At 58.4% G+C, this 164,582-nt stretch carries 165 protein-coding genes, 1 other RNA gene and 1 riboswitch; of the genes, 99 read left to right on the top strand and 67 right to left on the bottom strand.

What is annotated here, in order from left to right; genetic code table 11:
* Nucleotides 1–277 (bottom strand): hypothetical protein (locus ACR0DL_RS18875; RefSeq protein ID WP_480690749.1); only part of this gene is annotated, 277 nt, incomplete at its 3' end.
* Nucleotides 278–628: 351 nt separating this feature from the next.
* Between ACR0DL_RS18875 and ACR0DL_RS18870 the strand changes: the two genes are divergently transcribed.
* On the top strand, nt 629–973 hold the full coding sequence (locus ACR0DL_RS18870; protein ID WP_170414020.1) for a hypothetical protein: 345 nt from the start codon (nt 629–631) through the stop codon (nt 971–973).
* On the opposite strand, the gene ACR0DL_RS18865 is transcribed toward ACR0DL_RS18870, so the two are convergent.
* Entirely contained in the window at nt 970–2,028 is a 1,059-nt protein-coding gene (locus tag ACR0DL_RS18865) for a transporter substrate-binding domain-containing protein (protein ID WP_480690747.1), read from the bottom strand. The genes ACR0DL_RS18870 and ACR0DL_RS18865 overlap by 4 nt on opposite strands.
* A 209-nt stretch (nt 2,029–2,237) precedes the next feature.
* On the opposite strand from ACR0DL_RS18865, the gene dapE reads away from it, so the two are divergent.
* From dapE to rnr, 3 genes are read left to right on the top strand one after another with little or no spacing between them, the layout of a single operon-like run.
* Nucleotides 2,238–3,377 (top strand): succinyl-diaminopimelate desuccinylase, encoded by a 1,140-nt coding sequence (dapE, locus tag ACR0DL_RS18860; protein WP_480690745.1) that lies wholly within the window; start codon nt 2,238–2,240, stop codon nt 3,375–3,377.
* Nucleotides 3,378–3,380: 3 nt separating this feature from the next.
* Nucleotides 3,381–3,956: a TIGR04282 family arsenosugar biosynthesis glycosyltransferase gene (locus tag ACR0DL_RS18855; RefSeq protein WP_480690743.1), complete on the top strand. Its 576-nt coding sequence runs from the start codon at nt 3,381–3,383 to the stop codon at nt 3,954–3,956.
* Between the two features lie 47 nt (nt 3,957–4,003).
* Nucleotides 4,004–6,262, top strand: a complete 2,259-nt coding sequence (gene rnr, locus ACR0DL_RS18850; protein WP_480690741.1) for a ribonuclease R — start codon at nt 4,004–4,006, stop codon at nt 6,260–6,262.
* Here the strand turns inward: rnr and ACR0DL_RS18845 are convergent.
* On the bottom strand, nt 6,253–6,639 hold the full coding sequence (locus tag ACR0DL_RS18845) for a DUF1801 domain-containing protein (protein ID WP_480690739.1): 387 nt from the start codon (nt 6,637–6,639) through the stop codon (nt 6,253–6,255). The genes rnr and ACR0DL_RS18845 overlap by 10 nt on opposite strands.
* 111 nt (nt 6,640–6,750) lie before the next feature.
* Between ACR0DL_RS18845 and ACR0DL_RS18840 the strand changes: the two genes are divergently transcribed.
* Complete coding sequence (locus ACR0DL_RS18840) at nt 6,751–8,049, top strand: lytic murein transglycosylase (RefSeq protein ID WP_480690737.1); 1,299 nt, start codon at nt 6,751–6,753, stop codon at nt 8,047–8,049.
* Nucleotides 8,050–8,627: 578 nt separating this feature from the next.
* The gene (locus tag ACR0DL_RS18835; protein ID WP_170553219.1) at nt 8,628–8,891 is read left to right on the top strand and encodes a hypothetical protein; all 264 of its coding nucleotides are present in this window, start codon (nt 8,628–8,630) and stop codon (nt 8,889–8,891) included.
* 109 nt (nt 8,892–9,000) lie between these two features.
* Here the strand turns inward: ACR0DL_RS18835 and ACR0DL_RS18830 are convergent, their stop codons facing one another.
* Entirely contained in the window at nt 9,001–10,398 is a 1,398-nt protein-coding gene (locus ACR0DL_RS18830; protein WP_480690735.1) for an aspartate aminotransferase family protein, read from the bottom strand.
* Nucleotides 10,399–10,473: 75 nt separating this feature from the next.
* Entirely contained in the window at nt 10,474–11,157 is a 684-nt protein-coding gene (locus ACR0DL_RS18825; protein ID WP_170506753.1) for a GntR family transcriptional regulator, read from the bottom strand.
* A 140-nt stretch (nt 11,158–11,297) separates the two neighbouring features.
* Between ACR0DL_RS18825 and ACR0DL_RS18820 the strand changes: the two genes are divergently transcribed.
* The 5 genes from ACR0DL_RS18820 (at nt 11,298) to ACR0DL_RS18800 (ending at nt 16,582) form a co-directional block, all read left to right on the top strand.
* A complete protein-coding gene (locus tag ACR0DL_RS18820; RefSeq protein WP_480690733.1) occupies nt 11,298–12,383 on the top strand; it encodes a polyamine ABC transporter substrate-binding protein in 1,086 nt (361 codons plus the stop codon).
* A gap of 68 nt (nt 12,384–12,451) precedes the next feature.
* A complete protein-coding gene (locus ACR0DL_RS18815) occupies nt 12,452–13,579 on the top strand; it encodes an ABC transporter ATP-binding protein (RefSeq protein ID WP_170362383.1) in 1,128 nt (375 codons plus the stop codon).
* Complete coding sequence (locus ACR0DL_RS18810; RefSeq protein WP_170362382.1) at nt 13,579–14,469, top strand: ABC transporter permease subunit; 891 nt, start codon at nt 13,579–13,581, stop codon at nt 14,467–14,469. The genes ACR0DL_RS18815 and ACR0DL_RS18810 overlap by 1 nt, the downstream gene beginning before the upstream one ends.
* On the top strand, nt 14,466–15,284 hold the full coding sequence (locus ACR0DL_RS18805) for an ABC transporter permease (protein ID WP_170351089.1): 819 nt from the start codon (nt 14,466–14,468) through the stop codon (nt 15,282–15,284). The genes ACR0DL_RS18810 and ACR0DL_RS18805 overlap by 4 nt, the downstream gene beginning before the upstream one ends.
* Nucleotides 15,281–16,582, top strand: a complete 1,302-nt coding sequence (locus ACR0DL_RS18800) for an NAD(P)/FAD-dependent oxidoreductase (protein WP_480690731.1) — start codon at nt 15,281–15,283, stop codon at nt 16,580–16,582. Before ACR0DL_RS18805 ends, ACR0DL_RS18800 begins: the two co-directional genes overlap by 4 nt.
* Here ACR0DL_RS18800 and ACR0DL_RS18795 read toward each other — a convergent pair.
* From ACR0DL_RS18795 to ACR0DL_RS18785, 3 genes are all read right to left on the bottom strand, one after another.
* Complete coding sequence (locus ACR0DL_RS18795) at nt 16,577–17,419, bottom strand: phosphotransferase family protein (protein ID WP_480690729.1); 843 nt, start codon at nt 17,417–17,419, stop codon at nt 16,577–16,579. The genes ACR0DL_RS18800 and ACR0DL_RS18795 overlap by 6 nt on opposite strands.
* A gap of 84 nt (nt 17,420–17,503) precedes the next feature.
* Complete coding sequence (locus tag ACR0DL_RS18790) at nt 17,504–18,169, bottom strand: flagellar hook capping FlgD N-terminal domain-containing protein (protein ID WP_480690727.1); 666 nt, start codon at nt 18,167–18,169, stop codon at nt 17,504–17,506.
* 2 nt (nt 18,170–18,171) lie between these two features.
* Nucleotides 18,172–19,398 carry a flagellar hook-length control protein FliK gene (locus ACR0DL_RS18785; protein WP_480690725.1) on the bottom strand — a complete coding sequence of 409 codons (1,227 nt, stop codon included), beginning with the start codon at nt 19,396–19,398 and terminating at the stop codon, nt 18,172–18,174.
* Nucleotides 19,399–19,509: 111 nt separating this feature from the next.
* Here ACR0DL_RS18785 and ACR0DL_RS18780 point away from each other — a divergent pair, with 111 nt between their 5' ends.
* From ACR0DL_RS18780 to ACR0DL_RS18755, 6 genes are all read left to right on the top strand, one after another.
* Nucleotides 19,510–19,791 (top strand): rod-binding protein, encoded by a 282-nt coding sequence (locus ACR0DL_RS18780; RefSeq protein ID WP_480690723.1) that lies wholly within the window; start codon nt 19,510–19,512, stop codon nt 19,789–19,791.
* A complete protein-coding gene (locus tag ACR0DL_RS18775; protein WP_170362376.1) occupies nt 19,775–20,134 on the top strand; it encodes a flagellar biosynthesis protein FlgN in 360 nt (119 codons plus the stop codon). The genes ACR0DL_RS18780 and ACR0DL_RS18775 overlap by 17 nt, the downstream gene beginning before the upstream one ends.
* A 209-nt stretch (nt 20,135–20,343) precedes the next feature.
* Nucleotides 20,344–21,591 (top strand): flagellin, encoded by a 1,248-nt coding sequence (locus ACR0DL_RS18770; RefSeq protein ID WP_170351083.1) that lies wholly within the window; start codon nt 20,344–20,346, stop codon nt 21,589–21,591.
* 77 nt (nt 21,592–21,668) lie between these two features.
* Nucleotides 21,669–22,040 (top strand): flagellar biosynthesis regulator FlaF, encoded by a 372-nt coding sequence (gene flaF / locus ACR0DL_RS18765; RefSeq protein ID WP_170398159.1) that lies wholly within the window; start codon nt 21,669–21,671, stop codon nt 22,038–22,040.
* Nucleotides 22,040–22,441: a flagellar biosynthesis repressor FlbT gene (gene flbT / locus ACR0DL_RS18760; protein WP_170362374.1), complete on the top strand. Its 402-nt coding sequence runs from the start codon at nt 22,040–22,042 to the stop codon at nt 22,439–22,441. Before flaF ends, flbT begins: the two co-directional genes overlap by 1 nt.
* The gene (locus ACR0DL_RS18755) at nt 22,438–23,229 is read left to right on the top strand and encodes a DUF1217 domain-containing protein (protein WP_480690721.1); all 792 of its coding nucleotides are present in this window, start codon (nt 22,438–22,440) and stop codon (nt 23,227–23,229) included. The genes flbT and ACR0DL_RS18755 overlap by 4 nt, the downstream gene beginning before the upstream one ends.
* Before the next feature lie 32 nt (nt 23,230–23,261).
* Here the strand turns inward: ACR0DL_RS18755 and ACR0DL_RS18750 are convergent, their stop codons facing one another.
* From ACR0DL_RS18750 to ACR0DL_RS18740, 3 genes are all read right to left on the bottom strand, one after another.
* Nucleotides 23,262–24,833 (bottom strand): DUF427 domain-containing protein, encoded by a 1,572-nt coding sequence (locus ACR0DL_RS18750; protein WP_480690753.1) that lies wholly within the window; start codon nt 24,831–24,833, stop codon nt 23,262–23,264.
* Between the two features lie 106 nt (nt 24,834–24,939).
* The gene (locus tag ACR0DL_RS18745) at nt 24,940–25,641 is read right to left on the bottom strand and encodes a winged helix-turn-helix domain-containing protein (RefSeq protein ID WP_480690719.1); all 702 of its coding nucleotides are present in this window, start codon (nt 25,639–25,641) and stop codon (nt 24,940–24,942) included.
* Nucleotides 25,613–25,900 carry a hypothetical protein gene (locus ACR0DL_RS18740; RefSeq protein WP_170362372.1) on the bottom strand — a complete coding sequence of 96 codons (288 nt, stop codon included), beginning with the start codon at nt 25,898–25,900 and terminating at the stop codon, nt 25,613–25,615. Before ACR0DL_RS18740 ends, ACR0DL_RS18745 begins: the two co-directional genes overlap by 29 nt.
* 176 nt (nt 25,901–26,076) lie before the next feature.
* Here ACR0DL_RS18740 and ACR0DL_RS18735 point away from each other — a divergent pair, with 176 nt between their 5' ends.
* The 4 genes from ACR0DL_RS18735 to ACR0DL_RS18720 all read left to right on the top strand — a co-directional run bounded on the left by ACR0DL_RS18735 (nt 26,077) and on the right by ACR0DL_RS18720 (nt 30,034).
* The gene (locus ACR0DL_RS18735; RefSeq protein WP_170362371.1) at nt 26,077–26,565 is read left to right on the top strand and encodes a hypothetical protein; all 489 of its coding nucleotides are present in this window, start codon (nt 26,077–26,079) and stop codon (nt 26,563–26,565) included.
* A gap of 110 nt (nt 26,566–26,675) precedes the next feature.
* Entirely contained in the window at nt 26,676–27,293 is a 618-nt protein-coding gene (locus ACR0DL_RS18730) for a ribonuclease HII (RefSeq protein WP_425081788.1), read from the top strand.
* Between the two features lie 108 nt (nt 27,294–27,401).
* Nucleotides 27,402–28,502 carry a site-specific DNA-methyltransferase gene (locus ACR0DL_RS18725; RefSeq protein WP_170362369.1) on the top strand — a complete coding sequence of 367 codons (1,101 nt, stop codon included), beginning with the start codon at nt 27,402–27,404 and terminating at the stop codon, nt 28,500–28,502.
* A 143-nt stretch (nt 28,503–28,645) separates the two neighbouring features.
* Nucleotides 28,646–30,034: an adenylate/guanylate cyclase domain-containing protein gene (locus tag ACR0DL_RS18720; protein ID WP_480638141.1), complete on the top strand. Its 1,389-nt coding sequence runs from the start codon at nt 28,646–28,648 to the stop codon at nt 30,032–30,034.
* A gap of 78 nt (nt 30,035–30,112) precedes the next feature.
* On the opposite strand, the gene ACR0DL_RS18715 is transcribed toward ACR0DL_RS18720, so the two are convergent.
* Both ACR0DL_RS18715 and mutY read right to left on the bottom strand, forming a co-directional pair.
* A complete protein-coding gene (locus tag ACR0DL_RS18715; RefSeq protein ID WP_480690716.1) occupies nt 30,113–31,249 on the bottom strand; it encodes an alkane 1-monooxygenase in 1,137 nt (378 codons plus the stop codon).
* Between the two features lie 59 nt (nt 31,250–31,308).
* On the bottom strand, nt 31,309–32,364 hold the full coding sequence (mutY, locus tag ACR0DL_RS18710) for an A/G-specific adenine glycosylase (RefSeq protein WP_480690714.1): 1,056 nt from the start codon (nt 32,362–32,364) through the stop codon (nt 31,309–31,311).
* Nucleotides 32,365–32,445: 81 nt separating this feature from the next.
* Here mutY and ACR0DL_RS18705 point away from each other — a divergent pair, with 81 nt between their 5' ends.
* The gene (locus ACR0DL_RS18705; RefSeq protein WP_480690712.1) at nt 32,446–32,952 is read left to right on the top strand and encodes a DUF721 domain-containing protein; all 507 of its coding nucleotides are present in this window, start codon (nt 32,446–32,448) and stop codon (nt 32,950–32,952) included.
* Between the two features lie 14 nt (nt 32,953–32,966).
* On the top strand, nt 32,967–33,623 hold the full coding sequence (locus tag ACR0DL_RS18700) for a DsbA family protein (protein ID WP_170378256.1): 657 nt from the start codon (nt 32,967–32,969) through the stop codon (nt 33,621–33,623).
* 39 nt (nt 33,624–33,662) lie between these two features.
* Here ACR0DL_RS18700 and lpxK read toward each other — a convergent pair whose 3' ends face one another.
* Genes lpxK through ACR0DL_RS18680 form a run of 4 tightly spaced genes read right to left on the bottom strand, consistent with a single transcriptional unit; the run spans nt 33,663 to nt 38,014 of the window.
* A complete protein-coding gene (gene lpxK / locus ACR0DL_RS18695) occupies nt 33,663–34,661 on the bottom strand; it encodes a tetraacyldisaccharide 4'-kinase (RefSeq protein ID WP_480690710.1) in 999 nt (332 codons plus the stop codon).
* Nucleotides 34,661–35,884 (bottom strand): 3-deoxy-D-manno-octulosonic acid transferase, encoded by a 1,224-nt coding sequence (locus ACR0DL_RS18690; protein ID WP_480690708.1) that lies wholly within the window; start codon nt 35,882–35,884, stop codon nt 34,661–34,663. The genes lpxK and ACR0DL_RS18690 overlap by 1 nt, the downstream gene beginning before the upstream one ends.
* Nucleotides 35,881–36,681 (bottom strand): inositol monophosphatase family protein, encoded by an 801-nt coding sequence (locus tag ACR0DL_RS18685; protein ID WP_480690706.1) that lies wholly within the window; start codon nt 36,679–36,681, stop codon nt 35,881–35,883. The genes ACR0DL_RS18690 and ACR0DL_RS18685 overlap by 4 nt, the downstream gene beginning before the upstream one ends.
* Nucleotides 36,668–38,014 carry a TldD/PmbA family protein gene (locus tag ACR0DL_RS18680; RefSeq protein ID WP_480690704.1) on the bottom strand — a complete coding sequence of 449 codons (1,347 nt, stop codon included), beginning with the start codon at nt 38,012–38,014 and terminating at the stop codon, nt 36,668–36,670. Before ACR0DL_RS18680 ends, ACR0DL_RS18685 begins: the two co-directional genes overlap by 14 nt.
* A 239-nt stretch (nt 38,015–38,253) precedes the next feature.
* Here ACR0DL_RS18680 and ACR0DL_RS18675 point away from each other — a divergent pair, with 239 nt between their 5' ends.
* Nucleotides 38,254–39,180, top strand: coding sequence for a hypothetical protein (locus tag ACR0DL_RS18675; protein ID WP_480690702.1), 927 nt, complete (start codon nt 38,254–38,256; stop codon nt 39,178–39,180).
* 50 nt (nt 39,181–39,230) lie between these two features.
* Here ACR0DL_RS18675 and ACR0DL_RS18670 read toward each other — a convergent pair whose 3' ends face one another.
* Entirely contained in the window at nt 39,231–40,754 is a 1,524-nt protein-coding gene (locus ACR0DL_RS18670; protein ID WP_480690700.1) for a DUF2125 domain-containing protein, read from the bottom strand.
* 139 nt (nt 40,755–40,893) lie between these two features.
* On the opposite strand from ACR0DL_RS18670, the gene ACR0DL_RS18665 reads away from it, so the two are divergent.
* Genes ACR0DL_RS18665 through ACR0DL_RS18655 form a run of 3 tightly spaced genes read left to right on the top strand, consistent with a single transcriptional unit; the run spans nt 40,894 to nt 42,976 of the window.
* Entirely contained in the window at nt 40,894–41,637 is a 744-nt protein-coding gene (locus tag ACR0DL_RS18665) for an SDR family oxidoreductase (protein ID WP_170351063.1), read from the top strand.
* Complete coding sequence (locus tag ACR0DL_RS18660) at nt 41,634–42,242, top strand: enoyl-CoA hydratase/isomerase family protein (protein ID WP_480690698.1); 609 nt, start codon at nt 41,634–41,636, stop codon at nt 42,240–42,242. The genes ACR0DL_RS18665 and ACR0DL_RS18660 overlap by 4 nt, the downstream gene beginning before the upstream one ends.
* Entirely contained in the window at nt 42,239–42,976 is a 738-nt protein-coding gene (locus ACR0DL_RS18655) for a VOC family protein (protein WP_170553159.1), read from the top strand. Before ACR0DL_RS18660 ends, ACR0DL_RS18655 begins: the two co-directional genes overlap by 4 nt.
* Here the strand turns inward: ACR0DL_RS18655 and ACR0DL_RS18650 are convergent, their stop codons facing one another.
* Nucleotides 42,977–43,273: an HNH endonuclease gene (locus ACR0DL_RS18650; RefSeq protein WP_170553156.1), complete on the bottom strand. Its 297-nt coding sequence runs from the start codon at nt 43,271–43,273 to the stop codon at nt 42,977–42,979.
* Between the two features lie 48 nt (nt 43,274–43,321).
* Here ACR0DL_RS18650 and ACR0DL_RS18645 point away from each other — a divergent pair, with 48 nt between their 5' ends.
* Nucleotides 43,322–44,503, top strand: coding sequence for a TIGR03862 family flavoprotein (locus tag ACR0DL_RS18645; RefSeq protein ID WP_480690696.1), 1,182 nt, complete (start codon nt 43,322–43,324; stop codon nt 44,501–44,503).
* On the opposite strand, the gene holA is transcribed toward ACR0DL_RS18645, so the two are convergent.
* The 4 genes from holA to ACR0DL_RS18625 all read right to left on the bottom strand — a co-directional run bounded on the left by holA (nt 44,500) and on the right by ACR0DL_RS18625 (nt 49,098).
* Nucleotides 44,500–45,528, bottom strand: coding sequence for a DNA polymerase III subunit delta (gene holA, locus ACR0DL_RS18640; protein ID WP_480663884.1), 1,029 nt, complete (start codon nt 45,526–45,528; stop codon nt 44,500–44,502). The two genes, ACR0DL_RS18645 and holA, sit on opposite strands and share 4 nt — an antisense overlap.
* Nucleotides 45,525–46,016 (bottom strand): LPS assembly lipoprotein LptE, encoded by a 492-nt coding sequence (gene lptE / locus ACR0DL_RS18635; RefSeq protein ID WP_170351057.1) that lies wholly within the window; start codon nt 46,014–46,016, stop codon nt 45,525–45,527. Before lptE ends, holA begins: the two co-directional genes overlap by 4 nt.
* Nucleotides 46,003–48,540 carry a leucine--tRNA ligase gene (gene leuS, locus ACR0DL_RS18630; RefSeq protein ID WP_425081803.1) on the bottom strand — a complete coding sequence of 846 codons (2,538 nt, stop codon included), beginning with the start codon at nt 48,538–48,540 and terminating at the stop codon, nt 46,003–46,005. Before leuS ends, lptE begins: the two co-directional genes overlap by 14 nt.
* Before the next feature lie 72 nt (nt 48,541–48,612).
* Nucleotides 48,613–49,098, bottom strand: a complete 486-nt coding sequence (locus tag ACR0DL_RS18625) for a DUF3576 domain-containing protein (RefSeq protein ID WP_480690693.1) — start codon at nt 49,096–49,098, stop codon at nt 48,613–48,615.
* Between the two features lie 283 nt (nt 49,099–49,381).
* Here ACR0DL_RS18625 and ACR0DL_RS18620 point away from each other — a divergent pair, with 283 nt between their 5' ends.
* A complete protein-coding gene (locus ACR0DL_RS18620) occupies nt 49,382–50,455 on the top strand; it encodes a porin (protein ID WP_480690691.1) in 1,074 nt (357 codons plus the stop codon).
* A gap of 102 nt (nt 50,456–50,557) precedes the next feature.
* The gene (locus ACR0DL_RS18615) at nt 50,558–51,217 is read left to right on the top strand and encodes a YggS family pyridoxal phosphate-dependent enzyme (protein ID WP_480690689.1); all 660 of its coding nucleotides are present in this window, start codon (nt 50,558–50,560) and stop codon (nt 51,215–51,217) included.
* Here the strand turns inward: ACR0DL_RS18615 and ACR0DL_RS18610 are convergent.
* Both ACR0DL_RS18610 and ribA read right to left on the bottom strand, forming a co-directional pair.
* On the bottom strand, nt 51,201–51,701 hold the full coding sequence (locus ACR0DL_RS18610; protein WP_170378286.1) for a L,D-transpeptidase family protein: 501 nt from the start codon (nt 51,699–51,701) through the stop codon (nt 51,201–51,203). The two genes, ACR0DL_RS18615 and ACR0DL_RS18610, sit on opposite strands and share 17 nt — an antisense overlap.
* Complete coding sequence (gene ribA / locus ACR0DL_RS18605) at nt 51,698–52,792, bottom strand: GTP cyclohydrolase II (protein ID WP_170351052.1); 1,095 nt, start codon at nt 52,790–52,792, stop codon at nt 51,698–51,700. Before ribA ends, ACR0DL_RS18610 begins: the two co-directional genes overlap by 4 nt.
* A 161-nt stretch (nt 52,793–52,953) precedes the next feature.
* Between ribA and ACR0DL_RS18600 the strand changes: the two genes are divergently transcribed.
* A complete protein-coding gene (locus tag ACR0DL_RS18600; protein ID WP_058283107.1) occupies nt 52,954–53,640 on the top strand; it encodes a response regulator transcription factor in 687 nt (228 codons plus the stop codon).
* Between the two features lie 191 nt (nt 53,641–53,831).
* Here ACR0DL_RS18600 and ACR0DL_RS18595 read toward each other — a convergent pair whose 3' ends face one another.
* Nucleotides 53,832–54,287 carry a hypothetical protein gene (locus tag ACR0DL_RS18595; RefSeq protein ID WP_170362350.1) on the bottom strand — a complete coding sequence of 152 codons (456 nt, stop codon included), beginning with the start codon at nt 54,285–54,287 and terminating at the stop codon, nt 53,832–53,834.
* A gap of 224 nt (nt 54,288–54,511) precedes the next feature.
* Between ACR0DL_RS18595 and ACR0DL_RS18590 the strand changes: the two genes are divergently transcribed.
* The 4 genes from ACR0DL_RS18590 to ACR0DL_RS18575 all read left to right on the top strand — a co-directional run bounded on the left by ACR0DL_RS18590 (nt 54,512) and on the right by ACR0DL_RS18575 (nt 57,145).
* Nucleotides 54,512–55,300 (top strand): exodeoxyribonuclease III, encoded by a 789-nt coding sequence (locus ACR0DL_RS18590; RefSeq protein WP_480690687.1) that lies wholly within the window; start codon nt 54,512–54,514, stop codon nt 55,298–55,300.
* A 76-nt stretch (nt 55,301–55,376) separates the two neighbouring features.
* The gene (gene trxA / locus ACR0DL_RS18585; protein WP_170378292.1) at nt 55,377–56,294 is read left to right on the top strand and encodes a thioredoxin; all 918 of its coding nucleotides are present in this window, start codon (nt 55,377–55,379) and stop codon (nt 56,292–56,294) included.
* Nucleotides 56,295–56,321: 27 nt separating this feature from the next.
* Nucleotides 56,322–56,963 (top strand): LON peptidase substrate-binding domain-containing protein, encoded by a 642-nt coding sequence (locus ACR0DL_RS18580; RefSeq protein ID WP_170362347.1) that lies wholly within the window; start codon nt 56,322–56,324, stop codon nt 56,961–56,963.
* The gene (locus tag ACR0DL_RS18575) at nt 56,960–57,145 is read left to right on the top strand and encodes a Trm112 family protein (RefSeq protein WP_170351047.1); all 186 of its coding nucleotides are present in this window, start codon (nt 56,960–56,962) and stop codon (nt 57,143–57,145) included. The genes ACR0DL_RS18580 and ACR0DL_RS18575 overlap by 4 nt, the downstream gene beginning before the upstream one ends.
* Here ACR0DL_RS18575 and ACR0DL_RS18570 read toward each other — a convergent pair.
* Nucleotides 57,142–58,404 carry an FAD-dependent monooxygenase gene (locus tag ACR0DL_RS18570; protein WP_480690685.1) on the bottom strand — a complete coding sequence of 421 codons (1,263 nt, stop codon included), beginning with the start codon at nt 58,402–58,404 and terminating at the stop codon, nt 57,142–57,144. The genes ACR0DL_RS18575 and ACR0DL_RS18570 overlap by 4 nt on opposite strands.
* A 54-nt stretch (nt 58,405–58,458) precedes the next feature.
* Between ACR0DL_RS18570 and ACR0DL_RS18565 the strand changes: the two genes are divergently transcribed.
* The 4 genes from ACR0DL_RS18565 to ACR0DL_RS18550 all read left to right on the top strand — a co-directional run bounded on the left by ACR0DL_RS18565 (nt 58,459) and on the right by ACR0DL_RS18550 (nt 64,626).
* Nucleotides 58,459–59,787, top strand: a complete 1,329-nt coding sequence (locus ACR0DL_RS18565) for an amidase (protein ID WP_480690683.1) — start codon at nt 58,459–58,461, stop codon at nt 59,785–59,787.
* A gap of 109 nt (nt 59,788–59,896) precedes the next feature.
* The gene (locus ACR0DL_RS18560) at nt 59,897–61,078 is read left to right on the top strand and encodes an aminotransferase class I/II-fold pyridoxal phosphate-dependent enzyme (protein WP_480690681.1); all 1,182 of its coding nucleotides are present in this window, start codon (nt 59,897–59,899) and stop codon (nt 61,076–61,078) included.
* 14 nt (nt 61,079–61,092) lie between these two features.
* Complete coding sequence (locus ACR0DL_RS18555) at nt 61,093–63,990, top strand: DNA translocase FtsK (RefSeq protein ID WP_480690679.1); 2,898 nt, start codon at nt 61,093–61,095, stop codon at nt 63,988–63,990.
* A gap of 39 nt (nt 63,991–64,029) precedes the next feature.
* Nucleotides 64,030–64,626 carry a LolA family protein gene (locus ACR0DL_RS18550; protein ID WP_170362343.1) on the top strand — a complete coding sequence of 199 codons (597 nt, stop codon included), beginning with the start codon at nt 64,030–64,032 and terminating at the stop codon, nt 64,624–64,626.
* A gap of 12 nt (nt 64,627–64,638) precedes the next feature.
* On the opposite strand, the gene ACR0DL_RS18545 is transcribed toward ACR0DL_RS18550, so the two are convergent.
* Entirely contained in the window at nt 64,639–65,220 is a 582-nt protein-coding gene (locus tag ACR0DL_RS18545; RefSeq protein ID WP_170351042.1) for a transglycosylase SLT domain-containing protein, read from the bottom strand.
* A gap of 60 nt (nt 65,221–65,280) precedes the next feature.
* Nucleotides 65,281–66,162 carry an AEC family transporter gene (locus ACR0DL_RS18540; RefSeq protein WP_480690677.1) on the bottom strand — a complete coding sequence of 294 codons (882 nt, stop codon included), beginning with the start codon at nt 66,160–66,162 and terminating at the stop codon, nt 65,281–65,283.
* Nucleotides 66,163–66,242: 80 nt separating this feature from the next.
* On the opposite strand from ACR0DL_RS18540, the gene hspQ reads away from it, so the two are divergent.
* On the top strand, nt 66,243–66,569 hold the full coding sequence (hspQ, locus tag ACR0DL_RS18535; RefSeq protein ID WP_170398253.1) for a heat shock protein HspQ: 327 nt from the start codon (nt 66,243–66,245) through the stop codon (nt 66,567–66,569).
* Between the two features lie 25 nt (nt 66,570–66,594).
* Here hspQ and ACR0DL_RS18530 read toward each other — a convergent pair whose 3' ends face one another.
* The 3 genes from ACR0DL_RS18530 to ACR0DL_RS18520 all read right to left on the bottom strand — a co-directional run bounded on the left by ACR0DL_RS18530 (nt 66,595) and on the right by ACR0DL_RS18520 (nt 69,195).
* The gene (locus ACR0DL_RS18530) at nt 66,595–68,172 is read right to left on the bottom strand and encodes a gamma-glutamyltransferase family protein (protein WP_480690675.1); all 1,578 of its coding nucleotides are present in this window, start codon (nt 68,170–68,172) and stop codon (nt 66,595–66,597) included.
* Nucleotides 68,173–68,383: 211 nt separating this feature from the next.
* Nucleotides 68,384–68,824 carry an ATP-binding protein gene (locus tag ACR0DL_RS18525; RefSeq protein WP_480690673.1) on the bottom strand — a complete coding sequence of 147 codons (441 nt, stop codon included), beginning with the start codon at nt 68,822–68,824 and terminating at the stop codon, nt 68,384–68,386.
* 32 nt (nt 68,825–68,856) lie between these two features.
* Nucleotides 68,857–69,195, bottom strand: coding sequence for an STAS domain-containing protein (locus ACR0DL_RS18520; protein ID WP_170362337.1), 339 nt, complete (start codon nt 69,193–69,195; stop codon nt 68,857–68,859).
* 101 nt (nt 69,196–69,296) lie between these two features.
* On the opposite strand from ACR0DL_RS18520, the gene ACR0DL_RS18515 reads away from it, so the two are divergent.
* A complete protein-coding gene (locus tag ACR0DL_RS18515; RefSeq protein WP_170398261.1) occupies nt 69,297–70,469 on the top strand; it encodes an acetyl-CoA C-acyltransferase in 1,173 nt (390 codons plus the stop codon).
* A gap of 54 nt (nt 70,470–70,523) precedes the next feature.
* Nucleotides 70,524–70,976, top strand: coding sequence for a GAF domain-containing protein (locus ACR0DL_RS18510; protein ID WP_170351035.1), 453 nt, complete (start codon nt 70,524–70,526; stop codon nt 70,974–70,976).
* Between the two features lie 53 nt (nt 70,977–71,029).
* Here ACR0DL_RS18510 and ACR0DL_RS18505 read toward each other — a convergent pair whose 3' ends face one another.
* Nucleotides 71,030–71,425 (bottom strand): SHOCT domain-containing protein, encoded by a 396-nt coding sequence (locus tag ACR0DL_RS18505; protein ID WP_170378302.1) that lies wholly within the window; start codon nt 71,423–71,425, stop codon nt 71,030–71,032.
* A 105-nt stretch (nt 71,426–71,530) separates the two neighbouring features.
* The gene (locus ACR0DL_RS18500; protein ID WP_480690671.1) at nt 71,531–71,800 is read right to left on the bottom strand and encodes a DUF1294 domain-containing protein; all 270 of its coding nucleotides are present in this window, start codon (nt 71,798–71,800) and stop codon (nt 71,531–71,533) included.
* 129 nt (nt 71,801–71,929) lie between these two features.
* Between ACR0DL_RS18500 and ACR0DL_RS18495 the strand changes: the two genes are divergently transcribed.
* From ACR0DL_RS18495 to rarD, 10 genes are all read left to right on the top strand, one after another.
* Entirely contained in the window at nt 71,930–72,499 is a 570-nt protein-coding gene (locus ACR0DL_RS18495) for a helix-turn-helix domain-containing protein (RefSeq protein WP_170398267.1), read from the top strand.
* Nucleotides 72,499–73,122 (top strand): LysE family translocator, encoded by a 624-nt coding sequence (locus ACR0DL_RS18490; RefSeq protein WP_170351032.1) that lies wholly within the window; start codon nt 72,499–72,501, stop codon nt 73,120–73,122. The genes ACR0DL_RS18495 and ACR0DL_RS18490 overlap by 1 nt, the downstream gene beginning before the upstream one ends.
* Nucleotides 73,123–73,126: 4 nt before the next feature.
* The gene (locus tag ACR0DL_RS18485) at nt 73,127–73,507 is read left to right on the top strand and encodes a GFA family protein (protein WP_480638086.1); all 381 of its coding nucleotides are present in this window, start codon (nt 73,127–73,129) and stop codon (nt 73,505–73,507) included.
* Between the two features lie 15 nt (nt 73,508–73,522).
* The gene (locus tag ACR0DL_RS18480; RefSeq protein WP_480690669.1) at nt 73,523–75,973 is read left to right on the top strand and encodes a GcvT family protein; all 2,451 of its coding nucleotides are present in this window, start codon (nt 73,523–73,525) and stop codon (nt 75,971–75,973) included.
* A 17-nt stretch (nt 75,974–75,990) separates the two neighbouring features.
* On the top strand, nt 75,991–76,467 hold the full coding sequence (locus ACR0DL_RS18475; protein ID WP_170398275.1) for a cupin domain-containing protein: 477 nt from the start codon (nt 75,991–75,993) through the stop codon (nt 76,465–76,467).
* 12 nt (nt 76,468–76,479) lie between these two features.
* Nucleotides 76,480–77,532, top strand: a complete 1,053-nt coding sequence (locus ACR0DL_RS18470; protein WP_480690667.1) for an alcohol dehydrogenase catalytic domain-containing protein — start codon at nt 76,480–76,482, stop codon at nt 77,530–77,532.
* A 12-nt stretch (nt 77,533–77,544) separates the two neighbouring features.
* A complete protein-coding gene (locus ACR0DL_RS18465) occupies nt 77,545–78,438 on the top strand; it encodes a homocysteine S-methyltransferase family protein (RefSeq protein WP_480690665.1) in 894 nt (297 codons plus the stop codon).
* Nucleotides 78,439–78,448: 10 nt separating this feature from the next.
* Entirely contained in the window at nt 78,449–79,420 is a 972-nt protein-coding gene (locus ACR0DL_RS18460; RefSeq protein WP_170378315.1) for a GlxA family transcriptional regulator, read from the top strand.
* A gap of 90 nt (nt 79,421–79,510) precedes the next feature.
* Nucleotides 79,511–81,964 carry a GcvT family protein gene (locus ACR0DL_RS18455; protein WP_480690663.1) on the top strand — a complete coding sequence of 818 codons (2,454 nt, stop codon included), beginning with the start codon at nt 79,511–79,513 and terminating at the stop codon, nt 81,962–81,964.
* Between the two features lie 158 nt (nt 81,965–82,122).
* A complete protein-coding gene (gene rarD, locus ACR0DL_RS18450; protein WP_170398288.1) occupies nt 82,123–83,028 on the top strand; it encodes an EamA family transporter RarD in 906 nt (301 codons plus the stop codon).
* Here rarD and ACR0DL_RS18445 read toward each other — a convergent pair.
* Together ACR0DL_RS18445 and ACR0DL_RS18440 are read right to left on the bottom strand one after the other, a co-directional pair.
* Nucleotides 83,019–83,693 (bottom strand): SGNH/GDSL hydrolase family protein, encoded by a 675-nt coding sequence (locus tag ACR0DL_RS18445; RefSeq protein ID WP_480690751.1) that lies wholly within the window; start codon nt 83,691–83,693, stop codon nt 83,019–83,021. The genes rarD and ACR0DL_RS18445 overlap by 10 nt on opposite strands.
* 32 nt (nt 83,694–83,725) lie before the next feature.
* Nucleotides 83,726–84,136, bottom strand: coding sequence for a nuclear transport factor 2 family protein (locus ACR0DL_RS18440; protein ID WP_170398292.1), 411 nt, complete (start codon nt 84,134–84,136; stop codon nt 83,726–83,728).
* A 97-nt stretch (nt 84,137–84,233) separates the two neighbouring features.
* Here ACR0DL_RS18440 and ACR0DL_RS18435 point away from each other — a divergent pair, with 97 nt between their 5' ends.
* Nucleotides 84,234–84,881, top strand: a complete 648-nt coding sequence (locus ACR0DL_RS18435) for an RluA family pseudouridine synthase (protein WP_170362323.1) — start codon at nt 84,234–84,236, stop codon at nt 84,879–84,881.
* 2 nt (nt 84,882–84,883) lie between these two features.
* Here the strand turns inward: ACR0DL_RS18435 and ACR0DL_RS18430 are convergent, their stop codons facing one another.
* Nucleotides 84,884–85,069: a hypothetical protein gene (locus ACR0DL_RS18430; protein WP_170351020.1), complete on the bottom strand. Its 186-nt coding sequence runs from the start codon at nt 85,067–85,069 to the stop codon at nt 84,884–84,886.
* A 102-nt stretch (nt 85,070–85,171) separates the two neighbouring features.
* Between ACR0DL_RS18430 and ACR0DL_RS18425 the strand changes: the two genes are divergently transcribed.
* The 4 genes from ACR0DL_RS18425 (at nt 85,172) to ACR0DL_RS18410 (ending at nt 88,147) form a co-directional block, all read left to right on the top strand.
* The gene (locus tag ACR0DL_RS18425) at nt 85,172–85,864 is read left to right on the top strand and encodes a helix-turn-helix transcriptional regulator (RefSeq protein ID WP_480690661.1); all 693 of its coding nucleotides are present in this window, start codon (nt 85,172–85,174) and stop codon (nt 85,862–85,864) included.
* A gap of 118 nt (nt 85,865–85,982) precedes the next feature.
* Nucleotides 85,983–86,654, top strand: coding sequence for a YiaD family glycine zipper/OmpA-like lipoprotein (locus tag ACR0DL_RS18420; RefSeq protein ID WP_170351018.1), 672 nt, complete (start codon nt 85,983–85,985; stop codon nt 86,652–86,654).
* 114 nt (nt 86,655–86,768) lie between these two features.
* Nucleotides 86,769–87,311: an NADPH-dependent FMN reductase gene (locus ACR0DL_RS18415; RefSeq protein WP_170506695.1), complete on the top strand. Its 543-nt coding sequence runs from the start codon at nt 86,769–86,771 to the stop codon at nt 87,309–87,311.
* 38 nt (nt 87,312–87,349) lie between these two features.
* Complete coding sequence (locus tag ACR0DL_RS18410) at nt 87,350–88,147, top strand: HTD2 family dehydratase (RefSeq protein WP_480690659.1); 798 nt, start codon at nt 87,350–87,352, stop codon at nt 88,145–88,147.
* Here ACR0DL_RS18410 and ACR0DL_RS18405 read toward each other — a convergent pair.
* Nucleotides 88,139–89,179: an NAD(P)/FAD-dependent oxidoreductase gene (locus ACR0DL_RS18405; RefSeq protein ID WP_480690657.1), complete on the bottom strand. Its 1,041-nt coding sequence runs from the start codon at nt 89,177–89,179 to the stop codon at nt 88,139–88,141. The two genes, ACR0DL_RS18410 and ACR0DL_RS18405, sit on opposite strands and share 9 nt — an antisense overlap.
* 49 nt (nt 89,180–89,228) lie before the next feature.
* Between ACR0DL_RS18405 and mnmC2 the strand changes: the two genes are divergently transcribed.
* Both mnmC2 and ACR0DL_RS18395 read left to right on the top strand, forming a co-directional pair.
* Nucleotides 89,229–89,894 carry a tRNA (5-methylaminomethyl-2-thiouridine)(34)-methyltransferase MnmC2 gene (gene mnmC2 / locus ACR0DL_RS18400; RefSeq protein ID WP_170351014.1) on the top strand — a complete coding sequence of 222 codons (666 nt, stop codon included), beginning with the start codon at nt 89,229–89,231 and terminating at the stop codon, nt 89,892–89,894.
* Nucleotides 89,891–90,760, top strand: a complete 870-nt coding sequence (locus tag ACR0DL_RS18395; RefSeq protein ID WP_170362317.1) for a DMT family transporter — start codon at nt 89,891–89,893, stop codon at nt 90,758–90,760. The genes mnmC2 and ACR0DL_RS18395 overlap by 4 nt, the downstream gene beginning before the upstream one ends.
* On the opposite strand, the gene ACR0DL_RS18390 is transcribed toward ACR0DL_RS18395, so the two are convergent.
* Nucleotides 90,734–92,698 (bottom strand): lytic transglycosylase domain-containing protein, encoded by a 1,965-nt coding sequence (locus tag ACR0DL_RS18390; RefSeq protein WP_480690655.1) that lies wholly within the window; start codon nt 92,696–92,698, stop codon nt 90,734–90,736. The two genes, ACR0DL_RS18395 and ACR0DL_RS18390, sit on opposite strands and share 27 nt — an antisense overlap.
* A 134-nt stretch (nt 92,699–92,832) precedes the next feature.
* On the opposite strand from ACR0DL_RS18390, the gene dapA reads away from it, so the two are divergent.
* Complete coding sequence (dapA, locus tag ACR0DL_RS18385; protein ID WP_170351012.1) at nt 92,833–93,705, top strand: 4-hydroxy-tetrahydrodipicolinate synthase; 873 nt, start codon at nt 92,833–92,835, stop codon at nt 93,703–93,705.
* A gap of 100 nt (nt 93,706–93,805) precedes the next feature.
* Here the strand turns inward: dapA and ACR0DL_RS18380 are convergent, their stop codons facing one another.
* The 7 genes from ACR0DL_RS18380 to pdxR form a co-directional block, all read right to left on the bottom strand.
* Nucleotides 93,806–94,678 (bottom strand): dimethyl sulfoxide reductase anchor subunit family protein, encoded by an 873-nt coding sequence (locus ACR0DL_RS18380; protein ID WP_170351011.1) that lies wholly within the window; start codon nt 94,676–94,678, stop codon nt 93,806–93,808.
* Complete coding sequence (locus tag ACR0DL_RS18375; protein WP_170362313.1) at nt 94,678–95,427, bottom strand: 4Fe-4S dicluster domain-containing protein; 750 nt, start codon at nt 95,425–95,427, stop codon at nt 94,678–94,680. The genes ACR0DL_RS18380 and ACR0DL_RS18375 overlap by 1 nt, the downstream gene beginning before the upstream one ends.
* Nucleotides 95,424–98,243 carry a molybdopterin oxidoreductase family protein gene (locus ACR0DL_RS18370; RefSeq protein WP_480690653.1) on the bottom strand — a complete coding sequence of 940 codons (2,820 nt, stop codon included), beginning with the start codon at nt 98,241–98,243 and terminating at the stop codon, nt 95,424–95,426. The genes ACR0DL_RS18375 and ACR0DL_RS18370 overlap by 4 nt, the downstream gene beginning before the upstream one ends.
* 24 nt (nt 98,244–98,267) lie before the next feature.
* Nucleotides 98,268–99,290: a YeiH family protein gene (locus ACR0DL_RS18365; protein WP_480690651.1), complete on the bottom strand. Its 1,023-nt coding sequence runs from the start codon at nt 99,288–99,290 to the stop codon at nt 98,268–98,270.
* 80 nt (nt 99,291–99,370) lie between these two features.
* A complete protein-coding gene (pta, locus tag ACR0DL_RS18360; RefSeq protein WP_170378346.1) occupies nt 99,371–100,393 on the bottom strand; it encodes a phosphate acetyltransferase in 1,023 nt (340 codons plus the stop codon).
* A gap of 5 nt (nt 100,394–100,398) precedes the next feature.
* Nucleotides 100,399–102,177 carry a sulfoacetaldehyde acetyltransferase gene (gene xsc, locus ACR0DL_RS18355; RefSeq protein WP_170378348.1) on the bottom strand — a complete coding sequence of 593 codons (1,779 nt, stop codon included), beginning with the start codon at nt 102,175–102,177 and terminating at the stop codon, nt 100,399–100,401.
* A gap of 125 nt (nt 102,178–102,302) precedes the next feature.
* The gene (gene pdxR, locus ACR0DL_RS18350; RefSeq protein ID WP_170398329.1) at nt 102,303–103,763 is read right to left on the bottom strand and encodes a MocR-like pyridoxine biosynthesis transcription factor PdxR; all 1,461 of its coding nucleotides are present in this window, start codon (nt 103,761–103,763) and stop codon (nt 102,303–102,305) included.
* A gap of 136 nt (nt 103,764–103,899) precedes the next feature.
* Between pdxR and ACR0DL_RS18345 the strand changes: the two genes are divergently transcribed.
* Nucleotides 103,900–104,208 (top strand): ArsR/SmtB family transcription factor, encoded by a 309-nt coding sequence (locus ACR0DL_RS18345; RefSeq protein ID WP_170328866.1) that lies wholly within the window; start codon nt 103,900–103,902, stop codon nt 104,206–104,208.
* Nucleotides 104,201–105,232 carry a permease gene (locus tag ACR0DL_RS18340; protein WP_480690648.1) on the top strand — a complete coding sequence of 344 codons (1,032 nt, stop codon included), beginning with the start codon at nt 104,201–104,203 and terminating at the stop codon, nt 105,230–105,232. Before ACR0DL_RS18345 ends, ACR0DL_RS18340 begins: the two co-directional genes overlap by 8 nt.
* A 38-nt stretch (nt 105,233–105,270) precedes the next feature.
* On the opposite strand, the gene ACR0DL_RS18335 is transcribed toward ACR0DL_RS18340, so the two are convergent.
* Entirely contained in the window at nt 105,271–105,663 is a 393-nt protein-coding gene (locus tag ACR0DL_RS18335) for a hypothetical protein (RefSeq protein WP_170362307.1), read from the bottom strand.
* Nucleotides 105,664–105,717: 54 nt separating this feature from the next.
* Entirely contained in the window at nt 105,718–106,479 is a 762-nt protein-coding gene (locus tag ACR0DL_RS18330; RefSeq protein ID WP_170351002.1) for a DUF1013 domain-containing protein, read from the bottom strand.
* A gap of 130 nt (nt 106,480–106,609) precedes the next feature.
* Between ACR0DL_RS18330 and ACR0DL_RS18325 the strand changes: the two genes are divergently transcribed.
* Nucleotides 106,610–107,239, top strand: a complete 630-nt coding sequence (locus ACR0DL_RS18325; RefSeq protein WP_480690646.1) for a ribonuclease T2 family protein — start codon at nt 106,610–106,612, stop codon at nt 107,237–107,239.
* Here the strand turns inward: ACR0DL_RS18325 and ACR0DL_RS18320 are convergent.
* The gene (locus tag ACR0DL_RS18320) at nt 107,236–107,724 is read right to left on the bottom strand and encodes a hypothetical protein (RefSeq protein WP_480690644.1); all 489 of its coding nucleotides are present in this window, start codon (nt 107,722–107,724) and stop codon (nt 107,236–107,238) included. The two genes, ACR0DL_RS18325 and ACR0DL_RS18320, sit on opposite strands and share 4 nt — an antisense overlap.
* A 214-nt stretch (nt 107,725–107,938) precedes the next feature.
* Here ACR0DL_RS18320 and ACR0DL_RS18315 point away from each other — a divergent pair, with 214 nt between their 5' ends.
* The gene (locus ACR0DL_RS18315) at nt 107,939–108,376 is read left to right on the top strand and encodes a hypothetical protein (protein ID WP_170517032.1); all 438 of its coding nucleotides are present in this window, start codon (nt 107,939–107,941) and stop codon (nt 108,374–108,376) included.
* Nucleotides 108,377–108,451: 75 nt separating this feature from the next.
* Here the strand turns inward: ACR0DL_RS18315 and recR are convergent, their stop codons facing one another.
* The 3 genes from recR to ACR0DL_RS18300 all read right to left on the bottom strand — a co-directional run bounded on the left by recR (nt 108,452) and on the right by ACR0DL_RS18300 (nt 111,380).
* The gene (gene recR, locus ACR0DL_RS18310) at nt 108,452–109,045 is read right to left on the bottom strand and encodes a recombination mediator RecR (RefSeq protein ID WP_170350998.1); all 594 of its coding nucleotides are present in this window, start codon (nt 109,043–109,045) and stop codon (nt 108,452–108,454) included.
* Nucleotides 109,046–109,109: 64 nt separating this feature from the next.
* Nucleotides 109,110–109,454: a YbaB/EbfC family nucleoid-associated protein gene (locus ACR0DL_RS18305; RefSeq protein ID WP_170350997.1), complete on the bottom strand. Its 345-nt coding sequence runs from the start codon at nt 109,452–109,454 to the stop codon at nt 109,110–109,112.
* 165 nt (nt 109,455–109,619) lie between these two features.
* Nucleotides 109,620–111,380: a DNA polymerase III subunit gamma/tau gene (locus ACR0DL_RS18300; protein WP_480690642.1), complete on the bottom strand. Its 1,761-nt coding sequence runs from the start codon at nt 111,378–111,380 to the stop codon at nt 109,620–109,622.
* Nucleotides 111,381–111,513: 133 nt separating this feature from the next.
* On the opposite strand from ACR0DL_RS18300, the gene ACR0DL_RS18295 reads away from it, so the two are divergent.
* Nucleotides 111,514–112,008, top strand: a complete 495-nt coding sequence (locus tag ACR0DL_RS18295) for a protein-tyrosine phosphatase family protein (RefSeq protein WP_170553050.1) — start codon at nt 111,514–111,516, stop codon at nt 112,006–112,008.
* A gap of 1 nt (nt 112,009) precedes the next feature.
* On the opposite strand, the gene ACR0DL_RS18290 is transcribed toward ACR0DL_RS18295, so the two are convergent.
* On the bottom strand, nt 112,010–112,417 hold the full coding sequence (locus ACR0DL_RS18290; RefSeq protein ID WP_170553047.1) for a hypothetical protein: 408 nt from the start codon (nt 112,415–112,417) through the stop codon (nt 112,010–112,012).
* An 83-nt stretch (nt 112,418–112,500) separates the two neighbouring features.
* Nucleotides 112,501–112,721, bottom strand: a riboswitch (cobalamin riboswitch).
* 135 nt (nt 112,722–112,856) lie between these two features.
* Here ACR0DL_RS18290 and ACR0DL_RS18285 point away from each other — a divergent pair.
* On the top strand, nt 112,857–113,714 hold the full coding sequence (locus ACR0DL_RS18285) for an alpha/beta hydrolase family protein (RefSeq protein ID WP_425081839.1): 858 nt from the start codon (nt 112,857–112,859) through the stop codon (nt 113,712–113,714).
* 32 nt (nt 113,715–113,746) lie between these two features.
* On the opposite strand, the gene ffs is transcribed toward ACR0DL_RS18285, so the two are convergent.
* Nucleotides 113,747–113,845: signal recognition particle sRNA small type (gene ffs / locus ACR0DL_RS18280), an RNA gene on the bottom strand.
* Nucleotides 113,846–113,884: 39 nt separating this feature from the next.
* Complete coding sequence (locus ACR0DL_RS18275) at nt 113,885–115,765, bottom strand: bifunctional 2',3'-cyclic-nucleotide 2'-phosphodiesterase/3'-nucleotidase (RefSeq protein ID WP_480690639.1); 1,881 nt, start codon at nt 115,763–115,765, stop codon at nt 113,885–113,887.
* 189 nt (nt 115,766–115,954) lie between these two features.
* Here ACR0DL_RS18275 and nudC point away from each other — a divergent pair, with 189 nt between their 5' ends.
* Genes nudC through ACR0DL_RS18260 form a run of 3 tightly spaced genes read left to right on the top strand, consistent with a single transcriptional unit; the run spans nt 115,955 to nt 117,921 of the window.
* Nucleotides 115,955–116,935, top strand: coding sequence for an NAD(+) diphosphatase (gene nudC / locus ACR0DL_RS18270; protein ID WP_170413785.1), 981 nt, complete (start codon nt 115,955–115,957; stop codon nt 116,933–116,935).
* A 40-nt stretch (nt 116,936–116,975) separates the two neighbouring features.
* Nucleotides 116,976–117,443 (top strand): SRPBCC family protein, encoded by a 468-nt coding sequence (locus ACR0DL_RS18265; protein ID WP_170350991.1) that lies wholly within the window; start codon nt 116,976–116,978, stop codon nt 117,441–117,443.
* 10 nt (nt 117,444–117,453) lie between these two features.
* Nucleotides 117,454–117,921 carry an N-acetyltransferase family protein gene (locus tag ACR0DL_RS18260; RefSeq protein ID WP_480690637.1) on the top strand — a complete coding sequence of 156 codons (468 nt, stop codon included), beginning with the start codon at nt 117,454–117,456 and terminating at the stop codon, nt 117,919–117,921.
* 10 nt (nt 117,922–117,931) lie between these two features.
* Here the strand turns inward: ACR0DL_RS18260 and ACR0DL_RS18255 are convergent, their stop codons facing one another.
* A complete protein-coding gene (locus ACR0DL_RS18255) occupies nt 117,932–118,765 on the bottom strand; it encodes a prephenate dehydratase (protein WP_170350990.1) in 834 nt (277 codons plus the stop codon).
* Nucleotides 118,766–118,884: 119 nt separating this feature from the next.
* On the opposite strand from ACR0DL_RS18255, the gene ACR0DL_RS18250 reads away from it, so the two are divergent.
* The 5 genes from ACR0DL_RS18250 (at nt 118,885) to ACR0DL_RS18230 (ending at nt 125,245) form a co-directional block, all read left to right on the top strand.
* Nucleotides 118,885–119,394, top strand: a complete 510-nt coding sequence (locus ACR0DL_RS18250; protein ID WP_170351131.1) for a c-type cytochrome — start codon at nt 118,885–118,887, stop codon at nt 119,392–119,394.
* A gap of 236 nt (nt 119,395–119,630) precedes the next feature.
* A complete protein-coding gene (locus tag ACR0DL_RS18245; RefSeq protein WP_480648774.1) occupies nt 119,631–121,469 on the top strand; it encodes an extracellular solute-binding protein in 1,839 nt (612 codons plus the stop codon).
* A 9-nt stretch (nt 121,470–121,478) separates the two neighbouring features.
* Nucleotides 121,479–122,564 (top strand): microcin C ABC transporter permease YejB, encoded by a 1,086-nt coding sequence (locus tag ACR0DL_RS18240; protein WP_170350988.1) that lies wholly within the window; start codon nt 121,479–121,481, stop codon nt 122,562–122,564.
* Nucleotides 122,565–123,671: an ABC transporter permease gene (locus ACR0DL_RS18235; RefSeq protein ID WP_480690635.1), complete on the top strand. Its 1,107-nt coding sequence runs from the start codon at nt 122,565–122,567 to the stop codon at nt 123,669–123,671. It abuts the gene before it with no gap.
* Nucleotides 123,668–125,245 carry an ABC transporter ATP-binding protein gene (locus tag ACR0DL_RS18230; protein ID WP_170378372.1) on the top strand — a complete coding sequence of 526 codons (1,578 nt, stop codon included), beginning with the start codon at nt 123,668–123,670 and terminating at the stop codon, nt 125,243–125,245. The genes ACR0DL_RS18235 and ACR0DL_RS18230 overlap by 4 nt, the downstream gene beginning before the upstream one ends.
* A gap of 28 nt (nt 125,246–125,273) precedes the next feature.
* Here the strand turns inward: ACR0DL_RS18230 and ACR0DL_RS18225 are convergent, their stop codons facing one another.
* The 3 genes from ACR0DL_RS18225 to hemN all read right to left on the bottom strand — a co-directional run bounded on the left by ACR0DL_RS18225 (nt 125,274) and on the right by hemN (nt 129,312).
* On the bottom strand, nt 125,274–125,753 hold the full coding sequence (locus tag ACR0DL_RS18225) for a DUF995 domain-containing protein (RefSeq protein WP_480690633.1): 480 nt from the start codon (nt 125,751–125,753) through the stop codon (nt 125,274–125,276).
* A gap of 96 nt (nt 125,754–125,849) precedes the next feature.
* Nucleotides 125,850–127,781, bottom strand: a complete 1,932-nt coding sequence (locus ACR0DL_RS18220; RefSeq protein WP_170378373.1) for an elongation factor G — start codon at nt 127,779–127,781, stop codon at nt 125,850–125,852.
* Nucleotides 127,782–127,956: 175 nt separating this feature from the next.
* A complete protein-coding gene (gene hemN, locus ACR0DL_RS18215; RefSeq protein WP_480690631.1) occupies nt 127,957–129,312 on the bottom strand; it encodes an oxygen-independent coproporphyrinogen III oxidase in 1,356 nt (451 codons plus the stop codon).
* 61 nt (nt 129,313–129,373) lie between these two features.
* Between hemN and fnrL the strand changes: the two genes are divergently transcribed.
* Nucleotides 129,374–130,117: a transcriptional regulator FnrL gene (fnrL, locus tag ACR0DL_RS18210; protein WP_170350982.1), complete on the top strand. Its 744-nt coding sequence runs from the start codon at nt 129,374–129,376 to the stop codon at nt 130,115–130,117.
* Nucleotides 130,118–130,191: 74 nt separating this feature from the next.
* Nucleotides 130,192–130,443: a GlsB/YeaQ/YmgE family stress response membrane protein gene (locus ACR0DL_RS18205; RefSeq protein ID WP_170350981.1), complete on the top strand. Its 252-nt coding sequence runs from the start codon at nt 130,192–130,194 to the stop codon at nt 130,441–130,443.
* Nucleotides 130,444–130,481: 38 nt separating this feature from the next.
* Here ACR0DL_RS18205 and ACR0DL_RS18200 read toward each other — a convergent pair whose 3' ends face one another.
* Entirely contained in the window at nt 130,482–131,321 is an 840-nt protein-coding gene (locus ACR0DL_RS18200) for a universal stress protein (protein WP_170350980.1), read from the bottom strand.
* Between the two features lie 195 nt (nt 131,322–131,516).
* Between ACR0DL_RS18200 and ccoN the strand changes: the two genes are divergently transcribed.
* From ccoN to ccoP, 4 genes are read left to right on the top strand one after another with little or no spacing between them, the layout of a single operon-like run.
* Nucleotides 131,517–133,124, top strand: a complete 1,608-nt coding sequence (ccoN, locus tag ACR0DL_RS18195) for a cytochrome-c oxidase, cbb3-type subunit I (RefSeq protein ID WP_170350979.1) — start codon at nt 131,517–131,519, stop codon at nt 133,122–133,124.
* A 14-nt stretch (nt 133,125–133,138) separates the two neighbouring features.
* The gene (ccoO, locus tag ACR0DL_RS18190; protein ID WP_170350978.1) at nt 133,139–133,867 is read left to right on the top strand and encodes a cytochrome-c oxidase, cbb3-type subunit II; all 729 of its coding nucleotides are present in this window, start codon (nt 133,139–133,141) and stop codon (nt 133,865–133,867) included.
* Nucleotides 133,868–133,879: 12 nt separating this feature from the next.
* Nucleotides 133,880–134,065 (top strand): cbb3-type cytochrome c oxidase subunit 3, encoded by a 186-nt coding sequence (locus ACR0DL_RS18185; protein WP_170350977.1) that lies wholly within the window; start codon nt 133,880–133,882, stop codon nt 134,063–134,065.
* Nucleotides 134,062–134,925, top strand: coding sequence for a cytochrome-c oxidase, cbb3-type subunit III (gene ccoP, locus ACR0DL_RS18180; RefSeq protein WP_170350976.1), 864 nt, complete (start codon nt 134,062–134,064; stop codon nt 134,923–134,925). Before ACR0DL_RS18185 ends, ccoP begins: the two co-directional genes overlap by 4 nt.
* Nucleotides 134,926–135,061: 136 nt before the next feature.
* On the opposite strand, the gene ACR0DL_RS18175 is transcribed toward ccoP, so the two are convergent.
* Complete coding sequence (locus ACR0DL_RS18175; RefSeq protein WP_480690629.1) at nt 135,062–135,199, bottom strand: hypothetical protein; 138 nt, start codon at nt 135,197–135,199, stop codon at nt 135,062–135,064.
* Nucleotides 135,200–135,299: 100 nt separating this feature from the next.
* Between ACR0DL_RS18175 and ACR0DL_RS18170 the strand changes: the two genes are divergently transcribed.
* From ACR0DL_RS18170 to nusG, 7 genes are all read left to right on the top strand, one after another.
* Nucleotides 135,300–136,175 carry a LysR family transcriptional regulator gene (locus ACR0DL_RS18170; protein WP_170350974.1) on the top strand — a complete coding sequence of 292 codons (876 nt, stop codon included), beginning with the start codon at nt 135,300–135,302 and terminating at the stop codon, nt 136,173–136,175.
* 101 nt (nt 136,176–136,276) lie between these two features.
* Nucleotides 136,277–137,704, top strand: a complete 1,428-nt coding sequence (gene ccoG, locus ACR0DL_RS18165; protein ID WP_170350973.1) for a cytochrome c oxidase accessory protein CcoG — start codon at nt 136,277–136,279, stop codon at nt 137,702–137,704.
* Between the two features lies 1 nt (nt 137,705).
* On the top strand, nt 137,706–138,164 hold the full coding sequence (locus tag ACR0DL_RS18160) for a FixH family protein (protein ID WP_170350972.1): 459 nt from the start codon (nt 137,706–137,708) through the stop codon (nt 138,162–138,164).
* A gap of 4 nt (nt 138,165–138,168) precedes the next feature.
* On the top strand, nt 138,169–140,346 hold the full coding sequence (locus ACR0DL_RS18155) for a cation-translocating P-type ATPase (RefSeq protein WP_480690627.1): 2,178 nt from the start codon (nt 138,169–138,171) through the stop codon (nt 140,344–140,346).
* Between the two features lie 5 nt (nt 140,347–140,351).
* Nucleotides 140,352–140,510 carry a cbb3-type cytochrome oxidase assembly protein CcoS gene (gene ccoS, locus ACR0DL_RS18150; protein ID WP_170350970.1) on the top strand — a complete coding sequence of 53 codons (159 nt, stop codon included), beginning with the start codon at nt 140,352–140,354 and terminating at the stop codon, nt 140,508–140,510.
* 82 nt (nt 140,511–140,592) lie between these two features.
* The gene (gene secE / locus ACR0DL_RS18145; RefSeq protein ID WP_170350969.1) at nt 140,593–140,790 is read left to right on the top strand and encodes a preprotein translocase subunit SecE; all 198 of its coding nucleotides are present in this window, start codon (nt 140,593–140,595) and stop codon (nt 140,788–140,790) included.
* 199 nt (nt 140,791–140,989) lie between these two features.
* Nucleotides 140,990–141,523 (top strand): transcription termination/antitermination protein NusG, encoded by a 534-nt coding sequence (gene nusG, locus ACR0DL_RS18140; RefSeq protein ID WP_010440977.1) that lies wholly within the window; start codon nt 140,990–140,992, stop codon nt 141,521–141,523.
* A 123-nt stretch (nt 141,524–141,646) separates the two neighbouring features.
* Here the strand turns inward: nusG and ACR0DL_RS18135 are convergent, their stop codons facing one another.
* The 3 genes from ACR0DL_RS18135 to ACR0DL_RS18125 all read right to left on the bottom strand — a co-directional run bounded on the left by ACR0DL_RS18135 (nt 141,647) and on the right by ACR0DL_RS18125 (nt 144,386).
* Nucleotides 141,647–142,411 (bottom strand): hypothetical protein, encoded by a 765-nt coding sequence (locus ACR0DL_RS18135; RefSeq protein WP_480690625.1) that lies wholly within the window; start codon nt 142,409–142,411, stop codon nt 141,647–141,649.
* Nucleotides 142,408–143,259, bottom strand: a complete 852-nt coding sequence (locus ACR0DL_RS18130; RefSeq protein WP_480690623.1) for a hypothetical protein — start codon at nt 143,257–143,259, stop codon at nt 142,408–142,410. Before ACR0DL_RS18130 ends, ACR0DL_RS18135 begins: the two co-directional genes overlap by 4 nt.
* Nucleotides 143,260–143,489: 230 nt before the next feature.
* Complete coding sequence (locus tag ACR0DL_RS18125; RefSeq protein WP_480690621.1) at nt 143,490–144,386, bottom strand: sulfotransferase domain-containing protein; 897 nt, start codon at nt 144,384–144,386, stop codon at nt 143,490–143,492.
* A 313-nt stretch (nt 144,387–144,699) separates the two neighbouring features.
* On the opposite strand from ACR0DL_RS18125, the gene rplK reads away from it, so the two are divergent.
* Nucleotides 144,700–145,149 (top strand): 50S ribosomal protein L11, encoded by a 450-nt coding sequence (gene rplK / locus ACR0DL_RS18120; RefSeq protein ID WP_037314971.1) that lies wholly within the window; start codon nt 144,700–144,702, stop codon nt 145,147–145,149.
* Between the two features lies 1 nt (nt 145,150).
* On the top strand, nt 145,151–145,849 hold the full coding sequence (gene rplA, locus ACR0DL_RS18115; RefSeq protein ID WP_170350965.1) for a 50S ribosomal protein L1: 699 nt from the start codon (nt 145,151–145,153) through the stop codon (nt 145,847–145,849).
* Nucleotides 145,850–145,926: 77 nt separating this feature from the next.
* Here rplA and ACR0DL_RS18110 read toward each other — a convergent pair whose 3' ends face one another.
* A complete protein-coding gene (locus ACR0DL_RS18110; RefSeq protein ID WP_425081854.1) occupies nt 145,927–146,967 on the bottom strand; it encodes a Hint domain-containing protein in 1,041 nt (346 codons plus the stop codon).
* Nucleotides 146,968–147,134: 167 nt separating this feature from the next.
* The gene (locus ACR0DL_RS18105) at nt 147,135–148,097 is read right to left on the bottom strand and encodes a phosphotransferase (RefSeq protein ID WP_480690618.1); all 963 of its coding nucleotides are present in this window, start codon (nt 148,095–148,097) and stop codon (nt 147,135–147,137) included.
* Nucleotides 148,098–148,514: 417 nt separating this feature from the next.
* Between ACR0DL_RS18105 and rplJ the strand changes: the two genes are divergently transcribed.
* The 6 genes from rplJ (at nt 148,515) to ACR0DL_RS18075 (ending at nt 160,172) form a co-directional block, all read left to right on the top strand.
* Complete coding sequence (gene rplJ, locus ACR0DL_RS18100) at nt 148,515–149,033, top strand: 50S ribosomal protein L10 (RefSeq protein WP_058283024.1); 519 nt, start codon at nt 148,515–148,517, stop codon at nt 149,031–149,033.
* 79 nt (nt 149,034–149,112) lie between these two features.
* Nucleotides 149,113–149,487: a 50S ribosomal protein L7/L12 gene (gene rplL / locus ACR0DL_RS18095; protein WP_170350962.1), complete on the top strand. Its 375-nt coding sequence runs from the start codon at nt 149,113–149,115 to the stop codon at nt 149,485–149,487.
* Between the two features lie 250 nt (nt 149,488–149,737).
* The gene (gene rpoB, locus ACR0DL_RS18090; protein WP_170350961.1) at nt 149,738–153,874 is read left to right on the top strand and encodes a DNA-directed RNA polymerase subunit beta; all 4,137 of its coding nucleotides are present in this window, start codon (nt 149,738–149,740) and stop codon (nt 153,872–153,874) included.
* A 52-nt stretch (nt 153,875–153,926) separates the two neighbouring features.
* Nucleotides 153,927–158,168 carry a DNA-directed RNA polymerase subunit beta' gene (gene rpoC / locus ACR0DL_RS18085; RefSeq protein WP_170350960.1) on the top strand — a complete coding sequence of 1,414 codons (4,242 nt, stop codon included), beginning with the start codon at nt 153,927–153,929 and terminating at the stop codon, nt 158,166–158,168.
* Nucleotides 158,169–158,398: 230 nt separating this feature from the next.
* Nucleotides 158,399–159,178: a hypothetical protein gene (locus ACR0DL_RS18080; protein ID WP_170350959.1), complete on the top strand. Its 780-nt coding sequence runs from the start codon at nt 158,399–158,401 to the stop codon at nt 159,176–159,178.
* A 124-nt stretch (nt 159,179–159,302) separates the two neighbouring features.
* The gene (locus tag ACR0DL_RS18075; RefSeq protein WP_480690616.1) at nt 159,303–160,172 is read left to right on the top strand and encodes a DMT family transporter; all 870 of its coding nucleotides are present in this window, start codon (nt 159,303–159,305) and stop codon (nt 160,170–160,172) included.
* Here the strand turns inward: ACR0DL_RS18075 and ACR0DL_RS18070 are convergent.
* A complete protein-coding gene (locus ACR0DL_RS18070; protein WP_480690614.1) occupies nt 160,151–160,963 on the bottom strand; it encodes a putative rhamnosyl transferase in 813 nt (270 codons plus the stop codon). The two genes, ACR0DL_RS18075 and ACR0DL_RS18070, sit on opposite strands and share 22 nt — an antisense overlap.
* A gap of 396 nt (nt 160,964–161,359) precedes the next feature.
* Between ACR0DL_RS18070 and rpsL the strand changes: the two genes are divergently transcribed.
* From rpsL to ACR0DL_RS18050, 4 genes are all read left to right on the top strand, one after another.
* Nucleotides 161,360–161,731 (top strand): 30S ribosomal protein S12, encoded by a 372-nt coding sequence (gene rpsL / locus ACR0DL_RS18065; protein ID WP_005621086.1) that lies wholly within the window; start codon nt 161,360–161,362, stop codon nt 161,729–161,731.
* 15 nt (nt 161,732–161,746) lie between these two features.
* A complete protein-coding gene (gene rpsG / locus ACR0DL_RS18060; protein ID WP_058283017.1) occupies nt 161,747–162,217 on the top strand; it encodes a 30S ribosomal protein S7 in 471 nt (156 codons plus the stop codon).
* Nucleotides 162,218–162,235: 18 nt separating this feature from the next.
* Nucleotides 162,236–164,353, top strand: a complete 2,118-nt coding sequence (gene fusA / locus ACR0DL_RS18055; RefSeq protein WP_170350956.1) for an elongation factor G — start codon at nt 162,236–162,238, stop codon at nt 164,351–164,353.
* A 60-nt stretch (nt 164,354–164,413) separates the two neighbouring features.
* A partial coding sequence (locus tag ACR0DL_RS18050; RefSeq protein ID WP_480559235.1) for a GTP-binding protein occupies nt 164,414–164,582 on the top strand: 169 nt, incomplete at its 3' end.

Genomic DNA, 164,582 nt, shown 5'->3' with positions numbered 1-164,582 from the left:
AGCTGTCGCCTTCTTCGCCGCCACCGGAGCTGTCGCCTTCTTCGCCGCCACCGGAGCTGTCGCCTTCTTCGCCGCCACCGGAGCTGTCGCCTTCTTCGCCGCCACCGGAGCTGTCGCCTTCTTCGCCGCCGCCGGAACCGCCACCTTCTTCGCCTCCGCCGCTGGCTTCAGCTTGCACAGAGTTGGTGGATGCGATTGTCACAACAAAAGCTGCGGGAGCCAGAGCTAGAACGGAGACGCTTGCCACGGTAGTTAGGAGTTTAGACAAAGTACTCATTGAACTTTCCTTTGTTAAAAAATTGCGACCAATAGTGTTGGGTATTCTAAATTTCGCATGCCATACCTCGTATCGACCCAAAGATGTGGCGCTGCCGTAAGCTAATTTCCGCGCAAATAAACTCAGATTGTCGGCGAAATTGTACCGATTTCAACCATGCGGATTCTCAATAATTTTCCTGTCAATCCAGCGGAGAAATTTTTGCAGTTCCTGTGTGTCAATTTTGCATGAAGGTGGATGCCTGTTGGCTTTGATGCAACGTATTTCGATTGCCCACAAACCGAATCAGGTCTTGCTGCCGGATCGTTCTATCAGTTGACCATGCCTTGTTGCGCCCGTAATGCAGGCGCCATGGAAAAGCAAAAGAAACCCTCGCGTCAGCAAGTCTATACCTTGCTTGTACAAATCGGCCGCAAGGATGGCGATGGCTTGCCTGACGGCGCGACCGGCGCGGCGCTGATGTGTTTCGCCAGCGGCGTGGATGAGGCCGAAGCCGTGCGCGAGACCGTGGCGATCCTGAAACAGGCAGACACCGCGCCGCTGGACGTCACCGGCTATGGCACATTGGCCGAGCGAGAAGCACAGGGCCATGACATTGACGCCGACGAGCGCGCGCTGATGCAGCGGGCATTGGATGAAAACGCGGTCATAGTCGCGCAGATGACGCCGTTTTTCGGCGATGGGGAGCAGGGTTAGTTCCGAACCCCGAACCACTTGCGGTATACCTCGTCATAGGTGCCGTCTTCACGCAGCGACAGCAGCGCCTGATTGACGTCCTCGACCAAGGGTGATCCCGTCGGGAAGGCGATCCCGTAATTCTCTCGCAAGAACACGCCGCCGGTCACCGATGCGATCCGTCGTCCTTCGTGCGAGGCATAGTAAGACAGGATCGGCGCGTCAAAAACAACCGCGTCCAGCTCTTTGTCCTTGAAGGCGGTCAGCATCTCATCCAGACCGGAATATCCGGTAAACTCGATCTCGCGCCGGTTCAGGAAATTGGCGGCGGTCGAGTTCGAAATCGTGCCCACCTGTTTGCCATACAGATCGTTGACCGAATTCACGTTGCCGCTGATCGCATCCACCGTCATGACCGAGGTGATGCGCGCGGTAAAAACCGACACGATGAACAGGGATGACACCACGAGAACGACGCCCAGCACACGGCCAAACGGGGTGCGCGGCATGCGTTCTTCGAAACCGCCATTGACCACCAGGTTCAGTGCCCACCAGAAGGATGGGAACCATGCCTCATTCAATTTGCGGTCGAAATAGGGCTGCGAGCGGCGCTCGAACCCCCACATCAGCATGCCGCCGCCCAACAGGATGGCAAAGGCCAGGCCAATGGCGATGAACAATTCGGTCGACAGCAACGCATGCAGCAGCGAGGGCCGGCGCGCGGCCTCGGACGGGACCATGATCTGCAAACCGGCCTCAAAGATCGGCTGGCTGAAATCCATCTGCGTTTCGCGCGCCGCGGTGATAGAGATGTTGGCGATGGCCAGATCGGCGGTGCCGTCCTGCACCGCACCCAGCATGTCGCTGAACGCCTCGACCCGGTTGACCGAATAGTCCCAATCCAGCGACTGGGCCAGCGCCGCCAGCAGATCCATGGAAAAACCGGTCTGTGCCCCGTCTTCGACATAGGAAAACGGAGGGCGGGTCACGGTGGTGACGTCCAGTGTCTGCGCCTTGGCTTGTTGTGCAAGCGTGGCGAAGGTAAGGCAGATCAGTGCGAATAGGGCGCGTATCATCGTCAGTTTACCTGTTTGGCGCGGCTCTAACGCAATTTTGACGGGTGCGGCAAGGTGGTCGCGGGGTCAAGGTCCGTGTTTTATTGGGGTATCGGCGCGATACAAACAGAAAAAAGCCCGTGGAATCGGGCGTGCGGGGGTTGGCAATCGGCCCAATTCGTTGAATCTGTGCGCGAACCAGCGCCCGAATGAAGCAAAGAGGTCTCACCATGACAGATCCGGTAGAATTGACAGCGGACCTAATCCGTTGCCCATCGGTCACACCCGAGGAAGGCGGCGCGCTGGTGTTGTTGGAAAAGTTATTGTCGGATGCGGAGTTCGATTGCACGCGGGTCGATCGCGGGGGTGTCGCCAACCTGTTCGCGCGCTGGGGCAAAAAGGGCCATGCGCGTAGCTTTGGGTTCAATGGCCATACCGATGTTGTTCCGGTCGGGGATGAAGCCGCCTGGACCATGCTGCCCTTTGGGGCGGAAATCCGCGACGGCGTGATGTATGGGCGGGGGACGACTGACATGAAATCCGGCGTGGCGGCCTTTGCGGCAGCGGCGGTGGATTTCGTGCAAGACACGCCACCAGACGGTGCAGTCATTCTTGCCATCACCGGGGATGAAGAGGGTGATGCCGTGGACGGCACGACCGCGTTGCTGGATTACATGGAGCGCGCCGATGAACGGATGTCGGTCTGTCTGGTCGGCGAACCGACCTGCCCGAACACGATGGGTGAGATGATGAAGATCGGGCGTCGTGGCTCGATGACGGCGTGGTTCACGGTGACCGGCGTGCAGGGACATTCCGCCTATCCGCATCGCGCCAAAAACCCGCTGCCCGCCATGGCGCGGCTGATGCACGACCTGGCCAGTCATGAGTTGGATCAGGGCACGGATCATTTCGATGCCTCGACGCTGGCCGTTGTGAATATCGATACCGGAAATACAGCAACCAATGTGATCCCGGCGCAATGTCGTGGGGCAGTGAATATACGGTTCAACGATTTGCACTCGGGTGCAAGCCTAAGCGACTGGTTGCGGGCCGAAGCGCAGCGTGTGGCTAAGGCATATGACGTCGAGGTCGATATCAAGATCAAAATCTCGGGTGAAAGCTTTCTGACCCCGCCCGGCCCGCTCTCGGATCTGGTGGCGCAAGCGGTCGAGGCGGAAACGGGCCTGCGACCCGAGATGTCCACGACCGGCGGTACTTCGGACGCGCGGTTTGTGAAAAACCACTGCCCGGTGGTCGAATTCGGCCTGGTTGGCCGCACGATGCATCAGGTGGATGAATGCGTCGAGGTGGCGCAGATCGACCAGCTCAAGGCGATCTACACGCGCATCCTGCGGGATTATTTCGCCTGATCCATGCAGCGGACTCTGGTCATCATGGTCAAGGAACCACGCCCGGGCCGGGTAAAGACTCGTCTGGGTCGCGATATCAGCATGGTCGGCGCAGCCTGGTGGTTTCGGCATCAGACCCAGTCGTTGATCCGGCGGTTACGCGACCCGCGCTGGCAGATTGTCCTGGCGGTCTCCCCGGACCGCGAGGGGCTGAACAGCCGTATCTGGCCGGTGGATCTGCTGCGAGTGCCACAGGGGAACGGTGATCTGGGTGATCGCATGGGCCGGATGTTGCGGGACATGCCAAAAGGTCCGATCTGTTTAATTGGTGCGGATATTCCCGGCATCACGCGGGGGCATATTGCGCGGGCGTTCAAGGCGCTGGGCTCGACGCAAATGGTGTTCGGGCCTGCGCCGGACGGGGGCTACTGGCTGGTTGGCGCGCAACGCTATGGGGCTTTGCCCACGAACCTGTTCCGCGATGTCCGCTGGTCCACGGAACACGCACTGGCCGATACTCTGGTCTCAATCCCCGGAACGCGGGTGGCTTTTCTGGATCATCTGCGTGACGTGGACACGGTTGCCGATCTGAAACCCTGATCTTTTTTAGTCATGACGCCGTCGCATCCCCGTGATACGCCGGACTTATGACTCGCATCCCTACCAAGCAAGAGGTCCTCGATTGGATCTCGGCGAACCCCACCCTGACCTCGAAACGCGATATCGCCAAAGCCTTTGGCATCAAGGGTGCAGATCGAATTGATCTGAAGCGCATCCTCAAAGAACTTGAGGCCGAAGGGCATCTGGAAAAGCGCAAGCGCAGCTATCGTGACCCGGACCGGTTGCCGCCGGTCAGCGTGTTGCAAGTAAAGGCTCCGAATGCCGATGGTGACCTGTTCGCGCGCCCGCTGGAATGGCATGGTGAAGGCGTTGAACCCATCGTTCTGATCGTTGCGCGCGCCAGCGATCCGGCGCTGGGCGAGGGCGACCGCATTCTGGCTCGCCTGACGGTGGTACATGAAGAAGACCACAACTACGAAGCGCGCTTGATCCGACGTATCGGAACCAATCCGCGCAGGATCGTCGGTATCTTCCGCAAAAGCGCCGAAGGTGGACGGATCGTCCCCATCGACAAGACCGGCTCGACCGAATGGCTGGTGCATGACGGTGCGGTACTGGGCGCCAAGGATGGCGAACTGGTCGAGGCCGAACAGGCAGGCCCCAAGAACCGCATGGGTCTGCCGCGCGCCCGTATCGTCGAGCGGCTGGGTGACCCATCGGCACCCAAGGCGGTGTCGCTGATCGCGATCCACCAGCACGGTATCCCCGACGATTTCCCTGATAAGGTGATTGCCGAGGCCGATAAGGCCAAACCCGTCGGCCTGAAAGGGCGCGAAGACCTGCGGGACATGCCGCTGCTGACCATCGACCCCTCGGACGCGCGCGACCATGACGACGCCTGTTATGCGCACGCGGATGAGGACCCGAAAAACCCCGGCGGTCATGTGATCTGGGTCGCCATCGCGGATGTTGCTGCTTATGTGCAGCCGGGAACCGCACTGGATCGCGAGGCGCGAAAGCGTGGTAATTCCAGCTATTTCCCGGATCGTGTGGTGCCGATGTTGCCGGATCGCCTGTCCGGCGATCTGTGTTCGCTGCACGAAGGCGTTCCGCGCGCCTGTATCGCCGTACGGATGCAGATCGACGCAGACGGCAACAAGATCGAACACCGGTTTGTGCGGGGCCTTATGCGTTCGGCCGCTTCGCTGCACTATGCCGAGGTGCAGGACGCCATTGACGGTAACCCGAATGACCGCACCGGACCTTTGTTGGAAACTGTTCTGAAACCGCTCTACGCCGCTTATGCGGCCCTGAAGAAGGCGCGCGCCGAACGGCAGCCGCTGGAGTTGGACTTGCCGGAACGCAAGATCGTTCTCAGCGATGCGGGCGAAGTGACCAGCGTAGCGTTCCGCGACCGGTTGGACGCCCATAAGCTGATCGAGGAGTTCATGATCCTCGCCAATGTCGCCGCCGCCGAGACCCTGATTGCCAAGCGCCGCCCGCTGCTGTTCCGCGTGCATGAAGAGCCCGCGCCTGAGAAACTGGAAAGTCTGCGGGAAACGGCGCAGGCCGCCGGTCTTAATTTGGCCAAGGGCCAGGTTCTGCAAACCCGGCATCTGAATGCGCTTTTGAACGCCGCCGCCGGGACCGAGGATGCCGAGTTGATCAACCTCAGCACATTGCGGTCGATGGCGCAGGCGTATTACAACCCGGAAAACTTCGGTCATTTTGGCCTGGCACTGCGGAACTATGCGCATTTCACCTCGCCCATTCGACGCTATGCCGACCTGATCGTGCATCGGGCGCTGATCACGGCCCACGGCTGGGGTGACGACGGGCTGACCGAGGACGAAATCGCCCGGCTGGAAGAAACCGCCACCCATATTTCGGACACCGAGCGGCGTTCGATGATGGCCGAACGGGATACGACAGATCGCTACCTGGCTGCCTATCTCAGCGAGCGCGTAGGCAATGAGTTCAGTGGCCGTATCAGTGGTATCGCCCGGTTCGGGGCCTTTGTGAAAATGGACGAAACCGGTGCGGATGGTCTGGTGCCCGTCCGATCACTCGGGCGCGAATTCTTCCATTTCGATCGTGAGGCAGGGACGCTGATGGGATCGGACACCGGGCTGATCATCGCCATCGGACAGCGTGTCACCGTGCGTCTTACCGCGGCGACGCCTGTGACCGGCGGTTTGGAACTGGAATTGTTGTCCATTGACGATCAGGCCCTGCCACGGGGACGCGGTGCGAAAGGGCGGCCAACCCGACGCAAAGCGGTTAGCAACAAGCGCAAGAAAGACAAGATCAAACGCAAGGTCGAACGCAAACGCCGTCAGAGGTGATAGGTCAGCGCCCGCGCAATCAGCCAGCCATGGCGCGTCGGGTCGATCTGCGCGGGGTCGTCAAACAACACGGCCCTGTTGCCATCCAGCCGATCCTCGCTGGGAAAGGCCGAGGTGAAATCACCCATCAACCGGCTTTGGCAATGCACATACAGTGCAAATCGCGCGGACTTATGCGTGCCGATCCGGATTGTTGAACCCTTTGGGGCCAGATAGGCGGGCTGACCCCAGCGCAGCGATTCCTGCAAAGGCTGCGTGTCGGGCAAGGACGCGGCGGTGTCAAAGATCAGGTCACGCAGGGCAAGCGCCCCGACACGAGCATCAATTGGCAGCGCGTCAAATGCGGTGGCAACTTTTGGATCGTCAAAGGGTGTCATCCCAGCAGCTTATTCGGTTTGGCCGGGCGCGTCAGGTATTTTGGTCTGAGTGCTTTGTGAATCTCACACTTTGCGCTATCCTGAGGTTGAGCAGTAATCAGGAATTTCGGAATGCGTAAATGCGTAAGTGGCATCATAGCCGCTGCATTATGGGCATCCATTGTGCAGGCGGAATCCCACAATTCAGCGGATAGGTCACAGACCTTTCAGCTGGCCTCGGCTGATATGACCGTGTCCCTCCGACCGATCGTGCGGCCTTCAGCTAAGGAGTATCGGGTGTCGACCGAAGGAAACGCGCGGTTTCAGGCGTGGCTGGGGGCGTTCCGCGAACGGGCAGAACAACAGGGCATTTCAGCCGCGACGCTGGATCGGGCGCTGGCGGGCCTGACCTATGACAAGAAAATCATCGAACGGGATCGCAATCAGGCCGAGTTTTCAAAACCGATCTGGGAGTATCTGGATGCCGCTGTGTCGGACACGCGGATCCGCAACGGTCGCGCCGGGCTGGAACGCCATCACGCAACCCTGACCCGGATCGAGGCGCAATATGGCGTCGAGAAAGAGGTTGTGACGGCGATCTGGGGGCTCGAGACCTCGTTCGGGACGTTTAGGGGCAGTGATCAGACCATCCGCTCGCTGGCGACACTGGCCTTTGACGCGCGGCGGGCGCAGTTCTTTGAAACTCAATTGATCGCGGCTTTGCGGATCGTTCAGGCCGGGGATGTCAGTGCCGGGAATATGGTCGGCAGCTGGGCGGGCGCGATGGGTCATACACAGTTCATGCCGACCTCATACCTGGATCACGCGGTGGATTTCGATGGCGACGGGCGGCGCGATATCTGGTCCGAGGACCCGACCGACGCGTTGGCCTCTGCCGCCGCCTACCTAGCGCGGCACGGCTGGATCAAGGGTCAGCCTTGGGGTGTCGAAGTACGTTTGCCGCAAGGGTTCGACTATGCCGTGGCCAAGCGGGATTATACATTGATGCCCTCTGACTGGGCCGCGCGCGGCGTGTTGGGTCCCAATGGTACGCCGGTGCCGGATTACGGACAGGCGGCCATTCTATTGCCCGCCGGAGGGCAGGGCGTGGCGCTGATGATCTTCGACAATTTCGGCGTGATCGAGAAATATAACGGTGCCGACGCCTATGTGATCGGTATCGGCCATCTGTCCGACCGTCTGGCCGGCCAAGCGCCGTTTCAAGCCAACTGGCCGCGCGGTGACCGGGTGCTGAGTTTCACCGAGAAAAAGGAACTGCAATCCCGCCTGACCGAGGCTGGCTTTGATACGCAGGGCATCGACGGGCGCACCGGACCAAACACGACCGACGCCGTCCGCGCGTATCAGTTGGCGCAGGGGCTGCTCCCGGATGGATATGCCAGTTTGAAGCTATTAGAGCGGTTGCGGTGATAATGAACAGGTCCTGTATAGTGTTTAGGTGCGAGGTGCGGACATTTTCTCTTAGTTTTTGGCTTTATGGGATGAGTAACCTCCCGACTACCGGCACTCACTACGATAGACGGGAGGTGGACCCAGCAGTTTAGCGGGTCGCGACGCCAGTAGAGGTAATAAAAAACCGGATCGCATTCACATATTTGAATCTAAGTTGCATCAAATCAAGTTTTTTATCGCGCGACAATTTTTATATTCCCGCGCGATGGGGTTGTAATGCTCGTGTGCTGAGCTTTGCTTAGCGCTGAAAACTGCTAGCACGCCTGACAGAGGCTGGAACTGATACACAGGTTATAGACACAGCCGAACCGAGCCAAACACGACCGGCGTCGTACGAACGTACTAACTGTGCCGAATTTACTGCCGGATGATTTCGGCAGCTTGAATATGCAAGGGCGGCTTCAAACACTAACGTCACTGAGGTGTCTTAGTCTGAATCTTATGGTCTCGGCCGCCATTTTGTTGTGACTACCCGCCACGTATATTGCCGGTAGCTTCATCAATCCCAAGTGTGCCTCAAATGATGAGGCCGCACTATGACCGAAGACACACCACAACCAGCGCAGTACTATGACAAACACGACATCTGGACGTTGGATCCAACGTCCACGGACAAAGAGGTCTATGATGTCTTTGCTACAGAAGTCGCCAAACTTGTTCAGTTGCTGGATGAAAACGAGCCACTCATGTCGCGGGATTTTTACGCACGACTTTTTGTGTCACTATTGGGGTTGTCCCGAGTTTTGGGAGAGTACGATGATAGCTGGAGCCGGTGTGACTTTTCTCCGGACGAAATTTAGCTCTGTCACATATAACCTAATGAGGCAGAGCAAGACTCGGATCTTCAAAACTAAGGGCGGTTGCTAATCCAACCGCCCCTTGCGTTTCGTAGATACTCTGAACGCCGACCTATGCCGCCACCTTCATCAATCCTTGCGCGATGATTTCGGCATGTGCCTCATCCAGCGACTTGTAAATCCGCACGAACATCTCGTCGATATCCGCAGGGGTCAGGATCAGCGGGGGTGAGATGATCATCCGGTCACCCACATGGCGCATGATCAGGTTGTTGGCAAAGCAGCGGTCGCGGCAGATATAGCCGACCGTGCCGGGGTCCGAGGCAAACTTGGCGCGGCTGGCCTTGTCCGGCGTCAGCGCGATCGAGGCCATCATGCCGACGATTTTGGCCTCACCGACCAGCGGGTGATCGGCCAGCGCCTCCCATTTCTCTTTCAAATAGGGCGCGGCCACGTCGCGGACGTGTTCGACGATCTTCTCCTCTTCGAGGATGCGCAGATTTTCCAGCGCAACGGCCGCCGCGACCGGGTGGCCGGAATAGGTATAGCCATGGTTGAACTCGGTGCCGCCGATGACCTTGGCGATCTCATCACTGACGATGGACCCCCCGATGGGCGCATAGCCCGAGCTGAGCCCCTTGGCGATGGTCATGATATCCGGTCGGATACCTACGGTTTCTGAGCCGAACCAGTTGCCCGTGCGGCCAAATCCGCAAATCACCTCATCCGCGATCAGTAGGATATCGTATTTATCGCAGATCCGCTGAACCTCGGGCCAGTAACTGTCGGGTGCCACGATCACGCCGCCCGCACCTTGCACGGGTTCGGCGATAAAGGCGGCGACGCGGTCCTCGCCCAGCTCCAGAATTGCGTCTTCCAACTCGCGCGCGCGGGCAAGGCCGAATTCCTCGGGGGTCATGGTGCCGCCTTCGACCCACCAGTTCGGTTGGTTAATGTGGTGGATGTTGGGGATCGGAATGCCGCCCTGCGCGTGCATCCCTGCCATACCCCCGAGAGACGCGGACCCCACGGACGAGCCGTGATAGGCGTTGTGGCGGCTAATGATGATGTTTTTATCGGGCTGGCCTTTTTCGGCCCAATAGGTGCGCACCAGACGGATGTTGGTGTCATTTGCCTCGGATCCGCCACCGGCGAAGAAGACGTGGTTCAGATCGCCCGGCGCCAGTTCTGCCAGCTTCGCGGCGAGCGCGATGACAGGCACATGGGTCGTTTTGAAGAAGGTGTTGTAATACGGCAGCTCGCGCATCTGGCGGGCGGCGACCTCGGCCAGTTCATCGCGACCATAGCCGATATTGACGCACCACAGACCGGCCATGGCGTCCAGAATCTCTTCGCCCTCGCTGTCGGTCAGATAGACGCCATTGGCACGGGTGATGACGCGGGCGCCTTCCTGGCCAAGCGAACCATTGGCCGAGAACGGGTGCATGTGATGGGCAGCATCCAGCGCCTGCAATTCAGCGGTGGGCATGTGATTGGTGATGGTGGACATCCGGACGTCTCCTGCAAAAGCGGTTGGCATTTACAATATGATCAAATTTTTTCCTGTCAATCGAATCGCCAATTTCTAGCCGTCGGTCAGGGCGTCGGCCATCAGTTCCATCCCCTGTTCGATATCCTGAGCCGTAGCTTTTGCTGCCATTTTCGCATCTTTTGCGCGCAGCGCGGTGATAATGTCCTTATGCCGGTCCGGCAGACTTTGCGTGCCGAAACGGCCACAGACCACACGCAGAGACGGCCCGAATCTCAGCCAGAGCCGCTCGGTCAGATCAAGCAGAATTGGGGCGTCAGCAAAGGAATAGAGGGTTTCGTGAAACGTGTGGTTCAGATGCAGATAACCGCTGACGTCGCCGTCCGCGATTGTGCGGTCAAGCCGCTGATCGATCCGTTCAAGGTTATCGATATCCGCACTGTTCATATTCGCAACTGCGCGGCTTGAAAGCTCTGATTCTATTGAAATTCTGGCAAATATCATCTGTTCGACATCTCCCGCCGACAACAGCGGTACGCTGACCCTGCGGTTGCCCTGAAACATCAATGCGCCATCCGAGATCAAGCGGCGAATCGCCTCACGCACGGGGGTCATTCCCACCCCCAGCGAATCAGTCAGTCCCTGTATCGTGACGGGCTGTCCCGGCACCAAGTCACCGAACATGATCTGCGCTTTGAGGGTTTGATAGACCTGTTCGTGCGCGGGTCGTTTTTCGGTCTCTACCTTCGCGCTGGATGCCTTATTTTTGATCAAATCCAATTGGTTTGCCCCGTTTCCAGTGATGATGTCTTGCCAGGTTTCAGGCCTCGTGAAACCATACGCGGGATCGAGGGAAAACGCAAAACTTGATCAAATCCAAAAAAACGGGATTATACCCGTACACTTGCAGGGAGAAGAAAATGACAATCAAAACGCTGACCATGACAGCGGTCATCGCGCTGGGGACTTCTGCGGCCTTTGCCGAAGAAGTGCGTGTTTACAACTGGTCCGACTATATCGATGAGGACCTGCTTGCGAAGTTCGAAGAAGAAACCGGCCTGACGCTGATCTACGACGTGTTCGACAGTAACGAGGTTCTTGAAACCAAGATGTTGGCCGGTGGTTCGGGGTATGACGTTGTGGTGCCGTCCGGAACATTCCTTCAGCGCCAGATACAGGCTGGTGCATTTCAGGAGTTGGATTCGTCCAAACTGTCCAACGCGGGCAACCTGTGGGACGTAATCCAGGAACGCACCGCGGGTTATGATCCCAGCAACGCGTATTCGATAAACTACATGTGGGGCACCACTGGACTCGGCGTGAACGTCGACAAAGTCAAAGAAGCGCTGGGTGATGACGTCGCCCTCAATAGCATGGATCTGGTGCTGAAGCCTGAGAACATGGAAAAGCTGGCCTCATGTGGGGTTCACTTCCTGGACGCGCCAGCCGAGATGATACCAATGACTTTGCAGTACATAGGCGAAGATCCTGATAGCCACGATCCTGACGTCATCAAGAAAGTCGAAGAGGTTCTGACTAGCGTCCGCCCTCACATCCAAAAGTTCCATAGTTCGGAATATATCAACGCATTGGCCAATGGAGATATATGCGTAGCCGTCGGCTGGTCGGGCGATATTCTTCAGGCACGCGATCGCGCAGCAGAGGCTGACAACGGTGTCAACATTGAATACCACCCATTTGCCGAAGGCTCGTTGATGTGGTTCGACCAGATGGCAATTCCGGCGGATGCTCCGAACCCAGAAGGTGCACACAAGTTCCTGGATTTTATTCTGGATGCCAATAACATGGCCGCTGCATCGAACTACGTTTACTATGCTAATGGCAACAAGGCGTCACAGGAGTTTCTTGTAGAAGACGTGATCGGTGATCCGGCGATCTATCCTGATGATGCTACTATGCAGAATCTCTACATCACGACGCCATACCCGTCGAAAACACAACGGGTGGTGACCCGTCTGTGGACCAAGATCAAATCGGGCACCTGACCGGTTATCTGCACAGGGCGGATTGGCCCGCCCTGTGCCATTTCCCAGATTGATGCACGGGGGCCGTTTTGAACTCTGACGTCTTTGAGCCGTGGAATGATCCACAGGCGAAACCTTTGATCCAGTTCCGGAATGTCACCAAACGGTTTGGTGAATTCACGGCCATCGACAACCTGTCTCTGGATATCTTCGAAAAAGAATTCTTTGCTTTGCTGGGGCCTTCGGGCTGCGGCAAGACCACCATGATGCGGATGTTGGCAGGGTTCGAAACGCCGACCGAAGGGCACATCATGTTGGGCGGTCAGGACATCGACCCGATCCCGCCGAACAAGCGGGCGGTAAACATGATGTTCCAGTCCTACGCACTGTTCCCGCACCTCAGTATCTGGGACAATATTGCCTTCGGCCTGCGCCGGGACAACATGCCCAAGCATGACTTGGAAGAGCGTGTCGAAGAGATGCTGCGCCTGACCCGGCTGGAACAATTTGCCCGCCGCAAGCCGCATCAGATCTCGGGTGGGCAACGTCAGCGGGTGGCGCTGGCGCGGTCACTGGCCAAGGCACCAAAGCTGCTGTTGCTAGATGAACCGCTTGGCGCGCTGGACAAGAAACTGCGGCAGGACACGCAGTTTGAACTGATGGATATTCAGGAAAAGACCGGCACCACCTTTGTGATCGTGACCCACGATCAGGAAGAGGCGATGACCGTCGCCAGCCGCGTCGCGGTGATGGACCAGGGCAGGTTGATGCAGGTGGAAACGCCGGATCGCATCTATGAAAACCCGAACTCGGTCTATGTTGCGGATTTCATCGGGGATGTGAACATCATCGAGGGCCGGGCGTCCGCCAACGGCGAAGACTCCTATCAGATCGACTGGGCCGAGGGGCAGGCACCGCTGACGGCAACCTCAGCAAATGGGTTTTCTAGCGGTCAGACCTGCCATCTGGCGATCCGGCCCGAAAAAGTGACGATCTCGGCGGATCGCCCGGCAGATGCGATCAACGCAGTGCAGGGCAAGGTTCATGACATCGCCTATCTGGGCAACCTGTCTACCTATCATGTCGAGCTTGCAAACGGCACGATCATCAAGGCGCAGACGGCCAATACCCGTCGAATCTCGCGCCGTTCGTTCACCTGGGAAGACCCGGTCTGGCTGTCTTGGACAGCGACGGCCGCGGTTCTGCTGGCCAGCTGATGCGCCGCGCATTTCTGATTGCCGTTCCCTATGTCTGGCTGTTGGCGCTGTTTCTGGTGCCGTTCTTCATCGTTCTGAAGATCTCGTTGTCGGATACCGAACTGGCCATTCCGCCCTACACGCCAACGCTGGACCTGTCGCAGGGCTGGGCCGGGATCAAAGAGTTCTTCAGCCAGTTGGATTTCGAAAACTTCGTCTGGCTGACCGAGGATGACCTGTATTGGAAAGCCTACCTGTCCAGCGTCAAGATCGCGGTGATCTCGACTTTTCTGACGCTGTTGGTGGGCTATCCGATTGCCTACGGCATGGCCCGCGCGCCGGTCGAGTGGCGGCCCACGCTGATGATGCTGGTGATCTTGCCGTTCTGGACCTCGTTCCTGATCCGCGTTTACGCGTGGATGGGGATTTTGTCGAACGAAGGCTATCTGAACCAGTTTCTGCTGTGGCTGGGCATCATCTCGACCCCGCTGACCATTCTGAACACGCAATGGGCGGTCTATATCGGCATCGTCTACACGTATCTGCCGTTCATGATCCTGCCGGTTTATTCGTCACTGGAGCGTATGGACGGGTCCCTGATCGAAGCGGCTGAGGATCTGGGCTGCTCACGTCTGCAGGCCTTTTGGCTGGTGACTGTTCCGCTGTCGCGCCCTGGCATCATCGCGGGATGTTTTCTGGTGATGATCCCGGTGATTGGTGAGTTCGTGATTCCATCATTGTTGGGCGGCTCGGGCACATTGATGATCGGCAAGGTGCTGTGGGAAGAGTTCTTCTCGAACCGCGACTGGCCGGTGGCCAGCGCCGTGGCGGTGGTACTGCTTCTGATCCTTGTCGTCCCGATTGTGCTGTTCCAGCGCAACCAGCAAAAGCAGACGGAGGCCGAGCAATGAACAGGCTAAGCTGGTTCAACGCGGTGTCCCTGACGCTGGGATTTGCGTTCCTCTATATCCCGATGATCATCCTGATCATCTTCAGCTTCAATGAGAGCAAGCTGGTGACAGTCTGGGCCGGTTTCTCGACCAAATGGTATGGCGAAGTGATCCAGAACGAGGCCTTTCTGGATGCAGCCTGGGTGACCGTGCGCGTCGCGGTATTCTCATCCACATTGGCGACAATCTTGGGTACCGCCGCGGCCTATGTGTTGGTGCGCGGTGGGCGGTTCTTTGGTCGCACGCTGTTTTCCGGCATGATCTACGCGCCGCTGGTGATGCCCGAGGTTATCACCGGGCTTTCGCTGCTGTTGCTGTTCATCGGCATCGGGTTGGATCGGGGTATCCTGACCATCGTTCTGGCGCATACGACCTTTTCGATGTGTTTCGTCTCGGTCGTCGTGTCTTCACGCCTAGTGACCTTCGATAAATCTCTGGAAGAGGCTGCGCTGGATTTGGGCTGTTCACCCGCTCAGGCGTTCCGGCTGGTGACTTTGCCGATCATCGCGCCTGCGGTGATCTCGGGTTGGTTGCTGGCCTTCACTCTGTCGCTGGATGATCTGGTGATTGCGTCGTTCACCTCTGGGCCGTCGGCGACAACCCTGCCGATCAAGATCTTTTCGGCCGTGCGCCTGGGTGTCAGCCCCGAGATCAACGCATTGTCCACGATCATGATCGCGATTGTGACGGTGGGCGTTATCACCGCATCATTGGTCACAAAACGCGCGATGGTGCGGCAAAAGCAGGATGAAATGGCTGCTGCGCGTACCGAATGAAGCGGCTGTTCCCGGATTACACCTATGGGCCCGGCCCCCGGACCAACTGCTGGTGGGACGAAACGATTGCCAGCCCCGACTGGCCGGTTCTCAACGGTGAACAAAAGGTAGACGTCGCCATTGTTGGTGGCGGTTTCACCGGGCTGTCAGCGGCGCTGCATCTGGCAAACGCGTGTGTTTCGGTTGCGGTGCTTGAGGCCCGGACACCTGGTTGGGGCGCCTCGGGGCGCAATGGTGGCTTTTGCTGTCTGGGCGGATCAAAACTGAGCTACAGCGCAACGGTCCGCCAATTCGGTGAGGCGGCCGCACACAGTTATGATCAAGCTGAAATGGACGCGGTTCACCTTGTCGCTGATCTGCTGAAAACCAATGCCATAGATGCGGATGTGCATTCACAGGGTGAAACCCAACTGGCTCACACCCCCCGTGCGATGGAAAGGCTGCGCAAACGGGCCGAGGCCACGGGCACTTTGCACGCCCCAGATGATCTTCCCGGACTTGGGTTTGGTGGTCGGTTTTATGGCGGGTACACCAACCCGGTCGGGTTTGCACTGAACCCCAGAAAATACCTGTTCGGTTTGGCGCAAATGGCGCAGACACTTGGGGCCAAGCTGTTTCAGAACAGTGCGGTGCAGACAATTCGGAAGACGCAATCTGGCTTTGACTTGGAGGCAGCCTCGGGTCGGATCAGCGCCGCAAACGTTCTCATCTGCACCAATGGTTACTCCAGCGAGGACGTGCCGCCCTGGCTGGCTGGCCGGTATATGCCTGTCCAATCCACGGTTCTGGTGACGCGCCCCTTGTCCGACGCTGACTTGCAAGCTCAGGGTTGGACATCTGACCAGATGTCTTACGATACCCGCCATTTGCTGCATTATTTCCGCCTGATGCCCGACCGACGGTTTCTGTTCGGAATGCGCGGCGGGTTGCGCGCGTCTCCGCAGGCTGAGGCGGCCATTCGCCGGAAGGCTCTGAACGATTTCAGGCAGATGTTCCCGGAATGGGCGTCGGTCGATGTCACCCATATGTGGTCCGGTATGGTCTGCCTGTCGCGAGGGTTAATGCCGTTTGTGGGTCCCGTGACGGATCAACCGGGGATGTTCGCCGGGTTTGCCTATCACGGTAACGGGGTGGCGATGGGGACCTATTGCGGACGGGCGCTGGCCCGGATGGTTTTGCAGCAAGAGACCGGGCTACCTGAACCCATAACACGTGTCCCAGCGCGGTTTCCGCTGGGACGCTGGCGGCGCGCATTGATGCCGCCGGCCTATGCCATGATGGGGCTATTGGACTTATGACCGCTCTAGCACCGCGCGTTCTAGTTCCAACCCCGTGGCATAATCCGGTGACCCGTTTTCGATCCGCCACAAACAATAGGCCGCCATCCGCCAGGCATACCAACGACGCAGCGATTTGAACCGGGTCACGATGTCTGCGCGTCTGTACGAGGACAGAAACTGATCTTCTTCCTCAGGTGTCAAAGCTGACCCCCGGTACAGGTGCTGCATGGCGGGCGACACAAACAGTGCAATGTCTTCGCACGGATCGCCCTGCGCCGGACATTGCCAGTCGATCAGGGTCAGCCCGGATGGCGCAACCAGAATGTTCCCCGCAACCGGGTCGCCGTGTATCAGGCAAGTCTGTTGGGTCGGTTGTACCTGTTCGTCAGGTTTTAGCTGTTCCAATTGGTGCCGCATGGCCGAGGTGCATCCGTCAAGGATGCTCTGGCCGTGCCGGGCCAGATCCGCACCGCCATTGCATCCGCGCGGCGCCGGAACCGACACATCCAGTCCATGTAGTTTGCCGAGCAATTGGGCAACGTCGGTTGTGTCCTTACGCCAGGGCGTACCCGGCGCGTGATCGTAAAACACCCATCGACCGTTTTGATGTTGACCCGCCGCGCGTAGACGCGGGGCAAATCCGGTCGGCTCCAACGCGGTTAGGCACTGCGCTTCCAACTCGGCATCGTTGCGAAACAACGGATTGCGCAACCCTGTTCGGTACAGTTTCAAAACCTTGCCGCCGTTCTCTTCCAGCACTTTCCAGACCTGATTTGTCCGTCCGCCATACAGGGTCTGAAACTGTGCATCCACTGCGATCAGCCCCCGGTGACGCAGGTCATCAACAAGATCCAAAGGGGGGGGTGTCGGGGCAGGCAGTGGGTTCACCAAAAAAACGAGTCGCAGTTTGCACTGGTTTGGCCTGTCCCGCCCCGCAGATCAAGTTCCGGTTCGGACCCCGGTCACCATCCCTGCCGGAACCACCTGCCCGCCTTCCAACGTCAGCACGACAGCATCCTCGCCAACCTGTGCCTCGACCACCTGACTGTAGGTTGAGACAGGCCGGACTGAAAGCAACTCTGCCCCGTCATAACTTTCCAGCGTGGCTGAATAGCTGCCGGTCGGCAAAGGGCTTCCATCGCTTGTTGTACCGGCCCAGTCAAATTCGGTCTGGGTCACCGGTACGGAAATTCTTTCGATCTCGGTGCCGTCACTGTCCCGGATCACCATCACCGCACTGTCTGCCGCCGGTTCAGCTTGCGCGGACAGAGTCACAGGTTCGCTATCAAAGTGGAACGCCGCGGTGGTCTGGACGTCCATGCCGACCCAATTGGCAAGATCCTCCAACTTTATACCGCCCAGAGACAGTGCCAGTTCGGACAACAGCTCGTTGCTCTGAACCTGTTGTTCGACCATCGAAAATTGCGCCAATTGCGAGGCGTACTCGGTCGAATCCATCGGCTCAAGCGGGTCCTGATTTTGCGCCTGGGTCGTCATCAGCAACAGGAAAGTGTCGAAATCCGACGCGATCGAGGTTGCCTGTGACTGGGATGCTGATTGGGCCTGGGTATTGGCTTGTGTCGTCGATTGGGTTGGGGTGATCATGTTCAAAGCCTCATGTCGATCCGGCCGTCGGGGCCTAGTTTCGGAATGGCGGAGCCCGCCTCGGTGACAGGCTCGTCCTGCGTTTCCGCAAACCGGGTGCCGTCGCCCGAGTCAGACCTATCCTGCTGTGCGTCTGCAGAGGTGCCCAGATCAAAGGACAGGTCGCCCAGCCCAAAGTTCTGGAATTCGGCCTCCAGCACCGAGATGTGACGGCGCATCATATCCAGTGTTTCCGGCCGTTCCGCCGAGATTGTTATGTGCAGGCCATCATCGCGACCATTCAAGACTATCGAAACGCGTCCCAGTTCTTCGGGATTTAACGCGACCTCGATTGTGCCTTGCTGTCCACGGGTCGAAACAACGGTTGCCATTTGATTGGCAACTGCGCGTGCCGTTTCAGAGCGCGCCGTCGATGTCATGGTCTGTGTTAATGGTGCCGAATCTCGGGCAGAGGACAATGTCGGGGTCTCTCTGGTGGTCGATATCTCTTCGATTTCGGGAAAGGTTTGAAGCTCGGTCTGCGTGTTGGTTTGATCCGTGGCCAAAAGCTGCATTTGTACAAGTGTTGGCGCGCGATCAGGCACCACCGCTTGCGATTGCGCCACCTGTGGCGTCGCGGGGACACTTGGTCCGCCCAGGTCGGGTCGGATGATGGGCGAATGATCCAACATCTCTTTCGGGAGCATGTTCGGTGTTACAAGCCCGGCGGCAAAGCTTGGCGGATTGGTGGCCGCCTGGGGCGTTCTTCTTGGCGAAACTGTACCGAAAAGCATGGCTTGAACGGCTGGAGATACCGCACGCCGAGCAGAGCCCGCCGCGGGTTCCAACCTGTCTTTTTGAGGGGGCGGGTGCGTCTCGTCTACCGTTGCAGCCTCCGCCTCAACAGTCGATGACATCATGGTTGGTTTTTCGGCCAAGGTCATGGCAACCGGAGCCGGAACAACTTCCGGCACAGCCGCGCGGAGTTCGGCAGGCGGCTGATCCTCGGGGGTATCGGAAACATCCGGAATTTCAACGTTTGCAGCGATGTCGTCCACCTCTGACACCGTGTCTGGGTCCTGAACCAAAAGGTCGGTGAGATCGGGCTCGGCTGACTGCGGATCGGCCTCTTGATCCATGACCATTTGAAAGGACGCGGCCCCTTTGGACGCACGAGGTTCTTGCGGTGTTGCATCGGGTTTCGCGGCGTTACCGGACGAAGACAACAGTGCTGAAAGTGGGTTGGGCATTTTGCTCCGACTCCGTTTGTGTGAACGGAAATCTGCCCGCAGGAGGTTACGTTTATTTTAACCGCTTTCGCCTTTGATCGAGAAAGTTCGATGCAAATTTCGGAGAAAGTGATGAAGATTTCCACAACCCTTCCTACCGCGCAGCCCCCCACCACGGCCGTGAAATTGCAGGCTGCGGCGGTCGAGTTGGAGGCCGCGTTTCTGGCGGAAATGCTCAAATCTTCTGGGTTGGGCAAGGCCAGCGAATCTTTTGGCGGCGGTGCCGGCGAAGATCAGTTTTCGTCCTTCCTCGTGCAGCATCAGGCGCGCGCGTTGGCCGCATCCGGCGGCATTGGCCTGTCCGAAATTTTGTTCCAGTCCATGATGGAGAAAACCGATGCCGACCAATTCTGAAACCGACCTGATCCGATCCCTTGAGGAAGTGCTGGATCTTGAGCGATCCGCGCTTGTCGACGGGGATCTGGACCGGCTGAGCCATATGGCGCCGGAAAAGGAAAAGCTGATCGGTGCGATCAATGAATTGCAGGTTTTGGACAGCGCCGAATTGATTCGCCTGCAGCAGAAAGTCGAACGGAACCAGGCGCTGTTGAACAGTGCCGCCGAAGGGATTCGGGCCGTTGCCAGCCGTATGGCCGAATTGCGGCGCGTTCGGCAGGAGTTCAGCACCTACGGAGCGGACGGGCAGCGCAACGGATACGCCGTGCGTCGCAATGCGAAACTGGAAAAACGGGCATAGGAGCGGGTTTGATTCAAATCCGAATTTTCTGAGTGAGGGGCTTTAGCATTCCATTAGGGGATCAGGGGCAAAGGTGGCCGGGCATCTGAAACAACAGGTGGCGCGAACAGCCCGACGGCGGATCGCATTGATCAGAAAGACGTCAAAGCCCGCATGTGGTGCGGGGTAAGCATGGGCGCAAAGGGCCCGAACGGAAAAGGAAGAAAGCTATGTCCAGCATTCTGACAAACAATGGCGCAATGGTGGCGCTGCAAACCCTGAAATCGGTCAACAAGAATCTGGAGATGACCCAGAACGCGATCTCGACCGGTAAGGACGTCGCAACTGCGAAGGACAACTCGGCCGTCTGGGCAATCTCCAAAGTCATGGAGTCGGACGTCAAGGGCTTCAACGCGATCAAAGACAGCCTGGCGCTGGGAGAATCGACCGTTGCAGTGGCGCGGAACGCGTCGGAAACCGTGACCGATCTGTTGACGCAGATGAAAGAGAAAATCGTCGCCGCGCAGGAGGACAACGTTGACCGCGGCAAGATCAACGATGATGTGACCGCTCTGCGGGATCAGATTGCGTCGGTTGTTGGTGCGGCACAGTTCAACGGGCTTAACCTTGTGGACGGCTCGGCCGGTACTGCTTCTATCTTGTCCTCACTTGATCGGGATAGCACTGGTGCAGTGAATTCGTCGTCGATTTCGGTCGCAAGTCAGGACCTGTCCATTGGCGGTTATACTGCCAAAGGCGTACTTGCAGGTTCGGGAGGCGCGACCACCGACAATGATGTTGCAGGCTTTACCATGGATAAAGCCGGCGGGTCAGGTGACATTGTGATCGACAGCTCGACTGACAACTTTGAAGTCGGTGATAGTGTCTCGATCCGAGTCGGTGATCAGGATGTGTCGTACACCATTCAAGCCAGCGATCTGGATCCCTCTGGAACCTATGACGATGCCTATACAGATGCTCTTGTTGCTGTTGGCCTCAAGAACCAGGTTGATGCGCTGGGCATCACAGGTGTTGCAGTCGACTATGACTCGGGATCGCCGAACACCCTGTCCTTTACTACAGGTACGGCAACGGCTGGTGCGGATGCGGATCAGGACATTACCGTGTCGGCTCAATTCACTAATGCTGGTTCCGGTGGGCTTGGCGCACTCAGCTCGATTGACGTTTCGACAGATGCAGGCGCGGCAGCCGCGCTGGGCACCATCGAAACACTGATCGACACGTCGATTGATGCAGCGGCAGCCTTTGGTTCGGCGCAAGGCCGTATCGAAACACAGCAGGATTTCGTTTCCAAACTGACCGACTCGTTCAAGTCCGGCATCGGTTCGATGGTTGACGCCGATATGGAAGAGACCTCGGCTCGTCTGCAAGCTCTTCAGGTTCAGCAGCAGCTGGCCACTCAATCGCTGTCGATTGCCAATCAGGCGCCGCAGTCGATCCTGTCGCTGTTCCGTTAATTTTCGGAACCTGGTCGGGGCGCCCAGACGCGCCCCGACTCTGACCGCCAAAAGACGGCCTATTGGAAGGATTTCAAGTGACACCGCAAACTCTTGCACAACGTGCCTACGCGCAGACCGCCCCGACCCGCACCCCGCGCGATACCGAGTACGAGGCGATTTCGAAGATCACGCATCGGCTCAAGGTTGCGGCGGCCCGACGCAAAACCGATTTCGGAGGGTTCGTTCACGCGCTACACGAAAATCGTCGCTTGTGGACCGTTCTGGCAACTGGCGTGTCCGACTCGGACAACGCGCTGCCCAATGAATTGCGCGCGCGAATCTTCTATCTGGCAGAATTCACCGAGCAACACAGCAGTCAGGTTCTGGGCAATAAGGCGACCGTTGAGCCGCTGCTTGAGATCAATATGGCCGTCCTGCGCGGCCTGCGTCAGATGGGTGCTACCTGATGGGGGGGCTGGTTCTGAAACTGGCACCGAAAGAGAGGGTGCTGATAAACGGCGTGGTTGTCGAAAACGGAGATCGCCGCAGCCGCTTTTCAATCATGACGCCGGACGCAAATGTCCTGCGCCTGCGCGATGCCATTCATCCGGATGAGGTGACTACCCCGGTGCGGCGGGTGTGTTATGCCGCCCAGCTTGTCTTGTCCGGCGATATGGAGCCTGAGCGGGCGCGGCAACAGCTTTTGCGGCGGGTTGAAGAGTTGAGCCAGGTCTTCACCGATGCCGACAGTCGTCGTGTTCTGTCCGAAGCTACTGAGGCTTTACTGGCCGAACAGTATTACAAATGCCTGAAATCCCTGCGGGCGCTGTTGCCGCGTGAAGAACGGTTGATGGCGTATCAGCAATGACATTCCGGCCTGTCATCCCCTCTGATGGTATTGTCGGCTGGCGTTTTTTGCAGCGTACCTATGATACGCAGTTCGAAAGCTTTTCGGCCTCGCCAGTCAATGAACGAGAGACAAAGTACTTTCTGAGCAATATCGGCAAGGTACAGACGGCTGAGGAATTGGTTTCGGATAGGCGGTTGCTGCAAGTGGCGCTGGGCGCCTTCGGGTTAGAGGATGACATCAACAATCGCTATTTCGTCCAGAAAATTCTGTCCGATGGGACAAGCGCCGAGGATGCATTGTCCAACCGTCTGGCCGATAAGCGGTATCGGGAGTTTTCCGAAGCCTTCGGCCTGGGTCCGGGCGAGGTGCGCAGAACGGGTTTGACCACCTTTATGGAAGCAATTGCGCAGGACAATGTCGTGTCTCGGTTCGAAATCGCTGTGGGTGAGAGCGATGAGACGATGCGCATATCGCTTTATACGCAACATACCTTGGCGGATCTGGCCGCGCAGGACAGCAGTTCGGACACTAAGTGGTTCGATCTGATGGGGCAACCGCCGCTGAGAAGCATGATGGAGACGGCGCTGGGGCTGCCATCAAGTTTCGCGCAGTTGGACATCGACAGGCAGCTTGAGGTTTTCAAGGATAGATTGTCGGGCCTGACTGGATCAGACGATCTGGCCCAATTTACCGACGAGGCGTCGGTGGCCCGGCTGACAGACCAATATCTTGCACGCAGCCAGATTGCACAGCTGCAAAACACGATTTCCCCTGCTCAAACGGCGCTGATTTTGCTGGGGGCGTAACCTAGGCGCGACACAGATAACTATTCGAAAACTCAGGCGTTCAACACGGCATCCGCCGAAGTTCTGAGTGCAAATGCGGTCACTGGCTGGGACACATTGTGCAGCTTGACCTCGCCCAATGACAAAGCATCCGCGCATGCAGGCTGAATATCGGCCGAGACGACAATGCGCTGACCGATCGTTTTGCTGTATTCCCCCAACCGGGCCGCGACATTTGCGGCCTGTCCGATGACTGTGAAATCCAGCCGTTCGCGCGATCCGACATTGCCATATGTGACCCGACCATAGGCAACCCCGATCGAGCAATCACAATGAACGTCTGAGCCAGATTGGCGCAACTCACCAAGTTTTTCGACAATTTCAACGGCTGAGCGTTGCGCGTTTCGGCGCGCGACCATGGAATCTTCACCCTCGGGAAAGACTGCCAGAACAGCGTCACCGATGAACTTCAATACTTCGCCGCCATTGTTATGCACGATATCGGACACGGTTTCGAAAAAGTCGTTCAGCACGTTGATATAGGCGGTACGACCAAGCTGCTCTTCCAGGCTGGTCGAATTGCGCAGGTCGCAGAACATAATGGCCGCATCAATCTCATCCCCGTCGCCGCGCCGGATTTCACCGCCCAGCACCCGCGCGCCCGAGCGTTTGCCGACATAAGTCTCAAGCAACACCTGTGCGTTCTCGCGCTGCATGAAAACTTCGTAAAAGCGGGCAATGACAGATGAGCACTCGAACACCAACCCGAGGTTTTCTGTTGTAAACCCGTCAGGATGATCGCAGGTCAGGGTCAGGACATTTGTCCGCCCGTCCGAGAACGGCAATGGCATGGCGACGTAATCGGTGGCACCCTTGGCCCGCAGGTCCTCCATAATCGGGAAGCTGTTGTGGGGGTTATCGTCGTTCAACCGCTGGCGCACACCGCCCAGCCCGTTCGAGACGTGACGCAGGGGGCTGTTGATATAGGCCGGGTGATCGTGGATTTCATACGTGGGCACGTTGGTCGAAATCTCGGCCTCACCTTTTTCCCAGATATAATGCTTGCCCGCGATCAGCGGATGCAGAGACCAGGCCAGAATGCTGAGCCGTTGAATGGCGATGCCGTGTTCCAACATCTTTTCGGCCAATGCCTTGGTGAAGGCTTCCGGCGTGCTGAGGTTGGATGCACCACGCATCAGCCAATCAATCAGAGGGCCGCTGATATTGCCATCCTCGGTATCTCGCAGTTGGTTTTCGCCCAAGTCGACCCGTGTATAGGCCGAGGGCATAAACCCGACATAGCCCTGAATGGCGGCGCTTTCAGGCAGTGCTTCTTCATAGGCCCAGACTGAGTTGGTCAGCCGTTGCCCATCCAGAATGACATCGTGATAGGTCGCCGTTCCCTTGAATGGGCAAAACGTCTGCAACTCGGTTTCTGCACCAAGATCGACACAGACATCTGCGCGCGGGACGTAAATTGTGGCCGGCAGCCGCGTTTCATACATGACTTTCGCGTCGGTGCTTTCGGCCAACAGGGTGTCATCCCGATAGATCGCGATCCGACCTTTCAGCGATTCGACCGATATCCCATAGCCTGTAGTCGGCGGTGTGGTATGGACGTTCATCATCAGTTTCCCTGACCCGCTTGGTAATAGGATGGGCCTTTGGGGCAAGCATTCCAAGGGGGATAACTGGCATTTTATCACACATACCTTGTGCGATGCGGCAAAGTCAGACCATCTGAATCACATCTTTTTCGATCGACAGCATATAGCCTTTTTTGGCGATATTCTTGACCAGCAACTCACTGACCATCTGATTGCCCAAGGCATCGCGCAGCCGTTTGATCCGTGTGGCACCTGCAGCCTCGTCACAATCGGCGGTGTTTTTGCCCGAGATCATCGACTCGATTTGAACGCCGGACAGGACCTCGTCGTCCAGCCGGGATTCGGCCAGCACCGACAAGGTCTCCATTGCCGCGGGTGTCAGTTTGAAATCCATGTTGTTCAGATAGACGGTATTTTCCTCGCGGCTGATCAGTAGCGAGGTGACCTGAATGCCGGTGCGTTCGATTTGTGCCATTCGCCGGTTCAACAACACCAGCATCACCAGAAACACCAGCGCCGTTACCAACATAGCAGTGGCAAAAACCAGCAACACGAAAATCACCATTCGGTAGCTGGACAGTGTATCGGCAAAAGCGGTGCCCGATTGCGCCAATATCTCAAGCAGGCGAATCTCGGTTTGCGAGGTCAGATCGCTTTCGATGAACAATCGTTCGACCCGGGCATTAAAGGCATTAGCATCGGGCAGGGTCCAGAATAAAAAGATGGCCGCTGTTACCAGAATCACCACGATCGCCGCGATGCCCGCGCCGACCAGTCTGACACCGGATCGGCGGGCCTCAGTAACGGAGATAGAATTTTCCGGCATTGGCCTTCCTTTTATCCAACCCTTCCGGCCCGAACACGGACATGACGTTCAGCAGGGTCCAGCCCGACCCCTTGAGGCGTTGGGCGACTTCTTTTTTAGCCTGCCCTTTGCCGCAAGCCGATACCTGCATGACGCCGTAGTGCAGGCGCAGTGGATTGTCCTGCTTGGCCTTGTAGTCGGCATAGCAATCGGCCGCCGAAGCGGTGGTGCCAAGCGATATCAGGGCCAACAGGGCCAGAGAAGAGAGGATCTGTTTCATAGGCCGCATCCTGCGCATGTGTTGGCACGATATTCAATAACCCAAGGGGTTTCGCGGGCCTGATATCGGATAACACCGGCCCGTTATTGCCTGTCTGAACGAGGCGCGGCCAGTGTCGGGTCATCAGCACACGGCCCGCCACCGGGTCACCTCAAGACTACTGAAGGACAAGCACCATGCATAAGAAATTCATTGCCCTGATCGTGGCCTCGGCAGTTGCCATCACCGGTATTTCCGCGTCTCAGGCGCGGGCCGCGGATGTCGAGGATATTCTTGGCGGGCTTGCAGCCATTGCGCTGATTGGCGCCGCTGTGAAGCATTTCGACGACAAGAGCAAAAAGAACAACGTGACGCACAACTACAATCACATATATAAGGCGCCCCAGAAACACGTACACACCCGGCCAAAGCACCGGCCACATCATGTACGCCCGCTGCCTCCGCGTGTTGCGCGTTACAGCCTGCCGCAACGATGCTTGCGCACGTTCAAAGGGTATTCGCCCAATCAACGACTGTTGGGGCAGACCTGTCTGGGCAAGCATTACAAATACAGCAATAGCCTGCCTAACCAGTGCAAGGTCAGGTTCTGGAATGGCAAAAAGGTCAAGCGGGCATACCACCCCGGTTGTCTGCGCCAGAAAGGATACCGCGTTAGTTACAAGTAACGGTTTTCGAGCAGGAGCGGCGCCACAGAAGCGCTGTGCGGGAGAGGGCGGCGCAAGCTGCTCTCTCCTTTTTTCTTGCGGTGGGTGGCAAAACGCGGTTTTCCGGGGGTATGACGACTCCGGATTATGAAATTGAGAAGGCCGCAGCGGCGCAAGGATATCTGCGGATCGCTGGCGTAGACGAGGTTGGGCGCGGACCGCTGGCCGGACCGGTGGTTGCCGCAGCCGTGATTCTGAACCCCAGTGATATTCCCGACGGGCTGAACGATTCCAAAAAGCTGACGGCGAAACGGCGCGCCGCGTTAGAGGCAGCCCTGCGTGAGAAGGCCGAGATCGCAATTGCCGAAGCGTCAGTGGCCGAGATTGACGAACACAATATCTTGCGGGCCTCACATCTGGCGATGGAGCGCGCGGTGGCAGCGCTGGACCCGCCGCCTGATTACCTGCTGATCGATGGGAACATGATTCCACGAGGCCTGACGATCCCCGCGAGGGCGGTGGTCAAAGGCGATGCGCATTCTGTGTCGATTGCGGCGGCTTCGATCGTCGCCAAAAACTGGCGTGATCAACTGATGGTGGATTTGGCGCAACAGCATCCGGGCTACGGATGGGAGACAAACGCCGGTTATCCGTCGAAACAACACAAGGACGCGCTGCAAAATCTTGGTGTGACCCCACACCATAGACGTTCCTTCAAGCCGGTACACAATATCTTGTATCAAGAGTAAATCGTAAGTCGCTGATTCAAAAAAGAAATTGACGGCGAATCGACTTTGACTCATCCTTGTCTCAACCAAATGAGCGCAAAAGCGCCGTGGATACTTGAGGCAGTACAAATGACAACAACCACTAAAAAGGGCGCAAAAGCGCTCCCTTTAAACACGATTCTATCCGGGGACTGCATCGATGTGATGAACAGTCTGCCCGAGGCATCGGTGGACCTGATTTTCGCGGATCCGCCCTATAATCTGCAGTTGAAGGGTCAATTGCACCGCCCCGATAACAGCCAGGTAGATGCGGTTGACGATCATTGGGATCAATTCTCCAGCTTTGCCGTTTATGACCAATTCACCCGCGAATGGCTGAAGGCAGCGCGTCGTCTGCTTAAGCCAAATGGCGCGATCTGGGTGATTGGATCTTACCACAATATCTTCCGTGTGGGTTCGGCCCTGCAGGACGCGGGCTATTGGATTTTAAACGACGTCGTGTGGCGCAAATCCAATCCGATGCCGAACTTCCGCGGCAAACGCTTTACCAACGCGCATGAGACGATGATCTGGGCGTCGAAACGCGAAGGGGCGAAATACACGTTCAACTATGAAGCCCTAAAGGCGCTGAACGAGGGCGTTCAGATGCGCAGTGACTGGGTACTGCCGATCTGCACCGGGCACGAGCGCCTGAAGGATGAAAACGGCGACAAGGCGCATCCGACGCAGAAACCTGAATCGCTGTTGCACCGTGTGCTGATCGGCTCGACCAATCCGGGCGACGTGATCCTTGATCCGTTCTTCGGTACCGGAACCACAGGTGCAGTTGCCAAGATGCTGGGACGCGAATTCATCGGCATCGAGCGCGAGGAAAGCTATCGCAAGGTCGCTGAAAAGCGCATCTCGAAGGTCCGTAAGTTCGACCGTGAGGCGCTGGAGGTCAGCGCCAGCAAACGTGCCGAGCCGCGCGTGCCCTTCGGCCAACTGGTCGAACGTGGGATGCTGCGCCCGGGTGAAGAACTGTATTCCATGAACCAGCGCCACAAGGCCAAGGTCCGTGCCGACGGCACGCTGGTGGGCAACAACGTCAAGGGCTCGATCCACCAAGTGGGGGCGCAGCTGGAAAACGCGCCGTCCTGTAACGGCTGGACCTACTGGTGCTTCAAACGCGACGGCAAAACGGTGCCGATTGACGTGTTGCGTCAGCAGATCCGGGCCGAGATGAACTGATTTTACCAACACCGCCGGTGCCTGTGGCCTGACACAAGGCACTAAGCCTTGCCCCGCCGATCTCGGCGGGGTCTTTTGTTTTTCAACATCTGGTTTCGAAACGGGCCTTCTGTATCCTGCGGTGCAGTGAAGGAGCTTGTGCAATGTCGGATACCACAGCCAGCGAGTCCCGCTTTGACCGGTTCTTTGTGACCCGCCCGGACAATTTCGATCTAGAAAACAAATATACCGAAGCCGCGATGGAACGACACAAGCGCGAGGGGCTTGAACTTGCGGTCCGCGCTCGCTGGATCGCGATGGCGCTGACTGGTGTGCTGCTGATCTACCTGAATCCGCAATGGGAAGTGCTGTGGTATCACTTCATCTTGCTGCTGATCTGCGCCAACGGCTGGTTTATCCGGCGGGCGGGCCGTGTGGGGCAATCGCGGACCGAGCTGCTTTTGATCTTTGTGGACCTGCTGATCATGACACTGGGGATGATTGTGCCCAACCCGTTCAGCGACGATGTCCGACCGTTGGCGATGCAGTACCGGTTCGACAATTTCCAGTATTTCTTCATCATTCTGGCGGCCGGTACGTTGGCCTATTCCTGGCGTACGGTGATTGCGATCGGGTCATGGACAGCAGGGGTCTGGACGGCTGGATGGATCATCGCCTGGTGGGTCGCAACCCCGATGCCCGGTCTCAGCGAGCGTGTGGCTGAGGCATTGGCTGGCTATCCCGATGTGGCAGAATTGCTGGACCCCAACAGCTTTATGCCAGCGCAGCGTATTCAACAGGTGATCGTGTTCATGATGGTGGCGGTGACATTGGGCGTGTCGATGCGGCGGCTCAATCGGTTGCTGATGTCAAATGCGGGGTTGGAGCGCGAAAGGGCAAACCTGTCGCGGTATTTCTCACCGAACGTGGTGGATGAGCTGAGCCAGAATGATGAGCCGCTGAAGCAGGTGCGCAAAGAGCAAATTGCCGTCCTGTTCATCGATATCGTGGGGTTCACCAGATATGCCGCCGGGCGCGACCCTTACGAAGTGATCGAGGTTCTGCGCGGCTTTCACGCACGGATGGAGGCCGAAGTGTTCCGCCATCACGGAACGCTGGACAAATACCTGGGTGACGGGTTGATGGCCACGTTTGGGACGCCGGTGCCGACACCGCAGGATGCGAGTAATGCAGTGGCCTGCGCGCGCGGGATGATCGATGTGATTGACCGTTGGAACGTGGAACGCCGCCGTACGGGCGAGCCTGAGATACGTGTGGGGATCGGGGTCCATTTCGGCGCGGTCGTTCTGGGGGATATCGGCGCCAACCGTTTGGAATTTGCGGTGATAGGGGATGCGGTGAATGTGGCCGCGAAGCTTGAGGCGCAGACCCGCGAATTTCAGGCAAAAGTCATCATGAGCGACGCAGTTCGGAGCCGTTTGGAGGAAGAAGGCCGCAACGTATCCGAGCTGATGGCGGGGTTTGCGAAACACGAAAATCGTGCGGTCCGGGGGGTGGAGGCCCCGATGGATGTATGGGTGATGACCGGGTGAGGGCTCCCGCCGATCAACCATGCATCGAAGATGCAAGGCGGATCGTTGGGCCGGGCAGCCCGCTGACGCGTGCTGCGGTCAGGCACGTGGCAGCGGGTTTTGCAATTTGTTATAGGACGTCCAGTCCGTAACTTCGGGATAGTATTGGCGCCGCCAAGCGCGGACGCGTGGGTTCATGATGCGACGCCACAGCGGTGGGATCATCGCGGCGACCGTCATCACCGGATAGCCGTAGGGCAATTGCGGGGCCGCGTCCTCGGGGTGGTGTTGCAACAGTGGAAAGCGGCGGTTGGGTTTATAGTGGTGGTCCGAGTGGCGCTGCAAATTGATAAGCAGCCAGTTCGACGCTTTCTGTGACGCATTCCATGAGTGGCGTGGTTGGACATGCTCATACTTGCCTGCGCCCAGATGTTTGCGCGTCAGGCCATAATGTTCGACGTAATTAACCAATTCTAGCTGCCAGATGGCGACGCCCGCTTGGATCAGGAACAGTGCGAGCCCCGAGAGACCTCCGATCACGAAGGCCAATACCAGCATTGCACCTTGTAATGCCCAGTAGCGCCAGAACGGGTTGGAGAGGTCACTCCACGGGCGGTCTTTACGGGCCAGTTTTTCGCGTTCAGCCCGCAAGGCCGAGAACAGGCATTGTTTCAGCACCCGCGGATAAAACCGATGAAACCCCTCGTTATAGCGGGCCGTCACCGGGTCGCGGGGCGTACCGACATAGCGGTGATGCACCAGCAAATGTTCAGAGCGGAAATGTGAATACAGCACCATCGCCAGAAGGATATCGCCCAACCAGCGTTCGACTCGGCCTTTTTGGTGCATCAACTCGTGGCTGTAGTTGATGCCGATCGTGCCCGAGATTACTCCCATTCCGAAGAACAGCCCAACCTTAGCCAAGGTTGACAGGTGGTCGGTATGCGTGGCGTACCAGATCAGCCCATAAAGGGTCAGGAATTGCACCGGAACCCAGGCTTTTGTCAGCAGGATGTACCAGTGCAACACCGAGTCGGGGGTATCGGGGCTGGCATTGGTCAGATCCAGCCCGGTGAGCCGGTCGAGCAACGCAAAGGCCCACCATGTGGAAAGTGGCACCAGCAAGACCAACCAACCGCCGGCCATTGCGGTGAACCAGATCAGCGGGATCAGCAGGAATGAGATCCAGAACGGCAGGGCCGATTGCCAATGGGGTAAGGTATCTGTTGCGGTCATTGGGTGGCTCCGGATGACTGCGCGCACATTAGCCACAGTCCGGCGGGACAGACAATGGGTTACCGGTTGCGCCAGAGGTCATATGCTTTGCGCATCACGGTCGGCAGGTCGCTGGGGCGGAAAGTGTGTTTTTCCAAAACGATCAGATCATCAAGGGTCGTTTCCGTCGGCAACGTAGCTGTCCAGACACACAGGATCAGGTGAAAATGGGTGAAGGTGTGGCGCACCTCACCTGCTAAAGCTTGCCAGTCAGCGGAAAAGGGAGGGGAGTCTGCTGGCGCATCTGACCAAACTGACCCCGGCCAGCCCAGCATGCCGCCCAGCAACCCTTTGTCGGGGCGCCGCTCCAGCAGCAGGGCTCCATCCGTACGCTGAGCGATATAGACATGGCCATACCGCGTGGGTTTCGGCTTTTTCGGTGTCTTGCGCGGCAGGTCGGGCTGGGTTCCGGCCGCACGGGCTTGACAAGGGTCGCGCAGGGGGCAGATGCCACAGGCCGGAGATTTCGGGGTACAGATCGTGGCCCCCAGATCCATCACGGCCTGTGCATAATCTCCGGGTCGCAGGTCGGGCGTTAGCGCAGCGGCTTTTTCTTTCAACAGGGGTTTCGAGCCTGGCAGAGGGTCGTGAATGTCATACAGACGCGCCATGACCCGTTCGACATTGCCATCCAGAACCGTCTCGGGCCGGTCAAAAGCGATGGCCGAGATGGCGGCGGCCGTATAGGGGCCGATGCCGGGCAGTTTCAGCAGGGCGTCATAGGTATCGGGAAAAACGCCGCCATGTTCATTGGCCACCGCGCGCGCGCATTTCAGCAGGTTGCGGGCACGGGCGTAATAGCCCAGCCCGGCCCATTCGCCCATGACTTGATCATCCGGTGCGGCCGCCAGTGTCTGAACCGTAGGCCAGCGCGCGGTGAATCGCGTAAAATAATCTCGGACAGCGGCCACGGTGGTCTGTTGCAACATCACTTCGGACAACCAGACCCGGTAGGGGTCGGGTATCATGCCCGCCGCCCGGTCGGCTGGACTAACACGCCACGGCATCGTGCGAGCGTGGCGGTCGTACCAGGCCAGTAACGCACCGCTCAGGTCATATTGAATGGTGTCACGCAAGTTTTATCTATCTCTCTGTCGGGTTTCGCTGGCGTCCGATATCATGCCCTTTACAATAGCGGCGCAGGAGTTGGAAACCAGATGCAGCGCAGACGTTCTTCGACCCGCGGGTTCAAACGCACCGCGACATTGCTGAACGGCCAGATCAGACGCGCCGGGGAAAGCCGGGGCTTTGCCGTTTCGCGTCTGCTGACCCATTGGGCCGAGATCGTTGGCCAGGATATGGCCGCCATCGCGCGACCGGTGAATGTGGGCTATGGCAAGGGCGGGATCGGCGCGACGCTGACGGTGCTGACTACTGGCCCGCAGGCTCCGATGCTTGAAATGCAAAAGGAACAGCTGCGCGGCAAGGTGAATGCTGTTTATGGCTATAACGCCATCAGCCGGGTGCGTATCACCCAGACCGCGCCGATAGGATTTGCCGAGGGGCAGGCTAGCTTCGATCACAAACCGAAAGCGGCGAAACCCAAAATCGATCCCGAAATCGTGGCTGAGGCGGACCGGACCGCGCGCGACGTCAATGACGGTGATCTGCGCGCGGCCCTTGAACGTCTGGGCCGCAACGTATTATCCAAGCAAAAACGCTGAGAAAGGGCTGAGAAATGAGCCGTATTGCAACCGGAATCTGCGCGGCCGTAGCTATCGCCGCTGGCGGCTATTGGCTGTCGAATTCCTCTACTTCGTATCCGATGATTGGCAGTGCCGAGGCGCAAGAGGCCGATATTGACACCTCGACCATCGTTGAGATGGTGCAGGGGGCAGAAGATGCGCCGGTCGAGATCATCGAATATGCATCCTATACCTGCCCGCATTGCGCCAACTTCCATACGGGGGCGTATAAGCAGCTGAAGAAGGATTTCATCGACACCGGTAAGGTCAAGTTCATCTACCGCGAGGTGTATTTCGACAAATATGGCCTGTGGGCTTCGATGGTCGCGCGTTGCGACGGCCCCGATAAGTTCTTTGGCATTTCCGACCTGATCTATGAAGGTCAGTCCGAATGGACCCGCGCAGGTGGTCCAGCTGAAATCGTGGACGAGTTGCGCAAGATCGGGCGTCTGGCTGGTATTGACAATGACCAGCTTGAAGCCTGCCTGCAGGACGGCACCCGCGCGCAGACACTGGTGGCCTGGTATCAGGAAAACGCCGAACGTGACGGTGTTCAATCCACGCCTTCGTTCGTTGTGAATGGCAAGAAGGTCGACAACCAATCTTATGCCGATTTCAAGAAGCTGATCGAAGAAGAACTGGGCAGCTGATTGCCTGTTGCGACCGGTTCTGCACGGACCGGTCGCACTTTACGGCGACGGGGCGATTTGCAGCAGCATCTGCCGCACCTTGTCGGCCTCATTCACATTCAAACGCACGGGCAGGGTGATGACCTTGCTGCGAAACACCGGTGGCAGGCGCACGGCGTCTTTTTCTGTTGTCACCATTTGCGCGCCCAGCAGGCGGGCCTCGTTCTCTAACCGGGTCATAAGGGCAGGGGTCAGCGGTTGGTGATCGTCCAGTGCCTCGGCCCGCAAGAGTGTCGCGCCCTGTTGGCGCAAGGTGGCAAAGAACTTTTCAGGATGGCCGATCCCTGCAAAGGCCAGAACCGGCGTATCTGCCCAATCCATACCGGTTTGCAGGGGCTCAACCGCGCCGGTGGCGTGGGGAGCGGTCAATTTCGCCCCCCAGCGATCGGTAAATTGCGACTGCGCGTCGGTATCACCCAGCGACAGTACCAGATCGGCGCGTTGCAATCCGGTTTCAACAGGTTCACGTAAAGGCCCGGCAGGCAGACACAGTCCATTGCCGAATCCGCGCGCCGCATCGACCACGATGACCGAGAAGTCCTTGGCGACCGAGGGGTTCTGAAACCCGTCGTCCAGCAGGATCACACTGGCCCCGGCTTCGGCCGCCGCGCGCGCGCCAGCGGCGCGGTCCTTGGCCACCCAGACCTCGGCAAAGGCGGCCAGCAACAGGGGTTCATCCCCGACTTGCGCGGCGGTGTGTTTGGATGGGTCAACCTGCACGGGCCCTTCTAACGAACCTCCATGGCCACGCGTCACCACATGCGTTTCGTGCCAGGCGTCGCGCAATTGCTCGATCATCCAGATTACGGTTGGGGTTTTGCCGGTGCCGCCTGCGTTCAGGTTGCCGATGCAGATGACAGGAATGCCGGGTTTCATCCCGGACTCGGACGCCACCCGCCGGGCGGTTGCGGCGGCATAAATGCGTCCCAGCGGCGCCAGCAATTTTGCGCGCATATCCAGCCGGTCGGGGGCGGTATTCCAGAAATCAGGTGCTCGCATCAACCCGCACTCCGCTGATCCAGGCAATCCTGCACCATATCGATCAGGTGATCCGCTTGTGGTGCGCCTTCGGATACGATCTGCCATCCGGCCAGCGCCATATCTGCAGCTCGGTCAGGCGATAGCAGCTCGACCACGGCGTCGCCCAGTTCGGTTGCGGATCTGACCATGCGGGCAGCCCCGGCCCGATCCAGTTGATCGTACATCTGCTGATGACGATGCACAAACGGGCCGTGGATGACGGACGACCCAAGGGCAACGGCAACAAGTGGATCGCGCCCACCCGCGTCGCGCTCTAGCGAACTGCCCATGAATGTGACTGGCGAGATCCGGTGCCACAGGCCCAGATCTTCGGAGTGGGCGGACAGGATAACCTGCGTGTTGTCTTCGATCTGACCGCTGGTGTCCCAATTGGTACAACGCAGATCCATAGTCTCAAGGCGGTTTTGCAGTGGTTCTGCCTCGGCGGTGTCTGCCACATGCAGCACCAGTGTCAGCCGGGGCAACATCCGCAATGCCTGGCGATGGGCACTAAGGATCGAGATGAACTCTTTGTCCCGCACACATGCTGCCAACCAGACCGGACGCCCCGCCAGTGCGTGATTGGTTTCGATCAGTTCATCCTCGGGCCAGGGCTGCGGGTTCGGGCTGACATACAATGGTGGAGAATCGGTGACTTTGCCCGACGTTATGCCAAGACGACGGATTGTCCGGGTGGTTTCCGAATTCGTGGTCAGGATGGTTTTGAAACAGTCTAAAGTAAAACGGGTGATGTCCGGCAGCCACCGGGCGCCGCGCGCGATCTTTATATCGACCCGTGCTTCGATCAGGATCAGGGGAATACCGCGCTCTTCGGCGCGCGTGATAATATTGGGCATCAGCCCGCCCCCGACCCACAGGCCGATTTCGGGGTGCCAATGGTCCAGAAACGCGCGTGCTGCCCCCGCTTGTTCCGAGGGCAGGTTCACCAGCGGGTAGTCTCCTTGCTCCCAAAGGCTCAGGTCGGCTTCGGCGGGCACTGTCAGCAGCACATGCAAAGTGGGTCGAACCTGCTGCAGCCTATGGCAGAAATCTACGACCGCGCGCTGGCGATCCTGCGCGTTGATATGGACCCATAGCAACTCGCCCTCAGGGCGCTGGATCTCGGGTTGGCTGCTCGGGTTGGACACGCCCCAGGACAGAACCCGATAGGCTGCCAGGCTGAGGGATCGCGGTCGGCTCATAGGCGGATTCCGGTGCTGCCTGGGTCAAGCTGTGCGTGCAGGGTGTCATGAATGGGCGTGCCGGCCGCGATCACGCCGTTCAGGCGCGGATGGGCGTTGTTGAACCGCAAGGGTTGCGCCAACCGGTCGGAACAGCGGCCGCCAGCCTCGCGGATAAGCAGGTCGCCCGCGGCGATATCCCATTCCCAACTGGGCCGCAGCGTCAGCATCCCGTCGAAACGCCCTTGTCCGACCAGCGCCATTCGATAGGCCAGTGACGGGCGATAGACCCGTTCAAAGTCAGGCACCTGACCCTGCCGCCAATGGTGTGGCTTCATATTGGGTTTGGCCGCCAATATTTGCGCCGTGTCCAGCGTCGTGACGCCCGAGACGCGGATCGCCGCCCCATTCAGAAACGCGCCTTGTCCTTTGGCCGCAGTATACAGCAGATCGCGCAGGGGCAGGTAAATTACAGCCGCAATCACTTCGCCCTGTTCTGCAATGGCCAGTGAGTGTGCCCAGGTGCGCGATCCTTCGGCAAAGCTGCGAGTGCCGTCGATCGGATCGATGATGAACACCCGGTCCTTCGTCAGCCGGTCAGTGGAATCCTCGGTTTCTTCGCTCAGCCAGCCATAGCATGGCCGGGCGGCGGGCAGGCGCTGTTCCAGCATGGCGTTGACGGCCAGATCGGCCTCGGTCACCGGTCCGGCGCCGTCGGGTTTATCCCAGCGCTGCGCCGTTGTGCCCGAGTATCGGGTGGCGATCTTTCCGGCCTCTAATGCGGCGTCGATCAAAAGTTGCAGGTCAGCTGCCGGCAAGTGTCATTCCTTCGATCAGCACCGACGGAACCACCCGCGACAGATACGGGCGCGCGTCGTTTGCCGGGATGATCCGTTTCAACATATCGCGCAGGTTGCCCGCGATGGTACATTCGTTGACCGGATGCGTGATCTCTCCGTTCTCGACCCAGAACCCTGATGCACCGCGTGAATAGTCACCCGTGTTTGGGTTGATGGTCGAGCCGATCATAGATGTCACCAGCAGCCCGGTGCCCATGTCACGCAGCAGGTCCTGGCGGCTGTGTGTGCCTTGGGTCAGGCTCAGGTTCCAGTTGCTGGGCGAAGGTGGCCCCGACACGCCGCGCGTGGCGTTACCGGTAGAGGTCATGTCCAGCTTGCGCGCGCTGGACAGATCAAGCGTCCAGCCGGTCAGCACGCCGTTTTCGACAATGGCGCGCCGCTGCGTTGGCAGTCCTTCGGCGTCGAAGGGGCGCGAGCCCGCGATGCGTGGGCGGTGCGGGTCTTCGATCAGCGACAGGTGGTCAGGTAACACCTGTTCGCCCAGACAGTCCTTAAGCCAAGACGCGCCCCGCGCGATAGCCGCACCATTGCTGGCCCCCAGCAGGTGACCGATCAGCGAGGATGAGATGCGTTCGTCAAACAGCACCGGAAATGTGCCGGTGGCGGGTTTCTGAGCCCCGACCAGCGCCACAGCACGTTCACCTGCGGTGCGGCCAATTTCCTCGGGGCTGCGCAGGTCGCTTTGAAAGGTGCGGCTGTCGCCGTCATAGTCGCGCTCCATCCCGGTACCTTCGCCCGAGATCGCCACGCATGAGGTCGAGCGGCTGCTGCGGGCATAGCCACCGGAAAAACCGTTGGTTGCTGCCAGATGTACACGGTGCGTGCCATAAGCCGCCGCTGCATCGGATACTTGCGATACGCCGTGAACCGCCAGTGCCGTAGCTTCGGCTGCCAGCGCGTCATGCAGCAGGTCTTCGGCCGCTGGTTCCGGGGTGGGGTCGAACAATTCCAATGCGGGTAGATCCCAATCCGTGGCCAACTGCGCCGCATCGGCCAGCCCGGTGAACGGATCTTCGGGGGCTTCGCGGGCCATGGCCACAGCGCGCTCGGCCATCGCGGTCAAGGTTTCCGGGCGGCTGTCAGAGCTGGACACGATCGCCTGCCGCTGCCCCAGGAACACCCGCAGACCAAGGTCAGTACCCTCGGACCTTTCGGCATGTTCCAGCGCCCCGCTCCGCACTTCGACTGAAATCGAAGAGCCATCGATCACAATAGCATCCGCCGCGTCGGCCCCGGCATTGCGGGCCGCGTCAATCAAGGATTGGCTGATGTCTTCTGGTGTAAGGGTCATGCGGCCTCCGGTTGTATTGTATTGGACCTAGCCTTGGACCGCCCGTCCCGCAAGACCTCTGGGCAGATAGATCACAGGTCAGACCGCTTAGTTTGGCCCAAATTCAGATGGGGCAGCCGAAGGGTTTACATTTCCCTATAAACTTTCATTAGTTGGGACGCATTACAGATTTCCGGGTGACGATCACAACAGATTGAAACTTTCACCCGGGCAAGCGAAGGCAAATAGGAGAGCTTGGTTTGGCTCAGTTTTTTGTTGTCGATTTTGATGAACCTCATGTCGTCGCAGCGGGCAAAGGTTCAAGCAATGTTATCAGTCATTTCACAAGGGTTCTGTCTAAGCTGCAAGTCCCTGCCGAAATATTGCCTTTCAAGGAACTGATTGAACGTGGGCCGACAACCGATCCTAAAAGCTATGTCTTATTGCATTACAACGAGCTTTTCGTCGTTAAGCACCAAAAGGTAGACTGGCTGCGCGCGCGTGAGGCAGAGCTTGTGGCGCTGGGTCATAAAATCCTGCATTCCGTTGAGCATGGACGTGTCATTGGCCACAAAATCCGCCAGAATAAAGTTCTGACAGCCGCAGGCGTTCCTATGCCCAGATTGATTGAGGCAGGCGATAGTTTCGACACCGCTTTTTCTAACGAAGTGTCAAACGCGCATGTTCCTATTCAACTCGTCCGTGACAACAAGGATCTGGATTCCACACGGTACAATACCGACTATGTCAATTGCCGCCATGAATACAAAGATAAGCCCTGGCACATATCCATTCGTGCTATGGCAGTAGGTGAGCAGGTTCTATTTTCGTGGGTAAGGGCCGGAGAAGGTCTTAATGTTCGAACCCGGGGTACGCCGGTCGACGCTGAAATGCTGACGTATTTTCACAAGGTGCTGATCAAACCCAATATTGACCAAATTCGCAAAATTGCAAAAGGCGTCAAGGACGCTGTGGGGGTCGGGCTTTATGCGCATGACATACTTCCATGTGCGGAAACCGGAAACTTTTTCCTATGCGAAACAAACTTCAAGTTCCATGAAGGAATGTACCGGTTTCGTATGCAGAGCATTGCAAAGGAATTGCCCACACCTGCGTATTTTGAAGGTCGAAAGGTCGGGCGGCGTATCGCCCGCGCCTTGGTTCATGAGCTGGACTTAAAGGCTTAAAGCGGGCGGCGGGCAAAGCTCTGGCTATACCAAACCTTGCCCGACCAACATCACTTGATGCGCTGACCGTTAGCCAGTATCTGGCCATCTTCCGTGAACTCGATTTTCGAGTTCAGCGTATCCGGTTCGTCGCCGGGTACGGCCATCAGGCCCATCATCATCCGCGCACCCATCGCGTCGCTTTCGCCGATCACGCCCATGGTGATCAGCGTGTCGATCAATGCGTTGGCGCCCGCCAGCTGAAGGTTCGCCACGCCGGCCGGGGTCGGCAGCCCGTCGAACTCCTCGGTGCTGGAATTGTCGAAAGTAAAGTCCGCGTCACCCGTCAATTTAGCTCCGACCATTGAGACCAGCAATTCGTTGATCTTCAGCGAGTTCAGCTCACCCGGTGCTTCGCCAGATGTTTCCAGAGCCTCGATGGCGGCCGGATCGAAGAAGTTCGTCAGGATTTTTGCGGTTCCGGTGGCGTCCAGCGCGATCGTTGCCGGGTCGCGCGGCAGGGCTCCTGCCGGGTCGAAGATGCTCCACAACACGTCCGACATGGTGAAATCGGTTACGTTGACCGACAGTCCAAAGGGCTGCTCTTCTTCGGATTGCTGCACCGGGAATTCGAACCCAAACCCTGTCTCGGCCATTGCCATCTCGATTGGGAACGGCAGCTCGGCCGTAGTCACGGCGAGGTTTGTGCTGTTTTGTTCGACATCATAAGCCAGACGCTGATCATCCAAGCTGGCGCCGAACCGGCCACCTTCGGATTGGGTGGCCATCGAAAAAGCCTGACCTTCGCTCGTCCCTTCAATCGCGGTCTGACCCGAAGCGTAAGTGAATAGACCCGAGAATGAGACCCCGCCGTTGAAGAAGGATTGCGGATCAGTGCCGTCGAAATCTTCGGGGATCACGCTGGTGCCTTCGAAGGTCAAATGGTTCATCGACCCGTTGATCTTGCCATCATCTGACCCTTCGGGATCGGTGAATCCCAGATCATAGGTCAGCCCGGCTGCGGTCATTTTCTGGTCCACTGTGCGGGTTTCGCCGATCTTCATCCGCGAATCTCCTGACAAGTCGGTCAGTTTGAAATCCATGGCCAGCATGTCGTTGGGCAGGGTCTCATCCTCGACCTGTACGCCACCCAGTTTCAGACCAAGTGTGGGCGCGGAATAGTCATAAGTCATATCGTCCGGTTGGCCCGAAACGACCATCTCAAGCCCGGTATGGTAGTACTCGATATCAACGGAAAACGCCTCGCCCTCTTCCTCACCGGACAGGGTCATGGGAAAGCTTTCGGGGAAACCGATGCTGACTGTGCCGTCACCATTTTCAGTCAGGGTCATCTGCGGGACGGTCATTTTGAACGATCCGTCCGTGTCCGGCGAAGACAAGGCAACATTCATATCGGTGATCGTGGTCACCCCGCCCGAGATGGATTGTTCCGCCGAAACCGTATAGCCCATCTGGGACAGGTAGGCCTGCCAATCATCCCAAACCTGCTGGGCGGTGACATCGGCGAACGCGCCCTGAGTGACAACGGCATAGGCCAGAACTGCGCCGCTGCTGCGGCGGAGGAAAGCGGACATTTGAGAACCCTTCTTGATCAAATTTGCCGGCATCGTCGTGCCTGAGACCGCAGGCGTCAAGGGGCAAGGGCTGGACCCTTTCCCCGTTGGCACGGTAAAGATTCACACAATCTAAAAACAACGGAGGTACAGGGTCCATATGCAGGGTAAAACCGTACTGATAACAGGGGCCAGTCGTGGCATCGGGGCCGAGGCGGGGCGCGTATTTGCCGCAGCGGGGGCAAATGTCGCGCTAGTGGCCCGTAACCTCGACCAGATTGATGCGCTGGCTGCTGCATTGGGTGACAATGCTATCGCGCTGCAATGCGATGTCAGCGATTTTGCGCAGGTCGAACAGGCCGTTGCGGATTGTATCGACCGTTTTGGCGGGCTGGACGTTTTGATCGGCAACGCGGGTGTCATTGATCCGATCTTTCACTTGTCCAATGCCGATGTCGCCGCGTGGAGCCAGGCAATCGACATCAACCTCAAAGGTGTCTTCTACGGAATGCGCGCCGCGTTACCGGTTATGCGCGCGGCGGGCGGGGGCACGGTGATCACGGTTTCTTCGGGCGCGGCGACAAACCCGATCGAGGCGTGGAGCCACTACTGCGCCTCGAAAGCCGGGGCTAAAATGCTGACCGAATGCCTGCATCTTGAAAATTCAATGCACGGCATTCGTGCTATGGGCCTGTCGCCGGGCACCGTGGCCACGGATATGCAGCGGGTGATCAAGGCGAGCGGCATCAATGCCGTTAGCCAGCTGGATTGGGATGATCACATTCCCGCCGATTGGCCTGCACGGGCATTGCTGTGGATGTGTTCGACGGATGCAGATGAGTTTCTGGGCTCAGAAATCTCGCTGCGACGCGAAGATATCCGGCAAAGGGTAGGGCTGACGTGATCAAACTAACCAAGAAGGACGGGTTGTGGACGGTCACACTCAACAACCCGCAAAAGGCCAATGCACTGACCGAGGCGATGCTGAGTGAACTGGTTGAGATCGCCGAAGCTGCTAATGAGGCGCGGGCCCTGATCCTGACAGGTGAGGGTAAGGTGTTCAGCGCCGGGGCCGATCTGGATGAGGTCCGTGCGGGACTGGCGACCTCGGATCTGTGGGAGAGGTTGTCTCGCGCCATCGCGGCCTTGCCGTGTCTGACGGTGGCTGCTTTGAACGGGACGCTGGCGGGCGGTGCCAACGGGATGGTGCTGGCCTGTGACCTCCGAATCGCAGTGCCGCAGGCCAAGTTCTTTTATCCGGTGATGAAGCTGGGGTTTCTGCCGCAACCCTCGGACCCCGTGCGTATGGCTGCCCTGATCGGGCCATCACGCACCAAGATGATTCTGATGGCCGGTCAAAAGATCACGGCAGAGGAAGCGTACGGTTTCGGTCTGGTCGACCGGGTTGTCGACCCTGATCAACTGATGCCAACGGTGCATGACCTGGTGGCAGACAGCCTGGCCGCAGATCCCCGAATTGCCGCTGGAATTGCAAGGATGTGCCAATGAAACTGTCCGCCGTGCTGCTGCGTGTTGCCGACCCCAAGCAACTGACTGATTTTTATACGGATGTTCTGGGTATGACGGCGCGTGCGCAGGGGGCGAATTATCGCATTGGCTATGGTGGGCAGGACGCGGACCTGCTGCTGATGCCGGGTGGGGGCGGATATGCCCACGATGGTGGACAGCGGTATTGGAAGATCGGTATTACCGTGCCCGATGTTGACCTGGCCGTTTCTCATCTGCGTGAAAAAGGCGTCGAGGTCTCGGAGCCGAAACAGTTCCGCGACATCGGCTATATGTGCCACCTGAAAGACCCCGAAGGGTTTGTGATCGAGCTGCTGCAACACGACTTTCAGGGCAACCGTTCTGACAACGCAGCCGACCCTGCCGCACCATTCGCCAAAGCCTGCATCGGCCAGATCACCTTGCGGACAGGGGACATAGCCGCCGAGGATGCGTTCTGCCGGGCGCAAGGCATGCGACTGCTTTCAGTGCAGGATGTGGCCCAATACGGGTTCGACCTGCATTTCTATGCCTTCACCGATGATGTGCCGCCTAATCCGGACCTTTGGTCCGTTGAGAACCGCGAATGGCTTTGGAAACGTCCCTATACCACGCTGGAATTCCAGCACATCGCCGGGGCGCAGTTTGCGCCGGCACCGGACTATCGAGGGTTAGAGGTTCAGGGGCTGTCGACGTCCCTGAGGGATGCTTTTGGTGATCCGGTGCGGCCTGGCTGATCAGCGCCCACGTCGCTTGCCTGGAACTTTCGACCGAAATCCGGGTGGTCGTTTGCGCACCCAGATCAGGAATTTCTCCAGACGCGGGTGGGTGCGCAGAGCCTCGACCGTATTGAACGCGCGGGCCAATTCACCCTCGGTCAGGGTGGCGTGGATCTCTTTGTGGCAAATCACATGCAGCAAAACCGTGGGTCCGCCCTTGCCCCCTTTGAGTTTTGGGATCAGATGGTGCAGGCTGCCGCCCCCATCCGGGATGGGGCGGTCACAGAGCGGGCAGATCGGATCGCTGTCTGACATGGCAGGTACAGATTTGCGCTGGATAGCGTGAAAGGCAAGGGGACGGACATGGCGCAGGCAGTGGTGATCGGGGCCGGACCCGCAGGCCTGATGGCGGCAGGGGAACTGGCCGCTGCTGGCCATGATGTGATGGTGGCCGAGGCCAAGCCCTCGGTCGCGCGTAAATTACTGATGGCGGGCAAGTCGGGTCTGAACCTGACCAAGGACGAACCGTTCGAAACTTTGCTGCAATCCTACGGAGAGGCGGCGGAGTGGCTGCGTCCGATGATTGCTGAGTTCGACGCCGCCGAGGTGCAGGACTGGGCGCGGGGTTTGGGGCAGAAGCTGTTTACCGGCTCGACAGGGCGGGTTTTCCCGACAGTGATGAAAGCCTCGCCGCTGTTGCGCGCATGGCTGAGGCGGCTTGAGGGCGCGGGCGTTCGGATACAAACCCGCTGGCGTTGGTTGGGATGGGACGGCGATGCGCTGATTTTCGATACGTCTGAGGGTACACAGAGCCTGAAGCCGGATGTGACCATTCTGGCGCTGGGCGGGGCCAGCTGGGCGCGGTTGGGGTCAGACGGTCAATGGGCGGATATCTTGCAACAGAAAGGCGTCGCGCTGACACCCTTCGCCCCGGCGAATTCCGCCTTGTCCGTTGACTGGAGCCCCCACATGACCCCGCATTTCGGCGCGGCGCTGAAATCGGTGCGTTGGATGGCCGGAGAGCTGGACAGCCGCGGAGAAGCCACGATATCGGCAACGGGGCTTGAGGGCGGCGGGTTGTATTCTTTGACCCCGGCTTTGCGCGCCGGTGCGGATCTGGTAGTCGATCTTGTGCCCGATCTGGACCCAGTGGCGCTACAGTCGCGGTTGGATGCAAAGAAATCCAATACCACACTGTCACAATGGCTGAAGAAGTCATTGAAGCTGCCGCGGCAAAAGATTGCGTTGTTCCATGAGATGTCGAAACGTTGTGGATTGCCGCAATCCTCTGAGGCCACTGCACTCAAACAACTTCCTGTTTCCGGGGCTGCCCTGCGCCCGATGGATGAAGCCATTTCAACGTCGGGTGGGGTCAGATGTACAGCGCTGGACGAGGGGCTAATGCTGACCGCAATGCCCGGCGTGTTCTGTGCCGGAGAGATGCTGGATTGGGAAGCTCCGACCGGGGGCTATCTGCTGACCGCTTGCATGGCGACTGGGCGATGGGCCGGGCGTTCGGCTGTGGATTGGTTGCGCACCGGTTAGCGGGATCGGGCCAGCATAGCCAGACGGATCATTGCCCGTTCCACCAGCGCCATGGCAGGCGCAGTCTGCCCAGCTGAGCGCAGTGACAGGTCAGTATCAGTCAGAACTGTCAGAGCCGTTTGCAACTTCGGTGCTCCCCAGCCCTGGGCCTGGCGTAAAATCCGGTCACGGCGTTTGCCATAGACCGGTGGCCGCAGCTTGCCGATGCCCTGTGCCGCCCCGCCGGGGTCCGAGGCACAGGCATACAATGTGCGAAAGTGCCGGGTTGCGCCGATACACAGGCTGACCGCATTGGTGCCCTGTGATTGCAGCCGTCGGATCAGCGGACCGATCTCTCCGGCGCGGCCTTCAGCCACCACGTTCAAAACATCATCCAACGCGGCCTCGGTCGAGCGGGGCGCGCAAGCTTCGATATCCTCGATGGCCAGTTCGGAACTGTCTCCACGTTTATAGAGCGACAGTTTTTCAATGGTTTGCGTGAAGTCTCCGGGGCTGATCCCAGTGGCCAGCTCAGCAAGGGCTGACATCGAATCGCGAGGGATGTTCTGCAACCCGGCCTGTGTCAGAATCCGTTCGATCTCGGCCCGTGAGGGCGGATCGTCATAAATGCCGACAGCATAGGCAGCGGGATGCGCCTCGAACGCTTTGCGGATTTTCGAGCTGGGTTTCAACTGCCCGGCGGTGACGATGATCTGGGCATCACCAGGGGCCCAGTCTTCGAACGCGGCGATGATTGCGGGGGCGGCGGTGTCGGTGGTGTCTTCGACGAATACGGCGCGGGGGCCTGGGAAAAACCCCACGGCCTTGACCGCATCCAACAATAGTGCGGGATCGCCGCGCAAATCCGTGCCCGGAATGCGGGTCAGGCGCATTTCCTCTTCGGCATTGGCGCCCAGAAGTGCCGACAGAACCTGCTGGCGTTTCAGTGCCACGCGCATCGTATCCGCACCATAAATCAAGAGCCCGGCCTTGTCGGCGTCGGGTCGGGCGAAATACCCTTCAGCCTCGCGCGGGCTGAGCTTCATGAACCAAGGCCTGGCGCAGCATAGAGTTCGTTTACGATCTGATCCGATAGGATCGCCATCAGCCGTTTGCGGGCGTCGCGTTCGTCCGCCAGCGTGGACACTGTTGATCCGGCGGCAGAATAGCTGACGAAATTCTCGACCGTGCCCGAGGCAATGACCTGACCGGTCTCGTTTGATTTGAGCGTGTAGCTCGACCTGCCTTCGATGGTATAGCGGTTTGTTTCGTTCGTCGAAGTGATCGCTGACCGCTGGAAAGCAATCGAGACGTTTACATTCAGATTGTATTCGCTGCCCGAGGTCGCGCTGCGCCCCAGCCGCTGTTCCAGATTTTGGACCAGCAAATAGGTGTCGACCGAGTTTGGCGCTGAAACGGCGACCTTGCCGTTCAGGGCCGCACCCGAACCACCGGGCGCGTAGACCGGTTCAAAGCCGCAGGCAGCCAACACCAGCGGTATCATCAACAGGATTCTGCGGTTAAACAACGACATTTACGATCCGGCCCGGGACAACAATAACCTTCTTAGGCGCATTGCCATCCAGCGCCTTTTGCACAGCTTCGGTGCTGAGCGCGATTTTTTCAACCTCGTCCTTCGCCATATCTTTGGCCACGCTGATTTCCGCGCGGCGCTTGCCGTTGATCTGAATCGGCAGGGTCACCGTGTCGTCGACCAGCATCGCCTGATCCGCAACGGGCCATGGGGCTACCGCCACCAAGCCTTCGCCGCCTTGATGTGCCCAGATGTCTTCTGCAAGGTGCGGCGTCATCGGCGACATCAGCTGCGCCAGCGTTTTTATTGCCTGCTTTTGCGCCGCAGCGCCAGCTTTGGATTTTGCCAGCGTATTGGTGAAGGCGTAGAGTTTCGCGATCGCTGCGTTGAAGCCAAAGCTCTCAACGCCGAGGGTTACGTCGTGGATGGTCTTGTGCATCTCGCGCAAGAGCTCTTGATCGCCTTCCCCTTCGGCTGCTGGGTTCATGGCCCCGATCTTGTCGCAGAGGTTCCATACCCGGTTGAGGTGCTTATAGGCGGCCTCGGCCCCGGACGCGGTCCATTCCACATCGCGCTCGGGCGGCGAATCGGACAGCACGAACCAGCGCGCGGTGTCGGCACCGAACGCCGAGATAATGCTGACAGGGTCGACCACGTTCTTCTTGGATTTCGACATCTTGGCCGAAGGGATGATCTCGACCTCGGTGCCGTCTGCCAGTTTGCCGTCGGTCACATCCTCGGGCAGGTGATAGACCGGGCGGCCGTTTTCGTCGCGGGTCTGGTAAATCTCGTGGGTCACCATGCCTTGGGTGAACAGCGCATCGAAGGGTTCGATGGCCTTTTTGGGCAGATGGCCCGTGATGTTCATCGCCCGCGCGAAGAAGCGGGAATAGAGCAGGTGGAGAATCGCGTGCTCGATGCCGCCGATATACTGGTCCACATTCATCCAGTATTCGGCCTCAGCCAAATCAGTGGGCGTTTCGGCGCGCGGGGCGGTGAAGCGGGCGAAATACCACGACGAATCGACAAACGTATCCATCGTGTCGGTTTCTCGCTTGGCCGGGGCGCCGCAGTTCGGGCACGAACAGTCGCGCCAGGTCGGATGACGGTCCAGCGGGTTGCCTGGTTTGTCAAAGGTGACATCATCGGGCAGGCGGACCGGCAGGTTCTCTTTCTTCTCGGGCACCACACCGCAGCTGTCGCAATGGACAACGGGAATCGGGCAACCCCAATAGCGCTGGCGGGAAAGGCCCCAGTCTCGCAGGCGGTATTTGGTGACGCCTTCGCCCCAGCCTGCCTTTTCGGCAAAATCCACGGTGGCGTTGATAGCCTCGTCGCCTGTCGCCTCGGTCAGGCCCGCGAAATGGTTCACCCAACGGACTTTCTCGGTTTTCGGCGGGACAAAGGCGATCTTGTCGACCGGAGTGGCGTCATCCAGCGCAAAGAACGTATCGACCACGGGCAGGCCGTATTTGCGGCAGAAATCCAAGTCGCGCTGGTCATGCGCGGGGCAGGCAAAGATCGCGCCCGTGCCATAGTCCATCAGGATGAAGTTGGCGATCCAAACTGGCAGTTCCCAGCTTGGGTCCAGCGGGTGCTTGACGCGGATCCCGGTATCGTAACCCAGCTTTTCAGCCGTTTCGATGGCTTCTTCGGTGGTGCCACCTTTGCGACATTCAGCCACGAATTCAGCAACTTCGGGGTTCTCGGCTTCCAATTGCTTAGCAATCGGGTGATCCGGCGAGATGCCCACAAACGACGCGCCCAGCAGCGTGTCGGGGCGCGTCGTATAGACGGTGATCGGTTCGCCTCCGTCCGTGCGCTCGAACCCGAATTGCAGGCCGCGTGACTTGCCGATCCAGTTTTCCTGCATCAAGCGGACCTTTGCGGGCCAGTTTTCCAACGTGTCCAGTGCGTCGAGCAGTTCCTCTGAATAGTCCGAGATCTTGAAGAACCATTGGGTCAACTCGCGGCGTTCAACCAACGCGCCCGAGCGCCAGCCGCGCCCTTGTTCCACCTGCTCGTTGGCCAGAACGGTCATGTCGACCGGGTCCCAATTCACAACGGCGTTCTTGCGGTAAACAAGCCCAGCATCGAGCATATCCAGAAACAACGCCTGTTGCTGGCCGTAATATTCTGGGTCACAGGTTGCAAACTCACGCGACCAATCGATCGACAGGCCCAATGGCTTCATTTGCCCCCGCATGTCGGCGATGTTCCCGTAGGTCCAGTCTTTGGGGTGGCCACCGATGGCCATAGCGGCATTTTCCGCAGGCATTCCGAAGGCGTCCCAACCCATCGGGTGCAATACGTTGTGGCCGGTCGCCAGTTTGTGTCGCGCGATCACGTCGCCCATCGTATAGTTGCGCACATGTCCCATATGGATTCGGCCCGACGGGTAAGGGAACATCTCAAGCACATAGTATTTCGGCTTGTCCGCCTTGTGGTTGGCGGTGAAGATTCCGGCCTTGTCCCAGGCCTCTTGCCATTTTGCTTCGATTTCGTTGGCCGAGTAGCGAGACATCGTACGGTCCTTCGTGAATGAAAACGCCGGGTAGGAACCCGGCGTGGTATTAGTGTGATTTTCGACGAGTTGCTAGAACTTGTTGTCCGCAATGCGCAACTGACGGGCGCGGGACAGGATTGCATCTTCGACTGCGCGGGTCGTGGCCGCACTGACCGGGGCGCCACCGCTGGTCTGCAGCGAGACCGACAGAGACCGCGCCGCCAGGGCCGGGTCACTGATGTGAACTGTCGCGCGATACTGCCGCCCTCCACCCGGAGGTGTGCCGTACCCGGTCACGATTACCCCGGTAAAGGGATCAACTTCCTGAACCGGCAGGAAATTCAATACATCCAGCGACGCCGTCCAAAGATAGCGATTCACATTTGTGATCTGTTCAGCATTGGCCGTGTTGAACACATCCCAGATGGTCTCGCGATTCGGATCGTTGAGCTGGCGCTCATCGGTTTTACCCGCATCGAGATTCGTAGTGTACTCGGTTGGTGCGGCCCGATTCTGTCCGCAGGCGGACACGGCAGCAGTCATTATGATCAAACCGAAAATCGTCTGCAGGTGCATTATCGACTGGTCCTGTTCACTTTGGTCAACGTTGTCAATTGTTACTCCTAGACAAGGACCCGTTCAGCAACAACCCTATTATTGTCACATATCAGTGGTCGTAGGGCTTACCGATGCCCAAAAACAGACTGTGGCATCCTTGCACCAATTTTCCCTCAATGCAGCCGAGTCATTTATGCCAAGCTTGCGTGTTGGGGGCAAAAAGAGCGAAACGGTTCCCGTGCTGAGACATGTGCTGAGGCATGTGTCGAGTAGAAAAACTTTTGAAACCGAGGGAAACAAGATGAAAAAAGTTCTCTTCGCATCGACAGCTCTGATTGCAACCGCAGGTGTTGCAGCGGCTGATTCCGGTGTAAACTTGAGCGGTTATGGCCGTTTCGGTATTGGCTACGTTGAAGATCGCGCCAATGCGACCGGCGTAACTGCTGCCACTCTGACCACCGTGAACGGCGGAACTACAGCAGGTGTCATCCCGACCTTTGCTGATTCCGACGACGCGATCCTGGTATCGCGCTTCCGTCTGAACATCGACGGTTTCACTGAAACCGACGGTGGCGTTCGCTTTGAAGGCCGTGTTCGTCTGCAAGCCGACGAAAACTCGTCGACCGGCGAAGCCAACTCCGCTGGCCTGAACGGCGCGCGCTTCTCGGTTATCTACGGTGGTCTGCGTGTTGACGCCGGCAACGTTGCCGGTTCGTTCGACAACCTGGCAAACTACTACGGTAACGAAGTTGGTCTGGAACTGTTCGCAGGTCAGTATTCGGGTGTTGACTACAGCTTCCTGTCGTACACCTCGACCGGTTCGGGCGCGAACGCAGTGTTCTTCCAGTACGCAGTTGGCGACTTCGCTTTCGGCGCATCGTATGACCAGCGCACCATCTTCCTGAACGACGGCCTGGGCGGCACCATCGACGCCGACCGTTGGGACGTGAGCGCGACCTACACCTTCAACAACATCACCGCAGCTATTGCTTATGGTCAAACTGACGCTGGTGTTTCGGGTGTTTCGGATCCAGAACTGCTGGTTTTCACCCTGGGTGCTGAATTCGGCGACTTCTCGGGTACCCTGTTCGTGGCTGACGAAGACAATACCGCTCCTGCTCTGATCGGTACTCGCTTCTATGAAACCGACGGCACCGCTTGGGGTGTGTCGGGTGCCTACAACCTGGGCGCAGCAACCACCCTGCTGTTCACCTACGGTGACGGTAGCGCGGACGCTGACCTTCAGCAGATTGCTATCGGCGCAAGCTATGACCTGGGCGGCGGCGCGTCGCTGGTCGGTGGTATCGGCCGCAACGATTGTTCGGTTTGCGAAGACGCCATCCAGGCTGACTTTGGTGCAATCTTCAACTTCTAAGTTGGGTTGAACCGCAAAGTTTAAGGGCAGGTCTTCGGACCTGCCCTTTTCTTTTTTGCCGACATGGTGTTTTCCTGCGCTGAAAGCAGATTGAGGAAGCTTATGTCGCTGCAAGATATCACTGCCCGTATTTCCAAAGCCGAAACTGCCGCCGGGCGGCCTGCCGGTTCTGTCAAACTGATCGCCGTATCAAAAGTGCAGCCGAACGAACGTGTGCAGGCTGTTCTGGAGCAGGGCCATCGGTGTTTTGGTGAAAATCGGGTTCAAGAGGCCGTAGGTAAATGGCCGGGTTTCATGGAGCAGTTCGCCGACATTGATCTGCATCTGATTGGCCCGCTTCAAACCAACAAGGCCCGTCAAGCGATTGAGCTGGTCAACTCTATCCACTCGGTCGACCGGCCCAAGCTGGCCAAAACGCTGGCGCGGCTGGCACAAGAGGTCGGCACCTGCCCGGATCTGTTCATTCAGGTCAATACCGGGGAAGAGGATCAAAAGGCCGGTATCCTGCCTGCCAAGGCGGATGCGTTCATTGCAGAATGCCGTGGGCTGGACCTGCCGATCCAGGGATTGATGTGTATCCCACCTGTCGATGAGGAACCTTCACTGCATTTCGCACTGCTGGCGAAAATAGCCGAGCACAACGGCCTGACTGGTCTATCGATGGGTATGAGCGGTGATTTCGAACAAGCCATCGCATTGGGGGCGACCCATGTGCGCGTTGGCTCGGCCATTTTTGGCGAACGGGTCAGGCCGCAGGAATGATCAAACTCGTGCCCGGCGAGACGCGGCGCGCGATCCAATGCAGGTGATCACGGCGAAAGGCAACGCAGCCCTCGGTCGGGTATCCGGGGCGCCGCCATTGATGAATAAAGATCGCTGATCCGTGACCCGGTATGGCATTGGGCCAGTTCCAATCGGTGATCAACACCAGATCATACAGCGGATCAGCGCGGCGCAGCTTTTCATGGCTAAAGTCATAGGGCGCGCTGACCAGATTATTGTACTGGTCGTCCCGCCCGTCATCCGACCAAAGATCGCGCGGACCGATGGGAATCGCCCAAGGGGCCGGTTTGGCCATGCGATCTGGCCGGTACAGCATCCCCACGATGTGATGTACGCCCGTGGGCGTGGCGCCATCCCCTTCGCGTTTTGCGTGGCTCAACCCACCTTTGCCGATTGTGCAGGGGAAGACACGCCCGGCAAATCGTACTCCGCGCGGTGTCAGGACCAGATCATTCGGCGTCACAGCAGATGCCCGGACTTGGCCGCCTTGGTCGCAAGATATCCGCGGTTATGGGCGGTTTCGCCAACCTTCAGCGGCACGCGCTCGGTCACGGCGATACCGGTCTTCTCCATCATCGCGATTTTTGCCGGGTTGTTGGTCAGCAACCGGACCGAGTTGAACCCCAGAGATTTGAGAATGTCCGAACCCAGCCTGAAATCCCGCTCATCATCCTCGAAACCCAAACGATGATTAGCTTCGACCGTGTCGAACCCCTGATCCTGCAGGAAATAGGCGCGCATCTTGTTGGCAAGGCCAATCCCGCGCCCTTCCTGGTTCAGATACAGCAGCACCCCGGCCCCTTCCGAACCCATCTGAGCCAGCGCACCACGCAATTGCGGACCGCAGTCGCATTTCAGACTGCCCATAAGGTCTCCGGTAAAACAGGCCGAATGCAAACGGGCCAAAACCGGTTTATCCCGATCAGGGCGGCCGATCTCGACTGCGTAATGTTCCTCGCCACCGTCTTCGGGGCGAAAAACGTGCAATCGACCGGCCTCGGATACTTCCATCGGCAGGCGGGCGGCAACCACAGCATGAAGCTCACTGCGATCGGCCAGATGTGGCGCAGCGCGGGTGTGGTCAATGCATGTCAGGCCATGTGCCGCAGCAAAGCCGCGCCCATCCTCAATGGGCATCACAACGGCTGCGGGTAGCAATCGCGCCGACTTGGTGAGGGCGATTGCGATGCGGTGCAGGTTGGCGTTGCCCTGACGTTCGGTCATCAGGGGGCCCTTCATCGGAGCGTTCAGGTCGTCTGACGGATCGGCCACCGCCTGCACCCAGGTCATATCGGCATCGGCAGGGATAATCACACGCGCCAGATCGCCATCATAAGACCGGGCCTTCAGCGTCTCCGCCCGCCGCACAGTGACAGCAACCACCGGGTCGCCACCAAGCCCGCGCAGATCCGCGAGCCGTTGCGCGCTCAGGGTCTCAGCCGCGATGGCCAGCACGCTGAACCCGCTGTCGTCGGTCAATGCGACGGGAACCCCCATGCGCAGATCGGCGCGGGCCCGCGCCAGCAATTCTGAAATATCCGGGATCAGACTCATTTATGTTACCCTGTAACGTTCAAGCCTTCCTGTAGCCTGATACGGCAGAAATGTGAAACATTTCCTCTACCTTGGACACGAGGGCGTGAGACAATTGCAGCAAACCTTGTTGATTGCATCTTCCGCGCGCAAGTGGTGGAAAAGGCTTAGGAGGACCGCACATGGCTCAGCTCAAGAAAATTCTGCTGGTGGATGATGACGAAGACCTGCGCGAGGCGCTTAGCGAGCAACTTGTGATGACCGAGGATTTCGACGTGTTCGAAGCCCATGACGGTCAGTCCGCGATGGAACGGGCGCGTGAAGCGATTTACGATCTGGTCATTCTGGACGTTGGTCTGCCGGATACCGATGGGCGCGAGCTGTGCCGCCTGATGCGCAAGCAAGGTGTAAAAAGCCCGATTCTGATGCTGACCGGCCATGACAGCGACGCAGATACCATCCTGGGCCTGGATGCAGGTGCCAACGACTATGTCTCGAAACCGTTCAAGTTTCCCGTGCTGCTGGCCCGTATCCGTGCCCAGCTGCGCCAGCATGAGCAATCCGAGGATGCGGTGTTTGTTCTGGGGCCGTACACGTTCAAGCCTGCGATGAAGATGCTGATCACAGAAGAAGATCGAAAAATCCGGCTGACCGAAAAAGAAACCAATATTCTCAAGTTCCTGTACCGTTCGACCGATGGCGTGGTTGCCCGCGACGTTCTGCTGCATGAGGTCTGGGGTTATAACGCCGGTGTCACCACCCACACGTTAGAGACGCATATCTATCGTCTGCGCCAGAAAATCGAGCCCGATCCGTCAAATGCGCGCCTTTTGGTCACAGAATCGGGTGGATATCGCTTGGTCTCATAACTCGTTGTGGATTGACGTGGATCAAAGTGATACTCTGGATACGAAATTAGATTACTCCCAACCCGCGCATGTCCGGGTAATGACATGCACCTCCCTGTTGGACTGCCGGGCCTGATGGCCCGGCCTTTTTTTGAAACAAGCTGGGTCGAAGATACAAATCCGATGGCCAGATTTGCTCACTCAAACGCAGTTTAGCTGGTGCCGTCGTTTTCCAGAACGGTACCGTAGGTTATGCCGCTGCGCAGGCTGCGAAAATCAGCATAAATCTTGCCATCTTCAAATGTGGCATCGATCAACCCGTTGACCTGGCGGTCTTCTCCGACCCGGGTTTCAACCATGGCGATTGAACCAGTGCCATCTCGGCTGATTGTCCCGGTAACCTGACCTTCGTTCCACCGGTCCGAGCCAATCCGGCTCCATTTGCTGGTTCCCCAGAACGCGTTGTCCTGCTGTTGTTTGATCTCAAGAACCCACTCAGATTGATTAAAACGCGGGGCTCCGTCGCTGTGTTCGTTGGGCAGGGCCGCAACGGTGTGGGTGCCGCTCCAGACGCCGCGCAGATCAGGTGTGTTTTCCGCAACTGCATGGGTTGCAAAGGCAAGGGTGCTGGCCAGCGCGGCGGCGCCAAGTGTCTTGAATCTGGTCATGGTTTCCTCCGTTTTCTAGTCACAAATGTTGGGAACCGCTGATCTGATTTCCATGCTGGCGACGAAACATAAACAGGATTTAACCTGCGCTTTATGTTGCGAACGGTGTGGTGGATTGAGCCCGTTTGCCCTCAAAACCAAAAACTGGCTCAGGACAATTTTTTCTCGTGGCACCGGCGGAAACGCCACGCTAACCTGCGCCAATTGCGACAGAGGAATCCCCCATGCCCTTCACCCTTGCCACCTGGAACATCAACTCGGTCCGCCTGCGCGAGCCTATCGTGCTGAAATTGCTGCAGGAGGAAGCGCCGGATGTTCTGTGTCTGCAGGAGTGCAAGTCGCCGGTCGAAAAGATCCCGACCGAAGGGTTTGCGGAACTGGGCTATACCCACATGGTTGCACGTGGACAAAAGGGCTATAACGGCGTTGCCATCCTGTCTCGGATGCCGATTGAAGAAGTAGGTGATAAGGATTTCGCGGGTCTCGGTCACGCGCGACACATTGCCGGACGGTTGGAAAACGGGGTTACCATCCACAATTTCTATGTCCCCGCAGGTGGCGACGTGCCGGACCGCGAAAAGAATGAGAAGTTCGGGCAAAAGCTCGACTACCTCAGCGACATGCGCGATTGGTTCCATGCGGAAAAGCCAGAAAAATCCATTCTGGTGGGGGATCTGAACATCGCCCCGCGCGAGGATGACGTCTGGTCGCACAAACAATTGCTCAAGGTTGTTTCGCACACACCGATCGAGGTCGAAGCGCTGGCTGAAACCCAGGATGCGGGCGGTTGGGTTGATATCACCCGCCAGGATATTCCCGAGGGGCAATTGTACAGTTGGTGGTCCTATCGCGCGCGCGATTGGGACGCCGCTGACAAGGGGCGGCGGCTGGATCACGTCTGGGCCACGCCCGATATCTCGAACGCGGGCCACTCCAGCCGCGTCCTGCGCGACGCGCGCGGATGGGAAAAACCAAGCGACCACGCACCCGTTTTTGCCAGTTTTGACCTGTAATTACGCAACTCTGCCCTTGGTTTCCGCTGCCAGCGGTTGCATATAGGGCGCAAGTTCGAACCGGAGAGTGAAAACCATGGATCTTCTGAACGCCGCAGCCAGCCCCGAGGCCACCGATCTGATCAAGGATGGGTCCGAGGCGACCTTTATGGTCGACGTGGTCGAGGCCTCTCAGGAAACGCCTGTCATCGTTGATTTCTGGGCGCCGTGGTGCGGGCCATGCAAGACGCTGGGGCCCGCTTTGGAAGAAGCTGTAACCGCTGCCAAGGGTGCGGTGAAGATGGTCAAGATCAACGTGGATGAGGCGCAGATGATCGCGTCGCAAATGCGCATTCAGTCGATCCCGACCGTTTATGCCTTTTTCAAAGGTCAGCCCATCGACGGGTTTCAGGGCGCTCAGCCGGGTTCAGAAATCAAGGCTTTTGTTGATCGTGTGATCGAAGCCGCGGGCGGCGAAAGCCCCGGTGGGCAGCTGGATGACGCGGTCGAAGCCGCCGAAGATATGCTGGCCGATGGCGCCGCTGTTGATGCGGCCCAAACCTTTGCTGCGATTTTGGGCGAAGATCCGAACCATGCCGGGGCTTACGGCGGGCTGGTTCGCGCACACATCGCGTCAGGCGATTTGGAACAGGCCGAAGCCATTCTGAACGGCGCACCTGCCGAGATTTCTACCTCGGCCGAGGTGGAGGCGGCGCATGCGCAGCTGGAACTGGCCAAGCAGGCCGCTGATGCCGGTCCGGTGGCCGAACTGACCGCTGCGGTCGAGGCTGATCCCGACAACCTTCAGGCCCGGTTCGATCTGGCGCAGGCACTGCACGCCAATGGCAATGTGGAGGAGGCCGTGGCGCAGTTGCTGGACCTGTTCCGCCGTGATCGCGAATGGAATGACGGTGCCGCCAAGGCGCAGCTGTTCACCATCTTCGACGCGCTAAAACCCAATGATCCGATCGTTCTGAACGGGCGGCGCAAGCTCAGCTCGATGATATTTGCCTAATTCGGGATCAGAGCTACACTCGGATACATGATGCATCCCGCTGATCTGCCGGAAACGGTATCCGTTTTTCCATTGCCGGGGGCGCTGTTGTTGCCCCGCTCGCGCCTGCCGCTGCATATTTTCGAGCCGCGCTATCTGCAGATGCTGGACGACGCACTGAAAACGCAGGAGCGGCTGATCGGCATGGTGCAGCCGAACCCATGTCACAGCAACGAAGATAAGCTGCACCAGATCGGCTGTGCTGGGCGTGTGACGCAATTTTCGGAAACCGAAGATGGCCGTTACCTGATTACCCTGACCGGGATTTCACGGTTCCGCGTCCAATCCGAGTTGGACGCCTTTACGCCTTACCGGCGCTGTGCCGTGTCGTGGGGTGGGTTTGATCGGGATTTGGGCCGGGCCGAGATGGACGATAGTTTCGACCGCAGCGCATTTTTGGGCTTGTTGGAACGGTTTTTCGCCTCGCGCCAGCTTTCGACCGATTGGGATACGTTGAAAGACGCAGATGATGAGTTGCTGGTGAATTCACTGTCGATGCTGCTGGATTTCGATCCCGAGGAAAAACAAGCGCTGCTTGAGGCCCCCTGTCTGCGCACCCGGCGCGAGACACTAACGACACTGATAGAATTCGCCATGCGCGGCGGCACGAATGAGGAAAAACTGCAATGACCGAACCCCAACACCCTTTCGACCGGCATATGCTTGAGGCTCTGATTTGTCCGCAGACACACACGACTTTGCACTACGATGCCGACAAGCAGGAACTGGTGTCCAAGGCGGCCAATCTGGCCTTTCCGATCCGAAATGGGATTCCGGTGATGTTGGTCGATGAGGCGCGAGAACTAGACTAAATCGCGCGACCCTGCAGCAGTTTTGGCAGGTCTCCGGTCAGCCCGGCGGCCTCACGCACGAAGCCACGGCGCAGGCCGGGCAGCGATCCCACAATTCCCATTCCAATGTCGCGTCCGATCCGCAGCAGTGGGTTGTCGTTGGAAAACAGCTTGTTGAACACGTCTGTCGCCATAGCCAGCGCCGCCGTGTCGAACCGCCGCCATTCCTGATAGCGTTCCAGCACCAGGACAGATCCGATATCCTCGCCGCGCCGTCCGGCCAGTGTTAGCACCTCGGCCAGAGCCCCGACATCGCGCAGACCCGCGTTCAGGCCTTGCCCCGCGATGGGGTGCATGCCGTGGGCGGCGTCTCCGACCAGGGCCATTCGGTCGCCAATGAAGGAATTGGCGATGGTCAGGTTCAGCGGATAGGTGAACCGGTCGCCCTGCAGGCGGATATCGCCCAGAAAATCTCCGAACCGGGGGCGCAGGACCTGCAGGTACTCGTCTTCGGGCAGGGTGTTGATGTGCTGGGCCGTCTCGGTCCGTTCGCTCCAGACGATCGAACTGCGATTGCCGGTCAGGGGCAGAATGGCTAGCGGGCCGGGTGGCATGAAGAACTGGTGGGCAACGCCGTGGTGGGGCAGGTCATGTTCGATGGCGCAGACCAGTGCGGTCTGGCCGTAATCCCAGCCAGTACGCTTGATGCCCGCCCGCGTGGCGGTCCCGCTGCGGCGACCGTCGCAACCGACCAGCATTGAACCGGTCAGTGTGGTGCCATCGTCCAAGGTCAGCGTCACGCCGGTCGCATCGCAATCCTGCGCGACAACGGTTCTGCCGCTGACTTCTGCGATGCCTTTTTCCTCGGCCATGGCGTTCATAAAGGCGCGGCGCAGGTGACGGTCTTCGACCATGTAGCCCATCGGACCTTCTTCGATCTCGGCATGGTCGAAATGCATGAAGAACGGGGATGGCCCAACGCCTGCATGCCCATCGGTGACCTTGATTTCCAACATCGGCTGGGCGTGTTCGGCCACGCGATCCCAGACCCCGATCGCATCCAACAACCTTTGCGAGGCCAGCGCCAGCGCATAGGCACGCCCATCAAAGGCTGCGTTCTTGCGCACTTTTTCCGCCAGCGCGTCAATCACGGTGACCGAATGGCCGGTCTGCGCCAGTGCCAAAGCCAATGCCGGGCCGTTCAGGCCGCCGCCGACGATCAGGATATCCGAGGTTTGTTCCATGCCCCGCAATATGCGCGCCCATTCGGGATTGTCCATGTGCGGTCCTGTCGCTACCGTCCGTCAAAGCGCAATTTTTTCAAGGGGGCGGTGATGCAGGATTGGCTGACCATGACGGCGTGTGATCTGGGTCGGGGCATCGGTATGGGGCGGATTGACCCGGTGGAATTAACCGAAACATACCTGTCGGCCATCGACGAACATCCCCACAGCGACCGAATCTATGCCCGTGTCACCCATGATCGCGCCAGGTCTGAGGCGGCAGCGGCGCAAGCTCGCGCCAAGCAGGGGCAGCGCCTGTCGCTTTTGGATGGGGTGCCGATCAGTTGGAAAGACCTGTTCGACACTGCCGGTATCGGAACCGAGTCCGGGTCGGCCCTGCTGAAAGGTCGGGTGCCGGAAGCTGACGCGGTCGTGGTGCGCAACGCCACCGCGTTGGGGGCGGTCTGTCTGGGCAAAACCCATATGAGCGAACTGGCTTTTTCCGGCCTTGGTCTGAACCCAATTACTGGCACGCCGCCCTGCGTCGATGATGTGGACGCGGTGCCGGGTGGATCCTCGTCTGGTGCCGGGGCATCGGTGGCCTGGGGATTGGCGGCTGGCGGGATCGGCTCGGACACCGGCGGATCGGTCCGCATCCCCGCGGCCTGGAACAACTTGGTGGGGCTGAAATCCACCGCCGGACGGATCAGCCTGGAAGGTGTAGTGCCTTTGTGCCTGCGATTCGACACCGCCGGTCCGCTGACCCGGTCGGTTGAGGATGCCGCGCATATGCTGGCGCTGTTGGAAGGAGGTACACCGGCGGACCTGCGGGGGGCCAGCCTGAAAGGTCGGCGCTTTGCTGATCTGCAGAACGTCGCCAAGGACGACCTGCGCGATGCGCCCCGCAAAGCTTTTGACGACGCTGTTGACCGGTTGCGCGATGCTGGCGCGGAAATCGTGCCATTGGAAGTGCCCGAACTGGATGAGGCGATGGGGCTTTCGGGCATTCTCTACACCACCGAAGCCTATGGCTTGTGGCGCGACGTGATCGAGGCGAACCCTGACGCCATGTATCCCGAAATTCTGGCTCGGTTCCGTGCAGGCAAGGATACCTCTGGCCCCGATTACGTCGCCGCATGGTCCAAACTGAAAGCCTGCCGGGCCGCTTGGGATGCGGCAACCTCTGGCTTTGACGCCGTTCTGGCCCCGACAGCCCCCATTCTGCCACCGAATCTGGAGCGGTTGATGACGGATCACGACTATTACGTCACCGAAAACCTGCTGGCGCTGCGCAATACGCGGATTGGCAACCTGATGGGGCTTGCAGCCCTGACCCTGCCCACCGGCACCCCCGGTTGTGGGCTGATGATGTTAGGTTATCCGGGCTCGGAAGAAGTGCTTTTGCGACTTGGATCAGCAGCCGAAGCAGCATTGGCCTGAATGCCACAATCCCCTGATTCGGCACCTCTTTGTCTGGACGAAGCGGGGTGCGGCCTGTAATCTGCTAAAAAAACGGGGCGAAAACGATCCCGATATTGAGGCAGCAGTTATGAATTTCCCCGAGCGGTTTTCGAACCTACCGGAATACGCATTTCCGCGTCTGCGCACCCTGCTGGACCACCACCAGCCGGGCGGAGATGTGATTCACATGACCATCGGCGCCCCGATGCATGACTTCCCGGCCTGGGTGACGGATGTGATCATGGAAAACGCTGCTGGGTTTCAGGGCTATCCGCCAAACGAAGGCTCGCCCGAGCTGCGCGGCGCGATCACCGACTGGATCAAGCGCCGCTATGGCGTGGCGATGGACCCCGAAACCAACGTGATGGCGCTGAACGGCACGCGTGAAGGGTTGTATAACGCCGCCATGGCGCTGTGCCCGGAACAGAAGAACGGCCAAAAACCGGTCGTCCTGTGCCCGAACCCGTTTTATCAGGTTTATATGGTCGCCTCGATCTCGGTTGCGGCCGAGCCGGTCTTTGTACCCGCAACCGCCGCAACGGGTCATCTGCCCGATTACGCTGGATTGCCCGAGGACGTGCTGAACCGCACCGCTGTGGCCTATATCTGCTCACCCGCCAACCCGCAGGGGGCCGTTGCCTCGCGCGATTATTGGGCCGAGCTGATCCAATTGGCCGAGAAATACGATTTCCGCATTTTCGCGGATGAGTGTTATTCCGAGATTTATCGCAGTGATGCCCCCGCCGGAGCTCTGACCATAGCGCAGGAACTGGGGGCCGATCCCGAACGGGTCACCCTGTTCAACTCGCTGTCAAAGCGGTCCAATCTGGCAGGGCTGCGGTCCGGCCTGATTGCGGGCGGGCCTGAGACGATCAAACGGGTCAAGCAGTTGCGCAGTTACGCGGGCGCGCCCTTACCAGCCCCCTTGCAGGCCGCAGCGGCACGAGTTTGGGCGGATGAGGCGCATGTGGCCGAGAACCGCGCGCTGTATCAGGAAAAATACGCGATTGCCGATGAGGTATTTGCCAATGTTCAGGGTTATATGCCGCCAGAGGCGGGGTTTTTCCTGTGGCTACCGGTCGAAAACGGTGAAGAAACCGCATTGAAGCTTTGGCAGCAGACCGGGGTACGGGTGCTGCCGGGCGCATATCTTTCTCAAGGCGATCCGGGGCAAAACCCGGGCGAACAATTTATCCGGGTCGCCATGGTGGCCCCAAAAACAGAGATGAAGCGCGGACTGATCATGCTCCGCGACTGCATCTATTCGTGAGGTACGAGGGCAAAATGGCATCTTATAACGCGCGCAACCGCGATCCATTGCTGGACAGCACGACTCAGGCCGCGATTGAGCGGCGCAGCAAAGAGCTGATCGGGATCGCCCTGATCCTGCTGGGGCTGGCCGCCGCCGCGATGATCTGGTCCTACACGCCGGATGATCCGAATTGGATGGTTTCAACGGACGCGCCGGTGCAAAACTGGATGGGGCGGATTGGTGCCTCAATCGCCGCACCGTTGTTCATGATCGTAGGTTGGGGCAGCTGGAGTATCGCGCTGGTGCTGATCGGCTGGGGCGTGCGCTTTGCTGGGCATTTCGGCGAGGAGCGCGCGGTTGGCCGCCTGATCTTTGCGCCGATCTGGATTGCCATAGTCTCGGTCTATGCCGCGACGCTGGTGCCGGGTGAGGCGTGGCGTGCGACCCACAGCTTTGGTCTGGGTGGTCTGTTCGGCGATACTGTAATGGGCGCGCTTCTGACGCTGCTGCCGATTTCCTCGCATTTCATGGTCAAGCTGATGTCACTGGCCATGGCTGCCGGGATGTTGGCGTTGGGTGTTTTTGTGCTGGGTTTCACCAAAGCGGATGTGCGCAAAGGCTTCCGCGCCTTCTTGCTGGGCTTGGTCATGTCCTATGACATGCTGATGAACCTGCTGGGCCGTGGAGCCACTGCCACCGCGCAGGCCGCCCGCGACCGTCGCACGCAGTGGGAGGAACGCAAGGCCGCCCGCACGGAAGCGGCGGAAGCTGTGTTTGAAGATAATCTGGCCTATGCCGATCCCGTGTTCGAAGAGCCGGACTATGACGAACCCGAGCCCGCAAAGCCGGGCTTGTTAGCGCGGATGCCCAGCCTGATCCGCCGTCCCGAGCCGATGATCGAGCCCGAGCTGGTCGATCCTGAACCCGTTGCTGGGTTTGACGAAATGCCGGGTGAGGATCGTATCCGATCCAAGATCTCTGCCGCTGTGCGCAACCGCAAGGTCGCGATCGGCGAAATGACCCCCGAGCCTGATCCGAACCTGCCGCTGACCAAGGGGCGGGGCCGGGGGCCCGATCCGCTGATCCTGAACCCCAGAGGTGGCGACGAGCTACCGCCCGAACCGCCGATGACCTCGGCTGGACTGCCGCCGGAACCGATGCTGACAGCAGAATCCGCGCCAGAGTGGCAGCAAGAACCGCTGCATCAGGACTTTGCGCCCGAGCCGGATTTCGAAGACGAAGCCGTGTTCGAGGACGCGTCCGAACCCGCGCCACAGCAGCGCCCCGCGATGAAAATCCCGGTGGCCGAGCCGCGCAAACCGGTGGTGGCGCAGCCTGTGCGCCGGACCCCGCCGCCCTCGCGACGCGCGCAGGCCGAGGCGCAGCCGACCCTGTCATTCGAGGAGCGGCATTCCGATTTCGAATTGCCGCCGCTGAGCCTGTTGTCCAACCCCGCCAGCATTCAGCGCCATCACCTTAGCGACGAGGCGTTGGAAGAAAACGCGCGGATGCTTGAAAACGTGCTGGATGACTATGGCGTCAAGGGTGAGATCACCAGCGTTCGCCCAGGCCCGGTTGTCACCATGTACGAACTGGAACCGGCGCCGGGCCTGAAAGCCAGCCGTGTGATCGGTCTGGCCGACGACATCGCACGTTCGATGTCGGCGTTGTCGGCACGGGTTTCGACTCTGCCGGGCCGCTCGGTGATCGGGATCGAACTGCCGAATGAAAACCGTGAGATGGTGGTTCTGCGCGAAATTCTGGCCAGCCGAGATTTTGGTGACGGTAACCATGCGCTGCCTCTGGCGTTGGGCAAGGATATCGGTGGCGAGTCCGTTGTGGCGAACCTGGCCAAGATGCCTCACTTGCTGATCGCGGGGACCACCGGGTCCGGTAAGTCGGTAGCGATCAACACCATGATCCTGTCGCTGTTGTACAAGTTGTCACCGGACGAATGCCGCCTGATCATGATCGATCCGAAGATGTTGGAACTGTCAGTTTATGACGGCATCCCGCATCTGCTGTCGCCCGTTGTAACCGACCCGAAAAAGGCGGTTGTGGCCCTGAAATGGGTCGTGGGCGAGATGGAGGACCGCTATCGCAAGATGTCCAAGATGGGCGTGCGTAATATCGCGGGCTACAACGGCCGTGTGAAGGACGCGTTGGCCAAGGGCGAGTTGTTCAGCCGCACGGTCCAGACCGGGTTCGATGACGAAACCGGCGAACCGATGTTCGAGACCGAAGAATTCGCCCCCGAGTCGATGCCCTATATCGTTGTCATCGTCGACGAGATGGCCGACCTGATGATGGTCGCGGGCAAAGAGATCGAAGCTTGCATTCAGCGTCTGGCGCAAATGGCGCGGGCCTCGGGCATTCACTTGATCATGGCTACGCAGCGTCCCTCGGTCGATGTGATCACCGGTACGATCAAGGCGAACTTCCCGACCCGGATTTCGTTCCAGGTAACCTCGAAAGTCGACAGCCGCACCATTCTGGGCGAAATGGGTGCTGAACAACTGCTGGGGCAGGGCGATATGCTGTATATGGCCGGTGGGGCCAAGATCACCCGCTGCCACGGGCCATTTGTCTCGGACGAAGAGGTCGAAGAAATCGTCAACCACCTGAAACAGTTCGGCCCGCCGGATTACATGAGCGGCGTTGTCGATGGACCGGCAGATGAGAAGGCTGACAATATCGATGCCGTTCTGGGTCTGAACACGGGCGGCAATACGAACGGCGAAGATGCCCTCTATGATCAGGCCGTGGCGATTGTGATCAAGGATCGCAAATGTTCGACCTCATACATCCAGCGGAAACTTGCCATTGGCTACAACAAGGCCGCGCGGTTGGTTGAGCAGATGGAGGACGAAGGCGTTGTTTCTTCTGCAAATCACGTCGGAAAGCGGGAAATCCTCGTCCCCGAGCAGTAGGATATTTAATAACAAGGGCAAAGCGCTTATCTGGGTTTTATGAAACAGATTGCTTTTGCCCTTGCTCTGACCCTGGCCGCACCTGCCGCCTGGGCGGCCGACAAACTGCCATTGTCGCAGATATCCAATTATCTGAACGGTCTGAATACCGTTGAGACGACATTCACTCAGGTCAATGATGACGGCTCGTTGAGTACCGGCAAGCTGTGGATGCAGCGGCCGGGCAAGATGCGGTTCGAATATGATCCGCCCAACAGTGCCGTTGTTCTGGCCAATACGGGCACGGTGCAAATTTTTGACCCCAAGTCGAACCAGCCGCCCGAGCAATACCCGCTGAATCGGACACCGCTGTCACTGGTGCTGGCGCGTAACGTGAACTTGGGGCAGGCAAATATGGTTGTGGCTCATGACTTCGACGGCACCGCCACAGTTGTCACCGCCCAAGACCCGAAAAACCCCGATAGCGGACGGATCGAACTGATGTTCACCGACAACCCGGTTGAGCTGCGCAAATGGGTGATCCATGACAATGCGGGCACGAAAACAACTGTGCTGTTGGGTCAACTGGATACAGACAGCAACCTAAGCCGAGATCTGTTTACCAAAGCGAAAAGAAGCGGGTCAGGCAATCGCTGACCCGCGTTCTGGTCAATAGCGGCAACCGGACAGTTGCGCTTGGTAAAGTTTGGCGCGCGCATCCACATCATTGGCGACATTCAGCAACCAGGTCTTGCTATAGTGGCTGCCCCGGGCATAACCGGTGTGGCCTTCGTGATAGGCTAGATACTGGTTGCGGGTGTCGCTGGGGTGAATGCCGTTCCGCTGATAACTTTTGTTCATATACCAGCCGATAAAGTCAGACGCATCGCGGATACGGTCGCGCTTGGCCCGGCGCTTGCCGGTCTCGCGCTGGTATTCATCCCAGGTGCCATCCAACGCTTGGCTGAAGCCATATGCGCTGCTCTGCCGGCCCATCGGAATCACACCCAGAACGTAATTATGCGGCGTGCGTGCGTCATGCTTATAGCGGCTTTCCTGATAGATCGTCGCCATTTGTACATGAACCGGGACGCCCCATTTGCGCTCGGTGCTCTTAAAGGCCTTCATATAATCGGGCCGTTCGCGCGCAATGCTGCACGCGTCATTCAATTTGCTGGGTGGTTGCTTGGACCCACCACCACAGGATGCCAAAAGCAGCACCCCGAAGAGTACGATAAGAATTCTGCTCATGTGCCTCGTGCCTTTTTTCTTTATTCTAGCGCAGATTGAGCGTTTAGGGAATCACAATCGCTACAGAATAATCGCGAGAATTATAGGTAATGCGCCCACGGACAACGCTGTTGAGACCATGACCATCCCGGCAACCGCGTCGGAATCGGCATCGAACCGCTCGGCCAGCAAGTAAGAGGTTACTGCCACCGGAGTACACATCTGCAGCACCAGAACGCCAAAGGCCACGGCTTCGAGTTTGAAGATCAGCGCAACAGACCAGCCCAGGGCGAAACAGACAGCCAGTTTAAGAAACGACAGCCAGACCGCCTGACTCAGCCGGTGCGTTGTCAGCCGCGCAACAGCCACGCCCAGCGTTATCAGCATCAGGGGCACTGCCATCTGGCCCAACAATTCCAATGTGTTAGTCAGAAACAGGGGCGTCTGCCATCCGCGCCACAAAAACAGCGCCCCCAATAGGGTGGCCCAGACCATCGGTTCGCGCACGACTTTGCCGAACGCGCCTTTTCCGGCCACAAGGTAGATGCCGTAAGTAAACGAAAACAACGCTGTTACTGACAGGAAAATGACCGCATAGCCCAACCCGGCCTGGCCAAAGGCGAAAATGCACAAAGGAAGACCCAAATTTCCGGTATTTCCGAATATCAGCGGCGAAAGATAGGTGCGCTGTTCAAGTTTCAGCCCCCGGACGATCAGCCAGAAGACCGCTGCCATCACCAGATTAGCAACGATTGTCGCAACGGTAAAACGGGAAAGATCGCCGCCCGGAATGTCGGTTTGCATCAGCGCCACAAAGATCAGGCTGGGCACAGCAAGGGTCATGGCAAAGCGGGTGACGAATTGCAGGCGATACTCAAATCCCAGCTTGACCCATGCAAAGCCGATGCCCGCCAGAATAAAGACCGGGGCCACGATTTCGAATACTGTCAGCAAGAGGTTCACAGACTGTTTCCCTTATTTACGGATCAATGATTGGCATTTCGGCCCGGAAAGAGGTAGTAAGTTCAATGGGGGCATAAACTATGCTGAAGACACACGCCAAGTACGGTCTGGGACAGGTCGTCCGTCATAAAAAACATCCCTTCCGAGGGGTGATTTTTGACGTGGACCCCGAGTTTGCGAACACGGAAGAATGGTATCAGGCCATCCCCGAAGACAGCCGCCCGATCAAGGACCAACCTTTTTACCACTTGTTGGCGGAAAACGATCAATCCTTCTATGTGGCTTATGTTTCTGAACAAAATCTGGTCGCCGACCAATCGGGTGAGCCGGTTGAACACCCCGATATTCCCGATATGTTCGGTCCGTTCGAAAACGGCGCCTATCCGCTCCACTTCCATCTGAACTAAGGGTGCTTGGCCGGGTGTCGGCCCGTCAGTACCCAAGGGCGCACCCGTCTTTTCGCGGGTCGCTTGCGCCTTGAAGAACGCCATCCTCACAGATTCGAATGGCTTGTGCGCCGCCCAACGGCGTTTCTGGAATCTCTACAGTGTGCCCTAAATCACGTAATTGTTGGACGGTGCTGGGCGAAATTCCGCGTTCCAGCTTTAATACGCCATTGTCGGCAAAGGCGCGCGGTGCCTCAATGCTGTCCTGAAGGCCCAACCCGTGGTCCGTCAAATTTGACACAAACCGGGCGTGGCCGGTGGGTTGATAGGCGCCACCCATCACGCCGAACGGCATCAGCACACGACCTTTTTGCGTCAACAGTCCCGGAATGATTGTGTGCATGGGGCGTTTGCCGCCGCCCAGTTCATTCGGATGACCCGATTGCAGGGTAAAGCCTGCGCCTCGGTTTTGTAGCAGAATGCCGTATTTTTCGGATGCGATCCCCGAACCGAAGCTGTGAAAGATGGAATAGATCAGCGAAACCGCCATTCTGTCCCGATCCACAACGGTGATATAGACGGTGTCCTTGTGAATAGCCTCGGTCAGCGGGGCGGTGGCGGGCATGGCGCGTTTCGGGTCGATTAGCGCGGCCAGCCTGTCGGCCACATCCTGATCCGTGAACCGATCCGCATGTGTTGTATGATCGGGATCGGCGATAAAGCGGTTGCGCGCGTCATAGGCGAGTTTCGAGGCTTCTGCCTCGATATGCAGACGCTGCGCCCCGAACGGGTCCATGCTGGCAAGGTCGAAGTTCTTGAGGATATTCAGCAAAAGAATGGCCGTGGCGCCCTGGCCATTTGGAGGATGTTCAACCAAACCCAACCCATTGTAGTCACCACTGACAGGCTGTGTTTCAGTGCATGCGGTGGCCAGAAAATCCTCAATCGTGTGAACGCCGCCCAGTTGGGTGAGTGCAGCGACCATGTCCTCGGCAATGTCACCAGAGTAAAACGCATCCCGCCCGGTACGAGCAATCTGGCGCAAGACTTCGGCTTGCCCTCGAGAGCGAAACACCTGCCCAGTCTTAGGAGCACTGTCATTGATCAGGTATTGCGTCCGCGCGGCCCCCTGTAGAATGGCTGCCCCCGTTTCCCAATCAAACGCCACCCTTGGGGCAACCGGCACCCCAGCTTCGGCATAGTGAATGGCGGGTTGCAAAATGGCCTCAAGCCCCAGTTTGCCTTCGGTTTGCGCCAGATGACAGAACGCATCGACGGCGCCGGGAACGGTTACAGCGTCTGCTGTGTTCAAAGGCACTTTTGTCAGCCCCTGCGACCGCAGTTTTTCTGCGTTAGCTGCTGCAGGCGCGCGGCCCGAACCATTCAGGGCGCGTATCTGATCCTCACCCGCCCGGTTGTACAGCACGAAACAATCGCCGCCCAGCCCGGTCATCTGAGGTTCACAAATACCCAACAACACCGCCCCGGCGATGGCGGCATCCATTGCGTTGCCACCCTGGGTAAGAATGTCCACAGCGACCTTTGCGGCCAAGGGATGCGACGTGGCGCACATCCCTTCGGTCGCCAGAACTTCGGATCGACCCGGTGAGTGAAAATCCCGCATGACATTATTCCCCGATTGAACGCGCCGAAGGTATCGCGCAGTCCGGGGTTGTCCAGTCAAATGAAAGGGAAGTTCCTCGGCGCCGTTCACTGGGTGGGGGCTGTGACACGTGGCGCCGAGGGAAGCTATCTGAGCTACAGGTACTGTTTTGCCCTTTGTTTGGGGCGTTACAATGGTTCGATCTGGGCCTTATTGTGACGTTTTCTTGCCGTCAGACAGGTTCTGGAAAGTCAAAGCGCAACGACAGCCGGTTGCAGCCATTGCTTCGTTCATAGCGGATATCGCTGGTCAGTTCATGGATTAGAAACCAACCGAACCCACCTTCGGGCAGGTCTTCGACCGTCGATCCCAGTGATGCCGGGATGCCGTCAGGTACCCGAAATCCGGGTAACGGGTTGCCGGTGTCCGAGATCAGAATCTCAAGCCAGTTCTGCTGCAGGCGGCACCGAACCTTCACCTTGGCCGGAGTTATGTCGGCATAGGCGTGTTCGACCACATTATTGATTGCTTCGGCCAGCGCGATTTTTACATCACCCGCCTTGTGCGCCGGAAGCCCATGCGTCGCCAACCCCCGGCTGAGTTGCGCGATCCCGTCACTGGCCTCAGTCTCAGTTGCTGCGAAGCTCAGATCTAAACACTTGCCGTTGTACATGGGCATCGCGCCTATTCAGATAGTCAATTAGGTCAATCCGCGGAGGTCGACAGGGCATCATCCAGGGTTGGATACAGTTTGAACACCGTGTCCATACGGGTCAGGCGGAAAACCTTTTCAACAAAAGGGTGCAGCCCTGCAAGGTCCAGCCTGCGCTCATTTCCAAGCTGTTTCATCGAGGCGACGATGGCACCCAAGCCACTTGAATCTATGAACTCGACACTGGTCAGGTCCAGCACTACGCGCGTGGCCCCGCCTTCGGCCTGATTGCGCATATCTTCCTTGAACTGGATGGCCATGGCCGCATCAATCCGGTCGGAATGCACTTTGATAATTTGGGTTGCGTCGGTCGTTGTGCTGGTCAAGGCCATGCGCGACGGTCCTCTAATATGAAACTCGCTAGTAGAAATACGCTAGACGACAATTCTTACCATTCGGTATCCATCAAAGCTGAAAGAGGAGGATCATCGCGATGAAACAGGTTGTTATCGCGGGGGCGGCGCGGACGCCCATGGGCGGGTTTCAGGGTATGTTCGACGGTATCGCCGCTGCTGAATTGGGCGGGAGCGCCATTCGTGCTGCGCTGCACGGCGCGGGCGCTGATACGGTCGACGAAGTGCTGATGGGCTGTGTTCTGCCCGCCGGCCAGGGCCAGGCCCCGGCACGACAGGCCGGATTTGCGGCGGGATTGGGTGAAGAGGTGCCCGCAACAACCCTGAACAAGATGTGCGGGTCGGGAATGAAGGCTGCCATGATTGCCTTTGACCAGATTGCTCTGGGTCACGCTGATACGATGATCGCAGGTGGCATGGAGAGTATGACCAACGCCCCTTACCTGTTGCCGAAAATGCGCGGCGGTGCGCGCATCGGGCATGGTCAGGTGGTTGACCATATGTTTCTGGACGGCCTCGAGGACGCCTATGACAAAGGCCGCCTGATGGGTACCTTCGCCGAGGATTGCGCCGAAGCCTATCAATTCACGCGAGAATCGCAGGACGAATACGCGCTGCAGTCGCTTTCCAATGCCCTGTCTGCACAGGAAAGTGGTGCCTTCGAGGGTGAGATCACACCTGTTACCTCCAAGACCCGCAAGGGCGAGGTCACTTTTGCCCAAGATGAACAGCCGCAATCCGCCCGGCCAGATAAAATCCCGACGCTGAAACCTGCCTTTCGTAAGGATGGGACGGTCACGGCAGCCAATTCGTCATCGATTTCTGACGGGGCAGCCGCGTTGCTACTGGCTTCGGCTGAGGCGGCCGAAGCGCAGGGCCTGACTGTGCGTGCCCGGATCATTGGTCATGCCAGCCACGCGCAGGCCCCGGGTTTGTTCACGACCGCGCCGGTTCCGGCCGCACAGAAACTACTGTCGAATATCGGCTGGTCCAAAGATGACGTCGACCTGTGGGAGGTGAACGAGGCCTTTGCCGTTGTACCCATGGCCTTTATGCACGAAATGGGCCTGTCGCGCGACAAGGTGAACGTAAATGGCGGGGCCTGCGCTTTGGGGCATCCAATCGGCGCCTCGGGCGCTCGGATCATGGTCACTCTGCTCAACGCGCTGGAAAAGCGGAACCTCAAACGCGGCGTGGCTGCCATCTGCATCGGTGGCGGCGAAGGCACGGCCATCGCCATCGAACGCGTTTGACGCTTGGGTTTATTCCACATACTGCGGGATGAACCTTTTCCAAAGAGCTCAATCATGACCGCCGATTACGACACGCTTGCTAAAACCATCGCCGCCTTGACCGAAGGTGAAACGGATCAGGTTGCCCTAATGGCGACAATTACCTGCGAGGTGCATCACGCCGATGACCGGTTCGACTGGACTGGCTTTTACCGCGTGACCCAGCCCGGTTTGTTAAAGATCGGTCCCTATCAGGGTGGGCATGGCTGTTTGGTCATCCCGTTCGACCGGGGCGTCTGTGGTGCTGCCGCGCGGACTGGCGAAGTGCAGCTTGTGCCGGATGTCGAAGCCTTTCCGGGTCACATCGCCTGTGCGACGTCCACCCGGTCAGAATTGGTGCTGCCAGTGCGGGACGCATCGGGAAAGGTGGTAGCGGTGTTCGACATCGACAGCAATCAGCCGGACGCATTTACCGATCAGGACGCCACAGCGCTTGGCGCCATTCTGACCGACGTCTTTGCAAGATGAATTCAGCCGGGACATGTCCCGGCTGATTAATGTTCAAAAAGGGTCGCGATTTATCAGCTTGCCAGGATCTTGGCCTTTTGCGCGGCGAATTCCTCTTCCGTCAGATGGCCGCTCTCCTTGAGCTTGGCTAGCCGTTCCAATTCATCCGCGGCGGATACGCTCGCGACCGAGCGGATGTAATCCTTCTGCGCCTCTTCTATCTGATTCATGGTCTCGACATTGTGCTGGTGCATCTTATCCCCGCGCACGATGAGATAGCACAGCACGCCCAACCAGGGGATCAGGATCACAAAGGCGATCCACAACGCTTTGCCTCCGCCGCTCAGGTCCTTTGAGCGGAAGACATCGGCAACGACCGAAATCATCACCCAGAACCAGGCAACCATCAGGAACAACCAGAAGATTGACCAGACTATATCGAAGAAACCGATCCCATTTTCCATATTCATCCAACCCTTTGCATAAAAAATAGAAATCTCTGCGCACAGAGACACCTATTTGTAACAGACAGTTGGCGATATGGTTAGATATTGTTTTAGGTGAATATAATATTTTTACAGTAGTTTTTCCGAGGCTTCGGTCATCACCAAGAATATTAGAGTCATTTGAACGCCAGTTATCGCGAACAGCCAGACTGAGAACCCGCGTTTGCGGGTTTTGTGCCTGAAAATCCATCGCCCGACCACTGCGCCGGGGCTGCCACCAAGCGCGGCCAGCCATAATAGGCGGCGTTCCGGCACCCGGTTTTTGCGCCGTCGCGCGCGGGCCTTGTCCCAGCCAAAGGCCAATAGTGTCAGGGTGTTGATCCCCCATAAATAGATCACTGCAATCCACATGCGAAAGGCATACCAAGCAAACTGATCAAGTGAAATGAAAAAACTCTTGGAAATTTCATGATTCTCAGCCATCGTGAAAAAGGAGAGGAAATTTTCACAAGAATCGGAGCGGCCCTGGTGAATACCCAAGCCCCCCACAGCGCGACACTTGGTGCGGATATCCGCGCCCTGCGCAAGGCGCGAGGGTTGACCTTGACCGAGATTGCAGCGCGGCTGAACCGGTCGGTCGGATGGCTCAGCCAGGTTGAGCGCGACATGTCCGATCCCTCGATCTCGGACCTGCGCCAGATTGCTGAGTGTCTGGGTGTGCCGATGTCGATGCTGTTTGCGCATTCCTCGGTGCCGGTGGCCGAACAGGGTTATGTGGTGCGCGCCGGATCGCGCCGTCCGATGGGTTCGGGTGAGGAAGGGTTGATCGAAGAATTGCTTTCGCCCGATCTGACTGATGATTTCGAGATGGTACATTCCACATTCGAGCCCCGCTCCAGCATGCAGAAACCGGCCAATCGGCCGACGCAAGAGGTTGGTTACATGATCTCTGGCCGATTGGATCTGACCATAGGCTCCAACCAGTTCACGGTGGGGCCGGGTGACAGTTTCCGCATCCGGCATGAACCCTATCAATGGGCCAACCCCTATGATGAGCCCGCCGTGGCCATCTGGGTCATCGCCCCGCCGGTGTACTGATGAGTTTCGAGGCCTGGACCATATTCGCGCTGTTTTGGGTAGTGTTCGTAACGACGCCGGGGCCGAATGCGGTCAATTGTATTTCGAATGGGATGAGCCTGCCGTTTCCAAAGGCGATGCTTAGCGTTCTGGCAATCCTGACGCAGGCCAGCGCGTTTCTGATTCTGTCGGCGCTGGGTGTGACCGCGCTGATCGCGGCCTCTCCAACCGGGTTCTTCATCGCAAAGCTGGTGGGCGCGGGTTTCCTGATCTGGGTGGGTATTCGCGGCTGGATGAATGCTACGAAACCAGCGCCAGCTTCGGAACGGCCTGCACGTCATGTCTATCTGCACGCGCTGGCCGTGGCGACGATCAACCCCAAAAGCGTGGCGGGATATCTGGCGGCCTTTTCGCAATTCGTGCAGCCCGAGGTGCCGATCTGGCAGCAGATGGGGGTTATCATGCCCACCGCGCTGGTCATCACCACGCTCAGCTATACCGGGTTCACCTTGCTAGGTGCGCTTATGGGCAAGGCGGCACTGGGGGCGGTGTTCAACATCTGGGTGCGCCGGGTCATGGCGACCTGTTTCATCATCTATGGCGTGTTGCTGGGGGCCAGCTCCACGCCCGCAACAAGGGGGTAATGACATGCAAGCCGGTTCCTGCCTGTGCGGCGCGGTCGCGTTCACGATTGACGGAGAGTTGTCGCCGCCCTCGGCCTGCCATTGCGGTCAGTGCCGCAAGCAATCAGGGCATTATTGGTCTTCGACCTCGACCCATCAGGACAACCTCAGCTTTGCTGCCAGCGATACGCTGAACTGGTTCCGTGCCTCGGACATTGCTCGGCGTGGCTTTTGCAACGCCTGCGGTTCGTTCCTGTTTTGGCAGCACAATGACGAAGACACGATTTCGATTTCCATGGGCGCACTGGATGAGCCCACAGGACTGCACCTCGCCCGGCATATCTTTGTCGCTGATAAGGGCGATTACTACAACATCACAGACGATCTGCCCCAACGGGCACAGTAACAAGGATCAAGACCAATGAGCGATTTTCCGACAAAAGCCCGCGTGGTTGTTATCGGTGGCGGTGTGGTGGGAGCCTCCTCGCTGTACCATCTGGCCAAGAAAGGCTGGACCGACTGCGTTCTGCTGGAAAAGAACGAGCTGACCGCAGGCTCGACCTGGCACGCGGCGGGTAACGTGCCGACGTTTTCGACCTCGTGGGCGATCATGAACATGCAGCGGTACTCGACCGAGCTGTATGCGCGGCTGGGTGAAGAAGTCGACTATCCGATGAACTATCATCAGTCCGGCTCGATCCGTTTGGCGCACAGCAAAGAGCGGATGCAGGAGTTTGAGCGTGCCATGTCGATGGGCCTGTACCAAGGCATCCCGATGGAGATGTGGACCCCAGAAGAGGCCAAGGAACGCTATCCCTTCCTTGAAACGCATGATCTTGAGGGCGTGCTGTATGATCCGACCGATGGTGACATTGACCCGGCGCAGTTGACACAGGCGTTGGCCAAGGGTGCCCGCGACATGGGACAAAAGATCATCCGGTTCTGCCCGGCAACCGGCGTGACCCAGCACGACGATGGAACCTGGACCGTACACACTGACAAGGGCGATATCGCCTGTGATTATGTGGTCAACGCTGCTGGATATTACGCGCAGCGCGTGGGTGAGTGGTTCAAGCCTTACGGTGGCCGCACTGTGCCCGCGATGGTCATGAGTCACCAGTACCTGCTGACCGACGAAATCCCCGAGGTTGAAGAATGGTCCAAGGAAAACGGCGGCAAGAAGCTGCCGCTGCTGCGCGACGTGGATATCTCGTACTACCTGCGGCAAGAGAAGCACGGCTTCAACCTTGGCCCGTATGAGCCCAACTGCAAGGGCCACTGGATGAGCGAAGACGACCCGATGCCCGAGGATTTCTCGTTCCAGCTTTGGAATGACGATCTGGATCGGATTGAGGACATCGTCACCGACGCGATGGAGCGGGTGCCGCTGATGGCAACCTCGGGCGTTGGTCGCGTGATCAACGGCCCGATTCCTTACGCGCCGGACGGTCTGCCACTGATTGGCCCAATGCCGGGCGTCAAAAACGCGTTCGAGGCGCACACCTTTACCTTCGGCATCGCGCAAGGCGGTGGTGCAGGCAAAGTGCTGGCCGAATGGATTGTCGATGGTCACACCGAATGGGATATGTGGGCCGTCGATCCGCGCCGCTATACCGATTACACCGATCAGGATTACTGCAACCAGAAAGGGCTTGAGGTCTATGGCAACGAATACGCCATGCACTATCCCCAACACGAATGGCCGGCCGCACGCGACAAGAAACTGTCGCCGGTCCACGCCAAGGTGAAGGAACTGGGCGGCGTCATGGGAGTATATAACGGTTGGGAACGGGCCAATTGGTTCGCACAACCCGGCGATGACACCTCGCTTGAAGCCACCCATACCTGGGGCCGCTCGGGCCCGTGGGAGCAGCGCGTCAAAGAAGAATGCGAGGCTGTACGCGACCATTGCGGTGTGTTGGATCTGCCGGGCTTTTCGCGCTTTATAGTCAAAGGCGAGGGCGCGGCCGAGGCGTTGCGCCGGTTGGTCGCGGGTGGTCTGCCCAAGGTCGGCCGCATCAATCTGGTTTATATCTCGGACGATCGGGGCCGGATCCTGACTGAGATGTCCTGCCTGCGATTGGGCGAGGATGAGTTCGTCATGATAACGGCCGCAACGGCGCAATGGCATGACCGCGATATTCTGGTGAATGCGATGCCTGCTGGTGTTTCGGTCGAGGATGTCACCACCACACGCGATACACTGATCGTCACCGGCCCGAAATCGCGGGATATCCTGTCGGGTTTGACGGATGCCGATCTGACCACAGGTTGGCTGACCCACCAAGCGGCCACCGTCGCCGGGCAACCCGCCTATTTGATCCGCGTGTCCTTTGCCGGCGAGCTGGGCTGGGAAGTGCATGCCCTGAACGAGCATATGCCTGCGATCTATGACGCGATCATTGATGCCGGGGCCAAGCCGTTTGGTATGTATGCCCTGAACTCGCTGCGTATCGAAAAGGGATATCGCGCCTGGAAAGGCGACCTGTCGACCGACTATTCGCTGCTGGAAGGTGGACTGGGGCGGTTCGTCAAGCTGGACAAACCGCAGGACTTCCCCGGCAAGGCCGCGATCCAGAACGAAAAACAGCAGGGCGTGAAGAAATCCTTTGTCACCCTGACTGTGGACGCAGGCGATTGCGACGCACCCTACATGTCTTGCATTTGGCAGAATGGTGAGATCGTTGGCGAAACCACCTCGGGCGCATGGGGCTACCGTGTTGGCAAATCCATTGCGCTGGGTATGATCAAGGCCGAGCTTGCCAACCCCGGCACCGAACTTGAGGTCGAAATTTACGGCCGGAAATGCCGCGCCGTGGTAGAAGAGGATCAACCGCTGTGGGATCCTCAGAACGAGCGGCTGCGCGCCTAACCCCTGTCGGAGGAGCCATGAGCAAGCGATATTCCAAATTGGGGCCCGGTGAGGGTCCCAACTATGACTGGGAAAACGACCATACGTTCGTAAAGGTTTCGGCCCGGGATACGAATGGCGCCTATACGCTCATGGAAGACAATCTGAAGGCCAGCTTCGCGCTTGGCCTTCATCGCCACGATACCCATGCCGAGACCTTCTATTTCTTGGAAGGTGCAGTGGATTTCTATGTCGACGGTGACTGGCATCGATGCGGTCCGGGTACCACGATGCATGTCCCGCCAGGGGTTCCGCATGCTTGTCGCGTGGCCGATGGGGCACCGGCGCGGATGCTGATGATTTTTCAGCCTTCGGGGTTTGACGGTTTCCTTGCAGAACTTTCGACTATGACCAACGCCGATTTCGCTGATGAGGCTAAGATGGCAGCACTAAACGCCCGCTATGACATAATCCCGATGGGTCCCGTTCCGTCGCATCCAGACGATCAGGCATAAAGGCAGTATCTGATGACGACACCCACAGTCATGTCTGGCGTTTATCTGACCCAACACGGCGGACCCGAGGCGTTGGAATGGCGCGACGACCTTCCGGTACCGCAACCGGGTCCGGGGCAGGCGCTGGTTCGGGTGTTGGCCGCCGGGGTGAACAACACGGATATCAATACGCGGGTCGGCTGGTATTCCTCGGATGTGACAGGCGCGACGGATTCTGTTGATCAGGACGTCGATGCCGGAGGTTGGGGCGGTGCGCTGCAGTTTCCACGCATTCAGGGTGGTGATCTGTGTGGTGTCGTTGAACAAGTGGGTTCAGGGGTGGCGTTCCAACCGGGCCAACGCGTGACCTGCCCGATCAACCTGCCCCGCCCCAGACCCGGTCACCCGACCGGTTTCGTTGCGCTGGGCTCGGAGTTGGACGGCGCATTTGCGCAATACTGTCTGGTTGAGGCGGATGATCTGTATGACGTCAGCGCCTCGCCCCTGTCTGACGTGGAAATCGCCGCCATCCCCTGCGCCTTTGGCACGGCCGAGAACCTGCTGGCCCGCGCAGGTGTGACCTCGGGGCAAAAGGTGCTGATCACCGGCGCGTCAGGTGGCGTCGGTCTGGCGGCCGTACAGTTGGCGGTGTTGCGGGGGGCAACCGTCTGGGGCGTGACCAGCCTGTCCAAGGCCGAAGTGGTCAAATTGCAGGGCGCCGCGGATACGTTCGACCGTGATGCGGCACTGCCAGCCGATATGTTCGACGTGGTGATCGACGTTGTGGGCGGCCCGGCATGGCCCGGCCTGATCCTGGCGTTGAAACCGGGTGGCCACTACGCGGTTTCAGGTGCCATCGCCGGCCCGATCGTAAAGGCCGACCTGCGAGATATCTATTTGCGCGACATCACCATTCACGGCTGTACGCATCAGGCGTTCGAGGTGTTCGGACGGCTGGTTGAGATGATCAATGGCGGACGCATCATGCCCTTGATCGCAAAGACTTATCCGCTAAAGGACATCGCAACCGCGCAGGCTGATTTTCAATCCAAGGCGTTTGCGGGCAAACTTGTGCTGATTCCCTGAATAGGATGAGATATGGCGGATATCACTCTTCTGGATGGCTCAATCGGACAGGAACTGGTCAAGCGCAGCGGGGACCGGGCCACGCCACTGTGGTCGACGCGGGTGATGATCGACTATCCCGAACTGGTGGGTGACATACATGACGACTACTTTCGTCGTGGTGCGACTGTCGCCACCACAAACACCTATGCCGTCCACCGCTCGCGTCTGGTGCGCGTGGGGATGGAGGATCAGGTCGCAAACCTGATCGACACTGCCCTGACCCAGGCCGAGCGGGCCCGTGAAGGAACCAGAGGGCGGATTGCCGGATCGCTAGGGCCGCTATTGGCTTCGTACCGACCCGACCTGAACCCTGACCCGACAGATGCGGCGAATAAGTTTCGGGAGCTAGTGTCGCTGATGGCCACGCGCGTTGATCTTTTCCTGATTGAAACGGTGTGTTCGGTGCGGGAAGCCCAAGGCGCTTTGCGCGGGACAGAGGGCTGCGGCAAACCTGTCTGGTTGGGGCTGTCGGTGATGGATGAGGACGGAACCCGCCTACGCTCGGGCGAGCCGTTGAGGGATATCGAACCGGTTGTGGCACGCTTTGCGCCCGACGCCATCTTGATCAACTGTTCGCGTCCCGAGGCGATTCCCGCGGCGCTGCCGATCATTGCGCAGATGGGCCGCCCGTTCGGGGCCTATGCCAACGGGTTCACCGGAATATCAGAAGGATTTCTGAAAGACGCACCCACAGTCGATGCATTGGAACAACGTCAGGATCTTGGACCTGATGCCTATGCCGATCACGCCATGGCCTGGGTGGCGCAGGGGGCGACGATTGTGGGTGGCTGTTGCGAAGTTGGCCCGGATCACATCGAAACGCTGGCCGGCCGGCTGCGCGCAGCCGGCCACCGGATTGTCTGAGGAAAAGGCGATGCGGACACGTTTGGACAATTTACCGCAGACACAGCAGCACTTCGATATCCTTGTGGCACCCGGCTATGTGTTGTTGGAACTGGCCTCGCTGGTTGAAGTTCTGCGACTGGCCAACCGCGTCTGTCCGACCCCTCCGTTCACCTATGCCTATCGGTCACTGAAAGGCGGCCCGATTTCCAGCAGCAGCGAGGCGATGGTTCAAACTGATCCTGTCCCGGCGCAGCCCAAGGCGGATTACCTGTTCGTGATCGGCAATTCTGACCCGGATCACCCCGACCTTTCGCTGGGGCGTGTCGTGTCGAGCTATACGTTCCGCGGGGCCAAGGTGTTCCTTCTGGCCGAGGCCGCCAGCCGCTATATCAACGAACACGGCACGGGCGACATGGCGACCCATTGGGAGAACGCCTCGTTCCTGCGTGAGCGCGGCGCCCGGTTCGAGGCCAAGCTGTCCATTGCCACCGAACAGGGCGCGGTGGTGACCTGTGCCGGGATGGAGGCGACAACAGATGTGGCGCTGGCGGTGATCGGTCGCCATATCTCGGGACCTGCCAAGATGACGGTGGCCGATATCATGCTGCATGAAAACATCCGCGATTTTTCATCAATGCAGCCGTTTTCCGGGGCGAAACTGACCGCGACGGGCGACGCCAGACTGGATCAGTGCATCAAGCTGATGCAGGCCAACATTGAAGACCCGATGCCAATCCATCAGATCGTCGAGTCGCTGCACCTGTCGAACCGGTCGCTAGAGCGGAAGTTCAAAACCTTTTTCGGTACCACGCCCAATGGATTCTATCGTGAAATGCGACTGGCCAAGGCAAATAACCTGCTGCTGAACACCACAATGAGCGTTCGTGAAATCGGGCTTGCCTGCGGCTTTCCCAACGGTTTTTCCTCGGTCTACAAAAGCTTCTTCGGGGTTACGCCCTTTGTTGTGCGGCGGGAAAAACGGGCCGCGATACAACGGTGAAAATCGCCAATACAGTGACGGTTTTGGCGCATTTATTGTCGATCTTCCGTGGCATTTTGGCGCAAACCTGACACATCGGAGATTCTCAGGATGGTTGATCTTCCCAGCAAGGCCAAAGTGGTCATCATCGGCGGCGGCGTCATCGGATGCTCGGTCGCTTATCATTTGACCAAGAAGGGCTGGAATGACGTTGTGCTGCTGGAGCGCAAGCAACTGACCAGCGGCACCACATGGCATGCCGCCGGTCTGATCGCGCAGCTGCGCGCCACGGCGAACATGACCAAGTTGGCGAAATACAGTCAGGAGCTTTACGGCTCGCTTGAGGAAGAGACCGGTGTGGCCACCGGTTTCAAACGCTGCGGGTCGATCACCGTGGCGTTGACCGAAGAGCGCAAGGAAGAAATCTATCGCCAGGCCGCCATGGCTCGCGCTTTTGGGGTGGAAGTCGAAGAGATTTCCAACGAACGCGTTCAGGAACTGTATCCGCATATCAACCTCGAAGGTGTGACGGGCGCGGTTTACCTGCCGCTGGACGGGCAGGGCGATCCGGCGAACATTGCGCTGGCTTTGGCCAAGGGCGCACGCCAACGCGGTGCGGTTGTCAAAGAGCGGGTGAAGGTTGCCGATATCGTCAAGCAGGGCCGCAAGGTGACCGGTGTCGATTGGGTTGCGGATGACGGCAGTGCCTCGGGTCATATCGAATGTGACATGGTGGTGAACTGTGCGGGAATGTGGGGGCATGAGGTCGGTCGCATGGCGGGCGTCAATGTTCCGCTGCACGCGTGCGAACACTTCTATATCGTCACCGAGAGTATTGACGGGTTGACCCAGTTGCCGGTGCTGCGGGTGCCGGATGAATGCGCCTATTACAAGGAAGATGCAGGAAAAATCCTGCTAGGGGCCTTTGAGCCCAACGCCAAGCCTTGGGCGATGAACGGCATCCCTGACACGTTCGAGTTTGACCAGCTGCCTGAAGATTTTGATCACTTCGAACCGATCCTCGAAGCTGCCTGTGAACGGATGCCGATGTTGGCCGAGGCCGGTATCCATACCTTCTTTAACGGACCGGAGTCTTTCACACCCGATGATGCATACCATCTGGGCCTCGCGCCCGAGATGGACAATGTCTGGGTTGCCGCGGGGTTCAACTCGATCGGTATCCAGTCCGCCGGTGGCGCGGGTATGGCGCTGGCTGAATGGATGGATACGGGCGAGAAGCCGTTTGATCTGGGCGATGTGGACATCAGCCGGATGCAACCTTTCCAGGGCAATAAGCAGTATCTGTTTGAACGCTCTAAGGAAACGCTGGGCCTGCTTTATGCCGACCACTATCCCTATCGCCAGAAGGCCTCCGCGCGGGGTGTGCGGCGGACCCCGTTCCACCATCATCTGCTGGAACAGGGCGCCGTGATGGGCGAATTGGCTGGTTGGGAGCGCGCCAACTGGTTTGCCAATGAAGGGCAAGAGCGAGAATACCATTACAGCTGGAAGCGCCAGAACTGGTTCGAGAACTCGGCCACCGAACACCACGCCGTGCGTGAGAATGTGGGCATGTACGATATGTCCTCGTTCGGTAAAATCCGCGTCGAAGGACCGGATGCTGAGAAGTTCATGAACTATGTCGGCGGCGGCGACTATTCGGTGCCGAATGGCAAGATCGTCTATACTCAGTTTTTGAACCGTACCGGCGGGATTGAGGCGGACGTGACCGTCACCCGCCTGACGGAAACTTCCTATCTGGTGGTCACTCCGGCGGCGACCCGTCTGGCGGACCAGACCTGGATGATGCGTCACGCAGGTAACTTCAACGTGGTCATCACCGATGTCACCGCGGGCGAGGGCGTTCTGGCCGTTATGGGCCCGAATGCGCGCGCGCTGCTTGAAAAGGTCTCGCCAAGCGACTTCTCGAACGCAATCAACCCGTTTGGCACCGCGCAAGAGATTGAGATCGGGATGGGTCTGGCCCGCGCGCATCGCGTGACCTATGTGGGTGAGCTTGGTTGGGAAATCTATGTTTCATCCGACATGGCAGGGCACGTGTTTGAAACCATGCATGAGGCCGGGCAGGACATGGGTCTGAAACTGTGTGGCATGCATATGATGGACAGCTGCCGGATCGAGAAGGGCTTCCGCCATTTCGGCCATGACATCACCTGTGAGGATCACGTGGTCGATGCGGGCCTGGGCTTTGCCGTGAAGGTCGACAAGGGCAGCGACTTTATCGGCCGCGAGGCGGTGATTGCGCGCAAGGAAAACGGGCCCAAAAATCGCCTGGTCCAGTTCAAACTGACCGACGCCGAACCTCTGCTGTTCCACAACGAACCGATCATCCGGGATGGCGAATATGTGGGTTATCTGAGTTCGGGCAACTATGGCCACACGCTGGGCGGTGCAATTGGTCTGGGCTATGTCCCGTGTGAGGGTGAGAAGGCAGCAGATGTGCTGGCCTCGACTTATGAGATCGACGTGTGCGGCGTGAAGGTCAAGGCAGAGGCATCGCTAAAGCCGATGTACGACCCGAAATCCGAACGCGTTAAAGTGTAGTCAAAAAGTCGGGGCGCTGTGGCGCCCCGCTCAATTTTGGTGCCTGCCTGTATTGGCACGACGTATCAGATTTCCTGATGACCCTCTTCACAGTTTTCGCGGTTTCCAAGCTAGTCTGATTTGCCGTAGAGAAATACGGTATCAGTCGGAGACCCGCCGTGGCAGACGCCCCCTTACCATCGAACAATGCAGACACGCCCAAAGGGCTTGCGCTGGCTGTGACGGCCTATGTCCTGTGGGGATTTTTGCCCCTGTATATGAAGGCACTGTCGCACGTTGGCCCGGTTGAGATTGTTGCGCATCGCGTCATCTGGTCGGTGCCTGTGGCCGGGTTGTTGCTTGTGGCGCTGGGGCGTACGCGGGATCTGAAGGCGGCGCTGGTAAACCCAAAGATGTTAGGGATGGCTTGCCTGACGGCAGCGCTGATCTCGGTGAATTGGGCAATCTATGTCTGGTCGATTGCCAATGACCGGGCTTTGGATGCTGCGCTGGGATATTACATCAATCCGTTGTTCAGCATTGCGCTGGGCGCGGTTCTGCTGCGCGAGCCGTTGACGAAAACGCAGCTGATGGCAGTGGCGATTGCGGCCCTTGGAGTGCTGGCTTTGATCATCGAAGCGGGTAGCCTGCCGTGGCCAGCACTGGGGTTGATGGTAACGTGGGGATTTTATGCCTTTTTCAAGCGATCACTGCCCATTGGCCCCAACCAAGGCTTTTTGCTTGAGGTCCTGATCCTGCTGATCCCGGCGTTGATGTACGTCACGTGGTTGGGTGTGAAAGGTGCTGGCAATTTTGGGGTGGGTGCATCGGACACCTTGCTGCTGGCTGCGGCCGGGGTGGTGACGGCGGTGCCCCTGCTGGTTTATGCCAATGGGGCCAAGCTGGTACGGTTGTCGACCATGGGTATTCTGCAATATATCGCTCCGACCATGATTTTTATCACCGCCATTACCGTGTTTGGTGAACAGATTGACCGAGGACGCATGATTGCATTTCCTCTGATCTGGACGGCTCTGGTGGTGTATTCGATTCCGATGATCCGGCAGATGCGGGCTCAGGCTTGACGTAGCAGACGGGCCGCCTCTTCGGCCCAGATCGCATAGGTTTTTGGACTTGGGTGATATCCGTCCGGCGCGACCAGTGCCGGATCGTCGGCCAGATCCATCGCCAGATACCGCGCCTGCGCGAAGCTGGCCGTAACATGCCGTAGGCCCTGATCCAACCGTCTTGCCTGACGGCCTAAGACCCAGGCCAGCGGCTGCGGCAGGGCAGGGAACCGGTTCATCTGCGGTACCGCTGTGACGGCCAATCGTTTTACGCCCAGAGGGCCGGTCAAAAGCTTCAACAATTGGGTCTGGCGGTCCACGAAGCGCTTGTACGTCACGCCGCGCGTCACGTCATTTACACCGAGCGCTGTCACTGCCATGTCGAACTGGCCGCTCACGCCGCGCAATCGGTCAATCGTATCCTGAGTTGTGTGTCCAGTGGTGGCCTCAAGCCGCCATTCGACCGTGTAGTGACTGGCCAGTCGGGACACAAGATGCCCGGACAGCGCTTGCGCCTGCGTCCCCGCACCGACCCCGGCGGCCGAGCTGTCGCCCGTGATCAGCAACCGCAACCGGGGCCCACGCCCTTCGCGCCCTTCGCGCGGGCCAATTGGTTCCGGCAGCAATTGGGCGTTGCGGCGCACCGACAGGCCCTGCATCGCCAGAACCGGCAGTAAAGGCACGCGCAACAGCTGATCCGGGGCAAAAGGCATGGTCAGTTGAGCGCGTTCTTGAATTCTAGGAACCGCGCATCGGTCATGATCCGCGCCATCATCGCCTCGCGCAGGGCACCGATGGTTTTGTGGGGGCGCATGACGACCTCGAATTCCTGGATCAGCCCATCATCGTTCAGGGTGATCAGATCGACACCCACCGCATCCAGGTCACCGACCTTGCACTGAAACTCCAACGCCCAATCCTTGCCCGCACCCATCACACGGCGATAGCGGAAGTCCGAGAACACTTGCCCCACGTGCCCCAGTACCGCCGCCACCGGTGCGCGCCCTGTCCAGGTGCTGTAATAGGTGGGCGGTGAAAACCGCACATCCTCGGCCAGCAACTCGTGGATCAGGCTTTCATCGCCCTTGGCCACCACTTCTTGCATGTGTTTGATCGTGGGGTGCATGGTCTCTCCTTCCGTATTGGAGCGAGAGTTGCTGAACCGTTCCGTTCAGGCAAGCGCGACGTTGCGGGAGGTCGCGCGCTGCGATAGGCAGACGCGCATGAGCGAGACCTATGATCCCCCGATGACCCCCTTGGACGTGTTGCACGAGGATGCGCAGCTAATTGTGGTGAACAAGCCCTCGGGCTTATTGTCCGTGCCGGGGCGGGGCGAGCATCTGGCCGATTGCTTGCTGACGCGGGTTCAGGCGACGTTTCCGCAAGCGCTGTTGGTGCATCGGCTGGATCGGGACACTTCCGGCGTCATGGTCTTTGCTCAGACACCCCACGCTCAGCGGCATCTGAGCATGCAGTTCGAAAATCGTCAGACCCGCAAGACCTATGTGGCGCGCGTCTGGGGGCGGGTCGAGGACAAGACCGGAACCGTCGATCTGCCGCTGATCGTGGACTGGCCCAACCGCCCGCTTCAGATGGTGTGTCATGAGACCGGCAAAGCGGCCGTCACCGACTGGCGCGTGGTCAAGCATGAAGGCGAAACAACCCGCATGCGGTTGTTTCCAAAGACCGGTCGGTCGCACCAACTTCGGGTACATATGCAGGCGCTGGGTCACCCGATCCTGGGTGACCCGTTCTATGCCGAAGGTGCGGCGCGGCAATTCCCGCGCCTGATGCTGCATTCCGAAGAGCTACGCCTGAAAAGCCCCGAAGGCGGGGTTGCAATGAAGTTTCGCGCCAAGGCGGATTTCTGATCCTAAGCCGTGCTGGTCCAAAACAGTTTCAGATTGCCCAGTGAAAACCGCTTCGCTCGTTTCTTAGGGACGCAAGGTCGGCGAGCGGCCATGATTTCGCGTTCGATCTCAAAGGCACGCAGGGTGTGATCCTGTGCCCAGCGGTCCAATTTCAGGGTCATCATCACGTGATTGTCGCGGCTTGGCATGGGAATTCTCCTTTCAACTGATCCCAAGTCTGGCCCATCACTCCTGACACCACCCTGTCAGGGGGGTGTGCTAGTGTGTCAGCAGATCAATCGGAGACCCCCATGCGCCGTTCGACACGCCTGTTTGAAATCATCCAGATTTTGCGTTCAGCCGAAACGCCGGTGACGGCCGAGATGTTGGCAGAAAAGTTGGAGGTGTCCGCGCGCACCGTCTATCGTGACATTGCGGCCCTTCAGGCGCAACGTACCCCGATCGAGGGAGAGGCTGGTGTCGGCTATCTGATGCGGCGCGGCTATGACCTGCCACCGCTGAATTTCGATGCCGAAGAGGTCGAGGCCTTGTGGGTCGGCCTGTCGATGCTGGCACGGACCGGGGATAGCACGCTGCAGCAGGCCGCCGACCGGGTGTGTCGCAAGATCGAGGCTTTGCGCGTGCCGACAGACTGGTTGCAGGTTGCCCCATGGGGCGCGCCGATGGATGATCCTGAAAAGGGTTGCGTACCGGTTGTGAACTATCGCGAGGCCATACGGAACGAGCGCAAAATCCGCATCACCTATGTCAACGCCAACGAAGATCGGACCGAACGGATCGTCCGGCCCGTTGCGCTGATCTATCATATCGAATGCACCATGCTGGCCGCGTGGTGCGAGTTGCGGAACGGGTTCCGCCACTTCCGTACCGACCGTATCTGGGCCTGCGAGTTGATTGACGATCACTTTTGCGGGCAGGGTGAGCCGTTGCGCGCGATCTGGCAGGAACAGAGTCACTGGGATGTCCCCACAGGTACGTCGTAATTGGCAGGTATTTGCCGATTTCACTTGATTGTTGCTTGAGCCCACCTGCGGGCAACGCGATATACTGCTTCAAACAATACGCGCCCGAAGAACGGGCGCCGGAGCAGAAGGTGATATCATGACGATTTCCAAATTTGTTTTGTCCGCCGGGCTATCCTCGGCTCTGGTCTTGGCGGCCTGTACGGACCCTGGCACGCTGAACCTGCCATCCGACCCCAATCAGAACACCAGACAAGGTGCGATTCTGGGCGGTCTGGTCGGGGCCGGAGTTGGCGCCATTGCAAACGACTCGGATCCGCTGTTGGGCGCGCTGGCAGGTGGTGCCATCGGTGCTGCAGGTGGTGGTCTGGTCGGCAACCAACTGGACAAGCAGGCGGCGGAACTGCGTCAGCAGCTGGCCAATCAGGGCATCACCGTCACCAATGCCGGAGATCGCCTGATCGTCACCGTGCCGAATGATATCAGCTTTGACACTGACAGCGCGACCGTGCGCCCGGCGCTGCGCGCCGATCTGGTGCGGGTAGGGCAGAACCTGACGCGGTATCCGAACTCGAACATTCAGGTCATCGGCCATACCGACAGCGATGGCGAGGCGTCCTATAATCAGGCCCTGTCCGAACGCCGTGCACGGTCCGTAGCAGATATTCTGCAGGCCAATGGGGTGAGCAGCGCCCGTCTCACGACTATCGGGCTGGGGGAAAACCGCCCCGCTGCGTCGAACCTGACGCCCGAAGGCAAGGCCCGCAACCGCCGGGTTGATATCGAGATTGTCCCCAGCGGCCAAACCTGATGAAAAGGGGCACCTGCGGGTGCCCCTTTTTCGCACATTGACTGCGCGTCACATGGGCTTTGGTGCGCGCGTGCTTTGGGCTAGCTATTGGGAAACCCAAACCGGAGTTCCCCAATGTCCGCACCAATCCTTCTGAGCCTGTCCGGTTCGCTGCGTCAAAGCGCCACCAACCGCAAACTTCTGCGCGAGGCGGCGCGGCTGTTCGACCCCGGCACCCATATCGAAGCCGACCTGAACCTGCCGCTCTATGATGGTGATCTGGAGGATGGTGAAGGCATTCCCGCGCCTGTTCAAACTCTGGCCGATCAGATCGCGCAGGCGCATGCGGTGATCATTTCCACACCCGAATACAACAAAGGCCCGTCAGGCGTGCTGAAAAACGCGCTGGACTGGGTCAGCCGAACCGAGGGCCGCCCCTGGGCTGACAAGCCAGTCGCCGTGATGTCTGCGGCGGCGGGTCGTGCCGGGGGTGAGCGCGCGCAGATGGTGTTGCGTGGCTATATGGTGCCGTTCCAGCCGCGCATCCTGCAAGGGCCGGAAATTCATCTGGCCAACAGTTCAAACGAGTTTGATGAGAATGGAAAACTGACCAGCGACCGCTATGAAAGCAGCTTGCGGACCCTGATGGAGAAGCTGCGGGCCGAGGCGGGGTTCTAACGCTTGTTCACACAGGTCGGGCTGCCTAATCTACGGCCATGGCAGAGGAAATTCAGACCGATTTGATCGACCCGACCCGCGCCGCAGCATTTCAGGTGGCGCTGGGGCAGGAGGGGACGGTGACCGACGGAACGCCGGTGCCACCGTTTTTTCATCAGCTCTATTTCTGGTCGCCTCGCCCGCCGTCCGAATTGGGTCGTGATGGTCACCCCAAGGTTGGCGGGCTGATCCCCGACATGGGGTTGCCGCGCCGGATGTGGGCTGGGGGACGCTTGGAATTCAATGCGCCCTTGATCGCAGGCCGTAGCGCAATGCGTCGGTCGACCTGCGATAGTTCAGCTTCGAAAAACGGGCGCAGCGGGCCGCTGGGATTTGTGACTTTACGGCATGAAATCTGGCAGGGGGATACCCATTGTCTGACCGAATGGCAGGATCTGGTGTACCGTCAGGACCCTTCGCCAGATCCGGTCAAGCCCGCCCCACCCACGGCGCGCACCGATGAAACCGACCGGCACGAGGTCACGTTCGATTCCACCTTGCTGTTTCGCTATTCGGCGCTGACCTTCAATGGCCACCGCATCCATTACGATCTGGATTATGCCCGCGATGTCGAAGGTTATGCCGGGCTGGTCGTGCATGGCCCGCTGCTGGCGCAGCTGCTGATGTTGTTTGCCGAAGAATTGATGGGGCCTTTGGCGCGGTTCTCATTCCGTGCAACCGCGCCGTTGATTCATTTTGAAACCGCGACCTTGTGCCGGGAAGGGCAAACCCTGTGGGTGAGCGGCCCCGATGGGCGGCAATGTATGATCGCCGAAGCTGTTGCCCGGTCAGAGTGAGGCTTCGGGCAGGAAATCGTCGGGGATGTTATCGCGTCCGTCCAGAACCAGATCGGCCATGGCCTCGGCCACTTTGGGTGCCATGCCAAAGCCGATCTTGAAGCCTCCATTGGCGATGAACTGCCCCTGATGTAGCGGGTGTTCTCCCAGCATCGGTGCACGACTTTTGCTGCGGGGGCGCACACCGGCCCAGCGGTCGATGACCTCTGCCCCATGCAATACAGGCACCGCGCGGGTGGCGCGATCCAGCACATCATCCAGCGCGGCATCCGTACTGGCCGGGTCATCATATTCGCGTTCCGAGGTCGAGCCGATCGCCAGTGTGCCATCCGCATGGGGGACGATATGGATCGCATCCGCAAACAGCTGTGGCACTTCCCCAGCATCGAACCGCAACAGCGCAGCCTGTCCCTTGACGCCATTGCCGACGGTTTTGCCGAAGGCTTGGCTAAGTTCCAGTAATCCGGCCAGACCAGTGGCATGGACAACCTGCCCCTTGTTCGGCGCGTCTGTCACCACCTTGACACCCATCACCGCAAGCGCAGAAACCAGCGCAGCGCAGGCGCGGCGGGGGTGCATCCGGGCACTTAGCGTATCGTGGATCACGAAACCGGTTGGGCTGGGTGGGCACCATGACCCAAGCGTATCAGTCGCAACAACACGCCATTCGGCGTGACCCTGCCACAGCTTGTCCGCCGTAGCCGCGCGGGCATGGGCAAGCTCCAATGTGCGGGCGTCAGTGACAGGCTGCAACCGGCCCAGACGCGCATACCCGGCGGAAACCCCGCCGGTGGCTTCGACCTGTTTCCAGAAGGGTTCGGCCAGGATCAGGCTGTCGAATTGAAAGGCCTTCTTGGCGTTCCAGTTTTCGGGCACATGCGGGGCCAACGCGCCGATCAAACCACCGCTGGAGCCTGATCCGGGACCGAACGGATCGACAACCTGAACCTTGGCGCCGCGCCGGGCGCAGGTCCAGGCAATGGACAGGCCAAAGATGCCCGCGCCACGCACCGTTACATCGACCATTGCCATTCCCCTTATCCTTGTTCAGTGTCGCGCCGCTTAGCTACAGGATTCCCCGATGGCAGACCAGCGCGCCGAACTGACATGGACCGAGGATCAGATCCCGGTCTCGGACCGTTTCGACGATCCTTATTATTCGTTGCAGAACGGGTTGGAGGAAACGCGGCATGTCTTTCTGGCGGGTAATGATCTGCCCGCGCGATTTGCGCCGGGGTTTCGTATCGCTGAGCTGGGTTTTGGCACGGGTCTAAACATGCTGACTGTGTGGTCCGAATGGGAGAAATCTGGCCAAACCACGCCCCTGACCTTCACCAGTTTCGAAGCCTTTCCGATGACGCCCGAGGACATGTCCCGCGCAATGGCATCGTTCCCCGAATTGACACCGTGGAGCGACCGTTTTCTGGCGCAGTGGCAGAGTGGCGGGTGCGATCTGGGGACCCTGCGCCTTGAAGTGATCGAGGGCGACGCTCGTCAGACATTGCCTGACTGGGCTGGTCGGGCAGATGCATGGTTTCTGGACGGGTTTTCCCCGGCAAAGAACCCTGAATTGTGGGGGGCTGATCTGATGCAGCAGGTGGCGGATCATACGGCAGCCGAGGGCACGGCAGCCACCTACACTGCCGCCGGATTTGTGCGGCGCGGGCTGGAAGAGGCGGGCTTTACCGTCGCCCGAACCCCCGGCTATGGCCGCAAGCGCCATATGACCCGGGCGCGCAAGCCATGACGCAGCAGAATAACGTGCGGGCCGGAATTGGCCTGATGATCGCGGCCACCATCGTGTTTGCCTTGCAGGACGGTATCTCGCGCCATCTGGCCGGGACCTACAACACCTACATGGTTGTGATGATCCGCTACTGGTTCTTCGCCGCGTTTGTCATTGCGCTGGCAGCGCGCGCGCCGGGCGGGTTACGGGCCGCAGCGCAGACGAGCCAGCTTGGGCTACAGGTGTTTCGTGGCGTCTTGCTGGCGGCAGAGATCTGCGTGGCCGTGTTTGCGTTCACCGTTCTTGGCCTGATCGACACGATGGCTGTGTTTATCTGTTATCCATTGCTGGTCGCAGCCTTAAGCGGACCGGTACTTGGTGAGAAAGTAGGTTGGAGACGCTGGTCCGCTATTGGTGTCGGTTGCATCGGAGTGCTGATTATCCTGCAACCCGGGGTCGGGGTGTTCAACCCGTGGGCCATCGTTCCGCTCATATCCGCGCTGATGTTTGCACTCTATGGTCTACTGACCCGGTTCGCTGCCCGTAAGGACAGTGCGGCCACTAGCTTTTTCTGGACTGGAATTGCGGGCGCTGTTGCGATGACTTCGGTGGGAATGTGGTTCTGGGAACCGATGGCCCGCCCGGACTGGGTCTGGATGGCGGTGTTGTGTGTCAGCGGCGTGTTAGGCCACTGGCTGCTGATCAAATGCTATGAGATGGCCGAGGCCAGCGCGGTGCAGCCCTTTGCCTATTTCCACCTGGTCTGGGGTACGATTTTGGGCATCACGGTCTTTGGCGAGGCGCTGCGGCCAGAGGTCGTTCTGGGCGCAGCTCTGGTCGTGGCGGCGGGTCTGTTCACCCTATGGCGCGAACGCCGCCAGGGTTGAGCCGACCAATTCCTGCGAGAAGGGGATCGGCAGAGCGGGCTGGCCCAGGCGCGCGCGATAGACCGGCAGGCTTTCGGCCACACGCATCACATAGTTGCGTGTCTCGCTGAACGGGATTGTCTCGATCCAGTCGACCACGTCAATCTCACCGGCGCGGGGATCGCCATATCGATCCATCCACGATATCGGACGGCGCGGCCCGGCATTATAGCCTGCGGCCATCATCACCACATTGCCGTTGAAATCCTCTGCCAGCCCAGACAGGTAATTGGCGCCCAGCTTGGCGTTGTATTGCCAGTCCGAGGTCAGCTTGATTGTCTTATGACCGCTGAGAATGCCCAGCTCCTTAGCTACCAGCTGTGCGGTGGCGGGCATCACCTGCATCAGCCCGCGCGCGCCCGCACCGCTGATCACAACCGGATCGAACTCGCTTTCGCGACGGGCGATGGCCAAGGTCATCTCTTTCGCCATGGGCAGGCCCATATCGGCCACCGGATGCACCGGGTAATAGGCGGCGGGTAGAACAACGCCCGTTTTCGCCGCCCGTTTGGCGATCATCACCGCCAGATGCGGTTCCTTGAGTTCGATCACCAGATCGCCCAATTGCGTCGCCTGCACCTGATCCAGTTCTTCTACCAGATGGGTTAGGAAGCGTTCGGACAGGTTATCTTCGCCCGCACGCAACAGCAGCAGCCCGGCTTCCAACACGCTGGAGTCGGCAAACTCGGCCTGTTTCCAATGCGGCGCGCGGCGAGGGTTGGCCAATTCGCTGTCAAACGGTCGCCCAATGCGTTCAGCCGCCAACAGGCCATAGAACGACGTCTGGTAATCCGCGCCCATCGCATAAGCTTCATAGGCTTTGTCGGCATCGCCTTGCGCGCTATAGGCCCGACCTAGCCAGTATCCGCCGCGCCCTTTTGAGATCGGAGACTGCACCGCGCCTGAAAAGTTCTGGAAATGCCGCACGGCCGTGGCCGGATCGTTCAGCTTGCGCAGGGCCAAGAACCCCGCCAGCCATTCCAGATCGGCATAGGCATAGCCCATTTCCGGCGTCATGTGATGGTTCGCAGCGATCTGATAGGCGCGATTCACGTCGCCATTGCGCATCTCAAGCCGGGCCAGACGGCGGCGGCCCTCGGCCCATTTGTCAGGTTCACCCAGCGCCTCAGGCCCGGTCGAGCGTGCCAACATCAGGTCAATTGCGCTGTCGTCCAGCTCTTTCCGGTCGCGCCAGACAAAACGGTCAAAGGCCAACCCAGGCGCGTCGGCCAGGGATTTTGGAACGGCTGCAACCTTGCCATCGACACCGGGTTGGCGTTTTTGCAAGGCAATCCGCGCTTCGGCCAGCTTGCGCTGATCGGCACTGACCAAGGGCAGCATCTGCCCCGCGCTGACCAGATGGTTGTCCCACAGCATCCGGTCCAGCCGCGCCGCGTGGTGGGGTTTCAGCAGCTTGCTGAAATTCTCAAGGTAATTCTTCTGCAGACCCTTACCCATCGGCATGGTGCGCCATGCAGCCACAATGTCAGCCTCGGCATCACCTTCGCGCCCTTTGGCCATCAAGGCGACAGCATAGTTCAGCGCCCCTTCGGCGGTTTGCGGCGGTACGTCGGCGTAGAATTTCAAGACCCGATCGGGATCAGCCCCGCTAAAGACCGGCTCGCTTTTGCGCCGCAGCCAGGCCAGACCCGGCCAATCCGGTCGGCGTTCCAGAAACACCAGCACATCGCCAGAGCTGCCATAGCCTTCGCGCAGCCAGTGCCAGACAATGATATCGCGGCTGACCGACCCCCGATTGCCCGAAACCCGCAGGGCGGCATTCCAGTCGCCCTTACGCATTTCGTTCATCCCGGCCCGCAGATCACCGACCGAGTCGGCCTGCGCTTGCCCAATTGACCCAAGAATCATTGCTATCAAAAGCGCTAGAACGCGTGTCATGCCTTGCATTTCCCAACCAACCAAGGATAGAGCCATTCAGGATAAACCTTGTGCCGACGGTATCAACTCACATCGCCATGATTGTGACGATCCTTGGGCACAAAAAACACAAACTGCACACTAAGGAGCGTGTCATGTTCAAAGGCTCAATGCCAGCCCTCGTCACACCGTTTTCAAACGGCGAGTTGGACCTGAAGACGCTCAAACACTTGGTGGAATGGCAGATTCAGGAAGGCTCGACCGGGCTGGTTCCTGTGGGCACCACCGGTGAAAGCCCGACCCTTAGTCATGAAGAGCATGAAACCGTGGTGGAAGAGGTGGTCAAAGCGGCCGCCGGTCGTGTTCCGGTTATCGCCGGGGCGGGGTCGAATAACACGGTTGAGGCAATCCGCTTTGTGCGATTCGCAGAACGGATCGGCGCCGATGCAGCACTGGTGGTGACGCCGTATTACAACAAGCCGACCCAAAAGGGTCTGGTGGCACATTTCCGTGCGCTGCATGATTGCGCCGATATTCCGATCATCATCTACAACATCCCCGGTCGGTCGGTCGTCGACATGACCCCGGCAACCATGGGTGAACTGGCTGAACTGCCGCGCATCGTGGGCGTCAAGGACGCCACTGGTGATCTGGCGCGCGTCAGCCAGCAGCGTGCGGCCTGTGGGCCCGCGTTCTGCCAACTGTCCGGCGAAGACGCGACCGCGCTGGGCTTTAACGCGCATGGCGGTGTTGGCTGCATCTCGGTGACCGCGAATGTCGCACCGAAGCTTTGCGCCGAGTTCCAGCAGGCGACGTTGGCAGGCGATTTTGCCAAGGCGCTGGAATATCAGGATCGCCTGATGCCCCTGCACGAGGCGATTTTCCTCGAGCCGGGTCTGGTCGGGGCAAAATACGCGCTTAGCAAACTGGGTCTGTGCAGTGACGAGGTCCGCTCGCCTCTAACACCGCTGGAAAACAGCACCAAGGCCGCCATTGATGCCGCAATGGCCCATGCCGGTCTGATTTGAGCCCGGCCTGACCGGATGTTTTCACCCGGTTGGCAATCCCTTGGAAAAGATGGATTGGCCTGTCAGGTCAAAAAAGAAGGGGGCTGAGAGCCCCCTTTTATTATCGTTTTCCGTAGTACAGTCCAACGACGTGTTCGGCCTGTGCAAAGAATAGCCATCGGGAAATTGCAACGCCGGTCAGATGGGATAGGACGGCGAGCAATGCCAGTATGTGATGGAATGGCAGCATCAACAGGATCAGCGGTACGAAAATGGCCAACGTGAACGAGATGATCCGCAGCTTTTCGGCGTGTTTGCGCCCGACCACGTGGACGAACTCGCGCAGCAGATAGTTGGTGCCGGTATGGGGTGGTTCAAACGCCCGAACCGAACCGCGCCCGCCCAGGCCTGTAGCGGTGCCCAGATCAGTGCCGGATTGGACAAAGGCCTTGTCCCCTTGCCGCCAGTACATCAGTTGCACCGCGCCGGCGATCAACAACAACGGCATCGCCCAAGCAAGTTGCCCGGACAGAAGCGCCCCGCCCGCAAGGCTGAAGCTGAGGAACATGGCGGGTGTCAGCTTCATGTTCCAGCGCGGGATGGTCTTGAGCTGGGTATAGATCATCGATGTCGTGAACACTGTTGCCAGTGAGAACAAGGAACCGAGAACGCCCAGAGCGCCCCAGCGCTGCCCAAAAAACACCGCGCCGATGGCGTAAAGCCCCATCAGGATCAGGGCGATGACTGCGCACCAGCCTTCACGGCTGAGCCAGCTTGACCGCCATTGCGTGAAGGCCTTCATCGCGCGTTCCGGGTGGCCTAGATGGAAGGTCGAGGCCAGCAAGCCGCCGACGGAAAGACCAAAGCCGATGGCAAAAAGCGCAAAGGCGACCCAGCCGGTGACGACGGGCAAGCCGAGGCCGAGGAAAAACAGCAGGCCAAAACCCAGGCCCGAGAGGGTGGTGAAGACGATGACGGAAGGTGCGGGATGCATCAGAGCTTCTCCAGAGTTTTGTCGAGCCAGCCAAGGAATCCTTTGGGTTCTTCGGCGACCGGGGCCAGCAGCGGGGCCAGAATGTCGATCTGATCCTCGATCTGATCCTTGGGCCGGGGTGGCAGGTATTTGTTGACGGGTTTGGTGCCCATTTCCGGCATCAGGTCCATGCCCTCACGCTCAGCCACCAGTTTGCTGACGTCGCTGTCAGGATCGCCAAGATCACCGAAATGCCGGGCCCCGGCGGGGCAAGTGCGCACGCAAGAGGGGACACGATCCACCTCGGGCAGGTTCTCGTTGTAGATGCGATCAACGCACAGGGTGCATTTCTTCATCACACCTTCCGCCTGATCCAGCTCGCGCGCGCCATAGGGGCAGGACCACGCGCATAGGCCACAGCCGATGCAGTCGCTTTCATTGACCAGAACGATGCCATCCTCGACCCGCTTATAGCTGGCCCCGGTGGGGCACACGGTGACGCAGGGCGCGTCTTCGCAATGCAGGCAGGATTTGGGGAAATGGATCAGCTGTGCGTGACCCTCATCCGGTGTCACTTCGTAGGAATGCACGCGGTTCAGGAAGGTGCCCGACGGGTTGGCGCCATAGGCATCCTGATCCGACAGCGGCGCGCCATAGTTTTCGGTGTTCCAGCCTTTGCAGGAAATCACGCAGGCATGGCAGCCAACGCAGGTGTCCAGGTCGATAACCAGACCCATCTTACGTTCGGTGGATTGGGGGAGTTGGGTCATTTGCCTACCTTCCACGCCAGATCTTTCGGGCCGGTTCCCACCGGCGATTTTATAGGATCGAATTCCGGTTGGCTTTCGGCGTCACCCGGGGCTTCGGCTTTTTCGATTTTGACCTTCAGGTCGAACCAGGCGGCCTGACCGGTAATGGGGTCGGAGTTGGCCCACCGCATGCCATCGCCTTTCGGCGGCATTAGCTCGTGAATCAGATGGTTCAGCAGGAAGCCCTTGGTGGCCTCGGGCGCGTCCTCTTGCAGGGCCCAGGCCCCTTTGCGCTTGCCGATGGCGTTCCAGGTCCAGACGGTGTTGTCGTTCAGCGCCGCCATTTCCATGACCGGCACTGTGATGGCGCCGTGCGGCGAGCTGACCTTGGCCCAGTCACCATCCTGCAGCCCGTGCTCGCGCATCAGTTTGGTTGGGACATAAAGCGGGTTGCGCCCATGCAACTGGCGCAGCCAGGCGTTCTGGGTGCCCCAGCTATGGTACATTGCCATCGGGCGTTGGGTCAGGGCGTTGACCGTGAAGCCTTCGTTGCCCTGTTGATCGGTCTCGTACCAGATCGGCAGCGGGTCCATCGTGTCTTTGATGCGCTGGCGCAGATGCTCGGGCGGTTGCCTCTCACCATGGCCTTCGGCCGCCAGTTGGAATTTGCGCATTGGTTCCGAATACAGTTGGAACAGGTAAGGCTGCGGGCTGTCATAGATCCCCATGCCAACGGCCCAGTCCTGATAGGCCGTATTCCAAGGTTTGTAGTAATCCGCACCTTCGGGAATATGCGCGACATAGAAGCCGCCGTTGTCGATATAGCGGTTCAATTGTTCCGGGTTGACCTCACCACGCCCTTCCTTGTCGCCATCGGGGCCACGGAATCCGGCCAGCGGGCCAATGCCCGGGCGGCGTTCGTGGTTTACGATATAGTCAGCGTAATCTTTCCATTTAGGGCTGCCATCTTCGTTGGTGAAGCCGGGCAGGTTCATACGGTTGGCCAGTTCGATCAACACCGACTGGAAACCGCGGACGTCGCGATCGGGTTCGATCACCGGCCAGCGGATCGCATCGGCGGCGGCATCAGCCTCGCATATCGGGCGGTCCAGCAGCGAAATACAGTCATGCCGTTCCAGATAGGTGGTGTCGGGCAAGACCAGATCGGCATAGGCCACCATTTCCGAGGAATAGGCATCGGAATAGATGATGTTCGGAATGACGTAGTTTCCGTCATCATCTTTGGCGGTCAGCATTTCCATCACGCCTTTGGTGTTCATGGACGAGTTCCACGACATGTTTGCCATGTACATAAACAGCGTGTCGATCTTGTAGGGATCACCCGCAGCAGCGTTTGAAATCACCATATGCATCAGCCCGTGGGCCGACATCGGGTTTTCCCAGGTGAATGCCTTGTCGATGCGAATGGGGCTGCCGTCATCGTCCAGCAGCAGATCGTCGGGACCGCGTGGAAAGCCCAGATGCGGCCCGTTCAGCGGTCGGCCCGGACGGCGGTCGCCATGCGGTGTCGGGTGCGCCTCGACCGGTTTGGGATAGGGCGGTTTGAAACGGAAACCTCCGGGCACTTCGACAGTGCCCAGCAGGATTTGCAGCACGTGCAGCGCGCGGCAGGTCTGGAACCCATTTGCATGGGCCGATACCCCGCGCATCGAATGGAAGCTGACCGGACGACCGATCATCTTGGAGTGCTTCTCACCCCGGAAATCGGTCCATTCGTGGTCCAGTTCGATCGCTTCGTCAAAGGCAACACGGGCGATTTCGGCCGCGATGGCGCGGATGCGTTGCGCCGGGATGCCACAGCGTTCGGCCACGGCCTCGGGCGCGTTGTCGTCGCTGAGGTATTTGTCCGCCATCAGGTGGAAGACCGGGCGGTGGGTGACGCCATCTTTTTCGTAAGTCGCCGACAGGTCAGGGCGCACACCCGGCTTGTCAAAGGCGGTCAGCTCGCCTGTGGTGCGGTCGATCACCAGCGGTTTTCCATCGGCGTCGCGCAGGAACAGGCCTTTCTCGGGGCCTTCGGCGGCATTCACCAGAACCGGCGCGTTGGTGTAGCGGCTGAGGTAATCAAGGTCGATCTTGCCCGCCTTCATCAGCACGTGGATCAACGACAGGATGAACAGCCCGTCGGTGCCCGGCGTGATCCCGACCCAATCATCGGCCACAGCGTTATATCCCGAACGGATCGGGTTCACCCCGATCACCCGCGCACCGCGCTTTTTGATCTTGCCGATGCCCATCTTGATCGGGTTGCTGTCATGGTCCTCGGCCACGCCGAACAGCATGAACAGCTTGGTGTGATCCCAGTCGGGCTGACCGAATTCCCAGAACGCGCCACCCATGGTGTAGATGCCACCCGCCGCCATGTTGACGGAACAGAACCCGCCATGGGCCGCATAGTTGGGGGTGCCGAAATTCTGCGCCCAGAAGCTGGTGAAGCTTTGGCTTTGGTCGCGACCGGTAAAGAAGGCCAGTTTCTGCGGCGCGGTTTCGTGCAACTCGTTCAGCCAGCCAACGGCAGTGCTGATCGCTTCGTCCCATTCGATCTCGCGAAACTCACCCGAGCCGCGGGGACCAACCCGGCGCAGCGGCTTGCGTAACCGCGACGGCGCGTTGACCTGCATGATCCCGGCCGAGCCCTTGGCGCACAAAACGCCCTTGTTCACTGGATGGTCGCGGTTGCCTTCGATATAGGCGACCTTGCCGTCTTTCATATGAACGTTGATGCCACAGCGGCAGGCACACATGTAACAGGTGGTGCGCCGAACCTCGTCAGATACTTTGGGGCTGGTGTCTATCTTCGGTTGCTGGATGGTCATCTGGCGTCCTTCTGTCGGGGCGGATCAGGTCAGGAAAGTTATTCCGGCTAGGATAATTCCTGCAATGAAAAGAGTTTCTAAGACGATCAGGGCAATGGCTGCGCCGCCGACCGACAGGATTTGTTTCAGGTTGGTCTTCATGCCGACCGCCGCGATGGCGATCAGCAGCAGCCACCGCGATGCCTGGCTAAGCAGTTCAGTGATGAAAGGCGGGATCAGGCCGAATGAGCTGGCGGCAGCCAGAACAAGAAATCCAAGGACAAAGCCCGGAAGGATCGGGGGCCGTTTGCCGGTTTCATCCATTTCAGCAACGCCGCGGATGATCAGCGACGCGACCAGAACCACCGGAGCCAGCATCGCCACACGGATCAGTTTCACCAGCGTTGCGGTATCGCCGGTCTGTTCCGAGATCGAAAAGCCTGCGCCGACCACTTGCGCCACGTCGTGGATCGTACCGCCCAGAAACACGCCCCCTGCGACATCGCTCATGCCCAGAATGCGCACTAAGATTGGATAGGCGATCATCGCAATGGTCGATAGAACGGTGACACCCAGAACGGTAAAAATCAGGCGCTCTTCGGATCGTTCATCCTTGGGTAGAATGGCGCTGATGGCCATCGCGGCAGAGGCCCCGCAAATCGCGACAGAACCGGCGGTCAGAAAGGCAAAGCGCCATTTGTGGCCAAAGAATCGGGCAACCAGAAGGCCAAAGCCAATCGTTGCTAGAACCCCGCCCACGACCAGAGCGATCAGGTCCCAGCCCAGCCCCATCATCAGCGTCATTGAAACCCGAACACCTAACAGCGCCACGCCCAGGCGTAGCAGCGATTTTGCGGCAAAGCTGATACCAGGGACGGTTTTACCCTCTTCCCCCAAAAAGCTAAGCGCAATGCCCAAAAGTAGAGCCATCAGCATGGCTGGCGTCGCGTAATGCTCAGACAGGAATTTGGCAGATACAGCAACGATGATCGCCACCAGAATGCCCGGGAAAAGGGTGCGGGCCTTTTGGGTGGCGTTTACACCGACAAGATTTGAAATCTGGGTCATGGCCAGCATCTATTCGACGGTCCTTCCTGACGCAGCGGCGTCATCGGCGAGTATGCCGCCGAAGTTATGCTGGTTCCGGATCAGCATGTCTCGGGCTCGGCATCGTCGTGCTGGGCCTGAACGGCGGTCACTGCAATCATGTGCAGAACATCATCTGCCGAACAGCCGCGTGACAGGTCGTTTGCTGGTTTCGCCAGTCCTTGCAGAACCGGCCCGATGGCCTCCGCCCCGCCAATACGCTGTGCGATCTTGTAGCCAAGGTTCCCGGCATCGAGATTCGGGAAGACAAACACGTTGGCTTGCCCTTTCAACGGCGAATCCTTGGCCTTTTTGCTGGCAACATCGGGCACGTAGGCGGCGTCGAACTGCAGCTCTCCGTCGATCAGCAGATGCGGGCTTGCGGCTTTGGCGATCCGGGTGGCTTCGACAACCTTGGAAACTTTGGGATGGTTGGCGCTGCCGCCTGTGGAAAAGGACAGCATGGCAACACGGGGTTCTTGGCCGGTCAGTGCGTGGTACGACGCCGCCGATGCCTGCGCGATTTCGGCCAGTTCCCGTTCGTCGGGATCAACAACCAGACCGCAATCGGCAAAGATGTGAACACCCTGAACCGCGTGGTGGTCGCGGTCATAGATCATCAAAAAGAAGCTGGACACCATATGGGCGTCGGGCGCTTTGCCAATGATCTGCAAAGCGGCGCGCACAGTGTCCGAGGTGGTTTCAACAGCACCGCCGACGGTACCATCAGCCAGTCCCAGGTGGACCAGCATGGCGGCATAGTTCAGGCGGCTTCTGATCAGTTTCTGCGCGTTCTCTGGCGTCATGCCCTTGTGCTTGCGCAGCTCATAATAGGTCGTGGCGAACCGATCTGTATGGGGGGATGTCGCGGGGTCATGGATGGTAATCCCGTCCACATCGGATCCGCCTTTTTCCGCCAGCAAGGCGGTGATCTTGGCGTGATCGCCCACAAGGATGATATCGGCGGCATTTTCGGCACGCGCTTTCAGCGCACCTTCCACCACACGTGGATCATCGCCCTCAGCAAGGGCGATGATCTTTTTGGAACTGGTCGCAGCCCCAAGTATTTGGCGCAGGGGCTTCACAGCGATCAGGCCCCGGCTTGCGGTGTCATGTCACCAGCTTCGACGCCAGCAACGGCAACCGGCTTTTTCATCGCGTCACGACGGAAGGGCTCACCCAGTTCTTGGTTGATCAGGGCTTCGATCAGGGTGGTGATGCCGTTCTTCTGGTCCTCGATCGCCTGGTTCAGCGCCGCGGTCAGCTCTTCCTGAGTGCGGGCAACCACACCCTTCAGACCACAAGCTTGTGCGATACCGGCATAGGACACTTTGGTGTCCAGCTCGGTGCCGACGAAGTTGTCGTCGAACCACAGGGTCGAGTTACGCTTTTCCGCGCCCCACTGGTAGTTGCGGAAAACGATCTGAGTTACGGCGGGCCATTCTTCGCGGCCGATCGCTGTCAGTTCGTTCACGGCGATACCGAATGCACCGTCACCGGCAAAGCCGACAACCGGAACGTCAGGCTGACCGATTTTCGCACCAACGATGGCGGGCAGGCCGTAACCACAGGGGCCGAACAGGCCAGGTGCCAGGTACTTGCGGCCTTCTTCGAACGCCGGATAGGCGTTACCGATGGCGCAGTTGTTGCCGATGTCGGACGAGATGATCGCCTCTTTCGGCAGCGCAGCCTGGATTGCGCGCCATGCCATGCGGGGGCTCATCCAGTCGGGCTTGGCTGCACGTGCACGCTCGTTCCAGGAGGTGCCCGGATCATCGTCCTCGTGAGTCATCGAGGTCAGTTCCTGTGCCCATGCCGATTTCTTCTGGGCGATGCGGTCCTTACGCGCCTGACGGCCTTCGTCGCCGGCGGTGTCGCTCAAACGAGACAGGATGCCATTGGCCACTTTGGCGGCGTCACCGATGATGCCGACGCTGACGTCCTTGGTCAGGCCGATGCGGTCAGGGTTGATGTCGACCTGAATGATCTTTGCATCCGCAGGCCAGTAGTTGATGCCGTAACCGGGCAGGGTCGAGAACGGGTTCAGACGGGTGCCGAGGGCCAGAACAACATCGGCCTCCGAGATCAGCTCCATACCGGCTTTCGAACCGTTATAGCCCAGAGGGCCAGCAAACAGCGGGTGCGAACCGGGGAACGCGTCATTGTGCTGGTAGCCAACGCAGACCGGGGCGTCCAGACGCTCGGCCAGGGCTTTCGATGCTTCGATGCCGCCTTCGGCCAGAACAACGCCCGCGCCGTTCAGGATGACAGGGTTTTTGGCGTTCGACAGCATTTCGGCAGCTGCGGCAACCGCATCTTCGCCGCCCGAGGGACGTTCGAAATCAACAATTTTGGGCAGTTCGATGTCGACCACCTGGGTCCACATGTCACGCGGGATGTTCAGCTGAGCCGGGGCGCTGGCGCGCTTGGCGTTCATGATCACGCGGTTCAGAACTTCGGCAACACGCGACGGATCACGTACTTCTTCCTGATAGGCAACGCAGTCTGCGAACATGCGCATCTGCTCCATCTCTTGGAAGCCGCCCTGACCGATGGTCTTGTTGGCCGCCTGCGGCGTGACCAGCAGAACCGGCGTGTGGTTCCAATAGGCGGTTTTTACAGCAGTGACAAAGTTGGTGATGCCGGGGCCGTTCTGCGCAATCATCATCGACATTTTGCCGGTGGCGCGAGTGTAACCGTCGGCCATCATGCCGCCCGAACCTTCGTGGGCGCAGTCCCAGAACATGATCCCGGCTTTCGGGAACAAATCCGAGATCGGCATCATCGCCGAGCCAATGATACCGAATGCATGTTCGATACCGTGCATTTGCAGGACTTTAACAAAAGCCTCTTCAGTCGTCATTTTCATGTGTGTGATCTCCGCGCATGTGTGGAATGGCCGGGCCCGGTGCCCCGCCTTTGCATACGGTTTTGACCTATGGGGGAGGGCTGCGTTAGGGCCAGATGGATTTGCGGAATATGTCCAGTATGGCGCTAACAGCCGCGGATGGCCTCTGCGATCAATTTCACACCCGGTTCGATACGGTCCTGCCGGATCGAGGAATAGCCGATACGGTAGAAATTCTTCGGCTGATCCGGCCCCGAAAAGAACGGCGCGCCGGGTTCGATATGAACGCTCTGGCCCTGCAGTGTGTGGGCCAGTTGCGTTGTGTCGACGTGTTCAGGGGCAGACATCCACAGGGATGATCCGCCCATGATGCCACGCCCGGCCACTGTCAGCCCGTGTTTGTCGATCGCTTGGTCCAAGGCCTCGCGCCTGCGCGCCAAAGCCTTGGACATGCGTCGGATCTGCGCGTCGTAATGGCCCAATGACAGGAAATAGGCGGCGGTGCGCTGGATGTGCCCCGGCGGATGGCGCAACACCAACGAACGCAGCGCCCGCGCCTCGCGGATGAAAGGTTCCGAGCCGACCATGTATCCCAGGCGCAATCCCGGAAACAGCGATTTTGAAAAGCTGCCAACATAGATCACGCGGCCATCGCGGTCCATCGACTTCAACGCCGGAGAGGGCGCGCCCAGAAAGGCCATTTCGAATTCATAATCGTCTTCGACCACCATCGCGTCCAGGTCATGCGCGCGTTCCAGCAATTTGTGCCTACGCTCAACGGGCATAGTTGCAGTGGTTGGGCTTTGGTGACTGGGCGTCGTAAAGATAACGTCGGCGGTGTCAGGCAATGTCTCAGGGGGCAGCCCGTCGCGGTCGACGGGTATCGGAGTCACGTCGCAATCCCAATGCTCTAGCAGGCTGCGCAGAGAGTAATAGCATGGGTCTTCGATCACCGCGGTGCGGTTGTGGGTCAGCAAGATACGCGAGGCCAGCCACAGCGCGTTCTGTGCGCCCATGGTGATCAGAATCTCTTCGGGGCGGGCGGCGATGCCGCGGCGGGGCAGGGTGTGACGGGCGATGAATTCGACCAGCAGCGGATCATCCTGATCCACGTAATCGGTGGTGAGGGATTCGAAATCCTTGTGCCCGAGGGCTCGTACGGCACACAGGCGCCAGTTGGCGTGGTCAAAAAGATTGCGATCCGCCTGCCCGTAAATGAATGGATAGCGATAGCTGCGCCAGTCCCGTGGTTTCGACAGCATGTCACCGCCCGAGAATCGGCGGGCCAGCGCAGCATCCCAATCCACGGTTTCGGCACCGCGCTGAAGGGGGGTGTATTTCGGCGGCACCGGTGCGTTTTGCGAGACGAAATAGCCCGAACGCCCCTTTGCCGTCAGATAATCATTGGCCAGCAGTTCGGTATAGGCCAGCGTCACCGTAATCCGGCTGACACCCAGATGGGCGGCCAGTTTGCGTGATGAGGGCAGCTTTTCCCCGACATGAAACCTGCCGGACAATATGCCTTCGGCAATCATCTGCTGGATCTGCGCCTGCAGCGTACCTTGCCCGTTCAGCTCAAGAAAGAATGTGTCGACCGATATTGCCATGAGGTCTTATAGGGTGGACCTAAAAGATGAGCAATCTGGACTTATGACTTTTCCAAAAATTCCCACGTTGCCGTGGTTGACGGTGGGTTTCAATTCACCTAAATAACTAGAAATTTAGTTAAATGGAAAATCGAATATGTGGGAAACTGCTGCAGCAGGATTTTCGGCCATGGGGTCCGAGGCCCGGTTGAAGGTTCTGAAAACTTTGGTCCGCGCCGGGCAGGCGGGCCTGACGGTTGGTGAAATTCAAGAGCGGACGGGAATAGCACCGTCAACTTTGGCGCATCACCTTCGGTTTTTGGCCGCTGGCGGTGTCGTGGAACAAGAGAAAGTCGGGCGCAGCACGATCAACCGTGCCTGCTATGACGAGTTGAGAAATCTGGCGCAGTTCATCCTTGCCGAATGCTGCGCGGACGAAGTGGGAAAGGCCGCGAACGATGGCTGAACTGACGCAAAATCCCAAAGTGCCCGTGAAGGCGCTTGATCTGATCAAAACCCCTTGGGCGTTGATCGTTGCAATCCTGGCCGCCGTGGCTGTTCTGGACCCTGGTAACTGGGTTGAAGTCGTGACATTTGCTGGTAAGGCGCTGATCCATACCGGCCAGTATATCCTGTTTGCCGTTTTGTTGCTGTCCTACCTCAAGGCGACCGGGGCCGAGGTGATGGTCGCGCGCGCCTTTGAAGGGCGCGAGACGCGGATGATCTTCCTTGCTGCGGTGTTTGGTGGATTGGCGCCGTTCTGTTCCTGTGAGGTCATCCCGTTCATTGCGGGGTTGCTGGCGCTGGGTGCGCCCCTGTCGGCGGTGATGGCGTTCTGGCTCAGCTCTCCGTTGATTGACCCGCCAACCCTGTTGATCACCGCCGGTGCGTTGGGATGGCCGTTTGCGATAGGCAAGGCGGTTGCTGCGGTGGCGCTGGGTCTGTTCGGCGGTTTCGTTGTGCGCGGCCTGATGCGTTCGGGCGCCTTTGCCCAACCGCTGCGCGACTACAAACCGGCCAGTTGCAGCGCTTGTGGTGGCCCAAAACAGGATGACAAACCGGTCTGGCGATTCTGGCAGGAAGCTGAGCGTCGTCAGCGGTTCCGGTCGGAATTCGTTCACAACGGGCTGTTCCTGCTGAAATGGCTGGCCCTGGCTTATGTGTTAGAGGCGCTGTTGGTCAGCTATGTTCCGGCCGATCTGATCGCCCGCGTGGTGGGGGGCGAAGGTGTCGTACCGATCGTGATCGCGGCGTTGGTTGGGATGCCTGCCTATCTGAATTCCTACGTCGCGCCGCCACTGCTAGCGGGGCTGACAGAACAGGGGATGAGTGCGGGGGCCGCGATGTCGTTCATGATCGCGGGTGCGGTCAGCTCGATCCCGGCGATGGCAGCGGTGTGGTCACTGGTCAAACCACGGGTCTTTGCCACCTATCTGGGTCTTGGGATTACCGGGGCGATCATTGCTGGTATTCTGTTTCAGATGATCTAAAGGAAAAACCGCCCGGAGATACCTCCGGGCGGTTTTGCTTATTGGTTGGCCTCGCATAGGCTCGGCAATTTGAACCTGTACCGTGCCTCTCCGCTGTTTACGTAGACACGTTTTTCGACACAGGCTGTGGTGCCTACTGTTCGTGCGACATGCTCTTTGGGTTCGTTGATGGAGGTGGCCGACCCATCCGGCAATTGAATCGAGGCTATGACACCGTTCTTCAAGTCACCGTTCACGGGGGTTGCCGACAGAACCGAAACGGTCAGGTACGAGTCATGTTCGTGCGCGCCGTTGTCATTGAAAACCAGCAATGCGGTAGCAATCGAGATGGTGCCGACGATTGCAACCGCCAACAAACCCCATGTCTTCAAAAAAGCATAGATTGATACGGCGCGGTGCGGGCCAAAGATTTTGGACAGGATGGTCAGCATGGAATCCCTGCGGAAAAAAGCCCCGGCCTGTTCGGACCGGGGCCAATCTGTGCCTTAGGGGCGCAGATCGTCTTCGTCTTCGTCCTCGGTCCCGCCTTTGGGCAGGTTGAAGAAGCTGTCGGCGTCGATGACCGGCTCTTCTTCTTTCTCTTCCACAGGCTCGTCAGACAGCGAGAAGGTTTCCAGACCTTCGATGGCGGTCGGGATCTTGGGTGCTGCGTCCATTTCCAGCGACTGTTCGGTCGAAACCAGCTTGCGGCGTTCGTCATCGCTCATGACGCCACCTTCGGCTGCCTTCTTGGCCGCGGCTTTCTGAACGATGGCGTCCAGCTCGGATTGCTTGCACAAGCCCAGCGCAACCGGGTCGATCGGTTGCATGTTCGAAATGTTCCAGTGGGTGCGCTCGCGGATCGATTGTATGGTCGGCTTGGTGGTGCCGACCAGCTTGGCGATCTGACCGTCGCTAAGCTCGGGGTGGAATTTGACCAGCCACAGGATCGAGTTCGGACGGTCCTGCCGTTTGGACAGCGGGGTATAGCGCGGACCACGACGTTTTTCTTCACCGCTGGCAGCGGGGTTGAACTTGAGCTTCAGCTTATGCAGCGGGTTACCCTGCGCCGAGTCGATCTCATCCTGGGTCAGCTGGTTGTTTGCGATGGGATCGAACCCTTTCACGCCCGCGGCCACGTCGCCATCAGCGATGCCTTGCACTTCCAGCTCGTGCATGCCCACGAAATCCGCGATCTGCTTGAAGCTGATCGTGGTGTTGTCCACCAGCCATACGGCTGTTGCCTTGGCCATAAGCGGTTTTGCCATCAGCCCGTCTCCTATAAATACATCTGTCCCGTCGCCGGAATTCGGCGGCCCCGTGGTTTTGGGGCAGGTTTCCGTTGTCGGGGAACTTGGGGCCTATATAGTCGCGGCAAGGCAAGAAGGGAAGAGGCGAATGCGCTGGGTGATTTTGTGGGTCTTGAGCGCGGTCGCCGCACTGGCAGACGGAGAGAAGGCTGGCGAGTTCGACTATTACGTTCTGTCGTTAAGCTGGTCGCCCAACTGGTGCGCCCGCGAAGGCGATGCGCGCGGGTCGGACCAATGCGATGCGCGCCATGATCACGGTTGGATATTACATGGGTTGTGGCCGCAATATTACCAGGGTTGGCCAGCGTTCTGTCGCACGGCTGAGGCACCGCCAACGCGCCGCATGACACGCGAAATGACGGATATTCAGGGCTCTTCGGGTTTGGCGTGGCACCAGTGGAAAAAGCACGGAACCTGTTCGGGGCTGTCCGCGCCCGACTATTTCGCGCTGTCTCGGCAGGCTTATGACGGAGTTGTGCGTCCGCAGGTGTTCCGCCAATTGGAGACATCGGTCAAGTTACCCGCCTCGGTGGTCGAAGAGGCGTTTTTGAAGGCCAATCCCGGTTTAGAGCGGGACATGATCACAATCACCTGCAAGCAGGGCTATATTGAAGAGGTCCGTCTGTGCCTGTCGCGCGACCTTAATCCAGTGCCTTGTGGCCGCGACGTTATCCGCGATTGCACAGCCAAGGACGCGCTGTTCGATCCGATTCGTTAGAGCTTCCGGTTCTGGCAGTCGCGGGCATAGTCCAGCGCTTTGGCGGTGCCCTTGAGATCAATCGCCATCACCACCTCACCGGCCGGGTTATAGACGGTCATGGTTTTGTTCTGCGCGATGGCGTTGACGAAACTGCGGTCGGTAAAGAACACTGTCGCGCCCGGCACGTCACGCTGATTGAAGCCGATGGCAGTGGCATCAAAGCTTTTACCATCGAGTTCGAAGCGGATTGGGTAACTCTTACCCTGCTCAATATCGCCCCAGGCCTTGTTGTAGACGGCGAAATACCCGCGATTGTCCAACGCGTCATAGCCGATACGCACCACCGACAGATCCTGATAGATCGTCTGGATCAGGCACCCATTTCCAAGCGCGGGGTCCATCATGATGTTCCAGCCTTCGACAAAACCCTTGTCGATGAGCTCCTGAGACCACGCAACGGTTGCTGTGAAGATGGCGAAGGTTAGGGCGAGAAGGCGGGTCATAGGAAGCTCCCGTAAGATGATCGGTTTAATGAACAGTATATTGGAGAAAGAAGTGAGTTGAACCGGTTCTGGCTGTCCGAGTGATTTATCTTGGACCTATTCGGGCGTTGCCGAGCATTTTGAATATGGAGGCCTCAATTGGGCCATAGTTACAAGTTTTTAATCGCGAAAAGTTTGTGGAGAAAGAACAATAATGCACTCTCGAAATTCATTTATGGCCGCCCTAATTGCGTTACTGGTTTGTGCCGTTCCTGGGATTGCTGAAAGCAATGGTGGATCGGGTTTACGGGCAACGCCCAGCGGTATTCCATGGTATGTGTCCGATCGCACCTCAAACTATCCGGGTGCGGAAGCAGCCATGCGTATCGCGTCGTCAAAATGGCGCGCGCCTTGGGCAATGAAAATCAAATCGGGCAAAGTCAGTGGAAAATTCCGATTGGTTACGGTGAATGGCTCGACATATGTGGTGCTGGCCAAGATGAGAGGACCCTTCACGCTGAATTTTGAAGCAATTAAGGATGCCAGAATGGACTTATTGCGCAAAGCCGTAGCTCAGTCCGGATGCACAACGCAGGGCCGCACACTCGCAAAATACACCCCGCAAAAAGACATTGAGAAACTTGCAGCTCAGGTTCAATGCAATTTTCAATGAGTGAAGGTTTGAATTAGCGACATGGTACCGTCTTGAGTTTTGGGCGCGAAGTATGTGATTGCTTAAAGACTGGCGTTACAACTCCTTCCGCGCCCTCAATGCCGCCGTAATCGTCCCGTCATCTAGATAATCCAGCTCTCCGCCAATCGGCACGCCTTGCGCCAGCGAGGTCAGGCGGACCTGTCCTTCCAACTGATCGGCAATATAATGCGCGGTAGTCTGACCGTCGACGGTGGCGTTCAGGGCGAGGATGATCTCGGTGATCCCTTCGGCTGTCACGCGGTCCTTGAGGCGAGGAATGCGAAGTTCGTCCGGGCCGACCCCGTCCAGCGCCGACAATGTGCCGCCCAGAACGTGATAGCGGCCTTTGAAGACCCCGGCGCGTTCCATTGCCCACAGGTCGGCCACGTCTTCGACCACGCATAGCTCTCCGGTCGCGCGGTCCTCGCTGTCGCAGATGTCACAGATATCGGTGGTGCCGACGTTGCCGCAGTTCAGGCATTCGCGGGCGGTGATGGCAACCTGCTGCATGGCGTCCGACAGGGGTGTCAGCAGCAGGGCGCGCTTGCGGATCAGATGCAACACCGCGCGGCGGGCCGAGCGGGGGCCGAGGCCCGGCAGCTTGGCCATCAGATCAATCAGGTTGTCGATATCGCTGTTCGAACTCACCGAGGGTGCTCCTGCAAAGGGGCCGGGCAGGGGCGCCCGGCCGATGATCCGTCAGGAGGGGGTATCAGAACGGCAGCTTGATGTCTGCGGGCAGGCCCATGCTTTCGGTCAGCTTCGCCATTTCGGCCTGTGCGCGTTCAGTCGCTTTGGTTTGTGCGTCCTTGATGGCGGCCAGGATCAGGTCCTCGACCACTTCCTTGTCGTCGCCGTTAAAGATCGATGGGTCGATGTCCAGACCTTTCAGCTCACCTTTTGCGGTGGCGGTGGCCTTCACCAGTCCTGCACCGGATTCGCCAACGACCATCATGTTGTTCAGCTCTTCCTGCATGTCGGTCATCTTGGCCTGCAAGTCCTGCGCGGATTTCATCATCTTGGCCATGTCGCCCAGACCGCCGAGTCCTTTGAGCATCGGTATTCTCCTGTGTATCGCTTTGTCGCCTAAATACGGGCGGTACCCGTGTGGCACAAGGGGGTGGGGTTGCTCCCGCCCGTCGTCAAGGTCTTTGAAAGACCTTTCCTCCCGTTGGGCCCGTGGCGGGTGCGGGAGGATTTCGGGGGTGTGTGTTGAAGTGGCTCAGTCTTCCTCGAACGGGTCCCATTCGTCTTCGACCTCGGGCAGGGCTTCGGTTTCGACCTTGGCTGCGCGTTGCTCTGGCGTTTCGATGCTTTTGATCCGCGCCTTCGGGAACTGGGCCAGAACCGCCTGCACCAGCGGGTGTTCGCGGGCTTCTGCCTTCAATGCTTCCTCAGCCGCGTTTTCCTTTTCATAGATCGTCTCGCCACCGCCTTCGTTGACGACAGTGACGGCCCAGCGGTTACCGGTCCATCGCTGCAGGGCGGTTCCCAGACGTTGCGCCAACTGGGCCGAGGCACGCTGGGTCGGTTGGAATTCGATACGCCCGGGTTGATAGGCTGCAAGCCGCAAAGACCGCTTGACCTCATCCAGAAGCACGCCGTCCCGGTTTGCGCGGATCAGTTCGACCACATGATCGAAGGTCGGATAACGTGCCAGGGCGGCTTGTACATCCTGCGCCAACGCCGCGCTGGGAGCGCCGCTGCCCCCACCATGGGCGGGAGCTGAATAAGAAGATGACACCGGCACTTGCGTCTGAACCGCGGCATGCGATGGCGCCGGTATCCCGCCACCGGGTCCGCCATTTGGCGGTGGGGGCGTGTCTTGCAGACGTTTGATCAACTCTTCCGGGCTGGGCAGGTCTGCCACATGGGTCAGCCGGATCACTGCCATTTCAGCTGCCATCATGGCATTTGGGGCCGCCGAGACCTCTTCGAGCGCTTTAAGCAACATCTGCCACATCCGGGTCAGGACGCGCATCGGCAGGGCCTCGGCCATTTGTTGACCACGCGCGCGCTCGTCCGGCGAAACGGTGGGATCATTGGCTGCGTCTGGCGTGATTTTAACCACAGAGACCCAATGGGTGATCTCGGCCAGATCGCGTAGCACGGCCAGCGGATCGGCTCCTTCGGCATATTGCCCACCCAACTCGGTCAGTGCGCCTGCAGCGTCCCCGCGCAGGATCATGTCCATCAGGTCCAGTACCCGACCGCGATCAGCCAGGCCCAGCATCGCGCGGACCTGATCGGCGCTGGTTTCACCAGCACCGTGCGAGATCGCCTGATCCAGCAGCGAGGTCGCGTCCCGCGCCGAACCCTCGGCTGCACGGGTGATCAGCGCCAGCGCGTCATCCGCGATCTGAGCGTTTTCCGCCGCCGCAATCTTGCCGAGCAGGCTGATCATGTCCTCGGGTTCGATCCGACGCAGGTCGAACCGTTGGCAGCGCGACAGAACCGTCACTGGCACTTTACGAATCTCGGTGGTGGCGAAGATGAACTTCACATGCTCGGGCGGTTCTTCAAGCGTCTTGAGCAGCGCGTTGAACGCGCTGGTCGACAGCATGTGGACCTCGTCGATGATATAGATTTTGTAGCGCGCACTGGCGGCGCGATAGCGGACGCTGTCGATGATCTCGCGAATATCGTTCACACCGGTGCGGCTGGCGGCGTCCATCTCCATCACATCGACGTGGCGGCCTTCCATAATGGCCACGCAATGCTCGCATTGGCCGCAGGGTTCCGTGGTCGGCTTACCCTCGCCATCGGGGCCGATGCAGTTCATGCCCTTGGCGATGATCCGGGCCGTGGTGGTTTTGCCGGTACCGCGAATGCCGGTCATGATGAAGGCCTGCGCGATGCGGTCGGCCTCGAACGCGTTTTTCAGCGTGCGCACCATGGCATCCTGACCGACGAGATCGGCAAAAGTTTCCGGGCGGTATTTGCGGGCAAGAACCTGATAGGCGGGGCTGGGCGTGTCGTTCATATCTGCTCTGTCGGATTCGGGTTCCGATGCAGCGTAGAGACCCCCGCCGCCCGCGTCCACAGCAGGCTTGGGTGAATTTCGGTTTGCAGCACAATTTGCACGCCTTAGAAGCGAGTATCAGGGAGGGTCCGTAGTGAGCCAGTTCGCACTTCATTCAGTTCAGATTGGAAACGGCACCGTTGCCTTGTCGCCCCTTCCGGGGCGCGGTGGCGGGTATACGCGGGACTTGGGAATGATCCGCGACTGGCAGCCGGATCTTGTGATCTCGATGACCACCGAGGTCGAAATACTGCAAGAGGGCGCAAGTGGGCTTGGCGAAGACCTGCACGCACTCAATATCGCATGGGTGCATCTGCCGGTTGCGGATTTCGGTACGCCGCCTCCTGAGGTTGACGCGGCGTGGGGCAGTGTCAGCCCTGCGGCGACTGATATCCTGTCCTGCGGGGGGCGGGTGCTGGTGCATTGCCGGGGCGGCTGTGGCCGGTCCGGGATGATCGTGCTGCGCCTTATGGTCGAGCATGGCGAAGACCCCGAGACAGCGTTGGCCCGTTTGCGGGCGGTGCGGTCCTGCGCCGTCGAGACCGACGGCCAGATGGAATGGGCAGCCCTTGGGCGGACGCGCGGCTAGATCAGAGCGCCACCTGCCGCTCTGCCTGTGCCACCGGGTTGGGCGGGATCGCTGTGACCTCAAGCATGGCGCAGGGGGGGGTGGTTAGCATGCCTGCGGGGCGCATGGTCACATCCGGGCCGAACATCATATCTGCGTAAGCATCCAGCGACTCGAGGGGCGCATCCTCGCTTGTTCCACAAAAGACCCGGATCAGGTCTTTTTGAGCGCGAAACCGTGCGCTGCATCCTTGCGTGCAATAGGCCAGCTCAGTGCTGCCGTCGAACTCAAAATCAAACGTCGTCGCAGGAACGGCCGCGTCCATCGCCTGCACGATCGCGCGCGCCATCTGTGCCAGCGCCGGACAGGTTTTTCCGGTGCGTTGGCAAACGGTTGCGGAATACTGGTTCGTCTTTGTCTTCCAGATCATATTGCGCCCTCCGCGCGTGGAACGGGGGCATGGATCAGGTGTGACAGCGTGCTGACGACCTGCCCGGACACCCCGCCCGAGTTTCGGTTTCTTGTTCGATGGCAGGTCTCCTGACTTGCGGGTCGTTGCGTTGCCGACCTTCCCAGCCTTGCGGCCAGTGGTGTTTCGGCATTGCTCACCGCTTACAGTTGCGGGGGCAGTCGCGGCCTTGGTTCGTTCCGGTATTCCGGGCAGAACCGCACCGTGTTCCCTTTTCATCCCGCCCCGGGGACCGGGGACGAGAACCATCACCCAATCGCTAGCGGGTAGGGGTGACCTGAGTCAAGCCGCCTTTTGGTGGGGCAAAGTGGACGCGTGGTCATGCGGAAACAGGATTGACTTAGGGTGGCAAAAGATGCCGTTTGGGGTGGTGAACTAATCGGTTCAGATTGAGGGCGCCATGCTGGATACCGCACAAGCTGTTTTAACCGAGGATTTTCAGTTTCCTTCTGGTTCGACCCAACTGTCGGCTCGGCTGTACCTGCCGGTGGCCGAACCTGGGATCGCAGTGGTGATCCACAGCGCCACCGGAGTGCCGCGCGACTATTATCAGCACTTCGCACGCTGGTTGGCTGCGGAACATGGCATTGCCTGTCTGACCTATGATTACAGCGATTTCGGTCATTCGCAGAGCAGGCCATTGAAGTCAGCTCAGGCCACGATGGCGGATTGGGCGCTGATCGACATGCCTGCGGCTCGGGCCGAGATGCGCAGGCGATACCCCGACGCGCAGCACTGGAGCATCGGCCATTCCGTCGGCGGTATGCTGGGGCCGATTCAGCCCGATATTGATCAGATCGACCGCATGATCTGCGTCTGCGCCGGGCCGGTGACTGTGTCGGACCATCCCTGGCCTTATCGGGCGTTGGCTTTGCTGTTTTGGTACGGACACGCGCCCCTGGCCGTAAAAGCGCTGGGTTACCTGCCGGGCAAGGCACTGGGATTCGGATCGAACCTGCCTGCCAGTGTCTATTGGCAGTGGCGCCGCTGGTGTACTGCGCCGCGCAACTACCTGCCCGAAATCGGCGTGTCCTTGCCCGAGGCCCGCTGGGCACAGTCAGACACACCAGTGGATCTGTTCAGCTTTGAGGATGACGATCTGGTGCCAAAGAACGCGGTCTGGCGGCTGGCTGATCTGTACGGGCCCAACGCACGCCGCCATTTGTTGTCTCCGGCCGAGTTCGGACTGTCCGAGGTTGGCCATATCGGTGCCTTTGCCCGGCGCAATTCGGCTGTCTGGCCACGGTTGATTGCCTAGGCCTGTTCGCAACAATTCAATGTCGGGAGTTTAAGTGAGAGGTTGGACATCGACCCAAGCGGGGCTCGTTGTGGCTGCTTCCTTCCGGACCTGACCAGGTTGGCGAGGCGCTCGCCCGCGCCAACCTCTCGGGGTCTGATATAGGCAACGGGCGCAGGAAACACAACCCGTCAGAGCGTCAAACGGATCAGCAAAAAGCCCTCATCGTCTTCTCCGACGACGTGGGGGTCATATTCTTCAAGCTCGGCAATGTGAGTTTGTGCCTTCGGACCGGTTCTTAATAGCGCAGTCGCGCCCTGCATCGAGGCAAAGCCAAAAGGATAGGACGCATATTGCAAGGGATCTTGCGGCAGTGCGCCGGACAGATAGTCCTGCAAGACGCGCTGAACAGGCAGGTTCGGCAGCGCGATGGGCTCGGCCTGATCAACAAAGGGAAAGTGACCCCCGCCATTGGCACGGTAATTGTTCAGTGCGACGACGAACCGTTGATCGGCGGCCATCGGTTGGCCGTCAAAGCGAATGTTGCGAATGCGCCGGTTGACGGGGTCGATCAAGTGACCGCCAGCGTCGAACCGAGCCGGTTGAGAGAGATCAAATTGATAAGTAAGCCCCTGTATAATATCAAAATTATGCCCCGCCCTGTTGATGTCGACCAATGTGGTCTGATGTCCCGGCGTAATCTGGTTGAACACGCCTGCAGACATCTCAAGCCAGTCGCTGATCTGCTCTCCGGTGACAACTACCGCCTGCAGCTCATTGGGAAACGCATACATGTCGTTGACATGGCGCAGGCATATCTGGCCGGGCGGGACGTCGGTGAAAAACCGGGGGCCGGCACGCCCCCCGAACTTTGAAGGCGCGGTCGCGGACAGAACAGGAAAATCCGCAAATGACGTGTCCAGCAGATAGGGCCGCAGGGCTGCTGCCTGGGCCGCGGCGGTCAGAACCAAACCTCTGTCCGGGGCGCAAAAACTGAAATAGCTGTGCAAATGCTGATCGGTCTGGCCAACGGGTTGCGCCGTGCGCCGCCGGGTTTCCGAATGGCCCCGGGCGAAAAGGCGCGCCAAAACAGGGTCTTCCTGGATAGGCTTGGGTGAGCCGTCGGGTTTGGTTGGGCATATCGACCGCAGACTGACGCGATGATCCTGAACGGTCCAATGGCCATTTCCCGCCCTGTCCAATGTCAGGTCGATCACCCCCAGAAATGACCCGGACGCACCGGGCATGACCACCGGCTTTCCGTGAACCAGACCCCGATTTGCATCGACGTGCTCAATCCCGTCATGTGCGTTTCCGGGCAGTGTCAGATGTGAATGCCCGGCAATCAGCGCATCAATTCCTTCGATACCGGCCAGCGGGATGACGGCATTTTCCAAACCCGTTTCCGGTTCGGCCGACCCTATCCCTGTATGCGCCAACGCAAGGATCAAATCGCAACCCTGCGCTTTCAGATTCGTCACTTTTTGTGCGGCGCAGGTCAGGATATCTTCGATGACGACCTTGCCTTGTAGCAGGTGTGCTTCCCATTTGGCTGTCTGCGGTGGCAGGACTGAGAACGCACCAATTTTCAGCGCAACATGTTGATCATCAAATTTTTTTTCTCGATTCAAAATCGCATGATCTTGCCAGCAGGAGGGGGCGTCTTGTCGGTGTGCATTGCTGCAAACCACCGGGCACGCAGCATCTGCAATCACACGGCCCAGCGTTTCCAGTCCAAAGTCGAAATCATGATTTCCGAGCCCGATTGCGTCATAACCCAGCTCGGAAAATGCTTGCATCAGGATGTGCGGTGCATTTTCGGATTGAACCGCCCATTCCCCCAGTGGCGTGCCTTGCAGTGAATCTCCGTTGTCGCACAGAACCACCAGAGCACCCTGCGCTTCGGCCTCGGACCTGGCTGCGCGGATCAGGCTGGCGGTGCGGGTAAAGCCGATTGAGGGGTCGGGGGTGTCCGAATAATAATCGAAGCCGCATAGATTCATATGCAGATCGGATGTTGCCAGAACCCGTATCTTCAGTGGTGCGCGGGACGGGAGAAGGGGATGTGTCAAATTTCTACTTCTGGCGGTTATATGTTAATCATTTTCTCCAAAAAGTATAATAAATGCAACTTGCATAGCGTGTTTTTAGTCAATTGACGACTTCAAGTTTTCGGGTGGTGCGAATTGGCATTGCAACATTGGCATTGCAACAAAAGGGCAGCCGTGGCAGCCCTGTGCCGACGACCCAAGGGAAATCCTATGAAACACGCGGAACTGGTGACATTTGGCAGCTCGGGCCTTGATCGCGCGGCGCATATTCGAGGGAATGCAGACCATTTGGCGCAGGTGCGCGCGCATCCGCAAGCGACCTGCCTGTTGCTGTGGCGTGGTAAGCCGCTGGTTCAGGGGGAAGCACTGGACCGCCTGGGGTTGATTCCCATGACCCACGGACTGGTACAAAACGGCCCGGGCGGTAGTATTGAAGAACCTGTATTTCTGGGACTTTCAGACGGTGATCCGGTTTTTGCGCTGGATATCTCGGGCTGGTCCCCCGAGGGGCTGGACATGTCGCAGGTCGGTGCCTTTATCGACCCGTCGGAACAGCAGCACCCGGACCTGCCAACAGGCCATGTCTTTGCTGAGTTGCGCCGGATCATGACCCGACTGTCTGCCCGCGATGCGGAATTGGCTGCGGCCGCCAAGGCCGTTATTGGCTGGCACGAAACGCATCGGTTCTGTGCCCGTTGTGGCGCACCCAGCGAAGTATCCCAAGCTGGATGGCAGCGCAGTTGCGCCGAATGCGGCGGGCAGCATTTTCCGCGCACCGATCCGGTGGTCATTATGCTGATCACCCATGGGGATTCGGTTTTGATGGGGCGATCACCGGGCTGGCCCGAAGGGATGTATTCCCTGCTGGCTGGATTTGTCGAACCCGGAGAAACGCTTGAGGCAGCGGTTCGACGTGAGGTGATGGAAGAGGCAGGCGTGCCGGTTGGCCCGGTCAGCTATCTATCCAGCCAACCCTGGCCATTCCCGGCCTCGCTGATGTTTGGTTGCGCGGGTGAGGCGTTGTCGCGCGAGATCACCATTGATCCGGTGGAAATCGAAGATGCAATGTGGGTCAGCAAGCCCGAGATGATGCAGGCCTTTGCCGGGGAACACCCGGTCCTGCTGCCAGCTCGCAAGGGGGCCATTGCGCATTTCCTGCTGCAAAACTGGCTTGCGGATACGCTGGACTGACAAAATACTAGGCCAATAGACAAGAGACCCACGAACCATCATGCAGTTTACAGCACGCGAAGATATCGAAGCCCCGATCAATGCGGTGTTCGAAATGGTCGCTGACTTTGAGCGGTTCGAACGCATGGCCATGCGCCGGGGGATCGAAGTAAGGCGCATGTCGGGTCATATGGGTGTTGTGCCCGGTACGCAGTGGGAAACCGAGTTCAACCTGCGTGGCAAGCCCCGCCATGTTGCGATTGAGATGGCTGAATGCGACCCGCCTGCCTTGATGCGGTTTCAGGCAGCCAGCAAGGGCATGAACGGGACAACAACTGTCGAGTTTCTGGCCTTGTCGCAGCGCCGCACCCGCTTGAGTGTCGAGATGGCGCTGGCGGCGAAAACGCTGCCGGCCCGGTTGTTGCTGCAGTCACTGAGACTGGGCCAGTCGCGGTTCCGACGACAATTCCAACTGCGGCTCAGCGAGTTCGCGCGCGAGATGGAAGAACGCCATCTGCACGGTTCCTGACAGGAGGCAAATGGACAATTTGATCATCCGACAGGCCGGTTGGGACGACGTCCAAGGCATTTCAGACGTGTTGCGTGAAATCACTGCTGCCGGAAAACGCACAAGACCGAGTGACCCGGGCTTTGTACTGACGAACTATGTCGGGCACCCGGATCAGTTGACATGTGTCTTGGCACTCAGCGAAAACCGAATTTTGGGGTTCCAGTCCATGAAACGGGCGGTCGCAGCCAATCCTTACGGAGTACAAGTCGGCTGGGGAATCATCGGTACCCACATTCGACCCTCGGCCGCGCGTTGCGGGGTGGGGCGGACCTTGTTTCAGGCGACATTGAAGGTTGCCAAAGAGCAGGGCATTCCCGCCATCGACGCCACCATTGCGGCGAGTAACGCCGAAGGTTTGGCCTATTACTCCGCAATGGGGTTTATCGATTACAGATCACACGAAGGGGCTGTGTGCAAAGCCTACACAGTTGGATGAAATCAGGCGCTTACCCGCGCGAATGCGCTGCGGGGTAGACGCCCAGTACTTCGACATTGGTGGTGAAATGCTCCAACTCTTCCATGGCCAGCTGCACGTTGCGGTCTTCGGGGTGCCCGACGATATCGGCATAAAACTGGGTCGCGGTGAATGACCCGTCGACCATATAGCTTTCCAGCTTTGTCATGTTGATACCGTTGGTGGCAAAGCCGCCCATCGCTTTGTACAGCGCAGCCGGAATGTTGCGCACCTGAAACACGAAGCTGGTGATCATGCCATGCGGGCCGCGTCGGGACATGTCCGCCTGCCGCGACATAACCAGGAACCGCGTGGTGTTGTTGTCCTGATCTTCGATGTGACGGGCCAGCACGTTCAGCCCATAGATTTCGCCCGCCAGCTCACTGGCCAGTGCCGCAGAATGCAAATCACCTTGCTCCGAGACCTCACGCGCGGCGCGCGCGTTGTCGGGGCTGACGCGGCCGCGAATGTCGTGTTCTTTCAGAAAGCCTGCGCATTGCGGCAGTAGAACCAAATGCGAATGCGCCTCGGTGATATCTTCAAGCGTTGCCCCGGGGACGGCTAGCAGATTGATATGCACGCGTACGAAGGCCTCATCAATGATGTGCAGCCCACTATGGGGCAGCAGGCGGTGAATATCGGCCACCCGGCCATAGGTGGTGTTTTCGACCGGCAGCATCGCCAGATCAGCTTCGCCTGACCGAACCGATTCGATCACATCTTCGAAAGTACGGCAGGGCAGGGCCTCCATATCGGGGCGTGCATTGCGGCAGGCCTCGTGGCTATAGGCGCCTGGTTCTCCCTGAAATGCGATACGATTGCTCATTTGGTCGATTCCGTGCAACAAGTTCTACAATTGGGCGTTTAGTCGCGGTGTCTATACCTTGCCTCTTGCAAGGGGAAGCCTTAGACACCCCGCAGACAGCTGAAATGGACTCGCGATCAATGTTCGACACGATGACAGTTACCAAGGCCGCCGCAGGCCTGTTTGGCACCTTCCTGGTGCTTCTTCTGGCCAAATGGGGTGCCGAAGTTCTTTACCATGCGGATGGGCATGGCGAGACAGCCTCTTACATTATCGAAACCGAAAGCGCTGGTGAAAGCGCCGACGGTGAAGAAGTGGTCTTCGAAGATATGCTGGCCGCCGCCGATCCGGAAAAAGGCGCCCGTGTCTTCCGTAAATGCACCGCCTGCCACAAGCTGGAGGACGGCGCAAACGGTACCGGCCCCTACTTGTACGGTGTCGTAGATCGCCCGGTTGCATCTGCCAACGGCTTCACCGGCTATTCAGCCTCGATGCAGGCCCATGGCGGCAATTGGACTCCCGAAGCGCTGGATGCGTTCCTCGAGCGCCCAAGTGCTTACATCTCGGGTACTTCGATGAGCTTTGCCGGTCTGAAGAAACCGCAAGAGCGCGCCGATCTGATCGCGTATCTGCAGACCATCGGCAACTGATCCTTTGATCAAAGCATGATTTTCAAAGCCGCTGCCTCGCGCAGCGGCTTTTTTTTGCCTAAGAAAAACTTCACAAAGTGTTCACGCATTCTAAACTTGAACCTGACAGTGCTGGTCATTTAGCTGGCGCGAACAAGATAAAAGACACAACGACCCAGAGGATGAGCAAAATGATATCCAATCGACTTACTGCACAGGCGCGCTCGGTGGATATTAAGGGTTGGTCGCACGCTTTGATGTTCGGGTTGATTGTGGTCATGCTGACATCGGCTCAACTTTTTGCGGAAGAAAAGATAATCAAAAGCCACGGATTCTCGGAATTCGGCGATCTGAAATACCCCGAAGGTTTTGCTCATTTCGACTATGTGAACCCCGACGCTCCGCGCGGGGGAGAGCTTTCTTATGCGGCGCAGGGCACGTTCTCTAGCTTAAACCCGTTTACGCGGAAAGGGCGCGCGGGTGCGCGGTCTGCTGACCAATACGAAACCCTGCTGGTTCCATCCTATGATGAGCCCGCGGCCTATTACGGGTTGTTGGCCGAAAGCCTGGAATACCCGGAAAGTCAGGATTGGGTTATTTTCAACATGCGGCCCGAGGCCCGGTTTTCCGACGGCAGCCCCGTGACCGCCGAGGATGTTGTGTTTTCCCACAATCTGCTGCTGGATCAGGGGCTGAAATCTTATGCAGATGCGGTGCGCAAACGTATCCCACGCGCCGAGGCACTGGATGAGCATAGGGTCAAATTCTATTTCGCACCGGATATCTCGCGCCGGGCATTGATCTCGCAGGTGGGCGGAACGCCGGTGTTTTCCAAAGCCTGGTTCGAAGCAGACCCGGAAAACCGGCGTCTGGATGAACCGCGTTTGGTTCAGGGGGTTGGATCGGCCCCCTATGTTCTGGACAGCTATGACATCAACCGGCGCATCATTTACAAACGCAACCCCGATTATTGGGGCGATCACGTCAACGTAAACGTGGGTCGCAACAACTATGACACCATCAGGATCGAGTATTTCAGTGACTCGATAGCCGCGATGGAGGGATTCAAGGCAGGTACGTTCACGTTGCGGCAGGAAAACAACTCGAAAAGCTGGGCGACCGCCTATGATTTTCCGGCCATTGCGAACGGCTCAGTCATTCGGGACGAGTTGGCGAATGGAAACGTGCCATCTGCGTCGGGCTTCATCATGAATCTTGATCGCCCACAGTTGCAGGATCCGCGTGTTCGCGAAGCCATCCAGCTTGGTTATAATTTCGAATGGACCAACGAAAGCCTGCAATACGGGTTGTTCCAACAGCGCAGTTCGTTCTGGGAAGGTACGCACCTTGAGGCGACTGGCCTGCCCGAAGGGCGTGAATTGGAGGTGCTGCAAAGCCTCGGCGATGCGTTGGACCCGGACGTTCTGACCGAGGAACCGGTCAGCGCCCATGAATCGCGCCCGGCGCGTCAGAACGACCGTCGCAACCTGCGCGCGGCGATGAAGCTGTTGGACGAGGCCGGTTGGCTGGTTGGTGATGACGGCATTCGCCGGAACGACAAGGGCGAAGTGTTGTCGATCGAGTTTTTGTCGGACCAGCCGACGCTGGACCGCATTGTTCAGCCCTTTGTCGACAACCTGCGGGCAATGGGTATCGACGCGCTGTATAACCGGGTGGACAATGCCCAGTTCACGCTGCGCCGCCGGGATCGGGATTTTGACATGATCGTCGGCGGGTATCCGAAATCACTGCAGCCTTCGACTGGCCTGTATCAGCAATTCGGGACCGAGGCGGCCTCGTATTCTGTATTCAACCCGTCGGGTGCGCATGGTCCCGATATTGAACCATTGATCGACAACATCGTTGCCGCCACCGAAAGCGAGGAGCTTTTCGCCAATGTCCGCGCGTTGGACCGTGTTCTGAGGGCCAAGCGGATCATGGTTCCGACATGGTATCTGGGCAAATATTGGGTCGCGTATTGGGACATGTACGAATACCCGGAAAACCTGCCACCCTATGCGTTGGGCGTGGAAGACCTGTGGTGGATCAACGCCGAGAAAGAAGCCGAGTTGAAATCCTCGGGCGCGTTGAGGTAATCCGCCCCCATGGGAGCATATATTCTAAGACGCCTGTTGCTGGTCATCCCCACATTGCTTGGGATCATGATCGTCAATTTCACGCTGGTTCAGTTTGTCCCCGGTGGTCCGATTGAACAGATGATCGCCCAGATGCAAGGGGGCGGTGACGTGTTCGAAGGCATCGCAGGCGGCGGCAGCGATATCGAGCAGCAAACCAGCAGCGTGAATGACCGCTATATCGGCGCGCGCGGATTGCCGCCCGAATTTATCGAAGAGTTGGAAAAGGAATTTGGATTCGACAAACCTCCGGTCGAACGGTTCCTTGACATGTTGGGCAACTACATGACGTTGGATTTCGGCGAGAGTTATTTTCGCTCGATCAGCGTGATTGATCTAGTGCTGGAAAAAATGCCCGTTTCAATCTCGCTGGGCCTGTGGTCCACATTGATTGCCTATCTGGTGTCGATCCCGCTGGGTATTCGCAAGGCGGTCAAGGATGGTTCAAAGTTCGATACCTGGACCAGTGGCACCATCATTGTGGCCTATGCCATTCCCGGCTTCCTGTTTGCGATCCTGCTGCTGGTGCTGTTTGCCGGTGGGTCCTACTGGCAAATCTTCCCGCTGCGGGGGCTGACCTCGGACAATTGGGACAGCCTTAGCCTGATTGGCAAGATCGCGGATTATTTCTGGCACATCACACTACCGGTCATTGCCCTGACGATTTCCGCCTTTGCGACGCTGACGCTGCTTACCAAAAACTCGTTTCTGGATGAGATCAAAAAGCAATATGTCATGACCGCTCGCGCAAAAGGTTTGAGCGAGGGCAGGGTGTTGTATGGCCACGTGTTCCGCAATGCCATGCTGATCGTGATTGCAGGCTTCCCGGCGGTGTTCATTGGCGTCTTCTTCGGAAGTTCGATCATCATCGAGACGATCTTCTCACTCGATGGTCTGGGCCGTCTGGGGTTCGAGGCAGCTGTCGCCCGCGACTACCCGGTGATCTTTGGCACGCTGTTCATCTTCGGCCTGATGGGTCTTGTCGTCGGTATCGTCAGCGATCTGATGTATGTGCTGGTCGACCCGCGCATCGATTTCGAAAAGCGGGAGGGGTAAATGGCGCTTTCCCCCCTCAATCAGCGCCGGTGGCGTAATTTCCGGCGCAATGGCCGGGCTTTTTGGTCGCTGATCATCTTCTCGGTACTGTTCGGTATCTCGCTGTTTGCCGAGTTCATCGCGAACGACAAGCCGATCCTGGTGAAATATCGGGGCGAGTTTTATACGCCGATCTTCAATTTTTACCCGGAAACTGAATTCGGCGGGGATTTCCAAACCGAAGCGATCTATCGCGACCCCGAAGTGAAATGCCTGATCGACAGCGGCGGGCTTGAGGAATGTTTCGACGATCCCGAAGGGATCATTGACGAAATAAAAGACGGGACCTTTCAGGCCGAGGGGTTTGAACGCGGTTGGGCGATCTGGCCGCTGATTCCATATTCCTTCAACACCAGTGTGGATCGTCCGGGGGCCGCACCGCTGCCGCCCAATGGGCAGAACCTGTTGGGAACCGATGACACCAAGCGCGATGTGTTGGCTCGGGTCATCTATGGCTTCCGCTTGTCGATCCTGTTCACATTGATGGTCACAGGGGCCGCCAGCCTGATTGGCATTTTCGCCGGTGCAATTCAGGGCTTTTTCGGCGGCTGGTTGGATTTGGTCTTTCAGCGCATCATCGAGATCTGGTCGGCCACCCCATCGCTGTACGTGATCATCATCATGTTCGCCATTCTGGGTCGAAGTTTCTGGCTGCTGGTGGCGTTGATGATCCTGTTCAGTTGGACCGGATTGGTCGGCGTTGTCCGGGCCGAATTCCTGCGCGCGCGCAATCTGGAATATGTCCGCGCGGCACGGGCGTTGGGCGTGGGCAACATGACGATCATGTTCCGCCACATGCTGCCCAACGCGATGGTTGCGACGCTGACATTCATGCCGTTCATCGTCACTGGCACCATTGGCGGATTGGCCTCGCTGGATTTCTTGGGCTTTGGCTTGCCGTCTTCGGCGCCGTCGCTGGGGGAATTGACCTTGCAGGCGAAACAAAACCTGCAGGCGCCGTGGCTGGCCTTCACTGCGTTCTTCACCTTTGCCATCATGCTATCGCTGCTGGTCTTCATCTTTGAAGGCGTTCGCGATGCGTTTGACCCCAGAAAGACCTTCTCATGAGCCTTTTGGATGTGAACAACCTCAAGGTCTCGTTCAAGCAGGACGGGCAGGTGAGCGCGGCGGTCAAAGGTGTTTCGTTCACCGTGGACCGGGGGGAAACCGTCGCACTTGTGGGGGAATCCGGATCAGGCAAGTCGGTTACGGCATTGTCCACCGTGTCGTTGCTGGGGGACAGTGCTATCGTCGAAGGTTCGGTCACCTATGACGGTGATGAGATGATCGGCGCTTCGCAAGACAAGCTGATGGACGTGCGCGGCAATGATATCAGCTTTATTTTTCAAGAACCGATGACCTCGTTGAACCCGCTGCACACAATCCAAAAGCAGATGGCAGAATCGCTGGCCCTGCACCAGGGTCTGAGCGGGGATGCGGCACGCACACGTATTGTCGAACTGCTGACCAAGGTGGGGATTCGTGATCCGCAGGATCGGTTGGACAGCTATCCACACCAGTTGTCCGGTGGGCAGCGGCAGCGGGTCATGATCGCAATGGCGCTGGCCAACAAGCCCGACATTCTGATCGCGGATGAACCGACAACTGCCCTGGACGTGACCATTCAGGCTCAGATTCTGGAGTTGTTGGCCGAGCTGCAAAAGTCCGAGAATATGGGGATGCTGTTCATCACCCATGATCTGGGAATTGTGCGGCGCATCGCCGACCGGGTTTGCGTGATGAAGGATGGTGAGATCGTCGAGACCGGCGCCACTGCCGAGATCTTCAACAACCCGCAGCACCCTTATACGCAGAAACTGCTGGGGGCCGAGCCCTCGGGTCATCCCGACCCCGTCGCCCCCGAGGCCGAAGAGGTCGCCCGTACCGATCACCTGAAGGTCTGGTTCCCGATCCAGCGCGGGTTTTTGAAACGGACCGTGGGCCATGTGAAGGCAGTGAACGACGCCACGCTTAGCGTGCGCGCGGGCGAGACGGTAGGCATTGTCGGTGAAAGCGGGTCTGGTAAGACGACGCTGGCGCTGGCGATCATGCGCCTGATTGCGTCCGAAGGCGCCATCACTTTCCGCGAACAGGACGTGCGCCGCTGGTCCACGCGAGAGTTGCGGCGGTTGCGCAAAGACATGCAGATCGTGTTCCAGGACCCGTTTGGCAGCCTTAGCCCGCGGATGACCTGCATGCAGATCATTGCCGAGGGCTTGGCGATCCATAAGGTCGACCCCCACCGTGCCCCGCGCGAATTGGTGGCCGAGGTGATGACCGAAGTGGGGTTGGACCCGGCGGCAATGGACCGATACCCGCATGAATTCTCGGGCGGACAGCGTCAGCGTATCGCGATAGCGCGCGCCATGGTGTTGCGGCCCAAGCTACTGGTACTGGACGAACCGACCAGCGCACTAGACATGACGGTGCAGGTGCAGATCGTTGATCTTTTGCGCAATCTTCAGCGAAAATACGGGCTGGCCTATCTGTTCATCAGCCACGACCTGAAGGTGGTCCGGGCGATGTCTCACAAGGTGATTGTCATGCGGAACGGAGATGTCATCGAAATGGGTGCGGCTGAAGATTTGTTCGAAAATGCTCAGACAGATTATACCCGTGAACTGATTGCGGCAGCGGGGTAGGGTGAGTACCTACCCGCGCGGCAAAGGGTTATAGACCCAGATCTTCCTTCAATTTGTTGAACTTTCTTTGGTGCGGGTTGCCTCTGACTTGCGAACGGATACTGTGGCGATACCAGTTTGACTTCTCAGGGATAAACCTCTCCCAGATTGTTCCGTCCGGGGCTGTCACAAACTCCCAACATTCTTCGAAACGTTTGTATTGCCTCGCACCGTTTTCGAACCAGTACCAGTCAGTCTCGTTACACAGTTTACCTCTGTTTGTGACGTACCATCGCCCAATGCCAACGGCGCCTTCTTTTTGCCCTATCCCCTGTAAGGTGCCGTTAGGTGCCCAATAGAACGACCCTCCAAGTCTCCAATTTGTTGTCTTGCCGGAATAGAGTTGAGCTATCGTTTGTGGGTCAGTGCGTTTTGCGCCTTTGGGTTTCCCTTTGGCAACGCTTTCCCCGGCAGCCAGAAAAATGGCCGCGACTACAAATGTCGTCAGGACGGTTGTTGAATACGCCATAACTACGGCTCCTCTTTAAATAACAAACCTGAAATGCGGGGCGGCCCTCCTGTGTATTCTCTGACCGGGGTGCCGGTCAGAGGTTTTTTGAGAATTTCACTGTGCGTTGGCGGCCTCGCGCGCTGCACTTTTCGGAAGTGGTCCGCGCAGCTCTTCATAGTGATCAAAGTTCAGCTTGACCCAACCGGTGCCACGTGTGGCACTGGCGAGGGTTCGGTGCAACTCGTCCTCGGCCACGGCGGGCAATTGGGCGTTGAAGATCTCCCAGCCTGAGGCGTTGGGATTACCTTCAAAGCCCAGAACCTGGCCTTGCAGCGAACTTATGGTCGGAACCAGGTCGCCTACAAAATCCGACGGCAGGTGGATTTCGGCACTCAGGATCGGCTGCAGGACCACTGGTTTGGCCTGTGGCAGGGCTTCACGCACAGCATTCTTGCCTGCGGTACGGAAGGCATAGTCCGAGCTGTCCACGTTGTGGTGCTTGCCATCGCTAAGCGTGACTTTCACATCCACCACTGGAAAGCCCTCGGGCCCCTGCACCAACGCATCCTTGGCGCCGTGTTCGACCGATGGAATATAGTTCTTGGGCACCGCGCCCCCCTTTACGATTTCCTCGAACTGGAACCCCGAACCCCGCGGCATTGGCGCAACCGAGATTACTACGTCTGCGAACTGTCCAGCCCCACCAGATTGTTTGCGGTGGCGGTGACGGTGTTCGACGGGTGCGCGAATGGTTTCGCGATAAGCGGTCTCGACCGCGTCGGCAGTAATCTCGATCCCGAAATCCTCATCTAGTTTGGCGGTGACACGACGCATGTGTTGCGGACCTTGTGAACCCAGAATTGCATGACCGCTAAGTTCGTCCTGTTCCAAATGCAGGCCGGGGTCGATCTCGACCAGACGGGTTAGTGCGTTAGACAGGCGCACGTCGTCTCGCTCATGGGTGGGCGACACGATCTGACGATGCGCTGCCGGGTGGGAGCCGGCCCATTCGGGCAGAGGGGTCGCCGAAGAACTGTCATAGAGATTGCCGGGATTTAGGTGATCGGATTTCACGGCGAGCCCAATTTGCCCAGCTGGTAGCTCGGCAATCTGTGTCTTGGCGTCCAGCGTAGTCAGGTTGCCGACGGTTTCGCCGCCCAGATTCTCATGCGCTTTCACACCTGCGCCCAGCCCGCGCAGAACGACGATCTTGCCGATATGTTTTTTTACATCCGCGAAGCCAGCGATCGCGCGGGCGTTTTCTGCCGCTTCGTCTCGCCCGGCGGCTATGTCAAACTCCGGGGCCTCGTGCCGCAGGGCTTTCATCAAACGAGTCAGCCCGTTTCCATGGCTGGCCGCGCCCAAACAGGCGGGTATCAGCTGGTGGTTCTGCAGCACTTGTGCGGCCAGATCGTAAACCTCGGCGCTGGGCGGTTGCTTGTCTTCGATCAGTTGCTCAAGCAAGTTGTCGTCGAAATCTGACAAGGTTTCCAACAATTCCGTGCGGGCCTCCTGTTCGCGGTCCTCGACCGATTGCGGCAATTCGATCAGGGCTGAGGGCTGGCCTTCCTGATATTTCCAGGCCCGCTCCGAGATCAGATCAACCGCACCGACGATCGTGTCGCCCTCGCGGATCGGCACCTGACGCAGAGCGATGTGGTGGGTGCAATAGGTCTGCAACGCCGCAATGATGTCGCGAATCCGGCCATTGGGGTTGTCCATACGGTTGATGAACAGGAAGCAGGGAATGCCAGCCTCTTCGACCAGTCGCAGATATGGGGCGCACAGAACGGCAGCCAGTGGGTCGGGCGGCACGACCACCACGGCGGCGTCCGAGATTGCCATGGCAGGGCCGACATAGGCCAGATTATCGCCGCCGCCATCGACATCAATGGCGCACCAGGGTTCGTCTAAATAAGAAAAACCGTGCAAATGCACGGTTCCGGATACGTCGAATGTGGTGGACCGGCCGTCGAGGCGGCTGATGGCCTCGACCAGAGTGGTTTTGCCCGATTGGCTGGGGCCGAGGACGGTGAAAACGCGCATGGGTGCTGTCCCTCTTTCAAATTGCAGATCGGCTGCACGAAAGGGATAGCCTTACGCAAATGCGTTGGCGCGAACTGTCTGGTATTGGGCCTGCCTCGGGTGCGGGCGGGTTCCGCCCGCCCTGCAAGTGTGGAAAAAACCGACCCGCCGCGTCAAGCCCTGACCTGCCTTGATGTCAGATTGCCGAACTGTGGCCGGCCAAGCTCAGGTCATAGGCGTCAAAGCTGCGGGCAATCATGCGGGTCAGCGGCCGGGCCTCGGGCGGGATGAACAAGCCATCTTCGGTGATCCGCAGCAGGCCGTCAAAGGCTGAATTGGCAGCCTGATATATAGCCTGCAACTCTGGCCCGGTGATGTCGTGATTGCGCAGAATCTCGGCTGTATTGATCTGGAAATCGCACATCAGCGCTTCGATCAGCCGGGCGCGCAGAACGTCCTGCCCTTTGAACAAGTGCCCGCGTGAGGTCGAGAACCGCCCTTCGCGAATCGCCTTGGTATGGGCAGATGTTGCGGGCGCATTCTGGGCATAGCCTTGCGGAAAGCGCGAGATAGAGCTGGCACCAACCCCGATCAGAACCTCGGCCTGATCGTCGGTATAGCCCTGGAAGTTCCGCTTTAGCTGCCCGGCCTTCAGCGCATGGGTCAGGCCGTCATCCTGCGTGGCGAAATGGTCAATGCCGATCTCGGCATAGTCATCCCACATGAACAGGCGGCGGGCGGTGTCGAACAGATCAAGACGTTCTTCGGGGGTCGGCAGGGCATCTGAGGGGATCAGTTGCTGCCGCTTGGCCATCCATGGCACATGGGCATAACCGTATAGCGCGACACGATCCGGGCTGAGCGACAGAAGTTTCTGCACGCTTTCCGTCATCCGCGATTTGGTCTGGTGCGGCAGGCCATACAGGATATCCGCATTCAGGCTGCTGATACCACGGGCGCGGATCATGTCCACGGCTTTGCGTGTGACGTCATAGCTTTGGATACGCCCGATGGTCTTCTGAATTTCGTCGTCGAAATCCTGCACCCCGATTGAGGCGCGGTTCATCCCGGCCTCGGCCAATGCGTCCAGACGGGCCTCATCAATCTCGTTCGGGTCGATCTCGACCGAGAACTCGGCATTCGGGCCCAGCGGTACGACATCCAGAATCCGCGCGGCCAGATCCCGCATCAGATCCGCGTTCAACAGGGTTGGCGTGCCGCCACCCCAATGCAGGCGCGACAGGGTAATTCCCTCGGGCAGGCGTTCAGCCAGCAGGTCAAGCTCGGCTTTCAGAACGTCCACATAGGCAATCACCGGGTTGTCGGTTTGCGTGCCCTGCGTGCGGCAGGCGCAGAACCAGCACAGCCTGCGGCAGAACGGGACATGGATGTACAACGACACCTCGCTGCCCGGCTTCAGGCCGGAAATCCAGTCGGAATAAAGGCTTGACCCCACGTCATTGCTGAAGTGGGGGGCGGTGGGATAGCTTGTATAACGCGGGACTTTCGCGTCAAATAGTCCAAGCTTGGCCAATTGTGGTTTCACTATCATGGCGATAGCTTTAAGGGACGGACCGTCTAGATGCTTTGACCGAGATCAAGTGGAAACGTGCATGACACCGATACTCAAATTCGACCATACAAACTGCGGAGATTGCCCCATCCGGCATCGTGCAGTATGCGCCCACTGTGATGCGAACGAGCTGGTAGAGCTTGAAGGCATTAAATACTATCGCAGTTTTGAGGCGGGTCAGACGATCATCTGGTCGGGGGATCAGATGAATTTTGTGGGCTCTGTCGTGTCAGGCATCGCCTCGCTGACCCAGACAATGGAAGACGGTCGCACCCAAATGGTCGGCCTTTTGCTGCCCAGTGATTTCGTCGGGCGGCCAGGCCGCGATTCTGCGCCATATGATGTGCTGGCAACAACCGATCTGGTCATGTGTTGTTTTCGCAAGAAGCCGTTCGAAGACTTGATGAGCAATACCCCGCATATTGCACACCGGCTGTTGCAAATGACGCTGGACGAGCTGGACGCCGCGCGCGAGTGGATGTTGGTGCTGGGGCGCAAGACTGCGCGAGAAAAGATTGCCAGCCTGCTGTCGATTATCGCCCGGCGCGATGCGTCGATCAATCAAAAGGGAAACACGGGGCCGATCGTGTTTGACCTTCCGCTAACCCGCGAGGCGATGGCGGACTACCTTGGGCTGACGCTGGAAACAGTCAGTCGGCAGATCTCGGCCCTGAAAAAGGATCAGGTCATCACGTTGGAAGGCAAACGCCACGTGACGATTCCGGATATGGGCCGCCTGATGGAAGAGGCAGGCGACGACTCGGATGGAGGTTTTCTGGTCTGACACGCTTGCAGCGTGACTGGATCGGCTGGCCATGTTTAACTGGGGTCATTTGAAGCAGACCTCAGGAGTAAGTCATGGGATTCAGTAGCATTCTGGCGATGCTGTTCATCGGCGCGATCGCCGGGTGGCTGTCGGGCAAGATCATGGAAGGCCGCGGCTTTGGCCTGATGGGCAATATCATCGTCGGCATCGTCGGCGCGTTTCTGGCCGGTCTGATCTTTCCCGCGCTGGGCTTTGCTGTGGGCGGTGGTGTCTTTTCATCTATTTTCTTTGCCACCATCGGCGCGATCATCCTGCTGTTCCTGATCGGATTGGTGAAAAAGTAAAAACCGCCCCAGGAGGCGGTTTTCTGTAACGGCCTATACTAGTGAGCCAGGAACACCGGTACTGTGGCTTGTTCCAACATGTTCCGTGTCGCGCCGCCCAAAATGGCTTCGCGGAACCGCGAGTGCCCATAGGCCCCCATCACGATCATGTCTGCCTCGGTATCTGCGGCGTGGCGGTTCAGGATATCGGATACCCGCGTCATGGTCTTGCTCAGCACGTCGATTTCGCATTTCACGCCATGGCGGGCCAGCATCTGCGACAGCATCCCACCAGGGTCCGAGCGGTCGGGGCCGTGGCGCGGCGGATCAATCACGACGATGCGCACCAGATCGGCTTGCGTCAGAAACGGCAGGGCGCGGCGGATGGCCCGCATGGCCTCGACGCTCTCGTTCCAGCCGATCAGGATGTTGCCCGGTCGTGCGAAAGGGGTTGCATCGTCAGGAACGACTAGAACAGGCGCGTGACCTTCGAACATGGCAGCTTCGACAATGGGTTCGGCCTCGGCGTCGCGGTCAGGTCCGTAAGGTTGCGGGAGAATGACAAGATCGGAAAACCGCGCGCGGTGCGCCACGTGGCGCCCGATATCCGAGATCTGGGCAACACCGCTTTCGGCGGACCAGCGGATTCCAGTCTTGCCCAGATAGTCTTTGGCATAGGCCAGTACCTCTTCGGCTTCGGCATTCGCGCGGCTCAGTGTTTCCTGAAGTATCAGGGCGTTTGCGCCGGCGTAGTAATATCCCGTCTGGCTGCGGTCGACGCCCAGACACAAAGCCTCGGCATGCGCGTCTTGCGAAGCAGTCAGAGCGGCCATCTGGGCCAGAGGCGCGTCACTGTGGTTCGTGTCTGTCATCACCGTGAGAAGAGATTTGTATGCCATTTTGACCTCTTGTCTTTCAGGCTCATGTACCTGCGGCCCTATGGCCCAGTTGTCAGTTTACGATTGTCACAGAAATCAGTGTATTGTCTTGACACAGATCAAAGTAATTCTGGCCGCCGTTCGACAAAACGGCAACCAGTCAAAAGGGTCCTGCGATATACAAGAATCACGTGGGGCATGGCAAAGGGACGCAATATGTCAAATTACATCAAGCTGATCGTGCTTGGTCTGGTTGTGGTGTTCACTGCGATCGGGTCCAACTATGCACGCGATTTGGCGTATCAGGTGCATTCGATTCTGGTGATGCTGATCGCCGGTGGTTTGTTCATCTGGACGCTTAGAAACACCGACGAGCCAGATATTCTTGTAGACCGTTCGGGTGAATACATGGATGGCGTGATCCGCTATGGCGTGATCGCAACTGCCTTTTGGGGTGTGGTCGGGTTCCTTGCAGGGACTTTCATCGCGTTTCAGCTGGCTTTTCCAGCGCTGAACTTCGAATGGGCGCAGGGCTATCTGAACTTTGGTCGTTTGCGTCCGCTGCACACATCGGCGGTGATCTTTGCCTTTGGCGGTAACGCCTTGATCGCAACCTCGTTCTATGTGGTGCAGCGCACCAGCGCCGCGCGGCTGTGGGGCGGCAATCTGGCGTGGTTCGTGTTCTGGGGCTATCAGCTGTTCATTGTACTGGCAGCAACCGGCTACGTACTGGGTGGTACTCAGTCCAAAGAATATGCCGAGCCTGAATGGTATGTTGACCTTTGGCTGACCGTCGTATGGGTTGCTTATCTGGCCGTTTTCCTTGGAACGATCGTCAGGCGGAAAGAACCCCACATTTACGTGGCGAACTGGTTCTACCTGGCCTTTATCGTCACCGTTGCGATGCTACACTTGGTCAACAACATGACCATCCCGGTCAGCATCTGGGGTTCGAAATCGGTTATCGTCTGGTCTGGTGTGCAGGATGCCATGATCCAGTGGTGGTACGGCCACAATGCTGTGGGCTTCTTCCTGACCGCGGGTTTCCTGGGAATGATGTATTACTTCATCCCGAAACAGGCCGAGCGTCCGGTATTCAGCTATAAGCTGTCGATCATCCACTTCTGGGCTCTGATCTTCCTGTATATCTGGGCCGGTCCGCACCACCTGCATTATACCGCGCTGCCTGACTGGGCCTCGACGCTGGGCATGGTGTTCTCGATCGTGCTGTGGATGCCGTCCTGGGGTGGAATGATCAACGGTCTGATGACCCTGTCGGGTGCATGGGACAAGCTGCGCACTGACCCGGTTATTCGGATGATGGTGATCTCGGTCGGCTTCTACGGCATGTCCACCTTTGAAGGCCCGATGATGTCGATCCGTGCAGTGAACTCGCTGTCGCACTACACCGACTGGACCATCGGTCACGTGCATTCAGGCGCGCTGGGCTGGAATGGCATGATCACCTTTGGTGCGCTGTACTTCCTCGTTCCAGTCCTTTGGAAGCGTGAGCGTCTGTATTCGCTGCAGATGGTCAGCTGGCACTTCTGGCTCGCTACCATCGGCATCGTGCTTTACGCCGCGTCGATGTGGGTCACCGGCATCATGGAAGGTCTGATGTGGCGTGAAGTGGATGCCAACGGCTTCCTGGTGAACTCGTTCGCCGACACCGTGGCTGCCAAGTTCCCGATGTATGTGGTGCGTGCTTTGGGTGGCGTGATGTTCGTCGCTGGCTCGCTGATCATGTGCTACAACCTGTGGATGACTGTGCGGAAAGCGCCGGCCAAAGAGGCCAGCCTGTCCGTCGCGGTCCCGGCTGAATAAGGAGGGCCGGAGCAATGGCAATTCTCGACAAACATAAGATCCTCGAGACCAACGCGACCCTCCTGCTGATCTTCAGCTTTCTGGTCGTGACCATCGGTGGCATCGTACAAATCACCCCGCTGTTCTATCTTGAGAACACCATCGAGAAGGTAGAGGGCATGCGCCCATACACCCCCCTCGAATTGGCCGGGCGTGACATCTACATCCGCGAAGGGTGCTATGTCTGCCACAGTCAGATGATCCGCCCGATGCGGGACGAGGTTGAGCGCTATGGTCACTACTCGCTGGCGGCTGAATCGATGTATGATCACCCGTTCCAGTGGGGCTCCAAGCGTACCGGGCCAGATATCGCTCGTGTCGGTGGCCGTTATTCGGACCAGTGGCAGGTGGACCACCTGCGTGATCCGCAATCGGTTGTGCCTGAATCGGTGATGCCGAAATATGGCTTCCTCGAGCATCGGAAGATCGACGGTAAGTATATCGGTGATGTCATGGCTGCCAATTCTGTGGTCGGCACGCCGTACACAGACGAGATGCTCGAGCAGGCACAGGCGGATTTCCGGGCGCAGGCGGATCCGGACAGCGACTATGACGGATTGCTGGAACGCTATGGCGACAAGGTCAATGTCCGCAATTTCGATGGTCAATCTGAGTTGACCGAGATGGATGCGCTCGTTGCTTACCTTCAGATGCTGGGCACGTTGGTTGATTTCTCGACCTTCACCCCGGACGCAAGCCGATAACAGGAGGGTGTGATGGAAGAATATACTCTCTTACGGCAGTTCGCGGATAGCTGGATGTTACTTGTGCTGTTTGCCTTCTTTGTAGGCATCGTGATCTGGGTTTTCCGCCCGGGTGCCAGCAAAGAATACAAGGATACCGCCAACATCCCTTTCCGGCATCAAGATAAACCCGCCGAAGTCAAGGAGGCGAGGAAATGAGCAAAACACCTGAAAAACAGCCGGGTGATCCGAATACCACCGGCCACAGCTGGGACGGAATTGAGGAATTTGACAATCCGATGCCGCGCTGGTGGCTGTGGGTCTTGTACGCAACCATTGTTTGGGGCGTGATCTATACGATCATGTATCCGGCTTGGCCGTTGGTTCGGTCTGCAACGGCTGGTGTCATGGGATGGTCTTCTCGAGCACTTGTGCAGGAAGAGATGATCTCGTTCGAGGAGGCCAATGCGCCGTGGAACACCAAGCTGATTGAAACGCCGCTGGAGGATATCTCGAAAGATGCCGAGTTGCAGCAATACGCGGTGAACGCAGGCGGTGCGGTGTTCCGTACCTGGTGTGCGCAGTGTCACGGCTCGGGCGCGCAGGGTGCGCCGGGTTTCCCGAACTTGCTGGACGATGCCTGGCTGTGGGGAGGGTCGCTTGAGGATATCGAGATGACCGTTGCCTATGGTATTCGCAACGAAGAAAGCGACGACGCGCGCTATTCCGAGATGCCGGCCTTTGGCGAGATTCTGGAACAGGACGAAATCACTCAGGTGGTGCAGTATGTCATGTCGCTGACCAACGCTCAGACTGATGATGCGGCGGCGCAGGCGGGCAAAGTTGTTTTCGAGGACAACTGCGCAGCATGTCATGGCGAAGACGGCACCGGTGATATCACTCAGGGCGCACCGAACCTGACCGATGCCATCTGGCTTTATGGCGGCAGCGAAGAGGCTTTGACCGAAACGGTCACCAACAGCCGCTTTGGCGTGATGCCATCCTGGGAAAACCGTCTGACCGACGCGCAGATTCGCGCGGTCACAGCTTATGTCCACCAATTGGGTGGCGGTCAGTAACGGCAAAAGAATACCTTCGGACGTTTCGCCGCCCGAAGGTTAGGCACCGGCTGTTCCATCTGTTCGCGCGTTTCCTGAACAGCCGGTGCTACAAGTTCAGATTAGTTCTCTGTTTTGATCGGGTCCAGAGGGCCCGTCATTTCGCACGGGAACGTGTGACGCGCGTGGTTCTCTTCCACCAATTGCCCTCGGGACGGTTTTCCCGGTTTTGCGGTGTCGTTAGCCCATCCGTGTGGGTGGCGACCATGAATGTACGTGCAAGAATCGATAGCATCTGATCTCTCCTTAAGTTGGGTCTGATTGCACTCAGGATTGATGTTTGTCGAGGAATATGCGACTCAATTGCCATTGGGTAATGTAACCTAGGCTTACATATGAACTGGATGACAATGCCACCCCTTGCATCGCTGAAGGCTTTTCATGCCTTTGCGGAAGCAGGAAATGTGGTGCAGGCCGGGGTCCTGTTAAATGTCAGCCACGCTGCCATCAGCCAGCAATTGCGCGCGTTGGAAAAACACCTTGGGGTGACCCTGCTGGACCGCAGCGGTAAGTCCATGACGTTGACGGTCGAGGGTGAAAAGCTGGCCCGCGCCTTACATCTGGGTTTTGGCGCGATCGGGGCAGCCGTAGCGGATCTGACGCATATCGCCGAAGATCGCCCGGTTCATGTATCCTTGACGGCATCTTTTGCCGCGTCCTGGCTGATGCCCCGCTTGCCGGCGTTTCAGGCCGAGTATCCTGATATACCCCTGGCACTGGACCCTTCGCCTGACCTTGCCAGTCTGCGTCCGGGTGGTGTGGATGTGGCGATCCGATACGGGGATGGATACTGGCAGGGGGTGAATGCAGAGCCTCTGTTGCAAAGTCCGATCGTGATAGTTGCTGCGCCGTCGCTACTGGGAGGCCGGGAAACCATTACGCCGGATGAGCTTAGCCAACTGCCTTGGTTGGAAGAGCTTGGAACTACAGAGGCAACATCGTGGCTGGCCCGCCGCGGGGTTGAACACGGCCCGCGGGCTGGGCGAATCTTGTTGCCCGGCAATCTGGTGCTTGAGGGGCTGCGCGCTGGTCAGGGGGTGACATTCACGGCGCGACATTTTGTCGAAGCTGATATTCAGGCGGGTCGCATCATCGAGTTGTTTCGCGAACCTGGCGCGCGTGGATACCACATTGTGACAGGGGATGCGCCACTGCGCCCGGCTGTCAAAATTTTTGTTAGCTGGCTCAGGCGGCAAGCTGGTATGGTGTGACAAAAGGTGTCTGCGTGATGCGCTTTTGACCCATGTCAAAGTGACTGCTTTTGTGATCTGGAAAAAGACGCCTAAAAGACAGCCACATCTGGAGCCTGCTTGTGAGCGATTCCGACCCTGCCCCCAGCCTTTACGCTGCAAGGGAGCCGATCTTTCCCCGGCGCGTGTCCGGGCCATTTCGAAACCTGAAATGGATCATCCTCGCGGTTACGCTTGGCATCTATTATGTAACGCCCTGGATCAGATGGGACCGCGGCCCCAGCCTGCCGGATCAGGCGGTGCTGCTGGATCTGGCGAACCGGCGTTTTTACTTCTTCTGGATCGAAATCTGGCCGCATGAGTTTTATTTCGTGGCAGGCCTGTTGATCATGGCCGGTCTGGGCCTGTTTCTGTTTACCTCTGCGCTGGGGCGCGTGTGGTGCGGCTATGCTTGCCCGCAGACGGTGTGGACGGACCTGTTCATTCTGGTTGAGCGCTGGATCGAAGGCGATCGCAACGCCCGATTGCGACTGCACCGGCAGGAAAAGCTGGACTTCCGCAAGGCGCGCCTGCGTATCACGAAATGGACGGCGTGGTTTCTGATCGGTCTGGCAACCGGCGGGGCCTGGGTGTTCTATTTTGCCGATGCCCCTACGCTGATGCGGGATCTGGTCACTGGAAACGCTCATCCGGTTGCCTATACAACGGTCCTGATCTTAACAGGTACGACGTTCTTTTTTGGCGGCTTCGCCCGCGAGCAGATTTGCATTTATGCTTGCCCGTGGCCACGTATTCAGGCCGCTATGATGGATGAGGACACTCTGGTCGTCGGGTACCGCGAATGGCGGGGCGAACCGCGCGGCAAGGGTAAGCGTACTACCGATTCTGAGCTGGGCGACTGCATCGACTGCATGGCTTGCGTGAATGTTTGCCCGGTTGGGATCGACATTCGCGACGGGCAGCAGATGGAATGCATCACCTGCGCGCTGTGCATCGACGCTTGCGATGACATGATGGCCAAGATCGGCAAGCCGCGTGGCCTGATCGACTATATGGCGCTGAGCGACGAAGCTCATGAACGGGCAGGCGAGCAACCCATCAACGTCTGGAAACACATCCTGCGTCCGCGGACGATCCTGTATACGGCTTTGTGGGCCCTGGTTGGCCTTGCGCTGTTGTTTGCACTGTTTATCCGGTCCGATATTGATCTGACCGTGGCGCCCGTGCGCAACCCGACATTTGTCACTTTGTCCGACGGAACAATCCGCAATACCTATGATGTGCGCCTGCGTAACAAGCATGGTGAGGACCGGGCGTTCCAATTGTCCCTCGCGGGTGATCCGGCCTTGCAGATCCAGATCGAGGGCGTCGAAGGTGAGATTGTCAATGTCACGGCAGATACGGCACAATTGACCCGCGTCTACATCGTTTCTGCGGGCGACACCGGGCCGGCGGCTGCGGATGCAACCTCGGTGCGCATCTGGGTCGAGGATCTGGAAAGCGGTGAACGCGCCTATAAAGACACTACTTTCAACGGACGAGGGAACTAGTATGGCCGAGCGTCAATTTACCGGTAAGCACGCTCTGGCCATTTTCGTCGCCGCGTTTGGCGTGATTATAGCCGTAAACCTTGTACTGGCCTATAGCGCGGTCAAAACCTTTCCGGGGCTTGAGGTCAAAAACTCTTATGTCGCCAGTCAGGAGTTCAACGACCGTCTGAAGGAACATCAGGCGCTGGGTTGGACCATTCGTGCCGAAATGTCTGGCGGCTTGTTGATCCTGCATATCACTGACAAAACCGGAGCTCCGGTCGAAGTGGCCGAGTTGCAGGCGGTTGTGGGTCGCGCCACCCATGTCGAAGATGATTTCTCGCCCGAATTTATCTTTGACGGTCAGGCCTATGCAACGCCGGTATCGTTGGGCAAAGGCAACTGGAACATACGGCTGGTTGCCAAGGATAGCGCGGGTGCAGAGTTTGCCCAGCGTGTGCCGTTGTACGTAAAAGGGTGATGGGATGACGACGCAGTTCACATCCGGCACTGCGGCCTGCCCCGGTTGTATCGCCAGCCCGGCGGAACCGGTGCGGCCCATCCCGCAGGATGCTCAGATTGCGTTGTCGTTGCCGGGCATTCATTGCTCGGCTTGTATTGCCACGGTCGAACGGGAACTGAACGCCTATCCGGGGGTCGAGGACGCGCGGGTGAACCTGACACTCAAGCGAGCGATGGTCAAAGCGTCGCCTGATCTGCGTGCAGCCGATCTTATTCCTGTATTGGAACGGGCGGGCTATGAGGCGCACGAGCTGGACCCCGGTTCGTTGTCAGCGACGCAGGCCAATAAGGCCGGTCGCGATCTGTTGATGCGGCTGGCGGTGGCCGGTTTCGCTTCGATGAACGTGATGTTGCTGTCGGTGTCGGTCTGGTCGGGCGCATCGGATGCCACGCGCGATATGTTCCACTGGATTTCCGCGGCCATTGCGTTGCCAGCCATAGCCTTTTCGGCGCAGCCCTTTTTTGCCAACGCCTGGAGCGCCCTGCGGGTCAAACGTCTGAACATGGATGTTCCGATTGTTTTAGCCATCCTGCTGGCGCTGATCACATCGCTTTGGGAAACCGCGCTCAGCGGCAAACACGCTTATTTCGATGCCGCTCTGACGCTGACCTTCTTCCTGCTGGCGGGGCGGTATCTGGATTACCGCACCCGCGATGCCGCCCGATCCGCGGCCGAAGAACTGACCGCACTAGAAGTACCGCGCGCCATCCGCCTGGTCGACGGTGTCGAGGAAGAAGTGGCTGTAGCCACCCTTGCAGTTGGCGATCTGATCCTTGTCCGGCCCGGTGGGCGTATGCCGGTGGACGGCGAAATTGTGTCGGGGCAGTCAGAGCTTGATCGGTCCCTGTTGACCGGGGAAACCCTGCCTGTTTTTGCGCAAGCGGGCATGGCAGTCAGCGCTGGTGAGGTTAATCTGACTGGCCCCCTTACCATTCGGGCGACAGCGGTGGGTGAGGATACGTCGCTGCACCGTATGGCCGATCTGGTCGCCATCGCTGAATCGGGCCGGTCGCGCTATACCTCGTTGGCGGACAAGGCGGCCAAGCTTTATGCGCCGGGTGTACACATCCTAGCGGCACTCAGCTTTCTCGGTTGGTACATCTATTCCGGCGATATCCGCACCGCGCTGAACATTGCAGCTGCGGTGTTGATCATCACCTGCCCCTGTGCGTTGGGGCTGGCGGTGCCTGCGGTGACAACGGCAGCCTCGGGGCGATTGTTCCGCAAGGGGATGCTGATCAAACATTCCACTGCCCTGGAACGTCTGGCCGAGGTGGATACGGTGGTGTTCGACAAAACCGGTACGCTGACCTCGGGCACGCCCGAACTGATCAACCTGGGCGATCATGCCCGCGCTGATCTTGAAGTGGCCTTGGCGCTGTCCGAGGCATCCTCGCACCCGCTGTCCGTTGCATTGACCACCGCGGCACGCGATGCGGGGGTCAAACCGGCCCGTCTGAAAGATATCACCGAAGTTCCGGGTTACGGCACCGAAGGCACCTATCGAGATCAGCGCGTGCGTCTGGGCCGGGCAGCGTGGACCGGTGCGCAAGAGGGTGATCAGACCGCAGCATGGTTGTCCGTCGCAGGGCAGGCGCCTGTGTGCTTCCAGTATTCGGACAGTCTGCGCCCCGGCGCGGCCGAGGCGGTTCAAGCCTTCCGCGACGCAGGCAAAGAGGTCATCCTGATTTCGGGTGACACAGAAGGCGCGGTTCAGGCGCTGGCTGAAAAGTTGGGGATCGAACACTGGGTCGCGCAGGCTTTGCCGCAAGAAAAAGCCGCGCGTGTGCAGGAGCTGAGCGATCAGGGCCGACATGTTCTAATGGTCGGCGACGGTCTGAACGATACCGCCGCGTTGGCAGCGGCGCATGTGTCGATCTCGCCCGCATCGGCGCTGGACGCGGCGCGGGTGGCCTCGGATATCGTGCTGTTGGGTAATGATCTGGCCCCAATTGCCGATGCCTGTGATACGGCCGTGAAGGCGACCAAACGGATTCGCGAGAACTTTCGTATTGCCACCGTTTACAATATCATCGCGGTGCCGTTGGCGGTGGCTGGGCTTGCCACGCCTCTGATTGCGGCGCTGGCGATGTCGACCTCGTCCATCACCGTGTCCCTGAACGCCCTGCGTCTGAGGTAGCTGCTATGGAAGTTTTGGCCTATCTGATTCCGATTTCCCTGTTTTTGGGCGGGGTTGGACTTGTGGCCTTTGTGTATACCGTCCGCTCGAACCAGTATGACGACCCCGAGGGTGACTCTCGGCGCATCCTGAGTGATGAATGGGACGACAAGCCCAAGCCCTGACACATGGCAATCAAGCGCTCTTGAAATTGCCGCAATGCCCGGTTATGTCCGGCTCATCCGCTAGCAGAGAGAACCAAGCCAAATGGCAACTATGAATCCGATCCAGTTCATTCAGCAAGTCCGCGCCGAAGTTGCAAAGGTCGTTTGGCCGACCCGGCGTGAGGTGCTGCTGACCACGGTCATGGTGTTCATCATGGCGGCGCTGACTGCCGTGTTCTTTGCGTTGGTTGATCTGGGCATTCGCGGCGGATTGCAACTGATCCTGGGTGCATTCAGTTAAACTGGTTTGGGCGGGCTGAAACGCCACTGCCCCCTTGCACAGCGCGCAATGTCAGAGTAGTTGACGCGGTACTATTCGGAATGGGCGTGCGGCGATTCGGGCTGCGCGCCGCTTTTTATTCCGGGTGACGTGACAGAATTTCAATGACGGTGCTTGCGGCATTGCCAGCGCACCGAAGGCAAACAAGGACGACAGGTTCATGGCGAAACGGTGGTACTCGGTCAGCGTTCTTTCGAATTTCGAAAAGAAGATCGCAGAGCAGATCCGCACGTCGGTGGCCGAGCAGGGCCTTGAGGACGATATCGACGAAGTTCTGGTGCCCACCGAAGAGGTGATCGAAGTGCGCCGGGGCAAGAAGGTCACGACCGAACGCCGCTTTATGCCCGGTTATGTGTTGGTGCACATGGAAATGTCCGATCAGGGCTATCACCTTGTGAACTCGATCAACCGCGTCACCGGCTTTCTGGGCCCGCAAGGCCGCCCGATGCCGATGCGCGATGCCGAAGTGAACCAGATCCTCAACCGCGTTCAGGAAGGTGAAGAAGCGCCCAAGCTGATGATCACCTTCGAAGTGGGCGAGAAGGTCAAAGTCAACGACGGCCCGTTCGAGGATTTCGACGGTATGGTCGAGGGTGTCGACGACGAAGCCCAGAAGCTGAAGGTATCGGTCTCGATCTTCGGTCGGGAGACCCCGGTCGAGTTGGACTTTACGCAGGTTACGAAGCAGAGCTAATAGCTACTTCAGCAAGATTTTAGGGCCGCGATGCCACGAGCACCGCGGCGTTTTGTTTTGGCGAACCAGTTGTCAGTTCAGAAGTCCAAGGTGGTTTTCTCAACGACAAGGATCACCTTGCAGTTACGGCGGGCCGGGGATCAGTTCTTGCCGTTGAAGGGCCGTCAGAATATCGAGAATGGTCGAAGGGCTGACATCCACCGATCCTTCAAGGAAGACACCAAGCCCACCTTCTCCGATCTCTTTGGGTCCGCCATTGTCATAAACCGGGTCAAGTGACGCGAGTTCTGCCGGTAATTTCGGACACAAAGGGGTATCGTTCAATACAAGATCTACAGCGGCCAGCATCAGTTCCTTTACAGAGTCCAGCGTATCATCATCCAGAAGTTGCTCTCGCTGTTCTTCGGGGGCCGTCAGTGTAAGATCAATGAGTTTGAAATAGGCGCAATTGTCACGCAGTTCGACTGTCGCTTCGGTGGACATGTTCGCCAGGATAGCCTTTTTTTGCTCACCCCGTTGAAAATTGCGCTCACTGGTTCGGCTGCATTCAAAGATCGTGATGGTTACATCCCCATCCAGATCAATCGCATCGCCTTGGGCCCCAAAACTCAAGTCATCCAGCCGGACTTGCAGGCCGCAATTGTCGACTATTGCGTTGTCAGCCAGTCGCTCAGGCACAGTCTTCTGTATTTCACGCAGATCAAGAAGGGCGCCCACCCCGATCCGTGTCGGCGCAACAGCGGCGAGGTTCAGATCAAGCGTATAGGGCAGCTCTGTATCACGAACTGGCAATGTCGCGTCGACGACAAAGTCCACTTGTTGCGCGCTTGGTGCCCGGGCGTCCAGAACGGCTGCCATTAAGACCGGGAAAATCAACCAGTGTCTCATTCAGCAAACTCCAATACGCCAAGTTCCTTCAGCCCACTCAGAACTTTGACGATTGTCCCGGCGCTGACATCGGCAGATCCGACAACAGCCGCCCCCATCCCGCCCGGAGCGATTTCGCGGGTGCCTCCTGATTCGTAGATCGGTTCGAGAACAGAGAATTCGTCGGGCAGTGGCGGGCAAACCGGATGGGCTGCCAGAAACTCACCACCCTTTTCCAGAACTGCGTCGTTGATGCGGTTGGTCAAACCAAAGAGGTTGGAAACAGCGCCGATGAACCCGCGCGGGCTGAGGTCGGCGCTTTCGATGCTGAATGTTAGGCATTGGCCTTTCACCTCAGCCTTGGCGACAGCGACCGCGTCTACGGTTGCTCCAAAATAACGAAAGCCCGGTTCTTCACGCCGGTTGCACCTTGTAAACTGCGCGCGGGCGGAACCTTCGACCTTTACGGTGTCACCTATGGCGGTAACGTCTCGGATCTCAAGGTAAATCTGACGTTTACAGGTTTCTTCCAAAGGGCCAGTCAGGATTTGAGGGGCCTTTTCCTGTAGCCCACGCAGATCCATGAAGGCCTTCAACCGCAATCGTGTTGGGCTGGATTCTTCTAGACCGCCGTAAACGGTAAAGGGAACCGGAATGTCGCGCAGGGGTACTTCTTTTGTCAGCTTGATTTGAAAGCGACCGGCATAGGTGGCTGGATCGATCCCTGTCGTTACGGACGAATTGGATTTTGTGACCGCGTTGGTTTCGGCATCCAGAGCTTTTTGGTCTTCGGCCTTGCTGCCACAACCCGGCAGCATAGCGACCAGTACACAGATCAGCAGTCCTTTGTTAAGTCGAGATGACCCCATCCCTGACCACCTCATTTGTGTCCAAGTTGCATCAAGATACCCGCCTTCGTTTCTTAAGCAACTCAAGTATTAGGATTAATTGATTTGTTCCGCAAATCTCGACCTTCGCTGAGGCGTTATTGGGCCTCAATCAGGTAATTGGGAACATAGAGGCAATCGTTTGTCTTCTCTGGACCTCCGTAAATGATGGCCCTTTCGTGGGTTTCGACGAGGTGGTGCCAGTGATGCTCTTATTTTCCGAAGGCTAGCCAACTGCTGCATTCCGGCCCGAGCTCCGCCAAGGCTCTAGCCTCATAGCGGGCTTTGTCCTCTTCAGGGAGAATCTCACGCCAACGACCGTTCACGCCGCGGTGGATGAATGTCTCTGCGCCGCCATCCCAAAAAATACCGCCTCCAGGGACGGATTTACTTGCATGTGCTTTCATGTAGTCAAAGGAACAGTGCGTGAGGATCGCATCCCAACGACTTTCGTCAATCTCGATGTCCAGGAAATTTGCGATGCGACGAATTTCCCCCGGCATGTCGCGTTTGAGCGCTTCGAAATGGATAAGTTGCACGTTGGGCTGATCGCGAATCTCCCACCAGGTTCGAATATTTTCCCAGAAAGGCCACATCGGGTAACCATCATTCTCCAGCCATTCCCTGAAGTATTGAACGGTATCTCGTGTTGGTCGTTCGATCGGTGGGCCTACCCGGCCGGGCGTATCATTCAGAGTTTCATACCAAGTGTCATTCGCGTTCGAATGATGGTTGTGAAAGCTCCATACTACGTCACGCCCATCGCGCCCAATGTATATGTATTTGGCTTGTTCTGAGAAAACGAGCGCATCCACCGGTAAATGCGTTTTTAAGAAGCGTCGGTGCGTTTGCGACTCGACTGCTGGTAACTTGACCTCTTTGGGCGGGACCCGAAGGTCAAGCCACGGCGACATCTCGGCGACGTCGAGGTCTTCAGCGCCGTTGAATATCAGCTGAGCGACGATTTGCTGAACCCAAGTCGTTCCAGACTTTGCATAGGTAGCGATGATGATATCGTCATTACGAAATTCGAAATCGTTCCACATGGAGGAGTCAAAGTGGTGGTTGTGAAACTCCCGTGTTTTCTTCGGCGACCCAAACCCGTTCATTTTCCGATCCCTCCTGCGCCTTGAAAGTGCCAGTCTGCCACAGAACGCCAGTCCGAGGAAGAATTTGTGGCGCTAATCGGTCTTGCAGTTGAGGAGACAGGCAGAGATGAGTACGCGTGTTTCGGGCCCAAAGCGGTGATGCCAAACTGTAACGCCAACCTCTTGCCAACCCCACCATTCCCCTATACATGCCGCCTCTATCGTCTTCGGGCGAGATTCTCTCGTGGGAGGTTGCTGGGATCGCGATCCCGGATCGGACCACGCAACATAAACCGGGTAGGACGCGTCCTATCTACGTTGAAAGGAAAACCAAATGGCCAAGAAGCTTGCTGGTACAATGAAACTGCAGGTTCCTGCAGGTCAGGCGAACCCGTCGCCGCCAGTTGGTCCGGCGCTGGGTCAGCGCGGCATCAACATCATGGAATTCTGCAAGGCGTTCAACGCCAAGACCGCAGATATGGAGCAGGGCGCACCTTGCCCGACCGTGATCACCTATTATCAGGACAAGTCCTTCACCATGGACATCAAGACGCCGCCCGCGTCTTACTACCTGAAAAAAGCAGCTGGCCTGAAGCCGGTCGGCAAGCGTAACCGCCCTCGTGGCGCGGAAAACCCAGGTCGCGAGACCGTGGCAACCGTGACCAGTAAGCAGGTTCGCGAAATCGCCGAAGCCAAAATGAAAGATCTCAACGCCAACGACGTCGAAGGCGCAATGCAGATCATCCTGGGCTCGGCCCGCTCTATGGGCATCGAGGTGAAGTAAGATGGCAAAACTTGGTAAACGTACCCGCGCTGCGCGCGAAGCTGTCGCTGGCAAGGAAAACCTGTCGGTCGAAGAAGCTGTTTCCCTGGTCAAAGGCAACGCCACTTCGAAGTTCGACGAGACCATCGAAATCGCTCTGAACCTGGGCGTTGACACCCGTCACGCGGACCAAATGGTTCGTGGCGTTGTCGGCCTGCCGAACGGCACCGGCAAAGCGATGCGCGTTGCTGTGTTCGCACGTGGCCCCAAGGCTGACGAAGCGAAAGAAGCAGGCGCGGACATCATCGGCGCAGAGGACCTGATGGAAACCATTCAGGGCGGCACCATCGAATTCGATCGCTGCATTGCTACCCCGGACATGATGCCGATCGTTGGCCGTCTGGGTAAAGTTCTGGGCCCCCGCAACCTGATGCCGAACCCCAAGGTCGGCACTGTTACCATGGACGTGAAAGCGGCCGTTGAAGCAGCCAAGGGTGGTGAAGTTCAGTTCAAGGCGGAAAAAGGCGGCGTTGTACACGCTGGCGTTGGCAAAGCGTCGTTCGACGAAGCCAAGCTGGTCGAAAACGTCCGTGCCTTCATCTCGGCCGTGGCCAAGGCCAAGCCGTCGGGCGCCAAAGGCACCTACATGAAGAAAATCGCGCTGAGCTCGACCATGGGCCCCGGCGTGACTCTGGATGTGGCGGCTGCGGCCGGCGAATAAGCCTCAGCCAAGCGCTTAGAAAAAAGAACCCGGGTTGCATATGCGACCCGGGTTTTTCATTTTTGCGGTCCGCGTGATCAGAGGTATGTGCGTAATACGCGGGCTTCATGCGCCCCGATTGTCTTGACCGCCGTGTGCTGGAACGCATTTCCGATCTCTTCAACCGAAGGGAAAAGCGCGAGGATTTCCGCCCTTTGCGGGGATGATAGGGAATATTTGGCAGTATCGCCGTAATAGTAGCTTTCCGTCAGCGCGCCGTTTGATCGCACAATGTGGTGCCGGTCGAACATGAAATGCGTATAGGTGATGCGGTCCGTCTCACGGATCGAAACGCCGGGAAGGCCGCACAGGTGCTTGGCGGCCACGAACACTTCGGACGAGCCAAACAGCATGTCGGTTGCCGGTGACTGTATCAGGACCCTGTGCTGTTGCGAGACCACAAGCTCATGCGTGTTTCCGATGGCGCCAGCTTCGATCACGACCGGAGCGAACGCGCCGTGGCCATGAACCTCGGTCGTTCCGATCCACAGGATCGGTTGCAGCCCGCCATCCCGGGTCCAGACGCGCTGACCCTTTTTCAGGTTCTGCACTTCGACGTCACCATCTTCGGTTTCGATCAGGGTTCCCAGGCCAAAGCAGGTAATGAAATCCGTATAGGGCGACGACCCCGCGTTTGAGCCGCTGATTTTGACATAAGAGGTTCCCGGCACCAGGGGGGCCGACGTGCTATAGCCCCAAACGTCCTGCGTGACCCCGTTCTGGGAAAACACGTAGATGTCAATCTCGGGTCCGGTTGGGTTTCCGTTAATGTCCAGAGCCCGCACGGTGATCACGGACTCAGATTCAACCTGTGTGCCATTTGTGACGATGCCACCGCCATCGGTAATGACGTGGCCCGTTTCCTGATCGTCGTCGAATATATCCGGGCTGCCGCTGGTGTCGTCTAGCGTGACAGTAGTGCCAAATCCACCCGAATAGGCAAAAATGGTGCCGTCCGGTGTGTCTGAGTTGTTGATAATAGATCCACCGACGACAATGTCATTGGCATCGCCCCCGGCCGGAACAAATGTGGCGATGAGACTGGCACTGTCCTGAGCGAAAAAACTGCGGAGAACCATCTGCGCGATTATTCCTCTTTTGTACTTGTTATGTTGGGCCAAGGGCGACGAAGGCCACGCGAAATTATGCTGAAAGATAAGAAATTGGTTGGGTGGTTGCGTCAACCGGGTTCTTCAAAATACCGCACAAATAATTGTCAACTGGGACGGTTGCCGCAACAGTCTCATTATCCTTGAAACACAACTTTCAAGCGATTGCCCAACCGCTGTCGTTTGTCTTCCTCAAACGGGCTATAGTCGTGGTTGGGTTGCCACAAAGCCAGCCAGTCCTTCAACAACCGCCCCCGGATGCAGTAATCCAGAATTTCCATGTTGATGGGATGTCGATAACGGCGAAAGAACATATCCTTGTTTTTTCTGAGAATACCGCTGCGATCCACATCGGGTCCGGCCCCGTCGCGAAAAATATCTGCCTTTAGAAAGTCGACGATATCGTACACGGCCAGCTTTTCGCGGGATTCAGTAAAATCCAGGCCAATCGTTTTTCCCTGCCCGACAATCAGGTTCTGCCCGTGAAAATCTCCATGCGAAAAGACCCGGATATCCTGAATGCCCTTCAGGCGAGCAGCTTCGGCCAGCATGACGTTTACCATTTTCCGACTTGTGCCCGCGATATCATAGGGCACTGTAGTTGACAGGTCGCGAATGCTGTCCGTCATCCATTTTGGCCGAAATGCATAGCTCGCCGGGGGGTGGCGGTCATGAAGATCATTCAACCATGAACCAGCACGGCGAAAAATCTGGGCAACCTGATTTTCGTTCTTGCTGTTATAGATCAGGTCGACCGCGGTTGGCCGGTTGATGAATTCGGTGACAAAGAAGGTTTCAGATGGCGACAGGTAAATCGGGCGGATAACCTGCGATGACGGGTTGTTTTCAAAATGCTGGTGAAGATCGGTTAGCAGGCCGAACTCATCCCGCAGCCTTCCAGTGGTGGGAGAGTTGTTGTCGATTTTCAGCGCAAAGCTTTCAATTCCGGTTGTGATTTTCAAGACCAGACGCGAATCCGGAAACGCGTGCGAGCGATAGACGCATTCGACTTTCTGCACAGGCCCGACAGGATTGCGCCGTGAAAACTCGGCCACATACTCTGAAGCGATTGTCTGTTCAGTATCGGAAAGATCCAGCATTCAAATGCGTCGTTCTATGTGGCTTTTCACTGTGCGGATCGAATGGACCTCAGGGCTGGTGTCATGTCAATGCTGTGATGGCTGGCTTTGGGTTTTGCGCAACGGATCTGGACGATAAAGCAAACCGGTTGGAACGGTCAATTTACCCCTTGGAAACCCCTGCCATCTGGCCTAAATAGAGCTGCGGAATAAAGCGTGCGATTCGTCGTGCGCTTTATTTTGTTTCGTCCAAGACGGTGGGTGGGTCCATTCGGCCCCTTAATTCCCTGCCTGAGACGGGTAAGACCAAAGAATTCTGAGGGTCACGATCCTCGGGCGAGTTTTGGCCAATCCCGTAACAACGGACCTGAACGCCGGGGTTAACCCTTCGGCAAATATGAGCCGGGGTGAGGTATCACCCCTAACTTGGAGAGAACTGTGGATAGAGCCCAGAAAGAGAAAGTGGTCGAGGAACTCGGCCAAATCTTCGAAAGCTCTGGCGTCGTAGTGGTTTCGCACTACGCCGGTCTGACAGTTGCCGAGATGCAGGACCTTCGCGCACGTGCTCGTGACGCGGGTGGCGCCGTGCGTGTTGCCAAGAACAGGCTCGCCAAAATCGCCCTTGAGGGTAAGCCGTGTGCAAGCATGGCCGACCTGCTGACAGGGATGACCGTTCTGACCTACTCCGAGGACCCCGTGGCAGCAGCCAAGGTGGCCGAGGACTTCGCCAAGGATAACAAGAATTTTGAGATTCTTGGTGGTGCAATGGGTGAGAACGCTCTGGACCGCAAAGGCGTCGAAACAGTTTCGAAAATGCCGTCTCGCGAGGAGCTCATTGCTTCGATCGTGGGCTGCATTGGCGCACCTGCTTCGAACATCGCCGGCGCGATTGGCGCACCTGCAAGCAACATCGCAAGCATCCTTTCCACCATCGAAGAGAAGGCGGAAGCTGCGTAAGCGGTTGGCACTGAATGATCTGCGTAGGGTGAACACCCTGACGTTGGAACACACACTGTAAACGGAAAGAGCTGATAAAATGGCTGATCTGAAAGCACTCGCAGAAAGCATCGTGGGTCTGACCCTGCTGGAAGCACAAGAACTGAAAACCATCCTCAAAGACGAATACGGCATCGAGCCCGCAGCTGGCGGCGCCGTAATGGTTGCAGCTGGTGGCGACGCCGGTGGCGCAGCTGAGGAAGAAAAAACCGAATTCGACGTCGTTCTGAAGAACGCCGGCGCTTCGAAAATCAACGTGATCAAAGAAGTTCGCGGCATCACCGGTCTGGGCCTGAAAGAAGCCAAAGAGCTGGTCGAAGCTGGCGGCAAGATCAAAGAAGCTGTGTCGAAAGACGAAGCCGAAGAGATCAAAGGCAAGTTGGAAGCAGCTGGTGCCGAGGTCGAACTGGCCTAAGCCCGTTGTCTGGCGCATCGCTGATGCGCCGCAAATTTTGGCTGGGCCCGGAGAAATCCGGGTCCAGCCGAACCTGTCTTAGAAAGGGCCTCATGAACGGGGGCGTTTTCTAAGACGCGGTTTTCGGATCGGGAGGCTGCCTTCGGGACGGTGGCCACGAATTGATCCGGACGTGTCGTCTCGAATGTGCAAGGCGCCGGGGCCCGACGGTGTCTTTGCCCGCTGAGAACATCGAAAGGTGACATCTGACATGGCTCAAACGTTCCTTGGCCAGAAACGTCTTCGGAAATATTACGGCAAAATCCGCGAAGTGCTGGAGATGCCGAACCTCATTGAGGTCCAGAAATCTTCTTATGATCTTTTCCTACGCTCCGGCGATGCAGAGCAGCCCACTGACGGCGAAGGCATCAAAGGTGTGTTCCAATCGGTTTTCCCGATCAAGGATTTCAACGAAACCTCCGTTCTGGAGTTCGTGAAATACGATCTGGAAAAACCCAAATACGACGTCGAAGAGTGCATGCAGCGCGACATGACCTACAGCGCGCCGCTGAAGGTCACTTTGCGTCTGATCGTGTTTGATGTCGACGAAGATACCGGCGCCAAGTCGGTCAAAGACATCAAGGAACAGGACGTGTTCATGGGCGATATGCCCCTGATGACGCCGAACGGGACCTTCATCGTGAATGGTACCGAGCGTGTGATCGTGTCCCAGATGCACCGCTCGCCCGGTGTGTTCTTTGATCACGACAAGGGCAAAACCCATTCCTCGGGCAAGCTGCTGTTTGCCTGCCGCATCATCCCGTATCGCGGCAGCTGGCTGGACTTTGAGTTCGACGCCAAGGACATCGTTTTCGCCCGTATCGACCGCCGCCGCAAACTGCCTGTGACAACCCTGCTGTATGCGCTGGGTCTGGATCAAGAAGCGATCATGGACGCGTATTACAACACCGTGTCCTACAAGCTGGACAAGAAAAAGGGCTGGATCGCGCCGTTCTTCCCCGAGCGAGTGCGCGGCACCCGCCCGACCTATGATCTGGTTGACGCCAAATCCGGTGAAGTGATTGCTGAAGCAGGTAAGAAAGTCACTCCGCGCGCGGTCAAGAAGCTGATCGAAGAAGGCGTCGTCACCAACCTGTTGGTTCCTTTTGATCACATCGTCGGCAAGTTCGTCGCCAAGGACATCATCAACGAAGAAAACGGCGCGATCTATGTCGAAGCCGGTGATGAACTGACCCTGGAATACGACAAGGACGGCGAGCTGATCGGCGGCACAGTTAAAGAGCTGATCGACGCAGGTATCACCGACATCCCGGTTCTGGACATCGACAACGTCAATGTTGGCCCCTACATGCGCAATACCATGGCGCAGGACAAGAACATGGGCCGCGAAAGCGCGCTGATGGACATCTACCGTGTCATGCGCCCGGGCGAGCCGCCCACCGTCGAAGCGGCCTCGGCCCTGTTCGACACGCTGTTCTTCGACAGCGAGCGGTATGACCTGTCCGCCGTTGGCCGCGTGAAGATGAACATGCGTCTGGCTCTGGACGCGCCGGACACCCTGCGCACCCTGCGCCGCGAAGACATTGTGGCCTGCATCAAGGCGCTGGTGGAGCTGCGTGACGGTAAAGGCGACATCGACGACATCGACCACCTCGGCAACCGCCGTGTCCGTTCGGTCGGCGAGTTGATGGAAAACCAGTACCGCGTCGGCTTGCTGCGCATGGAGCGCGCGATCAAAGAGCGTATGTCGTCGGTCGAGATCGACACCGTCATGCCGCAGGACCTGATCAACGCGAAACCGGCTGCTGCTGCTGTCCGCGAATTCTTCGGCTCGTCGCAGCTGTCGCAGTTCATGGACCAGACCAACCCGCTGTCGGAAGTCACCCACAAACGCCGTCTCTCGGCGCTTGGCCCCGGTGGTCTGACGCGCGAACGTGCGGGCTTTGAGGTGCGTGACGTTCACCCGACCCACTATGGTCGGATGTGCCCGATTGAAACGCCGGAAGGTCCGAACATCGGTCTGATCAACTCGCTGGCCACCTTTGCCCGCGTGAACAAGTATGGCTTCATCGAAACACCCTACCGCGTTGTCAAAGACGCCGAGGTGACCGATGAGGTTCACTACATGTCCGCGACCGAGGAAATGCGTCACACCGTGGCGCAGGCGAACGCGACGCTGGATCAGAACGGCAAGTTCATCAACGATCTGGTTTCGACCCGTCAGGCCGGTGACTACACCCTCGCTCCGCGCGAGAATGTGGACCTGATCGACGTGTCGCCGAAACAGTTGGTTTCGGTTGCCGCATCGCTGATTCCGTTCCTTGAAAATGACGACGCCAACCGCGCTCTGATGGGCTCGAACATGCAACGTCAGGCGGTTCCGCTGCTGCGGGCCGAGGCACCGCTGGTCGGTACCGGGATCGAGGAAAAGGTTGCGATCGACTCGGGCGCTGCGATCCAGGCGAAACGCGCCGGTATCATCGACCAGGTCGATGCCCAGCGTATCGTTATCCGTGCCACCGAAGATCTGGAACTGGGCGACGCTGGCGTTGACATCTATCGTCTGCGCAAATTCCAGCGATCGAACCAGAACACCTGCATCAACCAGCGTCCGCTGGTGAAAGTGGGCGACACCGTCATGAAAGGCGAGGTTGTTGCCGATGGTCCGTCCACCGATATCGGTGAACTGGCGCTTGGTAAAAACGTGGTCGTCGCGTTCATGCCGTGGAACGGCTACAACTACGAAGACTCGATCCTGATCAGTGAACGTATCGCGCGCGATGACGTCTTTACCTCGGTCCATATCGAGGAGTTTGAAGTCGCCGCCCGTGACACCAAGCTGGGCCCGGAAGAGATCACCCGCGACATCCCGAACGTCGGTGAAGAAGCGCTGCGTAACCTCGACGAGGCGGGCATCGTTTACATCGGTGCGGATGTTGAGCCGGGCGATATTCTGGTCGGCAAGATCACTCCGAAGGGCGAAAGCCCGATGACCCCGGAAGAAAAGCTGCTGCGCGCCATCTTTGGTGAAAAAGCATCTGACGTGCGCGACACCTCGCTGCGCGTGAAGCCGGGCGATTACGGTACAGTGGTCGAAGTTCGCGTCTTCAACCGTCACGGCGTCGAGAAGGACGAGCGTGCGCTGCAGATCGAGCGTGAAGAAGTCGAGCGTCTGGCCCGTGACCGGGACGACGAGTTGGCGATCCTGGACCGCAACATCTATGCGCGTCTGCAAGGCCTGATCCTGGGTAAAACCGCTGTCAAAGGCCCGAAAGGCGTCAAGGCAGGCTCGGCAATCACCGAGGATCTGCTGGAAACCCTGACCCGTGGTCAGTGGTGGCAACTGGCGCTGGAAGACGAGAAGGACGCACAGATCGTCGAAGCGCTGAACGAGCAGTACGAAGTGCTCAAGCGTGCTCTGGACGCCCGTTTCGAAGACAAGGTCGAGAAGGTCCGCCGTGGCGACGACCTGCCGCCGGGTGTGATGAAGATGGTCAAAGTCTTTATCGCCGTGAAGCGTAAGCTGCAGCCGGGCGACAAGATGGCCGGTCGTCACGGGAACAAAGGTGTGATCTCCAAGGTTGTCCCGATGGAAGACATGCCGTTCCTAGCCGATGGTACTCCGGTTGACTTCTGTCTGAACCCGCTGGGCGTGCCGTCGCGTATGAACGTTGGTCAGATCCTTGAAACCCACATGGGTTGGGCCGCGCGCGGTCTGGGTCTGAACATCGACGAAGCTCTGGGTGAATACCGCCGTTCCGGCGACCTGACCCCGGTGCGCGAAGCGATGAAGCTGGCCTATGGCGAGAATGTCTATGAAGAAGGCATTGCCAACATGGACGAGGGTCACCTGATCGAGGCGGCGGGCAACGTGACCCGCGGTGTTCCGATCGCGACCCCGGTCTTTGATGGTGCCAAAGAGGCTGACGTCAACGATGCGCTGGTGCGTGCGGGCTTCTCGGAAAGTGGTCAGTCGATCCTGTTCGACGGTCGCACCGGTGAGCAATTTGCACGTCCGGTGACCGTGGGCATCAAATACCTGCTGAAACTGCACCACCTGGTGGATGACAAGATCCACGCGCGTTCGACCGGGCCGTACAGCCTGGTTACCCAGCAGCCGCTGGGTGGTAAGGCGCAGTTCGGTGGTCAGCGCTTTGGTGAGATGGAAGTCTGGGCTCTGGAAGCTTACGGCGCCGCCTACACGTTGCAGGAGATGCTCACCGTGAAATCGGATGACGTCGCCGGCCGGACCAAGGTCTATGAGTCGATCGTCAAGGGCGAGGACAACTTTGAAGCGGGCGTACCGGAATCGTTCAACGTTCTGGTTAAAGAAGTCCGTGGCCTCGGCCTGAATATGGAACTCCTGGATGCGGAGGTTGAGGAGTAAGGGCCTCGGCTCTTCCTCCCGTCCCCCCTTCCGCAAAATTTGAGGTATCAAAATGAACCAGGAAATCACCAACAACCCGTTCAACCCGCTGACGCCGCCGAAGGTTTTCGACGAGATCAAGGTCTCGCTGGCCAGCCCTGAACGGATCCTGTCTTGGTCCTATGGTGAGATCAAGAAACCCGAAACCATCAACTACCGGACGTTCAAGCCTGAGCGTGACGGTCTGTTCTGCGCGCGTATCTTTGGCCCGATCAAAGATTACGAATGTCTGTGCGGCAAATATAAGCGGATGAAGTATCGCGGCGTTGTCTGCGAGAAATGCGGTGTGGAAGTCACCCTGCAGAAAGTCCGCCGCGAGCGTATGGGCCACATCGAACTGGCCGCGCCCGTCGCACATATCTGGTTCCTGAAATCGCTGCCGTCCCGCATCGGTCTGATGCTGGACATGACGCTGCGCGATCTGGAACGCGTTCTGTACTTTGAAAACTATGTCGTCATCGAGCCCGGTCTGACCGACCTGACCTACGGCCAGATGCTGACCGAAGAAGAGTACATGGATGCGCAGGATGCCTATGGCATGGATGCGTTCACCGCCAACATCGGTGCCGAAGCCATTCGTGAGATGCTGGCCCAGATCGATCTGGAAGCCGAAGCCGAGCAGCTGCGCGCTGATCTGGCCGAAGCAACCGGCGAACTGAAGCCCAAGAAGATCATCAAGCGTCTGAAGGTTGTCGAATCCTTCCTCGAGTCGGGCAACCGCCCCGAGTGGATGGTGATGACCGTGATCCCGGTTATTCCGCCGGAGCTGCGTCCGCTGGTTCCGCTGGACGGTGGCCGTTTCGCGACCTCGGATCTGAACGATCTGTATCGCCGCGTCATCAACCGGAACAACCGTCTGAAGCGTCTGATTGAGCTGCGCGCGCCTGACATCATCGTCCGCAACGAAAAGCGGATGCTGCAGGAATCCGTTGACGCTCTGTTCGACAACGGCCGTCGTGGCCGTGTGATCACCGGTGCCAACAAGCGTCCGCTGAAATCGCTGTCAGACATGCTGAAAGGTAAGCAGGGCCGCTTCCGTCAGAACCTTCTGGGTAAGCGCGTCGACTTCTCGGGCCGTTCGGTTATTGTGACCGGTCCCGAGCTGAAGCTGCACCAGTGTGGTCTGCCCAAGAAGATGGCGCTGGAGCTGTTCAAGCCGTTCATCTACTCGCGCCTTGAAGCCAAAGGTTTGTCTTCGACCGTGAAGCAGGCGAAGAAACTGGTCGAGAAAGAGCGTCCCGAAGTGTGGGATATCCTCGACGAGGTGATCCGCGAACACCCTGTCATGCTGAACCGTGCACCCACGCTGCACCGTCTTGGCATTCAGGCGTTCGAGCCGGTCCTGATCGAAGGTAAAGCCATCCAGCTGCACCCGCTGGTCTGTTCGGCCTTTAACGCCGACTTCGACGGTGACCAGATGGCCGTTCACGTTCCGCTGAGCCTTGAGGCCCAGCTGGAAGCCCGTGTTCTGATGATGTCGACGAATAACGTTCTGTCGCCTGCAAACGGTGCGCCGATCATCGTTCCGTCGCAGGATATGATCCTGGGTCTGTACTATGTGACCCTGGAACGCGAAGGCATGCCGGGCGAAGGCAAAGTCTTTGGTTCGATCGAAGAAGTCCAGCACGCGCTGGACGCGGGTGAGGTGCATCTGCACTCGAAAATCACCGCGCGGATCACGCAGATCGACGACGAAGGCAACGAAGTTCAGAAGCGTTACGAGACCACTCCGGGCCGTCTGCGTCTGGGTGCCTTGCTGCCGATGAACAACAAAGCGCCGTTCGAACTGGTAAACCGCCTGCTGCGGAAGAAAGAAGTGCAGCAGGTCATCGACACCGTCTATCGCTACTGCGGTCAGAAAGAGTCGGTTATCTTCTGTGACCAGATCATGTCGATGGGCTTCAAAGAAGCGTTCAAGGCGGGCATCTCGTTCGGCAAGGACGACATGGTTATTCCGGATGACAAATGGGGCATCGTTGATGACACCCGCGGTCAGGTGAAGGACTTTGAACAGCAGTACATGGATGGCCTGATCACTCAGGGCGAAAAGTACAACAAGGTTGTCGATGCCTGGTCGAAGTGTAACGACCGCGTGACCGAAGCGATGATGAGCACGATCTCATCCTCGGATCGGGCAGAGGACGGTTCCGAGCAGGAACCGAACTCAGTCTATATGATGGCCCACTCCGGTGCGCGTGGCTCGGTCACTCAGATGAAACAGCTGGGCGGTATGCGCGGCCTGATGGCCAAACCGAACGGTGACATCATCGAGACGCCGATCATCTCGAACTTCAAGGAAGGCCTGACCGTTCTTGAATACTTCAACTCGACCCACGGCGCCCGTAAGGGTCTGTCGGATACCGCTCTGAAGACGGCGAACTCAGGTTATCTGACCCGTCGTCTGGTAGACGTGGCGCAGGATTGCATCGTTCGTGAGATCGACTGTGGCACTGAGCGCGCGATCACCGCCGAAGCTGCGGTGAACGACGGTGAGGTTGTTGCCTCGCTGGCTGAACGTGTGCTGGGCCGAGTCTCTGCCGATGACGTTCTGCGTCCGGGCACCGATGAGGTGATCGTGGCCGCTGGTCAGTTGATCGACGAACGTATGGCCGACACCATTGACGAAGCCGGTGTTGCGTCCATGCGCATCCGCTCGCCTCTGACCTGTGAGTCTGAGGAAGGCGTCTGTGCGACCTGCTACGGTCGTGACCTTGCGCGCGGTACCATGGTGAACACGGGTGAGGCTGTCGGCATCATCGCCGCCCAGTCCATCGGTGAGCCCGGTACACAGCTGACGATGCGGACCTTCCACATTGGTGGTGTTGCGCAAGGTGGTCAGCAGTCGTTCCAAGAAGCCAGCCAGGACGGTGTCGTTTCCTTCGAGAACCCGCAGATCCTGGTCAATGCCGCAGGCGAAAGTCTGGTCATGGGCCGGAACATGAAGCTGGTGATCAAGGACGAACACGGCGAAGAGCGTGCCAGCCACAAGCTGGGCTACGGTTCCAAGCTGTTCGTCAAGGATGGCACCAAGGTGGCCCGTGGCGACAAGTTGTTCGAGTGGGATCCCTACACCCTGCCGATCATCGCCGAGAAAGCCGGTACTGCGAAATACGTTGACCTCGTTTCGGGCATCGCTGTCCGCGATGAGACCGACGACGCAACCGGCATGACTCAGAAGATCGTGATCGACTGGCGTGCGGCCCCCAAAGGCAGCGACCTGAAGCCCGAAATCATTCTGGTCGGTGAAGATGGCGAGCCGGTCCGCAACGATGCGGGCAACCCGGTTCACTATCCGATGTCGGTGGATGCGATCCTGTCGGTCGAAGATGGCCAGCAGATCGAAGCCGGTGACGTTGTCGCGCGTATCCCGCGCGAAGGTGCCAAGACCAAGGACATCACCGGTGGTCTGCCGCGTGTGGCCGAACTGTTCGAAGCCCGACGTCCGAAAGATCACGCGATCATCGCAGAAGCCGATGGTTACGTGCGCTTTGGCCGCGACTACAAGAACAAGCGCCGCATCAGCATCGAACCGGCGGATGAGTCGATGGAAACGATCGAGTATATGGTTCCCAAGGGCAAACATATCCCGGTCGCGGAAGGTGACTTTATCCAGAAAGGCGAATACCTGATGGATGGTAACCCGGCCCCGCATGACATCCTGTCCATTATGGGTGTCGAAGCGCTGGCGGATTACATGATCGACGAGGTGCAGGACGTTTATCGTCTGCAGGGCGTGAAGATCAACGACAAGCACATCGAGGTCATCGTGCGCCAGATGCTGCAGAAGTGGGAGATCCTGGATTCAGGCGACACCACCCTGTTGAAAGGCGAACATGTCGACAAGCAGGAGTTTGACGCAGCCAACGAGAAGACCCTCTCGCGCGGTGGCCGTCCGGCTCAGGGCGAACCGATCCTCTTGGGGATCACCAAAGCCTCGCTGCAGACGCGTTCGTTCATCTCGGCGGCGTCGTTCCAGGAAACCACCCGCGTGCTGACCGAAGCGTCAGTACAGGGCAAGAAGGACAAGCTGGTTGGCCTGAAAGAGAACGTCATCGTCGGTCGCCTGATCCCGGCCGGTACAGGTGGTGCGACCCAGGCTGTGCGTCAGGTCGCACAAAGCCGCGACAACGTCGTGATCGAAGCCCGCCGGGAAGAGGCCGAAGCGGCCGCTGCCTTGGCTGCCCCGATTGTCGAAGACGACATGGTTGGAGACGAGCTGGACGTTCTGGTGGAAACCCCGGAAAGCCGCGAGTAAGCGACTACGATAATCCAAAAATCAGGCCCCGCGATTTCGCGGGGCCTTTTTCTTTGGGTGGCCGCCTGTGCCCTTTGCCCGGATTGAAGCGCTGACAATGGCAAGGGTTGGGTCGCAGACTGTGCGGCTCGGTCCGGCGCAAATTAATATGAGCAGATTTATTTTGGAAAAACCCTTTTCATGGTATGGTTTTTTACGTCTCACGCACAAATCCACTGGAGATTTGAATTATGAGAGCTGTATTGAAATTGTCTCGTGCATTATCGGTTTTGGGGATTGGCCTGCTGGCGGCATGTAGTGATTACGCCTATGTCGGGATGCCGCAGGGGCAGCCGTCTCGGGAAGTAAAAATTCCCGACGGTACCACACGGCTTATTCCAGTTTCCGCTTCGATAGTGGGTCTTGCCTATGACCAGCCGCGGCGGCGGATTTTCCTGCGCAATCTCCCCGGTACACAGTTGCAGGAACTTGATCGAAATGGCCGCGTTCTACGCACCTTTTCGGCGCAGCGCGTACCGGCCGGTTGCGGAGGGGTTACTCCTGACGACTTCCCGATCAAGGAATGCGGGCTCGCTATTCGGGGTGCAGACGGTCATCTTTTCCTGGATCATCCAAACGGTCTGATGATTTCAGAATTGACGCGCGACGGGCAGTTCGTGCGCCATATCAGGCTTGCGCAGCCACAAGGACCGATAGGCGGGCTGGCCTTCGACAAAAATACCGGCACCCTCTACGTGTTGTTTATTCGTAATCGTCTGATTGCCGAGATTGATCTGAACGGCACCACCAAAAGGGTCATTCGCCCAACCAACCCCTCGGTTGGCGCGGCGTTGCAGATTGAGCGCTTTGGCCTCGGGATCAACGCTGAACGCCGTGAGCTTTACGTTGCACTTCAAAACGGCAACCGGCTTGGGGTTTTAAACATGTCCGGAGGGCTGATCGCGACGCATAACCTAAGTGCCGGGGTGACCGTCGAAGGTATCGGCGGCGGGCGCGTCTTTGGATTTTGATGGCGATTAGATTGTGTCCGGCAAATTGAGACGTAATTTTCCTGTTCGCCTACTAAGTTGCGTTGACAATAAGTCGATCGATTGAGCCAATGCAGCAATCGACTTTCGACCGGATTCTTTAACCATGACTCCAAACGTGAAAGGCGCGCTGCTGATGATGGGCAGCATGGCCGCCTTTACCATCAATGATGCTCTGATCAAGGCGGCAGGTGCCGAGGTGCCGTTGTTTCAGATGGTAGCAATGCGCGGACTTTTGGCGACGGTTTTGGTGTTTCTGCTGGCGCGTCATCTTGGGGCGTTGCATCTAAATTTCCCGCGTCACGACAAATGGCTGGTGGTGATCCGGTGTCTGGCCGAGCTGTCGGCCACGTTCTTTTTTCTGACCGCGTTGCTGCATATGCCGCTGGCCAACGTGACCGCAGTGCTGCAGGCTCTGCCGCTGACGGTCACGCTGGGCGCAGTGCTGTTTTTCCGCGAACAGATCGGGTGGCGACGAGTTCTGGCGATTGTGTTGGGCTTTGCCGGGATGCTGTTGATTGTGCGGCCCGGCCCCGAGGGGTTCAGCATATACGCGATCTACGCCTTGATTGCGGTGGCCTCGGTCACGGCGCGGGATTTGATCACGCGGCGGATGTCGGTGCATGTGCCCTCGCTGGCGGTTACCTTGGCGACGTCCCTGACGATTACCGTGTCGGCGGGGATTGCCACGGTGGCAACAGGTTGGGAACCGGTACCGGTCGGTGCTGGTTTGATGGTGGCATCGGCAGCGGTCTTCGTACTTGGGGGCTATCTTTTCAGCGTCATGGTTATGCGCGTAGGCGAGGTCGGGTTCGTCGCGCCCTTCCGATACTCCAGCCTGATCTGGGCGCTGGGGCTGGGGTGGCTCATTTTCGGGGAATGGCCGGACACGATCACCATGTTCGGGGCAACGCTGGTCGTTGGGGCAGGGCTGTTCACATTATTCCGCGAACGTCAGACGCAGCCCGCCGAGTGAACTTGACGCACAAGGTTCTGATCTATCGCAAAGCGGGCGATGAATTCACCTTCTTGTTCGGGTGTCAGAGGCAACAGCTCAGTCTTAGTGTCACGCGCATTGCGTGAATCGTTAAACTGGTTGAGCGTGCGCACCCACATCGGCGCGTCAGGGTAACTGATGACCGGCATGAAATCCCCGATCCGGTGATGGGCGAAATTCATAATTGTCTGCTCGCAATTTCCACGTACATGCATCGCAAAGCCTATCCCCAACAGGGGGCGCATAACCTGGGCAGCCTGAATGCCATCTGTCCCGAATTCGGCCAGAAAGCCCTTGTTATAGTCGATGGCGACCGTTCGGTTGTTCTCCATCAGACCATTGCTCTCGTCGACGGCAAGGCGCAGACGTTCGACAAAATCCACTGACACGGCATCATCGTCGTCATGGCGGAATTGAACGCAAGGGTCGCTGGGGTCGTTGCGGGCGGCATTCAGAATCTCTTTCATCACCTTGCGATGTCGACCCGGAGCGCGGGCGATGATCTGAACCTGGGGCATGCCGGCGGTTAGATCGCGCAATCGATCCAGAGCGGGTTTGGGAAGGCAATCACCGATCACGATGAGAAACTGAAAATCCTCGTTGGTCTGTTCTCGAAGGCAGGGCAGTGTAGTGGTTTCGAACAGGCGAAAGCGTTCTTCTAGGCGGGCGGGGTTGTAAAGGTACCGCCGACGTTCTTCGATCGTTTCATGTTCGACTTGAAAGCCACCATAGGCAGGATAGGAAAAGCGGCACAGGCCGATGATTTGCATATTTGATCCGTGGGGCAGCGTGTTGCACAGACTATGCCTTCCCGAAAAGGGTGTCGCAACGGCTGCGGTGCTGGAAATTCCGGAAGGGGCCTGATATTCCCGCATAAACAGACCGGTGAGACACCCATACGGGTGCACTGTTGACACTTGCTCCGACTCCCCCTATTACGCGCGCTATCTCGGTACCGGGGGCCGCCCCATAACCGATTTCAGTAATGGACTGGTCAAGGCCTGAACAATTTTGCAGTTCGCGCCCTCTGATAACCAACCGCGACGTTCACCTCGGAATGGGAACGCTCGCGGGTTTTGCGCTTGTGGACGCATAAGTGCAGCAAGTTTAACCGCACGCAATGCGCGTGCATGTCATGTGTGTTGCAAAACGGGGAAGAAACCGGAATGCCAACTATTCAACAGCTGATCCGCAAACCGCGGCAGCCCAAAGTAAAACGCTCGAAGTCCATGCACCTGGAGCAGTGCCCGCAGAAACGCGGCGTCTGCACCCGCGTGTACACCACCACACCTAAAAAGCCGAACTCGGCTATGCGTAAGGTTGCCAAGGTGCGCCTGACCAACGGGTTCGAGGTCATCTCGTACATCCCCGGTGAAAGCCACAACCTGCAGGAACACTCGGTTGTTCTGATCCGTGGCGGCCGTGTAAAAGACCTTCCCGGTGTGCGTTACCACATCCTGCGCGGTGTTCTGGATACTCAGGGCGTCAAAGACCGTAAGCAGCGTCGTTCGAAATACGGCGCGAAGCGTCCCAAGTAAGAAGGAGAGGCTGATATGTCACGTCGTCACGCCGCCGAAAAACGCGAAGTCCTGCCTGACGCCAAATTTGGCGACAAGGTACTGACCAAATTCATGAACAACCTGATGATCGACGGCAAGAAGTCGGTCGCAGAGCGCATCGTCTACAACGCTTTTGATCGCGTTGAAGGCAAGATCAAGCGCGCACCGGTCGAAGTGTTCCACGAAGCGCTCGACAACATCAAACCGTCGGTCGAGGTTCGCTCGCGCCGGGTTGGTGGTGCAACCTACCAGGTTCCGGTCGAAGTACGCCCCGAGCGCCGCGAAGCCCTGGCCATCCGCTGGCTGATCTCGGCTGCACGCGCCCGCAACGAAAACACCATGGAAGAACGCCTTGCCGGTGAACTGCTGGACGCTGTACAGTCCCGCGGTACTGCCGTGAAAAAGCGTGAAGACACCCACAAGATGGCCGAGGCGAACAAAGCCTTCAGCCATTATCGTTGGTAATCCAAGAGGCTTAGACCAATGGCACGCGAATATCCGCTCGAACTGTACCGTAACTTCGGTATCATGGCGCACATCGACGCAGGTAAGACCACCTGCTCGGAGCGTATCCTGTATTACACTGGTAAATCCCACAACATCGGTGAGGTGCACGATGGTGCAGCCACCATGGACTGGATGGAGCAGGAGCAGGAACGCGGCATCACCATCACTTCGGCTGCGACCACCACTTTTTGGGAACGCACCGAGGACGGTCAGACCGCAGAAACGCCTAAGCACCGCCTGAACATCATCGACACTCCCGGCCACGTTGACTTCACCATCGAAGTTGAACGTTCGCTGGCAGTTCTCGACGGTGCCGTCTGCGTTCTGGACGCAAACGCCGGTGTTGAACCCCAGACCGAAACCGTGTGGCGTCAGGCTGACCGCTACAAGGTTCCGCGTATGGTTTTCGTCAACAAGATGGACAAGATCGGCGCTGACTTCTTCAACTGCGTCAACATGATCGAAGACCGCACCGGCGCACGTGCTGTTCCGGTTGGTATTCCGATCGGCGCCGAGTCCGAGCTGGAAGGCTTGATCGACCTGGTCACCATGGAAGAGTGGCTGTGGCAGGGCGAAGATCTGGGCGCAAGCTGGATCAAAGCTCCGATCCGCGACAGCCTGAAAGACATGGCTGACGAATGGCGCGGCAAGATGATCGAAGCGGCCGTCGAAATGGACGACGACGCGATGATGGAATACCTGGAAGGCAATGAGCCCGACGTTCCGACCCTGCGCGCCCTGCTGCGCAAAGGGACACTGGAAATCGCGTTCGTTCCGGTTCTGGGTGGTTCGGCGTTCAAGAACAAAGGCGTTCAGCCGCTGCTCAACGCTGTGATCGACTATCTGCCCAGCCCGCTGGACGTTGTTGATTACATGGGCTTCAAGCCCGGCGATGAGGAAGAAGTTCGTGACATCGCCCGTCGTGCAGACGACGACATGGCCTTCTCGGGCCTGGCGTTCAAAATCATGAACGACCCCTTCGTTGGCTCGCTGACCTTCACTCGGATCTACTCGGGCACCATGAACAAGGGTGACTCGATCCTGAACTCGACCAAAGGTAAGAAAGAGCGCATCGGTCGTATGATGATGATGCACTCGAACAACCGGGAAGAGATCGAAGAAGCGTTTGCAGGCGACATCATCGCGCTGGCGGGTCTGAAAGACACCACCACCGGTGACACCCTGTGTGACGCGAAGGATCCGGTGGTTCTGGAAACCATGACCTTCCCCGATCCGGTGATCGAGATCGCGGTTGAGCCCAAAACCAAGGGCGACCAAGAGAAGATGTCCCAGGGTCTGGCCCGTCTGGCCGCCGAAGACCCGTCCTTCCGTGTGGAAACCGACCTGGAATCTGGTCAGACCATCATGAAGGGCATGGGCGAACTTCACCTGGACATCCTGGTGGACCGCCTGAAGCGCGAGTTCAAGGTTGAGGCGAACATTGGTGCGCCGCAGGTGGCCTACCGTGAAACCATCTCGATGCCAGTCGAGCACACCTACACCCACAAGAAACAGTCTGGTGGTTCGGGTCAGTTCGCGGAAGTCAAGCTGGAGATCCAGCCGACCGAGCCGGGCGAAGGTTATTCCTTCGAAAGCCGCATCGTTGGTGGTGCCGTTCCGAAGGAATACATCCCCGGTGTTGAAAAAGGCATCAACTCGGTCATGGATAGCGGCCCGCTGGCTGGCTTCCCCGTGATCGACTTCAAGGTTGCCCTGCTGGACGGTAAGTTCCACGACGTTGACTCGAGCGTACTGGCGTTCGAAATCGCATCGCGGATGTGTATGCGTGAAGGCATGCGCAAAGCTGGCGCGAAGCTGCTGGAACCGATCATGAAAGTCGAAGTGATCACCCCGGAAGAGTACACCGGCGGTATCATCGGCGACTTGACTTCGCGTCGGGGCCAGGTGTCTGGACAAGAGCCGCGCGGCAACGCGATCGCCATCGATGCGTTTGTTCCGCTGGCCAACATGTTCGGCTACATCAACACTCTGCGTTCGATGTCGTCGGGTCGTGCCCAGTTCACCATGCAGTTCGACCACTACGATCCGGTTCCGCAGAACATCTCGGACGAGATTCAGGCGAAATACGCATAAGCGAAGATTTGAGGGAGCGCGGCTAACGCGCTCCCTTCATTACCGAAAAAGGAGGCCATCATGGCAAAGGAAAAGTTTGAGCGTACAAAACCGCACGTCAACATCGGCACGATTGGGCACGTTGACCACGGTAAAACCACGCTGACCGCAGCAATCACCAAGTATTTCGGTGACTTCAAAGCGTATGACCAAATCGACGGCGCGCCTGAAGAGAAGGCTCGTGGCATCA

The organism is Ruegeria sp. BB5 (assembly GCF_056539405.1).
Note: the sequence above shows the minus strand (reverse complement) of the source record. Positions and strands in the feature narration are given on the sequence as shown.

Bases quoted from the DNA above. Each gene is read 5' to 3' on its own strand.
- ACR0DL_RS18345 (WP_170328866.1), top strand. From the start codon at position 103,900: ATGTGGGAAACTGCTGCAGCAGGATTTTCGGCCATGGGGTCCGAGGCC.
- ACR0DL_RS18075 (WP_480690616.1), top strand. From the start codon at position 159,303: ATGACTCCAAACGTGAAAGGCGCGCTGCTGATGATGGGCAGCATGGCC.
- ACR0DL_RS18715 (WP_480690716.1), bottom strand. From the start codon at position 31,249: ATGACCGCAACAGATACCTTACCCCATTGGCAATCGGCCCTGCCGTTC.
- ACR0DL_RS18680 (WP_480690704.1), bottom strand. From the start codon at position 38,014: ATGACCCTTACACCAGAAGACATCAGCCAATCCTTGATTGACGCGGCC.
- ACR0DL_RS18405 (WP_480690657.1), bottom strand. From the start codon at position 89,179: ATGGCAATGGTCGATGTAACGGTGCGTGGCGCGGGCATCTTTGGCCTG.
- ACR0DL_RS18340 (WP_480690648.1), top strand. From the start codon at position 104,201: ATGGCTGAACTGACGCAAAATCCCAAAGTGCCCGTGAAGGCGCTTGAT.
- ACR0DL_RS18455 (WP_480690663.1), top strand. From the start codon at position 79,511: ATGGTTGATCTTCCCAGCAAGGCCAAAGTGGTCATCATCGGCGGCGGC.
- rplA (WP_170350965.1), top strand. From the start codon at position 145,151: ATGGCAAAACTTGGTAAACGTACCCGCGCTGCGCGCGAAGCTGTCGCT.
- ACR0DL_RS18410 (WP_480690659.1), top strand. From the start codon at position 87,350: ATGGCAGAGGAAATTCAGACCGATTTGATCGACCCGACCCGCGCCGCA.
- ACR0DL_RS18425 (WP_480690661.1), top strand. From the start codon at position 85,172: ATGCGCCGTTCGACACGCCTGTTTGAAATCATCCAGATTTTGCGTTCA.
- ACR0DL_RS18855 (WP_480690743.1), top strand. From the start codon at position 3,381: ATGCAGCGGACTCTGGTCATCATGGTCAAGGAACCACGCCCGGGCCGG.
- ACR0DL_RS18770 (WP_170351083.1), top strand. From the start codon at position 20,344: ATGTCCAGCATTCTGACAAACAATGGCGCAATGGTGGCGCTGCAAACC.
- ACR0DL_RS18235 (WP_480690635.1), top strand. From the start codon at position 122,565: ATGGCGCTTTCCCCCCTCAATCAGCGCCGGTGGCGTAATTTCCGGCGC.
- nusG (WP_010440977.1), top strand. From the start codon at position 140,990: ATGGCGAAACGGTGGTACTCGGTCAGCGTTCTTTCGAATTTCGAAAAG.
- ACR0DL_RS18220 (WP_170378373.1), bottom strand. From the start codon at position 127,781: ATGCGCGTTTTCACCGTCCTCGGCCCCAGCCAATCGGGCAAAACCACT.
- holA (WP_480663884.1), bottom strand. From the start codon at position 45,528: ATGAAGCTCAGCCCGCGCGAGGCTGAAGGGTATTTCGCCCGACCCGAC.
- ACR0DL_RS18390 (WP_480690655.1), bottom strand. From the start codon at position 92,698: ATGACACGCGTTCTAGCGCTTTTGATAGCAATGATTCTTGGGTCAATT.
- ACR0DL_RS18105 (WP_480690618.1), bottom strand. From the start codon at position 148,097: ATGCTGGATCTTTCCGATACTGAACAGACAATCGCTTCAGAGTATGTG.
- ACR0DL_RS18130 (WP_480690623.1), bottom strand. From the start codon at position 143,259: ATGGGGTCATCTCGACTTAACAAAGGACTGCTGATCTGTGTACTGGTC.
- ACR0DL_RS18840 (WP_480690737.1), top strand. From the start codon at position 6,751: ATGCGTAAATGCGTAAGTGGCATCATAGCCGCTGCATTATGGGCATCC.
- ACR0DL_RS18650 (WP_170553156.1), bottom strand. From the start codon at position 43,273: ATGTCAGACAGCGATCCGATCTGCCCGCTCTGTGACCGCCCCATCCCG.
- ACR0DL_RS18460 (WP_170378315.1), top strand. From the start codon at position 78,449: ATGCGGACACGTTTGGACAATTTACCGCAGACACAGCAGCACTTCGAT.
- ACR0DL_RS18800 (WP_480690731.1), top strand. From the start codon at position 15,281: ATGAAGCGGCTGTTCCCGGATTACACCTATGGGCCCGGCCCCCGGACC.
- ACR0DL_RS18255 (WP_170350990.1), bottom strand. From the start codon at position 118,765: ATGAGCAATCGTATCGCATTTCAGGGAGAACCAGGCGCCTATAGCCAC.
- ACR0DL_RS18565 (WP_480690683.1), top strand. From the start codon at position 58,459: ATGCAGGATTGGCTGACCATGACGGCGTGTGATCTGGGTCGGGGCATC.
- secE (WP_170350969.1), top strand. From the start codon at position 140,593: ATGGCAACTATGAATCCGATCCAGTTCATTCAGCAAGTCCGCGCCGAA.
- rnr (WP_480690741.1), top strand. From the start codon at position 4,004: ATGACTCGCATCCCTACCAAGCAAGAGGTCCTCGATTGGATCTCGGCG.
- ACR0DL_RS18620 (WP_480690691.1), top strand. From the start codon at position 49,382: ATGAAAAAAGTTCTCTTCGCATCGACAGCTCTGATTGCAACCGCAGGT.
- ACR0DL_RS18370 (WP_480690653.1), bottom strand. From the start codon at position 98,243: ATGACCATCCAGCAACCGAAGATAGACACCAGCCCCAAAGTATCTGAC.
- xsc (WP_170378348.1), bottom strand. From the start codon at position 102,177: ATGAAAATGACGACTGAAGAGGCTTTTGTTAAAGTCCTGCAAATGCAC.
- dapA (WP_170351012.1), top strand. From the start codon at position 92,833: ATGTTCAAAGGCTCAATGCCAGCCCTCGTCACACCGTTTTCAAACGGC.
- ACR0DL_RS18730 (WP_425081788.1), top strand. From the start codon at position 26,676: ATGACGACTCCGGATTATGAAATTGAGAAGGCCGCAGCGGCGCAAGGA.
- ACR0DL_RS18170 (WP_170350974.1), top strand. From the start codon at position 135,300: ATGAACTGGATGACAATGCCACCCCTTGCATCGCTGAAGGCTTTTCAT.
- rpsL (WP_005621086.1), top strand. From the start codon at position 161,360: ATGCCAACTATTCAACAGCTGATCCGCAAACCGCGGCAGCCCAAAGTA.
- ACR0DL_RS18750 (WP_480690753.1), bottom strand. From the start codon at position 24,833: ATGAACGTCCATACCACACCGCCGACTACAGGCTATGGGATATCGGTC.
- ACR0DL_RS18300 (WP_480690642.1), bottom strand. From the start codon at position 111,380: ATGAACGACACGCCCAGCCCCGCCTATCAGGTTCTTGCCCGCAAATAC.
- ACR0DL_RS18810 (WP_170362382.1), top strand. From the start codon at position 13,579: ATGCGCCGCGCATTTCTGATTGCCGTTCCCTATGTCTGGCTGTTGGCG.
- ACR0DL_RS18110 (WP_425081854.1), bottom strand. From the start codon at position 146,967: ATGGTTCTCCGCAGTTTTTTCGCTCAGGACAGTGCCAGTCTCATCGCC.
- fnrL (WP_170350982.1), top strand. From the start codon at position 129,374: ATGACACCGATACTCAAATTCGACCATACAAACTGCGGAGATTGCCCC.
- ACR0DL_RS18320 (WP_480690644.1), bottom strand. From the start codon at position 107,724: ATGACCCGCCTTCTCGCCCTAACCTTCGCCATCTTCACAGCAACCGTT.
- ACR0DL_RS18225 (WP_480690633.1), bottom strand. From the start codon at position 125,753: ATGGCGTATTCAACAACCGTCCTGACGACATTTGTAGTCGCGGCCATT.
- ACR0DL_RS18705 (WP_480690712.1), top strand. From the start codon at position 32,446: ATGCAGCGCAGACGTTCTTCGACCCGCGGGTTCAAACGCACCGCGACA.
- ACR0DL_RS18250 (WP_170351131.1), top strand. From the start codon at position 118,885: ATGTTCGACACGATGACAGTTACCAAGGCCGCCGCAGGCCTGTTTGGC.
- ACR0DL_RS18740 (WP_170362372.1), bottom strand. From the start codon at position 25,900: ATGAAACAGATCCTCTCTTCTCTGGCCCTGTTGGCCCTGATATCGCTT.
- ACR0DL_RS18240 (WP_170350988.1), top strand. From the start codon at position 121,479: ATGGGAGCATATATTCTAAGACGCCTGTTGCTGGTCATCCCCACATTG.
- ACR0DL_RS18700 (WP_170378256.1), top strand. From the start codon at position 32,967: ATGAGCCGTATTGCAACCGGAATCTGCGCGGCCGTAGCTATCGCCGCT.
- ACR0DL_RS18135 (WP_480690625.1), bottom strand. From the start codon at position 142,411: ATGAGACACTGGTTGATTTTCCCGGTCTTAATGGCAGCCGTTCTGGAC.
- ACR0DL_RS18780 (WP_480690723.1), top strand. From the start codon at position 19,510: ATGAAGATTTCCACAACCCTTCCTACCGCGCAGCCCCCCACCACGGCC.
- ACR0DL_RS18265 (WP_170350991.1), top strand. From the start codon at position 116,976: ATGCAGTTTACAGCACGCGAAGATATCGAAGCCCCGATCAATGCGGTG.
- ACR0DL_RS18380 (WP_170351011.1), bottom strand. From the start codon at position 94,678: ATGCATCCCGCACCTTCCGTCATCGTCTTCACCACCCTCTCGGGCCTG.
- ACR0DL_RS18870 (WP_170414020.1), top strand. From the start codon at position 629: ATGGAAAAGCAAAAGAAACCCTCGCGTCAGCAAGTCTATACCTTGCTT.
- ACR0DL_RS18070 (WP_480690614.1), bottom strand. From the start codon at position 160,963: ATGCAAATCATCGGCCTGTGCCGCTTTTCCTATCCTGCCTATGGTGGC.
- ACR0DL_RS18820 (WP_480690733.1), top strand. From the start codon at position 11,298: ATGACAATCAAAACGCTGACCATGACAGCGGTCATCGCGCTGGGGACT.
- ACR0DL_RS18560 (WP_480690681.1), top strand. From the start codon at position 59,897: ATGAATTTCCCCGAGCGGTTTTCGAACCTACCGGAATACGCATTTCCG.
- hemN (WP_480690631.1), bottom strand. From the start codon at position 129,312: ATGATAGTGAAACCACAATTGGCCAAGCTTGGACTATTTGACGCGAAA.
- ACR0DL_RS18290 (WP_170553047.1), bottom strand. From the start codon at position 112,417: ATGATCTGGAAGACAAAGACGAACCAGTATTCCGCAACCGTTTGCCAA.
- ACR0DL_RS18790 (WP_480690727.1), bottom strand. From the start codon at position 18,169: ATGATCACCCCAACCCAATCGACGACACAAGCCAATACCCAGGCCCAA.
- ACR0DL_RS18285 (WP_425081839.1), top strand. From the start codon at position 112,857: ATGCTGGATACCGCACAAGCTGTTTTAACCGAGGATTTTCAGTTTCCT.
- ACR0DL_RS18205 (WP_170350981.1), top strand. From the start codon at position 130,192: ATGGGATTCAGTAGCATTCTGGCGATGCTGTTCATCGGCGCGATCGCC.
- ACR0DL_RS18185 (WP_170350977.1), top strand. From the start codon at position 133,880: ATGGAAGAATATACTCTCTTACGGCAGTTCGCGGATAGCTGGATGTTA.
- ACR0DL_RS18440 (WP_170398292.1), bottom strand. From the start codon at position 84,136: ATGCACCCCACGATCAAACACATGCAAGAAGTGGTGGCCAAGGGCGAT.
- ACR0DL_RS18725 (WP_170362369.1), top strand. From the start codon at position 27,402: ATGACAACAACCACTAAAAAGGGCGCAAAAGCGCTCCCTTTAAACACG.
- ACR0DL_RS18550 (WP_170362343.1), top strand. From the start codon at position 64,030: ATGAAACAGATTGCTTTTGCCCTTGCTCTGACCCTGGCCGCACCTGCC.
- leuS (WP_425081803.1), bottom strand. From the start codon at position 48,540: ATGTCTCGCTACTCGGCCAACGAAATCGAAGCAAAATGGCAAGAGGCC.
- flbT (WP_170362374.1), top strand. From the start codon at position 22,040: ATGGGGGGGCTGGTTCTGAAACTGGCACCGAAAGAGAGGGTGCTGATA.
- ACR0DL_RS18830 (WP_480690735.1), bottom strand. From the start codon at position 10,398: ATGTCCACCATCACCAATCACATGCCCACCGCTGAATTGCAGGCGCTG.
- ribA (WP_170351052.1), bottom strand. From the start codon at position 52,792: ATGAGTCTGATCCCGGATATTTCAGAATTGCTGGCGCGGGCCCGCGCC.
- ACR0DL_RS18505 (WP_170378302.1), bottom strand. From the start codon at position 71,425: ATGAATATGGAAAATGGGATCGGTTTCTTCGATATAGTCTGGTCAATC.
- ACR0DL_RS18315 (WP_170517032.1), top strand. From the start codon at position 107,939: ATGGCCGCCCTAATTGCGTTACTGGTTTGTGCCGTTCCTGGGATTGCT.
- dapE (WP_480690745.1), top strand. From the start codon at position 2,238: ATGACAGATCCGGTAGAATTGACAGCGGACCTAATCCGTTGCCCATCG.
- mnmC2 (WP_170351014.1), top strand. From the start codon at position 89,229: ATGGCAGACCAGCGCGCCGAACTGACATGGACCGAGGATCAGATCCCG.
- lpxK (WP_480690710.1), bottom strand. From the start codon at position 34,661: ATGCGAGCACCTGATTTCTGGAATACCGCCCCCGACCGGCTGGATATG.
- ACR0DL_RS18155 (WP_480690627.1), top strand. From the start codon at position 138,169: ATGACGACGCAGTTCACATCCGGCACTGCGGCCTGCCCCGGTTGTATC.
- ccoS (WP_170350970.1), top strand. From the start codon at position 140,352: ATGGAAGTTTTGGCCTATCTGATTCCGATTTCCCTGTTTTTGGGCGGG.
- rpoB (WP_170350961.1), top strand. From the start codon at position 149,738: ATGGCTCAAACGTTCCTTGGCCAGAAACGTCTTCGGAAATATTACGGC.
- ACR0DL_RS18570 (WP_480690685.1), bottom strand. From the start codon at position 58,404: ATGGACAATCCCGAATGGGCGCGCATATTGCGGGGCATGGAACAAACC.
- rpoC (WP_170350960.1), top strand. From the start codon at position 153,927: ATGAACCAGGAAATCACCAACAACCCGTTCAACCCGCTGACGCCGCCG.
- ACR0DL_RS18365 (WP_480690651.1), bottom strand. From the start codon at position 99,290: ATGACCCAGATTTCAAATCTTGTCGGTGTAAACGCCACCCAAAAGGCC.
- ACR0DL_RS18580 (WP_170362347.1), top strand. From the start codon at position 56,322: ATGATGCATCCCGCTGATCTGCCGGAAACGGTATCCGTTTTTCCATTG.
- ACR0DL_RS18775 (WP_170362376.1), top strand. From the start codon at position 19,775: ATGCCGACCAATTCTGAAACCGACCTGATCCGATCCCTTGAGGAAGTG.
- pdxR (WP_170398329.1), bottom strand. From the start codon at position 103,763: ATGGCAATATCGGTCGACACATTCTTTCTTGAGCTGAACGGGCAAGGT.
- ACR0DL_RS18665 (WP_170351063.1), top strand. From the start codon at position 40,894: ATGCAGGGTAAAACCGTACTGATAACAGGGGCCAGTCGTGGCATCGGG.
- ACR0DL_RS18845 (WP_480690739.1), bottom strand. From the start codon at position 6,639: ATGACACCCTTTGACGATCCAAAAGTTGCCACCGCATTTGACGCGCTG.
- ACR0DL_RS18125 (WP_480690621.1), bottom strand. From the start codon at position 144,386: ATGAACGGGTTTGGGTCGCCGAAGAAAACACGGGAGTTTCACAACCAC.
- ACR0DL_RS18490 (WP_170351032.1), top strand. From the start codon at position 72,499: ATGAGTTTCGAGGCCTGGACCATATTCGCGCTGTTTTGGGTAGTGTTC.
- ACR0DL_RS18835 (WP_170553219.1), top strand. From the start codon at position 8,628: ATGACCGAAGACACACCACAACCAGCGCAGTACTATGACAAACACGAC.
- ACR0DL_RS18325 (WP_480690646.1), top strand. From the start codon at position 106,610: ATGCGCTGGGTGATTTTGTGGGTCTTGAGCGCGGTCGCCGCACTGGCA.
- ACR0DL_RS18525 (WP_480690673.1), bottom strand. From the start codon at position 68,824: ATGTACAACGGCAAGTGTTTAGATCTGAGCTTCGCAGCAACTGAGACT.
- ACR0DL_RS18545 (WP_170351042.1), bottom strand. From the start codon at position 65,220: ATGAGCAGAATTCTTATCGTACTCTTCGGGGTGCTGCTTTTGGCATCC.
- rpsG (WP_058283017.1), top strand. From the start codon at position 161,747: ATGTCACGTCGTCACGCCGCCGAAAAACGCGAAGTCCTGCCTGACGCC.
- ACR0DL_RS18745 (WP_480690719.1), bottom strand. From the start codon at position 25,641: ATGCCGGAAAATTCTATCTCCGTTACTGAGGCCCGCCGATCCGGTGTC.
- ACR0DL_RS18420 (WP_170351018.1), top strand. From the start codon at position 85,983: ATGACGATTTCCAAATTTGTTTTGTCCGCCGGGCTATCCTCGGCTCTG.
- ACR0DL_RS18615 (WP_480690689.1), top strand. From the start codon at position 50,558: ATGTCGCTGCAAGATATCACTGCCCGTATTTCCAAAGCCGAAACTGCC.
- rplK (WP_037314971.1), top strand. From the start codon at position 144,700: ATGGCCAAGAAGCTTGCTGGTACAATGAAACTGCAGGTTCCTGCAGGT.
- ACR0DL_RS18335 (WP_170362307.1), bottom strand. From the start codon at position 105,663: ATGCTGACCATCCTGTCCAAAATCTTTGGCCCGCACCGCGCCGTATCA.
- ACR0DL_RS18655 (WP_170553159.1), top strand. From the start codon at position 42,239: ATGAAACTGTCCGCCGTGCTGCTGCGTGTTGCCGACCCCAAGCAACTG.
- trxA (WP_170378292.1), top strand. From the start codon at position 55,377: ATGGATCTTCTGAACGCCGCAGCCAGCCCCGAGGCCACCGATCTGATC.
- ACR0DL_RS18625 (WP_480690693.1), bottom strand. From the start codon at position 49,098: ATGCACCTGCAGACGATTTTCGGTTTGATCATAATGACTGCTGCCGTG.
- ACR0DL_RS18480 (WP_480690669.1), top strand. From the start codon at position 73,523: ATGAGCGATTTTCCGACAAAAGCCCGCGTGGTTGTTATCGGTGGCGGT.
- ACR0DL_RS18160 (WP_170350972.1), top strand. From the start codon at position 137,706: ATGGCCGAGCGTCAATTTACCGGTAAGCACGCTCTGGCCATTTTCGTC.
- ACR0DL_RS18600 (WP_058283107.1), top strand. From the start codon at position 52,954: ATGGCTCAGCTCAAGAAAATTCTGCTGGTGGATGATGACGAAGACCTG.
- ACR0DL_RS18575 (WP_170351047.1), top strand. From the start codon at position 56,960: ATGACCGAACCCCAACACCCTTTCGACCGGCATATGCTTGAGGCTCTG.
- ACR0DL_RS18555 (WP_480690679.1), top strand. From the start codon at position 61,093: ATGGCATCTTATAACGCGCGCAACCGCGATCCATTGCTGGACAGCACG.
- ACR0DL_RS18080 (WP_170350959.1), top strand. From the start codon at position 158,399: ATGAGAGCTGTATTGAAATTGTCTCGTGCATTATCGGTTTTGGGGATT.
- ACR0DL_RS18175 (WP_480690629.1), bottom strand. From the start codon at position 135,199: ATGCTATCGATTCTTGCACGTACATTCATGGTCGCCACCCACACGGAT.
- ACR0DL_RS18485 (WP_480638086.1), top strand. From the start codon at position 73,127: ATGCAAGCCGGTTCCTGCCTGTGCGGCGCGGTCGCGTTCACGATTGAC.
- ACR0DL_RS18515 (WP_170398261.1), top strand. From the start codon at position 69,297: ATGAAACAGGTTGTTATCGCGGGGGCGGCGCGGACGCCCATGGGCGGG.
- ACR0DL_RS18510 (WP_170351035.1), top strand. From the start codon at position 70,524: ATGACCGCCGATTACGACACGCTTGCTAAAACCATCGCCGCCTTGACC.
- ACR0DL_RS18260 (WP_480690637.1), top strand. From the start codon at position 117,454: ATGGACAATTTGATCATCCGACAGGCCGGTTGGGACGACGTCCAAGGC.
- ACR0DL_RS18305 (WP_170350997.1), bottom strand. From the start codon at position 109,454: ATGCTCAAAGGACTCGGCGGTCTGGGCGACATGGCCAAGATGATGAAA.
- ACR0DL_RS18865 (WP_480690747.1), bottom strand. From the start codon at position 2,028: ATGATACGCGCCCTATTCGCACTGATCTGCCTTACCTTCGCCACGCTT.
- ACR0DL_RS18245 (WP_480648774.1), top strand. From the start codon at position 119,631: ATGTTCGGGTTGATTGTGGTCATGCTGACATCGGCTCAACTTTTTGCG.
- ACR0DL_RS18375 (WP_170362313.1), bottom strand. From the start codon at position 95,427: ATGACCCAACTCCCCCAATCCACCGAACGTAAGATGGGTCTGGTTATC.
- ACR0DL_RS18465 (WP_480690665.1), top strand. From the start codon at position 77,545: ATGGCGGATATCACTCTTCTGGATGGCTCAATCGGACAGGAACTGGTC.
- hspQ (WP_170398253.1), top strand. From the start codon at position 66,243: ATGCTGAAGACACACGCCAAGTACGGTCTGGGACAGGTCGTCCGTCAT.
- fusA (WP_170350956.1), top strand. From the start codon at position 162,236: ATGGCACGCGAATATCCGCTCGAACTGTACCGTAACTTCGGTATCATG.
- ACR0DL_RS18720 (WP_480638141.1), top strand. From the start codon at position 28,646: ATGTCGGATACCACAGCCAGCGAGTCCCGCTTTGACCGGTTCTTTGTG.
- ACR0DL_RS18785 (WP_480690725.1), bottom strand. From the start codon at position 19,398: ATGCCCAACCCACTTTCAGCACTGTTGTCTTCGTCCGGTAACGCCGCG.
- ccoN (WP_170350979.1), top strand. From the start codon at position 131,517: ATGTCAAATTACATCAAGCTGATCGTGCTTGGTCTGGTTGTGGTGTTC.
- lptE (WP_170351057.1), bottom strand. From the start codon at position 46,016: ATGTCGTTGTTTAACCGCAGAATCCTGTTGATGATACCGCTGGTGTTG.
- ACR0DL_RS18520 (WP_170362337.1), bottom strand. From the start codon at position 69,195: ATGGCCTTGACCAGCACAACGACCGACGCAACCCAAATTATCAAAGTG.
- ACR0DL_RS18595 (WP_170362350.1), bottom strand. From the start codon at position 54,287: ATGACCAGATTCAAGACACTTGGCGCCGCCGCGCTGGCCAGCACCCTT.
- ACR0DL_RS18330 (WP_170351002.1), bottom strand. From the start codon at position 106,479: ATGGCAAAACCGCTTATGGCCAAGGCAACAGCCGTATGGCTGGTGGAC.
- ACR0DL_RS18670 (WP_480690700.1), bottom strand. From the start codon at position 40,754: ATGTCCGCTTTCCTCCGCCGCAGCAGCGGCGCAGTTCTGGCCTATGCC.
- ACR0DL_RS18430 (WP_170351020.1), bottom strand. From the start codon at position 85,069: ATGCCAAGCCGCGACAATCACGTGATGATGACCCTGAAATTGGACCGC.
- ACR0DL_RS18690 (WP_480690708.1), bottom strand. From the start codon at position 35,884: ATGAGCCGACCGCGATCCCTCAGCCTGGCAGCCTATCGGGTTCTGTCC.
- ACR0DL_RS18645 (WP_480690696.1), top strand. From the start codon at position 43,322: ATGGCGCAGGCAGTGGTGATCGGGGCCGGACCCGCAGGCCTGATGGCG.
- ACR0DL_RS18200 (WP_170350980.1), bottom strand. From the start codon at position 131,321: ATGGCATACAAATCTCTTCTCACGGTGATGACAGACACGAACCACAGT.
- nudC (WP_170413785.1), top strand. From the start codon at position 115,955: ATGAAACACGCGGAACTGGTGACATTTGGCAGCTCGGGCCTTGATCGC.
- ACR0DL_RS18415 (WP_170506695.1), top strand. From the start codon at position 86,769: ATGTCCGCACCAATCCTTCTGAGCCTGTCCGGTTCGCTGCGTCAAAGC.
- rplL (WP_170350962.1), top strand. From the start codon at position 149,113: ATGGCTGATCTGAAAGCACTCGCAGAAAGCATCGTGGGTCTGACCCTG.
- ACR0DL_RS18735 (WP_170362371.1), top strand. From the start codon at position 26,077: ATGCATAAGAAATTCATTGCCCTGATCGTGGCCTCGGCAGTTGCCATC.
- ACR0DL_RS18475 (WP_170398275.1), top strand. From the start codon at position 75,991: ATGAGCAAGCGATATTCCAAATTGGGGCCCGGTGAGGGTCCCAACTAT.
- ACR0DL_RS18470 (WP_480690667.1), top strand. From the start codon at position 76,480: ATGACGACACCCACAGTCATGTCTGGCGTTTATCTGACCCAACACGGC.
- ACR0DL_RS18805 (WP_170351089.1), top strand. From the start codon at position 14,466: ATGAACAGGCTAAGCTGGTTCAACGCGGTGTCCCTGACGCTGGGATTT.
- ACR0DL_RS18435 (WP_170362323.1), top strand. From the start codon at position 84,234: ATGAGCGAGACCTATGATCCCCCGATGACCCCCTTGGACGTGTTGCAC.
- ccoP (WP_170350976.1), top strand. From the start codon at position 134,062: ATGAGCAAAACACCTGAAAAACAGCCGGGTGATCCGAATACCACCGGC.
- ACR0DL_RS18230 (WP_170378372.1), top strand. From the start codon at position 123,668: ATGAGCCTTTTGGATGTGAACAACCTCAAGGTCTCGTTCAAGCAGGAC.
- ccoO (WP_170350978.1), top strand. From the start codon at position 133,139: ATGGCAATTCTCGACAAACATAAGATCCTCGAGACCAACGCGACCCTC.
- ACR0DL_RS18755 (WP_480690721.1), top strand. From the start codon at position 22,438: ATGACATTCCGGCCTGTCATCCCCTCTGATGGTATTGTCGGCTGGCGT.
- ACR0DL_RS18395 (WP_170362317.1), top strand. From the start codon at position 89,891: ATGACGCAGCAGAATAACGTGCGGGCCGGAATTGGCCTGATGATCGCG.
- ACR0DL_RS18590 (WP_480690687.1), top strand. From the start codon at position 54,512: ATGCCCTTCACCCTTGCCACCTGGAACATCAACTCGGTCCGCCTGCGC.
- ACR0DL_RS18530 (WP_480690675.1), bottom strand. From the start codon at position 68,172: ATGCGGGATTTTCACTCACCGGGTCGATCCGAAGTTCTGGCGACCGAA.